Annotated in this window: 208 protein-coding genes, 1 tRNA gene, 3 rRNA genes, 2 pseudogenes and 1 riboswitch (1 of these 215 only partly in view); of the genes and pseudogenes, 108 read left to right on the forward strand and 106 right to left on the reverse strand. The window is 70.9% G+C overall.

Annotation, left to right across the window (positions count from 1 at the left end; translation table 11 throughout):
- On the reverse strand, positions 1-248 hold the start of the coding sequence (locus tag ACQEU8_RS34050; RefSeq protein WP_433108029.1) for an ATP-binding cassette domain-containing protein. The gene continues 811 nt to the left of window position 1, outside the view; the window shows 248 of its 1,059 coding nt (coding positions 1-248); its start codon is at positions 246-248; its stop codon lies beyond the left edge, outside the window.
- Positions 249-344: 96 nt separating this feature from the next.
- Between ACQEU8_RS34050 and ACQEU8_RS34055 the strand changes: the two genes are divergently transcribed.
- Positions 345-1,145, forward strand: a complete 801-nt coding sequence (locus ACQEU8_RS34055) for a TetR/AcrR family transcriptional regulator (protein WP_433108031.1) — start codon at positions 345-347, stop codon at positions 1,143-1,145.
- Positions 1,146-1,196: 51 nt separating this feature from the next.
- Here the strand turns inward: ACQEU8_RS34055 and ACQEU8_RS34060 are convergent, their stop codons facing one another.
- Positions 1,197-2,135, reverse strand: coding sequence for an NADP-dependent oxidoreductase (locus ACQEU8_RS34060; RefSeq protein ID WP_433108033.1), 939 nt, complete (start codon positions 2,133-2,135; stop codon positions 1,197-1,199).
- 116 nt (positions 2,136-2,251) lie between these two features.
- Between ACQEU8_RS34060 and ACQEU8_RS34065 the strand changes: the two genes are divergently transcribed.
- A complete protein-coding gene (locus ACQEU8_RS34065; RefSeq protein WP_433108035.1) occupies positions 2,252-2,653 on the forward strand; it encodes a winged helix-turn-helix transcriptional regulator in 402 nt (133 codons plus the stop codon).
- Here the strand turns inward: ACQEU8_RS34065 and ACQEU8_RS34070 are convergent.
- The gene (locus ACQEU8_RS34070; RefSeq protein ID WP_433108037.1) at positions 2,634-3,680 is read right to left on the reverse strand and encodes a hypothetical protein; all 1,047 of its coding nucleotides are present in this window, start codon (positions 3,678-3,680) and stop codon (positions 2,634-2,636) included. The genes ACQEU8_RS34065 and ACQEU8_RS34070 overlap by 20 nt on opposite strands.
- Positions 3,681-3,739: 59 nt before the next feature.
- Between ACQEU8_RS34070 and ACQEU8_RS34075 the strand changes: the two genes are divergently transcribed.
- The 3 genes from ACQEU8_RS34075 (at position 3,740) to ACQEU8_RS34085 (ending at position 6,545) form a co-directional block, all read left to right on the forward strand.
- Positions 3,740-4,408: a GDSL-type esterase/lipase family protein gene (locus ACQEU8_RS34075; RefSeq protein ID WP_433108039.1), complete on the forward strand. Its 669-nt coding sequence runs from the start codon at positions 3,740-3,742 to the stop codon at positions 4,406-4,408.
- 503 nt (positions 4,409-4,911) lie between these two features.
- Positions 4,912-5,481, forward strand: a complete 570-nt coding sequence (locus ACQEU8_RS34080; protein ID WP_433108041.1) for a TetR-like C-terminal domain-containing protein — start codon at positions 4,912-4,914, stop codon at positions 5,479-5,481.
- A gap of 65 nt (positions 5,482-5,546) precedes the next feature.
- Complete coding sequence (locus ACQEU8_RS34085) at positions 5,547-6,545, forward strand: aldo/keto reductase (protein ID WP_433108043.1); 999 nt, start codon at positions 5,547-5,549, stop codon at positions 6,543-6,545.
- A gap of 178 nt (positions 6,546-6,723) precedes the next feature.
- On the opposite strand, the gene thpR is transcribed toward ACQEU8_RS34085, so the two are convergent.
- The 3 genes from thpR to ACQEU8_RS34100 form a co-directional block, all read right to left on the reverse strand.
- Positions 6,724-7,320 carry an RNA 2',3'-cyclic phosphodiesterase gene (gene thpR, locus ACQEU8_RS34090; RefSeq protein ID WP_433108045.1) on the reverse strand — a complete coding sequence of 199 codons (597 nt, stop codon included), beginning with the start codon at positions 7,318-7,320 and terminating at the stop codon, positions 6,724-6,726.
- Positions 7,321-7,535: 215 nt separating this feature from the next.
- The gene (locus ACQEU8_RS34095; protein WP_433108047.1) at positions 7,536-8,936 is read right to left on the reverse strand and encodes an MFS transporter; all 1,401 of its coding nucleotides are present in this window, start codon (positions 8,934-8,936) and stop codon (positions 7,536-7,538) included.
- A gap of 33 nt (positions 8,937-8,969) precedes the next feature.
- Positions 8,970-9,347, reverse strand: a complete 378-nt coding sequence (locus ACQEU8_RS34100) for a MarR family winged helix-turn-helix transcriptional regulator (RefSeq protein ID WP_433108921.1) — start codon at positions 9,345-9,347, stop codon at positions 8,970-8,972.
- A gap of 307 nt (positions 9,348-9,654) precedes the next feature.
- Here ACQEU8_RS34100 and ACQEU8_RS34105 point away from each other — a divergent pair, with 307 nt between their 5' ends.
- Positions 9,655-9,915: a hypothetical protein gene (locus tag ACQEU8_RS34105; RefSeq protein ID WP_433108049.1), complete on the forward strand. Its 261-nt coding sequence runs from the start codon at positions 9,655-9,657 to the stop codon at positions 9,913-9,915.
- A 10-nt stretch (positions 9,916-9,925) separates the two neighbouring features.
- Here ACQEU8_RS34105 and ACQEU8_RS34110 read toward each other — a convergent pair whose 3' ends face one another.
- The gene (locus ACQEU8_RS34110; protein WP_433108051.1) at positions 9,926-11,404 is read right to left on the reverse strand and encodes an NCS2 family permease; all 1,479 of its coding nucleotides are present in this window, start codon (positions 11,402-11,404) and stop codon (positions 9,926-9,928) included.
- A 283-nt stretch (positions 11,405-11,687) separates the two neighbouring features.
- On the opposite strand from ACQEU8_RS34110, the gene ACQEU8_RS34115 reads away from it, so the two are divergent.
- Entirely contained in the window at positions 11,688-11,951 is a 264-nt protein-coding gene (locus ACQEU8_RS34115; protein ID WP_433108053.1) for a DUF2530 domain-containing protein, read from the forward strand.
- 421 nt (positions 11,952-12,372) lie between these two features.
- Here the strand turns inward: ACQEU8_RS34115 and ACQEU8_RS34120 are convergent, their stop codons facing one another.
- The gene (locus ACQEU8_RS34120) at positions 12,373-12,609 is read right to left on the reverse strand and encodes a hypothetical protein (RefSeq protein WP_433108055.1); all 237 of its coding nucleotides are present in this window, start codon (positions 12,607-12,609) and stop codon (positions 12,373-12,375) included.
- A 299-nt stretch (positions 12,610-12,908) separates the two neighbouring features.
- On the opposite strand from ACQEU8_RS34120, the gene ACQEU8_RS34125 reads away from it, so the two are divergent.
- Complete coding sequence (locus ACQEU8_RS34125; RefSeq protein WP_433108058.1) at positions 12,909-14,258, forward strand: hypothetical protein; 1,350 nt, start codon at positions 12,909-12,911, stop codon at positions 14,256-14,258.
- Positions 14,259-14,440: 182 nt separating this feature from the next.
- Here the strand turns inward: ACQEU8_RS34125 and ACQEU8_RS34130 are convergent, their stop codons facing one another.
- A complete protein-coding gene (locus ACQEU8_RS34130) occupies positions 14,441-17,584 on the reverse strand; it encodes a sacsin N-terminal ATP-binding-like domain-containing protein (protein WP_433108060.1) in 3,144 nt (1,047 codons plus the stop codon).
- Between the two features lie 180 nt (positions 17,585-17,764).
- Positions 17,765-18,598, reverse strand: coding sequence for a DUF3027 domain-containing protein (locus ACQEU8_RS34135; RefSeq protein ID WP_433108062.1), 834 nt, complete (start codon positions 18,596-18,598; stop codon positions 17,765-17,767).
- A gap of 296 nt (positions 18,599-18,894) precedes the next feature.
- Between ACQEU8_RS34135 and ACQEU8_RS34140 the strand changes: the two genes are divergently transcribed.
- The 4 genes from ACQEU8_RS34140 to ACQEU8_RS34155 all read left to right on the forward strand — a co-directional run bounded on the left by ACQEU8_RS34140 (position 18,895) and on the right by ACQEU8_RS34155 (position 22,597).
- Positions 18,895-20,340 (forward strand): MFS transporter, encoded by a 1,446-nt coding sequence (locus tag ACQEU8_RS34140; RefSeq protein WP_433108064.1) that lies wholly within the window; start codon positions 18,895-18,897, stop codon positions 20,338-20,340.
- A gap of 26 nt (positions 20,341-20,366) precedes the next feature.
- Positions 20,367-20,891 (forward strand): DUF2771 domain-containing protein, encoded by a 525-nt coding sequence (locus ACQEU8_RS34145; RefSeq protein WP_433108066.1) that lies wholly within the window; start codon positions 20,367-20,369, stop codon positions 20,889-20,891.
- Positions 20,892-20,962: 71 nt separating this feature from the next.
- Positions 20,963-21,634, forward strand: a complete 672-nt coding sequence (locus tag ACQEU8_RS34150; RefSeq protein WP_433108068.1) for a futalosine hydrolase — start codon at positions 20,963-20,965, stop codon at positions 21,632-21,634.
- Positions 21,635-21,739: 105 nt separating this feature from the next.
- A complete protein-coding gene (locus ACQEU8_RS34155) occupies positions 21,740-22,597 on the forward strand; it encodes a 1,4-dihydroxy-6-naphthoate synthase (protein WP_433108070.1) in 858 nt (285 codons plus the stop codon).
- A gap of 112 nt (positions 22,598-22,709) precedes the next feature.
- Here ACQEU8_RS34155 and ACQEU8_RS34160 read toward each other — a convergent pair whose 3' ends face one another.
- Positions 22,710-23,093, reverse strand: coding sequence for a cold-shock protein (locus ACQEU8_RS34160; RefSeq protein WP_099882193.1), 384 nt, complete (start codon positions 23,091-23,093; stop codon positions 22,710-22,712).
- Between the two features lie 294 nt (positions 23,094-23,387).
- On the opposite strand from ACQEU8_RS34160, the gene ACQEU8_RS34165 reads away from it, so the two are divergent.
- Positions 23,388-23,627, forward strand: coding sequence for a hypothetical protein (locus ACQEU8_RS34165; protein ID WP_433108923.1), 240 nt, complete (start codon positions 23,388-23,390; stop codon positions 23,625-23,627).
- A 129-nt stretch (positions 23,628-23,756) separates the two neighbouring features.
- Here the strand turns inward: ACQEU8_RS34165 and ACQEU8_RS34170 are convergent, their stop codons facing one another.
- Positions 23,757-24,464 carry an HAD family hydrolase gene (locus tag ACQEU8_RS34170; RefSeq protein ID WP_433108072.1) on the reverse strand — a complete coding sequence of 236 codons (708 nt, stop codon included), beginning with the start codon at positions 24,462-24,464 and terminating at the stop codon, positions 23,757-23,759.
- 97 nt (positions 24,465-24,561) lie between these two features.
- On the opposite strand from ACQEU8_RS34170, the gene ACQEU8_RS34175 reads away from it, so the two are divergent.
- The 4 genes from ACQEU8_RS34175 to ACQEU8_RS34190 are packed head-to-tail and all read left to right on the forward strand — an operon-like array spanning position 24,562 to position 28,712.
- Positions 24,562-25,644 (forward strand): FecCD family ABC transporter permease, encoded by a 1,083-nt coding sequence (locus tag ACQEU8_RS34175; RefSeq protein ID WP_433108074.1) that lies wholly within the window; start codon positions 24,562-24,564, stop codon positions 25,642-25,644.
- A gap of 52 nt (positions 25,645-25,696) precedes the next feature.
- Positions 25,697-26,854: a FecCD family ABC transporter permease gene (locus tag ACQEU8_RS34180; protein WP_433108076.1), complete on the forward strand. Its 1,158-nt coding sequence runs from the start codon at positions 25,697-25,699 to the stop codon at positions 26,852-26,854.
- Positions 26,851-27,738 (forward strand): ABC transporter ATP-binding protein, encoded by an 888-nt coding sequence (locus ACQEU8_RS34185; protein ID WP_433108078.1) that lies wholly within the window; start codon positions 26,851-26,853, stop codon positions 27,736-27,738. The genes ACQEU8_RS34180 and ACQEU8_RS34185 overlap by 4 nt, the downstream gene beginning before the upstream one ends.
- A gap of 8 nt (positions 27,739-27,746) precedes the next feature.
- Positions 27,747-28,712 carry an ABC transporter substrate-binding protein gene (locus tag ACQEU8_RS34190; RefSeq protein WP_433108080.1) on the forward strand — a complete coding sequence of 322 codons (966 nt, stop codon included), beginning with the start codon at positions 27,747-27,749 and terminating at the stop codon, positions 28,710-28,712.
- Between the two features lie 64 nt (positions 28,713-28,776).
- Here the strand turns inward: ACQEU8_RS34190 and ACQEU8_RS34195 are convergent, their stop codons facing one another.
- Complete coding sequence (locus ACQEU8_RS34195) at positions 28,777-29,346, reverse strand: hypothetical protein (protein WP_433108082.1); 570 nt, start codon at positions 29,344-29,346, stop codon at positions 28,777-28,779.
- A 247-nt stretch (positions 29,347-29,593) separates the two neighbouring features.
- Here ACQEU8_RS34195 and ACQEU8_RS34200 point away from each other — a divergent pair, with 247 nt between their 5' ends.
- Entirely contained in the window at positions 29,594-30,139 is a 546-nt protein-coding gene (locus ACQEU8_RS34200; protein WP_433108084.1) for a hypothetical protein, read from the forward strand.
- Between the two features lie 196 nt (positions 30,140-30,335).
- Here ACQEU8_RS34200 and ACQEU8_RS34205 read toward each other — a convergent pair whose 3' ends face one another.
- A complete protein-coding gene (locus ACQEU8_RS34205; RefSeq protein ID WP_433108086.1) occupies positions 30,336-31,397 on the reverse strand; it encodes a hypothetical protein in 1,062 nt (353 codons plus the stop codon).
- Between the two features lie 247 nt (positions 31,398-31,644).
- Here ACQEU8_RS34205 and ACQEU8_RS34210 point away from each other — a divergent pair, with 247 nt between their 5' ends.
- A complete protein-coding gene (locus tag ACQEU8_RS34210; RefSeq protein WP_433108088.1) occupies positions 31,645-34,299 on the forward strand; it encodes a helicase-associated domain-containing protein in 2,655 nt (884 codons plus the stop codon).
- Between the two features lie 139 nt (positions 34,300-34,438).
- Complete coding sequence (locus ACQEU8_RS34215; protein ID WP_433108090.1) at positions 34,439-36,127, forward strand: DNA repair helicase XPB; 1,689 nt, start codon at positions 34,439-34,441, stop codon at positions 36,125-36,127.
- A 106-nt stretch (positions 36,128-36,233) separates the two neighbouring features.
- On the opposite strand, the gene ACQEU8_RS34220 is transcribed toward ACQEU8_RS34215, so the two are convergent.
- Positions 36,234-37,544, reverse strand: coding sequence for an AMP-binding protein (locus ACQEU8_RS34220; protein ID WP_433108092.1), 1,311 nt, complete (start codon positions 37,542-37,544; stop codon positions 36,234-36,236).
- Between the two features lie 999 nt (positions 37,545-38,543).
- Here ACQEU8_RS34220 and ACQEU8_RS34225 point away from each other — a divergent pair.
- From ACQEU8_RS34225 to ACQEU8_RS34235, 3 genes are all read left to right on the forward strand, one after another.
- The gene (locus tag ACQEU8_RS34225; RefSeq protein ID WP_433108094.1) at positions 38,544-40,895 is read left to right on the forward strand and encodes an AAA family ATPase; all 2,352 of its coding nucleotides are present in this window, start codon (positions 38,544-38,546) and stop codon (positions 40,893-40,895) included.
- A gap of 63 nt (positions 40,896-40,958) precedes the next feature.
- On the forward strand, positions 40,959-41,960 hold the full coding sequence (locus ACQEU8_RS34230; RefSeq protein WP_433108096.1) for a serine/threonine dehydratase: 1,002 nt from the start codon (positions 40,959-40,961) through the stop codon (positions 41,958-41,960).
- Positions 41,961-42,441: 481 nt separating this feature from the next.
- Positions 42,442-43,161 carry an alpha/beta fold hydrolase gene (locus ACQEU8_RS34235; RefSeq protein ID WP_433108098.1) on the forward strand — a complete coding sequence of 240 codons (720 nt, stop codon included), beginning with the start codon at positions 42,442-42,444 and terminating at the stop codon, positions 43,159-43,161.
- 140 nt (positions 43,162-43,301) lie between these two features.
- Here the strand turns inward: ACQEU8_RS34235 and ACQEU8_RS34240 are convergent, their stop codons facing one another.
- The gene (locus ACQEU8_RS34240) at positions 43,302-44,147 is read right to left on the reverse strand and encodes an SDR family oxidoreductase (protein WP_433108100.1); all 846 of its coding nucleotides are present in this window, start codon (positions 44,145-44,147) and stop codon (positions 43,302-43,304) included.
- An 88-nt stretch (positions 44,148-44,235) separates the two neighbouring features.
- Between ACQEU8_RS34240 and ACQEU8_RS34245 the strand changes: the two genes are divergently transcribed.
- The gene (locus ACQEU8_RS34245) at positions 44,236-44,829 is read left to right on the forward strand and encodes a TetR/AcrR family transcriptional regulator (RefSeq protein WP_433108102.1); all 594 of its coding nucleotides are present in this window, start codon (positions 44,236-44,238) and stop codon (positions 44,827-44,829) included.
- A 29-nt stretch (positions 44,830-44,858) separates the two neighbouring features.
- Here ACQEU8_RS34245 and ACQEU8_RS34250 read toward each other — a convergent pair whose 3' ends face one another.
- A complete protein-coding gene (locus ACQEU8_RS34250; protein ID WP_433108104.1) occupies positions 44,859-45,146 on the reverse strand; it encodes a hypothetical protein in 288 nt (95 codons plus the stop codon).
- Positions 45,147-45,251: 105 nt separating this feature from the next.
- Here ACQEU8_RS34250 and ACQEU8_RS34255 point away from each other — a divergent pair, with 105 nt between their 5' ends.
- Positions 45,252-46,484 (forward strand): helix-turn-helix domain-containing protein, encoded by a 1,233-nt coding sequence (locus tag ACQEU8_RS34255; protein ID WP_433108106.1) that lies wholly within the window; start codon positions 45,252-45,254, stop codon positions 46,482-46,484.
- Between the two features lie 89 nt (positions 46,485-46,573).
- On the opposite strand, the gene ACQEU8_RS34260 is transcribed toward ACQEU8_RS34255, so the two are convergent.
- Both ACQEU8_RS34260 and ACQEU8_RS34265 read right to left on the reverse strand, forming a co-directional pair.
- Positions 46,574-47,263, reverse strand: a complete 690-nt coding sequence (locus tag ACQEU8_RS34260; RefSeq protein WP_433108108.1) for a hypothetical protein — start codon at positions 47,261-47,263, stop codon at positions 46,574-46,576.
- A complete protein-coding gene (locus ACQEU8_RS34265; RefSeq protein WP_433108110.1) occupies positions 47,209-48,138 on the reverse strand; it encodes a hypothetical protein in 930 nt (309 codons plus the stop codon). The genes ACQEU8_RS34260 and ACQEU8_RS34265 overlap by 55 nt, the downstream gene beginning before the upstream one ends.
- A gap of 42 nt (positions 48,139-48,180) precedes the next feature.
- On the opposite strand from ACQEU8_RS34265, the gene ACQEU8_RS34270 reads away from it, so the two are divergent.
- Entirely contained in the window at positions 48,181-48,528 is a 348-nt protein-coding gene (locus ACQEU8_RS34270) for a hypothetical protein (protein ID WP_433108112.1), read from the forward strand.
- Between the two features lie 61 nt (positions 48,529-48,589).
- On the opposite strand, the gene ACQEU8_RS34275 is transcribed toward ACQEU8_RS34270, so the two are convergent.
- Complete coding sequence (locus ACQEU8_RS34275) at positions 48,590-50,656, reverse strand: bifunctional aldolase/short-chain dehydrogenase (RefSeq protein WP_433108114.1); 2,067 nt, start codon at positions 50,654-50,656, stop codon at positions 48,590-48,592.
- 82 nt (positions 50,657-50,738) lie between these two features.
- On the reverse strand, positions 50,739-51,119 hold the full coding sequence (locus ACQEU8_RS34280; RefSeq protein ID WP_433108116.1) for an ArsR/SmtB family transcription factor: 381 nt from the start codon (positions 51,117-51,119) through the stop codon (positions 50,739-50,741).
- A 156-nt stretch (positions 51,120-51,275) separates the two neighbouring features.
- Here ACQEU8_RS34280 and ACQEU8_RS34285 point away from each other — a divergent pair, with 156 nt between their 5' ends.
- Positions 51,276-52,559, forward strand: a complete 1,284-nt coding sequence (locus ACQEU8_RS34285; protein WP_433108118.1) for an MFS transporter — start codon at positions 51,276-51,278, stop codon at positions 52,557-52,559.
- A gap of 86 nt (positions 52,560-52,645) precedes the next feature.
- Here ACQEU8_RS34285 and ACQEU8_RS34290 read toward each other — a convergent pair whose 3' ends face one another.
- Positions 52,646-53,350 carry a copper homeostasis protein CutC gene (locus ACQEU8_RS34290; protein WP_433108120.1) on the reverse strand — a complete coding sequence of 235 codons (705 nt, stop codon included), beginning with the start codon at positions 53,348-53,350 and terminating at the stop codon, positions 52,646-52,648.
- 67 nt (positions 53,351-53,417) lie between these two features.
- Between ACQEU8_RS34290 and ACQEU8_RS34295 the strand changes: the two genes are divergently transcribed.
- Positions 53,418-54,203 carry an HD domain-containing protein gene (locus ACQEU8_RS34295; protein WP_433108122.1) on the forward strand — a complete coding sequence of 262 codons (786 nt, stop codon included), beginning with the start codon at positions 53,418-53,420 and terminating at the stop codon, positions 54,201-54,203.
- Between the two features lie 52 nt (positions 54,204-54,255).
- Positions 54,256-55,530 (forward strand): Cmx/CmrA family chloramphenicol efflux MFS transporter, encoded by a 1,275-nt coding sequence (locus ACQEU8_RS34300; protein WP_433108124.1) that lies wholly within the window; start codon positions 54,256-54,258, stop codon positions 55,528-55,530.
- Positions 55,531-55,664: 134 nt separating this feature from the next.
- Here the strand turns inward: ACQEU8_RS34300 and ACQEU8_RS34305 are convergent, their stop codons facing one another.
- Positions 55,665-55,928 (reverse strand): DUF4031 domain-containing protein, encoded by a 264-nt coding sequence (locus ACQEU8_RS34305; protein WP_433108126.1) that lies wholly within the window; start codon positions 55,926-55,928, stop codon positions 55,665-55,667.
- Between the two features lie 16 nt (positions 55,929-55,944).
- Entirely contained in the window at positions 55,945-56,352 is a 408-nt protein-coding gene (locus ACQEU8_RS34310) for a hypothetical protein (protein ID WP_433108925.1), read from the reverse strand.
- A 105-nt stretch (positions 56,353-56,457) separates the two neighbouring features.
- On the opposite strand from ACQEU8_RS34310, the gene ACQEU8_RS34315 reads away from it, so the two are divergent.
- The 3 genes from ACQEU8_RS34315 (at position 56,458) to ACQEU8_RS34325 (ending at position 60,386) form a co-directional block, all read left to right on the forward strand.
- Positions 56,458-57,483 carry a MurR/RpiR family transcriptional regulator gene (locus tag ACQEU8_RS34315; protein WP_433108128.1) on the forward strand — a complete coding sequence of 342 codons (1,026 nt, stop codon included), beginning with the start codon at positions 56,458-56,460 and terminating at the stop codon, positions 57,481-57,483.
- A gap of 143 nt (positions 57,484-57,626) precedes the next feature.
- Positions 57,627-58,724, forward strand: a complete 1,098-nt coding sequence (gene murQ / locus ACQEU8_RS34320; protein WP_433108130.1) for an N-acetylmuramic acid 6-phosphate etherase — start codon at positions 57,627-57,629, stop codon at positions 58,722-58,724.
- 75 nt (positions 58,725-58,799) lie between these two features.
- Positions 58,800-60,386, forward strand: coding sequence for a PTS transporter subunit EIIC (locus ACQEU8_RS34325; protein ID WP_433108132.1), 1,587 nt, complete (start codon positions 58,800-58,802; stop codon positions 60,384-60,386).
- Between the two features lie 144 nt (positions 60,387-60,530).
- On the opposite strand, the gene ACQEU8_RS34330 is transcribed toward ACQEU8_RS34325, so the two are convergent.
- The gene (locus ACQEU8_RS34330; protein ID WP_433108134.1) at positions 60,531-61,796 is read right to left on the reverse strand and encodes an MFS transporter; all 1,266 of its coding nucleotides are present in this window, start codon (positions 61,794-61,796) and stop codon (positions 60,531-60,533) included.
- Positions 61,797-61,966: 170 nt separating this feature from the next.
- Positions 61,967-62,563: a TetR/AcrR family transcriptional regulator gene (locus ACQEU8_RS34335; RefSeq protein WP_433108136.1), complete on the reverse strand. Its 597-nt coding sequence runs from the start codon at positions 62,561-62,563 to the stop codon at positions 61,967-61,969.
- A 107-nt stretch (positions 62,564-62,670) separates the two neighbouring features.
- Here ACQEU8_RS34335 and ACQEU8_RS34340 point away from each other — a divergent pair, with 107 nt between their 5' ends.
- On the forward strand, positions 62,671-63,873 hold the full coding sequence (locus ACQEU8_RS34340) for a M20 family metallopeptidase (protein ID WP_433108138.1): 1,203 nt from the start codon (positions 62,671-62,673) through the stop codon (positions 63,871-63,873).
- On the opposite strand, the gene ACQEU8_RS34345 is transcribed toward ACQEU8_RS34340, so the two are convergent.
- The 6 genes from ACQEU8_RS34345 to ACQEU8_RS34370 form a co-directional block, all read right to left on the reverse strand.
- Positions 63,842-64,777, reverse strand: a complete 936-nt coding sequence (locus ACQEU8_RS34345) for an isocitrate lyase/PEP mutase family protein (RefSeq protein ID WP_433108140.1) — start codon at positions 64,775-64,777, stop codon at positions 63,842-63,844. The two genes, ACQEU8_RS34340 and ACQEU8_RS34345, sit on opposite strands and share 32 nt — an antisense overlap.
- Positions 64,778-64,865: 88 nt before the next feature.
- Entirely contained in the window at positions 64,866-65,702 is an 837-nt protein-coding gene (locus ACQEU8_RS34350; protein WP_433108142.1) for a MerR family transcriptional regulator, read from the reverse strand.
- 62 nt (positions 65,703-65,764) lie between these two features.
- Complete coding sequence (locus tag ACQEU8_RS34355) at positions 65,765-66,565, reverse strand: VOC family protein (RefSeq protein ID WP_433108144.1); 801 nt, start codon at positions 66,563-66,565, stop codon at positions 65,765-65,767.
- 285 nt (positions 66,566-66,850) lie between these two features.
- Positions 66,851-67,537, reverse strand: coding sequence for a sensor domain-containing protein (locus ACQEU8_RS34360; protein ID WP_433108146.1), 687 nt, complete (start codon positions 67,535-67,537; stop codon positions 66,851-66,853).
- A 213-nt stretch (positions 67,538-67,750) separates the two neighbouring features.
- Entirely contained in the window at positions 67,751-68,326 is a 576-nt protein-coding gene (locus ACQEU8_RS34365) for a transglycosylase SLT domain-containing protein (protein WP_433108148.1), read from the reverse strand.
- Between the two features lie 243 nt (positions 68,327-68,569).
- Positions 68,570-69,700: an FAD-dependent monooxygenase gene (locus ACQEU8_RS34370; protein ID WP_433108150.1), complete on the reverse strand. Its 1,131-nt coding sequence runs from the start codon at positions 69,698-69,700 to the stop codon at positions 68,570-68,572.
- Positions 69,701-69,919: 219 nt separating this feature from the next.
- On the opposite strand from ACQEU8_RS34370, the gene ACQEU8_RS34375 reads away from it, so the two are divergent.
- Both ACQEU8_RS34375 and ACQEU8_RS34380 read left to right on the forward strand, forming a co-directional pair.
- Positions 69,920-70,849 (forward strand): GntR family transcriptional regulator, encoded by a 930-nt coding sequence (locus ACQEU8_RS34375; protein ID WP_433108152.1) that lies wholly within the window; start codon positions 69,920-69,922, stop codon positions 70,847-70,849.
- Between the two features lie 135 nt (positions 70,850-70,984).
- On the forward strand, positions 70,985-71,338 hold the full coding sequence (locus tag ACQEU8_RS34380; RefSeq protein WP_433108154.1) for a DUF427 domain-containing protein: 354 nt from the start codon (positions 70,985-70,987) through the stop codon (positions 71,336-71,338).
- Between the two features lie 105 nt (positions 71,339-71,443).
- Here the strand turns inward: ACQEU8_RS34380 and groL are convergent, their stop codons facing one another.
- The 4 genes from groL to thrC all read right to left on the reverse strand — a co-directional run bounded on the left by groL (position 71,444) and on the right by thrC (position 75,950).
- On the reverse strand, positions 71,444-73,072 hold the full coding sequence (gene groL, locus ACQEU8_RS34385) for a chaperonin GroEL (protein WP_433108156.1): 1,629 nt from the start codon (positions 73,070-73,072) through the stop codon (positions 71,444-71,446).
- A 470-nt stretch (positions 73,073-73,542) separates the two neighbouring features.
- Entirely contained in the window at positions 73,543-73,746 is a 204-nt protein-coding gene (locus ACQEU8_RS34390) for a cold-shock protein (protein WP_016472377.1), read from the reverse strand.
- Positions 73,747-74,199: 453 nt separating this feature from the next.
- Positions 74,200-74,475 carry a MoaD/ThiS family protein gene (locus ACQEU8_RS34395; protein WP_433108159.1) on the reverse strand — a complete coding sequence of 92 codons (276 nt, stop codon included), beginning with the start codon at positions 74,473-74,475 and terminating at the stop codon, positions 74,200-74,202.
- Positions 74,476-74,627: 152 nt separating this feature from the next.
- A complete protein-coding gene (gene thrC, locus ACQEU8_RS34400) occupies positions 74,628-75,950 on the reverse strand; it encodes a threonine synthase (RefSeq protein WP_433108161.1) in 1,323 nt (440 codons plus the stop codon).
- A 17-nt stretch (positions 75,951-75,967) separates the two neighbouring features.
- Positions 75,968-76,118: riboswitch (SAM riboswitch) on the reverse strand.
- A gap of 248 nt (positions 76,119-76,366) precedes the next feature.
- Here thrC and ACQEU8_RS34405 point away from each other — a divergent pair.
- Positions 76,367-77,371: a glucosyl-3-phosphoglycerate synthase gene (locus ACQEU8_RS34405; RefSeq protein ID WP_433108163.1), complete on the forward strand. Its 1,005-nt coding sequence runs from the start codon at positions 76,367-76,369 to the stop codon at positions 77,369-77,371.
- A gap of 75 nt (positions 77,372-77,446) precedes the next feature.
- Positions 77,447-78,955: an alpha,alpha-trehalose-phosphate synthase (UDP-forming) gene (locus ACQEU8_RS34410; protein ID WP_433108165.1), complete on the forward strand. Its 1,509-nt coding sequence runs from the start codon at positions 77,447-77,449 to the stop codon at positions 78,953-78,955.
- Between the two features lie 10 nt (positions 78,956-78,965).
- On the opposite strand, the gene otsB is transcribed toward ACQEU8_RS34410, so the two are convergent.
- The 3 genes from otsB to ACQEU8_RS34425 all read right to left on the reverse strand — a co-directional run bounded on the left by otsB (position 78,966) and on the right by ACQEU8_RS34425 (position 81,476).
- The gene (gene otsB, locus ACQEU8_RS34415; protein WP_433108167.1) at positions 78,966-79,817 is read right to left on the reverse strand and encodes a trehalose-phosphatase; all 852 of its coding nucleotides are present in this window, start codon (positions 79,815-79,817) and stop codon (positions 78,966-78,968) included.
- Between the two features lie 29 nt (positions 79,818-79,846).
- On the reverse strand, positions 79,847-80,113 hold the full coding sequence (locus ACQEU8_RS34420) for a DUF3263 domain-containing protein (RefSeq protein WP_433108169.1): 267 nt from the start codon (positions 80,111-80,113) through the stop codon (positions 79,847-79,849).
- Positions 80,114-80,189: 76 nt separating this feature from the next.
- Positions 80,190-81,476 carry an extracellular solute-binding protein gene (locus tag ACQEU8_RS34425; RefSeq protein ID WP_433108171.1) on the reverse strand — a complete coding sequence of 429 codons (1,287 nt, stop codon included), beginning with the start codon at positions 81,474-81,476 and terminating at the stop codon, positions 80,190-80,192.
- A gap of 316 nt (positions 81,477-81,792) precedes the next feature.
- Here ACQEU8_RS34425 and ACQEU8_RS34430 point away from each other — a divergent pair, with 316 nt between their 5' ends.
- The 3 genes from ACQEU8_RS34430 (at position 81,793) to ACQEU8_RS34440 (ending at position 85,070) form a co-directional block, all read left to right on the forward strand.
- Positions 81,793-82,713 (forward strand): ROK family protein, encoded by a 921-nt coding sequence (locus ACQEU8_RS34430; RefSeq protein WP_433108927.1) that lies wholly within the window; start codon positions 81,793-81,795, stop codon positions 82,711-82,713.
- Positions 82,710-83,885, forward strand: coding sequence for an N-acetylglucosamine-6-phosphate deacetylase (gene nagA / locus ACQEU8_RS34435; RefSeq protein ID WP_433108173.1), 1,176 nt, complete (start codon positions 82,710-82,712; stop codon positions 83,883-83,885). Before ACQEU8_RS34430 ends, nagA begins: the two co-directional genes overlap by 4 nt.
- A gap of 237 nt (positions 83,886-84,122) precedes the next feature.
- On the forward strand, positions 84,123-85,070 hold the full coding sequence (locus ACQEU8_RS34440; RefSeq protein WP_433108175.1) for a 1-phosphofructokinase family hexose kinase: 948 nt from the start codon (positions 84,123-84,125) through the stop codon (positions 85,068-85,070).
- 57 nt (positions 85,071-85,127) lie between these two features.
- Here the strand turns inward: ACQEU8_RS34440 and ACQEU8_RS34445 are convergent, their stop codons facing one another.
- Positions 85,128-86,105, reverse strand: a complete 978-nt coding sequence (locus ACQEU8_RS34445) for a hypothetical protein (protein ID WP_433108177.1) — start codon at positions 86,103-86,105, stop codon at positions 85,128-85,130.
- A 93-nt stretch (positions 86,106-86,198) separates the two neighbouring features.
- The gene (gene cdgB / locus ACQEU8_RS34450) at positions 86,199-87,923 is read right to left on the reverse strand and encodes a diguanylate cyclase CdgB (protein ID WP_433108179.1); all 1,725 of its coding nucleotides are present in this window, start codon (positions 87,921-87,923) and stop codon (positions 86,199-86,201) included.
- 365 nt (positions 87,924-88,288) lie between these two features.
- Between cdgB and ACQEU8_RS34455 the strand changes: the two genes are divergently transcribed.
- Complete coding sequence (locus ACQEU8_RS34455; RefSeq protein WP_433108181.1) at positions 88,289-88,807, forward strand: flavin reductase family protein; 519 nt, start codon at positions 88,289-88,291, stop codon at positions 88,805-88,807.
- A gap of 121 nt (positions 88,808-88,928) precedes the next feature.
- Here ACQEU8_RS34455 and arfB read toward each other — a convergent pair whose 3' ends face one another.
- Entirely contained in the window at positions 88,929-89,369 is a 441-nt protein-coding gene (gene arfB, locus ACQEU8_RS34460; RefSeq protein WP_433108183.1) for an alternative ribosome rescue aminoacyl-tRNA hydrolase ArfB, read from the reverse strand.
- 312 nt (positions 89,370-89,681) lie between these two features.
- On the opposite strand from arfB, the gene ACQEU8_RS34465 reads away from it, so the two are divergent.
- A complete protein-coding gene (locus tag ACQEU8_RS34465) occupies positions 89,682-90,257 on the forward strand; it encodes a TerD family protein (protein WP_433108185.1) in 576 nt (191 codons plus the stop codon).
- A gap of 115 nt (positions 90,258-90,372) precedes the next feature.
- Positions 90,373-90,873 (forward strand): hypothetical protein, encoded by a 501-nt coding sequence (locus ACQEU8_RS34470; protein ID WP_433108187.1) that lies wholly within the window; start codon positions 90,373-90,375, stop codon positions 90,871-90,873.
- Positions 90,874-90,895: 22 nt separating this feature from the next.
- Here ACQEU8_RS34470 and ACQEU8_RS34475 read toward each other — a convergent pair whose 3' ends face one another.
- On the reverse strand, positions 90,896-91,558 hold the full coding sequence (locus ACQEU8_RS34475) for a pentapeptide repeat-containing protein (protein ID WP_433108189.1): 663 nt from the start codon (positions 91,556-91,558) through the stop codon (positions 90,896-90,898).
- Between the two features lie 211 nt (positions 91,559-91,769).
- Between ACQEU8_RS34475 and ACQEU8_RS34480 the strand changes: the two genes are divergently transcribed.
- Together ACQEU8_RS34480 and mltG are read left to right on the forward strand one after the other, a co-directional pair.
- The gene (locus ACQEU8_RS34480; protein WP_433108191.1) at positions 91,770-92,771 is read left to right on the forward strand and encodes a zinc-binding dehydrogenase; all 1,002 of its coding nucleotides are present in this window, start codon (positions 91,770-91,772) and stop codon (positions 92,769-92,771) included.
- A 71-nt stretch (positions 92,772-92,842) separates the two neighbouring features.
- Entirely contained in the window at positions 92,843-93,631 is a 789-nt protein-coding gene (mltG, locus tag ACQEU8_RS34485) for an endolytic transglycosylase MltG (RefSeq protein ID WP_433108193.1), read from the forward strand.
- Between the two features lie 1,102 nt (positions 93,632-94,733).
- On the opposite strand, the gene ACQEU8_RS34490 is transcribed toward mltG, so the two are convergent.
- Both ACQEU8_RS34490 and ACQEU8_RS34495 read right to left on the reverse strand, forming a co-directional pair.
- Positions 94,734-95,204 carry an NUDIX domain-containing protein gene (locus ACQEU8_RS34490; protein WP_433108195.1) on the reverse strand — a complete coding sequence of 157 codons (471 nt, stop codon included), beginning with the start codon at positions 95,202-95,204 and terminating at the stop codon, positions 94,734-94,736.
- Between the two features lie 2 nt (positions 95,205-95,206).
- Positions 95,207-95,950, reverse strand: a pseudogene (locus tag ACQEU8_RS34495) (XRE family transcriptional regulator).
- A gap of 297 nt (positions 95,951-96,247) precedes the next feature.
- Here ACQEU8_RS34495 and ACQEU8_RS34500 point away from each other — a divergent pair.
- Both ACQEU8_RS34500 and ACQEU8_RS34505 read left to right on the forward strand, forming a co-directional pair.
- Complete coding sequence (locus tag ACQEU8_RS34500) at positions 96,248-96,469, forward strand: hypothetical protein (protein ID WP_433108197.1); 222 nt, start codon at positions 96,248-96,250, stop codon at positions 96,467-96,469.
- A 295-nt stretch (positions 96,470-96,764) separates the two neighbouring features.
- Positions 96,765-96,899 (forward strand): hypothetical protein, encoded by a 135-nt coding sequence (locus tag ACQEU8_RS34505; protein ID WP_433108199.1) that lies wholly within the window; start codon positions 96,765-96,767, stop codon positions 96,897-96,899.
- A gap of 89 nt (positions 96,900-96,988) precedes the next feature.
- Here the strand turns inward: ACQEU8_RS34505 and ACQEU8_RS34510 are convergent.
- Positions 96,989-97,062 (reverse strand) — tRNA-Thr (locus ACQEU8_RS34510).
- A 166-nt stretch (positions 97,063-97,228) separates the two neighbouring features.
- Here ACQEU8_RS34510 and ACQEU8_RS34515 point away from each other — a divergent pair.
- The 3 genes from ACQEU8_RS34515 to ACQEU8_RS34525 all read left to right on the forward strand — a co-directional run bounded on the left by ACQEU8_RS34515 (position 97,229) and on the right by ACQEU8_RS34525 (position 99,969).
- Positions 97,229-98,353, forward strand: a complete 1,125-nt coding sequence (locus ACQEU8_RS34515) for an ABC transporter ATP-binding protein (RefSeq protein ID WP_433108201.1) — start codon at positions 97,229-97,231, stop codon at positions 98,351-98,353.
- Positions 98,354-98,579: 226 nt separating this feature from the next.
- Positions 98,580-99,020: a hypothetical protein gene (locus ACQEU8_RS34520; RefSeq protein ID WP_433108203.1), complete on the forward strand. Its 441-nt coding sequence runs from the start codon at positions 98,580-98,582 to the stop codon at positions 99,018-99,020.
- 229 nt (positions 99,021-99,249) lie between these two features.
- A complete protein-coding gene (locus tag ACQEU8_RS34525) occupies positions 99,250-99,969 on the forward strand; it encodes a nucleotidyltransferase family protein (RefSeq protein WP_433108204.1) in 720 nt (239 codons plus the stop codon).
- Positions 99,970-100,161: 192 nt separating this feature from the next.
- Here ACQEU8_RS34525 and ACQEU8_RS34530 read toward each other — a convergent pair whose 3' ends face one another.
- Entirely contained in the window at positions 100,162-101,958 is a 1,797-nt protein-coding gene (locus ACQEU8_RS34530) for a DoxX family membrane protein (RefSeq protein ID WP_433108206.1), read from the reverse strand.
- Positions 101,959-101,980: 22 nt separating this feature from the next.
- On the opposite strand from ACQEU8_RS34530, the gene ACQEU8_RS34535 reads away from it, so the two are divergent.
- Positions 101,981-102,175, forward strand: coding sequence for a hypothetical protein (locus tag ACQEU8_RS34535; protein ID WP_433108208.1), 195 nt, complete (start codon positions 101,981-101,983; stop codon positions 102,173-102,175).
- A 274-nt stretch (positions 102,176-102,449) separates the two neighbouring features.
- On the opposite strand, the gene rlmB is transcribed toward ACQEU8_RS34535, so the two are convergent.
- From rlmB to ACQEU8_RS34565, 6 genes are all read right to left on the reverse strand, one after another.
- Entirely contained in the window at positions 102,450-103,361 is a 912-nt protein-coding gene (gene rlmB / locus ACQEU8_RS34540) for a 23S rRNA (guanosine(2251)-2'-O)-methyltransferase RlmB (RefSeq protein WP_433108210.1), read from the reverse strand.
- Between the two features lie 108 nt (positions 103,362-103,469).
- Positions 103,470-104,870, reverse strand: a complete 1,401-nt coding sequence (cysS, locus tag ACQEU8_RS34545; RefSeq protein ID WP_433108212.1) for a cysteine--tRNA ligase — start codon at positions 104,868-104,870, stop codon at positions 103,470-103,472.
- A 79-nt stretch (positions 104,871-104,949) separates the two neighbouring features.
- Positions 104,950-105,357 (reverse strand): PPOX class F420-dependent oxidoreductase, encoded by a 408-nt coding sequence (locus ACQEU8_RS34550; RefSeq protein WP_433108214.1) that lies wholly within the window; start codon positions 105,355-105,357, stop codon positions 104,950-104,952.
- Between the two features lie 78 nt (positions 105,358-105,435).
- Positions 105,436-105,954 (reverse strand): 2-C-methyl-D-erythritol 2,4-cyclodiphosphate synthase, encoded by a 519-nt coding sequence (gene ispF / locus ACQEU8_RS34555; protein ID WP_433108216.1) that lies wholly within the window; start codon positions 105,952-105,954, stop codon positions 105,436-105,438.
- On the reverse strand, positions 105,944-106,723 hold the full coding sequence (gene ispD / locus ACQEU8_RS34560) for a 2-C-methyl-D-erythritol 4-phosphate cytidylyltransferase (RefSeq protein ID WP_433108218.1): 780 nt from the start codon (positions 106,721-106,723) through the stop codon (positions 105,944-105,946). The genes ispF and ispD overlap by 11 nt, the downstream gene beginning before the upstream one ends.
- 341 nt (positions 106,724-107,064) lie before the next feature.
- The gene (locus ACQEU8_RS34565; RefSeq protein ID WP_016472332.1) at positions 107,065-107,547 is read right to left on the reverse strand and encodes a CarD family transcriptional regulator; all 483 of its coding nucleotides are present in this window, start codon (positions 107,545-107,547) and stop codon (positions 107,065-107,067) included.
- Positions 107,548-108,114: 567 nt separating this feature from the next.
- On the opposite strand from ACQEU8_RS34565, the gene ACQEU8_RS34570 reads away from it, so the two are divergent.
- Entirely contained in the window at positions 108,115-108,837 is a 723-nt protein-coding gene (locus ACQEU8_RS34570) for a DUF461 domain-containing protein (RefSeq protein WP_433108220.1), read from the forward strand.
- A gap of 190 nt (positions 108,838-109,027) precedes the next feature.
- Here ACQEU8_RS34570 and ACQEU8_RS34575 read toward each other — a convergent pair whose 3' ends face one another.
- Entirely contained in the window at positions 109,028-109,708 is a 681-nt protein-coding gene (locus ACQEU8_RS34575) for a response regulator transcription factor (protein ID WP_326689525.1), read from the reverse strand.
- Entirely contained in the window at positions 109,705-110,997 is a 1,293-nt protein-coding gene (locus ACQEU8_RS34580; protein WP_433108223.1) for a sensor histidine kinase, read from the reverse strand. The genes ACQEU8_RS34575 and ACQEU8_RS34580 overlap by 4 nt, the downstream gene beginning before the upstream one ends.
- A gap of 244 nt (positions 110,998-111,241) precedes the next feature.
- Here ACQEU8_RS34580 and phoU point away from each other — a divergent pair, with 244 nt between their 5' ends.
- Positions 111,242-112,000, forward strand: coding sequence for a phosphate signaling complex protein PhoU (gene phoU, locus ACQEU8_RS34585; protein ID WP_433108225.1), 759 nt, complete (start codon positions 111,242-111,244; stop codon positions 111,998-112,000).
- Between the two features lie 341 nt (positions 112,001-112,341).
- Here the strand turns inward: phoU and ACQEU8_RS34590 are convergent, their stop codons facing one another.
- From ACQEU8_RS34590 to ACQEU8_RS34600, 3 genes are all read right to left on the reverse strand, one after another.
- Positions 112,342-113,691, reverse strand: a complete 1,350-nt coding sequence (locus tag ACQEU8_RS34590) for a sensor histidine kinase (protein ID WP_433108227.1) — start codon at positions 113,689-113,691, stop codon at positions 112,342-112,344.
- A gap of 61 nt (positions 113,692-113,752) precedes the next feature.
- On the reverse strand, positions 113,753-114,115 hold the full coding sequence (locus tag ACQEU8_RS34595; RefSeq protein WP_433108229.1) for a cupin domain-containing protein: 363 nt from the start codon (positions 114,113-114,115) through the stop codon (positions 113,753-113,755).
- A 163-nt stretch (positions 114,116-114,278) separates the two neighbouring features.
- Complete coding sequence (locus tag ACQEU8_RS34600; protein ID WP_433108231.1) at positions 114,279-115,037, reverse strand: phosphoglyceromutase; 759 nt, start codon at positions 115,035-115,037, stop codon at positions 114,279-114,281.
- 126 nt (positions 115,038-115,163) lie between these two features.
- On the opposite strand from ACQEU8_RS34600, the gene ACQEU8_RS34605 reads away from it, so the two are divergent.
- Positions 115,164-116,615 carry an MFS transporter gene (locus ACQEU8_RS34605; protein ID WP_433108233.1) on the forward strand — a complete coding sequence of 484 codons (1,452 nt, stop codon included), beginning with the start codon at positions 115,164-115,166 and terminating at the stop codon, positions 116,613-116,615.
- Here the strand turns inward: ACQEU8_RS34605 and ACQEU8_RS34610 are convergent.
- Positions 116,580-118,577, reverse strand: a complete 1,998-nt coding sequence (locus tag ACQEU8_RS34610) for a helix-turn-helix domain-containing protein (protein ID WP_433108235.1) — start codon at positions 118,575-118,577, stop codon at positions 116,580-116,582. The two genes, ACQEU8_RS34605 and ACQEU8_RS34610, sit on opposite strands and share 36 nt — an antisense overlap.
- 10 nt (positions 118,578-118,587) lie before the next feature.
- Positions 118,588-119,463 carry a 3-hydroxybutyrate dehydrogenase gene (locus tag ACQEU8_RS34615; RefSeq protein WP_433108237.1) on the reverse strand — a complete coding sequence of 292 codons (876 nt, stop codon included), beginning with the start codon at positions 119,461-119,463 and terminating at the stop codon, positions 118,588-118,590.
- A gap of 243 nt (positions 119,464-119,706) precedes the next feature.
- Here ACQEU8_RS34615 and ACQEU8_RS34620 point away from each other — a divergent pair, with 243 nt between their 5' ends.
- The gene (locus ACQEU8_RS34620) at positions 119,707-120,699 is read left to right on the forward strand and encodes an extracellular catalytic domain type 1 short-chain-length polyhydroxyalkanoate depolymerase (RefSeq protein ID WP_433108239.1); all 993 of its coding nucleotides are present in this window, start codon (positions 119,707-119,709) and stop codon (positions 120,697-120,699) included.
- An 80-nt stretch (positions 120,700-120,779) separates the two neighbouring features.
- On the opposite strand, the gene ACQEU8_RS34625 is transcribed toward ACQEU8_RS34620, so the two are convergent.
- Entirely contained in the window at positions 120,780-122,354 is a 1,575-nt protein-coding gene (locus ACQEU8_RS34625) for an oxidoreductase (protein ID WP_433108241.1), read from the reverse strand.
- Between the two features lie 147 nt (positions 122,355-122,501).
- Entirely contained in the window at positions 122,502-123,767 is a 1,266-nt protein-coding gene (locus tag ACQEU8_RS34630) for a PucR family transcriptional regulator (protein WP_433108243.1), read from the reverse strand.
- A 365-nt stretch (positions 123,768-124,132) separates the two neighbouring features.
- On the opposite strand from ACQEU8_RS34630, the gene ACQEU8_RS34635 reads away from it, so the two are divergent.
- Together ACQEU8_RS34635 and ACQEU8_RS34640 are read left to right on the forward strand one after the other, a co-directional pair.
- Positions 124,133-124,978, forward strand: coding sequence for a DUF4394 domain-containing protein (locus ACQEU8_RS34635; RefSeq protein WP_433108245.1), 846 nt, complete (start codon positions 124,133-124,135; stop codon positions 124,976-124,978).
- Positions 124,979-125,330: 352 nt separating this feature from the next.
- The gene (locus tag ACQEU8_RS34640) at positions 125,331-126,683 is read left to right on the forward strand and encodes an MDR family MFS transporter (protein ID WP_433108929.1); all 1,353 of its coding nucleotides are present in this window, start codon (positions 125,331-125,333) and stop codon (positions 126,681-126,683) included.
- 21 nt (positions 126,684-126,704) lie between these two features.
- Here ACQEU8_RS34640 and ACQEU8_RS34645 read toward each other — a convergent pair whose 3' ends face one another.
- From ACQEU8_RS34645 to ACQEU8_RS34665, 5 genes and pseudogenes are all read right to left on the reverse strand, one after another.
- Positions 126,705-127,880 (reverse strand): methyltransferase domain-containing protein, encoded by a 1,176-nt coding sequence (locus tag ACQEU8_RS34645; protein ID WP_433108247.1) that lies wholly within the window; start codon positions 127,878-127,880, stop codon positions 126,705-126,707.
- Positions 127,877-128,629, reverse strand: coding sequence for a S8 family serine peptidase (locus ACQEU8_RS34650; protein ID WP_433108249.1), 753 nt, complete (start codon positions 128,627-128,629; stop codon positions 127,877-127,879). The genes ACQEU8_RS34645 and ACQEU8_RS34650 overlap by 4 nt, the downstream gene beginning before the upstream one ends.
- Before the next feature lie 22 nt (positions 128,630-128,651).
- A pseudogene (locus tag ACQEU8_RS34655) lies at positions 128,652-129,079 on the reverse strand (hypothetical protein).
- 225 nt (positions 129,080-129,304) lie between these two features.
- A complete protein-coding gene (locus ACQEU8_RS34660; RefSeq protein ID WP_433108251.1) occupies positions 129,305-129,502 on the reverse strand; it encodes a DUF397 domain-containing protein in 198 nt (65 codons plus the stop codon).
- Complete coding sequence (locus tag ACQEU8_RS34665) at positions 129,489-130,376, reverse strand: helix-turn-helix domain-containing protein (protein ID WP_433108253.1); 888 nt, start codon at positions 130,374-130,376, stop codon at positions 129,489-129,491. Before ACQEU8_RS34665 ends, ACQEU8_RS34660 begins: the two co-directional genes overlap by 14 nt.
- Positions 130,377-131,102: 726 nt before the next feature.
- On the opposite strand from ACQEU8_RS34665, the gene ACQEU8_RS34670 reads away from it, so the two are divergent.
- From ACQEU8_RS34670 to ACQEU8_RS34685, 4 genes are all read left to right on the forward strand, one after another.
- Complete coding sequence (locus ACQEU8_RS34670) at positions 131,103-131,225, forward strand: hypothetical protein (protein WP_433108255.1); 123 nt, start codon at positions 131,103-131,105, stop codon at positions 131,223-131,225.
- A gap of 162 nt (positions 131,226-131,387) precedes the next feature.
- Positions 131,388-131,690 (forward strand): putative ATP-grasp-modified RiPP, encoded by a 303-nt coding sequence (tgmA, locus tag ACQEU8_RS34675; RefSeq protein WP_433108257.1) that lies wholly within the window; start codon positions 131,388-131,390, stop codon positions 131,688-131,690.
- Positions 131,691-131,697: 7 nt separating this feature from the next.
- Complete coding sequence (gene tgmB, locus ACQEU8_RS34680) at positions 131,698-132,660, forward strand: ATP-grasp ribosomal peptide maturase (protein ID WP_433108259.1); 963 nt, start codon at positions 131,698-131,700, stop codon at positions 132,658-132,660.
- On the forward strand, positions 132,657-133,841 hold the full coding sequence (locus tag ACQEU8_RS34685; RefSeq protein ID WP_433108260.1) for a methyltransferase domain-containing protein: 1,185 nt from the start codon (positions 132,657-132,659) through the stop codon (positions 133,839-133,841). Before tgmB ends, ACQEU8_RS34685 begins: the two co-directional genes overlap by 4 nt.
- Before the next feature lie 175 nt (positions 133,842-134,016).
- On the opposite strand, the gene ACQEU8_RS34690 is transcribed toward ACQEU8_RS34685, so the two are convergent.
- Positions 134,017-134,265, reverse strand: a complete 249-nt coding sequence (locus ACQEU8_RS34690) for a hypothetical protein (RefSeq protein ID WP_433108262.1) — start codon at positions 134,263-134,265, stop codon at positions 134,017-134,019.
- A complete protein-coding gene (locus ACQEU8_RS34695; RefSeq protein WP_433108264.1) occupies positions 134,262-135,596 on the reverse strand; it encodes a S8 family peptidase in 1,335 nt (444 codons plus the stop codon). The genes ACQEU8_RS34690 and ACQEU8_RS34695 overlap by 4 nt, the downstream gene beginning before the upstream one ends.
- 313 nt (positions 135,597-135,909) lie before the next feature.
- On the opposite strand from ACQEU8_RS34695, the gene ACQEU8_RS34700 reads away from it, so the two are divergent.
- From ACQEU8_RS34700 to ACQEU8_RS34710, 3 genes are read left to right on the forward strand one after another with little or no spacing between them, the layout of a single operon-like run.
- On the forward strand, positions 135,910-136,356 hold the full coding sequence (locus tag ACQEU8_RS34700) for a phage holin family protein (protein ID WP_433108266.1): 447 nt from the start codon (positions 135,910-135,912) through the stop codon (positions 136,354-136,356).
- Positions 136,353-136,640, forward strand: a complete 288-nt coding sequence (locus ACQEU8_RS34705) for a DUF3618 domain-containing protein (RefSeq protein ID WP_433108268.1) — start codon at positions 136,353-136,355, stop codon at positions 136,638-136,640. Before ACQEU8_RS34700 ends, ACQEU8_RS34705 begins: the two co-directional genes overlap by 4 nt.
- Positions 136,637-136,903 (forward strand): DUF4235 domain-containing protein, encoded by a 267-nt coding sequence (locus ACQEU8_RS34710; RefSeq protein ID WP_433108270.1) that lies wholly within the window; start codon positions 136,637-136,639, stop codon positions 136,901-136,903. Before ACQEU8_RS34705 ends, ACQEU8_RS34710 begins: the two co-directional genes overlap by 4 nt.
- A gap of 41 nt (positions 136,904-136,944) precedes the next feature.
- On the opposite strand, the gene ACQEU8_RS34715 is transcribed toward ACQEU8_RS34710, so the two are convergent.
- Together ACQEU8_RS34715 and mshA are read right to left on the reverse strand one after the other, a co-directional pair.
- Positions 136,945-137,451 (reverse strand): YbjN domain-containing protein, encoded by a 507-nt coding sequence (locus tag ACQEU8_RS34715; RefSeq protein ID WP_433108272.1) that lies wholly within the window; start codon positions 137,449-137,451, stop codon positions 136,945-136,947.
- The gene (mshA, locus tag ACQEU8_RS34720; protein ID WP_433108274.1) at positions 137,444-138,826 is read right to left on the reverse strand and encodes a D-inositol-3-phosphate glycosyltransferase; all 1,383 of its coding nucleotides are present in this window, start codon (positions 138,824-138,826) and stop codon (positions 137,444-137,446) included. The genes ACQEU8_RS34715 and mshA overlap by 8 nt, the downstream gene beginning before the upstream one ends.
- A gap of 213 nt (positions 138,827-139,039) precedes the next feature.
- Between mshA and ACQEU8_RS34725 the strand changes: the two genes are divergently transcribed.
- Entirely contained in the window at positions 139,040-139,855 is an 816-nt protein-coding gene (locus tag ACQEU8_RS34725; RefSeq protein WP_433108276.1) for a class I SAM-dependent methyltransferase, read from the forward strand.
- Between the two features lie 184 nt (positions 139,856-140,039).
- Here the strand turns inward: ACQEU8_RS34725 and ACQEU8_RS34730 are convergent, their stop codons facing one another.
- From ACQEU8_RS34730 to ACQEU8_RS34780, 11 genes are all read right to left on the reverse strand, one after another.
- Complete coding sequence (locus ACQEU8_RS34730; RefSeq protein WP_433108931.1) at positions 140,040-141,302, reverse strand: CHAD domain-containing protein; 1,263 nt, start codon at positions 141,300-141,302, stop codon at positions 140,040-140,042.
- Between the two features lie 123 nt (positions 141,303-141,425).
- The gene (locus tag ACQEU8_RS34735) at positions 141,426-143,657 is read right to left on the reverse strand and encodes an RNA degradosome polyphosphate kinase (protein ID WP_433108278.1); all 2,232 of its coding nucleotides are present in this window, start codon (positions 143,655-143,657) and stop codon (positions 141,426-141,428) included.
- Positions 143,658-143,854: 197 nt separating this feature from the next.
- On the reverse strand, positions 143,855-144,343 hold the full coding sequence (locus ACQEU8_RS34740) for a hypothetical protein (RefSeq protein ID WP_433108280.1): 489 nt from the start codon (positions 144,341-144,343) through the stop codon (positions 143,855-143,857).
- Positions 144,344-144,422: 79 nt separating this feature from the next.
- Positions 144,423-144,947, reverse strand: a complete 525-nt coding sequence (locus ACQEU8_RS34745) for a flavoprotein (RefSeq protein ID WP_433108282.1) — start codon at positions 144,945-144,947, stop codon at positions 144,423-144,425.
- A 174-nt stretch (positions 144,948-145,121) separates the two neighbouring features.
- Positions 145,122-145,436 (reverse strand): 4a-hydroxytetrahydrobiopterin dehydratase, encoded by a 315-nt coding sequence (locus ACQEU8_RS34750; protein WP_433108284.1) that lies wholly within the window; start codon positions 145,434-145,436, stop codon positions 145,122-145,124.
- A 421-nt stretch (positions 145,437-145,857) separates the two neighbouring features.
- Entirely contained in the window at positions 145,858-146,757 is a 900-nt protein-coding gene (gene mshD / locus ACQEU8_RS34755; RefSeq protein WP_433108286.1) for a mycothiol synthase, read from the reverse strand.
- A gap of 86 nt (positions 146,758-146,843) precedes the next feature.
- Entirely contained in the window at positions 146,844-148,256 is a 1,413-nt protein-coding gene (locus ACQEU8_RS34760; protein WP_433108933.1) for a HAMP domain-containing sensor histidine kinase, read from the reverse strand.
- Between the two features lie 197 nt (positions 148,257-148,453).
- Entirely contained in the window at positions 148,454-149,206 is a 753-nt protein-coding gene (locus tag ACQEU8_RS34765) for a response regulator transcription factor (protein WP_433108288.1), read from the reverse strand.
- Between the two features lie 37 nt (positions 149,207-149,243).
- Positions 149,244-150,296, reverse strand: coding sequence for a S1C family serine protease (locus ACQEU8_RS34770; RefSeq protein WP_433108290.1), 1,053 nt, complete (start codon positions 150,294-150,296; stop codon positions 149,244-149,246).
- 61 nt (positions 150,297-150,357) lie between these two features.
- On the reverse strand, positions 150,358-151,407 hold the full coding sequence (locus tag ACQEU8_RS34775) for a LacI family DNA-binding transcriptional regulator (RefSeq protein ID WP_433108292.1): 1,050 nt from the start codon (positions 151,405-151,407) through the stop codon (positions 150,358-150,360).
- 155 nt (positions 151,408-151,562) lie between these two features.
- Positions 151,563-152,336 (reverse strand): response regulator transcription factor, encoded by a 774-nt coding sequence (locus tag ACQEU8_RS34780; RefSeq protein ID WP_433108294.1) that lies wholly within the window; start codon positions 152,334-152,336, stop codon positions 151,563-151,565.
- A gap of 301 nt (positions 152,337-152,637) precedes the next feature.
- On the opposite strand from ACQEU8_RS34780, the gene ACQEU8_RS34785 reads away from it, so the two are divergent.
- The 11 genes from ACQEU8_RS34785 (at position 152,638) to ACQEU8_RS34835 (ending at position 161,907) form a co-directional block, all read left to right on the forward strand.
- Complete coding sequence (locus ACQEU8_RS34785; protein ID WP_433108296.1) at positions 152,638-153,675, forward strand: alpha/beta hydrolase family protein; 1,038 nt, start codon at positions 152,638-152,640, stop codon at positions 153,673-153,675.
- A 13-nt stretch (positions 153,676-153,688) separates the two neighbouring features.
- Entirely contained in the window at positions 153,689-153,955 is a 267-nt protein-coding gene (locus ACQEU8_RS34790; protein ID WP_433108298.1) for a MoaD/ThiS family protein, read from the forward strand.
- Positions 153,952-155,220 carry a hypothetical protein gene (locus tag ACQEU8_RS34795; protein ID WP_433108300.1) on the forward strand — a complete coding sequence of 423 codons (1,269 nt, stop codon included), beginning with the start codon at positions 153,952-153,954 and terminating at the stop codon, positions 155,218-155,220. Before ACQEU8_RS34790 ends, ACQEU8_RS34795 begins: the two co-directional genes overlap by 4 nt.
- Before the next feature lie 111 nt (positions 155,221-155,331).
- On the forward strand, positions 155,332-156,048 hold the full coding sequence (locus tag ACQEU8_RS34800; protein ID WP_433108302.1) for an LmeA family phospholipid-binding protein: 717 nt from the start codon (positions 155,332-155,334) through the stop codon (positions 156,046-156,048).
- Positions 156,049-156,622: 574 nt separating this feature from the next.
- On the forward strand, positions 156,623-157,459 hold the full coding sequence (locus ACQEU8_RS34805; protein ID WP_433108304.1) for a sulfurtransferase: 837 nt from the start codon (positions 156,623-156,625) through the stop codon (positions 157,457-157,459).
- Positions 157,460-157,496: 37 nt separating this feature from the next.
- A complete protein-coding gene (locus tag ACQEU8_RS34810) occupies positions 157,497-157,784 on the forward strand; it encodes a DUF1416 domain-containing protein (protein ID WP_433108306.1) in 288 nt (95 codons plus the stop codon).
- A gap of 78 nt (positions 157,785-157,862) precedes the next feature.
- Positions 157,863-158,231: a DsrE family protein gene (locus tag ACQEU8_RS34815; RefSeq protein WP_433108308.1), complete on the forward strand. Its 369-nt coding sequence runs from the start codon at positions 157,863-157,865 to the stop codon at positions 158,229-158,231.
- Positions 158,232-158,452: 221 nt separating this feature from the next.
- The gene (locus ACQEU8_RS34820; protein ID WP_433108310.1) at positions 158,453-159,016 is read left to right on the forward strand and encodes an FABP family protein; all 564 of its coding nucleotides are present in this window, start codon (positions 158,453-158,455) and stop codon (positions 159,014-159,016) included.
- A 467-nt stretch (positions 159,017-159,483) separates the two neighbouring features.
- A complete protein-coding gene (locus ACQEU8_RS34825; protein WP_433108312.1) occupies positions 159,484-160,311 on the forward strand; it encodes an LAETG motif-containing sortase-dependent surface protein in 828 nt (275 codons plus the stop codon).
- A 92-nt stretch (positions 160,312-160,403) separates the two neighbouring features.
- A complete protein-coding gene (locus ACQEU8_RS34830) occupies positions 160,404-160,874 on the forward strand; it encodes a Fur family transcriptional regulator (protein ID WP_433108314.1) in 471 nt (156 codons plus the stop codon).
- Between the two features lie 19 nt (positions 160,875-160,893).
- Positions 160,894-161,907, forward strand: a complete 1,014-nt coding sequence (locus ACQEU8_RS34835; protein ID WP_433108316.1) for a YgfZ/GcvT domain-containing protein — start codon at positions 160,894-160,896, stop codon at positions 161,905-161,907.
- A 116-nt stretch (positions 161,908-162,023) separates the two neighbouring features.
- Here ACQEU8_RS34835 and dtd read toward each other — a convergent pair whose 3' ends face one another.
- Positions 162,024-162,449 carry a D-aminoacyl-tRNA deacylase gene (dtd, locus tag ACQEU8_RS34840; RefSeq protein WP_433108318.1) on the reverse strand — a complete coding sequence of 142 codons (426 nt, stop codon included), beginning with the start codon at positions 162,447-162,449 and terminating at the stop codon, positions 162,024-162,026.
- 151 nt (positions 162,450-162,600) lie between these two features.
- Between dtd and ACQEU8_RS34845 the strand changes: the two genes are divergently transcribed.
- The 3 genes from ACQEU8_RS34845 (at position 162,601) to ACQEU8_RS34855 (ending at position 165,603) form a co-directional block, all read left to right on the forward strand.
- A complete protein-coding gene (locus ACQEU8_RS34845; RefSeq protein ID WP_433108320.1) occupies positions 162,601-163,152 on the forward strand; it encodes an RsiG family protein in 552 nt (183 codons plus the stop codon).
- Positions 163,153-163,275: 123 nt separating this feature from the next.
- A complete protein-coding gene (locus ACQEU8_RS34850) occupies positions 163,276-164,226 on the forward strand; it encodes an asparaginase (RefSeq protein ID WP_433108322.1) in 951 nt (316 codons plus the stop codon).
- 81 nt (positions 164,227-164,307) lie between these two features.
- Positions 164,308-165,603 carry a GNAT family N-acetyltransferase gene (locus tag ACQEU8_RS34855; RefSeq protein WP_433108324.1) on the forward strand — a complete coding sequence of 432 codons (1,296 nt, stop codon included), beginning with the start codon at positions 164,308-164,310 and terminating at the stop codon, positions 165,601-165,603.
- A 191-nt stretch (positions 165,604-165,794) separates the two neighbouring features.
- Here the strand turns inward: ACQEU8_RS34855 and ACQEU8_RS34860 are convergent, their stop codons facing one another.
- Positions 165,795-165,977 (reverse strand): hypothetical protein, encoded by a 183-nt coding sequence (locus ACQEU8_RS34860; protein ID WP_433108326.1) that lies wholly within the window; start codon positions 165,975-165,977, stop codon positions 165,795-165,797.
- Positions 165,978-166,236: 259 nt separating this feature from the next.
- Here ACQEU8_RS34860 and ACQEU8_RS34865 point away from each other — a divergent pair, with 259 nt between their 5' ends.
- From ACQEU8_RS34865 to ACQEU8_RS34880, 4 genes are all read left to right on the forward strand, one after another.
- On the forward strand, positions 166,237-167,103 hold the full coding sequence (locus tag ACQEU8_RS34865) for a FadR/GntR family transcriptional regulator (protein WP_433108328.1): 867 nt from the start codon (positions 166,237-166,239) through the stop codon (positions 167,101-167,103).
- 102 nt (positions 167,104-167,205) lie between these two features.
- On the forward strand, positions 167,206-168,291 hold the full coding sequence (locus ACQEU8_RS34870) for a phosphotransferase (protein ID WP_433108330.1): 1,086 nt from the start codon (positions 167,206-167,208) through the stop codon (positions 168,289-168,291).
- A 97-nt stretch (positions 168,292-168,388) separates the two neighbouring features.
- On the forward strand, positions 168,389-169,120 hold the full coding sequence (locus tag ACQEU8_RS34875) for an HAD family hydrolase (RefSeq protein ID WP_433108332.1): 732 nt from the start codon (positions 168,389-168,391) through the stop codon (positions 169,118-169,120).
- A 66-nt stretch (positions 169,121-169,186) separates the two neighbouring features.
- Complete coding sequence (locus tag ACQEU8_RS34880) at positions 169,187-169,606, forward strand: ankyrin repeat domain-containing protein (RefSeq protein WP_433108334.1); 420 nt, start codon at positions 169,187-169,189, stop codon at positions 169,604-169,606.
- Between the two features lie 101 nt (positions 169,607-169,707).
- Here the strand turns inward: ACQEU8_RS34880 and ACQEU8_RS34885 are convergent, their stop codons facing one another.
- The 4 genes from ACQEU8_RS34885 to abc-f all read right to left on the reverse strand — a co-directional run bounded on the left by ACQEU8_RS34885 (position 169,708) and on the right by abc-f (position 175,803).
- Positions 169,708-171,495: a multicopper oxidase family protein gene (locus ACQEU8_RS34885; protein WP_433108336.1), complete on the reverse strand. Its 1,788-nt coding sequence runs from the start codon at positions 171,493-171,495 to the stop codon at positions 169,708-169,710.
- A 541-nt stretch (positions 171,496-172,036) separates the two neighbouring features.
- On the reverse strand, positions 172,037-172,795 hold the full coding sequence (locus tag ACQEU8_RS34890; protein WP_433108338.1) for a class I SAM-dependent methyltransferase: 759 nt from the start codon (positions 172,793-172,795) through the stop codon (positions 172,037-172,039).
- Between the two features lie 405 nt (positions 172,796-173,200).
- Entirely contained in the window at positions 173,201-174,109 is a 909-nt protein-coding gene (locus tag ACQEU8_RS34895; RefSeq protein WP_433108935.1) for a Vgb family protein, read from the reverse strand.
- Positions 174,110-174,153: 44 nt separating this feature from the next.
- Positions 174,154-175,803, reverse strand: a complete 1,650-nt coding sequence (abc-f, locus tag ACQEU8_RS34900; protein WP_433108340.1) for a ribosomal protection-like ABC-F family protein — start codon at positions 175,801-175,803, stop codon at positions 174,154-174,156.
- Between the two features lie 333 nt (positions 175,804-176,136).
- On the opposite strand from abc-f, the gene ACQEU8_RS34905 reads away from it, so the two are divergent.
- Positions 176,137-176,892, forward strand: coding sequence for a TetR/AcrR family transcriptional regulator (locus tag ACQEU8_RS34905; RefSeq protein WP_433108342.1), 756 nt, complete (start codon positions 176,137-176,139; stop codon positions 176,890-176,892).
- 24 nt (positions 176,893-176,916) lie between these two features.
- On the opposite strand, the gene ACQEU8_RS34910 is transcribed toward ACQEU8_RS34905, so the two are convergent.
- On the reverse strand, positions 176,917-177,549 hold the full coding sequence (locus tag ACQEU8_RS34910; RefSeq protein ID WP_433108344.1) for a short chain dehydrogenase: 633 nt from the start codon (positions 177,547-177,549) through the stop codon (positions 176,917-176,919).
- Between the two features lie 70 nt (positions 177,550-177,619).
- On the opposite strand from ACQEU8_RS34910, the gene ACQEU8_RS34915 reads away from it, so the two are divergent.
- Positions 177,620-178,534 (forward strand): LysR family transcriptional regulator, encoded by a 915-nt coding sequence (locus ACQEU8_RS34915; RefSeq protein WP_433108346.1) that lies wholly within the window; start codon positions 177,620-177,622, stop codon positions 178,532-178,534.
- Between the two features lie 155 nt (positions 178,535-178,689).
- Here the strand turns inward: ACQEU8_RS34915 and ACQEU8_RS34920 are convergent, their stop codons facing one another.
- On the reverse strand, positions 178,690-179,895 hold the full coding sequence (locus ACQEU8_RS34920; RefSeq protein ID WP_433108348.1) for a MerR family transcriptional regulator: 1,206 nt from the start codon (positions 179,893-179,895) through the stop codon (positions 178,690-178,692).
- A gap of 254 nt (positions 179,896-180,149) precedes the next feature.
- On the opposite strand from ACQEU8_RS34920, the gene ACQEU8_RS34925 reads away from it, so the two are divergent.
- The 3 genes from ACQEU8_RS34925 to ACQEU8_RS34935 all read left to right on the forward strand — a co-directional run bounded on the left by ACQEU8_RS34925 (position 180,150) and on the right by ACQEU8_RS34935 (position 183,338).
- A complete protein-coding gene (locus tag ACQEU8_RS34925; protein WP_433108350.1) occupies positions 180,150-180,776 on the forward strand; it encodes a helix-turn-helix domain-containing protein in 627 nt (208 codons plus the stop codon).
- A gap of 31 nt (positions 180,777-180,807) precedes the next feature.
- Positions 180,808-182,187 (forward strand): pyridoxal phosphate-dependent decarboxylase family protein, encoded by a 1,380-nt coding sequence (locus ACQEU8_RS34930; RefSeq protein ID WP_433108352.1) that lies wholly within the window; start codon positions 180,808-180,810, stop codon positions 182,185-182,187.
- A 365-nt stretch (positions 182,188-182,552) separates the two neighbouring features.
- Entirely contained in the window at positions 182,553-183,338 is a 786-nt protein-coding gene (locus tag ACQEU8_RS34935; protein WP_433108354.1) for an SDR family NAD(P)-dependent oxidoreductase, read from the forward strand.
- Positions 183,339-183,470: 132 nt separating this feature from the next.
- Here ACQEU8_RS34935 and ACQEU8_RS34940 read toward each other — a convergent pair whose 3' ends face one another.
- Complete coding sequence (locus ACQEU8_RS34940) at positions 183,471-184,388, reverse strand: NAD(P)-dependent oxidoreductase (protein WP_433108356.1); 918 nt, start codon at positions 184,386-184,388, stop codon at positions 183,471-183,473.
- 65 nt (positions 184,389-184,453) lie between these two features.
- Here ACQEU8_RS34940 and ACQEU8_RS34945 point away from each other — a divergent pair, with 65 nt between their 5' ends.
- From ACQEU8_RS34945 to ACQEU8_RS34960, 4 genes are all read left to right on the forward strand, one after another.
- Positions 184,454-184,819 (forward strand): winged helix-turn-helix transcriptional regulator, encoded by a 366-nt coding sequence (locus ACQEU8_RS34945; RefSeq protein WP_433108357.1) that lies wholly within the window; start codon positions 184,454-184,456, stop codon positions 184,817-184,819.
- 449 nt (positions 184,820-185,268) lie between these two features.
- Complete coding sequence (locus ACQEU8_RS34950) at positions 185,269-185,679, forward strand: helix-turn-helix domain-containing protein (RefSeq protein ID WP_433108359.1); 411 nt, start codon at positions 185,269-185,271, stop codon at positions 185,677-185,679.
- Positions 185,680-185,803: 124 nt separating this feature from the next.
- Positions 185,804-186,451 carry a hypothetical protein gene (locus ACQEU8_RS34955; RefSeq protein ID WP_433108361.1) on the forward strand — a complete coding sequence of 216 codons (648 nt, stop codon included), beginning with the start codon at positions 185,804-185,806 and terminating at the stop codon, positions 186,449-186,451.
- A gap of 184 nt (positions 186,452-186,635) precedes the next feature.
- Positions 186,636-186,980: a DUF2516 family protein gene (locus tag ACQEU8_RS34960; protein ID WP_433108937.1), complete on the forward strand. Its 345-nt coding sequence runs from the start codon at positions 186,636-186,638 to the stop codon at positions 186,978-186,980.
- Positions 186,981-187,091: 111 nt separating this feature from the next.
- Here ACQEU8_RS34960 and ACQEU8_RS34965 read toward each other — a convergent pair whose 3' ends face one another.
- Together ACQEU8_RS34965 and ACQEU8_RS34970 are read right to left on the reverse strand one after the other, a co-directional pair.
- The gene (locus tag ACQEU8_RS34965) at positions 187,092-188,597 is read right to left on the reverse strand and encodes a PP2C family protein-serine/threonine phosphatase (protein WP_433108939.1); all 1,506 of its coding nucleotides are present in this window, start codon (positions 188,595-188,597) and stop codon (positions 187,092-187,094) included.
- 469 nt (positions 188,598-189,066) lie between these two features.
- On the reverse strand, positions 189,067-190,074 hold the full coding sequence (locus ACQEU8_RS34970; RefSeq protein WP_433108941.1) for an NlpC/P60 family protein: 1,008 nt from the start codon (positions 190,072-190,074) through the stop codon (positions 189,067-189,069).
- Between the two features lie 382 nt (positions 190,075-190,456).
- Here ACQEU8_RS34970 and pstS point away from each other — a divergent pair, with 382 nt between their 5' ends.
- The 4 genes from pstS (at position 190,457) to pstB (ending at position 194,626) form a co-directional block, all read left to right on the forward strand.
- On the forward strand, positions 190,457-191,581 hold the full coding sequence (gene pstS / locus ACQEU8_RS34975; protein WP_433108363.1) for a phosphate ABC transporter substrate-binding protein PstS: 1,125 nt from the start codon (positions 190,457-190,459) through the stop codon (positions 191,579-191,581).
- A gap of 198 nt (positions 191,582-191,779) precedes the next feature.
- Entirely contained in the window at positions 191,780-192,766 is a 987-nt protein-coding gene (gene pstC / locus ACQEU8_RS34980; RefSeq protein ID WP_433108365.1) for a phosphate ABC transporter permease subunit PstC, read from the forward strand.
- Complete coding sequence (gene pstA, locus ACQEU8_RS34985; protein ID WP_433108367.1) at positions 192,763-193,836, forward strand: phosphate ABC transporter permease PstA; 1,074 nt, start codon at positions 192,763-192,765, stop codon at positions 193,834-193,836. Before pstC ends, pstA begins: the two co-directional genes overlap by 4 nt.
- Before the next feature lie 13 nt (positions 193,837-193,849).
- Positions 193,850-194,626 carry a phosphate ABC transporter ATP-binding protein PstB gene (gene pstB / locus ACQEU8_RS34990; protein WP_433108369.1) on the forward strand — a complete coding sequence of 259 codons (777 nt, stop codon included), beginning with the start codon at positions 193,850-193,852 and terminating at the stop codon, positions 194,624-194,626.
- 111 nt (positions 194,627-194,737) lie between these two features.
- Here the strand turns inward: pstB and ACQEU8_RS34995 are convergent, their stop codons facing one another.
- Positions 194,738-195,733 carry an anion permease gene (locus ACQEU8_RS34995; protein ID WP_433108371.1) on the reverse strand — a complete coding sequence of 332 codons (996 nt, stop codon included), beginning with the start codon at positions 195,731-195,733 and terminating at the stop codon, positions 194,738-194,740.
- 6 nt (positions 195,734-195,739) lie between these two features.
- Positions 195,740-196,360: a DUF47 domain-containing protein gene (locus ACQEU8_RS35000; protein WP_433108373.1), complete on the reverse strand. Its 621-nt coding sequence runs from the start codon at positions 196,358-196,360 to the stop codon at positions 195,740-195,742.
- A 208-nt stretch (positions 196,361-196,568) separates the two neighbouring features.
- On the opposite strand from ACQEU8_RS35000, the gene ACQEU8_RS35005 reads away from it, so the two are divergent.
- Positions 196,569-196,937: a metal-sensitive transcriptional regulator gene (locus tag ACQEU8_RS35005; RefSeq protein WP_433108375.1), complete on the forward strand. Its 369-nt coding sequence runs from the start codon at positions 196,569-196,571 to the stop codon at positions 196,935-196,937.
- 37 nt (positions 196,938-196,974) lie between these two features.
- Here the strand turns inward: ACQEU8_RS35005 and ACQEU8_RS35010 are convergent, their stop codons facing one another.
- The 4 genes from ACQEU8_RS35010 to ACQEU8_RS35025 all read right to left on the reverse strand — a co-directional run bounded on the left by ACQEU8_RS35010 (position 196,975) and on the right by ACQEU8_RS35025 (position 200,580).
- Complete coding sequence (locus ACQEU8_RS35010; RefSeq protein WP_433108977.1) at positions 196,975-197,196, reverse strand: hypothetical protein; 222 nt, start codon at positions 197,194-197,196, stop codon at positions 196,975-196,977.
- A 168-nt stretch (positions 197,197-197,364) separates the two neighbouring features.
- A complete protein-coding gene (locus tag ACQEU8_RS35015) occupies positions 197,365-198,237 on the reverse strand; it encodes a hypothetical protein (RefSeq protein ID WP_433108377.1) in 873 nt (290 codons plus the stop codon).
- A gap of 365 nt (positions 198,238-198,602) precedes the next feature.
- Positions 198,603-199,322 carry a phosphatase PAP2 family protein gene (locus ACQEU8_RS35020; RefSeq protein ID WP_433108379.1) on the reverse strand — a complete coding sequence of 240 codons (720 nt, stop codon included), beginning with the start codon at positions 199,320-199,322 and terminating at the stop codon, positions 198,603-198,605.
- Positions 199,323-199,599: 277 nt separating this feature from the next.
- Positions 199,600-200,580 carry an NlpC/P60 family protein gene (locus ACQEU8_RS35025; protein ID WP_433108381.1) on the reverse strand — a complete coding sequence of 327 codons (981 nt, stop codon included), beginning with the start codon at positions 200,578-200,580 and terminating at the stop codon, positions 199,600-199,602.
- Between the two features lie 366 nt (positions 200,581-200,946).
- Between ACQEU8_RS35025 and ACQEU8_RS35030 the strand changes: the two genes are divergently transcribed.
- Both ACQEU8_RS35030 and ACQEU8_RS35035 read left to right on the forward strand, forming a co-directional pair.
- Positions 200,947-201,255, forward strand: a complete 309-nt coding sequence (locus ACQEU8_RS35030) for a hypothetical protein (protein WP_099882465.1) — start codon at positions 200,947-200,949, stop codon at positions 201,253-201,255.
- A 100-nt stretch (positions 201,256-201,355) separates the two neighbouring features.
- Entirely contained in the window at positions 201,356-202,006 is a 651-nt protein-coding gene (locus tag ACQEU8_RS35035; protein ID WP_433108383.1) for an O-methyltransferase, read from the forward strand.
- A gap of 115 nt (positions 202,007-202,121) precedes the next feature.
- On the opposite strand, the gene ACQEU8_RS35040 is transcribed toward ACQEU8_RS35035, so the two are convergent.
- Positions 202,122-202,421: a YiaA/YiaB family inner membrane protein gene (locus tag ACQEU8_RS35040; protein WP_433108385.1), complete on the reverse strand. Its 300-nt coding sequence runs from the start codon at positions 202,419-202,421 to the stop codon at positions 202,122-202,124.
- A 312-nt stretch (positions 202,422-202,733) separates the two neighbouring features.
- Between ACQEU8_RS35040 and ACQEU8_RS35045 the strand changes: the two genes are divergently transcribed.
- From ACQEU8_RS35045 to ACQEU8_RS35070, 6 genes are all read left to right on the forward strand, one after another.
- Positions 202,734-203,600, forward strand: a complete 867-nt coding sequence (locus ACQEU8_RS35045; protein ID WP_433108387.1) for a hypothetical protein — start codon at positions 202,734-202,736, stop codon at positions 203,598-203,600.
- The gene (locus ACQEU8_RS35050) at positions 203,590-204,930 is read left to right on the forward strand and encodes a hypothetical protein (RefSeq protein WP_433108389.1); all 1,341 of its coding nucleotides are present in this window, start codon (positions 203,590-203,592) and stop codon (positions 204,928-204,930) included. The genes ACQEU8_RS35045 and ACQEU8_RS35050 overlap by 11 nt, the downstream gene beginning before the upstream one ends.
- Complete coding sequence (locus ACQEU8_RS35055) at positions 204,927-206,492, forward strand: SCO6880 family protein (protein WP_433108390.1); 1,566 nt, start codon at positions 204,927-204,929, stop codon at positions 206,490-206,492. Before ACQEU8_RS35050 ends, ACQEU8_RS35055 begins: the two co-directional genes overlap by 4 nt.
- Positions 206,493-206,574: 82 nt before the next feature.
- Positions 206,575-208,029 (forward strand): ATP-binding protein, encoded by a 1,455-nt coding sequence (locus ACQEU8_RS35060; RefSeq protein ID WP_433108392.1) that lies wholly within the window; start codon positions 206,575-206,577, stop codon positions 208,027-208,029.
- Between the two features lie 82 nt (positions 208,030-208,111).
- Positions 208,112-209,668 carry a hypothetical protein gene (locus ACQEU8_RS35065; protein WP_433108394.1) on the forward strand — a complete coding sequence of 519 codons (1,557 nt, stop codon included), beginning with the start codon at positions 208,112-208,114 and terminating at the stop codon, positions 209,666-209,668.
- Positions 209,669-209,976: 308 nt separating this feature from the next.
- Positions 209,977-210,399, forward strand: a complete 423-nt coding sequence (locus ACQEU8_RS35070) for a hypothetical protein (RefSeq protein WP_433108396.1) — start codon at positions 209,977-209,979, stop codon at positions 210,397-210,399.
- 94 nt (positions 210,400-210,493) lie between these two features.
- Here the strand turns inward: ACQEU8_RS35070 and rrf are convergent.
- The 4 genes from rrf to ACQEU8_RS35090 all read right to left on the reverse strand — a co-directional run bounded on the left by rrf (position 210,494) and on the right by ACQEU8_RS35090 (position 216,756).
- Positions 210,494-210,610 (reverse strand): 5S ribosomal RNA (gene rrf, locus ACQEU8_RS35075).
- Positions 210,611-210,699: 89 nt separating this feature from the next.
- A 23S ribosomal RNA gene (locus tag ACQEU8_RS35080) occupies positions 210,700-213,827 on the reverse strand.
- Between the two features lie 310 nt (positions 213,828-214,137).
- Positions 214,138-215,668 (reverse strand): 16S ribosomal RNA (locus ACQEU8_RS35085).
- Together the 16S, 23S and 5S rRNA genes form the textbook arrangement of a ribosomal RNA operon.
- Positions 215,669-216,219: 551 nt before the next feature.
- On the reverse strand, positions 216,220-216,756 hold the full coding sequence (locus ACQEU8_RS35090) for a MarR family winged helix-turn-helix transcriptional regulator (RefSeq protein WP_433108398.1): 537 nt from the start codon (positions 216,754-216,756) through the stop codon (positions 216,220-216,222).
- Positions 216,757-216,884: 128 nt separating this feature from the next.
- On the opposite strand from ACQEU8_RS35090, the gene ACQEU8_RS35095 reads away from it, so the two are divergent.
- Positions 216,885-218,192 (forward strand): MFS transporter, encoded by a 1,308-nt coding sequence (locus tag ACQEU8_RS35095; protein WP_433108943.1) that lies wholly within the window; start codon positions 216,885-216,887, stop codon positions 218,190-218,192.
- A gap of 81 nt (positions 218,193-218,273) precedes the next feature.
- On the opposite strand, the gene ACQEU8_RS35100 is transcribed toward ACQEU8_RS35095, so the two are convergent.
- Together ACQEU8_RS35100 and ACQEU8_RS35105 are read right to left on the reverse strand one after the other, a co-directional pair.
- The gene (locus tag ACQEU8_RS35100; protein WP_433108400.1) at positions 218,274-220,376 is read right to left on the reverse strand and encodes a SpoIIE family protein phosphatase; all 2,103 of its coding nucleotides are present in this window, start codon (positions 220,374-220,376) and stop codon (positions 218,274-218,276) included.
- A gap of 131 nt (positions 220,377-220,507) precedes the next feature.
- Complete coding sequence (locus tag ACQEU8_RS35105) at positions 220,508-222,031, reverse strand: NAD(P)/FAD-dependent oxidoreductase (protein WP_433108945.1); 1,524 nt, start codon at positions 222,029-222,031, stop codon at positions 220,508-220,510.
- A 410-nt stretch (positions 222,032-222,441) separates the two neighbouring features.
- Here ACQEU8_RS35105 and ACQEU8_RS35110 point away from each other — a divergent pair, with 410 nt between their 5' ends.
- Both ACQEU8_RS35110 and ACQEU8_RS35115 read left to right on the forward strand, forming a co-directional pair.
- Positions 222,442-223,266, forward strand: a complete 825-nt coding sequence (locus tag ACQEU8_RS35110) for a TetR/AcrR family transcriptional regulator (protein WP_433108402.1) — start codon at positions 222,442-222,444, stop codon at positions 223,264-223,266.
- Between the two features lie 345 nt (positions 223,267-223,611).
- Complete coding sequence (locus ACQEU8_RS35115) at positions 223,612-225,303, forward strand: sigma-70 family RNA polymerase sigma factor (RefSeq protein WP_433108947.1); 1,692 nt, start codon at positions 223,612-223,614, stop codon at positions 225,301-225,303.
- Positions 225,304-225,343 lie beyond the last annotated feature (40 nt).

A 225,343-nucleotide genomic window follows, 5' to 3' on the forward strand; every position in this document is an offset into this window, starting at 1 on the left:
GTGGCGCGGCCCCCGTCGAGCCGGACGAGGGTGGACAGGGCGCGCACGGCGGTGGTCTTGCCCGCGCCGTTCGGGCCCAGCAGTCCGAAGACGGTGCCACGGGGCACGGCCAGATCGAGGCCGTCGAGCGCGTGTTTGTCGCCGTAGGTCTTGCGCAGCCCCTCGGCGACGACGGAGTACGGCGAGTCGGCGGCGGCCGCTTTCGTTGTCGGTACGGGTGCCGGTTCTGGTGCCGGTGTTGCGGACATTCATCCCCTCCGAATAACTGGGTACGCTGTACCCAGATGAAAAAGCGTACAGCCTACGCAGAGGAGCGCAAGGGGATTTCCTAGGATGGCCACACCATGACGACCAAGCACCCCGCGGACCGCGCCGACCAGGGCGGTCACGGCGACGACGGCCACGCCCGGCTGGTCCGCAGCCTCGACCTGCTGTGGGGCCGCACCGGGCGGGACCGCCCCGCGCGCGGCCCCAAGCCCGGGCTGACGCTGACGCAGATCGTGACCACCGCCGTCGAACTCGCCGACCGCGAGGGGCTGACCGCCCTGTCCATGCGCCGGGTCGCCACCGAACTGGGCGTCGGCACCATGTCGCTGTACCGCTATGTGCCCGGCAAGGACGAACTGGTGGCCCTGATGTTCGATCATGTGCAGGGCGCACCGGACCAGTCCGAGGAGTGGCACTCAAAAGGTTGGCGGGAGAGGCTGGAGCTGATCGCCGAACAGTCGTGGGAGCTCTACACCGCGCACACCTGGCTCCTCCAGATCAACCAGGCCCGCCCCGTCCTCGGCCCCAACTCGATGGCCGACTTCGACTTCGCCCTGGCCGCACTCGACGGACTGCCGCTCAGCGGCCAGGAGAAAGTCAACGTGTTCATCGCCCTCGACAACCTCGTACTGGGCTCTGCCCGCTCGCACGTGCTGCACCAGCAGGCAGCACAGCAGACCGGGGTCAGCGACGAGGAGTTCTGGCGTACCCAAGAGCCGTACCTGGTGCGCGCCATGGAGGAACAGGGGTACACCCGCATCGCGTCACTGTCCGACGACGCGTTCGCCGCGACCGCCACCGAAACCCTGCGCTTCGCCGTACGCGCCCTCCTGGACGGCTTCCAACGCCTCCTGGATGAGCGCGGACCGGCGTCCTGATCTCGCCCCCGGCCGGTGCCCCCGGCACCGGCACCCGGCACCGGCAACTCGTCAGGGGGTGAGGACCAGCCGCCCCCGCAGACCGCCCTTGGCGAGCAACTCATGTGCGTGGGCGGCCCGCTCCAAGGGCAGGGTGTCGGCGACGCGCAGCGACAAGGTGCCGCGTTCGGCGAGCGAGGACAGCCACGCGAGCGCCGCACCGTCGGCGGCGACCCATACGTCGGACACCTCGATACCGCGCAGCGGCACCGGTGCGGCGCCGCCGATGACCGACGCGAAGGAGCCCCGGTTGCGCACCGCCCCGAGGGCCCGGATGCCCAGTACGGCAGCATCCAGGGCGCCGTCGACCCCGCCGGGGACATGGGCGCGGACGGCGGCGGCAAGATCGTCGGCGGTACGGGGGACGAACCACCGGGCACCCGCCGCGCGGACGGCGGGCTCGTCCTCGGCGCCCGCGGTCGCGACCACACGCAGCCCGCGCAGCGCGGCCAGCTCCACGGCATAGCCGCCCACCGCGCCTGCCGCGCCGGTGACCAGCAAGGTGCCGCCCGGCGGCAGAGCGAGCAGGTCCAGCGCTTGCAGGGCGGTCAGGGCGTTCAGCGGCAGCGTGGCGGCCTCGGCCGCTGAAGCCCCCTCGGGCGCTGCCGCGACGGCGTCGGCGTCGAGTACGACGTACTCGGCATAGCCGCCCAGGGGGACATCGAGCCGGTCCCGCAGGCCGATCACCCTGTCGCCGGGAGCGAAAGCGCTGACGCCGTCACCCACCCCGTCGACACGTCCCGCCACATCCCATCCGATGCCGGTGACCTCGCGCGGCGCCAGCAGCCCCAGGTCGACCAGAAGTCCCGAGCGGGTGGCCGCATCCACCGGGTTCACGGCGGCCGCCTCCACCCGGATCAGCACCTGGCCCGGACCGGGTTCCGGTATCGGCACCTCGGTGATCTCCAGGGCTTCCGGTCCGCCGAAGGACCTCACCACAACAGCACGCATCGTCGCTCCTCGTCCGATCGTCAAGGGTTCCTACTGCCGACGACCCTAGGGAGAGCTACTCTCTGCTGGGAAGTACGCACTTCGGAGTGCGTATCGAACGCGAAGGAGAGCCACGCATGGCAGTAACGTCCCCGCCCCGAGCGCGTGCCGCCTACGACGCGTACCTGGCCGAGTGCCCCGCGCGGCAACTGCTCGACCGGATCAGCAACAAGTGGGTGAGCCTGGTCGTCAACGCGCTCGCCGAAGGCCCGCAGCGCTACAGCGATCTGTCCCGGCAACTCGCCAGCGTCAGCCAGAAGATGCTGACGCAGACGCTCAGGGCCCTCGAACGCGACGGGCTCGTCACACGCACCGTCACCCCCTCGGTCCCGGTCCGCGTCGACTACGCCCTGACGCCGCTGGGCGAGGGCCTGATCCCCGTGATGCAGGCCATCAAGAACTGGGCCGAGGAGAACATGGACGAGGTGCTGGCGGCCCGCCGGCGCTACGACGACGAGATCAGTCCCGGCGACGCGTGAAGAGGCGGCGGAGGCCGAACCAGGCGATCAGCGCTGCGACGAAGGTGCCGGCGCCGAGGGTGAGGGTGCGGTTGTCGTCACCGCCGGACGAGCCGTTGCCGTCGCCGCCCCGGGGGGACTTGGAGTCCGACGAGCCCGAGCCCTCGTCCTGCGCTGCGGGCGGCGCCGCCTCACCGTTCAGCCGCGCGGGATCCACGCCACTGCCCTCGCCCTCCGAGCCGTACATCAGGGTGCGGCCGTCGGGGGCGAACGTCACCGACTCGCCCTGCCGGGCCAGCGGCACCGGGACGGAGCCGATCTTCTCGGGCTTGCCGTCCCGCCACTTGTATCCGAACGCGCTGAAGTAGCCACGCAGTACGAGCCGGGAGCCGTCCGGCGAGAACGCGCCGTCGGTCGCCTCGAAGTCGATCTTCGCGACCCGCGAGAAGGTGTTGACGCCGCCGGGGTTCAACTTCGCGGGGGCCGCGTAGACGCCGCCCTTGCCCTTGTCGTTCTTGCTGGCGATGTAGACGCGGCCGGTCCTGGGGTGCACCATCAGCGACTCGGCGTTCCGCGGGCCGTCGGCGTAGCGGACGGTGTAGCGGGTGGGAGTCACGGTCACATCGCCGCGCAGCCGCTCGGGCTCGCGGAAACGGTAGATCCACACTTCCGACCAGGAGCCGTCCAGATTGTCACCGATGTCGCCGACGTACACATTGCCGTCCGGACCGACGGAGATCGCCTCCACGTCCCTGGGCTTGATGCCGCTCAGCGTGACGCGGGAGACCGTCTTGCCGGTGCGGCTGTCGACGGCATACACATACGGGCCGTCGTCGGAGTCGTTGTGCGTCCAGTAGATGCCCCGGTGGGCGCGGCTGGCGGCCAGGCCGCTGGACTCGGTGATCCGGGAGTCGCGGATGGTGAACCCCTCGGGTTCGTCCGAGGCCGCAGCCGCAGCCGCAGCCCCCGGTGCTGTCGCCACCGCTCCCAGCAGCAACCCCAGCACCGCCACAGCCCCGATCCCACGCACACGCAAACGCACAGACATGATGCCCAGTGTCCAGCATCACGGTGCAGCTCAGCGCACGATCCGGAGAGGATGTGCGAATGCGCGTTCTCTTCGTCGGCGACTCCATGACGATCGGAGCCGGGGGAGATCACACCTGGCGCCACCGGATGTGGCAGCACCTCGCCCGGACCACCCCGTACGGGACGTGCGCGATCGTCGGCCCCCGCACCGCACTCCACGAGGGCAGCCAGGACTACGCCGACCCGCACTTCCCCGTCCACGCGCGGGCCCACCTCGCGGGCTGGGGTGCGGGGTGGCTGCACATGACGCCGCTCATCAAGGAGACGGTCGCGGCATACCGGGCGGACACGCTGCTGGTCTCGCTCGGGCTGATAGATCTCGGCTTCTACACCGACCCCGAGCAGACGCTGGCGAACGTGGAGCTCTTCCTGGCGGAGGCACGAGCCGCCAACCCCACGGTGCGCGCTGTGCTGTTGCCCGTCATCCCCAACATCCGCGCGGCCAACGATCCCGGGTTCGCCACCGCGTGCGTACGGTTCAACACCCTGCTGGCCAAGGCGGTCGCGGAGCTGTCCGAGCCCCGTTCGCCGCTGCTGCTCGCCTCGGTGCCGCACGACTGGTCACCGGAGCGGGACACCTACGACGGCACCCACCCCTCGGCCGAGGGCGAGCACCGGATTGCCGCCGCGTTCGCCGAAGCCATGCACCAGGCGTGGGACGTGGGCGGCCCGTACGTCAGGGCATAGGCGGTTTAACCGCCACCTACGTCGCCGCCGGTACGGTCGCACCGCCGACGGCACGGCACCGCACCCCGACGGCACCGCGCCGCCGACCGCACCAGGGACGCGCCGATTCCCGTCAAGTCCCCGTAAAGGCCGTCAGATACCGTCAACCACTGTCAAGTTCGGCAAAATCCAGCCAGGTGACGTACCTTTCGCGTCGGAACCTCGCACCGGCTGCGGCTAAGGGCGTCACCAATGGTGTCCCTGGGCCAGACTGACGCGTTGTGTGCCGCGAACACCCCGAGCGCGGCGGTTCAGGTACCGCACTGCGGGGTGCTCGCGGCATCCCCCGACTAATGCGCGTATGCGCGCACTAAGTGCGGGAACAGTAATCGGAACCTGAGCCTCGACGCAACGTGGAACCCATGACTGCCCCACGACCGCACGGATCCGACCGACCGCACGGATCGTCCCGACCGCACGGATCGACCCGCCCCGGCGGGCGCACCGCACGTACCCGTGCCGCAGTGCTCAAAGCCGCCTGGGAGGAACTGGGCAACCAGGAGTTCGCCGCCATCACCATCGACCGGATCGCGCAGCGCTCAGGCGTGCACGCCGCCACCATCCGGCGCCGCTGGCGCACGGTCGAGGGCGTCATCACCGACATGCTGGGCCAGCACAGCGGCAGGATCCCGATCCCCGACACCGGCAGTCTGCGCGAGGACCTGCACACCGTGACGCGGTCCATCGCCGAGTTCTACAGCTCTCCGCGCAACCGGCGGCTGGTCGAGGCCGTCGTCACCTCGGCGGCGCGCGAGCCGGGAGCGGCGGAGGTGATGCGCGCCGTCTTCCAGAACCGCATCAAGCGGGTCTCCGTACTGCTGGACCGGGCCGTCGAACGGGGCGAGATCCCCGTCGGCACCGACGCGGAGGAAGTCATCGCGGCCATCGGCGCACCGTTCTACTACCGGCTGCTGATCACCCGCCGCCCCATCGATACGGAACTCGCCCGCATCAGCGCCGAGTCCGCCTACCTCGCCGCTGTCGAGGGCGTCTTCCGCAGCCGGGAGAGCGACACGGGGACGGAGGCGGAATAGCCGGCCGTCCCCGCCTCGCCTACGCACTTGCTTCGAGTGCACTCCAGCCGCCTAGCGTGGCCGACATGGAGTACACGCAGCTCGGACGCACAGGACTGAAGGTCAGCAGGCTCGTCCTCGGCACGATGAACTTCGGGCCACAGACGGACGAGACGGACAGCCACGCGATCATGGACGCCGCGCTGGCGGCAGGGGTCAACTTCTTCGACACCGCGAACGCCTACGGCTGGGGCCGCAACAAGGGCCGCACCGAGGAGATCATCGGCAGCTGGTTCGCCAAGGGCGAGGGGCGGCGCGACAAGACCGTCCTGGCCACCAAGGTCTACGCCAACATGGCCCCCGACGGCGAAACCCCCTGGCCCAACCACGACAAACTCTCCGCGCTCAACATCCGCCGGTCCGTCGAGGCCAGCCTGCGCCGCCTGGGCACCGACCGTATCGACCTGTACCAGTTCCACCACATCGACCGGGCCACGCCCTGGGACGAGATCTGGCAGGCGATGGACGTCCTCGTCCAGCAGGGCAAGGTGCTCTACGTCGGCTCCAGCAACCACGCCGGCTGGCACATAGCCCAGGCCAACGAGACCGCGGCGCGGCGCGGCTCGCTGGGGCTGGTGAGCGAGCAGTGCCTCTACAACCTCGCCGAGCGGCGCGCCGAGATGGAGGTCGTCCCGGCCGCGGAGTCGTACGGGCTCGGGGTCATCCCCTGGTCCCCGCTGCACGGCGGGCTGCTGGGCGGCGCGCTGCGCAAGGCCCGCGAGGGCGGCAGCAGCCGTACGGCCTCGGGGCGCGCGGCCACCGCGCTGGAGGACCCGGCGGTACGCGCACAGGTGGAGGCGTACGAGAAGCTCGTCGCCGAGCACGGGCTGGAGCCCGGCGAGGTGGCCCTCGCCTGGCTGCTGTCCAGGCCGGGTGTTACGGGACCGATCGTCGGGCCGCGGACGGCCGGCCAGCTCGACTCCGCGCTGCGCGCCGTCGAGCTGGAGCTCGGCGACGAACTGCTCGCCTCGCTGGACGAGGTCTTCCCCGGACCCGGGCCCTCCCCGGAGGCCTTCGCCTGGTAGCCGGTCGCGGGTCCTGGTAGCCGGTGGCGGGTGGTCGCCCGGCGACCGGCTCAGCTGCCGCCGAGGGCCGAGGCCAGGACGACGACGAGGAAGAGCACCACCAGCACACCCGTCACAATGCGCATTCTGGTCTTAGCGTTCACACCGACAACGGTAGCCGGGGCCGCAAGCCGCTCTGTCACGGGCCCAGCGGCCAGCGGTCCAGCGGCTCGTAGCGGGGCTGCTCCCCCGGCACCGCGCTCCTCGGCGGCGCGCTGCGGACCAGCAGCAGCTCCCGGGCGGTCCAGCTGGAGCCCTGGAACGGCTCCAGCTGGGTCACATACGGGCGCAGATCGACCCCGGAGCTGCCGCGGCCCCGGCCCCTGGCGCGGGCCAGTGTGAGGTGCGCGTGGAACGAGGGGTGCTCGTCGGGAGGGAGCAGCCCCGCGCGGCGGCCCGCCGCGGTGGTGGCCGCCGCCAGTTTCTTGAGGGCTTCGCGGTCGGTGTCCTCCTTGTCGAGGCCCGCCCACAGGGTGCGGTCACCGAAGCGGCCCGCCCCCGCGAGGCGTACCGGGACGGGGCCCTCCGCGCGCTGCGCCGCGCGGGCCAGCCGCGCTCCTAGGTCCGCCGCCTGGTCCTCGGTGACCTCGCCGTAGAAGCTCAGCGTGAAGTGCCAGCTCTCGGGCTGCGTCCAACGGAGCGCTTCCGCGCCGGGGATGTTGCGGAGCGGCATGGTGGCCCGGTCCAATTCCCGTACCGCCTGCTGTGGCGGCCACAGCGCTGCGAACAGTCTCATGCTGCGCAGCCTGCCATGGGTGGGTACGTCGCCGTCTGCGGCTGCGGGTTCGACGTGGCTTGTCGCGCAGTTCCCCGCGCCCCTTACGGGGCGCGTCCCCCCTGCTGCGCTTGGGCAGTCTGCTCCCCCAGCCTCCGGCCGGGAGGTGCCCCCAGGGCGCAGGGTGGGCAAGCGCAGCCCCGATTGCGGGGTACGCAAGATCCGCGGGGCCCTCCCTACGCGGCTTCCCTCACCTTTTCGCGGGGGACGAAGCGGATCGGCGGGCGGCCGGGCCGGAGGCTCAGCGACGGCCGGAGGCCGGCGAGGCGGGCGAGGACGAGGGCGACGGCCACGGCGGCCACCGCGGAGATCAGCCCGCCGGCGACAAATCCGGTCCGCGCTCCCCAGGTGTCGGTGATCCAGCCCATGATGGGGCCGCCGATGGGCGTGCCGCCGACGAAGACCATCATGAACAGGCTCATCACCCGGCCCCGCATCGCCGGGTCGGAGGCGAGCTGGACGCTGGAGTTGGCGATGACGTTGAACGTCAGCCCCGCCAGCCCGATCGGCGCCATGAGCGCGGCGAACAGCCAGTACGAGGGCGAGAGCGCGGCGGCGATCTCCAGTACGCCGAAGGCCAGCGCGGCGCCCACCATCAGCCGCATCCGCGACTGTCCACGTCGCGCCGCCAGCAGCGCACCTGCCACCGAGCCGACGGCCATCAGGAAGTTGAGGGTGCCGTAGGTGCCGGCGCCCGCGTCGAAGACATCGCTGGTGAAGGCCGTGAGCCAGATGGGGAAGTTGAAGCCGAAGGTGCCGATGAAGCCGACCAGCACGATCGGCCACAGCAGCTCGGGGTGCCCGCCGACATAGCGCAGGCCCTCGCGGAGCTGGCCCTTGCCGCGTTCCACCCGCTCACTGGTGTGCAGTTCGGAGGTGCGCATCAGCAGCAGGCCGATGAGAGGCGCACCGAAGGACAGGCCGTTGATCAGGAACGCCCAGCCGCCGCCGACCGCGGAGATCAGCACGCCCGCGGCGGCCGGACCGACCAGCCGGGCGCTCTGGAAGTTCGCGGAGTTGAGCGACACGGCGTTGCGTATCTGCGCAGGACCGACCATCTCGGAGACGAAGGTCTGCCGGGTCGGGTTGTCCACGACGGTGGCCAGGCCGAGCGCGAAGGCGAGCGCGTAGACATGCGCGACCTGCACGTTTCCGCTCAGCGTGAGCGCTGCCAGCACCAGCCCGATGACGCCCATGGTCGACTGGGTGACGAAGAGCAGCTTGCGCTTGGAGCAGCGGTCGGCGATGACGCCGCCGTACAGCCCGAACAGCAGCATGGGGAGAAACTGCAGCGCCGTGGTGATCCCGACGGCGGTGGAGGACCCGGTGAGGCTGTGCACCAGCCAGTCCTGCGCGATGCGCTGCATCCAGGTACCGGTGTTGGAGACGGCCTGGCCCATCGCGAAGAGGCGGTAGTTGCGGATCTTCAGGGAGCTGAACATGGAGGGCTTCGTGGCGGTGCCGGGCCCTGCGTCCTGGCCGGTCGGTCCCTGGTCGTGAGGCCCCTGGTCGTGCGGCTTGGTTTCGTCGGCTGTGGATGGTGCGGGTGCGGAGTCTGCTCCGTGGCCCGTACTCAAAGCGGCGTCGCCTCCTGTTCTTGGTCGTGCTCCTTACAGATGTGCCAGCTTCTCCAGCACCGGCGCGGCGGCGCGCAGCGTCGCCCACTCGTCCTCGTCCAGCTCCTGGACCAGCTCGGTCAGCCAGGCGTTCCGCTTGGCGCGGGCCGCGGCCAGCATGGATTCGGCCTGTTCGGTCTGGGTGACCACCTTCTGCCGGCGGTCCTCGGGGTGTGCGTCCAGCCGGACCAGCCCCTTGGCCTCCAGCATCGCGACGATGCGCGTCATCGACGGCGGCTGCACATGTTCCTTGCGGGCCAGCTCGCTGGGGGTGGCGGAGCCGCAGCGGGCGAGGGTGCCGAGCACGGACATCTCCGTTGGGCTCAGCGACTCGTCGACGCGCTGGTGCTTCAGCCGCCGGGAGAGGCGCATCACCGCGGCCCGGAGCGCGTTGACGGCTTCCTTGTCGAGCTCGGCGAGGTCTTGTTCGACCGCGTCGGCCTCGCCGGCCCGGTCGGGCCGGCCGGCATGCTCGAGCTGATCGAGCGCACCCGGAGGAGGCCCGTCCACGAGCCGCGGGGCGGGGAGCTGTTCCGACATAGTCCTTAGCCTAACTCATTACCTGACCTAAAGACCACGGGATTACAGCTGGGTTTACGGAGCGAGGGGCTCACACGTACGAGTGAGACAGGACACGTTCGCCGGACAGCAGCCGGGGGGCGTTCGCGACCGTTGTCGTATGACCAGCCTGACTCCGCCGTGCGACAACGACCACCACGACCACCACGAGCAGCCCGAGTCGCAGGTGCTCAGCCTGCGGATAGAGGCCGCCCTGTTCGAGCGGCTGAACGGCCACGCCGCCAAACGCGGAATGAGCGTCCAGGACTATGTGGTCCGGACGCTCGTTCGCGACGACTTCGACGAGCGCTTCAAGGCGTCCGTCGAACGGACCGAGCGGTTCTACGGCCGCTCGGCCCAGGGCACCGGCGGCCTCACCTGACGCCGGTGTCTCATTTGACGCCGAGCACCTGCTCGATCGGGTCGAGCAGGAAGTAGACGAGGAAGCACAGCCCGACCACGTTGAGCAGCCAGGGCGTCTCCCGCGCCCGCCCGGTGGCGGCCCGCAGCACGATGAAGGCGATCACGCCCATGCCGATGCCGTTGGTGATGCTGTAGGTGAACGGCATCGAAATGATGGTGAGAAAGGCCGGGATGGCGACGGTGGAATCGGCCCAGTCGATCTCCCGCACATTCGACGCCATGATCAGGAATCCGACGACCAGCAGCGCGGGGGTCGCCGCCTGGGAGGGCACCACCTTCGCGAGGGGGGTGAAGATCAGCGCGAGCAGGAAGAGCCCGCCCGTCAGCAGATTGGCCAGTCCGGTGCGCGCGCCCTCGCCGACCCCGGCGGTGGATTCCACGAAGCAGGTGTTGGCCGAGCAGGAGCCGGCCCCGCCGGCCGCCACCCCGACGCCGTCCAGGAACAGGATGCGGCCCATCCGCGGCAGCTGACCGTGCGCCCGGTCGTCGGCGAGCCCGCTCTCCTCACCGACGCCGATGATCGTGCCCATCGCGTCGAAGAAGCCCGACAGCAGCACCGTGAAGACGAACAGACAGCCGGTCAGCCACCCCACCTCGTGGAAGCCACCGAACAGACTGATGTCGCCGATGAGCCCGAAGTCCGGGCTGCCCACCACCGAGTCCGGCACCTCGGGGACCGACAGACCCCAGGCGGCGTCGGGGATCTCCGCCACGGCGTTGATCACGATGGCGACGGCGGCCATCACGACGATGCCGATGAGGATGGCGCCGCGGGTCTTCCGCACCGTCAGCACGTACATCAGGATCAGCCCGAGCACGAACACCAGCACGGGCCAGCCGTGCAGCCGGCCGTCCACCCCGAGGCCGAGCGGGACGCTGGTGTGCGCCTTGTCCGGGTTGCGGGTGACGAAGCCCGAGTCGACCAGGCCGATCAGCGAGATGAACAGGCCGATGCCGATGGCGATGGCTCGGCGCAGCCCGTTCGGGATCGCGTCCATCACCCGCTGCCGCAGACCGGAGGCGACCAGGATCATCAGCACGATCCCCGCGAGCACCACCATGCCCATCGCGTCCGGCCAACTCATCCTGGGGGCGAGCTGGAGCGCGACGACGGCGTTGATGCCCAGTCCGGCGGCGAGCGCGATCGGCACGTTGCCGATGACGCCCATCAGCAGGGTGGTGAGCCCGGCCATCAGCGCGGTGGCCGTCACCAGCTCGGCATTGTCGAGTTGGTGATGGAACTTGTCCTCGCCAGCTCCGAGGATGATCGGGTTCAGCACGATGATGTAGGCCATCGCAAAGAACGTGGCCAGTCCGCCCCTGAGCTCGCGGCTCACGGTCGAGCCGCGCTCCGAGATCTGGAAGAAGCGGTCCAGTGCGGAACGGGAAGCGGGCGGGGTCCCCTGCGGGGCTCCCTCGGAATCGACCGGGCCGGCCGAAGCGGACATGCGTGACCTCGGATACGTGCGGGTGCGTACCGCTACGCGGGGAACGTGCGGATACGCGCTGGTACTGGTACCTGCCGGAGCAGGCTGCGGCAGGAGCGACTGGATCAACTTGGATCATCCGACGAAAGAATCCGGCCATATCCAGCCCGGCTCAGTATGAACAACCGAACGGGTTGATCGCCAACTCCGTCCCCGGCCGCCCCCCGGCTGCCCTGCGGCTTCGCCCGCACCGCCTCGCTAGGCTGGAGCCGGGGAACAGGTCACAGACGAGGGAGCCGCGGCGATGAGCCTCATGGACAGATGGACCAACGGCGAGCGCGAGGCACCAGAGCCGCTGGAGGGCAACGTCGTCGCCACCGTCGTCACCGGGACGCTCGTCTGGCTCGTACTCCTGCTGGTCCAACTCCCCTTCTACAACTGGTTCGCCGACCACGGCCACACCTGGTGGCTCTGGACCTGCGCCGCGGGCGCGGCCCTCGGCTGTGTTGGCATCTGGTACGTGCGGGCCCGGGACAAGGCGATCCGAAAGGCACAGCAGGACGACTAGGGCCTGCCCTCGATCCCCCGTACCCGGCATGGGGGCGTGCGATTGCCCACCCTGCGCCCCTGGCACAGACTGCCCAAGCACAGCAGGAGGGACGCGCCCCGAAGGGGCGCGGGGAACTGCTCCCCTGGGGGCACCTCCCGGCCGGAGGCTGGGGGACTCCGGCCGGGAGGTGCCCCCGCAACCACCACGCACCCGCAGCCCGGGGACGTCAGGCAGGGTCACGGAGAGAGGCCGGCCGGTTCTCCCTCGTCCACTCCGAGCTGCGCGGCGGTGCTGCCGTGGACGGCGGTGGGGGTGGCAGCCGTGGCAGGCGTACTGCTGGAGGTGGCATGGCGCCGGGCGGCCGGGAAGCTCCCCGCTTGGCTTCCCGGCCCCGCGCCGTGCTCACGGGGGCGCCGACGGGAGGCGTTCGCGGGAGTGCTTACGGCGCGCTGTCCGCCAACTCGGTGCGGCCCTGGGCGCGGGCACAGTGCGCGCAGCAGTAGTAGTGGCCTCCCGACTCCATGCCGTGCCCCAGAATGCGGCAGCCGCAGTTCTCGCACACGGGCGCCATCTTGTGCGCCGCGCACTCCAGGCAGTCGAAGACGTGCACCTGTCCCGCGGCGCGGACCTCGAAGGTGTGGGGGTAGTCGTTGTCGCAGACCTCGCAGACGGGCATGGACTCTCCTTGGATCGGTGCCGAGCCGGCACGCGTCGGGTGCTGAGCGAGCGAGCACATCGTTACCCCGCGCGCCCTGCCGCGGACCCGGGCTCAGCCAGCCGGGCGCACCCGTTGGAGGGGGACCTGACGGGGCGTCCGAAGAGCGCCATCCCAGAATTCCCGCCCCGGAATTCTCCAAATTATCTCCCGGACAATTGAACTGAACCAGCGGAAAGAAAAGCCGAGTTGAAAATCTACGCGCGATGCGGCAAGAATTCGCGGCACCGATTCCGTGATTCCCCCCGAGGAGAATTAAGATGTCCCGCTCCCGTACTGCGGTCCTTGCCGCCGCAGCCCTCTCGATCGCACTGGCGGTCACCGGCTGCGGTTCGGACGACACCGGCGACGGGGGCGGCGACGCCTCGGCCGCCGACTCCGCTCCCGAGGCCAAGCTGGCGCACAAGGTGCCGATGGCCAAGGTGTCCGACATGGCCCACGCCAAAGGGATGTGGCTGACCGACAAGAATTTCGCCAAGGCCGATCTGAAGAAGATCGTCGGCTATCCGGTCGAAGGCGGAAAGCCCACCTGGACGGTCCCCCTGACCGGCGAGACCTGCTGGACTTCCCCCGAGCCGACGAAGGACGGCTTGATAGCCGTCATCTATCAGGACAGCGAGGAACTCTGCAAGAACGTCGGCGTCGTCGATCTGAACCAGGGCAAGATGCGCTGGCACCGGCAGGCGATGGAGGACGGCTCCGCCGAGATGTTCGACGAGGTGGCCATCGGCAACGGCACCGTCGCGGCATCCGGCACCAACGTCAGCGCGGGCTGGACCATCGGCGGCAAGCCGCTGTGGACCCCGTCGTCCGACGAACGCTGTCCGGCCGACGGGTACGCCGGAAGCGAGACCAAGCTCATTGCGGTCCGCGACTGCGGCACGACCAACAATCCCAAGCTCAGGGTGCAGACCATCAACCCCCGCACCCGGGCCGCCACCTCCACCCTCGCGCTGCCGGCGGGGTCGGAGAACGCAGTCGTGGTCTCCGCCGACCCGCTGGTGCTGGCTGTCGACGACGGCAAGGCACAGGGCGGCTCCGGCGTCTCGAAGTTCCTGTCCGTGGACGACAGCGCAGCACGCGGCCGGGTGCTTGCCACCATGCCGGTCAAGGGCGGGAAGTACGGCAAGTACAACGTGGACTGCCCGGCCACCAATTCGACCGACTGCCAGAACGTCGCGGTCAGCAAGCAGGCCAACGCCCTGTTCGTGGGTACGGACAAGCCGCTGAAGGCAGACTCCGATGCGGACAACGACCTGGTGGCGCTCGACCTGCGGACGGGCAAGCAGAAGGGGCACGTCGAGGGCTCCGACGTCGGCGAGATGTGGCCGATCGGGCTCGACAAGAGCGGCAACGTGCTGGCGTACAACAAGGCCGACACCCTCGACGAACAGGGCGGCGGGGTGTGGCAGATCGACCCCCGCAGCATGAAGAAGAAGCAGCTCATGCAGAACGCGGGCTCCGCCAGTGAGACGGAGGAAGCGTTCGAGATCGGCGACTCCCGAGAGCTGTACTCCGCGGGGCGGCTGTACCTGGGCCAGGACGATGTGAGCGCGCGCGCCACGAACGGGCCCAACCCGTTGGTCGCGATCTACAGCACGAAGGGCTAGCCGCGCCCGGCGGTTGCCGCTTCGCACTTCCCGCCGCAGCGGCGGCACGCCACGACGGTGAGGGTCGGTCTTTCGACGGCCGTAACCAACGCTCGGTGGTTACGGCCGTCTTCGATCCGCCGGACCCTCGCCGTCGTGGTTCTCGCCGTCCCGCTGGAAAGAGATTCCCGGCGAAAAGGCAATCAGTCGAACCAGCGCGCAGCGGCCAGTTCCGCCGCCCGCGCAGGGTCCTCCAGGAGAGCTGTGACCTCGAAGCGGCGGGGCCAGGCGCCGGCCGACCAGGCGAGTGCCGAGGCCAGCCCTTCGAGGGTGGCGGCGTGCAGGGTGCCGTCGGGGGTGCGGCGCCAGTCGAGGTCGACGCCGCCGATGCGCAGCTCCTCGTGCTCGCGGTAGTGGCCGGGGACCGCCGACAGCAGCTCTCGTACGACGGCCGGCACCTCGCGTTCCGTGCCCGGCGACTCGGGGACCAGATGGGCGACCGCCTCACTCGCGCGCCGTACCTCCAGCAGCGCGGCCAGCTCCTCCGCGTACGGCGGAGCCACCGGCAGCAGCGCGCGGTCCCCCACCAGGGCGAGGGCGTCGGGGGCGTCGGCGACCAGCGCCTCGGCCGCGTCCACCACGACCGTCGTACCCTCCCGCACCGCGCGCAGCTCGTCGGGCAGCGTGACCTCGGCGGGGTCGAGCCCGGCCGTGGCCAGCAGGGTGTGCAGCCCGTGCAGCTGGGCGGGGTCGACGGACAGCGCGGGGTCGGCCAGCCTGCCCAGCAGTTCCGCGGGACCGCCCGGCTCCGCGAGCAGCGCGGCGGCCGTCGTACGGACACCGAGCGCGCGCAGCACCCGCTCGTCGGTGACCTGCCCCGGATCGGCCTCCTCGTACAGGCCGCGCAGCAGCGGATCGCCCCCGGCAGCGCGCAGCCCCGCCGGGCGGCGGCCGTCGAGCACCGGATGGCCGCGCAGCCACCAGGCGGTGTACGGGCGTACGTCGGTGACCGTGCCGTCGCCCAGCCGTACCCGCACCGGCGCGGTGAGCGCGTCCCTCAGCGGCGGTCGCGCCAGCATCGCCAGGGCCTCGGGCCAGTGCTCGTCGTCGACCAGGTCGAGGTCGCGTACGGCCAGGAGTTCGAGCGCCACCGGCGGCACGGAGACGGCATCGTCGCCGTCCGCCGTCAGCTGGTCCAGCACGTCCTCGCACCACACGTCCACCGCGTCCAGCAGGCCCGGGTCGTCAGGCTCGGGGTAGTCGCCGTCGCGGGGCTCGAAACCGTCCGGGTCGAGCACCACGTCCTCGGCGCGTACCAGCGCGAAGTCCGCCTGTACGCCGACTGCCGTCAGCGGCTGCTCGCCCCAGCGTTCGGCCAGTTGCGGGTCGCACGTGGCCAGTTCGCCCTCGCGGAGCACGCGCGCGAAGGGGGAGCCGGGGTAGACCAGTTCGGCGGCGGGTGCGGGCTCGCCGTCCTCGTCGGGCAGCGCCAGGGCGCCCAGCCACGGCTCGTCCCCGGGCCCGAGGTGCGCGTCACGGACCAGGCCGAGGACGGTCTCGGTCAGTTCGTCCGGGTCGAGTCCGGCGCCGTCGCCGTCCACACCGTCGTCCCATGCCTCCTCCGCGTCCAGCGAGGCGGCGACCGCGGCACGCACCTGCGGGGTCGTCAGCACGGCACGCGGAGTGGCGGGGGTGGCGCCCAGCTTCTCCAGCAGCGGATGAACGGCGTCCGGGTGAGCGGCCTTCAGCCCGAGGCGGGCCAGCGACTCGGGCGGAACGGCACCGTCGGGCAGCGGCAGCAGCACATGCCGCGGCCCGACCGCGGTACGGCCGTCGGCCAGCGGCACCGGCAGCCCGGTCAGCCGTTCGGGGTCGACGCCCGCGAGGGAGTCGTACAGCCGCCACCACCAGCCCGGCTCCCGCTCGACGCCGGTCAGCCGGTCCACGGCCTCGCCCAGCGGGACGCGGGGCACCTCCAGTACGCGCAGCTCGGTGCGGCGCTCCAGCCCGGCGGGCAGCAGGCTGGGGAAGAGCTCGGCCAGCACGGCGACCGTCGCGGCGCCCGCGCCCTCGACGATCTCGGCGTCCCGGGGGCGGAGCGCGTACGGCTCGCCGTCCTCGCCCTCGGCCTCCCCCCGGGCCGCGCTCGCCAGGAACGGGACGTCCACAAGCCGCTCCAGCACCAGGGCGCGCAGCTCGGCGTCGAGCTCGCCCGCCCCGAGCGGCCCGGGCACCAGATCGACGGTGCTGGTGGACACCGGCCGCCAGTCGCGCAGCAGCGCGGCGTAGGCGTCGGCGGCCCGGGCCAGCAGGAAGCGGGTCAGCGGTCCTGGCGCCACATGGCGGCGGGTGGGCTCCAACGGGAAGGAGGCCAGCAGCAGCGCGGGGAAGCCCAGCGGCTCGTCGGTGGGCGTCGGCGCGTGCAGACACGCTGCCGTACGCGGCTTGCTGGGCGCGCCCTCGGCGTCCACCGGCACCGCCCACGTCACCGACCAGGTGGGCCGGGCCCGCTCCTCGACCGGGCGGTCGGCGAGCAGCTCCGGCTCGGCGATACCGCTGTCTCCGGCCAGCCGCCACCTGGTGGCGCCCGTCGCGGAGTCCTCGATCCGGACGTACGGGCCCTCCTCGTACCGGGTGAGGGTGCGCGCCGGCCCTTCGCCGGTCTCGATGACGACCTCGGCGAGTCCGGGCAGCGCGAGCAGCAGCGCGTCGTCCACGGCCGCCAGCAGCCGCTCCGTCAGTGAGACCGCCGCCTCGTCGCGCAGCGGGAGCAGCACGGCGGTGTCGTACCCGGCGGGCACGACCGACGCGTCGTACGGCGCGGGGAACGGCAGCCGCAGCAGCGGTACGTGCTGCTGGCGGCGGTCGAGTTCGGCCGCCAGCTCCGGGTTGGCGGCGGCGGCCTGCCGGGTCAGCTCGCGTGCCTCGGCCAGTGACCAGCGCACGCCGTCGCCGTCCCTGGTGGCGACAGCGGGCTCGTCGGTGACGGCCAGCACCGCGGAGAAGCCGACGCCGAACCGGCCCACCGCGCCCCGGTCGGAGTCGGCGCGCTTCGCGGAGGCGCGCAGCGTGGACAGCGACTCCACACCCGCGGCGTCCAGCGGCTCACCCGTGTTGGCGGCGGTCAGCGTGGTGCCGGTAAGTGTGAGCCGGAGCCGCCCCGGCACACCCGCGCGGGCCGCGGCGTCCGAGGCGTTCTGGGCCAGCTCCACCACCAGCCGGTCGCGGTAGCCGCCCAGCGCCAGGTCCTGCTCGGCGTTGGCGTCCTCGCGGAACCGGGCGCTGGACGCCTGCCAGGCGTCCAGCACGCTTCGCCGCAATCGCTCGGTCCCGAACGTGTCCCTCACGGCAATGGCCTCCTCGGCATGTGCATCCCGTCCCCTTGCCCCCGTTGCTTACGGGGCGCAACTCGTCCCCGAAGCTTGGGCAGTCTGCTCCCCCAGCCTCCGGCCGGGAGGTACCCCCAAGGCGCAGGGTGGGCAAGCGCAGCCCCCCACGCCGAGTACGCGAAACCCGCCGGACCAGACCTAGTCGCCGAACGGATCCGCGACCGTTTCGTCGATCACCGGCGGCGGAGGCTGGGGCGTACGCGGCATGACCGCGGCCTCCGAGTGGCCGCCGCAGCCGAAGGCGAGGGAGACCACATGGCCGTCGGCGGGGCTGTACTCGTTGGCGCACACCCCGAACGCCTGCCGCAGCGACCCCGCGAGCGGTACCAGGAAGCCGCAGCTCATACAGCTGGCCGGGGCTGCCTGGGCCATCGGCGTCTTGGGGCCGTGTGACTCCTCCCAGCGGTCCGCGGCAGCGTGCAGCCCGTACCGGGAGAGCACCCGGGGCCGGCCCATGCCGAGCTCCTCGGCGACGGCGCCGATGGCGGCGCGGGAGGGGCCCTGCGTCTCGGGCTGCTCCTCGGCGAGGGCCGAGTCGGGCGGCGGCAGGTCCGCACCCGAGTAACCGGGCTCCAGCCGCAGATCGTCCGCGTCGGTCGGCAGCAGATCGCCCGGGCCCAGATCGCCGGGGCGCAGCCGCTCGCTCCAGGGCACCCACTCGGGGGCCAGCAGCGCGTCGGGGCCCGGTACCAGTACGGACTCGTCGACGGTGACGTTCTTGGCGCGGGAGGCCCGCGCCACGGTCACCGCCCAGCGCCAGCCCCGGTACCCGGGCTCGTGCGCCTCGAAGTAGTGGGTGACCACACGGTCCGCGTGGGCGTCGGCGACGGCTTCGAGCCACGCGCCGACAGTGCCGGGCGCCGCCGCTTCCTCGGCCGCGGCACGAGCAAGCTCGACGGCCTCGGCACACAGTCTGTCGGGGGCGCGCCGACTCCGCGCGCCACGGCTCGTACTCCGCGTCGCGGCACTCATGCAGCACTCACAAGAATCGTCTCTCCTACGCCGTCGCGCCGTTGTCGGCGTGCGCTGCCCGTACGGCCACGAGTGGAGGGGCGGGGTCGGGGACGGAGCGGGACCGGGTGGCCGCTACGACGTCCGCGCCCGCGCTCAAAGGCCATACGGTGCGCACCGTTCACCCACGCTACCCCACGGGGTCACCCGAGGAATCCGCAGCCAGCCGTCCCGGCCGGCCCGGGGCGCGGAGACCGGACAGGGGAGGGCGGGAGAAGGGGGGAACTGAACGGCGTGTTTCGGGGCACACTGACGGCGTGCCTGTCGACAAGCCCGGCAAACGCAGCACACGCGGCAGACTCCGCGGCGTGGGACGCGCCGCGGCCGCGCTGCGCCGCCCGCCTGTCGCACTGGGGCGCCGCATCCGGCGGGCCACGCACGCGGAGGGCGCGGGCGAGTCCGGGCTCGGCAAGCTGATCGAACTGCATGCCGTCAACTCGGCGGGCGACATGCTCATCACGGTGGCGCTCGCCTCCACCGTCTTCTTCTCCGTCCCCACCGGCGAGGCCCGCGGCCGGGTCGCGCTGTACCTGGCCGTGACGATGGCGCCGTTCGCGATCCTGGCGCCCGTGATCGGCCCACTGCTGGACCGCATCCCGCACGGGCGGCGCGCCGCGATGGCCGCCGCGATGCTGGCCCGCGCGCTGCTCGCGCTGACCATGGCTGGCGCCGTGGCGACGGGCGGGCTGGAGCTGTATCCGGCGGCGCTGGGGGTGCTGGTCTCCTCCAAGGCGTACGGAGTGGTGCGCTCCGCTGTGGTGCCGCGCCTGCTGCCGCCACGGATCTCGCTGGTCAAGGCCAACTCCCGGGTCACCCTCGCCGGGCTGCTGGCCACCGGCGCTGCCGCGCCCGCCGGAGCCGGACTGCATCTGCTGGGTGAGCAGTGGCCGCTGTACGGCGCTGTCGCGGTCTTCATCGTCGGGACGTTCCTCTCCTTCTCCCTCGACCACAAGGTCGACTCCGCGAAGGGGGAGCGCCCGGCACGGCTGGTCCCGGTGGGGCAGCCCGCACAGCAGACGACGGCGCAGCAGGGTGCTGTGCCGCAGGGTGCTCAGCAGACGGAGCAGCGAGGGGCACAGCAGACCGAGCAGCCGGCCGGCCCCCGGCCTGGGCTGCGTACTGTCGGGATCTCCGTACTCAGCGCGCTGTTCGCGAACTCCGCGCTGCGCGGGCTCTCCGGTTTCCTCACCTTCTTCCTCGCCTTCCTGCTGCGCGAGCACCCCTTCCCCGGGCTGGGCGCCGCCGTCTCGCTGGGCCTGGCCGGGGTGGCGGCGGGCGCGGGCAACGCGCTGGGCACCGCGATCGGTGCCTGGCTGCGGGCCCGCGGCCCGGAGGTGATCATCATCTGCGTGCTGTTCTGCGCGCTCGGCGCGACGATCGCCGCCGCGCTGCTGTACGGCACCATCACCGTCACGGCCGTCGCCGCCACGGCCGGGATCGTGCAGGCCCTCGGCAAGCTGTCGCTGGACGCGCTCATCCAGCGCGACGTCCCCGAGGAGGTGCGCACCTCCGCCTTCGCGCGCTCGGAGACGCTGATGCAGATGTCCTGGGTCGTCGGCGGCGCCATCGCCATGGCACTGCCGCTGATCGGCTGGCTGGGCATGGCGGTCGCGGCCGCGGTGGTGGCCGCGGGGATGCTGACCGCTGTACGCGGCCTGGTGGGCGCCGCGCGTCGCGGCACGCCCCACCCCCGCGCCGTGTAGCGCTGGGGGCCCGATAGCCTGCCCGCATGAGCAAGCTCGCGCGGCAGGGCCGCATGTCGTCACAGTCGCGGCGGGGCGTGCGCACCGCCACCGCCCTCGGTGCCGCCTCGCTCGGCCTCGTCGCCCTCTCGGCGTGCGAGCAGCCGAGCCCGGTGGTCACCGCGACGGTGGGCGGGGACTCGGTCTCCACCGAGGCATCCTGCTACGAGGACGGAAAGGCCATCCCGCAGAAAGAGGTACGCAAGTGCCTCGGCAAGAAGGCCGACAAGACGATCTCCGTCGGTACGGGTGACAAGCTGCGGCTCGGCGTCGACCCGAAGACGGCGGACGACGGCTGGCTCGTCCTCGTCGACGGCAAGCCCGCGCTCTCCGAGCCGATGAAGAAGACCTACTACTCCTTCCCCGGCGAAGTCTTCTTCCAGGAGGAGTCCGCGCCCGGGCAGCAGCCCTCGGCGCCGAAGAAGAGCGTCCAGCTGACGGTCGTACAGACCAAGGGCGGCGACTTCAACGGCATCTGGCACATCAACCTGAAGAACACCGCAGGCGAGTAGCCCGCCATCACCGCCACCCGCCCCGGCGAGGGGCGGGCCCGGCGGGTTCCGCTCGGAGAGGAGGCGGCACGGTGCTGTCGGCGTACAGGCGCGTGCTCGTCGTCGCGGCGGTCCCCGCCGAACGTGAGGCCGTCGTCGCCGCCACCGGCGAGCACGCCCCGTATCTCCAGGTGATCGCCGGCGGCGTGGGCCCGGCCGCTGCCGCTGCGGCGACCGCCACAGCGCTGGTGACCGCCGCCCACCAGGCACGCCCCTACGACCTGGTCGTGGCCTGCGGCATCAGCGGCGGCTTCGCCGCGAACGGCGTGCGGGCCGGTGACACGGTGCTCGCCGACAGCATCGTCGCCGCCGATCTTGGCGCCGAGACCCCGGCCGGCTTCGCCTCCGTCACGGAGCTGGGCTTCGGCACCGCCGACCACACACCGCCGCCCCGGCTCGTACGGGAAGCGGCCGAGGCGACCGGCGCCCACACGGGCCCGGTCCTGACCGTCTCCACGACCACCGGCTCCCAGGAGCGCGCCGAGCAACTGCTGGCCCGGCATCCACGCGCGGCGGCGGAGGCGATGGAGGGCTTCGGCGTCGCGGAGGCCGCGGCAGCGCACGCCGCGGCACGCGGCGAGGAGTTGCCGGTCCTGGAGCTGCGTACCGTCTCCAACGCCGTCGGCCCGAGGGACCGGGCAGCCTGGCGCATCCCCCAAGCCTTGGCGGCTCTCACAACCGCCTTCGGCAAACTGGTGCCCTAGCGCCCCGAAGGGGCGCGGGGAACGGCGCGACCAGCCACCAGCCCCCCGCAGCCTGCGAACGACCGACAGGGGCACCCCCTCCCCAGCACAGACGAAGGACCCGTCATGGACATAACGCCGCCCCTCTCCATCGCCTACTCGCCCTGCCCCAACGACACCTTCGTCTTCGACGCGTGGGCGCACGGGCGGGTGCCCGACGCGGCTCCGCCCGAGGTGACGTTCGCGGACATCGACGTCACCAACGGCATGGCCGAACGTGGCGAGCTGGACGTACTGAAGGTGTCGTACGCGGTACTGCCATGGGTGTTGGACGAGTACGCGCTGCTGCCGTGCGGCGGGGCGCTGGGCCGGGGCTGCGGGCCGCTGGTGCTCACCAGGGAGGCCGGCGAGCCGGCGGCGCTGAGCGGCAAGCGGGTGGCGGTGCCGAGCGAGCGTTCGACCGCGTATCTGCTGTTCCGGCTGTGGGCCGCCGCCGAGGTGCCCGGCGGGGTGGGCGAGATCGTGGTGCTGCCGTTCCACGAGATCATGCCCGCGGTACGGGACGGCGCGGTGGACGCGGGGCTCGTCATCCACGAGGCCCGGTTCACCTACCAGAACTACGGGCTGCACAGCCTCGCCGACATGGGTGAGCACTGGGAGGCCACCACAGGCCTGCCGATCCCGCTGGGCGCGATCATCGCCAAGCGGTCGCTCGGCGCTGAGGTGCTGCGCGGGCTCGCCGACACCATCAGCACCTCCGTGCGGATGGCGTGGGACGACCCGTCGGTCTCCAGGCCGTATGTGCTGGAGCACGCCCAGGAGATGGATCCGGCGGTGGCCGAGCAGCACATCGCCCTGTACGTCAACGAGTTCACCGAGGGGCTGGGCGCGGACGGGTATGCCGCCGTGCGCGGGTTGCTCGGGCGGGCCGCTGAGGAGGGGCTTGTGCCGCCCCTCGCCCCAGAGGCGCTCGCTTTTCCGTAGCCCTGCCCTGCGGCGGAGTCGCGCCGTTGGTTGCTCGGGTTGTTGCCCGGGTGGCCGTGCTTCTCGGCTGAGCGCGCAGTTCCCCGCGCCCCTGACGGGGCGCGGGGGGCTCTTACACGTCCAGTTGGTCGGCGACTGCGCGGAGCATGCCGGCGATCTTGCGGCCGTGCTGTTTGTCGGGGTAGCGGCCGCGCTCCAGGGACTGGGAGACGCCGTCCAGCAGCGTCGTCAGGTCCTGCACGATGGAGGCCAGCTCGTCCGGCTTGCGGCGCTGGGCTGCCGCGACGGACGGAGCCGGGTCCAGCAGCGTGACGGAGAGCGCCTGGTCGCCGCGCTGTCCGGCGACGACGCCGAACTCCACACGCTGGCCCGGCTTGAGCGCGTCCACGCCGTCCGGGAGCACCGACGAGTGCACGAAGACGTCACCGCCGTCGTCGCGGGAGAGAAAGCCGAAGCCCTTCTCGCTGTTGAACCACTTGACCTTGCCGGTAGGCACGTCTGTCCTCGTCCTCGTACTCGTCCGGATGCACCGGGCTGCGGCTGCTGGAAACTGGCTGACTCTGCTGCGCCGGGGCGGGGGAGGCCCCGAGACTTCTCCTCGAACCCCGACCCCCGATCCCCCGGAATAGCAGTCGGGCGGGCCGCATGACCCGCCACCACCAAGGTTAATGGCCCGGGGCGCCGTGGCAAGGTGCCACCGAGGGCGGGGTGCCGTCGATGGTTCCCGGCCGAACGGTCTCCGGGCGGCCCGAGTGCCCACTGAGTGAGCACTCGACCCCGGATCTACCCTGTGTGGGTGAACACTGAAACTCCGTCCGCCGGTGATCTTCTTGTGCGAATCGGTGGAATCGTCTTTCTCGTCGGCGCCGTGGCGACGCTCGTCACGGTCGCGCCGCTGTTCCTTGGCACGGACCCGTTCCCGGCGCCCGCGTACTTCGTCTGCATGCTGATGGGTCTCGGGTTCCTGCTGGCGGCGGCCGGTGTCGTACGGACGGCGATGGCGCAGCGGCGGCAAGCACGCGGGGTTTGACGCCGCGCGTCCCCCCGGCTGCGCTTGGGCAGTCTGCTCCCCCAGCCTCCGGCCGGGAGGTACCCCCAGGGCGCAGGGTGGGCAAGCGCAGCCCCCATTGCGGGGTAAGCAAGCTCCACCGGACGCGCCCTAGCCGCGCGTGAACTCGGCCAGCCAGGACGGGAAAGCCGTCAAGTCCGGCAGCACCACATCGGCGCCCGCCTCGGTCAGCTCCCCCTCATCGCAGGGGCCCGTGGCGACGGCCACCGAGCTCGCTCCGGCCATCCGGGCGCCCCGTACATCGCCCACGTGGTCCCCGACGTAGACGGTGGCGCCGTGTGCGGTCAGCGCCTCCGCCTTGCCCTCCGCCCACAGTTCACCGACCAGCACGTCGGGGTCGAGGCCGAGGTGGTCCAGGTGCAGCCGGGCGCTCGGCCCGTGCTTGGCGGTGACGACCATCGTGCGCCCGCCCGCGGCCCGTACGGCGTCCAGTGCCTCGCGGGCGCCCGGCAGCGCGGTGGTCGGTTCGATTGCGTAGTCCGGGTAGAGGGCGCGGTAGCGCTCGGCCATCGCCGGGATCTCCTCCTCGGGGAACCAGTACGCCATCTCCTGTACGAGCGGCGGGCCGAGCCGGCTGACGACCAGGTCCGCGTCGATGGGCACGCCCGTCTCCGCCGCCAACCGCCGCCAGGTGGCGTGGATTCCGGGACGGGAGTCGATCAGCGTCATGTCGAGATCGAAGCCGACGGTGGGGCCGGCCGGAGTGCTCGACGCCGGCTCCGCGGCGCGGGCCGACGCGGCGGCCGTGGCGAGCGGCGGCGCGGCGGCCGTGGCAGGGGACGGAACGTGCGAATCCATGCCGGTCATTGTGCCTGGGCCTACGCCTTACACTGTGGTCTGCCCTAGCACTTAGGTCTACCTAACTTCACCTGTCCGACCCCTGAGAAAGGGACCGATGCCTGCCGCTCCCGCATCCCGCAGCACGCCCCTCGGGGCGCCGACCGGCGGTGGCGGCCGAGCCGCGCCGGAGCGCCCTCGTCGGACCCTCGTCGCCCGGAGGTCGGCCTGGCTGCTGGCGGGCGCTGTCGCACTGGCACTGGCGGCACTGCTGAGCCTCGCCCTCGGCAGCCGCGCCATCCCGCTCTCCGCGGTGTGGGACGCACTGCTGCACGGCGGACACAGCAACGCCGCCGAGGTCGTCCGCACCCTGCGGGTGCCCCGCACCCTGGTCGGCGTCATGGTCGGCGCCGCGCTGGGTCTCGCGGGCACCGTCATGCAGGGCCTCACCCGCAACCCGATCGCCGAGCCCGGCATCCTCGGCATCAGTCAGGGGGCCGCGGCCGGTGTCGTGTGTGCCATCGCCTTCGCGGGGGTGCACTCGCTGAGCGGCTATGTGTGGTTCGGCTTCGTGGGCGCGGGTGTGGCGGCGGTCGCGGTGTACGCCGTCGCCGCGCGGGGCCGCGGTGGGGCGAGTCCGGTCAAGCTCGCGCTGTCCGGAGCGGCCGTCAACGCGCTGCTCGTCGCCCTCGTCTCAGGCGTTCTGACGACCCGTGCGGCGGCGCTGGACGAGTTCCGGTTCTGGCAGGTCGGCTCCCTCTCGGACCGGGACGCGGCCATCGCCGGGCAGGTGTGGCCGTTCCTGGTGGTGGGCGCCCTGCTGGTGTTCTCCGTTGCGCGCGGGCTGGACGCGCTGGCGCTGGGCGAGGACATGGCACGCGGGCTCGGGCAACGGGTCGCGGCCGTACGGGTGGTCGGCGGGCTCGGTGCCACCGTGCTGACGGGCGCCGGGGTCGCTGCGGCCGGGCCGATCGCCTTCGTCGGGCTCGCCGTCCCGCACATGGCGCGCGCACTGGTGGGCACAGGACACCGCTGGCTGCTGCCGATGGCGGCCCTGCTGGGACCTGTCGTACTGCTGGTGTCCGATGTGGCGGGGCGGCTCGTGATGCGCCCCGGGGAGGTTCCGGCAGGCGTGATGACGGCACTTGTGGGGGCGCCGTTCCTGGTGGCCCTGGTACGGCGGAAGGCGGTTGCCGCATGAGCGAGACGGGGCATCGGGCGGCGGCTGCCGCGCTGTCCACAGGGGTGTGGACATGAGCACCCTCTCCACACGCGCGCGCCGCACCACCAGGCCCGTACGGCCCGCCGGTTACGGCCTCGTCCGGGGCCGCGGAACCTCGTGGCTGCTGCACCGCCGGGCCACTGTTGTCGCGTTTGCGCTCGCGGTCGCGCTGTTCGCCGCAGTCGTCGCCAATCTCACCCTCGGGGAGACCACCGTCCCGGTGACCGAGGTCGTCAAGGTGCTGTTCGGCCGGCCATCGCCCGACGAACTGGTCGTCGGCACCCTGCGCATGCCGCGGCTGACCGTCGGGCTGCTGGCGGGTGCGGCTCTCGGCGTCGCGGGCGCGCTCATCCAGACCGTCGCCCGCAACCCGCTGGCCAGCCCCGAGATCATCGGCGTGACGCACGGCGCGTCCGCGCTGACCGTCGGCGCCATGACGTTCGGTCTGACCTCCTACGCCGTCCTGCCGTACCTGTCCACCGCCGGTGGCCTGACCGCCGCCGCGCTGGTGTATCTGTTCGCCTGGCGCGGCAGTCGCTCGGCGGGCTCGCGTCCGGGAGCAGGCCCCACCCGCTTCATCCTCATCGGCATCGGCATCTCGGTCGCCCTGCGCTCGCTCACCCAACTGTTCCTCACCAAGGGCGACTACCTGGTGGCGCAGCAGGCGAAGGTGTGGATGACCGGCTCGCTGAACGGCCGCGGCTGGGACCAGGCGACACCGCTGAGCGTGGCACTGCTGGTCATGCTGCCGTGCCTGGTGTGGTCGGCACGCGCCATGCGCACCGTGACGCTGGACGACGACACGGCTACAGCGCTCGGCGTACGGCTGTCCCGTAACCGGCTGGTGCTCGCGGTCACCGGAGTCGTCCTCGCCTCCGTCGCGACAGGTGCGGCAGGGCCCATCGATTTCGTCGCACTGCTGGCACCGCAGATCGCACGCCGGCTGACACGTACGGCGCAGATTCCGCTGCTGTCCTCGGCACTGCTGGGCGCTTTCGTGGTGACTCTGGGGGACCTGCTGGCGCGCAAGCTGTTCGCGCCGACGGAGCTGCCGGTCGGCGTACTGACGGCGGCGGTGGGCGCGCCGTATCTGATCTGGCTGATCATCCGTACGAGCGGGGGCCGCCCGCGCGGCGGTACGTGGCTGAAGAAGCTCAGCACGAAAGGGCCGAAGGGGGCCGCGGAATGAACACATCCGCCACTGGTCGGCTGGCCGCGCGCGGGCTGTCGCTCGGCTACGAGGACCGCACTGTCGTGGACGGGCTGGATCTGGAGATCCCGGACGGCGAAGTCACCGTCGTCGTCGGACCGAACGCGTGCGGCAAGTCGACGACACTGCGCGCACTCGGCCGACTGCTGCGCCCTCGCGCGGGAGCGGTGCTGCTGGACGGCGAGGACCTGGCACGCATTCCCACCCGCACCATCGCGCAGTCCCTCGGACTGCTGCCGCAGTCCCCCGCGGCGCCCGAGGCGATCACCGTCTCGGACCTCGTCGCACGGGGACGGCAGCCGCACCAGAGGTGGTGGCAGCAGTGGTCCAAGGACGACGAGCGTGCCGTCACCGAGGCGATGGAACGCACCGATGTCACCGCGCTGTCGGACCGTCCGGTGGACGAACTCTCGGGCGGCCAGCGGCAACGGGTGTGGCTCGCGATGGCGCTCGCGCAGGAGACGGATCTGCTGCTGCTGGACGAACCGACGACGTACCTGGACATCGCGCACCAGGTGGAGGTGCTGGACCTGGTACGGCAGCTCGCCGCACCCACTGCCGAGGGGGCGCGCGGCCGCACTGTCGTGATGGTGCTGCACGACCTCAACCAGGCGGCCCGGTACGCCGATCACCTCGTCGCCATGAAGGACGGCCATGTCGTCGCCCGGGGGCGGCCCGAGCAGATCGTCGACGCGGCGCTCGTCCGCGAGGTGTTCGGGCTGGAGGCCGTCGTCGTGCCCTGCCCCGTCACCGGCGACCCGCTCGTCGTCCCCGGCGCGCCCCGGCAGCCGCAGCCGCCGCAGCAGCGGGCCGGCAGCGCGAGCCTCGCGGATGGCACGTTCGAATCGTCGACAAGAAAGTAGGCCCTCCTGTGAAGGTCACCACAACCGCCGTGGGCACGGCGCTCGCCCTCGCCTCGGCGCTCTCGCTCTCCGGCTGCGGCGCCGGCTCCGACTCCTCGGACAAGGGCGCGAAGGGCGGCACGCACACCGTGCAGACCGCCAACGGGCCGGTGAAGGTGCCGGACAACCCCAAGCGCGTCGTCGTACTGGACACGGCGGAGCTCGACTCGGCGATCACATTGGGCGTCAAGCCGGTCGGTGCGACGACGGCGCAGCCCGGCAAGCCCTTCCTCGGCTATCTGCCCGAGGACAAGCTGAAGGGCGTCAAGAACGTCGGCGTCATCGCACAGCCCAGCATGGAGAAGATCCTCTCCCTGAAGCCGGATCTGATCCTCACCAACAAGGAACGCGACGCCGGCCGTTACGACGAACTGTCGAAGATCGCGCCGACGGTGATGACGAAGACGACCGGCTACCCCTGGAAGGAGAACTTCCAGGTGCACGCGGCAGCGCTCGGCAAGAAGGCCGAGGCCGAGAAGGTGCTGGCCGACTACGCGGCCCACACCAAGAAGGTCACCAAGGCGCTCGGCGGCAAGAAGAAGGCCGCCGGGATCGAGACCAGCGTCATCCGCTTCCAGGAAGGCGCGGACACCCGCATCTACGGCAAGAAGGCATACATCGCCACCCTCCTCGATGACGTCGGCCTCTCCCGCCCGCCGGTGGCCGCGCAGGCCAAGGATTACGGCGGTCTCGCCATGGACGTCAGCCCCGAGCAGGTCGACAAGGGCGACGCCGACGCCGTCTTCTACACCTCCTACGGCGACCCGAAGAAGTCGGGCGAGACCAAGTCCGTCAAGAGCCCGCTGTGGAAGAACATGCGCGCCGTCAAGGCGGACCGCGCCTTCCACGTCGAGGACGAACTGTGGATCCAGGGCATCGGCTACACGGCTGCCCACAAGATCCTGGACGAGCTGGAGGCGGACCTGACGAAGTGAGGGCGCGCACCTGACGAAGTGAGGGCGTGGCCCCGCCCGTCGGGTGGGGCCGCCGGGACGCGGCTTACGAGGACGGGGACTTGCTGGCGGTGGTGACCTGGCAGGAGTAGACCAGCCGGTCGTTGGTGGAGTGCGAGACGTCCACGGTGAAGTTGCGGGTGGCGCCAGGGGCGACCGTCACCGTCTTGAAGCGGGTGCCGACGGTCCGGGTCGCGATCGAGGAGTCGGGCGACGAGCCGACCTTGAACGTGACGGTGATGCTGTACTGGAACGCCTGGTCGGTGGAGGCGTTCTGGATCTCCACGTCGTAGCTGATCTGCCCGAGCGAGCGGCTGTAGCGGCACTGCTCACCGTCGACCTCGCCGACCGCGCTGGGGTTGTACGTGGGCGGCGAGGAGGGCGTCGGCAGGTCGCTGCTGCCGCTGGTGGAACCTCCGTAGCTGCCACCCGAGCTGAGCTCCGGGCTGGTCGGCGAAGCCGAGGGGATCGAAGGGCCGGAGGGGGCCGTGGGCAGATCGTCGACGTCCCCCAGGCCGCCGAAAGCCTTGTCCTTCGGATCGTCGGCGCATCCGGAGAGGACGGCCGTGGCGGCAAGGACGAGACCCGCGGCGCCAACCGCGCGACGTATACGCATGTGATCCCCCGTTGTGCTGCTGGAATGCTTGGGTAGCTACTACTGGAAGCTTGTACAAACTTGTACTGGAACGCTGTGCTGCTGTCACGGTAGTTGCCGGGTCATGACAGTCTCGAAGCACTGGACCGGCAGAGTAACCGACGCGGAACGTGCACGATCCTGGGTACCGCGACGTCTTCCGCACCTGGCCACCTTGGGTACCTTAGGCCCTGAGAAACTCGGCAGACGCTTCACATACGGGGGAACGATGAGTCAGCCATGGCAGCCGCAGCAGCCCATGCAACCGATGCCGCCCGCGCCGCCCATGATGCGGCCGGGCTATCCGTACCAGCCCGGCTTCCCGCCGCAGCGCAGCGGCAGCGGGGCGAAGGCGTTCCTGCTCGGCTGGCTCATCTCGGGCGTCGGCGCCACGGTGTTCGCGGGGCTGCTGCTGGCCAGCTACGAGGATCTGTCGAAGATCGGGCTGCGGGTCATGTATGTGGTCTTCGGCATCGTTCTCGCCCTGACCGTGGGCGCGGTGGCGGGCCGGATGGGCGGGCCCAACCCCGGCGCGTACATCGCCCCCGCGCTGCTGGCCATGCTCGCCGTCTTCATGGGCGTCTGCAACGGCTTCGTGTTCGTGCTGCTCGACGCCGGCGGGAGCGAGGCCTTCGAAGCGATGATGGAGCACGAGCCCGGGGCTCCGGCCGAGTTCTGGTGGAAGGGCCTCAAGGGCGGCATCGCACTTCTCGGTCTCGCCGTCGCCGGCGCCGGTACCTTCGGCATGGCGAGCATCACCGGCAAGCGCCGCTGAGCCCTCGGAGGGCCGTTCCCGATGACGGGGTGCCCCTGCCCGTTGCTCGCGGACTGCGGGTGCTCCCCCAAGCTCTTCGAGCAGGGAGGTGCCCCCAGGCTGGTCGCGCCGTTCCCCGCGCCCCTGACGGGGCGCGTCCCCCCTGCTGTGCTTGGGGGAGCCCGAGCACCGAGTGAGCTCGCTGCCCGGTCCTCGCTCAGCCCTGGGAGGGGCGTCTGGCGCGCCAGATCAGGTAGAGGGCGCTCGCTATGGCCGCTACGCGGAGGAGGACCGGGAAGGCGTCGCTCATCGCCTCGCGGAGGGCGTCGCTGCCCTGGGCGAGGGGTTCGCCCCATCGGTCGTTCGCGCGGCCCCACAGCCAGACGGCCATGCCGCCGACCACCACGCCGGGCATACCCAGAGCCGCCCACTTGGCCTCGGTGCGGCTCAGCTTCGGCGACCACCAGGCGGCCAGCCAGCCGAGGGCCAGCGGGATGAGCGAGCCCATGACGGAGCCCGCCACCAGCAGCACAGCCGCGGTCCACTCGACCACACCGCCCCGTCGGCTGACCCCCTCTCCTTGACCGTTGCCCTTGCCGCGCAGCAGTCGGCGCAGCAGGAGAGCCGCACCGAGACCGGGTGCCGCGGCAGGGACGGGAGCGGCCTCGGCAGCGGGGGCCGCGCCCGGGGCGGTCGGAGTCTGTCCGGTGCCCTGCGGCGCGGCTGGGGTGCCAGGCGCGGTGGGGGTCTGCGGGTTGCCGTCCTCGTCGGTGGGCGGCGGTTTGAGGACCTCCGGCAGTTCGATGCCGCCGACGAAGCCCGGTACCGGTTCCCCGGCCGCCACGGCGTTGGTGCCGCCGGGCCCGGTGCCGAACGGGCTGGGGTCGACGCGCCACCAGTCCGGGTCGGAGTCCTCGTCCCCGAGTTCGTCGAGGCTCGCCAGATGCGGGGAGGAGGCGCCGAAAGCAGCGGTAGGGGTCTCGGTGCGCTGGGTGGGCAGGGACGGAACAGCCGGCCCCGGCTCGGACGCCCGCGGCGCCTTCCGGGTGCCCGCGTCTCGGCCGCCGTCTTTCGCGGGAGCCTCGGAAGAGGGCATCGGGGTCGCGGGGCGGGGGCTCTCCCCACCGTTCGCGGAGGCCACCACCTCCTCGGGGCGGCCGATCCGGTTGAGGATCTTCTGCACGGCAGCCTTGGTCACCGCGCCGCCCTCCGCGGCCCGTGCCCGGTCGATCTCGCCACGCAAGCCACCGACGAGCCGGGCCCGTTCGGCAGCGCTCATCCGCGTACTGTGCGCCAGATCCCCGACCCGGCTCAGATAGTCGAAGACAAGCTGATCGCTCTCGATCCCCACCAAGTCCCCGCAGCCCGCTAGCCCTTCAAGCCCTCCGCGAAGACCGTACCGCGCGAACCCTCCCGAGAGGGAGTGACGCCCAAGGGGCGGGCACACCGGACCGGCAGCGGCTGCGGCGACGGGCGAGGGCTCAGGGCGGCAGGTGGCGGGGCCGAGGGCGGCTACCGTTGGGAGGATGAGCAGTGAGCAGAACGGGGGCTCTCCCTCTCAGCCGGACGCACCGCCGGAGGCACCGGCGTCCGGCCCCCGCACTCTCGCGGAGGATCTCCGCGCCCGGGACGACAGTGCGCTCGCCGCGCTGCTGCGTGCCCGTCCCGACCTCCTCTCCCCCGTCCCTGGCGACCTCACCCAGCTCGCCACCCGCGCGGGGACCCGGGCGTCCGTCGTACGGGCGCTGGAACACCTGGACCAGTTCACCCTGCAGACAGCGGAAGCGCTGGCGGTGGCCCCCGGCGCTGTGCCCTCCCCCGGTGCGGGGCCGCAGGAGAGTGCTCCGGCTGTCGGGGACGCCCTCGGCAGACTGCTGCCGGGCGAGGAGGCCGCCGAGCGGCTGCCGCATGCGCTCGCCGAGCTGCGCGCCAGGGCTCTGGTCTGGGGCCCGGAGGGGCAGCCGCGGCTGGTCCGCACGGCGCGGGAGCTGCTCACCTCGCCGTCCCCCACCGGCCTGGGGCCCACGCTCGTGGAGGCGGTCGCGGCGGCCGGGCCCGCCAAGCCCTCGCCCTCGCGGCTGCAGGAGACGCTGGCGCGGGTGGGGCTGCCCGGTACGCACGACCCGGTCAGCGCGCTGTCGGCGTTGACCGCACTGTTCAGCGACCCCGAGCGGATGGCCGCGCTGCTCGCCGGGGCACCGGAGGGTGCCGAGGCGGTGCTGCGGAAGCTGGAGTGGGGACCGCCCTACGGCACCGTCGATCTGGAGGCACCCTCACCGCCGGTCGGCTGGCTGCTGGACCGGGCGCTGCTGGTCCCCACCGGCGCCGCGGAGCCGGGCGGTGGCCAGAGCGCGCCCGGCAGTGTCGTACTGCCCCGCGAGGTGGCGCTGCATCTGCGCGGCGGCCGCGCCCACCGCGTACTGGAGCCGACAGCGCCGCAGGTCGCCGTGGCGCGTACGTACGAGAGCGCGATGGTGGACGCCACGGCGGCCGGGCAGGCGATGACGGCGGTGGCGACCGTCGAGGAGCTGCTGGGCCGCTGGGAGGCCGAGCCGCCGCCGGTGCTGCGCGCGGGCGGGCTGGGGGTACGCGATCTCAAGCGGACCGCCGTCGCCCTGGATCTCCCCGAGCCCGCCGCCGCATTCTGGATCGAACTCGCCTATGTGGCGGGGCTGGTGGCCTCCGACGGCGAGGTCGACGAGGCGTACGCACCGACGCCCGGGTACGACGACTGGCTGCGCGCCGCGCCCGCCGAGCGGTGGGCGACGCTGGCCCTGGCCTGGTACGAAACGACCCGCACACCCGGGCTGACGGGGTGGGGGAGCGATGCGCGGGGCCGCGGTTTTGTGCCGCTGGGGCCCGGCCTCGATCGCAGTCCGGCCCCCGAGGTGCGGCAGCGCGCGCTCGGCCTGCTCGCCGAGCTGGCGCCCGGCTCGGCGCCGGAGCGGGACGCGCTGCGGGAACGGCTGCGCTGGGAGCGGCCGTTGCTCGGCAACCGGGCGGCGGCACGTGCCGCGGGGCAGGCGACGGGTCAGGCGGCGGGCCGGCCGGCCGGGCAGGGCGAGGCCACCGCGGGGCAGGAACTGCGGTCCCGGCTCCTCGACTGGGCGCTGGACGAGGCGGAGACGCTGGGCATTACGGGCCGGGGCGCCCTCGCCACCTACGTACGCCCCCTGCTGGCCGCGGGGAGGGCCGCCGACGACGCTGCCCGCGCCACCGATGGCGCCCGCGCCGCCGCTGTCGCCAAGGCGGTCGCCAAGGCACTCGCTCCCCACCTCCCCGAACCCCTCTCCGAGGTGCTGCTCCAGGCGGACCTGACCGCGGTGGCGCCGGGCCCGCTGGAACGCGACCTGGCCGCGTTCCTCGCCGTACTGGCCGATGTGGAGTCCAAGGGCGGCGCGACCGTCTACCGCTTCACGCCCGATTCCGTACGCCGCGCCCTCGACACCGGCCGTACCGCCGCCGACCTGCACGCTTTCCTGGCCGCGCACTCCAGTACGCCGGTGCCGCAGCCGCTGACGTATCTGATCGACGACATGGCGCGCAGGCACGGGCAGGTGCGGGTGGGTGCCGCCTCCTCGTATGTGCGCTGCGACGACGACACTCTGCTCGCCGGGATCCTCGCCGACCGCCGCTCGGCGCCGCTGCGGCTGCGGAAGCTCGCCCCCACCGTCCTCGCCTCGCCCGCCCCGCCGGACCAGTTGCTGGCCCGGCTGCGGGAGATGGGGTACGCGCCCACCGCCGAGTCCGCCGAGGGCGATGTGCTGCTGGCGCGGTCCGACGCGCACCGCACCCCGCCGCGTACCGCGCCGGAGCCGGTACCGGAGGGCCCGCCCGCACCGGACGCCGCGCTGCTGACCGCCGCCGTCCGCGCCATCCGCGCCGGCGACCACGCCGCCACCCTCCCCCACAAGCCCAAGCCGCCCACCGCCCCGCCGCCCGCGGGCGGCCTCCCCCGAACCGTCATGGCCGAGACCCTCGCCACCATGCAGTCCGCCACCCTCTCCGGCACCCCGGTGTGGATCGGCTACGTCAACGCCGACGGCGCGGCCTCGCAGCGCGTGATCGCCCCGGTCAAGGTGGAGGGCGGCTTTGTCACCGCGTACGACCACACTGCGGAAGAGGTCCGCACGTATCCACTGCACCGGATCACGGGGGTGGCAGAGGTGGCGGAGGGGTGACAGGGCGGCGGACTCCCGTCGTAGGAGCTTCGCCCGTCCGCCGGGTGCCGCCCCCTGCGCCATAGCGGATCAGGTCGTCGCCCGAATAGGGCACACTGGACGTTTGGTCCCCCGAACCCGAACGTCGAAAGGGTGACGCGTGAACGGTGGCCCCCTGATCGTGCAGAGCGACAAGACGCTGCTGCTCGAGGTCGATCACGAGCTGGCCGAGGCGTGCCGGAGGGCCATCGCGCCGTTCGCGGAGCTGGAGCGGGCTCCGGAGCACATGCACACCTACCGGGTGACGCCGCTGGGGCTGTGGAACGCGCGGGCCGCCGGGCACGACGCGGAGCAGGTGGTGGACGCGCTGGTGGAGTACGCGCGGTATCCGGTGCCGCACGCGCTGCTCGTGGACATCGCGGAGACGATGGCGCGGTACGGGCGGCTCACGCTCAGCAAGCACCCCACCCACGGGCTGGTGCTGGAATGCAGCGACCGGCCGGTGCTGGAGGAGGTGCTGCGGTCGAAGAAGATCCAGCCCCTGGTGGGTGAGCGGATCGACCCGGACACCGTGGTCGTGCACCCCTCCGAACGCGGCCAGATCAAGCAGGCGCTGCTGAAACTGGGCTGGCCCGCCGAGGACCTGGCCGGATACGTGGACGGCGAGGCGCACCGGATCGCGCTGGACGAGAACGGCTGGGCACTGCGCCCCTACCAGCAGCAGGCCGTCGAGGGCTTCTGGCACGGCGGCTCCGGCGTCGTCGTACTGCCGTGCGGCGCCGGAAAGACGCTGGTCGGCGCCGGTGCGATGGCCAAGGCGCAGGCGACGACGCTGATCCTGGTCACCAACACCGTCTCGGCCCGCCAGTGGAAGCACGAACTCGTGCGGCGCACCTCGCTGACCGAGGACGAGATCGGCGAGTACAGCGGGACGAAGAAGGAGATCCGCCCCGTCACCATCGCGACGTACCAGGTCGTCACGGTGAAGCGGAAGGGCATCTACCCGCATCTGGAGCTGTTCGACTCCCGGGACTGGGGCCTGATCGTCTACGACGAGGTGCATCTGCTGCCCGCGCCGGTCTTCAAGTTCACCGCCGATCTCCAGGCCCGCCGCCGCCTCGGGCTGACGGCGACCCTGGTGCGGGAGGACGGCCGCGAGTCCGACGTGTTCTCCCTCATCGGCCCCAAGCGGTTCGACGCGCCCTGGAAGGAGATCGAGAACCAGGGCTACATCGCGCCCGCCGACTGCGTCGAGGTCCGCGTCAGCCTCACCGACTCCGAGCGGCTCGCCTACGCCACGGCCGAGCCGGAGGAGAAGTACCGCTTCTGTGCGACCACCGACAGCAAGCGGCGGGTCACCGAGGCGCTGGTGCGCCGCCACGCGGGCGAGCAGACGCTGGTCATCGGCCAGTACATCGACCAGCTCGACGAGTTGGGCGAGCACATCGGAGCCCCCGTCATCAAGGGCGACACCAGCAACGCGCAGCGCGAGAAGCTGTTCGACGCCTTCCGCGCGGGCGAGCTGACCTGTCTGGTCGTCTCCAAGGTGGCCAACTTCTCCATCGACCTGCCGGAAGCCACCGTCGCGATACAGGTGTCGGGAACCTTCGGTTCCCGACAGGAGGAGGCGCAGCGCCTCGGGCGGGTGTTGCGGCCGAAGGCCGACGGCCACGAGGCGCGGTTCTACTCCGTTGTCGCGCGGGACACCATCGACCAGGACTTCGCGGCCCACCGCCAGCGGTTTCTCGCGGAGCAGGGGTATGCGTATCGGATCGTGGACTCGGGAGATCTGCTGGCGAGCGGTTCTGACAGCGCCGGGAGTGCGGACCCGGAGCCCGACGAGGTGTAGGCGCTCCGGCGGTTCCGGGGAGGGGGTGCCCCTGTCGGGCGCATGCGGACTGCGGGTTGATTGTGGCTTGTCGCGCAGTTCCCCGCGCCCCTGACGGGGCGCCCCCTCAGCGACCCTCCTGGGACGAGGTCTTCGGCGGTTTCATGGCGACGCGGCCATCCGGGGTGATGGTTGCCGTCTCGCCGGTACGCAGCCAGCCCTCATGCAACGGCGCCTCGTCCTCCACGTAAGAGGCGGTGATCCACGGCCCGCGCAGCAGCAGCTCGCCCTGGGACTGGCCGTCCCAGGGCAGCGGCACCAGGTCGGGCCCGGTGACGCCGTACTCGACCGAGGCGGGGAAGCGGTAGTGCCCGGACTCCGGGCGGGCCACGCACGCCGGGGAGAGCGTCTCGGGCGCTCCCCAGGCCGCCGCCGTACTGATGCCGTGCCGCCAGCCCAGCTCCTGCGCCAGCAGCGGACCGCCGGGTTCCTCGCCGGGCCCGCCCACCACGACGGCCTCCCGGAGCGAGGACAGATCCCGGGGGTGGGCCGCCAGCTCCTCCAGTACGCCGTCCCACACGGCCGGGTCGGCGACGGCGAGGGTGGGCCGCTCCCGTTCGGCCATCTCGGTCAGCGGCGCGGCCTGGTCGTAGGCGCCGGGCAGCAGCAGCGAGGCGCCGCCTGCGAACGCGGCGTACGGCAGTCCCCAGGCGAGCATCCGGGACATCGGTACGACAGGCAGGACGAGATCGTCCTCGCCGATGCCGTACGCCTGCGGGGTCTGCGCCTGGAGGGCGTGCAGATAGAGCGCGCGGTGGCTGTAGGCGACCCCGCGCGGGGCGGTGCCGTCGGTGGACGCGGCGTGGCAGAGCACCGCCGCGTCGCGCTCGTCGATCTCGGGCCAGTCGTAGCGCTTGCGGCGGTCGGTGATCAGCTCCTCGTAGTCGTACACCTCGGCGCCGTAGGCGGTGCCGCTGACCACGGCCGCCGAATCACTGCCGCCCGCGACGACCACATGCCGCAGATGTTTGAGGCGAGGCAGTACGGAGGCGAGCGGGGCGAGCCCCGTCGGGTCGGTGATCAGCACCTCGGCGCCGCCGCGTACCGCCGCCGCGACGAGCTGGTCGGCCGGGAGCCATGGGTCGAGGGTGTGCAGTACGGCGCCCATGGCGGGGACGGCCAGATACGCCTCAAGATGGTCGGCGGTGTTGGCCATGAGGGTGGCGACGGTGTCCCCGGCCGTCACCCCGAAGTCGTCGTGCAGGGCGCCGGCGAGCTGGGTGGCGCGGACGCCCGTGTCGAGGAACGTACGACGGTCGGGTTCGGCCCCGCCTGCCGTTCCCGCCCAGGTGGTCACCTGGGCGGTTCCGTGCGCGAACGCCCCGTGTACGAGGAGCCGGGTCACGGTCAGCGGGATGTCCTGCATTGTGCTTCGCACACCGGCCTCCTCGGGCCTCTTCACACTCTGGTCGTCGGCCGTCCTGATACCTGTCGGCGGTGCCGACAGGCGGGTGCCTGCCGGCGGCTGCCGGTCGGCGATGCCGGTAGGCGCGTGCCTCTCGGCGGCGCCTGTCGGCGGGAGCGGCCGGGTGTCGGTCCGTCCTGTCCGTCCTACCCGTCTCTTCCCTCGTCCCGGGATCCGTCCCCGAATCGGTCTCCGGATCGGTCGCCCCGGAGCCGTCGTTCTCGGGTCGGTCGTTCCCGGGGTCGGCCTTCCCGGCGTGGTCGGTTGCCGGGGCCGTCCTCGGGTCCGTCGTCTCCGGGTGGGTAGCCGGATTGTCGGCCTGGCCGTCCCTGCTGATTCTTGCCCGCGGAACGCGCGGTGTCAGCGGGACGTGGCGGTACATCGCCGACGTGTACGCCGCCCGCACGCCGGATGGCGGCTGTCGGGCCGGGCTCCGGGAGGGCCGGCCGGGCGGGGCGGGGGCGGTCGGCGGCTGACGGTTCGCGACGTGTGTGGGGCCGGGGTGCGCGGCGCCGCTGCCAGTCACCCGTGCCGCCTCCTCGTCCCCGGGCGGGCGGACCGTCCGGGATCACCGTTGCTTGCCGCTGGGCGACGACCTTAATCGAGTCATCGCCCGGACATCGAAACGGCACCTTCCCGCAACCGCACCGGACCGCCCCGCGAGTGCGCCCGGGGCGGGCTGTGGCGGCCCCGAAAACACCTCGCCCACCTCCCGAGAGATGGCTACAATCGCCGACTTGCCCCCTCGCCGCCCCTCCCTGGCGCGAGGCGCCCGCCGCACGGAAACCGGCCGGGCCCGTTCGCAGACCAGTACGTAGATCTGCGTAGACCTGTCCATCCATCTGTACGCCCGCACCCGCGTGCTGCGTTGCCCTGCGTCCGCGGATCCGCATGCCCTGGACGCGGTGTGCCCGCCCGCATGCCCGTATGCGGCACACAGGTGCTCGTACCGTGCACGCCGGAGGCAGCCTGGTGACCACTCGACCCGCACCCGATCCAACCGATCGCCCCTCCCCGGACCCGACCGATCGCCCCTCCCCCGACCCGACCCACCGGTCCTCCCCCGAATCGACCGACCGGCCCACCCCCGACGCCGACCCTCCCGGCGGCCCTCTCGGCAACCCTCCCGCCGACCCTCTCAGCCGCGAACGCGCCCACCTCGCGGCCTCACGAGCCGCCCTGCGTGCCATGCGCGCCGACGCCGAGGCGCTCGACATCCGCGATGTGACGGCGAACTGGGTCAACGCGGAAGTTCTCGCCGGCGGCATCGAGGCCCGTATCGCGGCGCTGGCCGATCTCGCGCACGCGCCGCTGTTCTTCGGCCGCCTCGACTATCTGGACGCGTTCGGGGACGATCCGCGCCCGGCCGAGGACCACAGCCGCGGCGGGCATTCGTTCTACATCGGCCGGCGGCATGTCCACGACGCGGACGGCGACCCCATGGTCATCGACTGGCGTGCCCCGGTCTCGCAGCCGTTCTACCGCGCCTCCCCGAAGGACCCACAGGGAGTGGCGCTGCGACGGCGGTTCGGCTACACGGGCGGCGAGCTGACCGCGTACGAGGACGAGCATCTGACCGGCCCCGCCGCGGACGCCGACCGGGAGCGGGCCCCGGGCGCCCCGCGTCGCACCAGCGCGCTGCTCCAGGCGGAGATCGAGCGCCCCCGCGTCGGTCCGATGCGGGACATCGTCGCCACGATCCAGCCCGAGCAGGACGAGATCGTCCGTGCCGGGATCGACGGCACCGTGTGCGTCCAGGGGGCGCCGGGGACGGGGAAGACGGCTGTCGGCCTGCACCGGGTGGCGTATCTGCTGTACGCGCACCGGGAGCGGCTGACCCGCACGGGCACGCTCGTCATCGGACCGAACGACTCCTTCCTCCGCTACATCGAGCAAGTCCTGCCCGCGCTGGGCGAGGTGGCGGTACGGCAGACGACCGTCGAAGCGCTGGTGGCCCGGCCCGACGTGCCCGTACGCGCGGTGGACAGCGCCCAGGCGGCCCGGATCAAGGGCGACGCGCGGATGGCGGAGGTGCTGCGCCGTGCCGTACGCGCCGGGGTACGGCCGCTGCCGGAGGAGCCGTGTGTGGTGGTACGGGGCTCGCGCCGGTGGCGGATTCCCGCGTACGAGATCGAGGAGCTGGTACGGGAGTTGCTGGCGCGCGACATGCGGTACGGGGCGGGGCGTGAGGCGCTGCCGCAGCGGATCGCGCACGCCGTGCTGGTGCGGATGGAGCAGGCGGGCGAAGCGCCCGACGACCGCGTACAGGACGCGGTCGCACGCAACGCGGCGGTGAAGGCCGTGGTGCGTCAGGTGTGGCCGGTCGTCGACCCGGCGAAGCTGGTGCTGCGGCTGCTGTCCGACGCGGAGTTCCTCGCGGAGCAGGCCGAGGGCGTGCTCAGTCCCGAGGAGCAGCGGGCGATCCTGTGGGAGAAGGCGCCGCGCGGGGTCAAGAGCGCCAAGTGGTCGGCCGCCGACGCGGTGCTGGTGGACGAGGCCGCCGACCTGGTGCAGCGCACCCCCTCCCTGGGGCATGTGGTGCTGGACGAGGCGCAGGACCTCTCCGCGATGCAGTACCGCGCGGTGGGGCGGCGCTGCTCGACCGGCTCGGCGACCGTGCTGGGCGACCTGGCGCAGGGCACCACGCCGTGGGCAACCGAGAGTTGGGAGTCAGCGCTGGAGCATCTGGGAAAACCTGGCGCTGTGGTGGAGGAGTTGACGGAGGGGTTCCGTGTGCCGCGGGAGGTGATCGCGTACGCGTCACGGTTGCTGCCCGCCATCGCGCCGGGGCTGCGTCCGGCGACGTCGGTGCGGGAGTCGCCGGGGGACTTCGCGGTACGGCGGGTTCCGGGTGACGCTGCGGACGGCGCTCCCGGGAGGGCTTCGAGCGGCGGTCCCGGGTCCGCTCCCGCGGGCGAAGCGCTCGATCGGATGGTCGTCGACGCGTGCCGGGAGGCGCTGGAGAGGGAGGGGTCGGTCGGCCTGATCGCCGCCGACTCGCGGATCGCCGCGCTGCGCACCGCACTGGACGCCGCCGGGCTCGACTGTCTGTCGCCCGGGGAGGAGACCAGCGCTCAGGCGCGGTTGACGCTCGTACCGGCCACGCTGGCCAAGGGTCTGGAGTACGACTACGTGGTGCTGGACGAGCCCGCCGCGATCGTGGCCGGCGAGCCCGACGAGCGAACGGGACTGCGGCGGCTGTACGTCTCGCTGACCCGAGCGGTCTCGGGACTCGTCGTCGTGCACGCGGAACCCCTTCCGGGGGCGCTGTCGACGGAAGTGTTGACGGAGCAACGGGGCGGTCGGTGCGAGGCCGTAACGTAGCCGTAACGTAGATCTTTGTCCCTTCACGTCCGAGCACGTCCGAGCACGTCCAGGAGTCGCGCCGTGCATCATCTTTCTTACGGAGATGTCAAAACCGCCGCTGATCGGGTCGCCGACCGCGTTCGTCCTGTCGCGGTTGTGCGCGCCGACGTCGCGGGCGCGGACTCGGGGGCGGACGCGGACGTCGGGGCGGGGGTGGCAGCGGGCCCGGCGGCCGCGGAGTACGAGCTGTTCTTCGCGCTGGAGTTCATGCAGCACACCGGGAGCTTCAAGGCGCGGGGCGCGGTCAATTTCCTGGTCGCGCACCGCGAGCGCGGAGAACTCCCCGAAGCGGGCGTCACCATCGCCTCCGGCGGCAACGCGGGGCTCGCGTGCGCGTGGGCCGCGCGGGGGCTGGGGGTGCCCGCGACGGTGTTCCTGCCGGAGACCGCACCGCAGTTGAAGATCGACCGGCTGCGTTCGTACGGGGCCGAGGTACGGCTCGCGGGTGTGGAGTACGCCGACGCCGCGGCGGCGTGCGAGGCATTCGCGGCCGACACCGGCGCGCTGCCTTCGCACGCGTACGACCATCCGCTGATCGCGGCGGGGGCGGGGACGTTGGTGGAGGAGATCCGGTCCCAGGTGCCGCTCGTCGACACGGTGGTGGTGTCGGTGGGCGGGGGAGGTCTGTTCGCCGGGGTCGCCGCTGCCGCGGAGCACCACGGGATCCGGGTGGTGGCTGTCGAGCCAGAGCGGTGCCGGGCGCTGAACGCCGCGTTGGAGGCGGGGCGCGTGGTCAATGTGACGGTCGACTCCGTTGCCGCCGATGCGTTGGGGGCGCGGAGGGCGACGCCGATGGCGTTGTCGGCTGCGGGGCATCGGAATGTGCGGTCGGTGTTGGTGAGTGATGAGGCGGTGGTCGCGGCGCGGCGGGGGTTGTGGGAGCGGTATCGGCTGGCGGTGGAGAACGCGGCGGCTACCGCGGTTGCCGGTGTCGAGGGCGCGGCTTATGTGCCTTCCGCTGGGGAGAGGGTGGTTGTGGTGTTGTGCGGGGGCAATGCGGATCCGGGGGAGCTCGGGGGCTGAGGGGGTTCGCCCTGGGGGCGCCCTGGGGGATGGCTGCGCTGGGGTGGCGGCTGCGCTGGGATGCGTAAATTTGGCGTTGGTTGCCGGGTTTTTGGTTCGTGCGAACGCGCCTTGATGGCTGGCTACGGGGGGAGGGGTCGTGGGTTGCGGTTCGTTCTGGGAGCTGTGCGGGTTCGTTTGGGTTGCGCGCCGTGCCGCCGCCGTCGCGGGGTTGGGGGTTCGTGAGCCGACCAGCCGGTCGGTATGGGTTGCGGGGGAGCTGGCTGCTGCCGCGTTGTAGTTACGGTTTCGTCTTCTCGCTCCGCTCGTGGCACGCCGGTGGTCGGTTGGCCGGGGGTGGGGGTCTTTCTTTTTGAAAATTGTGCGGGAGCGCGTTGTGCGCCCCCGGGCGGCGACCTCTTGTTGTTGGGTGCGGGCGGACTGAGACTGGCTGGTTATACGTGCCATCAGGTCGTTCACCACCCGGCCGCGGGAGGCCCCGATGAAGCTGAACGTGCACGAGCGAGGCACCGGCGACAAGGTCGCGCTGCTCATTCACGGGGGTATGGCCGACCACCGCACCTGGCATGCCGTCGAGGATCATCTGCTCGGGCTCGGTTACCGCGTCGTCGCGCCGGATCTGCGGGGGCACGGGCGTAGTCCGCGTGGTGAGTACCGAGCCGAACTGCTCGCCGACGACCTGGTGGAAAATCTGCCGGCCGGCGCCCAAGTGGCGATCGGGCACTCGCTCGGAGGGCTGGCGTTGGCGTTGGCCGTCGACCGGTTGCGGCCCGCACGGGCCGTGTACTCCGATCCCGGGTTCTTACTGGGGAACGTTCCGGCGGCCGCGACGGCGGCCATGCGGGAGATGGTCATCTCCTCGACCGCCGAGAGCATACGGGAGCGGAATCCGCGCTGGTCGCCGGAGGATGTGGCGGCGGAAGTGGCCGGATTCGCGCTGTTCGACGTCGCATTTCTGGACGGGGTGGCGCAGTTCGACAGCGACTATCTGCCCGAGACCGCTGTCGTGCCCTCCCTCGTGCAGCTCTCCGATCCGAGCCTGTGCATCGACGCGAAGGGCGCGGCGTTGCTGAGGGAGCGGGGATTCGAGGTGCGGGTGGTGCCGGAAAGCGGACACTGCATCCACCGGGACGATCCGGCCGGTTTCCTCAAGTCGTTGGATGGCTGGATCGACGGTGTCGGCGTTGCGTTGAAGGGCTGAGCTCAAGCCCGTTTGCGCCTCTCCCCGCTGTGCTTGGGCAGTCTGCTCCCACAAGCTCTTCGAGCAGGGGGTACCCCCAGGGCGCAGGGTGGGCAAGCGCAGCCCTCCATGCCGGGTACGGGAGAGGCGCCGGACACTCCCTAGCGGAAGGCGGGGAGGTTGCGGGCGGCCCATTCGGTGAAGGGGCTGGCCGGGCGGTGGAGGACGTGCTCGATGTCGGGGCTGATGCGTTGCTCGGCCGGGAGGGGGGTGCCGAGGATGTCCAGGGTGCCGGCGATGGCCTCCTCCGGCATGAACTGTGCCAGTTGGGCGTGGGCTTCCTCGCGGGACAGCTCCACGAAGGCCACCTCCTCGCCCAGGGCCTCCGAGATCGCCGCGGCCTGGCGCCGTGGGCTGATCGCCTCCGGGCCGGTCAGCTCGTACGTACGTCCCGCGTGCCCGTCCTCCCGCAACGCTGCCGCGGCGACCTCGGCGATGTCCGCCGGGTCGACGACCGGCAGCGCCACGTCTCCGAACGGCGCGAAGACCGTGCGCTTCGTACGGACGGCCTCGGCCCAGGCGTAGGCGTTGGAGGCGAAGCCGCCCGGGCGGAGAATCGTGAAGTCCGCTTCTGACGCACGCACCGCGGCCTCGAACTCGCGGAGTCGGGCGTGCGAGGGGGCTTCGGGGCGGGTGGAGTTGATCTGCGAGGAGAGCAGGACGACGCGTTTGACGCCTGCTTCGACGGCCACGTCCAGCAGGGCGCTCGCGCTTTCGCCGGGGCCGTTGAGGTCGCCGCCCAGCAGGAGGAAGAGGGCGTCGGAGCCTTCGAGGACCGGCCGCATGCTCGCCGAGTCCGCCAGGTCGGCCCGGGCGTGCCGGACTCCGGCCGGCAGGCCCTCGGGCTGTGTCTGCCGGGAGACGGCGACGACCTCCTCCCCCGCCTCGGCCAGCAGCGGTACCAGTGTCCGTCCGATGTTGCCGGTTGCGCCTGTCACCACGATCATGCGGGTCCCCAAGTGAGTTAGTTGACTGACTTACTTCGATGAGCAGACCGTAGCACAGCCCCACCGGGGGCCGTCTATAGTGAGTTGGGTGACTGACTCAGCAAAGCCGAAGCCGAAGCCGCGGGCGCGGGCCTCGGAGAAGCGGCGACGGCTCACGGCGGCGGCGGCCCGGGTCTTGCATGAGCGGGGCGTCGAGCGCACCACCCTCGGCGACATCGCGCGGGCGGCCGATGTGCCCGTCGGGAACGTCTACTACTACTTCAAGACCAAGGACGAGCTGGTACAGGCGGCGCTGTCCGAGCACAGTGCGCAGTTGGACATACTGACTGGTCGGTTGGAGGAGTTGGGGGATCCGCGGGAGCGTCTCAAGGGTCTGGTCGAAGCCTGGATCGAGCAGCGCGATGTCGCCGCCCGGCACGGCTGCCCCACCGGCACCCTGGCCGTCGAGCTCGACAAACGCGCGGACGGCACCCTCGACGCCGCAGTCGGCACGGTGCTACGGCAACTACTGGACTGGACGGCACACCAGTTCCGCGCCCTTGGCCTGCCCGACCCCGACGACCTCGCGGTCACCCTCGTCTCCGCCTACCAGGGCATGTCCCTCCTGGCCAACGCCCTCCGCGATCCAGACATCATGACCCGCGAAGGCACCCGCCTACTGCACTGGCTCGATGCCTTGTAGCCGCCCGACCCTTCCGATCCGGCGCACCCTCATCGGGCCTCCGCACTCCGGCTCTCCGCGATACGGAGCACCTTCGCGAGGCTCGTCGCGGCATTCTTGAGCGCCAGCCGCAATGCGAGGGCCCCGGCTGCGGAGTCGGCCAGCGCGGAGTGCGCTTCCTCGAGGGCCGCCTGTGCGGCGGCGAGCTGGCGCTCCTCGACGCGGTCGGCGAAAGTCGCCACCACCCCGTCAGGCTCGCCGACCAAATAGCACGGCTTGCCTGTATCACTCACCCACGGCAGCAACCGCATGCTGTTCGGATCGTGCTGGTCGGCCATCGGTTCAGCTCCCTTTCGTTGCTGGAGTACGACGGCCAAGATCCTTGCTGGGCTGGTGGGTTGTTCCCATCCCGGCGGCCTATAGGAGCGTCCTATATTGGAGGAATGGGCGACCCGTACCAGGACTTGTGGTCTCATCCGCAGCTCGCGGATGCCCTTCGACAGGCGGACTGGGGCGCCGTCTTCCGTACGTACCGGCGGCTCACCGGCATCAGCCAGACGAAGCTCGGGGAGCGGGTGGGGCTCGCGCAGTCGGACGTCTCCGAGATCGAGCGGGGGCGCCGCAAGATGACCTCCGCCGAGGTGCGGCAACGTGTCGTCGAAGGGCTCGGCGTCCCGTCGCACGCACAGGAGGGCGGGTCGGCGAGCGCGCTGCCGGTCGCGGGGCTGGGACTTCCGGGCACGATGCCCGACGAGGATCTGCTGAGGCGCATCACCGGCGTCGTGGACGCCGTGCACCGGGTCGACGCCGCAACGCTCGACTGGCTGGACCGGTTGCTGGCCGAACACCGCCGCGCCGAGGACTTCATCGGCTCCAGGCCCCTCGTGTCGGTGATGCGCGAACAGTTGCGGACGGTCGTCAGCCTGCACGCGGGCGCGCGTGGCGAGCTGGCGGACCGCGTGGTGCGACTGGCCGCCGAGCACGCACAGTTCCTCGCCTGGATGGCCCAGGACCAGGACGACACCGCCGCCGCGCTCGCCTGGTTCGACCGCTCCCACGAGTGGGCCCTGGAGGCCGGTGACGCCGACATGGCGGCCACGACCCTCAATATGAAGGCGCACATGGCGTGGTCCAAGGGGCGGGCACTCAGGTGTGTGCGGCTTGCGGAGGCTTCCCGGTGGTCGGCGCCGGGATCGTCGCTGAACGTCCAGGGCATGGCGGCACAGATGGCCGGTCGCGGATACGCGCTCATGGGTGAGGCCGACGCGGCCCACCGCCTCTTGGACCAGGCCCAACAGCTGGTGAGCCGTGCCGCCGAGCGCCCGGCCTGGATGTACTTCTACGACGAGAACTGGTTCACCCTGCAACGGGGCATGGCCTGCCTCCACCTGCGCGAGTGGCGTACCGCGGCGAGCCACCTGACCCGTGGTCTGCGCTCGATGCCCGACACCTACCGCCGCGACAAGACGTGGTACCGCGCCTGCCTCGCCCACGCGTACGCCGAGGCGGGCGAGGCGGAACAAGCCCTGAACACCGCCCTGGCCGCTGTGCCCGACGCCGCCGAGATCGGACGCCCCCACTCCTGGAACGAGCTCCACACCACAGCAGCCTCGCTGGTCCGCCACCGCACCCGCGAGAGCCGCCCGCTGCTGGCTGCCCTGCGCGAACACGACTGAACGCACCGGAGGCGTACTCCTCAACAGCTCCCTGGTGACCCGAGTCGGAGATTCGCCGGCAGTAGGCAGCGGATCTCCGACTCAGGTCACTAGAACGGCCACCCATAGGGCCGGGCCCGCACGTGGTCGTAGAGGCGGCGCAGCCACGGCTCGCGGCCGGTGGGGAGGCGGGCGAGGGTGTGGAGGAAGACGTCGGGGTCGGGGCGGAAGACGCTCCAGGGATGCATCGGCGGCGGATCGTCCGGTGGTGTGCTCCGCCCCTCCGCCACGAGTGCCGCCCAGTCGGCGATGGGGCGGGCAGGAACGTCGGCGGCACGGCGCCGTACGGCGTCGGGCGCGAGCCGCACCGCCTGCCACAGCGAGCAGTCGTCGATACGGGTCGCCACCGGCTGCCCGCACTGGGCGCAGGCCAGGTTCGGGCCGTCCCTCCCGTCCAGCCCGATGCAGTAGCCGTCGCAGCGTTCCGGGATCGGGACCGTACCGCGGGTGTCGCCCGGGGCGACGACGACAGCCCCGGGCGCGCCGAAGGAGAGGGCGGGGACCGGCGCGAACACCCCGCGGGCTTCCGCCTCCTCGGGACCGATCTCGCCCCACAGCCGCCATGGCGGCCCGGAAGGCTCCGGGTCGACGGCGTACGTCCCGGATTCGAGGAGTGCGGGGAGCAGTTCGTGCCCATACGACTGATGGGCGTGGACGGGGAGCGCGACCCGCGACACGGCGGCGGTCAGCGTGGTGCCGCATCGCGCGCAGGTGAACACGTCCGCGAACACGTCGGCCATTGGCCTCCCTTCGCAGCGGCGCGAAGTGTGTCCCGCATGTGGTCCGAGAGCCAGCGGGGGGCCTTGCGGGCCAGGGTGCGCAGGGTGTGGTGGAGGTGGGTGGTGCTGCGGGTGGAGGAGACGGTGGTGAGGAGGTGCGCCGTGCGGGTCAGGGTCGTGGCGGCCTCCGGCCAGGCAGCGGCATGGGTCTGGGCGGTGAGCTCGGCGACGGAGTGGTAGAGGGCGGCACGGCCTGCCGGGAGCGTCTCGTTGACGCGGTGGAAGAGCGGGACGGCGGCAGCCGGCTCGCCCATGGCCAGCAGCATCTGCGCCTCGTGGCCGAGGACTTCCGTTTCGTCCACCCACCAGGTCCAGGCGGGGTCGCGCGGGGTCAGGGAGTCCTGGAGGCCGCCCTGTGCCCAGCGCATCGCTTCGAGGGCGCGGGCGCGTTCGCCCGTCTGCGCCAGGGCGCGGGCCTGTCGTACGCGGGCCAGCAGGGCGACCCGCGGCGGGATGCCGGGGCGGGTCAGCAACTCCTCGGAGAGCGCGAGGGCTTGGCGCGGGTCGGCGGTGGCGACGGCGTGCATGGCGAGCATGTCGAGGGCGAACCACTCGCGAGGGCGGTCTCCGGCGCGTACGGCCAGCGCGTGGGAGTCCGCGAAGGCCAGCCGCGCGGCGTGCTTGCGGCCCGCGTCGAAGAGGAGCCAGCCGGCGATCTGGGCGAGCTCCGCGACATCGGCCGTCCGCCCCTTGTCGGCGCTCGGGCCCAGGCGTGCCCGTTCAGCGACCCATATCCGCCGGGCCGCGCCGGCCACCGCGTCGCCCCCGTACCGGTCCTCGTGGCTCAGCAGCGGGCCCATCGCCACCTTCACGAACCTCTCACCCTGGTCGGCCACCCGGCCAGGGTACGCAGCGCAGTGCGCCGCTATCGTGCGGGCATGAGCGCCCCAGGAAGCAACGATTACGAGAGACTCCAGCAGGATGTCCTGCGGATGCGGACATCCTCCCCGGCCGAGCGGAGGGAGTTCCTCCGGCAGCGGCGGAACACTCCGGTCAACGCACGGCGGGCCCTGATGCTGGCCGGTGCCGTGTATCTGCTCGGCGGGATCGGCCAGACGGTCAAGGCGGTGCAGGAGGACAAGTCCGCGCTGATCATCGGCGTACTCGTGGCCGCCACAGCACTGTCGGTCCTCATGATCGAGCTCGGGCGGCGTGGTCGTACCCGGCTCGGCTTCACCGTCTTCGTCGTCGGGTTCATCGTCCTCTCCTTCTTCGGGATGCTCTGAGTCCTCCCCGCAGGAGGCTCTGAGTCCTCCCCGCAGGAGTGGCTTCACCGCCGGAGGCGCTTCACCGCAGGAACGCCGCCGCCACCCCCGCGTCAACCGGAACGTGCAGCCCCGTGGTGTGGGGCAGATCGCCGCCGGTGAGGGCGAAGACGGCGGCCGCGACATGCTCGGGCAGGACCTCGCGCTTCAACAGCGTCCGCTGCGCGTAGAACTCACCCAGTTTGTCCTCCTCCACTCCATAGACGGCGGCGCGTTGGGCGCCCCAGCCGCCGGCGAAGATGCCGGAGCCGCGGACGACACCGTCCGGATTGACGCCGTTGACGCGGATGCCGTGCTCCCCCAGTTCGGCGGCGAGCAGCCGCACCTGGTGGGACTGGTCGGCCTTGGTCGCGGCGTAGGCGATGTTGTGGGGGCCGGCGAAGACCGCGTTCTTCGAGGCGATGTAGACGATGTCACCGCCAAGACCCTGCACCCGCATCAGCCGGGCCGCCTCGCGGGAGACGAGGAAGGAGCCGCGGGCCATGATGTCGTGCTGGAGGTCCCAGTCGGCGGCGGTGGTCTCCAGGAGGGGCTTGGAGAGGGAGATTCCCGCGTTGTTGACGACGAGATCGACGCCGCCGAACGCGAGGGCGGCCGCCGCGAACGCGGCCTCGATCTGCCCCTCGTCGGTGACGTCGACGGTGACGGGGGCGGCCTTGTCGGTACCGCCCAACTCCTCGGCGACCGCGCCCGCGTCGGCGCCGTTGCGGTCCGCGACCACCACACAGGCACCCTCGGCCGACAGCCGCCGCGCAATCGCCTTGCCGATGCCCGAGGCGGCCCCGGTCACCAGCGCGATCCGCCCCGCCAGCGGACTGGGCTCCGGCATGCGCCGCAGCTTCGCCTCCTCCAGCTCCCAGTACTCGATCCGGAACTTCTCCGACTCCTCGATCGGCGCGTACGACGAGACGGCCTCCGCACCCCGCATCACATTGATGGCGTTCAGATAGAACTCGCCCGCCACCCGCGCCGTCTGCTTGTCCTTGCCGAACGAGAACATGCCGACACCTGGTACGAGGACGATCGCGGGGTCGGCACCGCGCATCGGGGGCGCGTCGGCGGTGGCGTGCCGGGCGTAGTACGCGGCGTACTCCTCGCGGTACGCGGCATGCAGCTCGCGCAGCCGCGCGACGGCCTCGTCCAGCGGCGCGGTGGCGGGCAGGTCGAGAACGAGGGGGCGGACCTTGGTGCGCAGGAAGTGGTCGGGGCAGGAGGTGCCGAGCGCGGCGAGCCTCGGGTGCTCGGCCCGGGAGAGGAAATCCAGCACGGGCTCGGCGTCGGTGAAGTGCCCGACGAGCCGCCCAGCGGCCTCGTGTGCGTCCGTGGAGGCCAGCCCGCGCAGTACGGGCGCCAACGCGGCGGCGCGCGCCCGGCGTTCGGGCTCTGGCAGCGGCCGGTAGCCGTCACCGAGAAGCGGACCGAACGGTTCCGGGGCGCCGTGCCGGGCCAGGAACTCCTCCGCCGTACGGATCATCCACAGCGAGTTGCGCTCGCACTCCTCGGACGTGTCGCCCCACGCGGTGATCCCGTGCCCGCCGAGTACGACGCCGACCGCCTGCGGGTTGGCCTCCTTGACGGCGGCGATGTCCAGCCCTAGCTGGAAGCCGGGGCGCCGCCAGGGCACCCATACGACGGCCTCGCCGAAGCACTCCCGGGTCAGCTTCTCGCCGTCGGCCGCGCAGGCGAGGGCGATGCCGGAGTCCGGGTGGAGGTGATCGACGTGCGCCGCGTCCAGCAGCCCGTGCATGGCCGTGTCGATGGACGGCGCCGCACCGCCCTTGCCGTGCAGGCAGTAGTCGAAAGCGCCCACCATCTCGTCCTCGCGCTCCACGCCGGGGTAGCCGGTGGTGAGCGCCCGCAGCCGGTCCAGCCGCAGCACGGCCAGCCCCTGCTCGGTGAGCGTGCCCAGATCCCCGCCCGACCCCTTGACCCACATCAGCTCGACGGGCTGCCCGGCGACGGGGTCGACCGCCTCCCCTTTCGCGGAGGCGTTCCCTCCCGCGTAGTTGGTGTTGCGCGGATCGGCGCCGAGCGTGTGGGCGCGCCGGAGGAGAGCGTCAACGGCGGGGTGGTGGGACGAGGAGGGCATGCGCTTCCTTCGCTCGTGAAACGATTCAAAAGGCAAGCTAGAGGGGGCAGTTGAGGACTGTCAACGGTGCGGACCTACCGGCTCAGCCGGCCGGCGTCCAGTCGGCGACAAGCGCGAGAAGGCCAGGAAAGCGAGCCTCCAGGTCCTCGATACGGACCTGATTACGGCGGGAGGGCCCGTACTGCCGCTGCCGGATGAGCCCCGCCTCGCGCAGGGTGCGGAAGTGGTGGGTGAGCGAGGACTTGGGGCGGTCCAGCTCGAACCAGGTGCAGGTGTGATCGAAGTCGACCGACTCCAGCAGGAGTTTGCGCACTATGCCGATCCGCAGCGGATCGCTGAGCGCCGCCATCACCGCCTCCAGCCGGATCTCGTCCCGGGCGGGCTCGGGCAGCGGCTCGGGAAGCTCGGCACCCGGCGGGGGCGGCGGAATACGGAAGTCCCGGGCGAGGGCCGCGTCGCTCATGGGGCCTCCTTCGACGGCGGACGGTACGGCGGGGCAGCGATTGCAGGGTAGTACGAGTTGCATCGTACTAGTCACCACTGGTACGACTTCTCTCGTACTACTTGTACGAGTCTACTCGTACAGCCCTCCGTGCCCTCCCCTGCTCAGGAGCTCCGTATGTCCGCGCCCTCTCCCCGCTGGATGTGGCTGGCCGCCTGGCCCGTCGTCGCCGTACTCGCCCTCTCCAACGAACCCGCGCCGCTCTACGTCCTCTGGCAGGACCGGATCGGCTTCTCCGCCGCCACGCTGACGGCGATCTACGCCTTCTACATCGCCGGGCTACTGGGCACCCTCACCGTCGCGGGCATCCTCTCCGACCGCTTCGGCCGCAAGCCGGTGCTGCTGCCCGGGCTGGCGCTCGCCCTGGTCGCCTCCGCGATGTTCGCGACCGCGCACTCCGTGCCCGTACTCCTCATCGCGCGGCTGCTGAGCGGTATCGCGGTCGGCGCGTTCCTCTCCGCCGGAATGGCGGCCGTCTCCGACCTCGCGGACCGTACCCAGAAGCGAACCGCGGGGCTCATCGCTTCGTCCTCGATGGTCGGCGGCGCGGCTGTGGGCCCGCTGCTGGCGGGGCTGCTGTCCGAACTGGTGCCCGGCCCTTCCGTGACGGTCTTCCTGGTGCAGCTCGGCCTGCTGCTCGCCGCGCTCGTCGTCGTCCTGCGGATGCCGCTGCCGCGCCGGGCCGCCGGGGCCGTCCCTTCGGGTTCGCGGCGCCTGTTCCGCATCCCGTCGGCGCCGCGTGCCAACCGGCGGCAGCTGCTGCTCGGCCTCGCCGTCTTCGCACCCGCGATCGCGGCCACCGGGTTCGTGCTGTCGCTCGGCCCCACCCTGCTCGCCGACCTGCTGCACACCAGCAGCCGCACGCTCTCCGGCGCCACCATCTTCGTCCTGTTCGCCGCCGCGACGGGGATCCAGTTCGCCGCACGTCGGCTGCGGGTGCGGACGGATCTGCTGACGGGCGCCGGGCTGACCGTGACGAGCATGATCACCCTCGTGCTCGCGGTCCGCGCCACGTCGGTACCCGCGCTCGTCGCCTCCGCGGTACTCGCCGGACTCGGCCAGGGACTGACCCAGCTCGGCGCGCTGACCATGCTCAGCGCCGGTGTCCCGGCCGGACGGCTCGCCGAGGCCAACGCGGCGCTCACCGCGGGCGGTTATCTGCTGGCCGGGGCGCTTCCGGTAGCCGCCGGGGCGCTCAGTGATGCCACTTCGCTGAATACGGCGGCTGCTGTGTTCGGCGCCACTGTTGCTGCGCTTTCCCTCGCGGGGGCGGTGGCGGTTGCGGGGCTCCGCGGGAGGGATGAGGGAGATGGTGATGGCGGGCCGCGAGGTGTTGTCGTCCGGGCGCGGCGGGTGCGGCTTCCCTCAGCTGTGCGGGCCTCGGGGTCGGGTGTGCGCTGAGTGGTTGTTGCGGGCGGTGGCCCGGTGCCCCGCCATCGTGGTTGCGGTTGTGCCACCCACCCGCCCACCCCTGGCTCCCCCAAGCCTCAGTCGCCGTCGAGGGCCCGGCGCCAAGTCCGGACAGCTGACGGGGCGACCGGGGCTGACCAGCCCTGGGGGCGGGCCGCGCTGCCGATGTGGAAGGCGTCGATGCCGGCCCGGCGCAGGCCGGGGACGTGGTCGAGGGTGAGGCCGCCGCCGACCAGGAGCCGGGGGGCGTAGCCGGGCTCGCGCGCCGCGGTGCGGGCGGCTTCGGCCAGCAGCGTCCGGTACCCCTCGGCGACCCCGTCCGGGGAGCCCGCCGTGAGGTAGGTGTCGAGGCCGGGCATGTCGGCGAGTTGCTTGCGGAGGGCGTCGCGGTCGGCGGCGCGGTCGAGGGCGCGGTGGAAGGTCCACCGGCAGCCCGCGACGGCGGCCGTGACGGCCTCGACCGCACGCAGGTCCGCCTGCCCGGCATCGTCGAGGAACCCGAGGACGAACTCCTCGGCGCCCTCCGCACGCAGCGCGCTGGCCCGGGCGCACAGCTCCTCGATCCCGGCGTCGCCCCCGGCGCTGAAGCCGTCGGCGAGCCGCAGCATCACCCGAAGGGGAATGCTGACGGCCTCCTGGACGGCGGCGAAGGTCTCCAGGGACGGCGTGAGCCCGTCGGCGGCCATGTCGGTGACCACCTCCAGGCGGTCCGCTCCGCCGGCCTCCGCGGCAGCAGCGTCTTCCGCGCTGAGTGCGACCACCTCGAGAATTGGTCTAGACATGCCGAACAGATTGCCATACGGCGGGGTGCGCTGGAAGACGGCGCTCCCTTCGGACCACAATTGCCCGATGTCGACAACAGAGCCTTCCCCGGAGGGCGAGGCGGCGGACGCGGCGCACCGTGCCCTGCTCGAACGCTGGAACGCGCTGCTGCTCCGGGCCCGTGAGGGTGCCGAGGGCCCCGATCCGGCGCCGTACGGCGAAGATCTCCTCGGCCGCTGGGCCGAACCCCACCGCCGCTACCACGCCACGGCCCATCTGCGCACCGTGCTCGACCGCGTCGACGAGCTCGCCGCGCACCTGTCCCCCGACGGCGACGACGCAGCTGCCAACACGGTCCCCGGCGCCGAACCGGACACCGGCCCGGACGCCCATGTGCGCACCACGCCGCGCACCGTCCCGGGCGGCGATCTCGACGCCGTACGCCTCGCCGCCTGGTTCCACGACGCCGTCTACCGGCCCGACCGCAGCGAGAACGAGGAGCGCAGTGCCCGGCTCGCCGAACGCGCGCTGCCCGAAGCCGGCGTCCCCGCGGCGCGCGTCGCCGAGGTCGCACGTCTCGTCCGGCTCACCGTCAGCCACGACCCGGCCCCCGGCGACATCAATGGGGAACTGCTGTGCGACGCGGACCTCGCCGTCCTGGCCGGCTCCCCCGAGAGCTACGCCCACTACGCCGCCGAGATCCGCCAGGAGTACGCCTTCGTCCCAGACGCCGCCTTCCGCGAGGGCCGCGGCACCGTGCTCCGCCAACTCCTCGGCCTCCCCCACCTCTTCCGTACCCGCTACGCCCGCACCCACTGGGAACCCACCGCCCGCCACAACCTGACGACGGAGTTGCAACTGCTGGAGGCCTGAGGTCTCAGGGGCGGGTGGGAATGCTGAGGTCGGAGCGCTGGTTGGGGGAGGCATGCCTGGGGATCTCGTAAGTGGCAAGTCGGCTGCCGTCCGCATTCCGCTGTCCGTCTATGTGCTGGGGCTGTCCGTCTTCGCGTTGGGGACCTCGGAGTTCATGCTTTCGGGGATTCTTCAGCCGCTGGCCCGGGATCTGGGGGTGTCGATTCCGAAGGCGGGGCTGTTGGTGTCGGCGTTCGCGGTGGGGATGGTGGTGGGGGCGCCGGTGCTGGCGGCGGCGACGCTGAAGCTGCCGCGCCGGACGACGCTGATCGCACTGCTGGCCGCGTTCATGCTGGGGCAGGTCGCGGGGGCGCTCGCGCCCACGTACGAGGTGCTGTTCGTCTCCCGCGTGGTGAGCGCGCTGGCGTGCGCCGGGTTCTGGGCGGTGGGCGCGGCCGTCGCCGTCTCGCTGGTGCCGGAGAACGCACGGGCCCGCGCCATGGCGATCATGGTGGGCGGGCTGAGCATCGCCAACATCGCCGGGGTGCCCGCGGGGTCCTTCCTGGGGCAGCAGGCCGGCTGGCGGTCGGCGTTCTGGGCGGTCGCCGCGCTGGCGGCCGTGGGGCTGGTCGGGGTGGTGGCGCTGGTGCCGCGTACGGCCGTGCCGACCGGCGCCGATGCCCCCAACCTCCGGCGTGAGCTGCGGATCTACCGCGACAAGCAGGTGTGGCTCGCGCTGCTGACCATCGCGCTGAACGCGGGCGCCGTCTTCGCGCTGTTCTCCTACCTCGCGCCGCTGCTCACCGACGTGGCCGGGCTGCCCGAGAGCTGGGTGCCCAGCGTGCTCGCGCTGTTCGGGGTCGGCGGGCTGATCGGCACGATGATCGGCGGGCGGATCGCGGACGCGCATCTGTTCGGCACGATGTACGGGGGCATCGCGGCGTCGACCGCCGTACTGGCCCTGCTGGCGCTGCTCGCCGAGTACCGCTCGGTGGCGGTCGCGCTGGCGCTGATGCTCGGCGTGACGGCGTTCACCACGGCGCCCGCGCTGAACGCCCGGATGTTCAACGCCGCCGACGCGGCGCCGACCCTGGCGGGGGCCACGACCACGGCATCGTTCAACATCGGCAACACGGTGGGGCCCTGGCTCGGCGGCCTGGCCATCTCCGCGGGCTGGGGCTATGCGGCGGTGGCCTGGGTCGGCGCGGTCATGGCGGCCGCCGCGGTGCTGGCGACGGCGGTCTCCGCGCGGGTCCATGCGCGGTCGCGGGTCGTCGCCGGGTCCCCCTTGGCGGGGCACCCTCCCCTCGCCGCGCGGAGCGCACCGTACGAGACGGACCGGCAATGAGGGCTGCCCAGCGCAGCAGGGGGACGCGCCCCTCCCCCAGCCTCCGGCCGGGAGGTACCCCCAGGGGCGCGGGGAACTGCGCGACCAGCCACAACGCGACCCGCAGCCCGCATACAACGGACAGGGGCACCCCCTTACGGAGCGTTCTTCCGGCGGCGAAGGCCCGCGGCAACTAGGCGGTGGAGGAGTTCCTTTGAGTCGACGGGGACGGCGCCGGCCCTCACTGCGGTGTCGTACAGCGTCGAGGGCACGTCGTAGTGGTCCCCGTCAAAAGCCCGCGGCGGCGAGCCGATACGCGCCGCGAACTCGTGGAGCTCGTCGTACGAGACGTCGCTCACCAGGTGCGACCACATGCGGCCGTGCCCCGGCCACATGGGCGGGTCGATATAGAGGGTCACCCCGTGGGCTCCGGGCTCACAGTTTGCTGCCCAGATAGCCCACCCGGGCCACCACCGTGGAGGTCTTGCCGCAGACCCAGTGCGGCTCCTCGCCGAGTTCGGGTTCGACGTCGAGCGCGTGCGGGTCGGAGCCGACGCACACGGGGCAGACGGGCCAGCGTCCGTACCGTTCGAGCAGCGCGTCCTGTACGTCCTGCGCCACCAGGCCGTCCACGAAGGCCATGCCCTCCGGCCACTGGCCGACCCACCAGCGGCGGTGGGTGACGGCTTCCTCGACCAGCGAAACGATGTCGGCGCGTGCGACGTCGCTCGCCTCCAGGTCGGCGAGGATCAGCGCACGGGCCGCGTGCAGCGCCCGCTCCAGCGCGTTCTGGCGGCCCTCGTCATGGGGGCCCTTGTCGGGGGACCCGAGCCGGGTGCGGATTCCTTCGGTTCCATACCTCCATTGCACCACTGCGGCCCCGCAACGATCACAGCTCGCGCCGCGTCGGGCATTGACGAGGGACCGATTCGAAAATATCTTCCACCCGTGAGCAGCGATCTGAAGGAAAATTTCGCCTTCCGTCCGGGGCGCCGGACGACAGGGCCGGGCACCCAGCCCCCGGCCCCCCGCAGCGCGGGCGAGGCCCGCGGCGGCGGGAGCGGCAACAGCGCCCCCTCCACCGCCAACCGCCCGGGGCCCACCGCGCTCGCGGCCAAGGTCCGCACGATGGCCCCCTCGATGACCCGCTCGATGCAGCGCGTGGCCGAAGCCGTCGCGAACGACCCCGCGGGGTGCGCCCAGCTCACCGTCACGGGGCTCGCCGAGCGTACGGGCACCAGCGAGGCCACCGTCGTACGCACCTCCCGGCTGCTCGGCTACCCGGGCTACCGCGATCTGCGGCTCGCCCTCGCCGGGCTCGCGGCGCAGCAGGAATCCGGCGCGGCCCCGGCCGTCACCGCCGACATCGTCGTCGACGACCCGATCGCCGACGTCGTCGCCAAGCTGGCGCTCGACGAGCAGCAGACCCTCGCGGACACCGCGGCCGCACTCGATGTCGCACAGGTCGAGGCGGCGGTCGCGGCGATGGCGACGGCCCGGCGTATCGATGTGTACGGCGTCGGCGCCTCGGGGCTCGTCAGCCAGGACCTGGCGCAGAAGCTGCTGCGCATCGGCATGGTGGCGCACAGCCATGTGGACCCCCATCTGGCCGTCACCAACGCCGTGCAGATGCGGGCGGGCGATGTCGCCGTCGCCATCACCCATTCGGGGCGGACGGTCGACGTCATCGAGCCGCTGCGGGTCGCCTTCGACAGGGGCGCGACGACCATCGCGATCACCGGACGCCCGGACGGCGAGGTCGCCCAGTACGCCGACCACGTGCTGACGACCTCGACGGCGCGGGAGAGCGAGCTGCGTCCGGCGGCGATGTCCAGCCGGACGAGCCAGCTCCTCGTGGTGGACTGCCTGTTCATAGGGGTGGCCCAGCGCACGTACGAGACGGCGGCGCCCGCGCTGTCCGCCTCCTACGAGGCACTGGCACACCGCCACTCCCCGCGTCCGCGCAACCGCTGAGCCTCGGCCGGCTGCCGCGCACCCGCCGGCAGCCGGGTACCCGCTGAGTCTCCGCCGCCCGCGCGCCGTACGTCCCCACGGGCGTACGCGCCACGCCGGGCCACCGGTCCCCGCCGCCCCGAGCCACAGAAAGCCGCGCCTCGATGACCACCTCACAGTCCCCCACCTCACAGGCAGCCACCCCACAGGCCGCCGCCGGGCAGACCACCGCTGGGCAGACCGCCACGCCGAAGCCGACGGCCTCGCGGTCCGGCGACTCGCAGTCCGCCGACTCGCGGTCCGGCGCGCGTCTCGATCCGGACCCCGGGAACTCCCGCTATGACGACCTGCGCCGGCAGTTGGACACGCTCACCACCGAGGCGTTCCGCAGCGAGCTGGCCGAGATCGACCAGCTGCCCACGCTGGAGATCGCCGAGATCATGAACGACGAGGACAGCACCGTGCCCACGGCCGTCGCCGCGCAACTGCCCGCCATCGCCGCCGCGATCGACGCCATCGCGGAGCGGATGGCACGCGGCGGCCGGCTCCTGTACGCGGGCGCCGGCACGGCAGGCCGGCTGGGGGTGCTCGACGCCAGCGAGTGCCCGCCCACCTTCAACACGGCTCCGGGCCAGGTCACCGGGGTGATCGCGGGCGGGCCCAGCGCGATGGTGGACTCGGTCGAGGGCGCCGAGGACAGCGCCGAGGCGGCGGCGGCCGACCTGGCGGCGCTCGGCCTGACGCCGGACGACACCGTGGTCGGCATCTCCGCTTCCGGCCGTACGCCCTTCGCCGTCGGCGCCGTCGAGTACGCGCGCTCCCGCGGGGCGCTCACGGTGGGGCTGGCCTGCAACGAGGGCTCGGCGCTCGGCGCGGCCGCCGAGCACGGCATCGAGGTCGTCGTCGGCCCTGAGCTGCTGACCGGCTCCACCCGGCTCAAGGCGGGCACGGCGCAGAAGCTCGTGCTCAACATGCTCTCCACCATCACGATGATCCGGCTCGGCAAGACCTACGGAAACCTGATGGTGGATCTGCGCGCCTCGAACGAGAAGCTGCGGGCACGCTCGCGGCGGATCGTCTCGCTGGCGACCGGCGCGCCGGACGAGGAGATCGAGGCGGCGCTGGCGGCCACCGACGGCGAGGTCAAGGCAGCGATCCTCACCATCCTCGGCGGCGTCGAAGGACCGACGGCGGAACGGCTGCTCACCGCCTCGCACGGACATCTGCGGGCCGCGCTGCGGTCCGTCACCCACGAGGCGTGAGCCGCACGACCGCCGGAATCCTCAGCAACCCCACCCACCGCACCATGGCACCACTCGAAGAAGAGCGACTGCACCATGAGCACAGACAGCACCAGAGAAGGCCCTGAGGGCAACCCGAACAGAAAGCTCGCCGAGGCGATCCTCCCCCTGGTGGGCGGCGCCGCGAACGTCACCTCCGTCAGCCACTGCATGACCCGGATGCGGCTCGGCCTGGCCGACCGCTCCCTCGTCCAGGACGAGCCCCTCAAGGCCCTGCCGGGCGTGATGGGCGTGGTGGAGGACGACACGTACCAGATCGTGCTCGGCCCGGGGAAAGTCGCCCGGATCACACCGGAGTTCGAAGCACTGGTCCAGGCCGCACCCGAGCAGGCCGCAGCAGGGGACGACTCCGGCAGCGCCGGCACCGCCGCCAAGACCGCCGACGACCTGGCAGCCGAGGGCGCGGCGATCCGCGCGGCCCGCAAGGAGAAGAACGCGACGCCGGTGAAGCTGCTGCTGCGCCGTATCGCCAACATCTTCGTCCCGCTGATCCCCGCGCTGATCGGCTGCGGCATCGTCGCGGGCATCAACGGCCTGTTCACCAACGCGGGCTGGCTCCCGGCGCTCACCCCGGCGCTGACGGCGATCGCGAACGGTTTCATGTCGCTGATCGCGGTCTTCGTCGGGCTGAACACCGCACGGGAGTTCGGCGGGACGCCGGTGCTGGGCGGTGCCGCCGCGGCCGTCATCGTGTTCCCCGGGGTCGCCGATGTCTCCGCGTTCGGCCAGAAACTGGCCCCGGGGCAGGGCGGTGTGCTGGGTGCGCTGCTGGCGGCGCTGCTGGCGGTGTACGTGGAGAAGGCGTGCCGCCGCTTCGTGCCGTCCGCCGTCGACGTCCTGGTCACGCCCACGGTGACGGTGCTGGTCGCGGGGCTCGTCACGCTGTTCGGGCTGATGTACGTGTGCGGCGAGATCGCCACCGGCATCGGACACCTCGCCGACTGGCTGCTCCAGCACGGCGGCGCCGCGGCCGGGTTCGTCCTGGGCGGGCTGTTCCTGCCGCTGGTGATGCTGGGGCTGCACCAGGCGCTGATCCCCATCCATACGACCCTGATCGAGCAGAGCGGCTATACGGTGCTGCTGCCCATCCTCGCGATGGCGGGCGCGGGCCAGGTCGGCGCGGCCGTCGCCATCTATCTGCGGCTGCGCCGGAACACCTCCGTCCGCAAGACCATCCGTTCCGCGCTGCCCGCGGGCTTCCTCGGCGTGGGCGAGCCGCTGATCTACGGCGTCTCGCTGCCGCTGGGCCGCCCCTTCATCACCGCGTGCGTGGGCGGTGCCTTCGGCGGCGGCGTCGTGGGCCTCTTCTACCAGCTGGGCACCTCTGTCGGCTCCACCGCCATCGGCCCCTCCGGCTGGGCGCTCTTCCCGCTCCTCAAGGGCAACCACGGCCTCGGCGCCATCGCCGCCATCTACGCCCTCGGCCTGGCCGCGGGCTATCTGGTCGGCTTCGTGGCCACGTACTTCTTCGGCTTCAGCAAGCAGATGCTGAACGAACTGAACGCCCCGACGGAAGGTGCGACCCCCGCGCCCGAGGGCCCCTCACCCGAGCCCCCGCCGTCGGGGAGCCCCGACCCCAGCCCCGCCCCGGCCCCCGCGGGCGGCTCCGGCTCACTCGTCTGACGGGAACCCCTACGGGAACCCATGCCGAAGGCCCCGGCCACGCCGGGGCCTTCGCCGTGCGGCCAGGCTGTGGGACGCCGGGCCTGTGGGACGCCGAGTCGTGTGGGACGCCGAGCCGTGTGGGACGCCGGGCCGCTTCCCGCCTCAGCTCACGGGCGCAGCGGGGGCGTTGGCCTCCTCCTTCTCTCCCGGCACCCGGTGCTCGGCCGCCACCCCGGCCCGCTCTTCGGCAGCCCCCTCCGGCACGTGGTGGCGGCTCCGCCGCGACCGGCGCAGGTCCGGCAGCAGGGTGAGGACGCCCAGCGCTGCCATTCCCACGCCGATCCACACCGGGGAGACCAGGCCGAAGTGGGGGATGGCGAGGCCGCCGAGGGCTGAGCCGATGATGATGCCGAGGGTGATGAAGGACGAGTGGACGGTGTTGACCAGCGGGCCGGTGTTGCCCGTGCGCTGGACGCGGGCGGCCATGGCGGGGTTCATGGTGACGCCGACCAGGCCGATGGCCAGCATGAAGACGACGGCGCCGACGGGAGCTTCGGCCAGCAGTGCGAAGGCGGCGAGGAAGACGCCGAGGCTGATCAGCCCGGTCAGCAGGACCGGGATGGTGTACCGGTCGGCGAGCCGGCCGACGACCATGTTGCCGATCAGGTTGGCGGCGCCGTAAGCGATGAGCAGCAGCGGCACGCTGCCGGTCGAGAAGCCGGAGATCTCGGTCAGGATCGGGTTGAAGTAGCTGAACGCCGAGAACGTCGCGCCGATCACCAGCGTGCTGGTGGACAGCACCAGCCACAGCTTCGGGTTGCGGAAGACGCCCAGCTCCCGGCGGAGACCACCGCCCGCGCCGCTGTCACCGCTCTGCTGACGGTCCACCCGCGGCGCCCACACCAGCGTGGCCACGGCGGCGAGGACCGTCATGACGGTGACGGCCCAGAACGCGCTGCGCCAGCCGTACCGTTCGCCGATGAAGGTGGAGATCGGCAGTCCGAGCAGCGTGCCGAGCATCAGCCCGTTGAGCGCCACGCCCACGGCGCGTCCGGCCTGTTCGGGCCGTACGAGCCGCACGCTGAGCGAGATCGCCGCGCCCAGGAACGCGGCGGAGGCGGTGCCGGTGACGACCCGTGCGACGAGCATCACCGCATAGTTCGAGGCGACGGCGGCCAGCACGTTTCCGGCCAGGAAGATCCCGAACAACAGCATCAGCGCCTGCTTGGGCCGCAGCCGGAGCACCCCGGCGGCGAGGAACGGCCCGCCGACGGTCATCGCGGCGGCGAACGCGGTGACGAGGTAGCCGACCTGCGAAACGGTGACATCCAGCCCGTCCCCGATCTGCGGCATCAGCCCCGCGACGAGGAACTCGCTGGTGACCATGGAGAAAATCCCCGCGGCCATGAGATAGACGGTCAGTGGCATCCGTGACTCCCCGAGCACAGTTACAGCTATGGACAGTGGTTATGGACCAGCAGTTGTGGACCAGCAGTCGTGGACAGCGGTTATGGATAGATCAGTACAGAACTTGCTCAGCAGAGGGCACGGGAGCAGGGATGCCCGCCCCCGCGGCCCTCAGCACTTCTCGGCGGCGGTCACCCCTTGAGGGCGTCCACCGCCGTGGTCGCGATGCCCTCCAGCGTCGGGCGGTCGGCGCCGCCCTGCGCGGAGACCCGCATTCCGCCGATGACGGCGTTCACGAAACGGGCGAGCGCCTCGGGGTCGCGGTCGGCCGCGATCTCACCGGCCCGCTGCCCCGCCTCGATGACCGTACGCAGCGCGTCGAGCCGCACCCGCAGATCGCGGGCCAGCACCCGGTCGGCCTCCGGGTCCCGTGCTGCCAGCTCCACCGTGGTGTTGACGGACAGGCAGCCGATGCTCCGCCCGGCACGCCGCTCCTCGAATTCCTGGTCGACAATGCGCTGGAACAGCGCTCTGATCCGCTCCAGTGGAGGCCGCTCGGCGTCCTCCAGGATCTCCAGCTGACGCGCGGTCATGGTGTCGACGTAACGCACCAACGCCCGCTGGAACAGGTCATGTTTGCTGCTGAAGGTGTTGTAGATGCTGCTGCGCCCCAGACCGGTCGCCTCGCACAGATCCTGGGTCGAGGTGGCTTCGTACCCCTTCTCCCAAAACGCCCGCATCGCCGCGTCCAGGGCCCGCTCCTCGTCGAACAGTCTCGGCCGGGCCATGTGCAGCACAGTAACAGTTATGAACTGAACGTTCCAATAGCTTCCGCGGCCCTCCCCGTACGCCGGATCCGGTCCCGCGCCATGGTCCGGTACCGCACCATGTGCGGATGAGCGAGAACGCGCGACAGGCGGCCGGGGCCCACGCCGCCTCCGTGGTCGAGCTGGCCCAGAAGCTGATCTGGTGCCCCAGCCGGGCCGGGATCGACGACTACGGACCCCTCCTCGCCGTACTGGAGGACTGGCTGTCCGGCCACGATCTGCCGCATCGCCGGCTGTACGACGCGACGGAGGAGCCGGTGGGGCTGCTCGTGGAGCTGTCCGGAGGCCGGCCGGGCCCATGGTGGACGCTGGACGCCTGTGTGGACACCGCCCCATACGGCGACGAGACCGCCTGGTCCTTCCCGCCGGCCTGCGGCGACATCACCGACGGCCGGCTGCTGGGACGCGGCGCGGCGGACTCGAAGCTGGCGGCGGCGATGTTCTGCCACATCGCCGCCGAGCTGAAGCCCCACGCCGATGCCCTGCACGGCGGGCTGGCCGTACTGCTGGACGTCGACGAGCACACCGGCCGCTTCGGCGGCGCCCGCGCCTACCTCGCCGACCCCGCCGCGGCCCGCCCCGCCGGAGTGCTGATCGGCTACCCGGGCCTGGACGAGGTGGTGGTCGGGGGACGCGGACTGTGGCGGGCCACCCTCGCCGTGCACGCCGCCTCCGGCCACTCCGGTTCACGGCGGACGGTGGTCGGGGCGATCTCCCGCGCCGCCCACCTGGTACGCCTGCTCGACGCGGCCGAACTGCCCGCCACGGACAGCGACTCCGGCTTCCCGCTGCCGCCGAAGCTGACGGTGACCGCCCTGCACGGCGGCCAGGGCTTCTCCATAACCCCCGATCGGTGCGAACTGAACGTCGACATCCGCACCACCCCCGGCTTCGAAGCCCACGCTGCGGAAGCCCTCGTCCGCGAGGCCGTCGCCCGGCTCGACGCGGAACTGCCCGGCCCCCGCCCTACGGACGTCGTCCCCGTCGCCGCGTGGCCGCCCTTCCGGCTCACCGAGGACGAGCAGCCTGCCCGCGCACTGCTGCACGCCGCCGCCGACGCCGGGCTCACCGTACGGGCGAAAATCGCGGGGCCGTCGAACATCGGCAACTTCCTGGCGGGCGAGGGCATCCCGGCGACCGCCGGTTTCGGCGTGCCGTACGAGGGGCTGCACGGCTTCGACGAACGTGCCGACCTCGCCGAGCTGCCCCGGGTCCACGCCGTCTACCGGCAGGCCGTGCTCAACCTCCTGCGGGCGGACCGGCGGAGGTGACCCGAGCCCGGGGCGCGCTCAGCGCCTGCACCTCCGCGTAGGACGGGACACTGCCGTTGCCCACCGGCTGTTGGCCGTCCCGTACGGCTCGGGCCGCCGCCACGGCCGCGCCCAGCGCCGTGCGGTACAGCAACGAGCCGAGGCTGACCCGGCGTACGCCCAGCACGGCCAGCTCGGCCAGGCCGGGCCCTGTGGGGGTGTGCAGGATGTTCACCGGCACGTCGAGCCGGGCGGTCAGCACACCGATGATGGCAGGGTCGGCCAGCCCTGGCACGAACACTCCGTTCGCACCCGCCCGTTGATACGCCGCGAGACGGGCCTCCGTCTCGTCCTGCCGACAGCCCAGCCAGTACGTATCCGTACGCGCATTGACGAACAGCTCCGGCACGGCCGCCTTCACCGCCGCGATCTTCGCCATGTGCAGCTCGACGGGCGCCAGCGTGCCGTCGCCGCGGCCGTCCTCGATGTTGATACCGGCGGCACCCGCGGCCCACAGCTGTCGAGCCACCTCCGCCACCCGCGCCGGATCGTCGCTGAAGCCTCCCTCGGCGTCGACGCTGAACAGGAAGCCCACACCGCCGAGTTGCCGCGCCAGCGCCAGCGTGGCTTCCGCGGTGGCGGCGGAACCGTCCGGCAAGCCTGCCGCCGCCGCGACCCCCAGACTGGTGGTGCCGACCGCCTCGAAACCGTCGGCCACCAGCGCAGCCGCCGACGCGTAGTCCCAGGCATTGGGCAGCAACAGCGGCGCGTCCCTGTCATGCAGCCGCGCGAAGGAAGTGCGCGGCCCAGGCGCCGGGACGCCCGCCGGTCCCTCGGCCGCGGGTGGCGGCTCCGGTGGGTGGGGGTCGGCCGGCGCCGCCCGCAGGTCCTCGCTTCGGTCCAGTTCGTGCACGGTTCGCGACATGCAGCCAACGCTAGGCCCGGGACGCTTCGGCCTCGGCCGAAGCGTCCCGGAGCCCGTCAGCTCAGGAAGCGTCCCTGAGCCCCTCAGCTCAGTCGGTCGCCCGTACCACCGGCTCCTGGAGCTCCGTCACCCAGTTGTCCGGACCGCCCTCGCAGGAGAGCAGCAGTTCCCTGGGGTAGCCGGCGGAGCGGTAGCCGTTGGCCTCGATCCAGGCCGCCAAGGTCTGGAGCGCCGGCATGACGTCGTCCATCGAGCCGTGGTGGACGAGGGTTGCGGCCGTCTCCACCTCCGGGAGGTCCACCACCTGGAAGTCCTCCGCACCGGCCGCGTCGACGTCCGGCGCCACCTGCACCGCGGCGTGCACCAGAACGCTGTCCTCGCCGCCCGGCCCCTGCTCGTAGTACGCCAGCCCGAACCCCGCCGGCTCGACTCCCGCCCGCTCCAGGCGCGGGAACAGCTCCCCGTACAGCGGCTTGATCACCGGGCCGATCGACTCCGGCCCGGCCTGGTCGGCCACCCCCGACAGCTCGGCCACCCGCACCTTGGGCAACCGCTTGATCACCACATCTTCGGACCCCATGTGTCCTTCCCTCTCGATCAACCGAAGACGCGCCCCCACCTGCGCGAGCCGAGCGGCGTCGGCCTCCAGCGCCGCCCGCAGCTCGGCCTGCCGCAGTCGCAGCATGCCCCGCAGCTCCGCTGCGCTGATCCGCTCGTCGAGGATCTCCCGCACCTGCTCCAGCGTGAAGCCGAGATCTTTCAGCGCGATGATCCGGTTCAGCCGGGACAGCTGTGCTGCCGCGTAGTAGCGGTAACCGGTGTACGGGTCCGTACGGGCGGGCCGCAGCAGACCGACCGCGTCGTAATGACGCAGCATCCGCACCGACACCCTGCCGTGGGTCGCGAAGTCTCCGATGGTGAACATGACTCCCCCACTCCACGGCCTCACACAGTGTGAGGGTCAACCCCCGCCCGCCGCATGCCGGTTCACCCCATGTTCGGGTCTCCCTTGATCAAGGCGAACGGCGCACCCGCCGGGTCCCGGAGCATGGCGAGCCGGCCCACACCGGGCGCGTCCGTCGGCGGGATCAGCACCTTCGCCCCGGCACCCGTGGCCCGGGTGCACGTGGCGTCACAGTCCTCCGTGGCGAAGTACGGGTGCCACTCCGAGGTCGACCCGGCGCTCAGATTCTCCTGCGGCAACTGCATGATGCCGCCGTGCCCGGTGTCCTCCTCCGTACCGCCACCGGGCGCCGAGGCGACCGTGTAGACCAGGTCGTCGCCCATCGACATGTCCTCGTAGGTCCACGCGAACACCGCTCTGTAGAAGTCCTTCGCCCTCGCCGCGTCGGTCGTGTACAGCTCCGTCCAGCACAGCGTCTCCGGCTCCATCACCACGTCCAGGCCGCCCGTGTCCCTCGGCTGCCACACGGCGAAGTCGGCGCCGGTCGGATCGGTGAACTGCGCCAGGCGGCCCGCCGTGAACACATCCATCGGCTCGACCCGTACGGTGCCGCCCGCGCCCTCCACCTGGGCGCGCGTGGTGTCCGCGTCCCCCGTGTGGAAGTACGTCGTCCACGCGGGGCTCGCCCCCTCGTCCATCAGTGGTCCGATCGCGGCGACGGTCCTGCCGCCGCGCTGGAAGAACCCGTACCCCCCGGCTTCCGGGCCCGCCGACTGGTACTGCCAGTCGAAGACGCTGGTGTAGAAGGCGACTGCGGCGTCGACATCGGGCGCGCCGAGATCGAGCCAGTTCGGGGTGCCGGGAACGAAGTTGGTCGTCAGCATGCGGATCCTCCGGCAGACGGGGCTGTGTGCTGCGTGCTGGGTGTTGGTGCTTTGCGCGCACCTGCTGGGTTGCGTTGCCTGCTACCTGCTACCTGCTACCTGCTACCTGCTACCTGCTACCTGCTACCTGCTACCTGCTAGCAGAGTGTGCGTCCGGCGCTGCGAGACGTGGCGTTGTTTCGCAGCTGCCCGCCGCCTCAGGATGGCAGCAGTTCGGCCGGCTCGCCGCTCGGAAGCCCGCCCCCTGCCGTCAGGCCCGCCCCCGCACGGCCGCCGGGAGCCCGGTCACAGCTCGCCGCGACGCAGCAGCACCCGTCCCAGGCTCGCCTGCGTCACCGTGAGCCCGCGCACCACCGGCACCGCCGTGGCCAGCAGGAACACCCCGATCGCGGTGTTGAAGGCGATGTCGGGGCCACGCCCTGTCACCCCGAAGGCCAGGTCCATCAGACCGTCGTGCCCGTCGCGGGGTAGCGACCACGACCACAGCCCGTAGGTCAGTTCGCCGAGCCCGCCGACCAGCCACACCAGCGTGAGGGAGAAGGTCACCACCCGCACGGGGAAGGCCAGCACCGCGTGCGCCAGCTCCCGCCACGCCTGCGGATCCCGCACCGCCTTCCACCGCCCACCGCCGCTGTCGCTCAGCGCTTCAGCTGCTGCCTCCCGCTGCGGGCGGGACGGGAGCGGGCGGCCCGTGACGGCCGCGATGTGGTCGGCCTCCAGGCGAGCCAGATACCGGGCCACGGACAGCGTTCCTGCCAGCACCGGCAGGCCGATGACCAGGACGAGCGTCGAGACGCCCAGCGCGAACCCCGTCACCATCAAGGTGAACGCGGCGATGCCCACCGGCAGTCCGGAAAGCAGGTAGCCCACCTCCCGGCCGAAGCGCCCCCGGCGACGGCTGTCGGAGGCCATCGGGCCGGAAACCGTAAGGGAGTGCGGGGCCGGCTGCACGTGCGTTGTCGTCGTTGTCATGTGTCCACTGTCGCCGGGCCACGAGCCCGATCCCATACCGCTGGAACCCGCATCCGAGGTGTACCTAGCACTACCCCGGGCCCGGCCCCTGGGAGGGATGAAGCGGTACGGCGGAGCAGCGGGGCCCGGGAACAGCGAAGGAGCGGGTGGGAGGTGTGTGCCTCCCACCCGCTCCTGTTCGCATGCGCGGGGGTGTGTGGTGTCGCGGTGCCTTTAGTAGGCGGAGTCGACGTTGTCCATGGAGCCGTAGCGGTCGGCGGCGTAGTTGCAGGCCGCGACGATGTTGGCCACCGGGTCGGTCAGCTCATCCGGGGTGCCCTCGACGTGGTAGGCGTCGAAGGTCGGCTGGATCACCTGGAGCAGGCCCTTGGAGGGCGTGCCCTTCTTGGCGTTGATGTCCCAGTCGTTGACCGCGTTGGGGTCACCGGCCGACTCACGGATGATGTTCCGCTTGATGCCCTCATACGAGCCGGGGATGTCGTGCTTGGCCATGATCGCGCGGGCCTCACGGATCCAGCCGTCCAGATTGTCCGCGTACTTCTGGCCACCGGCCTCGTCCTCGGCCTTGGCGGCCTGAGCCTTCTGAGCGTGCGCGGCCTGCGCGCTGACGTGCTGCGCGGTGGAGGCGGCGCTCTCGATGGCGGCGGGCTTGGCCGTCGGCTTGGCCGGGGCCTCGGCGTGGGCGGTGCCGGCCAGCGTGGTGGCGGCGATACCGGCGGTGCCGAGGACGGTCAGGGCGGTGGTGGTCAGGCGGCGGGTGGGCTTGAGGGTACGCAGGGCGTTACGCATGCGAGCGGAGAGCCTTTCGTGGGGGGACGTTCCGGCCACGCGCCCCCGGGGGCTGTGCCCCGGTCTCGTCGCGACCTGGCACCCACCCTGGAAACCGGCTCCCCGGCCCCGCAAATATGTGACGTACGATCCAGAATCGTCGCAAACCCCCGACGGGCCCGATCACTCCCCGCCCCGCTCAGGGTCAGGGCAATTTGGACATACGAAGCCGCCTCGTATGTGATCTGGACCCTATGGGCGCCCTCACAATCCACTCCCCTCCATCTCACCCAGGGTGATGGCGTTCTTCGCCCGGGTGAGGGACTCCTCGGAGGCACCCTGGCCCGGGTTCTCGGTGGCGAGGGCCTGGTTGAGGGTGACGTAGGGCCGCATGCGCTCCTCGTAGCGGGGCAGCGCTGTGGCGGGGTCGGCGGAGGTGCCCAGCTCCTCGGCGAGGACGTACGCACCCACCAGGGCCAGGCTGGTGCCCTGACCGGACAGCGGCGAAGGGCAGTAGCCCGCGTCGCCGACCAGCGCGACCCGGCCCCGCGTCCAGCTGTCCATATGGACCTGCGCCATGGCGGCGAAGTAGAAGTCGGGCGCGCTCCGCATGGCCACCAGCAGCTTGGGGGTGTCACCGCCGAGGGACGCCATGTTCTCGGCGAGAAGCTTCTTCTGCTGCTCGATGTCGCGGTGGTCGTAGTCGAGCGACTGCGACATAAAACCCAGCGTGGCCCGGAGCTGGGTGTTGTCGCGTACCGGATAGAGGCAGTAGCTCGCGCTCTCGCTCTGCACCCACAGTTGCCAGTTGTCGAGGCCCAGGAAGTTGTCCGTGCTGAAGACGCCCAGGTGGGAGCCGAGGTGGCGGAGGTGGTCGGAATCGGGGCCGAAAGCCAGCCGGCGCACTGCGGAGTGCAGCCCGTCGGCTCCCACCACGTAGTCGAACGTGCGACGGGCGCCGCTCGCGAGGGTGACATGGACGCCGTCGTCCCCCTGGTCGAGCGCCGAGATCGAGTCACCGAACAGGAACTCGGCCTCCCGCCCCGCCCGGACCCGGCGGTGCAGCAGCTCCGTCAGATCCTCCCGCAGCAGTTCGATGTCGTCGCTGTCCAGGCGGCCGCTGCTGTACGTCATCTCGGTGGAGCGCCACAGTTCGTTGCCTTCGCCGTCGTGCATCGACATGCCGCGCATCCGGGTCCTGGCCTGGCGTGCTTCGTCGAGGAGGTCCATCCGGTCGAGGACGTCGAGGGCGACGCCGCGTACGTCGATGGCCTGCCCGCCGGGCCGTACGGCAGGGGCCCGCTCCACGACGGTCGGCACGCAGCCCCGTCGGCGGAGCCAGTGGGCGAGAGCGAGCCCGGCAACGCTCGCGCCGGAGATGAGGACGGTCTGCATGGGGTCTCCCTTGTTCCGGCGCGTTCGCGCCTCGTACTCACACCTCGTACGTCGTACGCGGCGCCGAGCCGTGCCCTGTGCACGTACGACTGAATGTACGGCGTACACAGACCGCCGCCAACTGGCCTTTTCTCGCACCTGATCTAGTACAGAAGTAACCACCGCGCCCCTTCGCGCTGCTAGCCTCTGTGCTAGTACAGACACCAGGAGGGAACTGCTGTGGCGCACTTCACACCGCCGTACGCGCGCATCGCGGCCGAGCTGCGGCGGCGTATCGCCGACGGCGAGCTCGCCCCCGGTGACCGGGTGCCCTCCACGCGGCAGCTCGCCCGTGAGTGGAACGTCGCGCTGGCGACCGCGACCAGGGCGCTGACCACCCTGCGCCAGGACGGATTGGTCGAGGCCCGGCCGCGCGTGGGCACCGTGGTCGCGCACCGACGCCGCCGTACGACATCTGCCGCGGGCCCGCCCGCCGACCGGGAGTTGACCCGGGAGCGCGTCGTCCGCGTCGCCATCGGGATCGCCGACGCCGAGGGGCTGGCCGCGCTGTCCATGCGGAGCGTCGCGGCGCGGCTGGGCGCGGCGACGATGGCGGCCTACCGCTATGTGCACAGCAAGGACGAACTGGTGCTGCTGATGGCGGACACCGTCCTGGGCGAACTGCGACTCCCACCGGCTGACGCACCTGACGCCCCCGCAGACTGGCGGGCCCGGCTGGAACTTGGCGCCCGCTCCCTGTGGCAACTGCACCGAGCACACCCCTGGCTGGCCCAGATCGGTCCGCTCACCCGTCCACTGCTGCTGCCCAATCTGCTGACGTACTCGGAGTGGATGCTCCGCGCACTGGACGACCGCGGCGTCCCGCCGACAACCGCGCTCAACCTCAACGTGCTGCTCTACAGCCATATCCAGGGCCTGGCCATCCAGTGGGAGCGTGAGTCCGCGGCCGAGAGCAGCACCGGTCTCACGGAGGACGCCTGGATGGCACAGCAGCAGGAGACTCTCGCGGCGCTCACCGCCTCCGGTGCCTACCCGACCTTCACCCGTCTGGTCGAGGCACTCGGCGAGGACGGCTATGACCTCCGCCTGGACGAACTGTTCGAGATGGGCCTCGCCTCCGTACTCGACAGCGTGGCGCGCGCAGCATGACCTCCGCCGCGCTGACGGACAACGCACGCTCGCGGCGGTGTCCCAGAAACCGGGCTGCCTCCCAGAAACTGAGCTACCGGCCGGACGGCCCGATGACCGAAGCTGTCCTGGGACCCCCGACGGAAGGACCCCGCCATGACCGCACACGGCCACGGCAAAGGCCAAAGCCACACGATCACCATCGAGGAAGGCACCGAGCGCGTGCGAGTGGTCACGCGTGACGGCCGCGTGCTGGCGGACAGCCGCCGGCCCGTACTGCTGAGCGAGACCGGCTATCCGGTGCGGTACTACCTGCCACCCGAAGACGTACGCACCGACCTGCTCACGCTCTCCGACACCCGTACCCGCTGCCCCTTCAAGGGCACCGCGAGCTACTGGTCGCTGGCCGACGGGACGGCCCAGGACATCGCCTGGTCCTATCCCGAGCCCTTCGATCAAGTGTCCGAGATCAAGGGGCACTTCTGCTTCGCGGACGTCGAGGTCGGCTGAAGCACCCACCGTCCACGGGAACGGCGAAGGGCGGGCACCCCGCAGGGGTACCCGCCCTCGTGCTGCCTCAGCAGGCGGCGGAGCCGTGCGAACGGCTCGGACTCATCAGAAGTCCATGCCGCCCATGCCACCGCCGGCAGCCGCGTCGGCGCCCGCGGCGGCCTTCTCCGGCTTGTCGGCGATGACGGCCTCGGTGGTGAGGAAGAGCGCCGCGATGGAGGCGGCGTTCTGCAGCGCGGAGCGCGTCACCTTGGCCGGGTCGAGGATGCCCTCGGCGATCATGTCGACGTACTCGCCGGTGGCCGCGTTCAGGCCGTGGCCCGGTGTCAGGTTGCGCACCTTCTCCACGATGACGCCGCCCTCGAGACCGGCGTTGACCGCGATCTGCTTGAGCGGGGCCTCCAGGGCCAGCTTGACGGCGGCGGCACCGGTGGCCTCGTCGCCCTCCAGCTCCAGCTTCTCGAAGACCGAGGAGGCCTGCAGCAGGGCCACGCCACCGCCGGCGACGATGCCCTCCTCGACGGCCGCCTTCGCGTTGCGGACGGCGTCCTCGATGCGGTGCTTGCGCTCCTTGAGCTCGACCTCGGTGGCGGCACCGGCCTTGATGACGGCCACGCCGCCGGCCAGCTTCGCCAGCCGCTCCTGGAGCTTCTCGCGGTCGTAGTCCGAGTCGCTGTTCTCGATCTCGGCGCGGATCTGGTTGACCCGGCCCGCGACCTGCTCGCTGTCGCCCGCACCGTCGACGATGGTGGTCTCGTCCTTGGTGATCTGGACCTTGCGCGCCCGGCCCAGCAGGTCGAGGGTGGCGTTCTCCAGCTTGAGGCCGACCTCCTCGGAGATGACCTGGCCGCCGGTGAGGATGGCGATGTCGCCGAGCATGGCCTTACGGCGGTCACCGAAGCCCGGAGCCTTGACGGCGACGGACTTGAAGGTGCCACGGATCTTGTTGACGACCAGCGTGGACAGCGCCTCGCCCTCGACGTCCTCCGCGATGATCAGCAGCGGCTTGCCCGACTGCATGACCTTCTCCAGCAGCGGAAGGAGGTCCTTCACGTTGCTGATCTTGGAGTTGACGATGAGGATGTACGGGTCCTCGAGCTCCGCCTCCATACGCTCCATGTCGGTGGCGAAGTAGGCGGAGATGTAGCCCTTGTCGAAGCGCATGCCCTCGGTGAGCTCGAGCTCGAGCCCGAAGGTCTGCGACTCCTCGACGGTGATGACGCCTTCCTTGCCGACCTTGTCCATGGCCTCGGCGATCAGCTCGCCGATCTGGGTGTCGGCAGCGGAGATGGAGGCGGTCGAAGCGATCTGCTCCTTGGTCTCCACGTCCTTCGCCTGCTCCAGCAGAGCGGCGGAGACGGCCTCGGTGGCCTGCTCGATACCGCGCTTGAGCGCCATCGGGTTGGCACCCGCGGCAACGTTGCGCAGACCCTCGCGTACGAGAGCCTGGGCCAGCACGGTGGCGGTCGTCGTGCCGTCACCGGCGACGTCGTCCGTCTTCTTGGCGACCTCCTTGACCAGCTCGGCGCCGATCTTCTCGTAGGAGTCCTCGAGCTCGATCTCCTTGGCGATGGAGACACCGTCGTTGGTGATCGTGGGGGCGCCCCACTTCTTCTCCAGAACGACGTTGCGGCCCTTCGGGCCGAGCGTGACCTTGACGGCGTCGGCAAGCTGGTTCATGCCACGCTCAAGACCGCGCCGCGCCTCCTCGTCAAAGGCGATGATCTTGGCCATGTGGGTTGGTCCTCCCTGGATTCCCCCATGCGCCGAGCGCAAGGGGAGGGTTGGATTTCTCCGGACCGCGTGGCGCCCGCGACGGACGGCCTGCGACCCGGCGGTTCCTTCCCCACCCGGCCCACGGCCTCACCGACCCGGTCCTTCTTTGTCACTCTCACTCGCAGAGTGCTAACCCAATGATTAGCACTCGGGCATAGAGAGTGCAAGCTATGCCGAAGGCGTCTGGTTGAGGGGTGGTGGTCGGTGGGGGCACCTCCCGGCCGGAGGCTGGGGGAGGGTGGGCGCAAGCTATGCCGAGGGCTCTCCGGGGAGGGGCTGCCCCTGTCGGATGGTCGCGGGCTGCGGGTGGGTCGTGGTCGCTCACGCACGCAGTTCCCCGCACCCCTCGGGGCATCAAGAAGGGGCCGCACCCTCGGGTGCGGCCCCTTCTCTGCTGTGTCTACAAACTCTGCGCAGTCCGGCGACACTCAGCCGGTCACGCGGACCATGTCCGCCTGCGGCCCCTTCTGACCCTGCGAGATCTCGAACTCGACCCGCTGCCCTTCGTCCAGGGTGCGGTAACCGTCCATCTGGATCGCGCTGTAGTGGACGAACACGTCCGCACCACCGTCGACCGCGATGAAGCCGTACCCCTTCTCCGCGTTGAACCACTTGACGGTGCCCTGAGCCATTCCTAACTCCCCTATTACTGGCCCTTGCACGGGTCCGCACTTCGCGAACCCGGGTCAGACCTCACCCCCACGAGCAAGCGGGGGCGTGCGCCGGAACGCGTCGACCGCCGCTGAATGTATCTGTACGGACGCCCTGTGCAACAGGTCAATCGGACGAGAATTCTGGGCACGGCTGATCGGAAATAAGCCTCAACTGCCGTCGGAGCAGGGCAAGTCGGGCCAGACATACGGGGCCTTCCGCGACAATTGCCGTCCGGTTTTCGACCGCAACTTGTCCCGTTGTTATCGCGGTGTTGATCCGCCCCTGGCGCGTTCCCATATACGTCCGGAAACCGCCGGGAGAGGGAACTGCCGTCACTCTACCGCCTCTCAAGCCACCTCTCGTCACATGGAATCGCCCCCTCCGTTTTCTTCGGAAGGGGCGATCACGCAGACGAAGCGCTGGTGGGCGGGTCAGCCGCCGGCCACCGCCGGGATGATGGAGATGCCCGCGCCGTCCGGGGTCGGCGTCTCCAGGCCCTGCTCGAAACGGACGTCGTCGTCGTTGACGTAGACGTTGACGAAGCGGCGGAGCTTGCCCGCGTCGTCCAGGACGCGGGCGCTGATGCCGGTGTGGTTCTTCTCCAGGTCCGCCAGCACCTCGGCGAGGGTGCCGCCCTCGGCGGTGACCTCGGCCTGACCGCCCGTGTAGGTACGGAGGATGGTCGGGATCCGGACGTTGACGCTCATGTCGATCTTCCTAACGTAAGAGGGAAAGCACCCCAGGGCCCCGCTCCGGCATTCCCACCCGTTAAACACCGGGGGGCGGATTTCAGCCGTCCGAGGCCGCTCCGGCAACCTGCGGCGCCTCCGGCACCCCAGGAGGCCCGGGGCGCCTCGGGTCAGGCCAGGCCGGCCTCGCGGAAGGCGGGCAGGTTGGGGCGGATCACGGCGGTGGGCCGCGCCGTGGGGGCCACGGCGTCGAGGGTCTTGAGGCCGTCACCCGTGTTCAGGACAACAGTCGTCAGGCTCGGGTCGATGGCGCCGGACTCGATCAGCTTGCGAGTCACGCCCAGCGTGACGCCGCCGGCCGTCTCCGCGAACACCCCCTCGGTCCGCGCGAGCAGCTTCATCGCGTCCACGATCTCGGCGTCGTTCACATCCTCGACGGCTCCACCGGTGCGCCGGCAGATGTCGATGACGTACGGCCCGTCCGCCGGGTCGCCGATGGCGAGGGACTTGGCGATCGTGTCGGGCTGCTTGACCGGGCGGACGGCATTGGTGCCCTCCTTGTACGCGCGGGAGACCGGCGAACACCCCTCGGCCTGCGCGGCGTAGATCCGGAACGGCTTGTCCTCGACCAGCCCGAGCTGGATCAGCTCCCGCAGCCCCTTGTCGATCTTCACCAGCTGGCAGCCGGAGGCGACGGGGATGACGAGCTGGTCGGGCAGCCGCCAGCCGAGCTGCTCGCAGATCTCGTACGCCAGCGACTTCGAGCCCTCGGCGTAGAACGGCCGCAGGTTGACGTTGGTGAAGCCCCAGCCCTCGCCCAGCGGGTCGCCGATGAGCTCGGAGCAGAAGCGGTTCACGTCGTCGTAGGTGCCGTCGATCGCGACGAGGTCGCCGCCGTAGATCGCGGCCATCACCACCTTGGACTGCTCCAGACCGTCCGGGATGAACACGCACGAGCGGAGCCCGGCCCGGGAGGCCGCGGCGCCCACCGCACCGGCCAGATTGCCGGTCGAGGAGCAGGAGAGGGTGGTGAACCCGAAGGCGCGGGCTGCCTCCAGGGCGATGGCGACCGGGCGGTCCTTGAAGGAGTGGGTGGGGTTGCCGGAGTCGTCCTTGACGTACAGACCGCCGGTCACCCCCAGCTCGGCGGCCAGCCGGTCGGCCTTCACCAGCTGGGTGAAGCCCGGGTTCAGATTCGGCTTCTCGGCGACGTCGGCCGGCACCGGCAGCAGCGGCGCGTAACGCCACATCGAGGCGGGTCCGGCCTCGATGCGCTTCCGCAGGCCCTCCGGGTCACCGGTGGGCAGCTCGTAGGCGACTTCCAGCGGGCCGAAACACTCCAGACAGACGAAACTGGGCCCCAGCTCGGTGCGGGTGCCGCACTCGCGACAGGAGAGGGCCACAGCGGCGCCCAAGTCGTGGGGGGAGCCGGAGGTACCGGCGGCGTCGGCGGAAGAGGTGGTGCTGTTCGCTGCAACTGTCTGCACAGCCATGGAGGCGAGGCCCTTTCTCCTCATCTTCCCCGTGGCGTATCTCGTCACGGGCCGGAATTGGCACCGTCCCCACGAGGCGGTCTCGCCTGGAGGGTCCGCGTACGCGCGGATCGCGGGATGGTTGCCGGGGCTTCAACGGGCCGTTCCCTCTGCCCCTCTGGATGAGCTGCACTATGGCGCCGGGCGGCCAGGGGCCACTCGGGCGTTTGTCGCGGCGACCCCGAGATGCGGAGGTCACCTGCGTTGTTCAAGACTGTAACCGACGGCGGTCACGCTTGAGAGGGACGTCCGAACCGCGAGATGGATCACCCGTCGCTCACCTCCACCGGGCCTGGGACCCGGCCCGGGGCCGGGACACCGCAGCACCGTTGTACCTCAGCCCGGCCACCGGGACCCGACTACAGGAAGGCGCGCACGTGCTCGATGAAGTGGGCCAATGGCTGCGGCGCCGCTCCTGGCGGGTCGCCGACCGGCCACTGGAGGCGCTGCTGGCGACCAAGCGCCGCACCGGCGCCACCGTCAGCGTGGTGCTGCCCGCGCTCAACGAGGAGGCCACCGTCGGCGAGATCGTCTCGGTGATCCGCCGCGAGCTGGCCGCGCCCCGGCTCGGCAGCGGGACTCCGCTGGTGGACGAGCTGATCGTGATGAACTCGGGCTCCACCGACCGCACCGCCGAGGTCGCGGCGGCCGCCGGGGCCAAGGTGATCCACCGGGACGAGGTGCTGCCCAGGCTGCCGACCCGTCCTGGCAAGGGCGAGGTGCTGTGGCGCTCCCTGCTGGCGACCAGGGGTGACATCGTCTGCTTCGTCGACGCCGACCTGCGGGAGTTCTCGCCCGACTTCGTCACCGGCATCGTCGGGCCGCTGCTGACGGAGCCGGACGTGCAGCTGGTCAAGGCGATGTACGACCGCCCGCTGCGGGACAGCCCGGCGGGCGGCGGCCGGGTGACCGAGCTGGTGGCGCGGCCGCTGCTCAATCTGCACTGGCCCCGGCTGGCCGGACTGGTCCAGCCGCTGGGCGGCGAGTACGCGGCACGCCGCTCGCTGCTGGAGCGGCTGCCCTTCCCGGTCGGCTACGGGGTGGAACTGGCGCTGCTGATCGACGCGCTGGAGCTGGTGGGGCTGGATGCGCTGGCCCAGGTCGACGTGGGCGTACGGCTGCACCGCAACCAGGACGGGCAGGCCCTCGGCCGGATGGCCACCGCCATCTACGCGGCGGCCGAGCGCCGGATCGGCCGGGGCGGCCCGACGGTGGTGCACGGTGCGCGGAGCGTGTTCGAGGGCCGGTCCGGCGGGACGGCGCTGACCCAGTTCGAGCGGGACGAGGCGGGCTGTTTCGTCCCCCGCGGCCATCAGGTGGACGCGGAGGAGCGTCCTCCGATGTGCACGGTGCCCGAGTACGGGCAGCGGGTGGCGGCGTGAGGGGCTGACCCGGCTGTCCGTCTTCACCGACGACGCGTACGTTTGAGCGGTTTCGGTGGGGGCTAGGCTCGCCGCATGGTCGCTGGAGCAGCAACATCACAGGCGTCGTCGGCACAGGTGCTCGTCGCGTCAAACCGCGGGCCGGTGTCCTACACGCTGGGCGACGACGGCACGCTCACCGCCAGGCGCGGCGGCGGCGGGCTGGTCTCCGGGCTGTCGGCCATCGGCCCCGAGGCCGGCGCGGTGTGGGTGTGCGCGGCGCTCGGCGAGGGCGACCGGGCGGCGGCCCGGCGCGCTGGGGGTCACCTGGACAGTGGGGACACCGGCGGGCAGACCGTACGGATGCTCGACATCCCGGCCGACACCTTCGAGGCGGCCTACCACGGCGTCGCCAACTCCGTGCTGTGGTTCACCCACCACATGCTGTACCAGACGCCGCTGGAGCCCGCCTTCGACCAGGACTTCAGCCGGGAGTGGGCACAGTACGAGGCGTACAACGCCGCCTTCGCCGAGGCGCTGGCGCAGGAGGCCGGGCAGGGCGCCACGGTGCTGGTGCAGGACTACCACCTCACGCTCGTTCCCGGCATGCTCCGCGACCGCCGCCCCGATCTGCGGATCGGCCACTTCTCGCACACCCCCTGGGCGCCGGCCGACTACTTCCGGCTGCTGCCGGACGACGTCGCCACGCAGGTGCTGCGCGGCATGCTGGGCGCCGACCGCACCGCGTTCCTGACCGCTCGCTGGGCCCGGCTGTTCGCCGAGTGCTGCGAACGGGTGCTCGGCGCGACGGTCACCGTGGGCGTCCAGGCCGGGGATTCCGGGAATGAGGACGGTGGTCTCTCGGTGACGTACGAGGGCCGTACGACGCGGATCGGGGTGCACCCGCTCGGCGCTGACGGCGGCTTCCTGCGGGAGCGGGCGCACCGCGCCGACGTCGCCGAGCGGCTGACGCAGCTGCGCCAGCAGGTGGGTACGGGCCCGGACGGGCGCCCCCGCCGGACCATCGTCCGGGTGGACAGGACCGAGCTGTCCAAGAACATCGTGCGCGGCCTGTACGCGTTCCGGCGGCTGCTCGTCGACCATCCCGAGTGGCATGACCGCGTCGTCCACCTGGCGTTCGCCTACCCCTCGCGGCAGGATCTCGCCGTCTACCGCGACTACACGGCCGAGGTCGGCCGGGTCGCCGACGAGATCAACAAGGACTTCGGCACCGGTGACTGGACGCCGGTCGTGCTGCATGTGAAGGACGACTTCGCGCGGTCGCTCGCCGCGTACCGGATGGCGGACGTCGCGCTGGTGAATCCCATCCGCGACGGGATGAATCTGGTCGCGAAGGAGGTGCCCGTCGTCTCGGAGGCCGGCTGCGCCCTCGTGCTCTCCCGGGAGGCCGGAGCGTACGAGGAACTGGCGCCCGACGCCATTTCCGTGCACCCCTTCGATGTGCGGGAGACGGCCACCGCCCTTCGGACCGCCCTGGAGCTGGACCCCGCCACCCGCGCGGAGCGGACCCGCCGGCTGGCGGAGACCGCCACCGCGCATCCGCCCACCCGCTGGCTGAGGGACCAACTGGACGCCCTCGGCTGACGGTCGGCAGCTACAGCGCGTCCGCCACGGCACGCAGCCAAGCCGCCAGGCCCGGCGGCCCCGCGACGCGGACGTCCGCGCAGGCGTGGAGTCGCTCGACCGACTCGGTGGGGGTCTCGGGGGCGCTGTAGAGGAGCAGGCCGGGTACGCCTTCGTGGCGGAGGGCCGCGACGGTGGCGTACGCGGGGAGGTCGCCCAGGTCGTCGCCGGCGTATGCGACAGCGGTGGCAGCCCGTTCGCGGACGAAGCCGGCGAGCGCCGCACCCTTGTCGGCGCCCGGCGGACGGAGTTCGAGCACCATACGGCCGGGCTCCACCATCAGTCCGTGCCGCTCGGCGAGGGCGTACAGCGGGGCGCGCAGCTGTTCGAGGGCCGCGTCGGGCGAGGCCGCGCGCCGGGTGTGTACGGCGAGCGCCCGGCCCTTGTCCTCCGTCCAGGTGCCCTCCCGCGCCCCCGACTCCGCGAGCACGGCGGGCAGTTCGGCCCGTACGGCCGCGACCCCGGCGGGGGGCTCGGGCGCCCGCACCACCGGGTCGGCGGCGTCCCACCGTTCGGCACCGTAGGCGCCGAGCACCGTCAGTCCCGCGAGCCCTGCGGCACCTTCGAAGCCGCCGTACCGTACGGCGTCCGCGGCGGGACGGCCGGTGATGACGGCGACGCCGGCCAGCCGCGGGGCGAGCCGCCCCAGCGCGAGTACGGCTTCGGGGTGGGCCCGCGCGTCCTGCGGGTCGGTGACGATGGGCGCGAGCGTCCCGTCGAAGTCGAGCGCGAGCACGGCGCGCGCGGGGTCGGCGAGCAGGGCGGCGAGCCCGGCGCGCCCTGCCTCCGTCTCCGGTTCGGGAAGCGAGGGGGGAAGCGGCATGGCCGCACCATAACCAGCGAAGGTTGCCGCTAGTGGGTGCGGTCCCGGTTGGCCTGCCGGACGCGCCGCAGCCGGTTGACCGTCACGGGATCGAACGCGAGCGCCCGGGGATCGTCGAGCAGCGCGTTGAGGTACTGGTAGTAGCGCACGGGCGACATGCCGAGCCGTTCCCGGACGGCGCGCTCCTTCTCGCCGGGGGAGGACCAGCCGCGGGCGGCGAAGGCGAGCACGGCACGGTCCTCGGCCGAGAGCCCCGCCGCTGCAGCTGCCTCGCCGTCGCGTTCCGTATCGCTCACCCCTCCACCGTACGCGGGAGGGGTGACGGCGAGCGGCGGGCGGCAGGTGGCGAGCGGCGCGCAGGCGAGCGGCGCGTCAGGACGGCGCCGCCTCATCCTCGGCCTCCGCCTTCTGCTGGAGCGCGGTGAGGATGCCCTTCGGGTCGCCGCCCTTCATGGCCGCCTGGCCGATGGTCTTCTTGATGACCGCCGTGGTGCCCGCCCAGGAGACCTTGCCCACCGGGTAGAACTCGGCGCCGGCGAGCTGGTCGAGGAAGGGCCAGAGCTTCTTCTGCTTCTTGTCCTTGCGCATCCGCTCGGAGGCGCTGGTGGTGACGGGCAGCAGCCCGTACTGGGAGACGAACTCGTAGTGGTTCTTCAGCTCGAAGACGTAGGCCAGGAACTTTCCGCAGGCCTCGCGGTTTCCGTTCTTGTTGAACGCCATCATCCAGTCGGCGACACCGAGGGTGCCGTCGGCGGGTCCGTTGCTGCCGGGCAGCTTGCCGGTGCCGTAGGAGAGATTCTTCTTGTCGGCCTGCTGCATCAGGGTGGGGTGGCCGTTGAGGATGCCCACCTCGCCCTCGGTGAACGCCTGGAACAGCTTCTGCCGGTCGACGCGCTGCGGGTTGGGCTCGGTGTAGCCGGGCGCGACGAGGTTGTCCCGCAGCCACTGGAACGTCTCGATGTTCTCGGGGGAGTTGATGGTGTAGTTGCCGACGCTGTCGACGTAGGTGCCGCCGTTGCCGAGCATCCACATCAGGGACTCGCCCTGCGCCTCCTCGGGGCCGAGCGGCAGACCGTAGGGGATCTTGACGCCGGCCGATTTGAGGGCGCGTGCCGCGGACTTGATGTCCTGCCAGCTCTCCGGGGGCTCGTCGGGGTCGAGCCCGGCCTTCTTGAAGAGGTCCTTGTTGTAGAAGAGCACCCGGGTGCTGGCGACGAACGGCAGACCGTACTGGACGCGCCGTACCTCTCCGGCCTCGGCGAGCGAGACCAGGAACTCGGCCTGCGCCGGTATCGGAAGGAGCTCGCTGACCTTGTAGAGCTTCCCCTCGGCTGCCCAGTTGGCGTACGAGTCGACCTGCGCGATGTCCGGCGGGTCGCCCGCCTCGACCATCTCGGTGAGCTTCTTGCCGATGTCGTTCCAGCTGTGGACGGTGACATCGACGGTTATGTCGGGGTTCTTCTTGGTGAACGCGTCCGCCAGTTTCCGCCAGTAGATCTTCGAGCTGTTCTCCGCCCCGGGGTTGCCGTAGTCGGCAGCGACGAACTTCAGCTTCACCTCGCCCGATCCCGGGCCACCGCCACAGCCGGACAGTGCGGTCATCCCGGCCGCTCCGGCCACTCCGGTCGCGGCCATCCCCAGGAAACGACGCCGATCCATTCTCTACTACCCCTCAACCCTGAGACCTCAGAAGGTGCCACAGGCCCCGATGCCCACTCTCTCCCCCCTGGCACCATCGGCCCCCGGCCCGATGGGCCGGAGTCTCCCCCCAGGAGGGCCCGAGCGTCTACCGAAACCGGATACCGGTACGAAATCAGCTTGGCTTCCATTCGGTGATCCGGAGCCGGAACCTCCTGGAGTGGACTAGACCTTTTGGGTACCCGCACGGGAAACTGTCCCCGTGAGCACCCGTGACAAGGCCCCCGGCCCATCCGCCGAGCAGTACGTCATCGCCCTCGACGTCGGCGGCACCGGAATGAAGGCCGCCCTCATCGGCACCGGCAACGAACTGCTGCACGAGGCGCGCCGGGCCACCGGGCGCGAGCGCGGACCCGAGGCCGTGGTGGCCGGAATCCTCGACTTCGCCGCCGAACTGCGCGCCGCGGGCCTGGAGCGGTACGGCACCGAGCCGGCCGCCGCGGGCGTCGCCGTCCCCGGCACCATCGACGAGGAGCGCGGCATCGCCGTCTTCTCCGCCAACCTCGGCTGGCGCGACATCCCCATGCGGGCCCTGCTGAGCGAACGCCTCGGCCGGGGGCGCGACCCGCAACTGCCGCCGCTGCCGGTCGCACTCGGGCACGATGTGCGCACCGGCGGGCTCGCCGAGGGACGCATCGGCGCAGGCGAAGGCGTGGACCGCTACCTCTTCGTGCCGCTGGGCACCGGCATCGCGGGCGCCATCGGCATCGGCGACCGGGTCGAACCGGGCGCGCACGGCAGCGCGGGCGAGATCGGGCACATCGTCGTACGCGCCGACGGGCCGCCCTGCGGCTGCGGACAGCGCGGCTGTCTGGAACGGCTCGCCTCGGCGTCCGCGGTCGGCGCGGCGTGGGCCGAGGCGAGCGGGGACCCGCAGGCGACGGCGGCCGACGCGGCGAAGGCCGTCGAGGCGGGCGACCCGCGTGCCCTGCGCGTATGGGCCGACGCCATCGACGCGCTGGCCTCCGGCCTGGTCACGGGACTCACCCTGCTCGACCCCCGCACACTGATCATCGGCGGCGGTCTCGCCGAGGCGGGCGACACCCTCTTCGTTCCGCTCCGGGAGGCGGTGCGCGAGAAGGTCACCTTTCAGCCACTCCCGGCCATCGTGCCCGCGGCCCTCGGGGACGCCGCGGGCTGCCTGGGCGCGGGGCTCCTCGCCTGGGATCTACTCTCCGCGGAGGTTGCGAGCCGATGAGCAAGCGAACGGTGCTGACCGGTGCTCGGGTGGTGCTGCCCGAAGGGGTGCGGGAGGACGGCAGGCTGACGGTCGAGGGCCGCACCCTCGCCGCCGTCGGCCCCGCAACCGGCCCGGCGACCGAGGCGCCCGAACCGGGCGCCGAGACGCTCGATCTGACGGGGCACTGGATCGTGCCCGGCTTCGTGGACATCCATGTGCACGGCGGCGGGGGCGCCTCGTTCTCGGCCGGCAGCCACGAGGAGTCGCTGACCGCCATCGACACCCACCGCAGGCACGGCACCACCACCATGGCCGCCTCCACGGTCACCGGCGACCTGGACGACCTCTCCCGGCAGGCGGGCTCGCTGAGCGAACTGGTCGAACAGGGCGACCTGGCGGGCATCCACTTCGAGGGCCCGTTCATCTCCTGCGAGCGGCGCGGCGCGCACGAGGAGTCGCTGCTGCGCGACCCCGACCCCGGCGACGTACGCAAGCTGCTGGACGCGGCGCGCGGCCGAGCGGTGATGATGACGCTCGCACCCGAAAGGACCGGTGGGCTGGACTCCGTTCGGCTGCTGGCCGAGAACGGTGTGATCGCCGCCGTCGGCCACACCGACGGCAGCTACGAGGGCACCAGGGAAGCCGTCGACGCCGGAGCCACGGTCGCCACGCACCTGTTCAACGCGATGCCACCGCTCGGCCACCGGCAGCCGGGACCGATCGCCGCGCTGCTGGAGGACGAGCGGGTCACCGTCGAACTGATCGACGACGGCATCCATCTGCACCCTGCCGTCCTGCGGCTGGCGTTCGACGCGGCGGGCGCCGACCGGGTCGCCTTCATCACCGACGCGATGGGCGCCGCGGGCATGGGCGACGGCCGCTACCCGCTGGGCAACCTGGAGGTCGACGTACGGGACGGCGTGGCCCGGCTGGTGGAGGGCGGCTCCATCGCCGGCTCCACACTGACGCTCGATCAGGCGTTCAAGCGAGCGGTCACCGTCGACGGGCTGCCGGTCACCGACGCCGTCACAGCGCTGTCCACCACCCCGGCGCGGCTGCTGGGCATGGCCGACCGGGTGGGCTCGATCGAGACCGGGAAGCTGGCGGACCTGGTGGTGCTGGACGAGGAGTTCACGCTGGCCGGAGTCATGCGCCAGGGCAGTTGGGTGGTGCCCCCGCACACCCGTTGAGCCGGCACCGAGGAGTCGCTCGGCGGGGGCACCGAGGGGTCGCTCGGCGGGGGTTCTGGGGGCACCTCCCGGCCGTAGGCTGGGGGAGGCATGATCGCTCGCGCGGTCGGGGATCGTACGCGGTTCCCGGAACCGCTCGCGCGGTCGTTCGCCGCCGAAGTGTCGTATGTCGTGGCCTGTATGTCGTGGGTTGTATGTCATGAACCGTCGTGAGACGGGTGAGGGTGGTGCGAGCAGATGATCCTGACTGTCACGCTCAACGCCGCGCTCGACCTCACCTACCGGGTGCCCCACCTCGTCCCGCACGCCTCGCACCGGGTACGGGAGGTGACCGAGCGCCCCGGCGGCAAGGGGCTGAACGTCGCCCGGGTGCTCGGCGCGCTCGGCTTCCGTACCACCGTCACCGGTTTCGTCGGTGGCGAGACGGGCCGCGTCCTGCGGACCCTGCTGGCGGCCGACGCCGCGGACGCCGGTCCGGGCTCCGTCACCGACGCGCTGTTCCAGGTCGCCGGGCGCACCCGGCGCACCGTCGGGATCGTCGACGAGACCACCGGCGACACCACCCAGCTCAACGAGCCAGGGCCGCACATCACCCCCGAGGAGTGGGACGGCTTCCTCACCGCCTACCGCGAGCTGCTCGGCCGCGGCGCCGAGGCCGTAGCGCTGTGCGGCAGCCTGCCGCCGGGCGTCCCGGTCGGTGCGTACGCGACGCTGGTCCGCGAGGCGCGTACGGCGGGGATCCCCGTACTGCTGGACACCGACGGGGAGCCGCTGCGCCGTGGCCTGGCCGCCCGGCCCGACATCGTCAAACCCAACGCGGAGGAGCTCGCCGGGATCACCGGCACCGCCGAACCGCTGCGCGCGGCCCGCGCCGCCCAGCGGCGCGGCGCCCATGCGGTGGCGGCTTCGCTGGGGGCCGACGGGATGCTGCTGGTCACCCAGGACGGTGCCTGGAGCGCCGCCGTCCCCGAGCGGCTGACCGGCAACCCGACCGGCGCGGGCGACTCCGCGGTCGCCGGGTTGCTGTCCGGGCTCGCCGAGGAGCTGCCCTGGCCGGACCGGCTGGCCCGCGCCGTCGCGCTGTCGGCCGCGACCGTGCGCTCCCCGGTGGCCGGCGAGTTCGACGAGCCGACCTATGCGCGGATGCTCCCGTCGGTACGGGTCCGCAAGGCGGAGACCCCGTGAGGGAGCGGCGGAACGCGGTGGTCGCACCCGGCGGACCACCGCCCGGGAGGGCTACCCCTACTTCCAGCCCTTGGTGAGCCAGACCTTGTCCAGGTTGGCCTCACACCCGGAGTCGCAGGCGATCCTGATCGAGTTCTGGCCCTTCTGGAGCAGGATGTTCGACCAGGAGTTCTGCCAGCCGTGCTCCCAGTCGCCTTCCTTGACGCCGGAGAAGTTCTTCATCCGCAGCGGCCGGCTCTCGGGCTTGCCGTTGACGGTGAGGTCGGCTTCCGCGTCCTTGCCGGGCACGGTGTAGCGGACGTGCAGGGTGTACTTTCCGCCGGCGGGCAGGTCCTGCATCTCCCAGGTCGCCGCGGCACCCGGATGGTTCATCTCGACATACGCGCCGCCCCGGCCCTCCGCGCCCGGCACCGTCTTTCCGGCGATGGCGCCGTCGAGGTTGAGGCTGACCGCGTCCTCCTTGGGCAGCGACTTCGACACGGGCTTCTTGTCGTTCTTGTCCTTGTCGCCCTGGTCGTCGCCCTGGCCCTGCTCGTCCTGCTGCGAGCTGCCGGTCTCCCTGGCCTGCGGGTCGTCGGTGCTGTCGTCGTTGAAGACGATGGCGGCACCGATGCCGATGACGACCGCGGCCACCACGGCTATCGCGCCCACCAGCAGGCCGGTCCGGCTGCCCCGGCCGTTGCCGCCCGCGGCGCCCTGCTGCCGCGCCGCCGCCCGCCCGCCGGGCACCGTCTCGGGTGCGGCGTAGTGCGGGCTGGGCCGGCTCTCCGGGGGCGGGGGCTGTTGGGGGTAGCCGTAGCCGGAGCGCTGCTGCGGGTAGCCGTAGCCCGAGCGCTGCTGTTGCTGCGGGTAGCCGTAGCCGTACTGCCGCTCGCCGACGGCGCGGACCTGGTTGAAGGAGCGACGGGGAACGCCGGGTTGCTGGCCGGGTGCGGCGGACTGCTGGTCGCCGCCCTCCTGCCGGTACAGATACGCGAACGGGTCCTCGTCGCCCCCTTCCGGCGCAGCCCCCGTGCCGTTGTTCTCGGCGGTCATCCCCTCACTCCCTACTGCGTCAGGTATCCGGGCGAGCCTACCTCTCCTGGGTGAACCCCTTGGCACGGTTGATGGCCGAAGGCCCGGGCTGTACTAGCCCGCCCGGCGCTGTCCCTTGGACCGGGACCGCTTCTCCACGTACATGCGCTGGTCAGCGGATTGCAGGACCTCTTCGGCAGTCATTCCGCAGCCCGCCCAGCCGATGCCGAAGCTGGCGCCTACCCGCACCGCACGCCCGTCAACCTGAATCGGGGGGATGATCGCATTCCGCAGCCGTACGGCCAGATCCTGGGCCTCCGCGGGGCCCAGTCCGTCGGCCAGCACCACGAACTCGTCGCCGCCCAGCCGGGCGACCGTGTCGTCGTCCCGCACCCCGGCCTCCAGGCGGCGGGCCACCGCGATGAGCACCGCGTCGCCGCAGTGGTGGCCGTAGCGGTCGTTGATGGACTTGAAACCGTCCAGATCGCAGAAGAGGACGGCGAGCCCCTTCTCACCTGGCCCGTCGCCCTTCGGCGGCACCGCATGCACATGGTGCGGGTCCGAGCTCCCGCCCCCCGGGCCTGCCGCCGAGCCCGGTGCGGTCTCCGTGCCGGGTCCCTCCCCGGCGCCGGATATCCCGCCCAGCCCGTCCAGGTCCCAGAAGCCGTCCCCGTGCCCGTACACATATCCGGGCCCGCCGCCCGCGTGCCCTGCGGTGGGGTCGGCGCCGGGTACGGCGCCGGCCTGGGCCACCGGGCGGCCCGGCATCGAGCACAGCCTGCCGGCCAGCCGGGCGCGCAGCTCGGCACTGTTGGGCAGCCCGGTCAGCGAGTCATGGCTGGCACGGTGCGCGAGCTGGAGCTCGTGCCGCTTGCGCTCCTCGATGTCCTCGACGTGGGTGAGCAGATAGCGCGGCCCGTCGGCGGTGTCGGCGACCACCGAGTTGCGCAGCGACACCCACACATAGCTGCCGTCGCGCCGCTGCAGCCGCAGCTCGGCCCGGCCGCCCTCGGCCGAGGTGCGCAGCAGCGTACGGATGTCCTCGGGGTGGACCAGGTCGGAGAAGGAGTAGCGGCGCATGGCGGCCGCGGGGCGGCCCAGCAGCCGGCACAGCGCGTCGTTGATCCGCAGCAGCCGCCCCTGCTGGTCGCCGCCCATCTCGGCGACGGCCATCCCGCTGGGCGCGTACTCGAACGCCTGCCGGAAGCTTTCCTCGCTGGCCCGCAGCGCCTGCTGCTCGCGCTCCAGCCGCACCAGCGCCCGCTGCATGTTCGAGCGGAGCCGGGCGTTGCTGATGGCGATCGCGGCCTGCGACGCGTACATCTGCAACGCCTCGCAGCCCCACGCGCCGGGGCGGCGGCCGTTGCGGGGCCGGTCGACGGAGAGCACGCCCAGCAGCTCGCCGTCGGAGGCGTGCAGCGGCGCGAAGAGGCGGTCCATGGGGTGCCAGGCGTCAGGTGTGTCCCGCACCGGGGAGGGCGCGTGCCACTCCGGCACCTCGTCGTCGTCCAGCACCCAGCCCTCGGTGTACGGGATGAAGCGGAGCGCCCCCCACTGCTCGCCCATCGCCAGCCGCCGCTCCCAGGAGGCGCGGGAACCGACCCGGCCGGCCATCATCGACTCGGCGGCGGCACTGCCCGCGACGGCGGCAACGACGAGGTCTCCATCGGCGCGCACCAGATTGACCGAGGCGATTTCGAAGCCGAGGCCCTCGACCACCCCGTCGGCGACCGTCTGCAAGGTGTCGGCGAGGCTGCGGGCGGTGTTGAGCTGCGCCACGACGCGGTGCAGCTGGCGCAGACTGGCGAGGCGGACGTAGGGCTCCGACTCGGTTTCCATAGCCCTCCCCCTGAGCCTTGCTCGTCAACTCCAGGTGCTCGTGGCGTCGCTTCGGGGCCTCACTGCCTCAGCGTCTCGGCTGCGTTTTCGGCTGCCACGGCCACTGAATCACAGCGAGCTGTTCACCCGGTACACAGGGTCAACAATTAATGCCCTCTGTGACTCAAGTCACAACAGTCCGCGATTAGTTGATTGCGCAACGTGTGCCTCGGGCTCGCGTCGGGCCCGCCTCGGGAGGGCGTCGATGGTCCTAGTCCCCACCTGGTACCGGAGCCCGATGCCGCGCCGGAAGGACGACGGTTAGCGTAGCCAGCGTGTCCCACGCAGTGCAGCAGCAAACGACCCCCGTGCCCGGTGCCCATCAGATGCCCCATGCTGATGGGGTGAGTGACGAGGAGTTCCGCGCGGCGATGGCGCGGCTGGCGGCCGGTGTGGTGCTGGTCACCGCGCACGACCCCGAGGAGGGAGCCCGCGGTGAGGACGTCGGTATGACGGCCACCGCGTTCATGTCCGTCTCGCTGGACCCGCCGCTGGTCCTGGTCAGCGTGCGCGAGGACTCCCGGATGGCCGAGCTGCTCTCCCGCCAGGACCACTGGGCCGTCTCCCTGCTCACGGAGGCCCAGCACAAGACCGCCGGTCGCTTCGCCATGAAGGCGCGGCTCAGCGACCGGCTCCTCTTCCAGGACCTCCCCCACACCCGCGGCACCGCCAGCGGCGCACCCCTGGTGGACGGCGCGCTGGCAGCCGTCGAGTGCCGTACGGAACAGCGGGTGGCCGCGGGCGACCACACCCTGGTCGTCGGACGCGTCCTGGCCACGCGGGTCGCCTCCGGCGAGGGTGGGCCGCTGCTGTACTACAGCGGGCGGTACCGGTCGCTGCGGTGACCCCTCGCGGGGCCGGTTCTGTTCTGCCCCTACCCGACGTTCGCGGACTGCCGGTGAGCTGTGGTCGCTCGCGCAGTTCCCCGCGCCCCTTCGGGCGCGTCCCCCGACTGTGCACTCTGGGTCAGTCCCAGCCATTGCGTGTGCGGCCCCGCTTCAGTTCGCTGCGCTGCTTCTTCTGGCGCAGCCTTCGCTCGTTGATCCCGCGCGGCATCTTCTTCTTGCGGCGTGGCGGTGGCGGAGGTTCCGTCGCCTCCGCGAGCAGCGAGGCCATCCGCACCGCCGCCGTCTCCCGGTTACGCCACTGCGAACGGTGCTCACTCGCGCGTACGACCAGCACGGTGCCGTCCACCAGGCGGTTCGCCAGGCGCTCCAGCGCGCGGCGCTTCCACACCTCGGGCAGCGACTGGGTGCGCGCCAGGTCGAAGCGCACCTCCGCCTGACTGTCGCTGGTGTTCACATGCTGGCCGCCCGGCCCCGACGAACGCGTGAAGCGCCACGTCAGCTCGGCCTCGGGCAGGGCGACCGCGCCTCGGATGTAGTAGGGACCGGACATGGGTTCCATGGTCCGGCCTCCCGGCGCGGCCGTCATCCGCTTTTCCGGACGAGGGCTTCCAGGACGGCCGCGGTTCTGTTTCCGGACGGCCGCGGGGTTCCCCTGACGACTGCGGTGCTTTTTCGGACGGCGCGGGCCTTCCGGACGGCCGCGAAGGTAAAGAAAGCAAAGTACGGGCGGAAAGCTGGAACCCGCTCGTCCCCCGACTGCGTTGTGAAGGGTGTGAGGCGTGCGGCCGCGGACCCCGGTGTGGTTCCGTTCCGGCGCCGGTGATTTCCTCAGAGGTCACCACCAGAGCCAGACACGAAAGAAGGGCACCCCATGGCTGTAAGCCTGTCCAAAGGCGGCAACGTCTCGCTCACCAAGGAGGCACCGGGCCTGACCGCCGTCACGGTCGGCCTCGGCTGGGACGTGCGTACCACCACCGGCACGGACTTCGACCTCGACGCGAGCGCCATCGCGGTGACTGCCGAGGGCAAGGTCTACTCGGACCAGCACTTCATCTTCTTCAACAACAAGTCGACGCCGGACCAGTCCATCGTGCACACCGGTGACAACGTCACCGGTGAGGGCGAGGGCGACGACGAGCAGATCAACGTCAACCTGGCCGCGCTGCCCGGCGAGATCGACAAGATCGTCTTCCCGGTCTCGATCTACGACGCGGAAAGCCGCAGCCAGAACTTCGGCCAGGTGCGGAATGCTTTCATCCGCATCATCAACCAGGCCGGCGGGACCGAGATCGCCCGTTACGACCTGAGCGAGGACGCCGCCACCGAGACCGCCATGGTCTTCGGCGAGCTCTACCGCAACGGTGCGGAGTGGAAGTTCCGCGCCGTCGGCCAGGGCTACGCCTCCGGCCTGGTGGGCATCGCCCAGGACTTCGGCGTCAACGTCTGACGTCCCAGCACGCGACGCGGGTGGCGCTCCCGCACCGGGAGCGCCACCCCGCCACTCGGCGCCCACCACCCCGGCGGGCTGCCGGGCTGCCGGGCTGCCGTGACACGATCGCGCCGTGCTCGACATCGGTTACGCCCTCTCCCGCCGCTTTCCCGACCCGCCACAGACGAACTACTGCAGTGCCGACGTACACGCGTTGCGGCACGATCTCTTCTGCGGGGACGTCTATCTCGCGGACACCGCAACCGACCGGGAACTGTCCACAGCCTGGGGATGGGTGCCGGTCCTCGACTTCGCGTGGGCGCTGTGCGACATCGTCGAGGAACTCGACCGGGCCCCGGAGGGCAGCAGATCTCCCGGCCCGCACCACGCCACGCTGGACTTCACCGAGTCCGCCGATCTGCTCCACTTCACCCGCCGCTTCGGCTGGGTGGAGATCACCGCCGACTGGTCGGCGGACGACGAGGGGCCGCTCTCCTTCTCCCACAGCGAGCTGCGCCGGGAGGCCCGCGACTTCCTGCACGACCTCGTCGCGGACCTCGCCGATATGCATGAGGGCCTGGCCGACAACCCGGTCATCTGGACCCTGACGGCCCGCTTCCCCCGGGTGCCGTGAAGGCCGGGCCCGTGCTCCTCCCTCAGGGCTCCACCCGCACCCCGATCTGTGCCGCGAACGCCGGGGCCAGTTCCAGTAGTTGCCCCGGACTGATAGTGGCGCCCGCCAGCCGGTCCACCCCCGTGGCGAGGTCCAGCTCCGTCACCCCGCGCAGGTCCACATCCTTGAGCCGTACCTGGTTGAGCTCGGCACGGCGCAGTACGCAGTCGCGGAACGCCACCCGTTCGAGCGAAGCCCCGCCGAAATCCGGCTCATTCAGTACGCAGCCCTCGAACGTCACGTCTCTCAGCCGGGCCTGACGCAGGTTCAGGTAATCGATCTTCCCACCCCGCACCAGCACCCGGTTCAGCCGCGCTCCGTGCATCTGGATGCCGCCCAGGCGCGCGTCCCGTAGCTCCACATCGCGCAGCTCGGCCCCGGCCAGCCGCGTACCGACCCCCCAGACCCCCTCCAGCACCGAGTCGATCACCCGCAGCCGCTCCAGCCGGGCCTCGTCGAGCGCACACCGGTACATCCCCACGTCCAGAAACGTGGCCCCGCCCCCGTCGGTCCCGCTCAGGTCGAGCCCCTCGAACCGCACCCCGTCGTAGTCCCCGTCGGGCTCCAGACCCCGGTCCTCGAAGGGCCGCAGCTCGGGCAGGGAGATCTCCGGACGCTGTGCTTCGCGTACTGCCGATGTCGCCATGTCCTCATGCTGCCCCCGGCCACTGACAACGACGGTCGACATCCAGCCATCCACCCACCGGCCTCAGTTGGCCGCCGACCCGCCGCTTCCCGTCGACATCGGTTGACTTGAACCACACTTCAAGTCGGAACCTTGGGCGAGCCGGCCGACCGAGCCGACGTCCGAGCCGGTTCGGCCCCCGGCCGCACCGTCCACGAAGGAGCGAACGCCCATGCACGCCGTACGCCTGCACGCCTTCGGGCCCGCCGAGAACCTGACGTACGAGGAGGTGCCCGACCCCCTCCCGGGCCCTGGCCAGGTGCGGATAGCCGTCCGGGCGGCGGGGGTGCACCTGATCGACACCACGCTGCGCGCGGGGACCCAGGCCGGCCCGCTCCCCCTCCCCGAGCTGCCCACCACTCCCGGCCGCGAGGTCGCAGGGACCGTCGAGGCGCTGGGTGAGGGCACCCCCGAACACTGGCTCGGCCGCCACGTCACCGTGCACCTCGGCACGGCGCCCGGCGGCTACGCCGAGCTGGCCGTCGCCGACGCCGCCGCCCTCCAGCCCGTCCCCGACGCGCTCTCCGCACCGCAGGCCGTCGCCATGGTCGGCACCGGGCGCACCGTCATGGGCGTACTGCGCGGAACCGCGATCGGCCCCGAGGACACCGTGCTCGTACTGAGCGCCGCCGGCGGCATGGGCGCACTGTTGACGCAGTACGCCAGGCACCGTGGCGCCCGCGTCATCGGCGCGGCAGGCGGCCCGGCCAAGACCGCGACCATACGCGAGCTGGGCGCCGATCTCGCCGTCGACTACACGCTCCCCGACTGGGCCGACCGCATCCGTACGGTGTACGGCGAACGCCCCGTACACCACCTGTTCGACGGCCCCGGCGGCACGCTCTCCCGTACGGCGCTGAACCTGGTGGGCCCGGGTGGCACGCACTACGCGTACGGCGGCTCGTCCACACTGCTGACGGGCGACGACGACCGGCCGCCGGCCACGGAAGCTCTCACCCCCGAGGAGCTGCGGTCCCGGGGCATCACCGTCCGTTCACTGAACCCCGCCTTCATGCTGGAGCACAAGCGCGAGCTGGAGGACGAGGCGCTGACGCTGGCCGCCAAGGGGGTGCTGACGCCGCTCGTGGACCCGTTCCCCCTCGCCGAGGCGGCGGCCGCGCACCGCGCGCTGGAGACCCGCGGAACGGCAGGAAAGGTGGTACTGGTCCCATAACCACCCTCCGGGCCGCCCCATAACCGGCATCCGGTCCCGACGAGCCGGTGCGCTGGCCTAGCGTTCTCCCCATGACCACCAGGACCGGGAAGCGGAAGCGATGGCTCGTCGGGGTGGCCCTGCTGTGTGCCGTAGCCGTGGCGGCAGCCGTGGTACTGATCCGGCAGCTCCAGCGCGAGTGGCAGACCACGACCCTCGACGTGCAGGCCGGCTGGCGCGCCTCTCAGGTGTACGCGGCGGCCGACGAGGCGCTCTCCGTACCCGAAGGGACGACGGAGAAGGCCGCGCTGCGCGCCGGGCGCAAGGGCCAGCTCAAGCTGCCCGCGTCAGCGAAGGGCAACCCTGAGGGATACCTCTACCCCTCCACATACACCGTAAAGCCCGAAACGACGCCGACCGCGCTGGTCAAGTCCATGACCAGAACCGCCCGTGAGCGCTACGCCGCGGCAGGCACACCTGACTACGAAACCCTCACCATCGCCAGCCTCATCCAGGCCGAGGCGGACAACCCCGAGGACATGGCCAAGGTCTCCCGCGTCATACAGAACCGCCTCGATCGAGACATGCCGCTCCAGATGGACTCCACCATCAACTACGCCCTCAAGCGCTCCACTCTCAACACCAGCCACGCCGACACCCGCGTCAATTCCCCCTACAACACCTACCGCCACAAGGGCCTTCCGCCATCCCCCATCGGCAACCCCGGCGCCGACGCCCTCAAAGCGGCCCAGCACCCCGCGCCCGGCAACTGGCTCTACTTCGTCACCGTAAAGCCGGGCGACACCCGCTTCACGAACGACTACGAGCAGCACAAGAAGTGGGTGGAAGAGTTCAACGAAGAACAGGCCAACGGCGCCTGATCCGCACGGAGGGGCCGCCGCCCGATTCAACGGCCGAGCCGAACCTCATCCACCGCCAATCCTGAAAAACCGCCACGCCAGTGATGTCACCTCGGGTCCACCTGTCCACCTTTGCGGCATGGACCCGAGGTGCCGGCCCCGGCTCTTGAAGCGTTCCCGCCGAATATGCGTAGTGCGGTCAAAACGGAGACTTCCCCCGATGCCGAGGGGGCCGGACTTTTCCCACCTGGGACCGCAGTATCGACAGACGGCCGAGCCACTTGGATTCGCCGTAAAGGATCTGCAGGCGGAGACCGACGACCTTCTGTTGCCAACCTCTTGGCACAGGGCCCACCCGTACTCGCTGCGGCCAGAGAGAGGGCATCGAGCGGATCCTTAAAGGCGAGGCCCCACCTTCCCTTCCGCATGAGGTGTGAGCGGAAATACGGCCAACTACTCGTTCTGGTCCCATTCCAGTACCCCAAGGCAGCAACCCTGGGCTCCGTTCTGCCGTCCCCGTAAGGGGTGATGCAGATGAGACGAGACAGCACTGCGGCCAAGGTCGCCTGCTGGACTTGCGCGGTCCTCCTGTCGCAGGTCGCAGCGCTCTTCCTTCTCGCAACGATTGCCTGCTTCCTGGACCGGAAGTTCGATGCCGGCATCCTTCTGATGGCCCTGACGGGCTCCGTGGCGACAGCTGCGGTATGCATAGCCCGTATCCCCTACGGCCAGCCCGGACGAGCCACCCCACCACCGCGAATCCCGTGGTTCCCCAGTCCCCCCAACCGCCGCCACTCCACCACCTGGAGCATCACCTTTGTCGACGGCGGAGGGGGAGGAGACGGCGGGGGCGGAGGAGGCGGCGGAGACTGATCCGACGCTGCCAAACTACGGCCCCCTCACTCACGAGGGCCATTCTTCGCTGCCTGGTCGTCCTCTTGGCGATCCACCGGAAGACAAGGGGATTCCCCCATCTCGACGTACCCGCCGGAGATCTCCCACATCGGCTTCTACGAGTGCCGGACGAATAGGTCCCAGACCTGGGCGTCGAAGAACAGCGCGCCTGCGGCCACCCGTGGCCCGGTCATCCGCTGCTCGTAGCCCTTATCAGGCATGACGAGAGTCAGCCCAGATAGGGCCGCTCCCGATGCTCCAAGAAGTGCCCGATCCTGAGCCGCTGCGTATGGTGCATGGGCAATTGATCGATCTCCCCCACCGGGACAAACCGCAACTCCCTCGATTCATCCGAGATCGCGAGGCGTCCACCAACGACGCGGGCCGTGAAGCAGACGTTGAACTGCCTGCGCACCTCGCCGTCCGTGTACGCGATGACATGGCGGGGATCTGTGTAGGTGCCCACAAGACCGGTGATCTCCACATCCAGGCCGGTCTCTTCCTTCACTTCCCGGACAGCTGCCCCCGGGAGCGAGTCGGTCATCTCCATGCCGCCGCCGGGCAACGCCCACAGGTCGTTGTCCCGGCGACGCTGAAGCAGAATGCGCCCCTCGTCGTCGGTGACCACGGCGGACGCGGCAACCACCAAGCTGTTCGGCTCCGGTCCTGCCGGATCGTCGTAGTACTCGGTTCGCGCCATGATCACCCCTCTCGTACTGGCGTCGCGGTCTCCCAAACCGCGTCAAAGCTCTCGGCGTAGGTGTCGAACATGCCGCCCTTGCCCCTACGCCGAAGATGCCACACGGGGGCGCCGTAGGCGTTCACACCCCACACGTGGGCATTGACCAGCGCTTCATCGTCCGCGCGGTAGATCGAGTTGTAGAGCGTGGTGGCATGGGTCCGCACCTCGATGCCAGGTGCCCCGACGAGTGGCCGGTAGTGCATGAGCGCCAGGCGGCAGCGGGACTCGATCCCATGGCCGAACCGCTCTTCCTCGCCGCGCTGCTGGACGTTCGTGCTGTCCGCGTCGCCGACTGCGATGCGCACCGCGCAGCCCTCGGCGGCGCGCTCCCGCAACAGGTCGTTGAGACGTGGGTACGCCTCATGCAGAAAGACGGCGGCATACACCAGGACCTCGATGCGCTCGCGTGCCTGTTTCAGCATGTCCACGATGGCGGACACAGGGATGGCCGCCCGCCGGTCGTACAGCGCCACCAGTTCCGGGCTGACAGCGCGAGCGGGACGCGCCTGGCGCAACGCCGGCCATAGAGCATGCACGTCTTCTCCTAACGTCTCGGCTGCTACTACGGCCGTGGAACGGCGGGGAGTGCGCCCAAGTTTGACCTAGCGCTCAGCGGACTTGGGATCGACTTCGACCTTGTGCGCAAGGGACGCGTACGTCCAGCCTCCGGCCGCCATGGCAGCGCGTAGCCTCTCGTTCGGCATCTGAGCCTCTCCCTGGTCCGGGGACGGCATTAGGGACGTTCTACACGACGCGGGACGTCCCGAAGTGGGGTTTGTCGGTGGTTCCCACGTCCCGGTCACCTGCCGGAAGCTCCCGTTCATGGGCACCGACACGCACCCAGCCTTCGTACGGACGTGGACACCGGGGACGTCACCGCGACGATCAGCGCCGCTCTGGCCGAGCGGAAGGCTTTGCCCCGGTACGAGGAACTGTGCGAGCTGCACAAGGACTTGGTGGCGCACATCATGCGCTGATGCCCTTAGCGGCAAAGCAGATCGATGGTCTGTGGCACGGCTCCCCGGGAGTGGTACCGGAAGCGCTCGACGCTCGACACGATTCCGTACGAGGTGGCCCAGGTGCTCGGCACTGGGCTGCTGACTGCTGAGGCCCATGTGAGGAGCCTGGGCTACACGCTTCGGTTTCTTCTGAGGAACTCCGGGCTGGCTGCGACTGACGAAGAACCCGAAGTCGCGAACTCCTCGTCGACGGCCGACGCCTGAGCCGCGCCCCCCAACAACCGCATACGAAACCGGACCACCCCTCAGTCCTTGGCCGGGAAGGGTAGGTCCGGTCGACCGGCGTGCGGCTGGCGACAAGTGGAAGGACACCGGAAACGATCTGGTCTTCACGACCAAGAAGGGGACCCCGTCGAGCCGCGCAACCTCAACCGGTCTTTCACGGCGCTGTGCGACCGGGCCAAGGTCCGCCGCGTCCGCTTCCGTGATCTCCGGCACACCTGTGCCTCACTCGACGCTCGCATGATCATGGAAGTCCTGGGGGCACAGTTCGATCCGCGTGACGATGGACATCTACACCTTCGTCCGGCTCGACTCCCAGCGGACCGCCTTCGACCGCGTGGGCGACGCCCTTCGTGACATCTATGAGGGCGATGACGATGACGGAGCGAGCGGCGTTCCCGCCCGCACCTGATCTTCCCCGCAGCCGTTGATGTCAGAACTGATGTCACGGCAACGTCAGAGGCCCCGTCCAAAATTTTGGACGGGGCCTCTCACCTGCGGAGCCGCCTGTCGGATTCGAACCGACGACCTTCTGTTTACAAGACAGATGCTCTAACCAGCTGAGCTAAGGCGGCGGGTGTCGTCGCTCGTGCAGTGTACCCGGGAGCGGGATCGTGATGTTTGGGGCTACTGACAAAAGCGCGGTGAGGGGCTAGCGTCTCGCCAGGTCCACGCGGTGGACTACACCTCCCTTTACGACGGATCGTCCGGCACGTACCTGCCGGTGAAGGAGAAAAGAACATGGCCACGGTCACCTATGACCAGGCGACCCGGGTGTACCCCGGCGCCGACACCCCCGCCGTCGACAAGCTCGACATCGAGATCGCGGACGGGGAGTTCCTCGTTCTCGTCGGTCCCTCCGGTTGCGGTAAGTCCACGTCACTGCGGATGCTCGCGGGGCTGGAGGACGTGAACGAGGGCAACATACGTATCGGTGACCGCGACGTGACCCACCTTCCGCCGAAGGACCGGGACATCGCGATGGTCTTCCAGAACTACGCGCTGTACCCGCACATGACCGTGGCCGACAACATGGGCTTCGCGCTCAAGATCGCGGGTGTGCCGAAGACCGAGATCCGGAAGAAGGTCGAGGACGCGGCCAAGATCCTCGACCTGACCAAGTACCTGGACCGCAAGCCCAAGGCGCTCTCCGGCGGTCAGCGGCAGCGCGTCGCGATGGGCCGGGCCATCGTCCGTGAGCCGCAGGTCTTCCTGATGGACGAGCCGCTCTCCAACCTGGACGCCAAGCTCCGCGTCCAGACCCGTACGGAGATCGCGAGCCTCCAGCGCCGCCTCGGCATCACCACCGTGTACGTCACCCACGACCAGGTCGAGGCCCTGACGATGGGCGACCGCGTGGCGGTGCTCAAGGACGGTCTGCTCCAGCAGGTCGACAGCCCGCGCAACATGTACGACCGCCCCAACAACCTGTTCGTCGCGGGCTTCATCGGCTCCCCGGCCATGAACCTGGTCGAGGTCCCGATCACCGACGGCGGCGTCAAGTTCGGCAACAGCGTGGTGCCGGTCGAGCGTGAGGCCCTCACCGCCGCCTCGAACAAGGGCGACAAGACGGTCACGGTCGGCGTCCGCCCGGAGCACTTCGACCTCGTGAACGGGGACGGCAACGGCAAGGCCCTGTCCAAGGACGAGAAGGCCGGCGTTCCGGTCACCGTGAACGTCGTCGAGGAGCTCGGTGCCGACGGCTACGTCTACGGCACCGCCGAGATCGGCGGCGAGAAGCGTGACCTGGTGGTCCGCGTTCCGGGCCGTGCCGTTCCGGAGAAGGGCACCACGATCCACGTGGTGCCGCAGGGTGGCGAGACCCACGTGTTCTCCACCTCCTCCGGCGAGCGCCTCAGCGACTGACGGGCGGGCCGGGCCGGCCGGTTACGCAGTCCTCGCGGCCTGCCGCGCAAGTACGAGTGCGCAAGTACGAGTGAAGGGCCGTGACGGCATCCCCGTCACGGCCCTTCGCCGCGCCGCCCACACCCGCCCCCTCCCGTACGGCCCCGCTCGAACAACCCACATTCCTCGTCGCTCGATGTGGTGACAAAATGTCGCCAAATCACTACCGCTCGCTACCATCACGGTCGTGAACCACGCAGCCCGCCGTATCGGCCGATCCCTCGCCCTCGTACTCCCGGTCGTGCTCGTCCTGTCCGGGACCCTCGCCGTCACCCATGTCCCATGGGCGCCAGCGCCCGCGGACTCGCCGGTCCTCACTTCCTCGGCACACAAGGCGTCGGCGCGCAGCGCCTCGACGTCGGCCGGGCCGACGACACCGCAGCGCGCCCCGCAGGACGTGCTCCGTGACCGGCTCATCGCCGAACTTCAGGAGCAGAACCCAGGAGCGGCGCTGAGCGGTCTTCAGCGCGCGATCAACCGCAAGCCGTCCCTGGCCCGCCACTGCACCTCGATCGCGCGGGCGCTCGGCAAGGCCGCCGTCCACAAGTACGGCCCCCAGCGCGCCCAGCGCTTCGCGCGGCCCGTCTGCGACACGTCCTTCGCCTCCGGCGTCGCCCAGCTGAACTGAGCCGGCCCGCTGCGGGGCACCCAACGACCGGCGCGCCCTGCGGCCGGAGCACCCCGCGGCCGAGGCAACCCCCGAAGCCGGGGGACCCCGCGCAGTCGTGGCACCCCCCGCGACCGGCGCCACCCCACGGCCGGGGCACCCCCGCGGCCGGCACACCCCGCATAGCCGAGGCAGCCCGAGCCGTGGGTACGGCACCCGGCACGCGCCCCGCGCGCATAGGCTGCGGCACATGACCCAGCACCCGACCCAGGCCGTGATCCTTGCCGGTGGACAGGGATCACGGCTGCGGCCGTACACCGACGACCGTCCCAAGCCGATGGTGGAGATCCCCGGTACGGGCGTCCCGATCATCGGCCACCAACTGGCCTGGCTCGCGGCGGAGGGCGTCACCGACGCCGTCGTCTCCTGCGGACACCTCGCGGAGGTGCTCGAGGAGTGGCTCGCCAAGGCCGAACTCCCCTGCCGCGTCACGACGGTGATCGAGCGCGAGCCGCTGGGGCGCGGCGGCGGACTGAAGTTCGCGGCACGCTCACTGCCGCGGCCCGAGGAGCCGTGGTACGCGACGAACGGCGACATCTGGACCCGTTTCTCACTGCGTGAGATGGCCGCCTTCCACACCGAGCGCGACGCCACCGCGACGCTCGCGCTCGCCCGCCCGCGCATCCCGTGGGGAGCCGTGGAAACCGACCAGTTCGGCCACGTCCTCGACTTCATCGAGGCGCCGCCCTCCCCGTATCTGATCAACGCGGGCGTCTACGTCTTCTCGCCCCGCTTCACCGCGCTGCTGCCCGAGCGCGGCGACCATGAGCGCACCACCTTCCCCCGTCTCGCCCGCGAACGCGCCCTCGCCGGCTTCCCGCTCCCCCAGGGCTCGTACTGGCGGGCCATCGACACCGCCAAGGACCTGCGCGAGGCCGCCAAGGAACTGGCGGACGGCACCCCGAACTGACCAGCCTTGCTCACCTATCGGCCACCCACACCCACACGCCGCCATACGCCATCCCCGCCATACGGCCATACGGCCATACGGAAGGGCCTTCGGCTCCCCCAGGGAGAGCCGAAGGCCCTTCTCCGTACGCCCGGCGCTGCCGGCGCCACCGACACCGCGCGCCCCGCCCCGCAAACGCGCGCCCCGCGCAGCTCAGTGCCCCAACAGCCCACCCAACGCGCCCCGTCCACCACTGCTGCCGCCCGAGGAGGACGTACCACCACCGGAGCCCGACGACGAGCTGCCACCCGAGGTGGCGGACTCGCGGGACAGGCCCGAGCGGGCGCCGGAGCCGCCGGTGGTGGTGGCCTGCGACGGCTGCTGCTGGGCCGGCGGTGCTGTGGTGCCCTGCCGGCCAGGAGTCGTGGCGCCCTGTGGGCCGCCCTCGTTCGCGCCCTGCGTCTGGCCCTGGCTGGGGGTGGACTCGGGGCCGCTGCTGGCCCGGCGCTCGCCCGGCCTGGTCTCGTTCGCGGAGGGGCGGCCATCCTTGTGCCGCCGGTCCAGCTCGCCGCGGCGCCCGTCGGCGCCGGCCGGGCCCTGGGTCGCCCCGGCGGTGGACTGTCCGCCCGGCGACTGGGGCATCGGGGAGCCCGGCAGCCGATTCGTGGGCGTCTTGCCGCGCTCGGGGGCGGTGACCGGCTGCGAGGAGCGGACGGCGCTGCCCAGCAGCGAGCCGATGAGCAGGGCGAGACCGACGACGACGGTGGCGATGACGGTGCCCCTGCGCAATACCCGACGCCGCAGATCGCGCAGCTCGACGCGGGGGCCGAGCTTCCGCCAGGCCTCGCTCGCCAGTCGCCCGTCGACGGAGAAGACGGGAGCGCCCGCGATGATCAGCGGACTCCAGGCGGCGAGGTAGATGATGTCCGGCGCCTCGTAGGCGGGGACGCTGCTCCAGCTGACCGTCATCAGCAGCGCCGCCGACAGCAGCGCGCCGACGCCCGCGGCGACCCGCTGCCACAGCCCGAACATGGTCAGTACGCCGACGATGACCTGGAGGAAGGCCACCGTGAGTCCGGCCCCGACGGGGTGGGCGAGGGCGAAGTCCCGCAGCGGGGAGGCGATCGTCCACGGGTCGAGGGAGCGCAGCCAGGCGACCATGGAGCCGCGCTCCCCGCCGTCGAAGTAGACGGGGTCGCACAGCTTGCCCATCCCGGCGTAGACGGTGATGAGGCCGAGGAAGAGCCGCAGCGGGAGCAGGACGACTCCCAGGTTCATCCGGCGGCCCGGGTAGTACGCGTGCCGCACGGCGTCGCGGCGACGCCGGCCCTCGGCGTCCACCGGGCCGCCGTCGCTGCGGTGATCCTCCGCGTCCTCGTAGCCGTCGTAGCCCTCATGACGGCCATAGCTGTCGTAGCCGCCGTAGCCGTCTTCGCCCCGGTAGCGGTCGCCCCGGTAGCCGACCGGCGGCAATTCTCCGGTGTCCTGCTCGGGCGCTTCGATCTCGCCGGTGTCCTCGTCGAAGGCGCCGCGCGCCGGGCGTACGCCCTTCAACAGCGGTTCGGGGCGCGGTGGCTCGGGCTGCTGCCGCACCGGCCGCCCGCTCTCGGACGGCTGCGGGCCACGGGGCGGGCCGACCACGGTGGCGGGGCCGCCCGCGGTGACGCCGCTCCCGGAACGGCCGGGCCCGCCGGGGCCCTTGACGCGGGGCAGGGTCTGGGTGGCGGAGGGGTCCGACTCCCCGGCGGCGGGGTCGAGGCCGACGAGGCCCGCCGTGCGGGCGGCCTGGATCAGCTTCGTGGCGCCCGTGTCGTCAGGCTCGGCGCCGCCGCTCCACACCACGGGTGCGCGGCGCCCGGCCCGCGCGGAGCCGGGGCGGTGGGCACCGGTCTGCGCGGCGCCGCCGGTGGCGACGGGGATGGGCTCGGTGTCCTCGAACGCCGCCGCCTCACGCCCGGCGGACGGGGACGTCCCGGCGGCTGCGCCGGCACCCGGGGCCCCTGCTGCCACTCCGGCCTGGGACACCTGCCAGGTGGCCGTCGGCGGTGCGGCCGCGGTGCTGGTGGCCGCCGGTGACAGGGCGCCGCGCGCGCTTACGGACGAGGAGGCGGCGGACGGCGCGGACGGCACGGCCGACGTGGCCGATGCGGCGGACGGCGCGGACGGCACGGCCGACGTGGCCGATGCGGCGGACGCCGCGCCGAGCCGCACTCGGAAACTCGCGTGATTGACGACCACCTCAGCGGGGTCCGACGGGACCTTGACCGTGCTCAGCACCGGTTCGTCGTCGAGGAAACCGCGTGGGCTTCCCGCTGGGCTGTGCCCGGAGCCGCGGCCCGAAGCGCCGGGTGCGCGGGGTGTTCTGGTGTCCACACTCATCTAACCGAGTGACGGACGCTTAGGACACTGCCTTGACCGCCCCGATCTGTCCGAGACCCGTCAAGAGATCACCAACCGGAAGCGAGGCCCGGCGCCGACGCGGCCCGGGCCCCGGCCACACCTCAGCCGCGTCGCCGCGCCGCCTCGTACAGCACGACGCCCGCCGCGACGCCCGCGTTCAGCGACTCGGCGCCACCCGGCATCGGGATCCGCACCCTCAGGTCGCACGTCTCGCCGACCAGCCGCGACAGGCCCTTGCCCTCGCTGCCGACGACCACCACGAGCGGGCCGTCGAGCGCGGCGACATCACCGAGCTCCACCTCACCGTCCGCGGCGAGCCCGATCACCGTCAGACCCGCCTTCTGGTAGCCCTCCAGCGCACGGGTGAGGTTGGTGGCGCGCGCGACGGGCGTGCGCGCCGCCGTACCCGCGGAGGTCTTCCACGCGCCGGCGGTCATCCCGGCCGCCCGCCGCTCGGGAACGACCACGCCGTGCCCGCCGAACGCGGAGACGGAGCGGACGACGGCGCCCAGGTTCCGCGGGTCGGTCACCCCGTCCAGCGCGACGATCAGCGGGTCCTCGCCGCGGTCGAAGGCGGCGGCCGCCAGATCCTCGGGGTGCGCGTACTCGTACGGCGGGACCTGGAGGACCAGGCCCTGGTGGTTGAGGCCGTTGGTCATCCGGTCCAGCTCGGGCCTGGGGGCCTCGACCAGGCGGATGCCGCCGCGTTCACCCGCGAAGCGGACGGCCTCACGGACGCGCTCGTCGTTGTCGATGAACTGCTGCACGTAGAGGGCGTTGGCCGGCACCCCCTCGCGCAGTGCCTCCACCACGGAGTTACGGCCCACGACCAGCTCGGAGACGCCCTTGCCGCGCTGCTGGCGGCCCTGGGCACGGCGCGCCCTGGCCTGTGCCGCGCGCTGCTTGGCGTGGCCCTTGCGCATCTCGGCGGGCGGGGTCGGGCCCTTGCCCTCCAGGCCACGGCGGCGGTAGCCGCCGCTGCCGACCTGCGGCCCCTTCTTCTTCCCGGGCATGCTGGGGCACCTACCTTGCTCTTAGCGGCCTGCGCGTCGAGTACGCGCGATCGGATGTACGTACGGCTTTACAACGGTACCGGTACCGGAGGGGCGGTCACTCCCCGCTCACTCCCCGCTGAGTTCCCAGCGCGGGCCCGCGGGGGTGTCCTCGATCGTCAGGCCCGCGCGCCCCAGCTCGTCGCGGATGGCGTCCGCCGTCGCGTAGTCCTTGCGAGCGCGGGCCGCCTGCCGCTGCTCCAGCACCAGCCCGACCAGCGAGTCCACCACGGAGTGCAGATCGGCGCCGCTGCCGGAGGCGCCGCCTGACCAGGTGGCGTCCAGGGGGTCCATGCCCAGGACGCCGAGCATGGCGCGGACCTCGGCGACCGCGGTCGCGACGGCCGCCTTGTCGCCTTCGCCCAGTGCGGCGTTCCCCTGCCGGACCGTCGTATGGACCACGGCCAGCGCCTGCGGCACCGCGAAGTCGTCGTCCATGGCCTCGGCGAACGCGTCCGGCACCCGCTCCGCGGGCGCCACCTGCCCCACGAGCTCGGTGCCGCGCTGGAGGAAGCCCTCGATCCGGCCGAACGCGGACTCGGCCTCGCGCAGCGACTCGGTGCTGTACTCGATGGTGGAGCGGTAGTGCGGGCCGCCCAGGTAGTAGCGCAGCACAAGGGGGCGCCACTGCTTGACCATCTCGCTGACGAGCACCGAGTTGCCCAGCGACTTGCTCATCTTCTCGCCGCTCATGGTGACCCAGGCGTTGTGCGCCCAGTAGTGGGCGAAGTCGTCACCGAAGGCGCGGGACTGGGCGATCTCGTTCTCGTGGTGCGGGAAGACGAGGTCGACGCCGCCACCGTGGATGTCGAAGGCGCGGCCGAGGTACTTGTGCGCCATCGCGGAGCACTCCAGGTGCCAGCCGGGGCGGCCGGGACCGAAGGGGGTCTCCCAGTAGGGCTCGCCGGGCTTGGCGGCCTTCCACATCGCGAAGTCGCGGGGGTCCCGCTTGCCGGTCTCGCCCTCGCCCGCGGGCTGGAGGAGGTTGTCGAGCTCCTGGTTGGAGAGGGAGAGGTAGTCGCCGAAGGAGCGGACGTCGAAGTAGACGTTGCCGTCGGCGGCGTAGGCGTGGCCGCGGTCGATGAGCACCCGCATCATCTCGACCATCTCGGGGATGTGGCCGGTGGCGCGCGGTTCGTTGGTGGGCGGCAGGCAACCGAGCGCGTCGTAGGCGGCGTTGAAGGCCCGCTCGTTCTCGTAGCCGATCGACCACCAGGGGCGGCCCTGCTCGGCGGACTTGGTGATGATCTTGTCGTCGATGTCGGTGACGTTGCGGATGAACGTCACCTCGTAGCCGCGGTAGCTGAACCAGCGGCGCATGATGTCGAAGTTCAGCCCCGAGCGGATGTGCCCGATGTGCGGGGGCGCCTGCACGGTGGCACCGCACAGGTAGATCGAGACACAGCCGGGCGAGAGCGGGCTGAAATCGCGGATCTGCCGGGCGCTGGTGTCGTACAGGCGAAGAGTCACGGGGTCAAGGGTAGTAGCCCGGCGGGCCCCGCCGTGCGCCTCCCGGGAGAGGGACGGCAGGGCCCGGGGCCGGGATGGCTCAGAGCCAGCCGACGACCTTGTTGACGGTGACGCGTACGACGACGCGTTCGGCGTCCTGGCCCGCGGCGGGGTTGAACTCGGCGTAGCTCTTCCCGGCGTACTTGTGCGCCAGCTCGTCGATGAGCTCCTGGCCGCCCTCGGTGCTGAGGGTCGCGGTGCCGCGCAGCTCGGCGTAGGTGTACGGCTCCTCGGCGGGCTGCACCAGGACCGTCACGCGGGGGTCGCGCTTGAGGTTCTTCGTCTTGCGGCGGTCGACGGTGGTGGAGATCAGCAGGTCCTCGCCGTCGCGCTTCACCCACACCGGCGACACCTGCGGGCTGCCGTCGGGCTGGATGGTGGCGACGGCGACGAAGACCTTGCTGTCGAGGACCTTCTTGAGTTGGTCGGAGAGCACCTGCTGGGCCACGGAAACGGCTCCCTATTCTCTCGCTGCGGAGGTCTGGGCTCCTGGGACCGTATCTCACGCACCGTCAGTCGCGGAGCTTTACGCGCGTCGCAGGATCAGCGCCGTCGCGACGGCCGCCAGGCCCTCGCCACGGCCGGTCAGACCGAGCCCGTCGGTGGTGGTGCCGGAGAGGGAGACGGGGGCGCCCGCGGCGTCGGACAGCGCCTTCATGGCCTCCGCACGCCGTTTGCCGATCTTGGGGCGGACGCCGATGACCTGGACGGCCACATTGCCGATCTCGTACCCCGCCGCGCGTACGATGCGCGCCGCCTCCGTGAGCAGCGCGACGCCGGAGGCGCCGGACCACTCGGGGCGGTCCGTGCCGAAATGGGCGCCGAGGTCACCGATCCCGGCGGCGGAGAAGAGCGCGTCGCACGCCGCGTGCGCCGCCACGTCACCGTCGGAGTGCCCGGCGAGTCCGTACGGCTCGCCCTCCCACAGCAGCCCGCCGCACCAGAGTTCGCGCCCCTCCTCGAAGGCGTGCACATCGGTGCCGATACCGACCAGAGGCAGGGCCGCGACGGGCGCGGCCGGCCGGGCAGTGCTCTCAGAACGCATCGTGCGCCCTCCTCCTGGCCAGGACCGCCTCCGCGAGAACCATGTCGAGGGGGCGGGTCACCTTGAACGCCTCCTCGTGGCCGGGGACGACGACCACCTCGACGCCGAGCCGCTCGACCATCCCCGCGTCGTCCGTGGCGCCCTCGCCCTCCGGCGCCAGCCGGGAGTGCGCCTCGGCCAGCACCTTGCGGGCGAAGCCCTGCGGGGTCTGCACTGCACGCAGTCGGCTGCGGTCGGGGGTGCCGGTGACCGGCTCGGGCTCGCCGTCCGTACGGGGATCGACCTGCTTGACGGTGTCCGTGACGGGCAGCGCGGGCACCACCGCGGGCGCGCCCTCGCGGACGGCCCGCGCGACGGCGTCCACCGTCTCGTCCGGGACGAGCGGCCGGGCCGCGTCGTGCACCAGCACCGTCTCGACGGTGCCGGGCAGCGCGGCCAGGCCGAGGCGTACGGAGTCCTGGCGGGTCTCGCCGCCGGGTACGACGGCGACCTCGGGCAGCCCGTGCTCGTCCAGCAGCGTACGGACGGCGGGTGCGCCGTCGGGCGGTGCGACCACGACGACGAGCTCGACGGCGCGCGCCCGCGTGGTCGCCCGTACCGCGTGGATGAGCATCGGGGTGCCGCCCAGCTCGCGCAGCGCCTTGGGCGCCCCCGGGCCGAGCCGTACGCCCTTGCCCGCGGCGGGGATGACGACGGCGGTACGGGGCCCGGCGTCATCGTCGGGCGGCAGGTCCCCGGAAGGGGCGAAGTCTGTGGAATCGATTGACATCGGTAGCGCGTTCAGGGTTTGTGTCCTCAGCCGGGGTGGGTATGGCCTGGGGGTACCCCCGGCCATAGGTTGGGGGCAGTGCCGGGCGCGACCGCTCGACCGAGCCCTTCCGTGAACATCGGTCGAGCCGGCTGCCCGGGCCCGGCACGCCGACTCTTTCGCCGTACGGCGGCACGTCCGCGCGTGCGCGCGACCTGCTTGAACCTGTCGCAGCATGCCTGAACAGGACTGCATGGCTGAACAAGTCTGCGTGCGTGAACAAGACCAGGCCCGAACATGCCGCAGCGCCCGGTGACGACCATGTCATCCGGGCACCGCGGCATCGTGGGGCAGATCGAGTGTCAGGAAGCGAGAACCTCGTCGAGCAGCGCCTCGGCCTTGTCCTCGTTCGTGTTCTCCGCCAGAGCCAGTTCGCTCACCAGGATCTGACGGGCCTTGGCCAGCATCCGCTTCTCACCGGCGGACAGACCGCGCTCACGCTCACGGCGCCACAGGTCACGCACCACCTCGGCGACCTTGATCACGTCACCGGACGCAAGCTTCTCGAGGTTTGCCTTGTAGCGGCGGGACCAGTTGGTCGGCTCCTCGGCATACGGCGCGCGCAGCACCTCGAAGACCCTGTCCAGCCCATCCGAACCAACGACGTCGCGCACGCCTACGAACTCCGCATTGTCCGCCGGTACGCGAACGGTCAAATCGCCCTGCGCGACCTTCAGAACCAAGTAGGTCTTGTCCACGCCTTTGATCTGGCGAGTTTCGATAGCCTCGATCAGCGCGGCCCCGTGATGGGGATAGACCACGGTGTCGCCAACCTTGAACGTCATGTGTCAGGTACCCCTTCCGTGGCTATCCAGGGTAACACGGGAACGACGTCTTCTGAATGGCGTTTTCGCAGGTCAGGGCATATCTCGGGGCTTGACAAGCGACCCTCTATCGTGCATCGACCGGTCAATGCAAGCGGGTATTCGCAGGTGAGAGCGGTTCTGCGCACTCGCGGAAACGGACCCGGGCGCCCCACTGAAGAGGCTCGCGACACGTGCGCGGTGACCGATTTGTCCGACTGTAGGGAGTGGCATCTTCGCCACACCATCCGGCTTTCCCAAGAATTGATCAATGGCCGTGTAAGAGCCTGTTGATCAATTCTTCATCATCCTCTCGCATTCCCCTGGAATCGCCCGTACGGAGTCACCCGCGCATCGGCCCACTGCTATTCGACGGCGTACGGCGCGGGGTGCCGCCCGCCGCCGGCGGCCCGGGTCGGAGGGTCGGGTGCGGGGCGTCCACAGGCTGTCGGTAACCTGAGCGCGCACGCGAAAGCCCATCCGTATGCGACCGGCACGCGCTCGAGGAGCGTGCCCGCCGCCAAAGATCGCCTAGGAGTTGCCGCCGCCGTGAGCAGCAGCCTTCGTCGCGGCACCCTCGCCGCCACCGCCCTCGCGCTCGCCGCCGTCTCGCTGACCGCCTGCGGCGCGGGGAACGACGCGCAGACGCTGGAGGTCAAGCCCGACAACGCGGCGACGCACGTCGGGGTCATCAAGGTCCAGAACGCCAACCTCGTCACCGACACCAAGGGTTCGGGCGAGGCGACCGTCACGGCGCGGATCTTCAACGACGGTGAGAGGGACCAGACCCTCAAGGGCGTCTACGTCAAGGGCGCCCGCGCCGAACTGAGCCCCGCCAAGGGCGAGAAGAGGCTGGTCGTGCCGGCTGGCGGCTCGCTGATGCTGGGCGGCAGGGGCGAGGCGTCCGCGCTGTTCACCAAGGCGGAGAAGGTGGGCGTCAGGGACGGCAACGCGCAGGCGCTCACGTTTGATCTGAGCCGTACCGGAGCGGTCAAGCTGCGGGCGACGGTGGTGCCGGCGGAGGACGCGTACGAGACGGTGGGGCCGAGTTCGTCGCCGTCCCCGCGGACGCCCGAGAATGGGCCCTCCGGGGCGGGCAAGCCGGGTGCGAGTGAGTCCGCGAAGCCTGGTGGCTCCGCTGAGCCGAGCGGCTCCGCCGAGCCGAGCGGTTCCGCCGAGCCGGGTGAGCGCTCCGGGAAGCCGTCCGCGTCGGCGACGCGGGGTGCGCAGGGGGAGCAGCAGCAGGGCCAGGGGGAGCACGCCGGGCACTGAGGCGTACGTACGGCGAGAGGCCGCATCCCCGCGCGGGGTGCGGCCTCTCGCCGTAGGGGTTCGTGTGCAGCGCCGGGTGCCGGTGCGTTGTGGCTGGTCGCGCAGTTCCCCGCGCCCCTTCGGGGCGCGGCACGCGTGGGGCGGAGCCGCACATGTCGGGGCCCCTGCCCCTTCGGGGCGCGCCCCCGGTTTACGGTTCGAACTTGTAGCCCAGGCCGCGGACCGTTACCAGGTAGCGGGGGGCGCCGGGGTCGGGTTCGATTTTGGCGCGGAGGCGCTTGACGTGGACGTCGAGGGTCTTGGTGTCGCCCACGTAGTCGGCGCCCCACACCCGGTCGATCAGCTGCATCCGGGTCAGCACCCGGCCCGCGTTGCGCAGCAGCATCTCCAGCAGGTCGAACTCCTTGAGCGGCAGATCGACCTTGCCCCCGCCGACGGTGACCACGTGCCGGTCCACGTCCATCCGGACGGGGCCCGCCTCCAGTGCCGCGGGGACGACCTCCTCCGGCTCGCCGCGGCGGCGCAGCACCGCGCGGACGCGGGCGACCAGCTCACGGGAGGAGAACGGCTTGGTGACGTAGTCATCCGCGCCTATCTCCAGGCCGACGACCTTGTCGATCTCGCTGTCCTTGGCCGTCACCATGATCACTGGGACGTTGGAGCGGCCGCGCAGCTGGCGGCAGACCTCCGTGCCGGGCAGCCCCGGCAGCATCAGATCGAGCAGCACCAGATCGGCGCCGTTGCGTTCGAACTCGTCAAGCCCGTCGGGACCCGTGGCCGCGACAGCGACCTCGAAGCCTTCCTTACGGAGCATGTACGACAGTGCGTCGCTGAACGATTCCTCGTCCTCGACGACGAGCACTCGGGTCACGGGAGGACCTCCGGGGCGGAAAGTTGTTCATCAGCCTGATCGACATACGGCCGCTCCTCCTCGTCGAAGGCGGCCGGTTCCTGCAGTGCGCCGGACAGGCGGTTCCGGCCGAGCCGGTCCGCTTCGGCCTGCTCCCGCGCGCTGCCCGCCTCGGGCAGCCGCAGGGTGAAGGTGGAGCCCTGTCCCTCGGCGCTCCATACGGTGACCTCCCCGCCGTGCGAGGCGGCCACGTGTTTGACGATGGACAGGCCGAGCCCGGTGCCGCCGGTGGCCCGGGACCTGGCCGGATCGACGCGGTAGAACCGCTCGAAGATGCGCTCCTTGTCGCGGTCGGAGATGCCGATGCCCTGGTCGGTGACCGAGATCTCTATCAGGTCGCCGCCGGGGGACTGGGTGCGGCGCCCCGCGACCTTGACGCGGGTGCGTGCGGGTGAGTAGTTGACGGCGTTCTCCACGAGGTTGCCGAGGGCCGCGGCGAGCTGGCCGCGGTTGCCCCATACGTGCAGTCCTTCGGTGCCCCCCGCGAGGAGGGTGATCTGCTTGTTGTCGGCGCTCTGCCGACTGCGTTCTATGGCCTCGGTCACCAGCTCGTCCACCCGGACCGACTCGGAGTCCTCCAGCGGGTCGTCGTTCTGCACCCGGGAGAGGTCGATCAGTTCCTGGACGAGATTGGTCAACCGCGTGGCCTCGTTCTGCATCCGTCCGGCGAAGCGCTCCACGGCCTCCGGATCCTCGGAGGCGTCCAGCACCGCCTCCGAGAGGAGCGAGAGGGCGCCGACGGGGGTCTTGAGCTCATGGCTGACGTTGGCGACGAAGTCGCGCCGCACCGCCTCGATCCTGCGGGCCTCCGTCAGGTCCTCCACCAGCAGGAGCACCAGCCGGGAGCCGAGCGGAGCCACCCGTGCGGAGACCGCGAGGGCATCACCCTTTCCGGTACCGCGCCGGGGCAGATCCAACTCGACCTGGCGTATCTCGCCGTCGCGCCTGGTGTCCCTGGCCATCTGGAGCATAGGCTCCACGGCGAGCTTGCCGCCGCGCACCAGACCCAGCGCGTAGGCGGCGGAGCTCGCCTTGACGACGGCATCGCTCTCGTCCAGCACCACGGCCGAGGAGCGGAGCACGGACAGAACGGTGTCGACGCCCGGGGGCAGCCCCGGCTCGGTGTGCAGGGAGGTGCGGGTGGGGCGGGCCTGCTCCCGCTCGCTCCACCGGAACGCCAGCATCGCGATCACGCCGGTACACACACCGGCGATCGCAGCTGCCGCGGCGACCGCCGCATTAACGTCCATACAGCCAGGTTATGCGCCTCTTACGACAGTGCCCCAGTCCTGAGGGGGCCGACCGAAAGAGCTGTCGCCCAGTGTTAACCCTCAGGGCTCCTTCGGTTCACCGAGGGGGGCTGAACCGGTCGCATTTCGGGCGCATCGTTGGGAGCGTAGGGGCCCGAGTGACCCCGACAGGGGTCCGAGCGGCCCCGGAGAACGGCCGGGGCCCAGCGCCCCCCGAGAACATTCGTGCGAGGGAAGGACAGCCATGCGGGACGCGTACCACGAGGAGCTGGACTCGATCGGGGACAGCCTGGTCGAAATGGCCAGGCTCGTCGGCTCCGCGATCGGGCGCGCCACCACGGCGATGCTGGACGCGGACCTGAAGCTCGCCGAGAGCGTCATCGCCGCCGACGAGAAGGTCGACGATCTCCAGCGCGATCTGGAGACCAGGGCGATACAGCTGCTGGCCCGGCAGCAGCCGGTCGCCACCGATCTGCGGATCGTCGTCACCTCGCTGAGGATGAGCGCCGATCTGGAGCGCTCGGGCGACCTGGCGCAGCATGTGGCGAAGGTCGCCAGGCTGCGCTTCCCCGAGTCGGCCGTCCCCCAGGACCTCCAGGCGACGCTGCTGGAGATGGGGCAGCTGGCGCAGCGGCTGATGGCGAAGGCCGCCGAGGTCATCATCACCAAGGACGTCGACCTGGCGATGCAGCTGGAGCAGGACGACGACGCCATGGACCTGCTGCACCGCACCCTCTTCCAGCACCTGATGGACGACCGTTGGAAGCACGGCATCGAGACCGCCGTGGACGTCACCCTGCTGGGCCGCTACTACGAGCGGTTCGCCGACCACGCGGTGTCGGTGGCGCGCCGGGTCGTCTACCTGGTGACCGGCGACTACGCGGACGAGATCGACCCCGCGCTGGCGGCGGCGACCGGTACGGCCGACGGTGCGGGTGAGGGTGGAGCGTCGGGTGAGGGCGCCGCGTCCGGCGAGGCGGCGGCCTCGGGCGAGGGCCGCTGAGGCGTGCAACCGCGCGCCCTTGATGCGCCCGTGCGGGCGCGGCTTGCAATGGGGCTGTGTCATGCCTGTCCATGACTGTCCCTGCCGAGGAGGGCACGATGGCTGACTCCCCCGAACCGCTCAACACCACGGCCGAGCAGCCGCCGACGGCACCACGGGAAGCGCGGCACCTGCCCCTGCTGGGGGCGTGCGGATGCGGACCGGGCTGCGGATGCGGCTGCCAGTCGGGCGGCCCGTGCAGCTGCGGGGGTTCCTGCGGCTGACCGACCACGTGTGGGCCCGACGGCCCGCGCGTATCAGCCCTGCGGGGCACGGGGCGGGGCCCTGACCTGTTCGGCGGGTCAGGGCCCCGCGTCGTATCCGGGCTCCGGAGCGGGCCACGGCAGCCGGGCGGTCAGTGTGAACGCCCCGTTCTCCGGGCCGTAGGCGAGGGTGCCGCCCTCGATCTCCAGCCGCTCCCGCAGCCCGGTCAGCCCGGCACCGGCGCCCGGAATCGGCGGCCGGGCGCGCCCGGGCTCATGCCCCTCGGGCAGCGGATTGCTGACCCGTACCGTCAGCTCCTCCCCCACGGTGCCCGCCACCCGCACCTCCACCGGCTGGCCGGGCGCGTGCTTGCGGGCGTTGGTCAGCCCCTCCTGGACCGCGCGGTAGGCGGTGCGCTGCAACTGCGGGCGGAGGGGGTAGCCGCCCTCACCGTCGAGCGGCTCCGGCAGGTCCTGGTCGAAACGTACGGTCTGGCCCGCGGCGCGCGCCTCGTCGACGAGCTCACCGAGCCGGGACAGATCCGGCTGCGGCCGCGCACCGTCCGGGGCGCCCGGCACCCGGGGAGCGCCGAGCGGAGCCGCTTCCTCCTTTTCGTCCTCGCGCAGTACGTGCAGCACGTCGCGCAGTTCCTCCAGTGCCAGGTGCGCGTTGTCGCGGATGACGGTGGCGCTCTCGGCGATCTCCGTGTCGTTCAGCGCGGAGCCCTCGCCCGCCGCGGTGCGCTGCGTGCGGTAGGCGAGGGCGCCCGCGTGCACGGACAGCAGCGAGACGCGGTGTGCGAGCACGTCGTGCATCTCCCGTGCGATGGCCCGCCGCTCGGCCCGCCGTACGTCCGCCAGCCGCCGCTCATGGTCCACCTGGGCGCGTACCGCGTCCTCCCGCAGCTTGAGCACCAGCTGCCGCCGGGCCCTGGTAGCACTGCCCCAGGTGAAGAAGAGCAGGTAGAAGATGAGTACGAACGCGGCGACGATCCAGCGCTCGTCGTGCGGCACCCCGTAGAGCACCACGTACGGGAGCGTGGCCGCCAGATGCAGCAGCAGCACCAGCGCTGCCGTACGCGGCGGGATGCGCAGCGCCAGATTGAAGATGATGACGGCGAGCGCGCCGATCACGGTGTCCGTCAGCGCCGCGGCCGGCACCGCCGCCAGCGCCACCCCCAGCGGCCAGCGCCGCCGCAGCCACAGCGACAGACACGCGATCGCGCCCAGCGGCGGGTCGAGCGCCACCAGCCACCCGGGCAGATACGTCTTCGACTCGGCCTGTTCGAGGAGCGCCGCCCAACACGCCACGGCCCACGCGAACAGCAGTACGTCGACAACCCAGTCCCGCGCGCTCCGCCGTACCCGCCCCGGATTCGGCGGCCCCCCGGCGGTCAGCTCGCCGGGCAGCAGCCGCCGGGCCAGCGCGGAGGTGGGATGAGTGGTCATGCTGTTGAGCGTATGCGGGGCGGCTGCCAGAGCGTGTGCGGCGGTTCTCGCGTACCCGGCGTCAGCGTTTGGCGTAGCCCTCGTAGCCCTGCCAGTCGATCATGACGCAGGGTTCCTGGCCGACGACCCAGGCGTCGTGGCCCGGCTGGATGTCGACGATGTCGCCGGGGCCGACCTCGTCCTCCTCGCCGTCGTCCATCTGGACCTTCAGCCGACCGGAGACGACGTAGCCCGCGTGGGCCGCCTGGCAGCTCTCGGTCTTGGCGATGGGTTTGACGTGCTTGGACCACTGCCAGCCCGGCTGGAACGTGGCCCGGCCCAGCTCCTTGTCCTTCACATGCAGGACTTCGAGCTGTCCCGTGCCCTGTTCGAAGGGCCGGACTTCCTCCGGCGCGTTGAAGCTCTTGTGTACGAGTCCCGCCATGGCGCGCTCTCCTTCGCCGGCTGGGTGTCGGATCTCGGTCCTGGCCATCGTCCGGTGCCAGGCCCGTGATCGCATCCGCAGGCCGGGCGGGCAGCACAAAGCCCCCTGCTCGCGGCGCGGCCGCGGGCAGAGGGCTTAGGTATGTGTCCGGGTGGTCCGGGTGCTACTTCTTGCCCTGGTTCTTGACGGCTTCGATGGCGGCCTTGGCGGCATCCGGGTCGAGGTAGGTGCCGCCCTTCTTGACCGGGTGGAAGTCGGCGTCCAGGTCGTAGGCGAGCGGGATGCCGGTGGGGATGTTGAGGCCGGAGATGTCCTCGTCGGAGATGCCGTCCAGGTGCTTGACCAGGCCGCGCAGCGAGTTGCCGTGCGCGGCGACCAGGACGGTGTGGCCGGCCATCAGGTCCGGGATGATGCCGTCGAACCAGTACGGCAGCATCCGCTCGACGACGTCCTTGAGGCACTCGGTGCGGGGCCGCAGCTCGCTGGGGACGCCCGCGTAGCGCGGGTCGTCGCTCTGCGAGAACTCGGCGCCATCCTCCAGGACCGGCGGCGGGGTGTCGTAGGAGCGGCGCCAGAGCATGAACTGCTCCTCGCCGAACTCGTCGCGGATCTGCGCCTTGTCCTTGCCCTGCAGTGCCCCGTAGTGGCGCTCGTTCAGCCGCCAGGAGCGGCGTACGGGGATCCAGAGGCGGTCGGCGGACTCCAGGGCCAGCTGCGCGGTGCGGATGGCGCGCTTCTGCACGGAGGTGTGCAGTACATCGGGGAGCAGGCCGGCGTCCTTGAGCAGCTCGCCGCCGCGGACCGCCTCCTTCTCGCCCTTCGCGGTGAGGTTCACGTCCACCCAGCCGGTGAACAGGTTCTTGGCGTTCCACTCGCTCTCGCCATGGCGGAGCAGGATCAGCTTGTACGGTGCGTCGGCCATACCCGAGAGCCTAGCCGCCCCCCTGCGGGCCCCGACCAAGGTGGGGCCCCACCGCACAGCCGGGCGGTGAAGTGTGGGGGGCCGCCACATGGGGGGCGAGGGCGGGTTTCCCTAGCGTGCGGCGGCATGGTCTCCCCTTCTTCGTCCCGTTCTTCGTCCCCAGAGCCGCCCGGCGGCGCCGCTGCCGAGGCCCGGTCGCTGCGCCGGATCGTCGCGGCCAGCCTGGTCGGTACCACCATCGAGTGGTACGACTTCTTCCTCTACGGCTCGGCCGCCGCGCTGGTCTTCAACAAGCTGTTCTTCCCGGACTCCGATCCGCTGGTCGGCACGCTGCTGGCGTTCCTCACCTACGCGGTCGGCTTCGTGGCCCGCCCTATCGGGGCGCTGGTCTTCGGCCACTACGGAGACCGGGTCGGCCGGAAGAAACTGCTGGTCATCAGTTTGCTGCTGATGGGTGGTGCCACGTTCGCCATCGGGTTGCTGCCCACCCACGCGACGGTGGGCGCGCTCGCCCCGGTCCTGCTGACGGCGCTACGGCTGGTGCAGGGCTTCGCGCTGGGCGGCGAGTGGGGCGGCGCGGTGCTGCTGGTCTCCGAGCACGGGGATCCGCGGCGGCGCGGCTTCTGGGCCTCCTGGCCGCAGACCGGGGCGCCCGCGGGCCAGCTGCTGGCGACCGGGGTGCTGGCGGCGCTGACGGCGCTGCTGTCGGACGGCGCGTTCGAGAGCTGGGGCTGGCGGGTGCCGTTCCTGCTCTCCGGGGTGCTGGTGCTGGTGGGCCTGTGGGTGCGGCTGGCCGTGGACGAGTCGCCGGTCTTCAAGGAGGCCCGCGCCCGCGCGGAGGCCCGTAAGGCGGCGGACCGCAAGGCCGGTACGAGCACTGTCGAGGAGCTGCCGCTGCTGGCGGTGCTGCGGCACCACTGGCGGGATGTGCTGGTGGCGATGGGCGCCCGGATGGCGGAGAACATCAGCTTCTACGTACTGACGGCCTTCATCCTCGTCTACCTCACCGATCACCTCGACCTGTCCCAGCAGACCGGGCTGAACGCGGTGCTGATCGCCTCCGCCGTGCACTTCGCCGTCATCCCGCTGTGGGGAGCCCTCTCCGACCGGGTGGGGCGCCGGCCCGTCTACTTCCTGGGCGCCATCGGCGTCGGAGCGTGGATCTTCCCGTTCTTCGCGCTGCTGGACACCGGGAAGTTCGGGCTGATCGCGCTCGCGGTGACGGTCGGGCTGGTGCTGCACGGGGCCATGTACGCGCCGCAGGCGGCGTTCTTCTCCGAGCTGTTCGCCACCCGGATGCGGTACTCGGGTGCCTCGATCGGGGCGCAGTTCTCGTCGGTGGCGGCCGGGGCGCCGGCGCCGATGATCGCGACGGCGCTGCTGGCGGAGTACGACGGGTCGGCGATGGTGTCGATGTACGTCATCGCGGCCGTGCTGCTCACCGTCGTCGCGGTGGCGTGCGCGGCCGAGACCCGCGACCGGGACCTGGCGACGGTCGGCGAGACCACCCCGCCGGGCGGCGCTCCCCTGGAGGCGGCACCGTCAGCCGAGGGCTCCCGTCATCCGGTGGAGCCGTAGCGCGAGCTGGATCTCCAGCGCGCGGTGCGGTGCCTGCCAGTCGTCGCCCAGCAGCCGGCCCACCCGCTCCAGCCGCTGGGCGACGGTGTTGACGTGGACGTGCAGCACGTCCTTGGCCCGTACGGGGCTCATGCCGCTGGCGAAGTACGCGTCCAGGGTGGCCACCAGCTCGGTGCCGCGCCGCTCGTCGTAGTCGAGCGCGGGGCCGAGGGTGCGGCGTACGAACCCCGCGACGTCCCGGGTGTCCGTCAGCAGCAGCCCGAGGAAACCGAGGTCCTCGGCCGCCGCGCCCTCACCGCGGCGGCCGAGCAGGCTGAGCGCCTCCAGGCAGCGGCGGGCCTCCGGGTAGGCGGCGGCCACGGCGCCGGGGCGGGTGGCCGGGGACGGCACGGGCGGGGAGGCGCCGACGGTGACGGGCCCGCCGGCCGCGCGGCCCAGCTCGGCGGCGACCTGCCGGGCCGTACGGGAGACGCCCCCGTCGCCGCCGGCCGTGCCTGTCAGGGGCAGCAGCAGGACGGGGCCGCCGTCGCGGGTGGCGGCCAGGCCGTGCCGGGTGGCGGCGAGGTGGGTGGCCGCCGACCAGAGGCGCTGCCGGTCCGCCTCGTCGGGCGCACAGGCCTCATCGGGCGCGCAGGCCTCCTCGTCGGCCGGGTCGAGGCGGGCGGCCAGCACGGTGTGCGGCACGTCCAGGTCCGCGTGGACCCGCGCCGCACGGTCGCGCAGCAGATGGGGGTCTCGGTGTGCGGCGTCCAGCAGGTCGTCCAGCAGCTCGCCCCGTACACGCTGTTCGGCCTCGCCTGCCGAGCGGCGGGCGAGTTGCAGCAGTGACGTCACCATCGCGGCGCGCTCCAGGGTGCGCTGGTCGACGGGCGCGAGCTCCGCGTACCCGTGCAGCAGCAGCGCGCCCAGCAGTTCGCCGCCCGCGGTGACGGCGGCCACCCAGGTGTCGCCCTCGCGTACGGCGTGCCCGTCCCGGCGGGAGCGCTCGACGGCCGACGCCCACGCCGCGTCCGCCCGCCGGCCGTGCTCGCCCGAACCGCCGAGCTCGACACGTTCGCGGAACTCCACGCGGCCGCCCAGCACTTCCGCCAGCGCCCGGGTCACCTCGTCCACGCCGCCGCCGCGCAGCACCAGTTCGGTCAGCCGGTCGTGGATGTCGGAGGCGCGGCGGATGGTCTCGTTGACCGCGCGCAGCCCGGCCAGTGCCTGGGTCGTCTCGGTCAGCAGCCGAGTGTTGTCGAGCGCCACCGCCGCATGGGCGGCGAACGAGCGCAGCAGGGCGATCTGTTCGGGCTCGAAGACCCGCTCCCGCCGGTCCGCCGCGTACAGCACGCCTATGACCTCCCGCCCGCCGAGCAGCAGCGGCACCCCGAGGATGGCGATCAGCCCTTCCTCGCCGACGGCCCCGTCGATGGAGTCGGTGTGCTGGAAGCGGGCATCGCGCGGGTAGTCCTGGGTCGCGTAGGGGCGCGCGGTCTGCGCCACGAGCCCTCCGAGCCCTTCCCCCATGCCGAGCCGCAACTGCTGGAAGCGGGCCGAGACGGAGCCCTCGGTGACCCGCATATAGGTGTCGCCGCGCTCGGGGTCGGTGAGCGTCATATAGGCGACCTCGGTGCCCAGCAGGCGGCGGGCGCGCTGCACGATCGCCTGGAGTACGTCGTCCAGGTCGCGCAGCCCCGCAAGGTCGTGCACCGTCTCGAACAGCGCCGTCAGCTCGGCCTCCCGCCGCCGCCTGCCCTCCAGTTCGGCGCGGATGCGCAGGGCCAGCTGTCTGCCGCGCTCGGCGGCGGGGACGGGGTCGGGGACGGTGTCGGACTGGGCGTGCGGCGTGGTGGTGTGCGCCGCCGGGTCGTCGTACGCCTCGGCCGGGGCGCCGCGGGTCAGCAGTTCGAGGTAGCCGAGGCAGGCGGCTTCGGTGTCGCTGCCGAGGGGGTCAGGGCTGTTGTCGGTGGGGCTGTGCATGGCCACAGGGTCAGTGAGCGGTCCATGCGCCGTCGAGGGGCAGGGCGGATCCCGTGAGGAACGCCGCGGCGGGAGTGCACAGATATGCGACCGCCTCGGCGACCTCGTACGGCTCCAGCAGCCGCTTGACCGCGGAGTCCGCGAGCATGATGTCGGTGACGACCCGCTCCGCCGGTATGCCGTGCGCCTCGGCCTGGTCCGCGATCTGCCGCTCCACCAGCGGGGTGCGCACATAGGCCGGGTTGACGCAGTTGGCGGTGACCCCGTGTGCCGCCGCCTCCAGCGCCGTCGTCTTGGACAGCCCCTCCAGCCCGTGCTTGGCCGCCACATACGCCGATTTGTACGCGGAGGCGCGCAGCCCGTGCACGGAGGAGATGTGCACGATCCGGCCCCACCCCTGCGCGTACATCCCGGGGAGCGCGCCCCGGGTGGTACGGAACGGCGCCTCCAGCATGAGGGTGAGCATCCGGCGGAACGCCTCGGGCGGGAACTCCTCGATGGGCCGTACGAGCTGCGTGCCGGCCGCGTTGACGAGCACGTCCGCGCCGTCCGCCGCCCGCTCGGCCGCGTCCAGCCCCGCGGGGGCCGTCAGATCGAGGGGGTGGATCTCGACGGACTCCTCCCCCGCGGGGCCGCGCGCCACCTCCGCTGCGAGCGATTTGAGCCCCTCCGGGTCCAGGTCCACCGCACGCAGCCGGGCACCCGCCGCCACCAACCGCACCGCGCAGGCCCGCCCGATCCCGCCGGCCGCGCCGGTGACCAGCGCCGTACGGCCGGTGAGGTCCAGGTCGACGGAACGGGAAGCGGCGGGCCCGGGGGGCTCGGCGGCCGGGGCATCGGACCGGGGCGACTTCGGGGCATCGGACCGGGGCGACTGAGGCGTCATGGCCGCAGCCTAGGGCCGCTCCGCGGACGCCCGGATGTGGTGGCTGACCGCACTTTCCCCGGCTCATATGTGCCGCGCGCACATCCGGTGCGGTCCGGGGTCGGCAATGTGGCTGCCCCACAGTGGCGGGCCGGGACGGCTGGCGGACCGGCACGTTCGCCCGGCACGGCCCCCGCCCTACGGTGCGGCTGACCGGGCCACGTGCCCGTATCCCCCACACAGGCACCACGGAAGGAACCCCTCATGCGAACCTCCGTGCGCACCACGGCAGCGCTGCTGGCCGCCCTCACCCTCTCCGCGCTGGGCGTCTCCGGTACGTCCTCCGCGACCGACGGGCAGCAGCGCGCCGACGCCGCCGCCCTCGAACGCGTCACCGACTTCGGCTCCAACCCCGGCGCCCTGTCCATGTACCGCTACACGCCCGATGGGCTCGGCGCCGGCCGCCCCGTTGTCGTCGTACTGCACGGCTGCACTCAGGACGCGGCGACGTACTTCGACGGCGCGGGCTGGCAGCAGGCCGCCGACAAGCACGGCTTCTCCGTCGTCGCACCGCAGCAGGAGAAGGCCAACAACGCCAACCGGTGCTTCAACTGGTTCCAGCCCGGCGACACCGCGCGGGGCAGCGGCGAGGCGCAGTCCGTCCAGCAGATGGTGGAGCGCACCGTACGGGACCTGGACGCGGATCCCGCGCGGGTGTACGTCACCGGGCTGTCGGCCGGCGGCGGGATGACCTCCGCGCTGCTCGCGGCCTACCCGGACACCTTCGCGGGCGGCGGCGTCATCGCGGGGCTGCCGCACGGCTGCGCGGACTCGCTGCCCTCCGCGTTCACTTGTATGAACCCCGGCGTCAGCAAGACCCCGGCCCAATGGGGCGACCTGGCCCGCGCTGCGCACCCCGAATACACCGGGCGACGACCCCAGGTCTCGGTCTGGCACGGAACGGCCGACACCACCGTCGCGCCGCGCAACGCCACCGAGTCCGTCAAGCAGTGGACGAACGTCCTGGGCGCCGACCAGAACGCCGACGCCACCCACCAACTGCCTGGCGGCACCACCCAGTCCGACTACCAGGGCGCCTCCGGCGACGTTGCGGTACGCAGCTACCTGGTCGACGGAATGGGCCACGGCACGCCCGTCAAACCCGGCGAGGGCTGCGGTAAGGCGGGCGCGCACTTCCTGGACACCGTCTGCTCGACGGCGTATCTGGCGCGGGACTGGGGGCTGAGCGGGTCCTAGGGCGTACCCCGCAACGGGGGCTGCGCTTGCCCACCCTGCGCCCCTGGCGCAGACTGCCCAAGCGCAGGAGGGGGGACGGCCTAATTCCGGCGCAAAATTACAGCCGCCGCTCCGGCCGTGACGATCGTGGCGAGCAGCCAGCCCAGGATGACCAGGGACAGGGCTATCCACTGGGAGGCCCCCGTGGTCCGCCAGGCTGCCTCCTGGCCAAGGTCCAGCACGGGGAGCAGCAGATCCAGGGTGTAGATGAAGGGCTCCCAGTGCGGCGCCTCGTCGGGTTTGAGGGCCGGGGGCGGGTTCGCGGCGAACCACAGCGATCCGCCCGTCAGCAGCAGGACCAGCCACAGGACCGCGCGTCCGGGGCGGTATCCGTAGCCCAGGGCGAGGTCCTGGATGTGGTCCCAGATCCTGAGCGGCAGGGGCAGCAACTCCCGCCGTCGCCGGAGCTTGGCGAGGAGGACGGTGTGCGCGTCGGCCTCCTCGCCGCCGGCCTGGAGACAGGCGGCGAGGCGGTCGTACGGCTCGGGGTTGAACTCCGGCGTCGCCGCGTGCACCCACTCCAGGCGGCGGGGCAGCGGAAAGCGCCCTTCCGGCGCCAGGACTTCATAGGTGAAGCCGCGCAACTGCAGCCGGCCGGGCCCCGGCCAGCTCTCGGACCTGTCGATCAGACGGCTCACGACGGCGTCCTGGAGCACGACGAGCCCGCGTTCCGGGCGCTCGGGGGTGAACGTCAGCTGCGTGGCCTGCACGCCGCGCAGCGAGAACTCCTGCTCCGCCGTCATCTCCAGCCGGACCCGCTCCAGAATCAGGGCGCCCCCGAGGGTCGAACCGTCGAGGTGGACGCCGCCTTGGATGACGGTGCGCTGCATCCGGGCGACATCAGCCCTTGTCATGGAACCGGCGCTGAAGTCCGGGAGAATCGCGGAGGGGGCCATCACGAAGTCCTCCTCGACGGTGAGCCGGGTCGCGGTGAGCACCGACCTGCCGTTGAGGTGTCTCAGCCGGCAGCCACGCATGCTCAGCGAACCGCCCACGCGGGCTCCCCGCAGTGAGAGTTCGCCCCTGGCCTCCAGCTGGTCGGCGTTCACATCCTGGGCGACGTTCAGCCCGTCGGCGTCCAGCGCCTTGCCCCGCGGGACAGATCGCAGCACCGAGCCCTCCAGGGTGAGGTCCGTACCGATGTTGGCCTGCGCCAGCACCAAGCCGTTCAGCAGTTCGCTCTCGCTCAGCCGCAGATCGCCCTCGACGGTCAGCCGCGTGGCCTCCAGATGCGGCGCCCAGCACTGGTGCAGGATCACCGTGCCCGCCCGGCAGTCGATGAGCCGTACCGGCTGGTCCAGGCGGCACTGCCTCAGCTCGAAGGGGACGGTGATCTCCGAGTTGGACAGCTCCAGCGGGCCGTCGATCCGGCAGCCGGTCAGCTTCAGCGCGGGCGCCCTGCCGGGCAGCGCGGGCGGCCCGTCGAGCAGCAGCAGCGCGATCACCCGGGCCCGTACGGTGCGTTCGGGGCCCCACCGCGCCTCGCCGCGCACATCGTCCTGCACGGCGTCCCCTGTGCGGAGGTCGTACATGCTGCCGTTCCGGTAGGCCTGCCACAGCCCCAGCTCCGCCGCTGACAGGTCCTCCGGCGGTTCCCCACTCTCGCGCTCGGCCACCCGTCGACCCCCGATCCCGGTACCGCTGCGACCTCAGCTTCCCATGAGGAGCCTCTTCGCTGTGCTGCGCGGGGTCGCCCTTGTGGCACTTCGCACGCTCGGCACGGACCCTCCAGCTGCCCGTCTCGGCACTGGATGATCACTGGTTCACTGCCACGCTTCCGACAGGCGCCGTGTGACGACCGAGCTGAAGATGCGTACGCCGCGCGTCGAGCCGGGATTGATGCCGGTGAGCTCCCGCACCCGGCGGAGGCGATAGTCCAGGGTGCGGGGGTGGACGTTGAGGGCTGCCGCCGTGGCGCCGCGGTGCATGTCGTGGCGATAGTACGCGTCAAGCGTGACCAGGAGGTCCGGACCGGCCTGCAGGCTCCGGCCCACGGCGTGGAGCCATTCGCCGACGAACGGCGCGTCCGCAACGGCGAGTTCGACGAACACGTCCGACACGGTGTGCGGCCGCAGCCGGGCGGACGCCCGTCGCAGCGGTGCCGCCCTGCTGATCCGCCGGGCCAGGCCGAGGGCGTCGGCAACCTCGGACAGCGGTGAGGTGGCGGTGCCGGCGGCGCAGGGGCGACCGAGAGCCTGAGCGAAGTCCCGTACGAGATCGGATACGAGGTCGGGCAAGAGGTCGGGGGCAAGGTCGGGTACGGAGTGCGGCTGTACGGTCTCGGCTGTACCGGGCCCCTCGGACGCCTGGGGCGTGGGGGGATGCAAGGGAATCAGGGCAATCAGCTCACCGCCCCTGCTTCCACTGCCCGGGCACCACGTGATCGGCGCGTGGTGGGTTTTCACCAGCGCCTCGATCTCGGTTTCCAGGTCGCGATCGCCGACGGGACGGTCCGGCACCCGGATCACCGTCACCGCGCAGCGCTCGGGCAGTTCCATGCCCAGTGCCGAAGCGAGTTCCGCCGATATGGGATCTCCGTTCAGCAACGACCTGGCCAGCAGCGCGGCCTGCTCGACGTACGGCACACGGTGTCGCAGCGCCGTCACGAATCCCTGACTGTAGGCACGGATACCGCGTTCTCCCTGCGGGGCGAACCAGTTCATCATCCGCATGAGTTCGTCGACGCCGACGCCGCGCTGAGCTTCGGTCGCTTCGTTGATCTCGCGCAGCATGAGTGAGGTGTGCAGTCGCAGGACCCGCTGCCGTGCATCGAGCGACATCCCCGCCGCAGCCCGCAACTCGCCGATCGCCGCGATGTACCCGAGGTCGTCGTCGCTCAATCCGCTGTTGTCCGGGGACAGTTCGACTGTACGTCGCCGCAGCCACAACGCGTACTCCAGCGTCTCGGCCCGCGCCCGGGAGTTCGTGTCCAGGTACCCGAACTCCGGAATCTCGCGCGCGTACGCCTCGACCTCCCGGCGCGCGTTGGCCGACGCCTGCCGGGCCAACTCGGCGAAGAAGCTCCCCATGGGCGCGAGCATGCCATTCCGGTCGAAGAAGCCGACAGGGCAAATCAGGACGGCATTTATCACTCTGCGCACATCGGAGATGATCGTCTTTGAGGCACTTTGTCACAGTGCGCAAAATTGCCGGATCGGGACATTCTTATCGCTTGTTCCCTTGTGGAGACACTGTGAACAGGCCTTAATGGGAACCGCGTACCAGCCCGTGGGGGAACACCACAGCAATCATTCCGGCCACCGCTCCGGATCAGCGCGGGAATCGGTACGGGAATCTCTCATCTGCGCGTCACTCAATGGTGCTTGTTCAAACGGGAGGGGAAACACCGATGAAAGCAGGAAAGAGAAAGAGAATCGCGGCGGCGTTAGCGGTCATGGCCACGTCGACAGCGCTCATGCTGAGCGCGCCGGGCAGTGTCTCGGCCGCTCCCGCCGCCACTCCCAGCCTGCGCGCGTTCGGGATCACAGGTGACGGCACCCAGATGGCCACGTTCACCACCGACCGGCCGAACGTGCTCGACTGGGTCAGGGATGTCGTCGGGCTCAGTGGCGACACGGCTCTGATCGGCATCGACTTCCGGGTGCAGAACGGCCTGATGTACGGCGTCGGCAACAAGGGCGGCATCTACACGATCAAGACCCCGCCGACCACCACGGACGTCGAGATCACCAAGGTGTCCCAGCTCCAGTACACGCTGCACGGCACGAACTTCGGCGTCGACTTCAACCCGGCCGCCGACCGGCTGCGTGTGATCAGCGACAACGGCCAGAATCTGCGGCACAACCTCAACGACAACACGACCGTCCAGGACCTGAACCTCACCACCCCGCCGATCGAGGGCACGACCAAGGGCGTCTCCGCCGCCGCCTACACGAACAACGACCTCAACGGGGCCACCGGGACCACTCTGTTCGACATCAACACGACCAGCGACCAGGTAGCCATCCAGTCCCCGGCCAACAACGGCACGCTGGCATCGACCGGCAGCCTCGGCATCGACGCGCAGACCAACGCCGGCGTGGACATCTTCAGCACCCTGTCGGGCGGCAAGACGGTCAGCAACGCCGCCTTCGCCACTCTCACCGCCTCCGGCGCCAACAGGCCTTCTCTCTACAGCGTCAACCCCTTCACCGGCGAGGCCACGCTCGTGGCCGATGCCTCCAAGTCCAAGTTCCCCCTGGACATCACGGACCTGGCCATCTCCCTCACCGGGAGCTGAGCCCCTCCCGCAGGTCACCTACTCGCCGCGGCCCGGCTGCTCCCGGGCCGCGGCAAGCCTGAAACGTGGTCCGCCTGTGTACCGCCGTGCCGCTCCAGCAGCGAGCGTGCTGTCGCCGCCATCGCCTCGTCACCATCTCCCCCTCGAACGTGACCGCGCCCGCGCCGCGCGCCTGCGCCTCCGCCTCCGCCACGGTGGCCAGCAGCCGGGCGGCGCGGGCGCCACTTGACGAGGTCCGTCAATTCGCTGGCGGCCGTACGAGCGCCGCGCATAACGTGCACCCGCGGGTAGGCCACTTACACCCTCACCGGGTGGGCGGGTTTTCCAAGGGGGAGCGGTCGTGGGCGGGAAACTGTCGTTCAGCAGGCTCAGACGGGCCGCGGCCGAGAGCGTGGGCGGGCTGCCCCGGCAGTTCTGGTGGCTGTGGATCGGCACCCTCGTCAACCGGCTCGGCGCCTTTGTCGCGACGTTCCTCGCGCTGTATCTGACGGTCGAGCGCGGCTATTCCGCCTCGTACGCGGGCCTCGTCGGCGCGCTCTACGGTCTCGGCGGGGTCGTCTCGTCCATCGGCGCGGGTGTGCTGACCGACCGTATCGGGCGGCGGCCGACGCTGCTGGTCGCCCAGGTGGCGACCGCCGTGTCCGTCGCCTCGCTCGGCCTGGTCACCCATCCGGTGGCGATCGCGGTGGTCGCGGGCCTCGTCGGTATGGCCACCAACGCCTCGCGGCCCGCCGTGCAGGCGATGATGGCCGATATCGTCCGCCCCGAGGACCGGGTGCGGGCCTTCTCCCTCAACTACTGGGCGATCAACCTCGGTTTCGCGGTCTCCTCCGCCGGCGCGGGGCTCATCGCCCAGTACAGCTATCACCTGCTGTTCTTCGGCGAGGCCGCGATGGTGCTGGCCACCGCGCTGATCACCTTCTGGAAGCTGTCGGAGTCCCGCCCCGCCGCCGCCACCGAACGGGAAGCCGGCGCCGGCCGCGAGGCGGACATCTCCATGTGGACGGTGCTGCGGGACAAGCGCTTCATGGTCGTCGTCGCGCTGAACCTGCTGCTGGCCACCCTCATCCAGCAGGCGTTCGTCTCGCTCCCCATCTCCATGGGCCAACACGGCCTGGACAGCACCGACTTCGGCACCGTCATCGCCGTCAACGGCGTACTGATCGTGCTGCTCCAGCTGCCCCTCACCCGCTTCATCGAACACCGCGACCCCGCCAAGCTGCTGATCGTCTCCGCGCTGCTGACGGGGTACGGGTTCGGCCTGAACGCGTTCGCCGGGTCCTCGGCGGTCCTCTACGCGTTCGCCGTGGTGGTGTGGACGCTCGGCGAGATGATCAACTCCCCCACCCAGATGGGCCTGGTCGTCCGCCTCTCCCCCACCCACGGCCGCGGCCGCTACCAGGGCATGTACACCCTCTCCTGGTCCGTCGCCTCCCTCGGCGCCCCCCTGCTGGGCGGCACCGTCATCGACCACTTCGGCTCCCACACCCTCTGGGCCGCCAGCGCCATCGTCGGCACCATCGCCGCCCTGGGCTACGGCCTGCTGCTCCGCAGCATGCGGGCGGAGCAGCAGGACGAGAGGGAGGGGGAACGGAAGGAGAGCGAGGCGGGGGAGCAACCACGGGAAGGGGAGCCGGAGCCTGACTCGGGGCCCGCGCGGAGCGGGTCAGCTGAGGGGGCGGCGGTGAGTCCCGCGCGGGACTGACCGCGACCGACGCCGACCGGATTACGGCACCCGCACGGGCACCGAGTTGTCCGGGGTATCGAGCCACACCCGGTGTCCCCGCGGTGTGACCGTCAGCCCGTACCGCTCGAACCGCGGCTCGCCCTGCTCACGCCACCACTCCATGACCGCCTCGGCTTCCGCCCACAACCGGCGCGGCCCGGACTCGACGACCTCGTACTCGGTACGGCCGTGCTCGTAATCAGCCGTCGCCCATGACCGTCCGGACATCTCCAGCAGCCACAGCCGGTACGCGCCTCGCTCTCCCCACTCGACGCGGCAGAACAGGTCGGGCACCTGAACTCCGAGCGTGAACATGTGATGCCAGTCGCCCATCTCGTCGGGGGAGAGGGGAGACGTGCGCCGCACACCCAGCCCCTCAGCGGCGCCGGGGAACGCGTCCGTCGCCGGGAACCGGTCGCGCTGGTCGCGTAGCCGCATGAACGCCGACGACATCACGAACGGCCCCGAAGCGCCGCCCTCGCCGACCGTGAGCCGCGCCACCGCCTGCCCGCCGTACGGCGGGCCCCACGGCGCCACGATCACACCACCGGTTCGGGTCTGCTCGACCCATGCGTACGGCACCCGGGAGACACCGCACGTGGTGATGACCCGGTCGTACGGCGCCCCGTCCGGGTAGCCCCGCGCGCCGTCCCCGACAACGGACAACGGGGTGAGGCCGGTCGCGGCGAACCGGCGCTGAGCCTCCTCCGCGACGGCCGGGTCGACCTCGATGGTCACGACGTTGTCCTGGCCGAGCCGGTACGTGAGCAGCGCGGCATTCCAGCCCGTGCCCGTGCCGATCTCCAACACCCGGTCTCCGCGCTCCACGCTCAAGGCGTCGAGCATCGCGAACACCATCTTCGGCATGGAATTGGACGAGGTCGGAGTACGGCCCTTACCGCTGCCCGTGTGCGCGCCGTCGTCCCACTGCGTGGTGAGAGGTACGTCGCTGTAGACCTTCGCCCACCACTGCGCCGGGTCGGTGTTCCGGTCGATGACTTCGCCCTGACGGTTGCCGCCTGGTGTTCCCGGCCACAGCCGGTCGGGAACGAACGCATCGCGCGGCACCGCCTTGTACGCGGGCAACCAGTCGGAGGACAAGGCGCCCTTTTCCAGCAGCACGGAGGCCAACCCTCCCGGGCCGGCCTCGTCCGTGTTCGGCTCCACCTCGGTCACTGGCCGTCCGCCGGGCCTTGGCCGTCGCTGGTGTTGCCGCCCTCGTCGGAGCCGCCGCCCCCGTGCTTGTTGCCGCTGTCGCTGTCATCCTGCGGGTTGCCGCCCTCGGCCCGCGTGATCCACGGCAGAGATTCCATCGTGTACCTCCTTGCTGTGGGTTGTGCTCCGGCGGTCGGGTCCATCACGTGCAGGAAGCCGCCCGCCTTCTCGGCCTCGCGCGCGACCTCGTCGTACTTCTGGGGGATAGTCGAGATCATCGTCCGCCGAGCGGTGAGTACGGTGTCGGCCTTCTTCTGCTCGACCATCTCGACCGCGCGGGAGAGCCCTTCGCGTCCTTCCGGAGGGAGCAGACCGGCGCGGTCCTCGATCGTCTCGACGATGTCCCACCCGGACACGGATGCGTATTCAATGCACTCGCGGCGCGGTTCCGTGGTGTCGGCGTTCGGCGCCGCGCACAGGTAGATCACGACGCGGAACTGCTCCACCTTCTTCGCGTGGGTCGGTACACCGCCCTCGCCCGGTACGTGTCCGGCTGCGTGATCGGCAAGCGCCTGGCACCGCTTGCGGTCCAGCTTCTCGTACGTCTGCGGGAAGAGCTCCTCGCATCGGACCCGGGCACCGAGCGACATGGAGATCACCCGCGCGCCGTGCGCCACGGCCCATGCCACGGCCGCCAGGATGGGACCGTCGCTGCCATCGCCCGCGTTGTCGAGCCCCTTCGCCGCGAGGATCCTGGCCTCCCAGGCCACGCCGTAGCGGGCCCTTCATCGTCTAGTCGCGCGTTGCGCCGTCCGGCCACACGATCGTGACACGTGTTCCGTTTCGCTTCGCGTAGGCCACGACGTCGGCCGTCCCGCCGAAGCCGCGGGCGGGCTGTTGGTCCCACACTGCGAGCAGGTGATCGGCGAGGCCGACAAGGATCTCGCTTCCCGCCATGTGCGCATCCTCGTCGGACGTAGTGAGCCCCGTCTCGTGTACTTCGCTCGCCCGACGCTTCAACTGGTCGTATGTGGCCAGTCGGGCAATCCATCGCGGTATTCCGTTGCAGGCACCACGGCTTCAAGCTTGCCGCCGTGATCGAGAATGGCCTCGGCGAACCAGGCGTCGGGTCCATCGGCCAGACAGGAGATTCCGACCAGGTCATCGCTGGGATACTGCTGCACTTGGTTGCCCGGACCACCCGCGGCAGCGACGAGGATTTGAAAGAACGACGCAATGCGCGCGCCCGTTCGATGATGCGGCCCGAGCGGTACCGTACGCCGGTATCGACCGCCTGTGCGCCCAGCATGAACGGTCACGGTGGCCCTGCCGTCGGTGGCCGCCCTGATCGCCGTCGCCGGACTGCCCGTCTCCCCGGCATACGGCCGCACAGTGAAACGCCCCCGCTCCGGCGCTGCCGGGGCAGGGGCCTTTCTGTGGGTGGGCTACCGGCCGAGCCGGCGGTCAGCGACGCCCGCTACGAATGCGGCCCACTGCTGAGCGCCGAAGGTGAGGACCGGGCCGTCAGTGCACTTACTGTCACGAGCGGCAACGCCCTCGGCGGTAGGCGCCAACTCGACGCAGGCGCTCTGCCCGTTGCTGTAGCTGGACTTGCGCCATGCCAGAATCTCAGTGGTGTTCATATTGCTCCGCAACCTCCATCAAGAGGCGCTGTGTTGCCTCTTCGGTGAGTGAACGTTTCCAGATGTCGTCGAACGCCGTGTCGTAGCGAGCGACCTCGTCGGGCTTGTCCAGGTACAAGTCTCCTGTGAAGCCGTCCGCGTAGACGGTCGGCGGCTCTGTGTCGGTGCCGTCGCCTGTCTGCGGGAACCGCAAGATCCCGAACTGTCCAGTCATGACGCCGCGGTGCAACCCCGCGTTGAACGGGACTACTCGGAGTGTGACGGTTGGCAGCTGGGCGGCCTGCAACAGGTGGCGAAGTTGCCCCGCCATTTGGTGATGCCCTCCGACGGGCCGCCGTACTACAGCCTCGTTGAGAACGACGCGCAGAGTTGGGGGTGCCGAGCGGCGTGTCAGCAGGGCTTGCCGCGCGATGCGCAGGTTTACGCGGCGGGTGATCTCCTCCTCGTCATCGTCGGGGTTGTCGGTGCTGATAATCATGCGGGCGTAGTCTTCGGTTTGCAGGAGGCCGGGCACGAGCTCGCTCTCGTACCAGTCGATGCGGGCAGCGGCTTCCTCCAGGCCGATGAAGATGTCGAAGCGTTCGGGGATCACGTCGCCGTAGCTGTGCCACCATCCGCGTGCTTTGGTCTCCTTTGCGAGCCCCTCGAGGGCTTCGGTCCACTCGGGCGATGCCCCGTAGACCCTGCACATGGTCTCTGCGTCGTGGCTTCGCAGGCTCGTCTGTCCGGTCTCGATGCGCCACATTTTCGCCTCGGACCACTCCAGCTCTTGTGCTGCGGCACGCACCGTGAGTCTCGCCTGATTCCTCAGATCACGTAGGTACCGCCCGAGTTGCCGCCGCGGCACCGTGCTGCCTGTTGATCTCTCCGGCATCCCGCATCCCACACCCTCCCCTGAGCTCATTATGAAGGACCTCCGACACCCCAAATGAAAGGCTCTTTGGGCCCCTTTCGCGATGGGTGTCATCAATTTGAGGCGACTTCTCGGATTCTCGAAATGAAGTCTTGCAGATTCACAGGAAGCGGGTAGGCGCTTGGAGCCTGCGCGGGCAACTGCCGTCCCCACACGGCGTGTTGGTGCCGCCGCATGCGCGGCGCCATAAGTACCGACCGCCCGCGAGACCTCGCACAACACTGCGGAGAGGTACCCCATGAGCTACCGCATCGGCTCATACGTCATCGACCGGCGCAAAAGCGAACTCGGCCGCGTCATGGGCCACGATGGGCCCCACCTTCTATTGCGCCCCCCCACGCGGCGGCACCGAGTGGGACTGCCCGCCCAGCAAGGCGCGGCTCGCCACGGAAGCGGAGCGCCGCGCGGCAGGCATCGCCGCCAACGGCGCGGCGCGCGCTCTTGCCGAAGGGGCCCACCAATGACGCCCCGCGCCGCGCTGAGCGTCTTGCCGGGCTGGTGCGCTTACTGCGCGGCGGAACACGACGAGACCGTGCAAGTTGCCGTCATCGAGCGCGGTTCCGGCCCTCCGCACGGCCTGCGCATGTGTATCCCGCATGCGAGTCAGTACGCCGTGACCCGCTACGCCCCTCCAGGGCTCGCGGAGGAGGTAACGCGCCTGTGGCGCGCGCGAGAGGAGCAGGCCCAGTGATCCGCAGCATCCACCACCACCTCATGGCTACGTGCGGAATCGCCGGGCCGTGCTTGTTGCTTGCGATCGGCTTCGGCACCGGCTTCTTGATCGCATTCGCGCTCGGCGCCACCCCTTGACTCCCGCCCGCGCCGGAGACCCCCGCCTCGGTCCCGGCATAGGGAGCCGCTCCCGGTCGACGGCTGTTTCCTGACGTACCGCCGTGGACCGGGGCACACCATCGCACCACCCATGGCGACCGAAGGGCCAGGGTCGCACCACACCAACCGAAGGCAGGAGATATGCACGAACTGACGCTCACCCACCCACGGGAAGCCTTCCCGCTCACACCCGATGAGGGCCGCACCCCGCACAGCAGCGCACCGCCCAGCGGACCGGACACCCGCCCGTGGGTCCTCCGCTTCGCCCGCGTCCCCGATGCCGCACAAGCGATCGTGAAACCACCGACCGTCTACGACAACGAGTTGCAGATGTCACGCGGCCTGTACGACGGCCCGCTCCCGTACATGCAGACCCACACCCCCACCATCCCGGACGGCGACCCGGAGAACCCCCCGCCGCTCGACGAGGGCCCGAAGGACTGATGCCCTCATGCCCACCGTTCTCGTGATCGCAGCACACGACGACTGGCCGACCGACCGCGTCGTCAAAGCCCTCACGGACGGTGGTGCGGAGGTGTTCCGCATGGACACCAGCGAGTTTCCGCAACAGCTCACCCTTGCCGGGCGCATCGACGCCCGGCAAGGGTGGTCCGGCGGACTCACCACCGCCCACCGCGCCGTCGACCTGGCCCACATCTCCGCCGTCTACTACCGCGCCCCGAACCCCTTCAACCTGCCCGCGACCATGTCCGAGCCCGAGCGGCGATTCGCCGCAGCGCAGGCCCGCGCCGGACTCGGCGGCATCATCAGCGCGGTTGGCTGCCGGTGGGTCAACCACCCCGCCGCCATGTCCCGCGCCGAGTACAAGCCACTCCAGCTCGCCACCGCACGCGCCTGCGGCCTCACCGTGCCGACCACGCTCATCACCAACAGCCCCGACGCTGTACGCACGTTCGTCGGCGATGTCGGAGGCCGGGCCGTCTGCAAGCCGGTAGCAACTCCCGTGTTCATCGAGGACGACCAACTCAAGACCGTCTACACCCGCCGCCTCTCCGAGGAGGACCTCGCCGACCTTCGCGGCATCGACACCACCGCGCACCTCTTTCAAGCATGGGTCGAGAAAGCGCACGAGGTGCGACTCACCGCCGTTGGCGACCGGCTGTTCGCCGCGGAGATCCACGCAGCCAGCAGCGACGCACACATCGACTGGCGCAGCGACTACGCCTCGGTCACGTACCGGAGCACGACGCCCCCGACCCACATCGCCGAGGGCGTGCGACGCTACATGCGCCGCCTCGGCCTGCGCTTCGCAGCCCTGGACTTCGTCGTCAGCCCTGACGGCGAGTGGACGTTCCTGGAGGCGAACCCGTGCGGGCAATGGGACTGGATCGAGCACGCAACCGGACTCGGCATCTCCCAGGCAATCGCCGACGAACTCCAAGGAGCCTTATGACTGACGCTCTCGACCGTGTCCGCCCGTACATGACGGCCCTCGCCGACGAACTCACCAAAGCAGGCGCCATCCGCACCCGCCCATGGGCCGAGGCGTTCGCAGCCGTCCCACGGCATCTCTTCGTGCCCCGCTGGTTCGAGCAGGAGACCAACGACAAGGGCATCGCCGTATGGCGTGAACGGCGGGCCACCGACACTGACGACGACCTCGCCGCGGCCTACCGCGATCAGACCCTCGTGACCGCGCTCGACCCGGCCACCGCCGAACAGGTCGACGACACGGCATGGACCGGCGTCCCCACCTCGTCCAGCACACTGCCCCGCCTGATGGCCGACATGCTCGAAGACCTCACCGTCGAGGACGGACACAGCACCCTCGAAATCGGTACCGGTACCGGGTACAACGCCGCTCTCCTCTGCGCCCGACTCGGTGAGCAACTGGTGCACACCGTCGACGTCGACCCCTTGCTCGTCGAGGCCGCGCGGCAGCGCCTCGCCGACGCCGGCCACATGCCCCAGCTCGCCGTAGGCGACGGAACTCACGGCTACCCGACCGACGAGCCGTTCGACCGGATCATCGCCACCTGTTCCGTACCTTCCATCCCCGACGCGTGGCTCGCCCAGTGCAAGCCCGGCGCTCTCCTCATCACCGATGTGGACCTCGGCATCGAGGGCGGGCTCGTCCGCCTCACCGCTGCCGGACAAGCCCGCGCTGTCGGCCACTTCACCAGCACCACCGGCCGATTCATGGCCGCCCGCACTGACGCGACCACCTACGACACACCACAGCAGCCCGAACGCGCGCCCGCCACCGCCACGCGCCCGACTACAGTCACAGCCGCAGACATCCGAGCCAACTACCCCTTCCGCCTGCTGCTCGCCTTCCACCTGCCCGGCGCGCAGCTCGTCTATCACGTCGACGATGCCGGAACCATGGCGCTCCAGCTCCAGCACGCCGACGGCTCATGGGCCCGCGCGCCCCTCGGCGGCGACAATTCCGCCGCTGTCACCTACGGCGGGGACTCGGACCTCTGGCAACAAGTCGAGGCGGCATGGCGCTGGTGGAACGACGCCGGCCAACCGCCGCAAGACCGGTTCGGGTACGCCCGTGAAGCGGACGGAAGCGCCTACGTCTGGCACATCCCCGACGGCACGCGCTGGGACCTTCCCGCAGGCACGTAAGCTCCCGGCAACGACGAGCAGCGCGCCCATCGACCACGCACGGGGGCGCTGGGCTTACTCGGGTCGGGCAATCCATGGGCCAACGTGGCCTGAGCAGCGCCGACTTCGGCACCGTCATCGCCGAGTCACAGTCATGGGCGGCCGGTGCGCTCGCCGTGGCGGATGCGCTCGGGCCTCACTGGATCGGGGAGTCGGGTGGGGGGAGGTGGGTGGGGCGGTCGCGGTCGAGGGAGTCGACGCCGTCGATGGCTTTCAGGGTTGGTATCCGGTCCTGGGCGACGGTGCCGGAGAGGGTGCCGAGGGCCGGCTGCTCGCTCGTGACCGTCAGGCCGGCCTGCCGCAACGCGTCGACCACTTCCGCGAACCGGTCGGGGTCGACCGCGAGGATGACCCCGACCGGTTCGGTCTGCGATGGCTCGCTCATGGTGCCTGGAGCAGGCCCGAGCCCACGTCCCTGGCGGGCTGCGTCAGTGGGAACGCGCTGGACAGCAGGGTCTCCTTGAGATCGGCCACGGAAGCGTCCGGGTTCGCCTGGGCGAGCAGCGCGATGACGCCCGCGACATGCGGGGTGGCCATGCTGGTGCCGCTCAGGGTGTCGTACCCGCCGCCGGGAGCGGCCGAGCGGATGTCACTGCCCGGCGCGGCGATGTTGACCTCGCCGCCCGGGCCGTTGGTGCCGCCGTTGGAGAAGAACGACGGGGTGAGTCCCCGGTCGAGCGAGCCCACCGCGAGGATGGAGGGGCAGTTGGCCGGCCGGTTGACGGGCTCGATGTGCGGGGGCCGTTCGCTGTCGTTGCCCGCGGCGGCGACGATCAACGTCCCGCGCCTGAGGGCCCGTTGGGCCAGCTTCTCGTACGTCTGCGGGAAGAGCTCTCCGCGTCGGACCCGGGCACCGAGCGACATGGAGATCACCCGCGCGCCGTGGGCCACGGCCCATGCCACGGCCGCCAGGATGGGACCGTCGCTGCCGTCGCCCGCGTTGTCGAGCCCCTTCGCCGCGAGGATCCTGGCGTCGCAGGCCACGCCGTAGCGGGGGCCCTGCTTGGGCTCCGCCGGGCCGGCGGCGGTGCCGATGCAGTGCGTGCCGTGGCCGTGGCCGTCCTCGACGGTCTCGCCGGGTATGAAGGAGGCCATCGCCTCGATACGCCCCGCCAGGTCCGGGTGGCGGGTGTCGACGCCGGTGTCGATGACGGCGATCTTCACATCACGGCCGGTCAGGCTGGACCTGTTGGTCCGGATCGCTTGCTGGCCCCAGGTCCAGGTCCGCTCGTCGAAGGCCGGGCCGTGGACAGCGGCCATTTCGGCCCTGGTGTGGCGGTCGACCACGTCCTCGTCGCTGCGGTACGCCGGGAAGAACTCGGTCGGCGCCTGCTGCGGGGCGGTGATCGGCAGGGCGTAGACCCTGCGTTCCGGTTCTGCCGCGATGATCGAGGACTCCGCCTCGGCCGTGGCCACCAGCGCGTGACGCTGCTCGGGCCGCACCTCCACCACCGCGGCCCCGATTTCCTCGAACAGCACCGAGACGTCGGGGCGTTCGAGGAGCTCGGAGACGTTCGCGGTCTCGGTTCCCCGTACGCGCTCGACGGACGCGATACCGGCGGACGAACGCAGCGCGTTCAGGCCGCCCTCCTGGTCGCTCGGGTCGAGCAGGACCACGTACCGACCGGTGTACTCCGTTCCCTGGCCCGTGAGGTGGCCGTTGGGCCGACCAGGCTGCCCGCCGAAGGCACGCCTGTCCATAGATCCGTTCGCCATGGGTTTCCCGCTTTCTGTCGCCGGGCCGCGGCCATTGGGTCCCCCCTCACACCGTCGCACCGGCCTCGGGGGCTCGCAACGCGACCGGGCCCCGGGTGAACGAGCGCTCTCCGTTGCTACGGGGAGGGGGTGCCCCTGTCCGACGCGCGCGGACTGCGGATGCGTTGTGGTTGCTCGCGCAGTTCCCCGCGCCCCTTCGGGGCGCGTCCCCCGCATTCGCGGAGCGCAGCGCATAGGCAGGGAGGGTGGGGGTACCGCCGGGGGCTGGGTGACACCACACCAGACCGACGGACCAAGTCGAACGGAGTCGGCCATGACCACGACCCATGAAGCCCCGCCCCGCACGGACACGGCCACGCCGCACAAGCAGGCGGTCGCCGACGAGTCGGTGCGCCACCTGGTACAGCAGGCGTCGGGGCAGATCTCCCAGCTCATGCGGCAGGAGCTGCGGCTGGCACAGACCGAGATGCAGCAGAAGGGCAAGCGCTTCGGCCTCGGCGGCGGCATGTTCGGCGGCGCGGGAGTGATGGGCTTCATCGCGCTTCAGGCGCTCGCCGCCACCGCCATCGTCGCCCTCGACCTGGTGCTGCCGCTGTGGCTGGCGGCCCTGGTGGTGACCGCCGCACTGGCGGTGATCGCGGGCACGCTGGCAGCCGTCGGCAAGGGCCAGCTCAAGAAGGCCACACCGCCGACCCCCGAACGCGCCGTACAGAGCGTCAAAGCCGATGTTGCCGAGGTGAAGGCGAGGTCGCACCGATGACGAACAACCCCGACGGCCACGGTGCCGCCCCCAGCACGGAAGAGCTGCGCGCCCAGGTGGAGGAGACGCGCCGGGAGCTCGGCGAGACCGTCGAGGCGCTGGCGGCGCGGGCCGACCTCAAGGCGCAGACCCGGGCCAAGGCGCAGCAGGCAGCGATACGGACCCGCGACAACCCGTCCGTGCCCGTCGCCGCGGGCATGGCAGCGCTGCTCGCTCTCGCCCTCTTCATCCGGCGCAAGCGGCAGCAGTCGCACAGCCGGCTCACCCGGTGGAGGCATCGATGAACGCGGTGAAGATCGCCTATAAGCCCGTCGGCATGCTGCTGGGTGCCGGCGGCGGCGCCTTGGCGGGCGCGGCGTTCAAGCGGGTCTGGAAGGCCACCGGCCATGACGAGGACGCCCCCGACGCCACCGACCAGGACCGCCGCTGGCGCGAGGTGCTGCTGGCGGCCGCCCTGCAAGGCGCGATCTTCGCCGCGGTCAAGGCCGCCGTCGACCGCGGCGGCGCCACCACGGTCCACCGCCTGACCGGCACCTGGCCCAGTTGAGGGCCCTGGCTCACCGCCGGTTGCCGGTCACCGCCTCGCGGTCACTGCTTCCGCTCCGTCAGATGCGTGAACGCGTCCAGGTTCCGGGTGGATTCGCCGCGGGAGGTGCGCCAGGCGTACTCCTTGCGGATGGCGGTGGCGAAGCCCATCTCCAGCAGGGTGTTGAAGGAGCCGTCCGCGTTCTCCAGCACGCTGCCGAGCAGCCGGTCGATCTCCTCCGGGGTGACGGCGGCCAGCGGGAGGCGGCCCACCAGATAGATGTCGCCGTGCGAGTCGACGGCGTAACTGACGCCGTACAGCTTGGTGTTGCGTTCCAGCAGCCAGCGGTGCACGGCGGCGTGGTTCTCGTCGGGGTTGCGGACGACGAAGGCGTTGACCGAGAGGGAGTGTGCGCCGACCGCAAGTGAGCAGGTCGTCTGGAGCTTGCGGGTGCCGGGGAGCGTGACGACGTACGTGCCGTCCGCGGGGCTCTCCCACTCCAGCTCGGCGTCCTTCAGCGTCTGCTCGATCGCCGCCCGCGCTGCGGCGGCAACGTCAACGTCACCCATGCGGCGATCGTAGGCGACGGCGCCGTTCCTGCAACGCGGCGGCGTACACCTCAGCGGTGGCCTGTGCAGCGGCGCCCCAGCCGAAGCCCTCCGCGTGCCGGGCCGCAGCGGCGCCCTGCCGCTCGGCCAGGCCCGGGTCGACACAGAAGCGGCGCAGGGCGCGGGCGTACTCGGCGGGGTCGTGCCCGGCGATCAGACTGCCGCTGACCCCGTCCCGTACGGCGACCGGCAGCCCGCCCACGGCGGCGGCCACCACGGGGGTGCCGCACGCCTGCGCCTCCACGGCGACCAGCCCGAAGGACTCGCTGTAGGACGGCATCACCAGCACGGACGCGGCCCGGTACCAGTCGGCGAGCTGTTCCTGGCCGACCGGTGGCCGGAACATCACCAGGTCGGCTATGCCCAGCCGCGCTGCGAGCTTCTGCAGCCCCTCCGGCTTGGCCAGACCGCTGCCACTGGGCCCGCCCACCACGGGGACGACCATCCGGTGCCGTAGCGAGGGATCCTCGTCCACCAGCAGGGCGACGGCGCGCAGCAGCACATCGGGGGCCTTCAGCGGCTGGATGCGTCCGGCGAAGAGGGGGATCAGCGCGTCCTGGGGCAGACCGAGGCGGGCGCGGGCCGCGGCCCGGCCGTCACCCGGGCGGAAGCGGTCGAGGTTGACGCCGGGGTGCACGACGGCCGTGCGGTCGGCGGGAGCCTCGTAGTGGTGAACGAGCTCGCCCGCCTCCTCCGCCGTGTTCGCGATGAGCCGGTCGGCGGCGCGCACGATCTGCGTCTCGCCGATGACACGGGCTGCCGGCTCGGGGGTGTCGCCCTCGGCGAGCGCCGCGTTCTTGACCTTCGCCATCGTGTGCATGGCGTGCACCAGCGGGACCCCCCAGCGCTGCGAGGCGAGCCAGCCGACGTGCCCGGAGAGCCAGTAGTGGGAGTGCACCAGGTCGTAGTAGCCGGGCCGCTGCCCTGCCCACACCTGCATCACTCCGTGCGTGAAGGCGCACAGCTGCGCGGGCAGCTCCTCCTTGGACAGGCCCTCGTAGGGGCCCGCGTCGATGTGCCGGACGAGGACGCCGGGGGCCAGCTCGACCGTGGGGGCGAGCGCGCCGGTCGTGGCACGGGTGAAGATCTCGACCTCGGTGCCCTGTGCGGCGAGCTGCCGCGCCAGTTCCACGATGTAGACGTTCATGCCGCCCGCGTCGCCCGTCCCCGGCTGGTGGAGGGGGGAGGTGTGGACGCTGAGCATCGCCACCCGGCGGGCGCGGCGGGAGCCGGGGAAGCGCAGCAACGGGGTCCTGGGCGGGTGCGGGAGCGCGGCGCGTCCGCCGCGCCGCTGACCGAGCCGGGACACGTCGAGCCGGGACACATAGTGGCTCACGGTTCCGATGCCTCCTCCGTTGCGGACGTGCGATACGGGACGGACGGTGCGATACGGGACCGGGCCGTGCGCGGCCCTCGACGGGGAACAGCGAAAAGGTTGCCTCCTCTTCCCTTCTCGCCCGCCATTTTGCCGAACTGTGACAATCGACGGCGCCGCTGCCCACCTCTTGGGACGCGGCCCCGGTCGAACGCCGCTGCGTATCCTCGACTCATGCCGCGTACCCCCGCACCGTCCCGTCCACCCGACCGGCCGGTCGGTACGGTCACGCGCGGCACGACGAACCCGAACCGGCTGCGGCGGATGGACCGCTGGATCGCCGCCACGCACGGCGCCGCGCTACGCCGCTCCCCCAGCCCGCCCGTCGCCGTCGACCTCGGCTACGGGGCCGCGCCCTGGACCGCCGTCGAACTGCTGGAACGGCTGCGCAAAGTGCGGGCGGACGCGCGGGTGTACGGCGTCGAGATCGACCCGGAGCGGGTCGCGGCCGCGCGCCCGTACGAGCGTACGGGGCTCGGCTTCGTACGCGGCGGCTTCGAGCTCCCTGTCCCGGACGCCCGTGGGCTGACGCTGATCAGGGCGGCGAACGTGCTGCGCCAGTACCCGGAGGAGGAGGTCCTCCCGGCGTGGCAGCGGCTGTGTGCGCGGCTGGCGCCGGAGGGGCTGCTGGTCGAGGGCACCTGCGACGAGATCGGCAGACGGCACGTGTGGGTGGCGCTCGGCCCCGAGGGCCCCCGAACGGTCACCTTCGCGGCCCGCCTCGCCACCCTGCAAACCCCCTCCGACCTGGCCGAACGGTTGCCGAAGGCGTTGATCCACCGCAATGTGCCCGGCGAGGGGGTGCATGCCTTCCTCGCCGACTTCGACCGTGCCTGGGCGGCGGCTGCGCCGTACGGGGCGCTCAGCGCACGACAGCGATGGATGCGCGCGGTGCGCGGCCTCGCCGCGGATTGGCCGCTGGCCGATGGGCCCCGGCGGTGGCGTCAGGGCGAGGTGACAGTTCGCTGGAGCCCCCTGGCCCCACGGTGAGGGGGTGCCCCTTGCTGCCATCCGCGGGCTGCGGGCGCGTTCTGGCTGGTCGCGCAGTTCCCCGCGCCCCTTCGGGGCGCGTCCCCCCCACTGCGCTTGGGCAGTCTGCTCCCCCAGACTCCGTCCGGGAGGTACCCCCAAGGCGCAGGGTGGGCAAGCGCAGCCCCTTTGCGGGGCACGCAAACTAGAGGGGCCCGCCCTCCATCCAGTGGTGGCCGAAGGTGAAGCGCGCCGCTTCGACCTCAAGGCGCTGATCGGCGTGCAGCACGCCGAGCGCATACGCGGTGGCGGGCGCAATACGCGGCGTCGCAGCGGCCGAAGCCGCAGCAGCAGCCGCCGCGGCGGCCTCCCGGTGCCGCTCCAACGCCTCCCCCGCAGGCCGCAATCGCGGTTCGGGCTCCGCGTGGGAGCCCAGCACCTCCTGCGCGTACCGGTGCAACCGCAACAGCACCCGTACGTGATCCCAGGCCGCGTCCTGCCGGGCCTCGGTGGCCAGCGAACGGGAGAGTCCGTCGGCGTTGTACGGGGCTCCGGCGCGGGAGAGCGGCAGCGCGGCGACGGCCTCGGTGAGCTGGCGGCGGGCTTGGTCGGCCAGCGGCGGGAGCACGGCACCGGCGGGCTGGTCGGCGCTCTCGCCGCCCGGGCGGAACGGGGCCTCGGAGGCGAGCAGTGCCACCGCGTCGGCGACCGCGTGGAAACGGGCCGAGCCCAGCGCCTGGAGCGCGGCCGAATGAGCGCGGGTACGGGAGAGGGTGAGCTGGCGCTCCAGCAGCGCGCCGGCGCGGGCCGCGCCCACCGGCAGTGCGCCCCGCTCGCGCGCCGCCGCGCCGCCCCGTCCGCCGCCACCGGCCTGCTGCCGTCCGGGGGCGGCAGCCGGGGCAGCCACCGGCCGGGTGCCCGCCTCAGCCGACAGCGCCTCGGCGCCCTCGCGACCCGTCCCCGCACCGCTCGCCAGCCGGTGCAGAGCGCTCAGCAGCCGCTCCAGCCGGGCCGCGTAGGCGTACTCGCGGGCCACCACGCCCGCCAGCCAGCTCAGTTCCGTACGCAGGTTGTCGGCCCAGACCGGGTCGAGCAGCGAGCGGTAGGTGACCAGCGCCCCGTTCAGCCGGCGCGCGGCGGAGCGGAGTACGTCGACCGACGCCGCGGTCCGCGCGGGATCCGCCGCGCCGCTCCCACCGGGGCCTGACCCGGCACCCGAGCCGCCCCCTCCGCCGGTGCCCTGCGCGTGTGCACGCAGCCCGCGCAGAAACTCCGCGGCGCGCTCGTGCAGATAGCCGCCGAGCACCTCGGCAGCCGTACCCGCGGCTGTCCCCGCGGCCGCGCTCGTCGCCGTACCCGTGGCCGGATCCGTCGCCGTGCCCCCTGCCGTGCCCGTCCCGGCGGCCGGCTGCGCGGGCTCCCGCGTGCCGTGTCCGGACCCGACGACCACGTCCCGGCTCCGTCCCATCACGTTCACGTCCCCTTCCGCGCACCGGGTGCGTACCCCGCACCACGCGCGCGTGCCGAACCGCACCCACGTCGCTGTCGTCGCATCGATCTCAGCCCCCCAACAGCCGCGCGGCCCCGCACGTCACGTCGTCGCCGGACCACGCTTGCGTCGCCGCCCCTCGATCAGCATTTCCTGCACGTTGGTCAGCTGCTGCCCGTTCTCGTCATGGGAGTGCCGCGTCCACTCGCCGTCCGGCCCCAGATGCCAGGAGGCCGTACTGTCCGACATGCCCGTCTCCAGCAGCCGGTTGAGGGAGACGCGGTGCCCGGGGTCGGTGACCCGCACCAGTGCCTCGATCCGCCGGTCGAGGTTGCGGTGCATCATGTCGGCGCTGCCCAGCCACACCTCGGGCTCACCGCCGTTGCCGAAACAGAAGACCCGCGAGTGCTCCAGGAACCGGCCCAGCACACTGCGCACGGTGATGTTCTCGCTCAGCCCCGGCACCCCGGGCCGCAGCGCGCAGATCCCGCGCACCCACACCTGAACCGGCACACCCGCCATGGAGGCGCGGTAGAGGGCGTCGCACACCGTCTCGTCCACGATCGAGTTGACCTTGATCCGGATGTACGCCTCGCGTCCGGCACGGTGGTGGGTGATCTCCTTCTGGATCCGGGAGACCAGCCCGTCCCGCAGCGAGCGGGGGGCGACCAGCAGCCGGCGGTAGATCTCCCGCCGTGAGTACCCCGACAGCCGGTTGAACAGGTCGGACAGATCCGCGCCGACCTGCTGGTCGGCGGTCAGCAGCCCCAGGTCCTCGTACAGCCGGGCCGTCTTGGGGTGGTAGTTGCCGGTGCCCACATGCGCGTACCGGCGCAGCACCTCGCCCTCCTGCCGCACCACCAGCGACAGCTTGCAGTGGGTCTTCAGCCCGACCAGCCCGTAGACGACGTGGCAGCCCGCCTCCTCCAGCTTCCGCGCCCACTTGATGTTGGCCTGCTCGTCGAAGCGGGCCTTGATCTCGACCAGCACGAGCACCTGCTTGCCGGACTCGGCGGCGTCGATCAGCGCGTCCACGATCGGCGAGTCGCCCGAGGTGCGGTACAGCGTCTGCTTGATCGCCAGTACGTCCGGATCGGCCGCCGCCTGCTCCAGGAACGCCTGTACGGAGGTGGAGAACGAGTCGTAGGGGTGGTGCAGCAGTACGTCGCGCTGGCGCAGCGCCGCGAAGATGTCGGGCGGCGAGGCGGACTCGACCTCGGCCAGGTCCCGGTGGGTGCCGGCCACGAACTTCGGGTACTTCAGCTCGGGCCGGTCCATGGCGGACGCGATCCCGGACAGCCCGGTCAGATCGAGCGGCCCCGGCAGCGGATAGACCTCCGCCTCGCTCACCTTGAGTTCGCGGATCAGCAGGTCGAGGACGTACGGGTCGATGGACTCCTCGACCTCCAGCCGTACGGGAGGGCCGAACCGGCGCCGCATCAGCTCCTTCTCCAGCGCCTGGAGCAGGTTCTCCGCGTCGTCCTCCTCGACCTCCAGGTCCTCGTTCCGCGTCACCCGGAACATGTGGTGCGCCAGCACCTCCATGCCGGGGAACAGCTCCTCCAGATGCGCGGCGATCACGTCCTCCAGCGGGACGTAGCGGTGCGGCGACGCCTCCAGGAAGCGCGGCAGCAGCGGCGGCACCTTCACACGCGCGAAGTGGTTGTGCCCGCTGACGGGATTGCGGACGACCACCGCCAGGTTCAGCGACAGCCCCGAGATGTACGGGAACGGATGGGCCGGGTCGACCGCGAGCGGGGTGAGGACCGGGTAGATCTGCCGCCGGAAGAGGGTGAAGAGCCGGGCCTGCTCGGCCTCCGTCAGCTCCGCCCAGCGGATCAGATGCAGCCCCTCCGCCGCGAGCGCGGGGGCGATGTCCTGCTGGTAGCAGGTGGCGTGCCGGGCCATGAGCTCCCGCGAACGGTTCCAGATCCCCTCCAGCACCTCGCGCGGCTTGAGCCCGGAGGCGCTGCGGGTCGCCACACCGGTCGCTATCCGGCGCTTGAGGCCCGCGACGCGGACCATGAAGAACTCGTCCAGATTGCCCGCGAAGATCGCCAGGAAGTTGGCCCGCTCCAGGAGCGGCGTCTCGGGGTCCTCCGCGAGTTCGAGCACGCGCTCGTTGAAGGCCAGCCAGCTGCGTTCGCGGTCCAGGAAGCGGTCTGCGGGCAGGTCGGTGGCCGCCGCTTCGCCGTCCGGGTGCTCCCGGTCCGCCTCGTACACATCGGCGTCGGAGTCGAGGTCCGGGTCCAGGCCCAGGTCGGGGCCCGCCCCGGGCACATTGCTGGAAACGTTGCCGGGGACATTGCCGTGGACATTTCCGGGCTGGCTCATACCGCCATTGTCCGTGCTGTGCGCTGCGAGGCTCTCTGCCAGGGAGGACCGGGCCATTCCGCGAGGCTCGCACGAGAGTTTGAATCAACGGTTACGCCGACATGGCATCGCGGGGTGCCCCCGGTAGCGCCCCGGGTCACTTCCCGTGGGGCCTACCCCTGAGGGCCCTCCCCCAGTCCCCGCGGGGACCCCAGGGATCAGCCCTTCCGCGCAGCCCCCTGCGGCCACACCACGGTGACGCCCAATCCCTCGGCCCGCGCTTGCTGCACGGTGTCTGCGGTGCCGCCGCCCTTCCCGGATGGCGGCTGACCATCCCATACGGCCACCAGCCGGTCCGCACGGCGCAGCAGCTCCGCATTGGCGGCCTCGTATGCCGTCCGGTTCGCTGTCTCGTGCGGCATCACCACCACGTCCGACGCAGCCGCGCGAAGCCGATCGAAAGTGGCCGCGTGCGAGGGCTTCACCTTCGCTTCCCGGTAATCCCTGCTGGGCAACACGACGACGAGACGGCCACCCACCGCCGGCACAGCCTCGGCGAACAAGGAGTCCGCGCGTTCCGCGATGCACGAGACACCGACCAGGTCAGCCGGCTCATAGTCCGCGAGGAGCTTCTCCAGCGCCTCGCGGACCAGCGGAACCGTCGAGTCCGTGAGATCCATGTGCCCTGTCATGGCGAGAGTGGTCATCGGTACGTCCTTCATCGGTTGGCCGGCAGAGGGCGGAGACGGTCACGCCCGCCGCTCGCGACATGCGGCCTTCCCAGGATCATGGAGTGATCGCTTCGAGTAGCCGCTCCCATGGGAACGCCGCGCCATCCCCCTGCTTCGGCCGGTGCGGCTCACCGGGAACGAATACCACCCGCACACCCTGCTCGCGCAGTGTCGCCACGGCGCGGTCCACGGCGGGCTGTGCCCCTAGCGCTGTCGACCAGAACGGTGCCGCTGCGACCGGCACGCCCAGGTGTACGGCCTCCGCGGGAATCCCCAGCGCGACAGTGTCGGTGATCCCGGCGGCCCACTTGCACGCACTCGTCGTCGTCAACGGTGCGACGAGCATCGCGTCCGCCTTGGGCAGGCCGCCCGATTCGCCGGGGAGGGTGTAGCGATGGCGCACCGGATGCCCGGTCAACGCTTCCAGCTCGCCCATGCGGGATTCCCACCATGTCGCTGCGGTAGGCGAAAAGATGAGGCAGGTATCCCACCCGGCAGCTTGCGCGGCTCGGACACCGTCATCGATGTGCTGGGCGGGCCCTGCCGCGCAGGCGATCAGGTAGAGCACAGGCTGTGTCATGCGGGGAGTCCACATCGCTGCGCGAGGCCCCGCAACTCCGGCCCGGGAGACGGCACTAGCTCCAGGAGTTGCCCGACCAGACGTACGACGGACGGCCGCGCAACCTCCTGTGGTGCGGCGCCGGAAGTCGGGAGTACCGCTCAAGCCAGGCCCGCAACTTGGCGAGGTGGTCCATCAGCGCGGCTGAGCCCCGTGGGATGCCGCGATGTGGTCGATGCGGGCGGCGAGGTCGAAGTCGGCGGCGGTGAGCTTGTATCCGGCATCGTGTGTCGTGATGCCGAACCGCAGGTGATCCCAGCGCAGGTCGATGTCCGCGTGGTGGCCGATCAGCCGCTCAACGTCCGCGACGTGCACGATCATTGCGACGCCGCCGTGGTAACGGATGCCGTAGCTGCGGGTGATCTCGTCTCCGGAACGCTCCCAGCCCGGCAGCTGTTCCAAGCGCTCGGTGATTTCCTGATCGGACAGTGGCTGCGGCGCGTCGCCCACGTCATCCCCCTCCGTCCACGGGAGCCAGAACTTCGTTGAGCTCCCGGCCGATGGCCGCATCCTGCCACGGGCGCATGACTCGCCGAGCCGGTGTCTCCAGCGATCCGCTGCCTCTCTCGCGACTCGACGTCCTGATCCGGTTCCTGCGCCGCGGCTGCCGCCGTCGCCTGTCGGGCGAGGTAGACACCTCGGTCTCTCCTGGCCGTCTCAGGAACGACGGTCAGCACTTGCTCCCACAGCGAGTTGCAAGGTGCGGGTGAGTGGAGGGTTGCGCGCCGTACCGCCGCCGTCGCGGGGTTGGGGGTTCGTGACCGACCAGCCGGTCGGTCTGGGTTGCGGGTTCGTCTTCTCGCTCCGCTTGTGCGCGCCGGTGGGCGGTTGGGCGGAGGCGCTTTGTGCGCCCCCGCACAAAGCGCCCCCGTCAGGTTTCCGTGCGGTACATGAGGTCGGTTTCGTGGGTGCGGAAGCCGAGGTTTTCGTAGACGCGGACGGCGGCGGTGTTGTCGGCGTCTACGTAGAGCATGGCCGTCGGGAGGCCGCGTTCGTGGGAGAGGTAGCGGAGGCCGATGGTGGTGAGGGCCTTGCCGAGGCCGAGACCCTGGGCTTCGGGGCTGACGCCGAGGACGTAGACCTCGCCCAGTTCCTCAGCGGAGTGCACCTTCGTCCAGTGGAAGCCGACCAGCCGTCCCTCCCGTTCGGCGAGGAAGAAGCCGACCGGGTCGAACCAGGGTTCCGCCTTGCGGTCGTCGAGGTCGCGCTGGGTGAGGTTGCCCTGCTCGGGGTGGTGGGCGAAGGCGGCGGCGTTGAGGGCCAGCCACGCGGCGTCGTCCTCGCCGGGGCGGAACGTCCGCACGGTCACCCCCGCGGGCAGCACCGGGTCGGGCAGGTCGAGACCGGCGAGCGGGCGGCGCAGCTGCCGCAGCTCGCGGAAGAGGGTCATGCCCAGGCTCTGGGCAAGATGCCGGGCCGCGGGGTGGCCGCCGTGCGCCCAGACCCGCAGCCGTCGCCCGGACTGCTCCAGCAGGACCTGGCCCAGCCGCCTGCCGTAGCCGTTGCCCCGGCGTGTGGGTGCGACGACGAGCTCTCCGGCGGGGGCCTCCACCGGGTCGGTGTCCTCCAGCTGCGCGTAGCCGGCGAGGGCCCCGTCGCCGTCACGCAGCAGCAGATGGCGTACGCCCGGGCGCGCGCCGCCGCGCAGTTGGAGCCTGCCCTGCTCGGAGACGGCGGCCTGACCGTCTTCCCGTGCGGCGGCGTCGATCAGCGCCTGGACCTCTCGTACGCCTTCCGCGGACACCTCGTCCACAACATCCACGTCACTCATGGGAACGACCCTACGGCCGAACGCGGGCGAGCGGACCGGTGCCTGCTGCCGTAAGCGGTCAGCCGACAGTCGTCAGCCGGCAGTCGTCAGCCGGGCGGCTCGGCCGGCGGTGGCGTGGGTGCCCCGGGCAGCCGCAGTACCGCCTCGGTCCCCGGGCCGCCGTCCGCGGGCTGCTGGAGCCGGACTTCGCCGCCGCTCTGCCGTACGGTGCGGGCGACGATCGACAGCCCGAGCCCCGAGCCGGGCAGGCTCCGCGCCGAGGGGGAGCGCCAGAAGCGGTCGAAGACGTGCGGGAGTTCGTCGGCGGGAACGCCGGGCCCCTCGTCGCGTACCGTCAGCTCGCCGTTCCGCAGCACCGTGTGCACGGTGCCGTTCTCGGGGCTGAACTTGATCGCGTTGTCCAGCAGATTGACCACCGACCGCTCCAGCGCCGCGGGCTCGGCCCGTACGTACCAGGGCGCGAGCTCGGTCGTCAGGGTCAGCCGCGGCCCGCGCGGGCGGACCCGTTCCACGGCGCGCTCGGCGATCACGTGCAGCCCGACGACCTCCGTACGGGCGGGAGCACCCGGCTCCTGGGGGCCTTCCGCGCCCTCCGGCATCGCCTGCGGACGCGACAGCTCCTGGAGGTCGCCGATCAGCTCGGCCAGCTCTGCCATCTGGGCCTGCACCGACGACAGCAGCTCCCTGCGGTCCTTCTCGGGCAGCGCCCGCCCGGTCTCCTCGCTGCGCACCAGCAGATCGATGTTGGTACGGAGAGAAGTCAGCGGGGTGCGCAGTTCGTGGCCCGCGTCGGCGATGAGCTGCTGCTGGAGCTCGCGCGAGGAGGCGAGCGCCTCGGTCATGGCGTTGAAGGAGCGGGACAGCCGGGCGATCTCGTCGTGGCCGTCGGTGGGGATGCGTACTGCCAGGTCCTCGGTGCGGGCAATGTGCTCGACGGCCTCGGTGAGCCGGTCAACGGGCCGCAGCCCGGCGCGGGCCAGCGCGACACCGGCGCCCGCGGCCCCCAGCACGCCTGCCCCGCCGACCAGTGTGAGGATCAGCGCGAGGTTGCGCAGCGACTCCTCGATCTCGGCCATCGGCCGGGCCACCGACACCGCGAGCCCGGTGCCCGCCACCGGCGTGGTGCGTACCCGGTACTCGGTGCCGTTGGCGGCGCGGGCCGTGTGCAGGGACTCGCCGCGCCGCTGATCGGCCACCCGTACGTCGGAGTCGGTCACATCCAGCTTCCGGCCGACGATCACACAGCTGCTGCCGGAGGTGTCCACCACCTGCACGGTGGCGCCGAAGGGGTTGGGTGCGGGCTGGTCGGGCGGGGCGCACTGGCCGGACTGCACCCGGTCGACGACGGTGCTGGGCGAGACCGAGTTGTCCCGCAGCGAGTCGTCCAGCGAGCCGAGCAGCTGTGCGCGTACGAGGAACCAGCAGGCCACCGCGCACGCGGCGACCGCCAGCGCCACCGTCGCCGCCGCCAGCAGCGCCAGACGCCCGCGCAACGGCATGGAGACGGCCCTGGCACCCTGCCGACGCAGCCGGAACAGCGCACTCCGGGCCCTACGGGCGCCGTCGGCACCACGGGTATCGCCGACGCCGCCGACGCCGTTGGGGGATTCGGCGCCGTTGGGCGACTCGGCGGCATTGGGGAAGTCCGCACCGCCCACGGAGTCGGCGCCGCCCGTGGAGTCGCTGTGCGGAGAGCTCACGCGTCGTCCCTGAGCACATAGCCCACCCCGCGCACCGTATGCACCAGGCGCGGTTCCCCACCCGCCTCGGTCTTGCGGCGCAGATACATCACATACACATCCAGCGAGTTGGACGACGGCTCGAAGTCGAAGCCCCAGACGGCCTTGAGGATCTGCTCCCGGGTGAGCACCTGTCGCGGGTGGGCGAGGAACATCTCCAGCAGCGTGTACTCGGTACGCGTCAGCTCCACCGGCCGCCCGCCCCTGGTGACCTCGCGCGTCCGCAGGTCCATCCGCAGATCGGCGAACGACAGCGTCTCGGGCTCCTGGGCCGCCTCGGCCTGCGCCTGGGCACGCGCGTACGAGCTGCGCCGCAGCAGCGCCCGGACGCGGGCGAGGAGTTCGTCCAGTTCGAACGGTTTGACGAGGTAGTCGTCGGCGCCCGCGTCCAGCCCGGTGACGCGGTCGCCGACGGTGTCGCGCGCGGTCAGCATCAGGATGGGCACCCGCACTCCGGTGGCCCGCAGCCGGCGCGCGGCGGTCAGCCCGTCCATACGGGGCATCAGCACGTCGAGGACGACCAGGTCGGGCCGGTGCTCGGCCACCTTCTCCAGGGCCTCGGCACCGTCGGCGGCCAGCTGCGTCTCGTACCCCTCGAAGCTCAGGCTGCGGCGGAGCGCGTCCCGGACGGCGGGCTCGTCGTCGACGACGAGGATGGTCTGCTTCTCGGACGCCGGTCCCGACGGGGAGGGTGTGATCTCGGAGGGCATGGCCACCAGCTTGGCACCGTCCTGACCAGCGTGCGGGTCATGCACCGCCGTCACGCAGCGCGTCCAGGTCCTGCTTCACGTCGTTGACCGGGATGGCGAAGCCGAGACCGACGCTGCCCGCGCTGGCCTGGGACGCCTCGCCCTGCCCTGAACCGGCCGAGAAGATGGCGGAGTTGATGCCGATGACCTGCCCGGACATGTTGAACAGCGGTCCGCCGGAGTTCCCGGGGTTGAGGGAGGCGTCGGTCTGGATGGCTTTGTAGGTGGTGGTCTCCCCCTGGACCCCGCCGTTGTACTGACCGCCGCCGGACTCGAACGGCCACTCGCTGCCCCCGCTGCCCTGGCTGGGGAGCTCGTTCTGGTCGCCGTCCTCCTTGGGGACCTTCACCTCGCGGTCCTTGGCGGAGACGATACCGCTGGTCACGGTCCCGGACAGGCCCTCGGGCGAGCCGATGGCGACGACCTGGTCGCCGACGCCCACCGCGTCGGAGTCGCCGAGCGCGGCGGGCTCGAGATCGTCCTGCCCGTCCACCTTGAGCAGCGCCAGATCCTTGTCCGCGTCGGTTCCCACGACCTCCGCCTGCGCTGTCCTGCCGCTGCTGAAGGTGACCTTCACGATGTCGGCGCCGGAGACGACATGGTTGTTGGTGACGATCTCGCCGTCCTTGGTGATGACGACGCCGGAACCGGTCGACTGTCCCGAACCGCCGGTCGCCTTGATCTCCACCACGCTGTCCTGGACGCCTTCCACCACCTTGGACACCGCGCCCTTCGCGGTCGCGTTGCTGCCGCCGGCGATGGGCGCCGCCGCGCTCGACCCGCCGTCACCGCCGAGCAGTTGCTCCATCCCGTACGCGGTGCCCCCGCCGATCACTGCTGCGGCTACGGCGACGGCGGTCAGCAGCGCGGCGGGCCGCCGCATCCGGCGCCGCGCCCGGCGGCCGGTCGCCGCGGGGTCGTCGGGCGCTGCCCGGCCGCCCGGATCCGCGGGGAACGTGGCGTACGGCGGCTCGGCCGGCGGCGGGGGCACGGCGCCGAAGGATGCTGTGCTCTGCTGGTTTCGCGGGGTCTCCCGCTCGAAGCTTTCCATGCCACCGAGAGTGCGTCGGCAAAATGAGAGCTTGCTGAAGAGGCCCTGAGAAACCTCCGAGTTATGCCGGGTCGCACCCGCACGAGCGCCGGATGACCAGCCCGGAGGGGAACTGCCGCACCCTGCCCTTGCTGCCGGGCACACCGCCGTTGCGGGTGCCGGGGATCCGCAGCGAGTCGTCCAGCACCAGGTCCACGGCAGCCTTCGCCATCGCCTCGCGGTCCGAGCCGACGGTGGTCAGCGGGGGATCGGTCAGCCCCGCCTCCTTCACGTCGTCGAACCCCGCGACCGCCAGTTCGCCGGGCACGTCGATGTCCAGCTCGCGGGCGGCGCGCAGCACGCCGATGGCCTGGTCGTCGGTGGCGCAGAACAGCGCGGTGGGCCGGTCGGGGCCGCGCAGCAGGTCCAGCGCGATCCGGTAGGTGTCGTACCGGTTGTACGGGGCCTGGAAGAGCCGGCCCTCGACGGACTTGCCCGCCTCCCGCATCGCCCGGGACCAGCCCTCGATGTGGTCGGTGACGGGGTCGCCCTGCTCCGGCGTGGACTCCATCCCGCCGAGGCAGGCCACGTACTCGTGACCGTGCTCCAGCAGATGCCGGGTCGCCAGCTGGGCGCCGCCCACATCGTCGAGGACGACGGCGACGTCGTCGATGGCCTCGGGCCGCCGGTGCATCAGGACGACGCGGGCGTCCCACGCGTCGATCTCCGCCGCCGCGTGCTCGCTGGGGCCCGCGCTGATGAGGATGAGGCCGGAGACGCGCATTCCCAGGAACGCACGCAGATAGTGCACCTCGCGGGCGTCCAGATAGTCCGAGTTGCCGACCAGGACCATTTTCCCGCGCTCGGCCGCCGCGCGTTCGACGGCGTGCGCCATCTCCGCGAAGAACGGCTGGCGGGCGTCCGGGACGACCAGCCCTATGAGGTCCGTACGCCGCGAGGCCATGGCCTGCGCCACGCGGTCGGGCCGGTACCCCAGCTCCTTGATGGCGGCGAGCACCCGCTCCCGGGTCGCCGGGGCGACCGGGCGGGGGCCGTTGTTGATCACATAGCTGACAACGGCTGTCGAGGTCCCCGCCACCCTCGCCACGTCGTCCCGCGTCACCTTGGCCACGCCCGAGAGTCTACGCGGGATGAGCATCTTTTCCGCCGCCCATTCCCCGCGCCCCGAAGGGGCGCGGGGAACTGCGCGCCCAGCCACAGCTCACCCGCAGCCTGCGGGCATCGGGCAGGGGCACCCCCTCCCCAGCACCGAGGAGGGGACGCCCTCTAGTCGCCGCCGCGCCCGGAGGCCGCCGCCTCCCTCGCGACGCGCTCCGCCTCGTCCGCGACGGACGACTCAGGAGCCGAGCCCTCACTCTTCTCCGGCGCCTTCTCGGGAGAGACAAAGCGGTAGCCGACATTTCGCACGGTGCCGATCAGCGCCTCATGCTCCGGACCCAGCTTGGCGCGCAGGCGCCGCACGTGTACGTCCACGGTGCGGGTGCCGCCGAAGTAGTCGTAGCCCCACACCTCCTGGAGCAGCTGGGCGCGGGTGAACACCCGGCCGGGGTGCTGCGCGAGGAACTTCAGCAGCTCGAACTCCTTGAAGGTCAGGTCGAGGACCCGGCCCTTCAGCTTCGCGCTGTAGGTCGCCTCGTCGACCGACAGATCACCGTTGCGGATCTCCATCGGGCTGTCGTCGGCGGCGATCTGCTGACGGCCGGTGGCCAGCCGCAGCCGGGCCTCCACCTCGGCAGGTCCCGCGGTCTCCAGCAGGACGTCGTCCACGCCCCACTCCGCCGTGACGGCGGCGAGCCCGCCCTCCGTCACGATCAGCATCAGCGGGCAGCCGGGCCCGGTGGAGCGCAGCAGCTGGCACAGCGACCGCACCTGCGGCAGATCGCGGCGGCCGTCGACGAGGATCACGTCGGCGGACGGCGCGTCCACCAGCGCGGGCCCCTCCGCGGGGGCGACGCGCACGTTGTGCAGGAGCAGTCCCAGCGCCGGCAGCACCTCGGAGGACGGCTGGAGCGCGTTGGTGAGGAGAAGCAGTGAACTCATGCGGTGTCACCCTCCCTCGCGGAGAGGGCCCACGTGGCACGTGGTTGGTGCGCTTTCGAACGGCCTCGGTTCCGGTCTCGGTTCTGCACGGTTCGCTTGCCCATGACGTCGAGTTCCCTCCTGGCGCCCTGCGCCGGGGCGCCACCCGGGCTGTCGCCCGGGGGAATATGGCGGCACTGCTTCGTACGGCACTGCCCGAGGGCCGGGCCACGGCCTGTCCCACCGGCCCCGGCCCCCAGAAAGCACAAAAGGACCCGGGGGCGACGCTGCCCGGATCCTGCTTGCCAAGCAGAATACCCGCATGAGAGACCGAGCGGCATGTGACTTCGCTCGCGATCACCAGCAGATCGTCACGGGGAGTAGTCCTATGGGGGCGGTTCGTCGGGAGTTGCGGACAGCGGACGGGGTGCGGATCGAGGCCGGATACGAGCCGTACGCGGGTCCGGCCGACGGCGGGCGGGCCGCCGGTACGGGCGCGGACCCGGGCGCGATCGTGCTCGCGCACGGCTTCACCGGCGCGCTGGGCCGGGCCCCGCTGCGCCGCGCGGCCACCGCGTTCACCGCGCACGCGGCCGTCGTGACCTTCTCGTTCCGCGGGCACGGCCGCTCGGGCGGGCGCTCGACGGTGGGCGACCTGGAAGTGCTGGATCTGGCGGCGGCCGTGGCGTGGGCCCGCTCCCTGGGGCACCGCCGGGTGGCGACCGTCGGCTTCTCGATGGGCGGCGCGGTGGTCCTGCGGCACGGGGCGCTGCACCGCGCGGAGCACGGCGACGGTCACGCATCGTCAACCTCCGATCCGGTGATGCACAGGGGGCGCACGGTCGCGCGCACGGCCGACAGGGGCGGCGCACAGGGCGCGGGGGACTCACAAGGCGATGCGTACGCCGACGCCGTGGTCGCCGTCAGCGCACCGGCCCGCTGGTACTACCGGGGTACGGCGCCCATGCGGTGGCTGCACTGGGCGATCCAGCATCCCGTCGGCCGGCTCTTCTCGCGGTACGGCCTCCGCACCCGGGTCCACCACCGGGACTGGGACCCGGTGCCCCTCTCCCCCATCGCCGCGGCCCCGCTGATCGCTCCGGTGCCGCTGCTGGTCGTCCATGGCGACCAGGACCCGTTCTTCCCCGTCGACCACCCCCTCGCGCTCGCCGAGGCGGCGGACCCGGAAGCGTCCGAGCTGTGGCTGGTGCCCGGTTTCGGACACGCGGAGAACTCCGCCGACCCCGCGCTGCTGGACCGGATCGGCGACTGGGCCGCCACCCGGCTACAAGCACCCGCCGCGAGGCCGCATCATGGGAGCCGCGACAAACAGGACGCCACAGAGGGCACGGACGGCTGAGAGGGACTCCACCATGGCCAGCGGCACGATCCGCTACTGGGCGGCGGCGAAGGCCGCGGCAGGCACCGCCGAGGAGCCGTACGACGCCGGCACCCTGGCGGACGCGCTCGGGCGCGCCCGCGAGGCACACGCCGAGCAGCCCGAGTTCGCCCGCGTACTGCTGCGCTGCTCCTTCCTGGTCGACGGCGACCCGGTCGGCACCCGTGCCCACGAGACCGTCCGGCTCAGCGAGGGCGGCACCGTCGAGGTCCTCCCCCCGTTCGCCGGGGGCGCCCGATGAACGACGGCCGGTACGAGGACCCCTACCGCGGCGCGTACGACGAGTACGGCCGCCCCGTCCCGCACGCCGAGGTGCAGCACGCCGAGGTGCAGCCGCTGCCCGAGTACGAGGCGCCGTACCAGGGCCCGTACGACGTGACGTACGAGGTGACCCGGGCCGACGCACCCCCTCACCCGCAGGCTCCGCAGCCGTCGTACGGGGTCTCGTCGGGAGCCGCGTACGAGGCGCCCTGGGGCACCGATGCGGCGCTCCCCCACGAGGCGCCGCAGGCGCACCAGCCCCTCCCCGAACCCTCCGGAGCGCCCTGGCCCGGAGCGCCCGGCCCGTTGCCGCCGGAAGACCACTCGTCACCACAGCCGATGCCTCAGCCCCAAGCCCAGCCGCACCCCGGCCCTCAGCCGCAGCCACAGCCCTACGGCGTTCAGGCCCACCCCCAGCCACAGCCGCAGCCTTACGGCGCTCCAGCCCCCGCGCAGGCGGAACAGCCCCCGCCTGCCGCCACCGCCCCCTCGGCCCCGCGGGGAGCACGCGAACGCACCGGGTCGCCGATCATCGCGCCGGGGTTCCGGCCCGCCGCCGTCACCACGGTGCTGGCGGCCCTGCTCGCGGGGACCGCGCCGTTGGGGCACTGGGCGCTCACCGGCGCGCTCGTACTGCTCCAGTTGCTGACGGCCGCCGGCTGGTACCGACTCAACGGTATGTGGCCGGCCCGGCAGGGCATCGCCCTCGCGTTCGTGGCGGGGCTGACGGCCGACGCCGGGCTGCTGCTGACCGATGGCAAGGCCGCGCCGACGGTGCTGCTCGGCGCGGCGGGCGTCTGGTGCGTCCTCTCCCTGGTGCTGCAGTTGCGCAACAACTCCAGCGCCGATGAGCGCCTCTACGCGCTCACGGCGGGCTTCGCCGCGATCGGCCTGACGGTGCTGGCCGCCGGGCTGCTCCCCACCGAGCCGAAGGCCGTGACGGTGGGAGCCGCCGCCGTCGCGGTGGCCGCACTGGCGCGGGCCGTACCGCTTCCCGCACCCCTCTCGGTCCTGCTCGCGCTCGCCGCCGCAGCTGGGGCCGGTACGGCGACGGGGCAGCTCAACGGCGTGGATCCGGTGCCGGCCGCGCTGTTGGGCCTGGGGGCCGGTGTGTGTGCGCTGCTGGGTCTGCGGGTGGCCAGCTACGACTGGCCCTCCCGGTTCGTCCATATGACGGCGGGCGTCGCCCTCCCCCTCACCCTGGCCACCCCGGCCCTCTATCTGCTGGGCCGCACGCTGATGTAACAACGCCCCACCAACCTCAACCGCCCCAGGAGTGCCCGGCGGCCTGCGGGTTACGCTCGCAGCTAGCCAGCCGACTCGTGGCCAGCCGACTCTTGGGGGGATACGGACGCGATGCGCGCACTACGGATAGGGCTTGTGATTCTGGTGGTACTCGCCGGGCTCTTCGTGGCGGCCGACCGCATCGCGGTGAACCTCGCCGAGGACGAGGTGGCCAAGAAGCTCGAGGGCCAGCTGGGTTCCGCCTCCTCCGGCGAGCCGTCCGTTTCCATCGAGGGCTTCCCCTTCCTGACCCAGGTCGCGAGCAAGGACCTGGACAAGGTGACCGTCGAGGTGGAGGGCGTCACCACCACGGCGGACGGCCGCCAGGTGCGGCTGAGCAAGGTCAACATGGCGGCCGAGAACGTGAAGCTCTCGGGTGACTACAGCTCGGCCGTCGCGGATCGGGCCACCGGCACCGTCCATCTCTCCTACGCCGATCTGTCCAAGGCCGCGGACGACGGCGTGCGGGTCGGCTACGGCGGTAAGAGCACCTCCGGCAAGGACCAGGTGAAGGTCACCGCCAGCGTCGCCCTCCCGCTGGTGGGCCGCGCCGTCGAGCGCAGCGTCTACAGCACTGTCAGTGTCTCGGGCGGTGACACGGTGCGGCTGCATGCCGACAAGGTGCCCGGCTCCAAGTTGCCCGGCGTCGAGGACGCGATCCGTAAGAAGATCGACTTCGAGCGCAAGATCGACCGGCTGCCCGAGGGGCTGAAGCTGGAGAAGGTGGAGGCCACCGAGGATGGGGTGGACCTCTCCATGACGGGTACCGGGGTCGACCTGGCCGGCTGACCCTGCTGGGGAGGGGCTGCCCCTGTCTGTCCGTTGCAGACTGCGGGTGGGTCGTGGCTGATCGCGCAGTTCCCCGCGCCCCTGACGGGGCGCAGGGCGAGACCTTACGTCCGGCATCCGAGACAGCCGGGGCTGGAAGCGCGTGGCTCCCGTCCCCCTCCAAGCGATCACTCTCACATCGCGGACAAACGCGTCTCATATCGCGGATCGGCGGTGACACAGCCCCGCCGTCCTCCTTACGATCGAGCACATGAAGCGACAGGCGGACCTCACGAAGCGCCGGGCAGTGGACCTGTGCCGCATCGCCGCCATGCTCTGTCGCGGCTCCCGCTGACCGCCGACCGTCCGCGCGTCCGCTGACGCCGCCGGTATCCGGCGCCCCGGAACACCCGGCGAACCCGCAGCGCACACGCGCCGCAGAGCAGTGCCCCGCGTACATCTCCCCGCGCACCGCCGCGCACGGCCGCACTCCGCCGTGCGCCCGACCCGTATCGGCGCCCCGAGCGGCGCCGCCCCGTACGCGTACCCCTGTTCGCCCTCCGCCGCATCCACCCACCTCACGAGGAGAGACAGCATGAGCCGCAGCGACGTTCTGGTCGACGCCGACTGGGTCGAGGCCCACATCGACGACCCGAAGGTAGTGATCGTCGAGGTCGACGAGGACACCTCGGCCTACGACAAGAACCACATCAAGAACGCGATCCGCATCGACTGGAAGCAGGACCTCCAGGACCCGGTGCGCCGCGACTTCGTGGATCAGGAGGGCTTCGAGAAGCTCCTGTCCGCCAAGGGCATCGCCAACGACGACACCGTCGTGCTCTACGGCGGCAACAACAACTGGTTCGCCGCCTACGCCTACTGGTACTTCAAGCTCTACGGCCACCAGGGCGTCAAGCTCCTCGACGGCGGCCGCAAGAAGTGGGAGCTGGACTCCCGCGACCTGGTCGCCGAGGTGTCCGAGCGCCCGGCCACCGAGTACCGGGCCAAGCCGCAGGACACCTCCATCCGCGCCTTCCGCGACGAGGTCGTCGACGCCATCGGCGCCAAGAACCTGGTGGACGTCCGCTCCCCCGACGAGTTCAGCGGCAAGCTGCTGGCCCCCGCGCACCTGCCGCAGGAGCAGTCGCAGCGCCCCGGCCACGTGCCCAGCGCGCGCAACATCCCCTGGTCGAAGTCGGCCAACGACGACGGCACCTTCAAGTCCGACGACGAGCTCAAGGAGCTCTACGAGGCCGAGGGCGTCGACCTGGGCAAGGACACCATCGCCTACTGCCGTATCGGTGAGCGCTCCGCGCACACCTGGTTCGTACTGCACGAGCTGCTGGGCCAGCAGAACGTCAAGAACTACGACGGCTCCTGGACCGAGTACGGCTCCCTCGTCGGCGTGCCCGTCGAGATCGGCTCCAACTGACCCTTCGCCCACCTTCGACCAGGACGGAAACACCCTCATGTGCGGAGCACGGACAGGCGGCCCCGACGCCTCCACCATCAAGCCCGGCGAGACCACCATCCAGGGCAACGTGACCCGTGACGGCGAGCCCGTCACCGGCTACGTGCGGCTGCTGGACTCGACCGGCGAGTTCACCGCGGAGGTCCCGACCTCCGCCACCGGCCAGTTCCGCTTCTACGCGGCCGAGGGCACCTGGACGGTCCGCGCCCTGGTGCCCGGCGGCACCGCCGACCGCACCGTGGTCGCCCAGAACGGCGGCCTGGCCGAGGTCACCATCGCGGTCTGACCTTGTCTTCTCCGGGGGCTCCGCCCCTGGGCCCCCGGCACGGGCGGTCCAGCGGCGGAGCCCCCATATGCTTGACGTATGGCAACTCGCAGCAAGCTCGTCATCAAGGTCACCGCGGGCGCGGACGCGCCCGAGAGGTGTTCGCAGGCCTTCACGGTGGCGTCCGTGGCAGCGGCGAGCGGCACGGAGGTCAGCCTGTGGCTGACCGGCGAGTCCGCCTGGTTCGCCCTCCCCGGTCGCGCCGCGGAGTTCGAGCTGCCGCACGCGGCGCCCCTGCCCGATCTGATGGCCGCGGTCCAGGCGACCGGCCGGATCACGCTGTGCACCCAGTGCGCGGCCCGCAGGGGCATCGAGGAGAAGGACGTCATCGAGGGAGTCCGCATCGCGGGCGCCCAGCTCTTCGTGAGCGAGATCATGCCCGAGGGCGTACAGGCCCTCGTGTACTGAGGGAGCCCCCTCGGGAGGCCGTGCCCGTCCCCGGCGATTAGACTCGGCCGGGTCACCGACACCGCGCAAGGAGAGCCACGCCGTGCTTGAGGCATTCTTCACCGCCCTGATGGTCCTGGTCTGCATCGGCACCGTGGGCTTCGCCGGGCTGACCTTCAAGAAGCTCTACCAGGGCCAGCGCTGACCCTCGCCACCCCCACTCCTAGGGATCGACCAGCTCCATGATCGAGATTCCGTCCGACCTCCACCCGGACCTCGTCCCCCTCGCCTTCCTCCTCGGCAACTGGACCGGGGCGGGAGTGGCGGAGTTCGAGGGACAGGACAAGTGCAACTTCGGGCAGGAAGTCACCTTCACCCACGACGGCCGTGACTTCCTGGAGTACATCTCGCACTCCTGGGAGCTGGACGCGGAGGGCAAGAAGGTCCGTCCCCTGGAGACCGAGACGGGGTACTGGCGGATCGACAAGGACCGCAAGGTCGAGGTCGTCATGATCCGTGACCAGGGCATCGCGGAGGTCTGGTACGGCGAGCTGGCCGAGAAGAAGCCGCAGATCGATCTGGCGACCGACGCGGTGGCCAGGACCGCCGTCGCGGACGAGTACAGCGGCGGCAAGCGGCTGTACGGCTACGTCAACGGCGATCTGATGTGGGTGGGCGAGAAGTCCACGCCCCAGGTGCCGCTACGGCCCTACATGTCGGCGCACTTGAAGAAGGTCGTCGACCCCAAGGAATGGGCCAAGGACGTCGTGGATCTTCCCGACGACGGAATCGCCTTTTTCCGCTGAAGTACAGCTCCGCTGACAGCGCAGCTCCGCTGAAGTTCAACTCCACTGACGGTTTCAGCTCCGCTGACTTTCCGGGGCAGCTGTCCGCCGACAGCTGCCCCGTTCGCTGAGCGCTGTTTGCCGGTTGTTGCTTACTGAACAATCTGCCTACCGGCAAGGAAACTGACTGGTCATCGGACGTCTCGGCGGTGTCACGATTGTGAAAGCTGTGAAATAGCGCATTGTCGGTGCGGGGCCCAGGAACGCTCCTCCAGCCCCGGAAACTCAACAAAAGGCCAGGTCACAGAAGTATTGCCACTCTGCGCTCACCACTCGTGACGCAAAGTTGTGAAACTAATGCGTGCCCCCGAGTGATAAGAATGGCGTTAATCCATTCACCGGCACGAGCGTCGGCGAGACCCTGTCGCGCGTTCCCGCGCCTGCTCGCCCCTGCGCTCGGCTGCCCTAACGGGGTAAAGGCTCTTTCTGTGAATCGTTCTCGCATCTCTTCCGCAGCCGCCACCGTCGCGCTGGTCGGCGGGCTGGCGGTCACTCAGTTCGCCACTGCCGGCAGTGCGTTCGCAGCCGGCGGCGCCGACCTCAACTCGGGCGCCGCGACCGGCTTCATGTACAACAAGGCCACCGGCGAGGTCCGGGGCGGCTTCGGGATCAACCTGGGCAGCTACGGCCCCGACGCCACCACGGCCACCCTCACCGTGACCGCGGTCAAGAACATCCACTTCGACACCAAGAAGAAGCCCGACTTCGACGAGGACGCCGCGAACGACAAGCACAACTTCACCGTGAAGTCCGTCACGGAGAAGCAGGTCGTCATGACGGTCGACCTGGCGGGCAACGGCGACGAGATCGAGAAGGTCGACGTCCCGGGCTACATCTCCGGCAAGAAGCAGACGCTGCGCACCAGCATCAAGGGCGACACGACCGACCCGGACCCGAGCAACAACACCAAGACCATGAACTACTCGGTCGACGCTCCGGACTGGAACCCCAAGCCGAAGCCCACCGAGAAGCCGACCCAGAAGCCCACCGAGAAGCCCGAGCCCACTCAGAAGCCGACTGAGAAGCCCTCGGACAAGCCCACCGGCAAGCCGTCGAAGCCCAGCGACGACGCCTCCGACGCCAACACCCCGGCGCCCGCCGGCGGTTCCGACAAGGGCGACGGCAGCAAGGGCGACCTCGCCGAGACCGGCAGCAGCTCCAACACCCCGATGCTCATCGGCGGTGCGGGTGCCCTCGTCGTGGTCGGCGGCGCCGCGGTCTTCCTGGCCAAGCGCAAGAAGGCCGGCCAGAGCTGATCGTTCTGACCTTCGGGTAGCGCGGGTCCGGGTGCCACGGGGGCACCCGGACCCGCGCCGCTTGTGCGCGGGACCTCTCTACACTGGACCTCGTGGCTACCACCGACTGGCAGAGCGACCTTCGGGCGCGCGGATACCGGCTCACTCCGCAGCGCCAGCTCGTGCTGGAGGCCGTGGACAAGCTGGAGCACTCCACGCCGGACGACATCCTCGCCGAGGTCCGCCGCACGGCCGGCAGCGTCAACATCTCGACGGTCTACCGCACGCTGGAGCTCCTGGAGGAGCTGGGACTGGTCTCCCACGCGCACCTCGGACACGGTGCACCCACCTATCACCTGGCCGACCGGCACCACCACATGCACCTGGTCTGCCGGGACTGCACCGACGTGATCGAGGCCGAGCTGTCCGTCGCCGAGCCCTTCACCGCAGCCCTGCGGGAGCGCTTCGGCTTCGAGACGGACATGAAGCACTTCGCGATCTTCGGGCGGTGCGCGAAATGTCTCGCGCAAGCCGACGACGAGGGCGGGACCGATACGGGCAGCAAGCCCAAGAGCTCCGCGTAGCCCGTCGTAGGCTGGGCGTATGTCCTCCAGCAGTTCGAGCAACAGCGCCGCCGCTCCCGCCCCCAGCCCCCTGCTGACCCTCCCCGGCGCGGTGGCGGCCGAAGCCCCCGACGAGGGCGTCGCGGCCCACTACGGCGATCTGTTCAAGGAGCAGCGCGCCCTGGCCGACGGCACCGGTTTCGTGGACCTCTCGCACCGCGGCGTGGTCACCGTCTCCGGCGAGGACCGGCTCCCCTGGCTGCACCTGCTGCTCACCCAGCACGTGGAGCAGCTGCCGCCGGGCCAGGCCACCGAGGCGCTGATCCTCTCCGCCAACGGACACATCGAGCAGGCGCTCCAGCTGGTGGACGACGGGACGACGGTGTGGATGCACACCGAACCCGGCAAGCAGGGTGAGCTGATCGCCTATCTGGAGAGCATGCGGTTCTTCTACCGCGTCGAGATCGCCGACCGGACGCCGGATGCCGCCGTCGTGCATCTGCCCGCCGGCTCCATCGCCGAGTTGCCGGGCAGTGTTCTGGCCGTACGGGAGACCTCGTACGGGCGCGATCTGTTCCTGCCGCGCGGCGAGCTGACCGGCTTCGCCGCCTCGCACGGGCCGGCCGTCGGGGTGCTCGCCTACGAGGCGCTGCGGGTGGAGGCGCGGCGGCCGCGCCTCGGTATGGAGACCGACCACCGGACGATTCCGCACGAGGTGGGCTGGATCGGCTCGGCCGTGCACCTGGAGAAGGGCTGCTACCGCGGGCAGGAGACGGTGGCCCGTGTCCACAACCTGGGGAAACCGCCGCGCCGGCTGGTCTTTCTGCACTTGGACGGGAGCGAGGTGCGGGTGCCGGTGCACGGCGACGCCGTGCGGCTCGCCGCCGAGGGCCTGGAGGGGCGGCAGATCGGGTTCATCACCACCTCCGCGCGCCACCACGAGCTGGGCCCGATCGCGCTGGCCCTGGTGAAGCGGAACGTCGACCCCGAGGCGGAGCTGATCGCCGGCCCCGACGCGACTGCTGCGGCGCAGGAAGTGGTCGTCGCGCCGTAGTTCGCCCTCGCGTCGGGTCTGGTCAGGTGCTGCCCCTTGCTGTTCGTCGCAGGCTGCGGGCACGTTGTGGTCGCTCGCGCAGTTCCCCGCGCCCCTTGCGGGGCGCGCGTGATCCCTCACACCTCCAGCAGCACCGTGAAGGGGCCGTCGTTCGTCAGGGACACCTTCATCGAGGCGCCGAACACGCCCGTGGCGACGGTGGCGCCCAGCGAGCGCAGCTGGGCGACCACCTCGTCGACCAACGGTTCGGCGACATCCCCGGGCGCAGCGCCGTTCCAGGTGGGCCGCCGCCCCTTGCGCGCGTCACCGTAGAGAGTGAACTGGCTGATCACCAGCAGCGGCGCTCCGACGTCCGAACACGACTTCTCCTCGTGCAGGATCCGCACGGACCACAGCTTCCGCGCGAGCTGCGCCGCCTTCTCCTTGGTGTCGTCGTGCGTGACTCCGACCAGCACGCACAGGCCTTCGCCGACTATCTGACCAACGGTTTCCCCGTCCACGGTGACGCTCGCGCCGTCCACCCTCTGCACCACTGCTCGCATGCCGCCATGATGCCGTGCCGCCGTTCGGCGGTCGCACAGCCGCCGCCCCGGGAGCGTGGAGCGGTGCGAACAAGGGGCACAGAGTGGCACGATGCGCACACGCGGTGCGTTCAGCAGGTACCGCGCAATGGGGATGAGGGGACACAAGCCCATGAGCACAACCGGAGCGGGCCGGTCCCGGACGCCGCGACAGTCCGGGGCCCTGGAGGCGCTGCGTGAGCCGGAGCAGCCGGATCTGCACGCGCTCTGCCTGCGCGAACTGCGAGCCCTGCGACGCTCGGCACAGCAGGACGAGGCGGATCTGAGCTATGTGCGCAGACTGCTCCAGGGGCGTATCGACATCCTCCGCGCCGAGCTGGCCCGGCGCAGCTCCGAGGGCTCGCCGCTGCTGGATGTGCTGCCGCAGATCCTCGCCGACGCCCCGCCCAGCCACCGCTCCTCGGCCCGGCATGTGACGCTCGCCGCACCGCGCAGCGAGGAGTACCGGGCGCTGGCCGAGGAGATGCTGGCCGAGGTGGAGCTGAGCGATCTCCAAGCGCGTACGGACAGCGAGCTGCACGACGCGATGGCCCGGCTCGTCCGCTACGAGCAACAGGTCTCGCGCCGCCGCCAGTCGCTCCAGCGCACCGCCGACGAATGCAGTACGGAGATCGCCCGCCGGTACCGGGAGGGAGAGGCGCAGGTGGACGACCTGCTGCCGTAGGCCGGGGCGCGGGCAGGGAGGGGTGTCCGTTCTGGGGCGCGCGGAGTCCGGTTACGGTGAAGGACCACATATCCGTCTGTCCCGCCTGCCGTCCTACGGCGTTCACCACCGGAAGGTCCCGAGATGCCCGAGATATCCCCCGTGCTCGCCGAGGTCGTCAGGTCCGGCTTCACCGAGGGACGGCACCGGGGCTCGCTGGTGGTGCTGGCGGCCGACGGGAGCGTCACGTTCGCACTGGGCGACCCGGAGGCGCCGGTCTTCCCGCGCTCCGTGAACAAGCCGTTCCAGGCCTCCGCCGTGCTGCGCTCCGGTCTTGAGCTGTCCGGCGAGCGGCTGGCGCTGGCCGCGGCGAGCCACTCGGGGGAGGGGTTCCAGCTCGATCTGGTCCGTACGATGCTCGCCGAGCACGGGCTGACCGAGGCCGATCTGAAGTGCCCCGCCTCCCTCCCGCTGGACGAGGAGGAGGCCGAGGCCTTTCTGGCGGCCGGCTCCACCCGTACGCCGCTGGCGATGGACTGCTCGGGCAAGCACGCCGCGATGCTCGCCGCTTGCCGGGCCGGCGGCTGGCCGGTGGACAGCTGTCTGGACCCCGACCACCCGCTGCAGAAGCTGGTCCGCGAGACGCTGGAGGAGGCCACCGGCGACCCGGTGGCGCACACCGGTGTGGACGGCTGCGGCGCCCCGCTGCTGGCCGTCTCGCTGACCGGGCTGGCCCGCGGCTTCCGTGCGCTGGCGCTGGCCCCCGCGACGACTCCGGAGGGGCGGGTCGCCGAGGCGATGCGCGCCCACCCCGAGTACGTGGGCGGCACCCGGCGGCACGACACCTGGCTGATGCGGGAACTGCCGGGCGCCGTCAGCAAGATGGGCGCCGAGGCCGTGCAGGGCTTCGCCCTCCCGGACGGCCGCGCCCTCGCCTTCAAGGTGGAGGACGGCGCGGCCCGTGCGCTGGGGCCCGTGCTGGCGCGGGCGCTCTCCCTCCACATGGGGGTGAGCTCGCCGGTGCTGGAGCGGATCGGGACGGTGCCGATACTGGGCGGCGGCGTACGGGTCGGCGAGGTCCGCGCGGCGTTCTGAGGTTCTGAGGGCGGACCGCGCGGGTTGCCGGGCGGTGGAAATCCGGGTGCGGCTTGGCGGGCGCGTGCCTAGCGTGAACGCATGGCGAACCCTGTCGAGCGCACGCCGAACCCTGTCGAGATCCGTACCCTGACCAGCTCCGACGAGTTTCCGGAGTGGCTCCGCGCCGTCTCCACCGGCTTCTTCCGCGGCCCCACCGTCGGCGAGAAAGAGGTGTCGGTCCGCGCGCTGGGCACGGAACTCGACCGTATCCAGGGCGCCTACGACGGCGGACGGTGCGTGGGCACGTTCCGTACGCTGCCGCAGTCGTTGACCGTCCCGGGAGGCGCGGTGCTGCCCGCCTGCGCGGTCTCCGGTGTCACCGTCTCACCCACGCACCGGCGGCGCGGGCTGCTGACCGGGATGATGGCGAACGCGCTGGGCGCGGCCAAGGAGCGCGGCGATGCGTGCGCGACCCTAATCGCGGCCGAGTACCCGATCTACGGGCGGTACGGCTTCGGGCCCGCGGCCTGGACCACCGAGTGGGAGGTCCTCATCGCCCGTACGGGTCTGGACCGGCGCTACGCGGGCCCGGCCGATCTGGGGGACGGCGGACGGGTGGAGCTGGTGGACGCCGCCGAGTTCCGGGCGCGGATGCCGGCCGTTCACGAGCGGTTCCGTACCGGGCCGCAGCGGCAGGGCGCCATCGACCGCGACGAGAAGTGGTGGCGGACGGCGACCGGGGATCTGCGCTTCCCGGACGACGGCTTCACTCCCCCCTTCCACGCCGTCTACCGCGACGCCGACGGGCAGCCGCAGGGCGGTGTGACCTACCACGCCTCCGAGGACCTGTGGCAGGCCAAGCAGCCCGAGCTGACCGTGTCGGTACGGGATCTGTTCGCCACGACGGTCGCGGGTGAGGCGGCGCTGTGGCGGTACGTCCTGGCGATGGACTGGGTGCAGCGGATACGGACGGGCCTTCGCGCACCGGACGACGTGCTGCCGCTGCTGCTGCCGGATCCGCGCGCCGCGCGCACCGTCACGCACGCCGACTGGTTGTGGATCCGGCCGCTGGACGTGCCGCGCATGATGGCGGCCCGTACTTACGCGGTCGAGGGCACGTTGGTGCTGGAGGTGCGCGACAAGGACGGTTACGCGGGCGGGCGCTTCAAGCTGGAGGCGGCCGGACCGCTGGGCGGGGCGCGGTGTGCGGCCAGCCGGGAGGAGCCGGAGCTGTCGCTGGACGTCTCCGAGCTCGGCTCGCTCTTTCTGGGCGGCGAGTCGGCTGTGCGGCTGGCGGCGTTGGGACGGCTGGCCGAGCATCGGGAGGGTGCGGCGGAGTGGGCGGAGGTGCTGTTCCGTACGGCACGTCGGCCGTGGTGCCAGGACGTTTTTTAGCGCCGCTGTTTCCGGGGAGGGGGTGCCCCTGTCCGTCGTTCGCGGGCTGCGGGTTGCGGGTGGTTGCTCGCGCAGTTCCCCGCGCCCCTGGCGGGGCGCGGCGCGCCGTCGTCAAGCCGCCTTCCCCGTGGCGTGGGTTGATGGGAGGGGAAGGCGGCATGACGGCGGCCGTCGGCCGGAGGGGCGGGCGGTCAGGGATGGAGCAGCAGTGTGGCGAGCACGAGGGCTCCGGCGGTGCTGCATCCGGTGTGCCGGGCCTTGAGGCCGACACTCAGCAGCAGGGAACCCACGAGGCCCAGGACCCCGTAGCGCACCTGGACGAGCTGTTCGAAGGCGACGACTGCGGTGGCTACGGCGAGCGCGAGGAGTGGCATGGCGGTCCCTCCTTCTCAGGCACGAGAGGAACGGCTGTGCTGGGAGTACGGAGTTCGCCCATGCGACATCGGACGGGCGGATGGCTCGGGGCCGACCAGAAGAGCGAGAGATGGTGCTGTGTGTGACGCGTCGGCGATGTTGTCTGCCAGGTAAGGAAGTTGGCGACCAACTCACTAACTACATTCCCGCTTGTCCGCCATCTGAAAACATCTGTCAGACAACTGACGCCCGGTGACCGGAAGTTGTATGGTCATCGCTGTGACCAGGAAGCCGACCCCCGCCAGCGGCCACCGCCCGCGCGATGTGGTCGCCGACACCCTCCGTGAGCGGATCCGGACCGGGCAGCTCCGGCCCGGCACCCGCCTTCCCACCCAACGAGAGCTGGAAGCCGAGTTCTCCGTAGGCCGAAGCGCCGTACGAGAGGCCCTGGCCGCCCTCACCCAGGAGGGCCTGCTGGAGAACGTGGGCCGCGGCGCCTCACCGACCGTAGCCGAGCCCACGCACCACGCGGACGCCCCGCGCAGCGCCGGAGTCGAGCTGACGGACCGCCTCCACGAGGCATTTCAGGCCGAGGACGTCACCATCGACGCCTTCTCCCTCACCACTGAGACCCTCAACAACGCCCTGGCCTGGCCCATCCGCCAGGTCATGGACATGCAGCTGACCCCCCGCTCGGTCACCGCCCGGGTGCTCATCCCCAGCCTGGAGGCCCGGCTCGCCCTCCCCCGCCTCATCGACGACCCGGAGAACCCCAAGCCCCGCGAACGGCTGCACCAGATACAGACCACCTACGTCAACGCCCTCAGCAACTCCCTGAACTCGCTCTCCCAGTTCGGCATCGAGGTGGCACTGACCGTCCGTACCGTGCCGCTCACCCCCACCCACAAGCTCTACCTGCTCAACGGCGGCGAAGCGCTCATCGGCTACTACCAGGTGGTCAGGAACGAGGACGCCGCCTTCCAGGGCGAACAGCTGGCCCTCTACGACGTACTCGGCCTGACCGCCAAGCTCTTCCGCTCCGTCCGTGGCCCTGACGCACGGGACGAGCAGGAGGCCAGCTTCGTGGAGGAGTCACAGGAGTTCTTCGACTCCCTGTGGAACACCATCGCCGCACCCTTCGGGTGAGCGGCGAGGGAGCCGCGAGAGGCAGGGACGAAGAGCCCGGTAAAGTTCCGGCACCCCGGTGATCTCCGTGGCCCAGCCCGACCGCCCCCGAGGACAGCGCCGATGACCTCACCCGCCCTCCAGCAGGCCGAAGCGATCGGCGCCGTGGACGGACCACTGGCGGGCTACCACCGCGAGTGGTACGTCGTACGGCCGGAGGGCGAACTGACCCGGCTCGGACGCGTCAAGATCGGCGAACCGCGGGAGGGGGCCCTGTGGTTCGACCGGCGGTACTTCGCCTCCGAGGACGAACTGCTGCTGGAGCTCGCCCGGCTCGGCGTACCGCGCGTACCCCCCGTCCACCGGGTGCGCTCGGCCGGGACCGTCTTCCACGGATTCATCGAGGGCCGGACCCTCGCGGAGCTCTCCCCCCGCGGCCACCCCCTCGCGCCCGACCAACTGCGGCAGATCATGGACCGGTTCGCCTCGCTGTGCCGGCTTCGCCCCGGTGACGTACATGCCCGTCGGCTGGGGTCCGACGACGGTGCCGGCTCCGGCTTTCCGCGCGGGATGCTGGAATTCACCCGCGAGCGCGCCTACCACGCGCACCTGCCGCGCTTCGGTCCGCTCTTCGAGCGGCTCGGTGTGCCGCTCGACGCGCTGGGACCCCGCTCCAGGCTGGCGGCCGAGGCCGCGCGCCAGACCGACCGGCCAGTATGTCTACTGCATGGGGATCTGCACCGGGCCAACTTCATCGTCGACCCGGCAGGCGCGCTGTGGACCATCGACTGGGAGCTGGCCTCGTTCGGCGATCCGCTGTACGACCTGGCCACCCATCTGTATCTGATGGACTACCCGGACCGGCAGCGCGCGGAAGTCGTGGAGCAGTGGCGGCGGACCGTCACCCCGCTGCTGCCCGGAGCCGACGCCCAGCTGGCGGAGGACCTGCCGCGCTGGCTCGACTACAAGCGGGCCCAGTCCGTGTTCACCGACGTGGTACGGCAGGCCGTCGTACTCGCCGACGCCGTGGGCTCGGCTGCCTTCGCCGCCCAGCTGGGACAGGCGGCCAAACTCGTGCACGACGTCCTGGTACGGGCCGCCGAGCCCCTGGAGCTGGCCGATGTGCCGAGCCCGGGCGCCGTCGAGCTGGCGTACGCCGAGTTCTGCGCGGCGCCGGGCGCGGGGCAACCGCGGACCAACGGCCACTGACCCCGCGCGGGCGCACCTGCGACAATCGCTGCTTGCCTGGCCAAGGCAGGCCCCGAACCGGGGCGCCACGAACGGGGACACAGGGATGGTGGCGGCAGTGGAGCATGCGATCAGCTCGGCGCAGTGCGTGATATTCGACTTCGACGGCCCGCTGTGCCACCTCTTCGCGCGGCGCACCGCCGCCTCGGTCGCCGGCCGGCTGCGCGAGACGTACGCAACCGACGCCGACGGCTCCGCCGGAACGTGGCCCGAGACCACCGACCCGCTGCGGCTGCTGACCGCTGCCTTCGACGACCCCACGCTGCTGTCGCAGCAGAGCCCACGCGAGATGGAGCAGTCCCTCACGCTCGAGGAGGTCGCCGCGGCGAAGCTGGCCTTCCCAACCGGGTACGCCGACGCCCTCGTACGGACCCTGTGCGCCACGGGCCGTACGGTGGCCGTCGCCACGGACAACTCCGCCGACGCGGTGGCACGTTATCTCGCCGGACGCTCACTGCTGGAAGCCTTCTCCCCCGGTATGCGGCCGGGCGACGGTACCCCCGCCCAGGTGTGCGGCCGGGTCTGCGACGGCGCCGGGCCGCTCCGGCTGAAGCCCGACCCGGACTGCGTGCTGCGGGCCCTGGAGTCGACGGGCGCCGACGCGGCGAAGACGGTGATGATCGGGGACTCCGCGCAGGACGTCGCCGCCGCGCGGGCCGCCGGGGTCGGCTTCGTGGGCTACGCCCGCAACGAGCGCAAGGAGCGGGAGCTGCGCGGGGCCGGTGCCGAGTGGGTGGTGGCCTCGCTGCGCGATGTACTCCTGACGGTCGACCCACTGGCCCATGTATGACCGGCTGCTGCGTGCGGAGCTGGGGCGAAACCCCTCGTGACCCGCGATGATCCGTACGCTGGCCCCATGAGTGACGCACCCACCCCCGCGAGCGACGAGCCCGCACACGACCCCGAGGTCCTCGAACTGGCGCAGAAGGTCTTCGACCTGGCCAGGCACGGCGACACCGACACCGTCGCCGCCTACGTCAAGGCGGGCGTCCCGGCGAACCTGAGCAACGACAAGGGCGACACCCTGCTGATGCTGGCCGCCTACCACGGCCACCCGGAGACCGTCCGCGCCCTCCTCGCGCAGGGCTCCGACCCCAACCGCACCAACGACCGGGGGCAGTCCCCGCTCGCCGGTGCGGTGTTCAAGGGTGAGGACGAGGTCGTGCGGATCCTCTTCGAGGCAGGCGCGGACCCGCACGCCGGGACACCGTCCGCCGTGGAGACGGCACGGATGTTCGAGAAGCGGGAGCTGCTCGACCTCTTCGGCGAGCAGTAGGCCCTCCCCGGATCTGCCTGGACCCGGATCTGCCTGACCTGCCCCGGACCTGCCTGGCTGCCTGCCCGGCGGCCGCCTGCCGCTCGCCGGATCTCAGCCGCTCAGTGGTGCCCGCCGCCGTGTCCGCCTCCGGCGCCGTGGTCGAACTTCAGTACCTCGCGCGGCATCACGGTGAACGGCCGCATCATGCCCATGTCCTCGTGTTCCAGCAGATGGCAGTGGTACATGAAACGGCCGTGTGCGCCGTCGAAGCGGCCGAGGACATTGACCATCTGGCCCGCCGGCACCTGGAAGACGTCCTTCCATCCGGCCTCGTTCGGCGCGACCGGCACGGACCTGTCCGGGTCGAAGGTGACCGGGCGGCCCTCGCCCGTGCGGCCGAGGGCGCGGTCGAAGCCCGAGACGTCGAAGCCGTCGCGGGAGAGAATCTGGAAGTCCGCCAGATGGATGTGCATGGGATGGCTGGGGCCACCGAGGTTGAGGAAGCTCCACTGCTCGTAGTCGTCATGCGCGACCTTGAAGCCCAGCGTGTCGTCGAACGTACGGGCGCGACGCCGGTACGTCCTGAGTTTGCCGTCGCGGGCCCGCACCTGGATGACGCCGTCCTCCTGCGGGACCGCGCAGTGGCCCACCTCCTCGGTGATGTCGGCCATCTCCCATATCTCCGGGTGCCCGCCGCCGCCCACGGTGCCGGGCGGGGTGAGCACGATGAGGCGGTGGTGATGCGGGATGTCATGGGTGAGCTTCTGGAACGAGGGGGAGAGCGTCGCAGGCAGCACGAACGGGTCCGCGACGGGCTCCGCGCCCACCCGGAACTCCATGACGTGCGGATAGGGGATGTTGCCCGCCGGATCGGGCACGCCGAAGCCGGTCGTACCCACGTTGACCAGGCGCAGCGTCCTGCCGCATAGCGCACGGAAGTCGACCAGCAGGTCGAACCGTTCGGCGGGCGCGGCCGACAGCACCCGGCGCCGTGCGGGGTCGGGGTCGTCGGTGAAGCCGAGATCCACCGGGCGCGGCAGCAGACCGCCGTCGCTGCCGATCTGCTTGACCGTGCCGTCGGGCACCGGCACACCCTCCTCGTCCACGAGCGCGAGGGAGTAGGTCCGTGCGTTGGACGCGTTCAGCAGCCGGAAGCGATACCAGCGCGGCTCCACCTCCAGATACGGCCAGATGGTGCCGTTGACCGTGGTGTACGGGCCGGCGAACGGGAGGGTGACGTCCTTGCCCGACTCCGGGTTCGGGCCGAGGCTGAGCACCTTGTGCAGCAGCCGGCCGTTCAATGGGCCCTCGCCCTGCCCGCTGTTCCCGTTCTGGTCGTTCGACTGGTGCGCCTCGTCCCGGTCGAGGTTGCGGTCGGCCAGGATCAGCGGCAGCTCGTACGGCGCGCGGGGCAGCCGCAGTGCGTCCTCCTCCGCGTCGCGGATCAGATACGTACCGACCAGCCCGGCGTAGACGTTCCACCGGGTGATGTTCATCCCGTGGTCGTGGTACCACCACTGGGTCGCCGGGTGGTCGTTCGGGTACTCGCACAGCTGCGCGTCGCCGTGGCCGACCGCGTTCTCCGCCCAGCCGTCGTTGCCGCCGTTGGTGACGGCACCGTGCAGATGCGTCACGATCCAGCCGGGCAGCGCCGCCACATCGGGGTCCGGCTTGACCCCGTCCCGGCCCGGGTGGTTCGTGTTCGGATCGGTCGGCTCGCCGCGCGGGACGGCGACGGCAGTGACGGGGAACGGCCCGGTCAGCCGGTTCGTCCACGCCACCCGGAGGCGCTGACCGCGCCGTACCTCGAACGTGGGCCCGGGGAAATGGCCGTTGTACGCCCACACCCGGGTGGGCGGCAGCTCGGAGTGCAGCCGCGTCCAGGTCTCGGTCAGCTCGATCTCCACCTGGCCACCGCGCGGATCACTCGTCGGCTCGGGGCACAGGGTGGGCGGTACGCGGAGGGGGTCGAGGTAGGGAGTGAGCTCGCTGGATACGGGGGCGGGCGTGGGCGTGGGCGCGAGTGCAGGCGTGGGTGCGAACGTGCGGGCTGATGCTGGTGCGGGCGTGGGTGTGGGTGCTGGTGCGGGCGTGGGAGCTGGTGCCGGCGTGGGTGCGGGTGCTGGTGCGGGCGTGGGGGCTGGTGCCGACGGGGGTGCGGGCTTTGTGTGGGTTGCCGCCCCGTCCCCGTTCCCGTCGCCGCCTAAAACGTGCTCGATCGTTTTCGTTTCGATGTGCTCGACAGAGTCGATGGACTCGGTCATATATGTCCCCCCGTTGTACTGGTCGTTACGGCAGGCGGGACGCCAGCTGGCCGCACCGGGTTGCCGTATCGCATGGTGAGCGGCCGATCCACGCCGCCTGTCGAACAGTTGGGGGAGCCCCGGCGTAGCCGTCGGACGCATTCCGGACTGGTCGGGCAACCCTCGTGGTCGGGCTCAGGCGGGCTCAGTCGGGCTTGCGGGCCTCGATGAGGAAGCGGGCCGAGTGAGCGACGAACGGGCCCTCCGCCTCGATCCGATCGTGCAGCTCCCGAAGCCGGTCGCGGTACCGCTCCACGGTGAAGCCCGGGACCATCCATACGACCTTGCGCAGGAAGTAGACGACCGCGCCGATGTCGAAGAACTCCATCCGCAGCCGCTCGGACCGCAGGTCCACCACCTCGAGCCCCGCCGCCTCGGCTGCCGCCCGCTCGTCCTCGGGCCGCCGCGCCCTGCGGCCCTCGGGCTGCGGGCCGAGGAAGAACTCCACCAGCTCGAACACCGACGCCGGGCCCACATGCTGGGCCAGATAGCTGCCGCCCGGCTCCAGCACCCGGGCGATCTCCGCCCACCGGGCCCGCACCGGGTGACGGCTGACCACCAGGTCGAACGCGCCGTCCGCGAACGGCAGCGGCGGCTCGTCCTGATCCGCGACGACGACCACTCCACGCGGCCGCAGCAGTGCGGTCGCCTTGGCCACGTTCGGCGGCCACGACTCGGTGGCAGCCATCGTGGCCGGCAACTTCTCCGCCCCCGCGAGCACCTCACCGCCGCCGGTCTGGATGTCCAACGCGGCAGACGCAGTCGCAAGCCGCGCGCTCATCCGCCGCTGATACCCCCACGAGGGCCGCTCCTCAGTCGCCCGCCCCTCCAACCAGGAGAAGTCCCAGCCATCCACGGAAACGGCACCGGCCTCCGCCACCAAGTCATCGAACGAACGCGCCATGCCCCCATCGTCACGCCCCTGCCCCACCCTGACCAACGGGTTTGTCGGGGAGCAGCGACGGTGTCGCGGAGCCGCGACGGTGTCTGGAGCAGAGGCGGTGCCGCGCGGGGCACCACACCCGAACCGCCGAGCCACAGCTCCGCCGACCAGAGCCGCACCCGCATCGCAGAGCCGCAGCGGCAACCGCAGTCGCGTCGCGGCGGCCGCGACCGAGGTCCCACTCCCGGTTGCCCGGCATCGGCCGCCGAGCCGCTCGGCCCAGCGGCGACCGGCTCGGCGGCCGTCGGCTATCCGAGGGGAACCGGCGGCAGCCGGGGCAGGTGGGCCGGGGCCGCCCGGGTCGGGCCCCGTGGCTGGGCGCTCAACTCCCTGACCGGCGGCAGGTCTTCCGCGTGATCGGGCCGGTCATGAGGTCACCGTGCTGATACGGACCACCTCCCCGAGCTCCAGCGCGACATAGAGGGCGCCGTCCGGGCCGAGGGTGAGGCCGTGCGGCTCGGATTCCGGGGTGGGCAGCGGGTGCTCCACGAGGTGGCCGGACGGGGTGCGGGCGGCCACCCGATTGGCCGCCCACTCAGTGATCCAGCAGGTGCCGTCCGGGTCGACGGTCACCGCGTGCGGCCTGGACTCGCGGTCGGGCAGCGGGAACTCGTCGATGCGGCCGTCCGTGCCGATCCGGCCCAGCTGTCCGGCACCGATCTCCACGAACCACAGCTCCTCCCCCGTGCCGGCGGCGATCCCCACCGGCGCGGCGCCCTTGGTGGGCAGCTCGTACAGGGTGACGCTGCCGTCGAGCGCGATACGACCGATCGCGTCCGCCTGGTTGAGCGTGCACCACAGCGCACCGTCCGGACCCGCCACCAGTGCGGAGGGAAAGCAACCGCTGACGGGCAGCGGGAACTCGGTGATCTCGCCGTCGGTGGTGATGCGGCCGATGCGGTGGGCGCTCGTCTCCGTGAACCAGAGCGCGCCGTCCGCACCCGCCGCGATGCCGAACGGGCCGCACTCCGGGGTCGGCAGCGCGAAGGACTCGGCCTGCCCGTCCACCGTGATCCGGCCGATGCGGTGGTCCTTGGTGCGGGTGAACCACAGGGCGCCGTCGGGGCCCGGAGTGATCACCGTCGGGCCGCAGTCGGCGGCGTCGAGCGGGAACGTCGTCACCCGGCCCTCCGGGGTGACGCGGGCGATGGCGCCCGCGGCCACAAGCGTGACCCACAGCGCCTCGTCGGGACCGGTGATGACGTCGTACGGCCCGGCTTCGGGGCCGAACGCCGCCGCGGTGGTCACGGCGATCGCCGTTGCGGGTGCGGACATCGCCGGCACGGACTCGGGTGGGGTGGGGTGCTGTCGGTCCGGGTTCACAAGCGGCTCCTCTCCTCGGTCGTTCCCTCGGGGAGCGACGCGCTCGGTTCTTCCAGGGCAAGCTGCGCACCTCGCCAGCGCTGCCGCAGCCTGCGGTCGTGACTGACGACGACCAGCGCGCCGTCGTAGGCATCAAGAGCCGCTTCCAACTCCTCGACCAGCGCGGGCGAGAGGTGATTGGTCGGCTCGTCCAGCAGCAGGACGTCGGCCGGTTCGGTCACCAGCCGGGCCAAGGCGAGGCGTTGCCGCTGGCCCGTGGACAGCCGGGCAACGGGCACCGCCAGCCGTTCAGCATCGAACAGGCCCAGCGAGAGCAGCCGTTGAGCATGCTCCTCTGGCGGACCGGGGCGGCCATGTGCGTACGCCTCCAGCAACGTCAGCCCGGAGTCGACGGCGATTTCCGGCTCCTGGGGCAGGTACCCGATGCGGCCCCTGCGCGAGATCCGGCCGGTGTCAGGCACCAGCTCTCCGGCCAGGACGCTCAGCAGGGTGCTCTTGCCCGCGCCGTTCGGCCCCGTCACCAACAGCCGCTCACCGGCGGCCAGGGTCAGACCCGTGGGAGCCAGTCTGCCGCGGACTCCGACCTCCTCGGCGTCCAGCACCGTGCCGCGCAGCCCGGCGCCGCGTAGGGCCGTTGTGGCGAAGCGCAGTGGTGCCGGTGGGGGTGGGACCGGTTCCCCCAACAGCCGGCGCAGCCGTTCCTCCGCGTTGCGGACCCGGCTGGCCAGGGACTGCTGGACGCGACCGGCGGCCCGGTCGTAGGCCATCTTGTTGCCGTCCTTCATCGCCCTGCCCGGGGCCACTCTGCGGGCTGTGGTGGCGGCTGTCTCGCGCAGCCGCTCCGTCTCGGTCCGCCAGCGCTCGTGCGCCTCCGCCCAACGGCGCCGGGCGGCGGCCTTCCCGGCCAGATAGCCCGCGTATCCGTTGCCGTAGCGGACGACCTGGCGGCGGTCGGCGTCCACCTCCAGCAGCGTCGTCGCAACGCGCTCCAGGAAGGTGCGATCGTGCGAGACGGCGATCGTGGTGCCACGGCGGGCCCGCAGATGCTCCTCCAGCCAGCGCAGCGCGGCGTCGTCCAGGTGGTTGGTCGGCTCGTCCAGCAGCAGCACTTCCGGGCTCGCGGCCAGCAGGGCGGCCAGCCGGAGCCGCACCCGTTCGCCGCCGGAGAGTCCGCCCACGGTGCGGTCGCGGGGAAGCAGACCCAACCCGAGCCCGTGCAGGGCGCGCTCGACGCGGGCCTCGGCGTCGTAGCCCCCGCGCAGTTCGAAGACGGTCAGCAGCTCTCCGTACTCTCCTAGAGCCGATTCGTCGCCCTGCGACATCGCCGCTTCCAGCGTGCGCAGGCGCTGTTCCATGGTGCGCAGCTCGCTCATCGCGCGGTCGACGACCTGCTGCACGGTCAACTCCGGAGCGAGCGCCTCTTCCTGGGGGAGGTAGCCGACGCCGCCCTCGGCGTGCAGGACGATCTCTCCCGCGTCCGGCTTCTCCTCGCCCGCGAACAAGCGGAGCAGCGTGGTCTTACCGGAGCCGTTCTCGCCGACGATCCCCGCGCGCTCACCCGCCGAGAGCGCGCAGCTCACTCCGTCCAGAACGGTCCGGCCTTCGTACGACTTCGTGACGGCCGAGGCCGTGATCTGGGTGGGCATACGTGCTCTCCAAAGCGATCGATGTGGAGGCGGCCAGTGGGGACCGCGGGACCGGGTGAACGCTCTGGCTGAGCATCGGCAACTCCTCTTCCGTGTCACGGCACGCGCGACGAACGCGATGAACGTGACGAATAAATCTCGGCGTGCGACCGGCGACTCTTTACAGCGACGCCTGTCGCGTTAAGATAGTGACACGGTGATCCCGCCACGGCAAGAGGGAATTCCCGGCGGGGCGGGAGCGGTGCACGGGAGGAGCCGGGCACGGGAGGGCCCGGCACGGAGCGTGCGGCGCGGGGAAAAGGCGCAGGTACAGGGAGCGGAGATGAGCGTGAAGTGACCGTGGAAAAGTCCGGAGAAGGCAGCGACGGCGAGGCCGAGAAGGCTCCGCCGCCCGGCTCCGAGGAGCCTCCGCCGCCCGGTTCGCGGCGGCCCGGCGGGCGTACGGCGCGGGTCCGCGAGCGGGTGCTGGAGGCCGTCGGCCCACTGTTGGTGGAGCAGGGGTTCGACGGTCTGACCGTCGACGCCGTCGCCGCGCGCTCGGGCGTGCACCGCGCGACGGTCTACCGCCGCTGGCGCGATGTCGGCGGGCTCCTCGCCGACGTACTCGACGCGGCGGGCGACGACGGCTGGCGCCCGGCCGACACCGGCTCACTGGAAGGTGACCTGCGGGAGCTGAACGAGGAGGTGCACGAGGCACTGACCCAGGAGCCGTCCGTCGCGCTGGCCCTGATCGCTGCCTCCTTCCGCTCGGAAGAGGCGGCGCGGGCGCTGAGACGGTTCTGGGAGGAACGGTACGCGCGCTGCGAGGTGGTCGTGGAGCGGGCGGTGGCGCGCGGGGAGCTGAGCCCTCCGGTCGACGCGCGGAGGCTGGTGGTGAGTTCGACGGCCCCCGTCTACCACCAGCGCGTGCTGCTGCACGCCGAACCGGACCCCGGGCTGCCCGCGGAGGCGGCCCACGCGGCTGCGCTCGCCGCGCGGGCCGGGGCATTCGCCGGCGCAGCACCCACGAGTGCCGACGAGCCCACGAGTACCACTGAGCCCACGAGTGCCGAGGAGCCAACAAGTACCAAGGAGCCCACGAGTGCCTAGGAGGCCCCACAAGTGCCCAAGAGATCAGCCCAGTTCGTAGATCCGTCCCGTATGGCTGCCTTCGACGGAGCGGACGTATGCCTGGGCGACGTCCGCGAGATCCACCGGGGGGAAGCCGGGGAAGAAGTCGCCGTAGTCCGGGACGCTCTCGGTGAAGATCGTGGGGCTGACGGCGTTGACGCGTTGCGGCGCGATCTCGACGGCCGCGGCGCGTACGAAGGCTTCCACGGCGCCGTTGGCCATGGAGGCCGCGCTGCCCGCGGGGATGGGCTCGCGGGTCAGCACGCCGGTGATCAGCGTGAACGAGCCGCGCTCGGCGATCCGCGTGATGCCCTGCCGGACCAGTTCGAGCTGGCTGAGGGCCTTGCCGCGGAAGGCCGCGGTGTAGTCGTCGGCCGTCATCTCGGCCACCGGCTTGTACGGCACGTCGCCGGCCGCGCTGACCACGGCGTCCAACTGCCCGCCCGCCGCGCGCGCCTCGCCTGCCGCGCGCGCCGCCGCTTCGTACAGGGCCGTGACCTGCTCGGGATCGGAGACGTCATAGCGCAGGTCACCGCCGGTGCGGCCGACGGTGAGGAGCTTGTGGCCGCGCTCGGCCAGAGCCGTGTGCACGGCCGCGCCGAGCCTGCCGGTGGCGCCGATCAGAAGAATGTTCATACCGAGGACGCTAGGGTCCCGTCCTCAGCGCAGGGAAATGCCGATCGTGCAGCACTTATGCTCGGTGGTTATGAATGTGGAGCTGCGCCATCTGCGGGCACTGGCCGCCATCGGCGACGAGGGCACCATCACGGGCGCGGCCCACGCGCTGCACCTCACCCAGCCCGCGCTCTCCCGCACCCTCGACCAGTTGGAGGCGAGGCTGGGCACCCGGCTCGTCGAGCGGACCACCCGGCGGCTGGAGCTGACCGAGCCGGGGCGGCGGCTGTGGGAGCGGGCGCACCGGGTGCTGCGGGAGCTGGACGACGCGCTGGCGGAGGTCGCAACAGGGCCCCGCCCGCTGCGGATCGGCTTCCCCTGGGGCGCGCTCGGCCGCCACACCGTGCCGCTGCTGCGCTCCTGGCGGACGGAACACCCGGGCACCCGCCTGCTCGTACGCCGCTGCGACGACCCCGAGGCCGAGCTGCGCCGGGGCGAGATCGACGCGGCCTTCCTACGGACGCGTCCCGCGCCCGGCGCGGGGCTGGAAGCGCTCGCCCTCTACCGGGAGTCCCGGCTGGCGGCCGTACCGGACGGCGATCCGCTCGCCGAGCGCGGCACGGTGCGGCTGGCCGATCTGGCGCAGCGTCCGGTCGCAATCTGCGCCACCGCCGCGACGACCAGCGCCGAACTGTGGCCGGAGGAGGCACGTCCCGAGACCTTCGAAGTGGCCAACGTGGACGAGTGGCTCACCGCCATCGCCACCGGGGAGTCCGTCGGGGTGACCGCCGAGAGCACCCTGCACAGCTATCCGCACCCGGGCGTGCGCTATCTGCCGCTCGCCGACGCGGACTTGATCACCGTCCATCTGGTCTGGCCGCACACCCCCACCCACCCGGCCACCCAGGCCCTCCGCGACCACGCCGCCCGGCTGCTGCGCGGGGGCGACCGTCAGACGGCCGCCGGCACTGACCTGACCGGGCCGCCGTCCACGGTCAGGTCCTGAGCGGTGATGTACGCCGGGGTGCCGGAGGCGAGAAGGGCGACGGCCGCTTGCGATCTCGTTCCGGGTGACCGAGCGCGCCGAGCGGCGACGACCGCGCGCGCCCGTGCTGCTCCGCCGCCTCCCCCGTCATTGCCCCTGGCCGACAGCAATGCGGTTCAGCGCGGAGCGCCTTCAGCACCCACCACATCGGCGACCACACAGCTCACGTTGTCAGGTCCGCCGGCGCGGTTGGCCGAATCGACCAGTGCGCGTACCGCCTGTGCCGGGTCGGCGACCGTGGTGACGATGGCCCGGATGTCCGCCGCAGGCACGACCGCGGACAGGCCGTCCGAGCACAGCAGATATCGGTCCCCGACCTGGGCGTCGCGGAGTTTCATATCGACCGCGTCACCCGCCTTCGCGCGGGCTTCCGCCTCGCCACCGACCAACGCGCGGGCCAGCAGCGCGGGTTGTGGCGAGGAGGCGGCTTCCTCGGGGCTCAGCCGCCCCTCGTCCAGCAGTTTCCGCACCAGCGTGTGGTCGTCGGTGAGCTGGAAGAACTCACCGTCCCGCAGCAGATAGGCGCGGGAGTCGCCGATGTGGACGAGGGCGAGCCGGGAGCCGGACCACAGCAGTGCCGTGAGGGTGGTACCGACCTCCTCTGCCGCGACACCGCGCACGGCGCGGCCCGCCTCCTCGACGGCGTCCTCCAGGGCGTTGAGGAGATCACCCGCCGAAACGGCGTCTTGCTCCAGCCGCCGGAGCGCCGCGACCGCCACCTCGCTCGCCTCCCCTCCCCCGCTCCCGAACCCGTCCGCGACGGCCAGCAACCGAGCGCCCGCGTACGCCGTGTCCTGGTTGCTCTCCCGTACGCGCCCGGTGTCCGAGAGGGCGGCATAGCGGATGTTCAGTGGGGCTTCGTTCGTCCGGTGCACAGGAACCACGTCCTTCTGTGACAGATGGTTGACGAGGAAGGCGGCCAGCTCCCGGCGCGCAGCGATCTCCGCCTCGGTCTCCGCCCAGTACGCCTGTACTTCCGCGGCGGCCGCCGAGTTCGTGGCCGTCGCCGAGCCCTCAGCCGTCGCATCCGCGACCGTCGCCGTCGCGTCCGCAGTCGCCGCGTCCGCGACCGTCGCATCGGCTGCCGCCGCCAAGTCGCACACGTGCCGGATGCGGGCCAGCGGCATGCCCAGGCGGCGAAGCCAGGCCACCAGTCGGGCGCGCTCCAGCTGTTCGGGGGCGTAGTAGCGGTAGCCGCTCACCGGGTCGACGCGGGCGGGGGCCAGCAGACCGAGCTCGTCGTACAGCCGCAGGGCCTTCGGGGAGAGCCGCGACGCCTTCGCGAAGGCCCCGATGGTGAGCCGGCCGGTACCCATGTCCATCCCGTCCTCCCTCGTCACCGGGCTCCGCGCCCGGCCCTGCCGATGCTGCGGCTTCCCCCGAGGTGAAGGTCAAGCAATCACGGAAGGCGCAGGTCAGCCTGCGCATCGACCTCGCGCTCGCCGACCGTGATCGGCTCGTTGGCGTCGGGGGCAGGGCAAGCGAGAACGTCCTTCTCCCGGGCCTCGGCAGCCCGAGCCAGCAGGAGTTATCCACAGGCTCCCCTAAAGGGGAGGGCAATCGCTATAGTGGAGCCATGAGTGACCGAAACTCTCTCTCCAGTGGTCTGTCCATGACCGAGCTGGGGGCCAGGATCCGAGCCGAGCGGCGGGCGCGGGACATGGCTGTGGAGCGGCTCGCCGAGTTGAGCGGGGTGAGCCGGAGCATGGTGTCCGAGGTGGAGCGCGGGGCCAAGACGCCGAGCGTGCTGGTTCTCGACCGGCTGGCGACCGCGTTGGGCACCTCGATCGCTCGGCTTCTCGACGAACCCGTACGCCCCGGTGTGGTGGTCATGCACGGCGCTCAGCAGCAAGTGATACGGGATCCTTCCGGGTGGGAGCGGCGGATCCTGTCTCCCGTCCTCCCGGGCGTCGAGTTCGAGTTCATGCGCACGACCCTGGAACCGGGCGTGGACGCGGGGGAGTTCTCGCCGCACGCCCCGGGTTCGCACGAGTACGTGGCGGTGGAGACGGGGGAACTGCGCCTGACCGTCGACGGTGTCCCGCACCGTCTGGCGTCCGGGGACGCCGCCTACTTCCCCGCCAACCGTCGGCATGCCTTCGCCAACGACTCCGCTGACGTGTGCGTCTACTACCTGGCCATGGCGCTGGGCCATGCAGCCGACCCGCACCACCTTCACATGTCCGGAGGCCCCGATGAATGAGCTGCGACGAGCGGGCCGATCGGCCGCTGACATGGCAGTCGGTCACCTGGCCGCCGTAGCCGACGGTCCGGTGTGGCGACCGGTGGCCGACGCGGACCGCTTGTGGCTCGCCCAGCAGCCGCTGCCCGGGGCGGGGCGCCCTGTGGCGGAACTGCTGCACGACGTACGGGACCGGATGCTGCCCTATCCGATGGGCAACGGGCACCCCAGATTCTTCGGCTGGGTCAACTCACCGCCCTCGCCGGCCGGAGTCCTGGTCGCCCCGCTGGCCGCAGCCATGAATCCGAGCTGCGCCGGAGGAGACCACGCCGGAGTCCTGCTGGAGCGCACCGCCGTGCGGTGGCTCGCGGAGTTGGTCGGCTTCCCGCACCCGCCCGGTGCCGGGCTGCTGACCAGCGGCGCCTCCATGGCAACCGTCATCGCGCTGGCCACTGCCCGGCAGCGGGCGATCCGGCAACAGGGCCACAACGTGCGCGAGACGGGCCTGTACGGACAGCCTCCACTGGCGGTCTACCTGTCAGCCGAGGGGCACAGCTGTCTGCGCAAGGCAGCGGAACTCCTCGGCCTGGGCAGCCATTACCTCCGCACCGTCCCGGTCGACGGCGCATATCGCATGGACACCGGCGCACTGCGCCGCCTGGTCGCTGCGGACCGGGAGGCGGGCGTACGTCCGATGCTCGTCGCGGCCGGCGCCGGAACGGTCAACACCGGCGCCGTCGACCCTCTGGAGGAAATCGCGGAGACCGCCCGTGAGCACGAGCTGTGGTTCCACGTCGACGGCGCATACGGCGCACTCGGGGTTCTCGATGAAGGAACCCGCCCCGCCTATGCCGGCCTGGAACAGGCGGACTCCCTCGCGCTGGACCCGCACAAATGGCTCGGCGTACCCGTCGATGCCGGATGTGTCCTCTTCCGCGACCCCGTCGGCCCGCGCGACACTTTCAGCCTCGTACCGCCCTACCTCCGCGACGACGAGGCCGACGACCTGGGCTGGTTCTCCGAATACGGCCCCGAACAGACCCGTCCGTTCCGCGCGCTGCGTGTCTGGGCCACGATCGCGCACCTCGGCCGCGACGGCATCGCCCACCTGGTGCGGCGAACCACCCAACTCGCCCGTGCCCTCGCCGACATGATCGAAGCCTCCGACGACTTCGACCTGCTCGCCCCGGCCGTCACTTCCGTCGTCGCCTTCCGCCACCGACCCAAGGCACTCGACCCCGGCACGACGGAGGCACTGAACGAGGCCATACCGGCCGCCGTACAGCGGCGCGGGCGGGCCTTTCTCACCGGCACTCGGCTGTCGGACACGGCAGCCCTGCGCGCCTGCGTCCTCCACCCGGACACCACCGAGGCCGACCTCACCGTCCTGCTGGACGAAATCCGGGCCGCAGCAAGGGAGATCAGCCCATGATCAGCCCATGAGCTGAGCCACCCGCACCGGGTCGCCGGGGGAGGGGACAGGTGCGGACCGTGATCCCTTGAGGGTGTTCCGACACCGGAAGTAGACGGTGGCCCTGCGCCTGGCCGCCGACTCACCGGAGGGCGCACGCCGCCTGGCAGAGGCCCTGCAGGACTCCGCCCAGGCAGTCGAGTTGCTGGTCGAGAACCACAGCGGGCACCACCGCACCGGCGTCCGTCCCACAGATGCCGTTGCCAGCGGCGAAGCTGCAGCCGATACCGGACTGAACGTCGTCAGTCAGGCGGGTGCATCCGGATCATTGATACCGAAGCTAAATCACTTCCTCCCCCCGCCGCCTACCTGTTCGACTGCGGTGCATGACACAGAGCGAGCAGGACAGCACACAGGTCGCCACGCGGCGGACGGCACTGGTGACCGGCGCGGCGGGAGGTATCGGCGCCGCCGTGGCCGTACGGCTGGCGCGGGACGGGTTCGCGGTCGGAGTGCTCGACCTGGCCGAGGACGCCTGCGCCGGTACCGTCGGGGCGATCACGGCCGAGGGCGGATCCGCGACGGCGGTCGCCGCGGATGTCTCGGACGAGAGGGCGGTCGGCGCGGCCGTGCGGCACGTCGCCGACCTCCTCGGGCCGCCGACCGTCCTCGTCAACAACGCGGGGTTCGCCCGGGCCGCGAGCGTCGGGGAGATGACGACTGCGCAGTGGGACGCGGTCCTCGGCGTCAATCTGTACGGCGCCTTCTTCGCCACCCGTGCCGTCGTTCCCCATATGAAGTCGGCGGAGTGGGGCCGCGTCGTCAACATCTCCAGCATCTCCGCGCTCGGCGACGCGGGCCGTATCGGCTACGCCAGCGCGAAGGCCGGGCTGCTCGGCTTCACCAAGACGCTGGCCCTCGAACTGGGCCCGCACGGCGTCACCGCCAACGCCATCGCGCCCGGCTTCGTCGTCAGCGACATGACCCGCGCCTCGGCGCGCAGGCTCGGCCTCACCTTCGAGGAATTCCAGCGCAGGGCCGCCGAATCGGCCCCGGTCGGCCGGGTCGGCACCCCGGAGGACATCGCGCATACGGCGTCCTTCCTGGCAAGCCCGGCAGCCGGTTTCGTCTCGGGGCAGGTCATCTACGTGGCGGGCGGACCGGTGGACTGAGTTCCGGCGCGGGACCGAAGCAGGGGCGCACGCGGAACCGGGACGCGGCGCGGGACTCAGATACGGAGCGCCGCTCCCGGCCTCACCGCCGCTGTGCCCTCGGCGCCCGGTCAATGACGTCTCAGTGAAGCCTCAATGCCGCCCCAGCACCTCCGCGATCCGCGTGAACCCCTCCGTCCCGTGCCCCAGTCCGATGGTGCGGCGGGCCCAGCCCTCGGCTGCGCGCATCACGCCCGCGTCGATGCCGTGCTCCTCCGAGGCGTGCACGATGTGCGTCATGGTGGAGGCCGCCGAGGTGAGGGGGTTGCCCTCGCCGGAGAAGGTGCCGTCGTCCATCTCAGCCGCCGTCTCCTCGAAGATCGGCGGCAGGATCGCGGCGATGCCCTTGGCGAACGGCGCCAGTTCCCGTCCGCTGATGCCCTCCGCGCGGGCCACCGCGAGGGCGTGCGCGTAGCCCGCCATCGCGGTCCAGAAGATGTCGAGCAGGGCGATGTCGTGGGCCGCCGCGCGACTGATCTCCGTACCGAGGTGGGTGTGGGTGCCGCCCAACGCCTCCAGTACGGGCAGGTGCTGCTCGTACAGCTCGCGCGGGCCGCTGTGCAGGAAGACCGCGTCGGGGGTGCCGATGGTGGTGGTCGGCGTCATGATCGCGCCGTCCAGATAGCGGATGCCGTGCCGGTCAGCCCAGTCGGCAGCCTCCCGGGCGCGGGCCGGGGTGTCGGCGGTCAGGTTCACGACCGTACGGCCCTTGAGCGCCTCGGTGACGGCGTCCCGCCGCAGCACCGCGTCCACCGCGTCGTAGTTGACCACGCAGACGACGATCAACTCGGCCGCCGCGACCGCCTCCTCGGCGGCCGCCGCGCTCAGTGCGCCCCGTGTGACCAGCTCCCGGTCCTTGCCGGGGGTCCGGTTCCAGACGGTGGTCCGTATCCCGGCAGCCAGGAACGCGTCGGCCAGTGCCCGTCCCATCGGCCCGAGCCCGAGCACCGTGACGGCGGACGGGGCCCCGGAAGACAGGGGGGCGGTGGGTTGTTCGTTGGACGAAGGCATGACTCAACTCCCGTACGCATAAAGTGAACAGCAACAAGCAGTGGCAATTGACGACAAAGGGGACGATGAAGACGCGCAGCCGTGCCCAGGACCCGAACGTGTGCGGGGTGACCGCCGCGATCGCCGTGATCGACGGCAAGTGGAAGACCGCCCTGCTCTGGCTGCTGGAGTCGGGCCCGCGCCGCCCCGGCGAACTCCGCAGAGACCTGCCGGGGCTCACCGAGAAGGTGCTGACTCAGGCGCTCCGCGAGATGGAGACCGACGGCCTCGTGCACCGCGAGGTGTACGACGTACTGCCGCTGAAGACCGAATACTCGCTGACCCCGTTCGGCCGCGACCTCGCCGAGGCGCTGGCCCCCTTGTCCGACTGGGGCCACCGCCGCCTGGCGAAGCTCACCGGGGCCACGGCATCCCCGACGCCGGTCTCCTGACACCGCGTCACCGAATAGCCACCTCCCCGGCTGTCTGTCTCCTCGCCCCTCCGGGCCGGTCGGTCGCCGACCGACCACCACCAGACTCGCGCGACGCCCGGCCGGTGCCAAGTACCCACAAAAAGGTGGCCAGGGGGAACGCGTGACGGAACGCCGCATCAGCGTGGCGACCAACCGTTCCAGTTCCAGTTGCCGACGCCCCGCGCCCGGTTCCGGTAAGGGGGTGCCCCTGCCCGACGTTCGCGGGCTGCGGGTAGGTCGGGCTGGTCGCTCCCCCAAGTTCTCGGCTTCGCTCGAACAGGGGGGACCCCCAACGCGGCGGAGCCGCACATGAACACAGCCCCGCGCCCCTGACGAGGCGCAGTCCCCACGCCGGGCACCGCCCGCGCAGCGACACACTTGCAAGCGACGTGCTTGCAATAGTTAGCGTTCGGGTGCACTCTGGGGACATGGCCTCGCTCAATGTCGGGAACCTCGGCGAGTTCCTGCGGGAACAACGGCGGACCGCGAAGCTGTCGTTGCGGCAGCTCGCGGAGGCCGCCGGGGTCTCGAACCCGTATCTGAGCCAGATCGAGCGCGGCCTGCGCAAGCCGAGCGCGGAGATCCTGCAACAGCTGGCCAAGGCGTTGCGGATCTCGGCGGAGACGCTCTATGTGCAGGCCGGGATTCTCGACGAGCGGGACCGGCAGGACCTGCTGCAAGTCCCCGCCGCGATCCTCGCGGACTCCTCGATAAACGAGCAGCAGAAACAGGCGCTGCTCCAGATCTACGAGTCGTTCCGCAAGGAGAACGCACAGCAGCGGGCGACCGTCCACGACGTGGCGGACCCGCCCGCCGAGGGGTCTCGGCAGCCGGAGTAAGGACAACAGCGGAGCAAGACACCAAAGGGGCCGCAACGGTGCGGGCCACCGGCACCGGACGTCACGCAACAGCGCGGGACGGACGGCCCTGTCAGGCGAGTTGAGCCACGAAAGGCGTACCCTCATGCCCATCGCGAACGATCTGCGCAAGACCCTCACCGACCCGACGCCCCTCTACTTCGCCGCCGGCGTCGTCGACAAGATCCGCGAAGAGGCGCCGCAGGCCCTCGCGGCGGTCCGGGAGACGGACCCCAAGGAGGTCCAGGCGAAGCTCACCCAGCAGGCCAAGGAGACCCAGGCCAAGGTGAGCGAGACCCTCAGCGGGCTGGACACCGACCTCAAGAAGCTCCGTGAGCAGGCCCAGCACCTCGCGCTGCAGGGTGTCGGCGTCGCGGCGGAGTACGCCGTCAAGGCCCGGGAGACCTACGAGGAGCTCTCGGTCCGCGGCCGCGAGGCGGTCAAGAACTGGCGCGGCGAGGGCGACGAGACCCCCGAGGTGACCGTCGAGCGCGAGCCCGTCCAGTCGGTGAAGATCGCCGAGCCGCCGGCCGAGGAGACCTCAGCAGCGGACACCGGCAGCAAGACGGCTGGTACCAGCACGGCCGCCAAGAGCAGCACCGCCGGCAGCGGCAAGACCACGGGCACCGCCAAGAGCAGCAGCGGCAACGGCACCAAGTCCGCCACCGCCAAGAAGTCGAGCACCGCCCGTAAGACGACCGGCGACACCACCACACCCTCCCCCCGGAAGTCGACTCCCAAGACCGAGTCCTGACCCCCGTGGGACGCCGCGGAGGCAGAGCGCGGAACGGGCCGGGCACCCTTCACGGGCCCGGCTCGTTCCATGACTGCTGGGGTACGGTTGCGGCAAAGCCCCTTCGAGACCGCGTCAACCAAGGCGATCCGTCCGACCGAGGCGATCGCGCCAGGGACCGACACCGACCGGGAGTGTGAGCACCATGCTGTTCGCGGGCTTTCAGGCCACAGTCATCGGGCTGATCACCGTTGTGCTGCTCGCCCTGTCCGTGTTCGCCTTCGCGGACGCCGCCTTCCGGCGGGAGGATGCCTACCGGGCCACCGACAAGCAGAACAAGCAGTTCTGGCTGATCATCCTGGGCCTCACGGTCCTGGTGAACCTGCTGGTGCCGATGTTCCTGCTGAAGATCATCGGGCTGATCGCCACGATCGTCTACATCGTCGACGTCCGACCGGCACTCAAGCAGGTCATGGGCAACGGCCGCGGCCGCCGCCCGCGCGGCGGAAGCAGCAGCGACGGCCCGTACGGACCGTTCAACGGCAGGTGACGACGATCGGCGAACGGTGACGACGATCAACGGCCGGTGACGACGATCAACGATTGACGACCGCGCGGCCGTCGAGTGCGGAGCCGGGCACGGAGCCGGGCTCCTACGCTTTCACCGGCCACGGTCCAGCAGCAGGACCGCCACGTCGTCGGTCAGCTCGCCTCCGTTGAGGCGGCGTACCTCGTCCATCGTCGCGTCCAGCAGTCCCTGCCCCCGCGCGCCCGCGGCCAGCCGCTGGGCCACGATGTCGAGCATCCCCTGCTGACCGAGCCGCTCCCGGCTCGGCGCACGGCCCTCCCTCGCGCCCGTCTCGGTCCGTATGTCCGTACGAGCCTCGTCCACACGGCCCTCGTCCACACGGCCCTCGATCAACCCGTCCGTGTACATCATCAGGCTCCAGGAGCGTCCCAGCCTGACCTCGCGGCGCGGCCAGCGCGCGTTCGGCAGCAGCCCGAGCGCGGGCCCGCTCCCGTCCTCCGGCAGCAGCCGGGGCACCGGCGCCGCGCCCGCACCGTCGCCAGCGAACAGCGGTGAGGGGTGCCCGGCCAGATAGACCCCGGCGCTGCGGCCGTCGGCGGCGATGTCGACTGTGCACAGCGTCGCGAAGATCTCCTCGCTGGCCCGCTCGTTCTCCAGCACCTTCTGCAACGTGCTCAGCAGCTCATCGCCGCACAGCCCGGCGAAGGTCAGGGCGCGCCAGGCGATCCGCAGTTCGACACCGAGTGCCGCCTCGTCGGGACCGTGTCCGCACACATCGCCGATCATGGCGTGGACGACGCCGTCCGGAGTGCGGACCGTGTCGTAGAAGTCGCCGCCCAGCAGCGCGCGGGACCGGCCGGGGCGGTAGCGCGCGGCGAACCGCAGGTCGCTGCCCTCCAGCAGCGGCCGGGGCAGCAGTCCGCGTTCCAGCCGGGCGTTCTCCTGGGCCCGCAGCCGGGTCTCGGTGAGCTGGCGCTGGGCCAGGTCGGCCCGTTTACGCTCCACGGCGTAGCGGATGGCCCGCATCAGCAGTCTGCCGTCCAGCTCGTCGCGGAAGAGGTAGTCCTGGGCACCGACCCGTACGGCCTCGGCGGCCCGCTCCGCGTCGCTGCCGTCCGTGAGCGCCAGTACGGCGTGCCGCGGGGCCATCCGCAGGACCCGGCGGAGGATGTGCAACTCGTCGGGCTCCGTCGCCGAGCGGGAGCCGGGGCCGGAGCCCGAACCGGTGGGGGAGCCGGTCTCGGACGCGGCACCAGCAGTCGGGCCGCCGGAAGCCGCACCCGCACCGCCACTCGTGCCCGAAACACCTGAAGCACCCGAAGTGCGGGAAACGCCGGAAGTACCCGAAGCGCCCGAAGCGGAAACCCCAGAAGCACCACCGACCCCGGCAGCCCCGCCCACCCCGGGAGCCGCGCTGCCCGGCACACCGCCGATACCGGGTATGGCGCCGCCCGGCGCGATCTCCGGGAGCTCGGCCGGGAGGCCCTCGACCGGTGTCTCGTCCGCGTCGCCGCGCGCCTCGCAGGGCAGCGCCAGGTCCAGCAGGATGCAGTGGACATCGTCCGTGAGCAGCCGTGCGGCCTCGGTGAGGTTGCGGGCCGTACGGACCCGTACGGGCCTGCCGTACGCGTCGAGCATGCGGGGCACGCTGAGCGCACCGGCTGGATCATCCTCGATGACCAGCAGGGTCAGGCTGCCGCCGGGTCCCGGCGCGGCCTGCCGGGCCGGCGCGCCGGCGGTCTGTGCCGCCGCCCCGGCCAGGGGCGCGCTTACGGGCATGCTGAAAACCTCTCCCTCCCCCGAGGGCGTGGTGCACGCGCCGAGCGGCGGCACCGTGACTGAGCCCGGTACGGCGTGCGGTGGTCGGGCGCTCGTCGGTCCCGGGCTATCGGACAGGACCATAGCGCCCTCGTACAGATGGACGGAATGGCTGACGATAATCCGCCTCTGTCATATGCCCACATCAGAATGGGAGTTCACGCCGCGATACAGCCGTTTTCGCCGACCCTCACATGACCAAGCTCACGCGCTGAAAACCGTAAATCGCGCACGCCGGGAAAATCCGCCCGGAATTCCCTTCACCGTCTCCCTCATCGATCCGTATGCGCTATTTGTCCGGGCGTACGACGCCGAGGATCGGCATGGTGCCGGCTCCCTCGACGGTGATCTGCCGACCGGTGCGCGGCGCGTGCAGCAGGGCTCCGTCGCCGACGTAGATCCCCACGTGGCTGGCGTCCTTCTTGTAGATGATCAGGTCGCCGGGGCGCATCTTCTCCACCGGCACATGCGGCAGCTGTTTCCACTGCTCCTGCGAGGTACGCGGAATGTGCACACCCGCCGCCTCCCAGGCGCGCATCGTCAGGCCCGAGCAGTCGAAGGTGCTGGGGCCCTCGGCGCCCCAGACGTAGTCCTTGCCGAGCTGCTTGGTGGCCCATGCGATGGCACGTCGGCCGGCCGGGGACGCCTTACCGTTGAGCCCCTTCAGTACGCCGGATTTCAGCCACTTCGCCTGCCGCGCCTTCGCCGCCTGGTCCTCCAGCTTCCGCAGCCGCTCGCGGTCCGCCTTCTCGAGGCCGGATTCGATCTTTTTGGCCTGCTTCAGCTGCGCGGTGATCTTCTTTTTCGCGGCGGCCTTCTTCTTGCGGGTCTGCTCCAGTTTCTTCCATTCGTCCGTGGCGTCCTCGGCGTATCTCCGCAGCGTGCCGCGGGTCTTGGTGAGAGTGCCGATGAAACCGCGGGTTGCCCGCTGGCCCTTGCGGGCCAGGGAGACGCCGTGCAGGAACTTCGCCGGGTCGTCGCCGAGCATCAGCTTGGCCTCGTCCGGCATGCCGCCACCGCGGTACTGCGCGCGGGCCATGGCGCCCGCCGTCTTGTTGAGTTCGTCCAGCTTGCCCTGGGTCCTGTCGATGCGTTTGGCGAGCTTGACGATGTGCTTCTGCTGCTTCTTCGCGGCGTCCTCGGCCGCGTTGTACGCGTCCGTCGCCGAGCCGGCTTTGTCGTGCAGCCGCTCGATCTGCCGACGGATCTGCTCCAGGCCCGGCTTGTCGGCGCCGCCCGGGCCCGGCTGCGCCGGTGCGGCGTACGCGGTGCCGAGCGAGGGCCCCGCGAGCGCCATGGTGCAGGCCAGCACGAGTGTGCCGTACCGACCGGGCGGTAGGGTCGAGCTGGTCTGCCGTTTCACCCGGGCCACCCCCTGGTTATGGTCAACTTTGGCCAACGGGCGGATGGTGCCATGCCGGCCCGGAAGACAACAGAGGAATGTACTGACGAGTATCAATGAGCGCCGCCCCTGACGTGCAATCCGGGGGTCGGCACCGGGCTGACCGCCGAGGTTCACTCTGTGTTCACCCAGCTCCGTCGGCCGCTTCACTTGATCTGTCTAATTTCGGCCCTACCAAGAGCGCGGCACCCCCCGAGACATGGACTGCGCCCCGTAGCCAGAGAATCCGACGGCCGGCCGGTCGTCGCTCCCGGGCCCAGGAAGGAACTGAACGAAAGTGAAGCTTCAGCGCACGCTCCGGCTCCGCACCGCTGCTGTCGGCGCTCTCACGGTCTGTGGCGCCCTGGCCCTGAGCGCCTGCGGCTCCGACGACAACTCCGGCGGCTCCGGCGGGGACACGACCAAGGCCGCCAGCAAGATCAAGTGCGACGGTGAGGGCAAGCTCCTCGCGTCCGGCTCCAGCGCGCAGAAGAACGCCATGGACATCTGGACGCAGACCTACCAGTCGGCATGTAGCAGCACCCAGATCAACTACAAGCCCACCGGCTCGGGCGCGGGCATCCAGGAGTTCCTCCAGGGCAAGACGGCCTTCGCCGGCTCCGACTCGGCGCTCAAGCCGGAAGAGGTCGCCCAGACCAAGAAGGTCTGCAAGGGCGGCCAGGGCATCAACCTGCCCATGGTCGGCGGCCCCGTCGCCATCACGTACAACCTCAGCGGCGTCGAGGACCTGGTGCTGGACGCGGACACGCTGGGCAAGATCTTCGACTCGAAGATCACCAAGTGGAACGACCCCGCGATCAAGAAGCTCAACCCGGACGCGAAGCTCCCGAGCAAGAAGATCCAGGCGTTCCACCGCTCCGACGAGTCGGGCACCACGGACAACTTCACCAAGTACCTCAACACCGCCGCGCCCGCCTCCTGGAAGCACGAGCCCGCCAAGGCGTGGGCCGGCAAGGGCGGCCAGGGCGCCGACGGCTCGTCCGGCATCGCCACGAACGTCAAGCAGAACGACGGCTCCATCGGCTACGTCGAGCTCTCCTACGCCACTGGCAACGACCTGAGCACGGTCAAGCTGGACACCGGCGCCAAGGAGCCGGTCGAGGCCACCACGGAGAACGCCTCGAAGGCCATCGCGGACGCCAAGGTCGTCGGCCAGGGCAAGGACCTCGCCCTGGAGCTGAACTACAAGACCAAGGCCGAGGGCGCCTACCCGATCACCCTGGTGACGTACGAGATCGCCTGCGACAAGGGCAACAAGAAGGAGTCGCTGGACGCGACGAAGTCCTTCCTGAAGTACACCGCCAGTGAGGACGGCCAGAAGGCCCTCGAGGACAAGGGCTACGCCCCGATCCCCGACGAGATCATCTCCAAGGTCCGCACCACGGTCAGCGGCCTGAGCTGACCCGGGCTTCCGCCGGAAGCACGAGACGAGATGGGCCGGCGGTGCCCGGCGCACCGCCGCCCACTCACTCCCCGTACGCAAGCAGCGCCCTGAAGATCACCATTCGCCAGGGTGCGAACGATCCGGTGCACCGCCAAAGGGCCGCCCGCGAACCAACGCCAAGCGCGCAGCGGCCCGCACCGTCAGACCGGAGAAACCATGGCTACCGAAACCCCTCCCGTGACAGCGGGCCCCGCGACGGCGGCGCCGCCCGCGAAGGGCGCCACGCGCAAGGGTGACCGAATATTCCTCGGGCTCTCCCGGGGCTCGGGGATCGCCCTTCTGGTGATCATGGCGGCAATCGCCGTCTTCCTCACCTGGCGAGCGGCGCTCGCCATCAACGCCGACGAGGTCAACTTCCTCACCAGCTTCGAGTGGGACGCCAACGCGACCCCGCCCCGCTTCGGCATCGCGGTCCTCGCCTTCGGCACCGTCGTCAGCTCGATCATCGCGATGGTCCTCGCGGTGCCGGTCGCCGTCGGCATCGCGCTGTTCATCTCGCACTACGCGCCGCGCAGGCTCGCGACCCCGCTCGGCTACGTCATCGACCTGCTGGCAGCCGTCCCCTCCATCGTCTACGGCCTGTGGGGCGCGCTCTTCCTCGTGCCACATCTGACCGGCCTCTACGAGTGGCTGGACCAGTACCTCGGCTGGACGGGGATCTTCACCTACGAAGGCGGCGCGGCCCGCTCCCTGTTCACGGTCGGCATCCTGCTCGCGATCATGATTCTGCCGATCGTCACCAACGTCTCCCGCGAGGTCTTCCGGCAGTCGCCGAAGATGCAGGAGGAGGCGGCCCTCGCACTGGGTGCCACCCGGTGGGAGGTCATCCGCATGTCGGTGCTGCCCTTCGGCCGCTCCGGCGTCATCAGCGCCTCCATGCTGGGCCTGGGCCGCGCGCTGGGCGAGACGATGGCCGTCGCCACGGTCCTCTCCCCCAGCTTCCTGATCAAGACCAGCCTGCTGGAGCCGGGTGGCGGCACGTTCGCGCAGAACATCGCCGCGGGCTTCAAGGAGGCCGGATCCATGGGCCGGGACGCGCTGATCGCCTCCGGTCTGGTCCTCTTCGTCATCACCCTGCTGGTCAACGGCGCGGCCCGACTGATCATCGCGCGCCGCAAGGAGTACTCGGGAGCGAACGCATGAGCCAGACAGCTGTGGCCGACGCCCCCGTCGACGGCGCGCCGCTGCCGCTGCCCAAGCTGCGCCAGCCCCGGCTGCCGCGCTGGGCCCCGGTCGGCCTCGCCGCACTCGCGGCCGCGCTCGGTGTCGGTATCGGCATGGTGGGCGGGCTGGAAAGCCGCATCCAGTGGGGCCTGATCGCCGCCCTGCTCTACCTCGTACTGACCGCGGGCATCGCCGGCGCCGTCGAGGGCGCCAGGCAGGCCAAGGACCGGCTGGCGACCAGCGTGATCTGGGTCTGCTTCCTGGTCGCCGTCGTACCGCTGGCCTCCCTGCTGTGGGAGACGGTCGCCCGCGGGGTGAAGGTCCTGGACGGCTACTTCCTGACCCACTCCATGAGCGGAGTCATCACGCTCGAGCCGGGCGGCGGTATCAACCACGCGCTGGTCGGCACCCTGCAACAGGTCGGCCTGGCCACCGTGATCGCGGCGCCCATCGGGCTGCTGACGGCGATCTACCTGGTCGAGTACGGCACCGGGCGGCTGGCCAAGGCCATCACGTTCTTCGTGGACGTCATGACCGGCATCCCCTCGATCGTCGCCGGCCTGTTCATCCTCTCGTTCTGGATCATCATTCTCGACTTCGGCTACTCCGGCTTCGCGGGCGCGATGGCGCTGGCGATCCTGATGATGCCGATCGTCGTCCGCTCGACGGAGGAGATGCTCAAGCTCGTCCCGAACGAGCTGCGTGAGGCGTCGCTGGCGCTGGGTGTGCCGAAGTGGAAGACGATCCTCAAGGTCGTCCTGCCGACCGCCGTTGGCGGTATCACCACCGGCATCATGCTGGCCGTCGCCCGCATCGCGGGTGAGTCGGCCCCCATCCTGCTGCTGGTCTTCGGCTCCGCCGAGATCAACAACAACCCCTTCGAAGGCGCGCAGTCCTCGCTCCCGTACTACATCTACGAGCAGTGGGCCCTCGGCAACGAGCCGTCCTACGACCGCGCCTGGGCAGCCGCCCTCGTGCTGATCGCCTTCGTCATGATCCTCAACCTGGTCGCCCGCGGCATCGCCCGCTGGAAGGCCCCCAAGCACTAAGACGGTGATTCCCATGGCCAAGCGCATCGACGTCAGCGGCCTCTCCGCCTACTACGGCAACTTCCGTGCCATCGACGACATCTCCATGACCGTCGAGCCCCGCTCCGTGACCGCCTTCATCGGCCCCTCCGGCTGCGGCAAGTCCACCTTCCTGCGCACCCTCAACCGCATGCACGAGGTGACGGTCGGCGGGCGCGTCGACGGCAAGGTGATGCTGGACGACGAGGACCTGTACGGCCCCGGGGTCGACCCCGTCTCCGTACGCCGCACCATCGGCATGGTCTTCCAGCGGCCCAACCCCTTCCCGACCATGTCGATCTACGACAACGTCGCGGCGGGGCTGCGGCTGAACGGCGAGGCCAAGAAGAAGGACCTCGACGAGATCGTCGAGCGCTCCCTCAAGGGCGCCAACCTGTGGAACGAGGTCAAGGACCGGCTGAACCGGCCCGGCTCCGGGCTCTCCGGCGGTCAGCAGCAGCGGCTGTGCATCGCCCGGGCCATAGCCGTCGAGCCGCAGGTGCTGCTGATGGACGAGCCCTGCTCGGCGCTCGACCCGATCTCCACCCTCGCGATCGAGGACCTGATCGGCGAGCTGAAGTCGCGCTTCACCATCGTGATCGTGACGCACAACATGCAGCAGGCGGCGCGGGTTTCCGACCGCACCGCCTTCTTCAACCTCGCCGAGGTGGGCGCTCCCGGGAAGCTCATCGAGATCGATGACACGGAGCGGATCTTCTCCAACCCGTCGGTCCAGGCCACCGAGGACTACATCTCCGGCCGCTTCGGCTAGGCCCTCGGGCCGGGCCGGCCTTTGACCGCCCGCGGTGCTGCATGGCGGTGCCACCGCGGGCATCTTTCTTGTCCGTGAGGGGCTGCGGCGGGGGCAGCCCCTCACACCGGGTCAGCCGAAGACCAGCTTGATCGCCCCGTAGATGAGCGCAGCGACAAGCGCCGCGGCCGGCATGGTGATGAACCAGCCCAGCACGATGTTCTTCGCCACGCCCCAACGCACCGCGCTGACCCGCTTCGTCGCCCCCACGCCCATGATCGCGGAAGTGATCACATGGGTGGTCGAGATGGGCGCGTGAAACATGAAGGACGCGGTGTACATCACGGAGGCCGCGGTGGTCTCCGCCGCGAACCCCTGCGGCGGGTCCAGTTCGATGATGCGCCGCCCCAGGGTGCGCATGATGCGCCAGCCGCCCGCGTACGTGCCCAGCGACAGCATGGCCGCGCTGGCGACCTTGACCCAGATCGGGATCTCGTTGTGCTGCTGCACATCGGCGATGGTGAGCGCCATGACGACGACACCCATGGTCTTCTGCGCGTCCTGGAGACCGTGACCGAGCGCCATCCCGGCCGCCGAGACGGTCTGGGCGATCCGGAAGCCCCGCTTGGCACGGTGCGGATTCGACTTGCGGAAGATCCACATGATGCCGCACATCACGAGATAGCCGAACAACATCCCGACCAGCGGCGAGAGGAACATCGGCACGACGATCTTCTCGAGCACGCCCCACCAGTGGACGGCGATGCTGCCCGCCAGCGCCGCGCCCACCAGGCCGCCGAACAGTGCGTGGCTGGAGGACGAGGGCAGTCCGAAGTACCAGGTGATGAGGTTCCAGACGATGGCACCGACCAGCGCCGCGAACAGGATGGCCATGCCGGCGTCGCCGTGCGGGGTCTCGATCAGCCCCTCGCTCACGGTCTTGGCGACCCCGCTGCCGAGGAAGGCACCCGCGAGGTTCATCACCGCCGCCATGGCCAGCGCCGCCCGCGGGGTCAGCGCCCGGGTGGAGACCGACGTCGCGATGGCGTTCGCGGAGTCGTGGAAGCCGTTCGTATACGTGAAGAAGAGCGCGACACCGACGGTCACGATCAGCGCGAAGGTGTCCACGGAGCGTCAGGACTCCTTGACCGTGATGGTCTCGATGGTGTTCGCCACATGCTCGAACGCGTCGGCGGCCTCCTCCAGCACGTCCACGACCTGCTTGAGCTTCATGACCTCGATGGCGTCGTACTTGCCGTTGAACAAGTGGGCCAGCAGCTTGCGGTGGATCTGGTCGGCCTGGTTCTCCAGCCGGTTGACCTCGATCCAGTACTCGGTGAGATGGTCCATGGTCCGCAGATTCGGCATGGCCTCGGCGGTCAGCTCGGCAGCCCGCGACAGCACCTCGATCTGCTGCTCGACGCCCTTGGGGAGCTCCTCGATCTGGTAGAGGACGACGAGGTCGACGGCCTCCTCCATGAAGTCCATGATGTCGTCGAGGGAGGACGCCAGGTTGTAGATGTCCTCGCGGTCGAACGGCGTGATGAACGAGGAGTTGAGCTGGTGGAAGATCGCGTGCGTCGCGTCGTCTCCCGCGTGCTCCGCCGCGCGCATCCGTTCGGAGATCTCGGTCCGCGCGGAGGATTCCGCCCCGAGCAGTTCCATGAGGAGCTTGGAGCCGGTCACGATGTTGTCCGCGGAGGCCGCGAACATGTCGTAGAAGCTCGTCTCCCTGGGGGTCAGACGAAAGCGCACTGGGGGTCCTCGGGGTGCATCGATGACGGTCTCGTTGATGCTAGGCGCATCATCCGGCCACAGCGAACCGGCGTCCCCCAGTGTCACCCATGGAGACTCGCCTACTGAAGTGGGCTACGAGAAGGCCGGTATCATATACCCTCTAGGGGTATCAAGGGCCCGCAATCACGGTCCCGACAGCCCCTCACCACCATCCCGGGAGGACCGTATGACGTCGCCGCAGACCACCTCGGACACACCGCAGACAGTGGCCGAAGCCACTTCGGAGAGCTGCGCGGCACACGCGGCCACCGGGGAGCACGGTTACACCAAGAACAAGGACGCTCACGTCAAGCGACTGCGCCGCATCGAGGGCCAGATCCGCGGCCTCCAGCGGATGGTGGACGAGGACGTCTACTGCATCGACATACTCACCCAGGTATCCGCCTCCACCAAGGCCCTCCAGTCCTTCGCCCTCCAGCTCCTGGAGGAGCACCTGCGGCACTGTGTGGCCCACGCCGCGCAGGACGGCGGCGCCGAGATGGACGCCAAGGTCGAGGAAGCCACCGCCGCCATCGCCCGCCTGCTGCGCACCTGACCCGCCGGGGCTCTCGGCAGGCGATCTGCCGGGGCCCTCAGCAGGCGGAGGACCGGGGGAAGTCGTCCAGCTCGTCCGCCGCGCGCCGCAGCACCTCGTCGATACGGGCCACGCTCAGCGGCCCCTCGGCGGCGGACGCGGCGATCATCAACTCGCCGCACAGCTCGATCTCGGCGAGAGCCACGTGGTCCTGCATCAGCGAACGCCGTCGGCCACGGCTCCCACGGCCGTCGTCCCTGTCACGCTTCGGTACGGGCACACGTATCACCTCCCGTGCTGCACGGATCCACCGGGCGGAGCGCCGCGGCCGGGCCGGGGCCCAGCCTCCCAGCCTAAGGAGACCGCCGCCCGGGCGCATGGCACTTCCGAATCATTTACCGGCCCGACACGGGGCCGGTCCCGCGGCTGCACGGCCGCCGTACGGGCCCTACGGCGCGGCGATCCGCCCGGTCCAGATGTCGCCGGTCTCCGGCATCGCGATCCGCACCCGGGTGCCGAAGGCGTGCAGCCTCGTCGTCGAGGAGACCGCGTAGTCCGCGTCCGGCGGGCTGTCCGGATCCGCGGCGAAGGTGAAGCGGTGCTGGACCATCCGCAGCCGCCCCTGCTCGTCCAGGTAGGCGTCGAACGGCACCATATGGCCGGAGAACCCTTTCTCCGCGGCCTTCAGCTGACGTCGCGCCAACGGCGGCGCCCCCGCCGCCGCGCGCTCGATGTCGACCACGCCGCTGTAGCGCCACACCCGGACGCCGTCCAGCTCGGTGGCGCCCGCGTACGCCATCCGGTGTGCGCCGCGCAGCAGTTGGGCGGCGGTGACCGGGTCGGTGGCGCCGCCCGTCACCAGGTTCCCGTCCGGCAGCGACGTGGTGTCCACCCGCACCCACTTGTCGCCCGGCACCCCCGCGCGGTTACGCATGTAGAGCGCGCCCGGCGTGACCAGCTCGCGCACCAGCCTGCGCTCCCCGGGCGGCGCCCCATCGGCGCCCGGCGGCAGCGTGACCCGCAGCTGCCCGGTGCGGCGCGCCAGATCGAAGGCGCCGCGGCCCTCGATGGTGACGCGGGTGTGCCCGCTGACCATCTCCATGGCCGTCCGCACCCGCGCCGTCCCGGCCCGGGCCAACTCGTCGACCGCCGCCCGCACGGCCGCCCGGCCGGGACGGGAGGGGCCGGCGGCGGTGGGCGGCCCCGCCGTCGCCACAGCGCCGTCCCCGGAGCAGCCGGTCGAGAGCAGCACCGTGGCGAGCGCCACCGCCACCAGCGGGAGGGGCACCGTGCCGCCCCGGTACTGCCGCCGCACCGCCATTTCCTGCCGACCTCTCGCTCCGGTCGCCGCCGTACCGCCTTGAGGGCAGGTCCGGATTCGACGGTTCAACGAGGCCCCTGGGAAGGCCGTCACGGCCCGAGTACGGTGGTCACGTGCGAGAGCGAGCTCCCGAACACCAGCCGGACCCGGCGCACCCGACCCTCCCGGCGGCCCAGGCGGCCCCGCACGGGACGACGTTGAACGAACGGGGCTCGTTCTGCTCCGCGTCATGCAGCTGCGGCTGGCGCGGCCCCGCCCGCCGAGCCCGCGACCGTGCCCGCGCGGATGCCCGCACCCACCAGCAGGCCCACGGGGTTCCCACCCAAGGCGCCTAGCCTCGCCCGGCAACTCCGCGGAACCGTGCGTCAGGCCGCCAGATCGCGGTCCCCGGCACGGCGCGGCTCGCCCTCACCGGGTCGGCCCACGGTCCGGCGCCCCGCGGCGGCGGCACCGACGGCGGCGGCAGCTGCACCCGCCCACAGCAGCAGCTCCAGGCGTGCGTTTCCGGCCACGGCCCGCACCAGCGGCGTCAGCGCCCACATGGCGACAGGGGCCAGCAGCAGCGCGACAGCGGTACCCAGCGCGAGCCCGCCGATGACGTCGGTCGGGTAGTGCACCCCCATGTAGACGCGGCAGAAGCCCTCCAGGAGAGCCAGCGCGATGGCGACGAGGCCGGGCTTGCGCTGCACCATGAAGATGCCGACGGCGATCGCCATGGTGAGGGTGGCGTGGTCGCTGACGAACGAGAAGTCCGTCTTGCCCTGGACGAGAACCTCCACGCCCTTGTGCTCCATGAAGGGACGCGGTCGCTCCACGAAGCCCCGGATGGGGAAGTTGACGGCGACCGCGATCAACGCCGCCAGCGGGGCCCAGAGCAACCCGGCGAAACCGCTCAGCGCCTCGTCCCGGCTCTCGCGCTTCCGCGTCACGCCCCACCAGGCCCACAGCACCAGTACGACCAGGCCCGCGGCGATCCCGTACTCCCCGATGTACTCCATGATCCGGTCGGCCCAGGTGGGTGCGTCCTTGGCCAGCCCGTTGATCTCGTAAAGCAGTTCGACATCAGGGTTGTCCCAGAGTGCCATCGCGGTGCGGCCCCTCACTTCGGCTGTGTGCTCATCGCTGGATCTGCGCTGACGACCCCCCGTGGTCGCTGTGCGGAAGTCCCGTTCCGTGGAGAAAACGCGCTGCGGCAGGTGGACCGTTCCGTTCTTACCGAACGATCACCAGGACGTTACCCAAGGGTGACCCATAGGCGCAGCTCAGGGCCTATGCCTCACGGATTGTTGACGCAATCCCTGCGCTGCGCACACAAGCATGACCCCGGGCTGTGCACCGCGCACCCCGAGCCGGGCCATCAGGTCACTTGGCACTCGGCCGGGTGGCCCCGAAGTAGTCCGGGGAGTCGATCGGGTCGTAGCGGATCTTCGCTCCCGTGTAGGGGGCGTTGATCATTTTGCCACCGCCGACGTAGATGCCCACATGGTGGATGGACCGGGAGTTGCCCAGGTCGTGGGCGAAGAAGACCAGATCACCGGGGAGGAGCTCATTCCGCTTGGGGTGCGGCCCGGTGTTGTACTGGTCGTTCGCCACCCGGGGCAGCTCGACGCCGACCTTCGCGTACGCCGCCTTCGTCAGGCCCGAGCAGTCGAACCTGCCGCCCTGCTCCGGCGTACCGTTACCGCCCCACAGATACGGGGTGCCCAGCTTGCTCTGTGCGAAGGCGATGGCACCGGCACCCTGCTTGGTGGGGCTGAGCCGGCCGGTGGGGGCCGCGAAGCTCTGCTCCATCTTGCGGATGGTGGACACATAGTTCTTGGTCTCGCTGTAGGGCGGCACCCCGCGGTACTTGATGACGGCGTACGGACCCGCGTTGTACGCGGCGAGCATGTTGTCCGAGGCGTCGCCCGGCACGTCCTTGACGTTGGCGGCCAGCTTGCAGTCGTAACTCGCCGCGGACGGAATGGCGTCCTCCGGGTCGTGCACGTCCTTCTTGCCGTCACCATTGGCGTCCATGCCGTGGGTGGCCCAGGTGCCGGGGATGAACTGCGCTATGCCCTGCGCCTTCGCGGGGCTCTGCGCCTTGGGGTTCCAGCCGCTCTCCTGGTTGAGCTGCGCGGCCAGCAGCGCGGGATTGAGCGCCTTGCACAGGTTGCCCCACTTCTGCACGAGCCCCGCGTAGGCGGCCGGCACGGAGCCCTTGGCGAGCCCGACAGCGCCACCCGCCGCGCCCATCAGGCCGGCGGAGGCCACATAGGTGCCCACCACGAGCAGCGTGACGAACAGGGACAGCGCTCCCACACCGCCACCGATCGCCAGCAGCCACGCTCTTCTACGGCGCACTCCCCAACCCTCCCCCACAGGACACCAGTTCGTCGACGCCGACCATGCCGCTCATCATTCCAGGCCGACCCCACGAGCGGAACGGCGGACGACGGGCGCGGAGGTGAACGAGGCCTCCGGCCCCGACCCGCGCCAGGCTCACCGGGGGCGCACAGAAGTACGACCGAACGCCCGATGCCCCGTCAGGGCACGCCCCACGCCGACCGCGAAGCGACCCACGCTCCTTCCGGACCCGCCGACGCCTCGCCGACTACCCGAAGCAACCACATCGGCGGGCCACTTCGGCATGCTCGACGCGTCCCCATGTCACCGGGTCGTGGCACAATCCGTCAGAGACAAACCTTGAAACTAGGCGGTGAGTTCACCATGTTCCTGGCGGCTGACAAAGGCGATATCACCACCATCATCGGCGGGATCGCACCGGACTGGGGCCCGTTCGGCTCCCTCGGGCAAGAGGCCCGGATCATGATCGAGGTCATCATGGCCGTGGCCATCCTGCTCTGCCTCGGCATCGCCATCTGGGGCGCGGCCAAGCAGCGGATCGGCGCCACGGCCCTCCGCGACACCTTCAGCGCCGAGCAGGGGAAGGGGTTGATCGTCGCCGGGCTGACCGGCGTGTTCATCATCGGCTCGCTCGGCACCCTGTTCACCATCGTCTACGGCATGGCGGTCTAGCTCCGCCACGGCGCAGCGCCCGCAAAGTCGCTCCGCCGAACGCCACAGACGACACAGCGGCGTGCCCTGCGCCCGTCCGCCCCCGCGCACGAGGAGCTCCATGGACATCGTGAACCCCGCCCTCGAGGACTATCTGCTGGCCCACTGCACGCCGGCCGACGAGGTCCTCCGCGACCTGGTCGAGGAGACCCATGAGCGCGTGCCGGATTACCCCACCATGCAGATCACGCACGACGAGGGCGAGTTCCTCACGATGCTGGTGCGGCTGACGGGTGCCAGGACCGCCGTCGAGGTCGGCGTGTTCACCGGCTACTCCTCCATCTGCATCGCCCGCGGCCTGCCCGCGGACGGCCGGCTGATCGCCTGCGACGTCTCGGAGGAGTGGACGTCCATCGCCCGCCGCTACTGGGAGCGCGCCGACCTCACCGACCGCATCGAACTGCACCTCGCGCCCGCCCTCGAGACGCTGAGCGCGCTGCCGCAGGAACCGTTCGTGGACTTCGCGTTCATCGACGCGGACAAGTCCGGCTACCCGGCGTACTACGAGGCGCTGGTGCCCCGGATCCGCCCCGGCGGCCTGATCGTGCTGGACAACGTGCTGCGCGCGGGCCGCGTCGTGGACCCGGCCGCGCAGGACGAGGCGGACGTCGCCATCCGCCGCATCAACGACACCATCACCGCGGACGACCGCGTGGACTCCGTCATGCTGCCCCTCCGGGACGGCGTCACACTGGCCCGCAAGCGCGCGTAGGCCCCCCAGGGGCGCCTCCCGCCCGCCTGGCGCCCTCCCCGCCCATCCCGGCGCGGAGGGCGGCACAGGGCTCGTACCGGCCTCCCGCGCGAACTCCCCCGAAGGCCGGCGGCACTCACACCTTGCTCTGACCGAACGGATCGACCTCGGTCAGCAGCTTGTCGATCCGCGCCTTGTCCACCCGGTTCGTCACCTCCGACACCTCCTGCCGGTCCCGTACGCACTTGGCCAGCGTGAACGCGGAGGAGACCACGAAGACGAGCCCCAGCCCGAGGTACCCGCGCTCCCACGGGCCGACCGGCAGCCGGGCGATCCCGACGAGCAGCGCGAGCAGCGACACCCCGAAGGCAATCGCCGACTGCACGAAGAACGCCGCGGTGGTGGGTCTCTGCACAGAAGGAGTCACATCAGTCATACATCGCAGCCTGGCCCGTCCCGGCCCTCCGCACATGGGTACGGATACTCAAACCGCCCTCCAACTCCGCCCGGCCCCCTGGGGGCCTGCCCGAGCACCGGGGGCGCACCGGTGCGCGGCCGACCCCGTACCACGCGCGTAATCGCACCCTCAGCGGCAAGAACACAGACGGCGCACCGTCGCGGTGTTCGAAATGATGCCGTTCACCTGGCTTGCACACGGCACATGCGCGGTGTGACCCCGCTACCGTCATCTGAGGAGACAATGCAGTGACGGCAGTTGAGCGACAGAGGTCGAGGGGGCCAGGCCGGCATGAACATCGGCGGCGGCGACGAGTACGACGCACGTACTCGCACCAGCGAAGGCGTGCCCGGCGCCCGTGATGGCGCACGGACAACGACTCGAACACGCCTACCGGGCAGCGAGGGCGGCGGCAACCGCCCGCCCACCCGCCCCGGGCGGAGCCTGGTGACGGTCGTCGCCGTGGTCGTCCTCCTGATCGCCGCCATCGCCTTCGCCAACCGAGGCGGCGGCGAGGGCGGCGGCGAGAACGCCTCCTCCGACGACAAGAACGGCTCCGCCCCCGAGGCCCAACCCACCGCCCCCTCCGGTGAAAAGCCTGTGAAGACCTCCCCCGACACCCTCGCCTCGGGCTTCCCCCACAGCGAGAAGGGGGCACAGAGCGCAGCGGCGAATTACGCTGTCGCGTTGGTGTCCGCGGACATCGTGAAGCCGAAAGAGCGGGATGAAATCATCCAACAGCTCTTCGCTCCCGACCAGGTCAGCGAAACCCAGCGCAAGATGGACAAGGCCTACTCGCCGAAGCTGCTGGCGAGAATGGGGCTGGATGAGAACGGGGTTGCCAAGAAGGACGCCAAGTACGTCTCTCGGACCGCTCCTGTGGGGACGACCGTCCGCAAGTACAAGGGCGACACAGCGAGACTCGACGTGTGGTGCACGGGCGTGTTCGGCAACGCCGGGAAGACGTCCACGAATCCGGTCACGAGCGACTGGTTCACCCTCACCCTTGAGCTCACGTGGACGGACGGGGACTGGAAGATTCGGAAGTTCTCGCAGAAGGAGGGTCCCGCCCCCGTGAACGGCGACAACACAGCCTCGAGCGCGGACGAGATCGCCGCCGCTGTGGACAAGTTCGGAGGCTTCACGTATGCCCGCTAATACTCGCGGCCGCGTCGTCGGGATCGGGGCAGCACTGGCCGGGCTTCAAACCGCCACCGTACTGCTCGCTACCCGAGCCTGGGCCGAGCCGAAGGACGAATGCGACGACGTCCTCGGCCCATGGCAGGAGAACTGTAAAGAGAGCGACGGCGGCGGCTCCCCCTCCACCCCCACCACCGACCCCACCTCCGCCACCGACCCCCTCGGCTCCCTCGCCAAAGGATGTGCCGAGGCGGCGAGTTGGACGGTCAGCAAGTTGGCGAAGCTGGTGGATTCGACGACGAAGGTCGACTTCACCAACACGGAGTTCCTGCGCCAGTACGCCGTGGTCTTCGCCGCGTCGACGATTCTGACCCTCACCCTGTGGCTGCTGGCGGTGGCCAAGCGGGCCGTACGCGGTGTGCCGTTCACCGAGGCGATCACGGAGGCGATCGGCTTCCTCTGGCTGACGGTGCTGGCCTCGGCCTTCACCCCGCTGATCCTCTACACGGTGGTCTCGGCGACCGACTCGGTCACGCAAGTCCTCGCCTCGGGCACGTCCGACGAGACCGACGCCTTCTTCGGCACGTTCTCCAAAGCGCTCAAGGAGGGCGACGACATCGGCGGCGGCCCGATCATGCTGATCGTCGTCTCGCTGGTGTCGGTCCTGGCGGCGGGCATCCTGTATCTCGAACTGGTGGTCCGCGCGGCGCTGCTGTACGTCGGCGCACTGCTGGGCACCGCCGTCTACGCGGGACTGGTCGACAAGAACATGTGGGGCCATGTCCGCCGCTGGGCGGGCATCATGATCGCTGTGATCCTCGTGAAGCCCGTGATCGTCATCGTGCTCGGCCTCGCGGGCGCGCTCGCCGGCGGGGACGGGCCCGACTCGGTCTCAGCGATCGTGTCCGGGCTGTCCATCATCCTGCTCGCGATCTTCGCCAGCGCGATGATCTACCGCTTCGTACCCAGCTTCGGCGACGACATCGCCGCCCACCGCAGCGCGGCCCGCTCCGCCTCCCGTGGCGCCGCCGCGGTGGTGGCCTCGCCGGCCGCGCTCGTCCGGCAGGGCATCAACACCCACGGCGGCCGAGGCGGCGGCCAGGGCACTGCCGCAACCGCCTCCTCCACCGGCAGCGGCAAGCCCTCCGGATCGACCGTGTCCGGCGGCGTGGCCGCCCACAGCTCCCGCGCGGGCGGCGGCGCCGAAGAGGCACCGCCACCCCGCCAGCAGGCCCCCGCGCCCGCCACCACCACCCCCCACTCGGCCCGCCCACCCCGGCAGAGCCCTCCGGGCACGGGCCGCTCCCAACCCAGCCGGCCGCGCAGTTCGGGAGGTGACCGCGGATGACGACCCCGTCCCACACGGCAGGGTCCTCGCTGGGCTCGCCACGCCGTACGTACATGATCGGCAAGGCCCGGCCCAACGCCATCGTCGGGAAGAACCGCGAGACGGGCGAGATCGGCCTGATCGTCGTCGGTGCCTTCCTCGGCATGATGAGCGGCCTGCTCATCCCCGTCCTCTCGTTCCGTATCCCCGCTCTGATCGGTTTCCCGGCCCTCGCGCTGGCGGCCGTCTACGTGCCGTACAAGGGCCGTACGTTCTACAGGTGGTTCGAGATCAACCGCTCCTACAAGCGGCTGCTGCGCCGCGGTACGACATATCGTTCGGACGCCGTCGAGGCGGGCACCATGCTCGACGGCCGTGAGGTGGAGATCGGCCCGCCGCCCGGCGTGGGCCGCATCAACTGGCTGTCGGCGCCGTTCGGGCCCGACGAGATCGCCGTACTGCTGCACGCCGACCGCCGCACCGTGACCGCCGCCATCGAGATCGAGGGCCCCGGCGTCGGCCTGCGCGACAGCGAGGACCAGGAGGCCCTGGTCGAGCGCTTCGGCACCCTCCTGAAGCATGTGGCCAACGGCGACGGCTATGTGACGCGGCTCCAAATGCTGGCCCGTACGCTGCCCGCCGACCCCGACGCACACGCCAAGGACGTCGCCCAGCGCGGCAACGAGCGGTCCGCCGGATGGCTGCGCTCCTCCTACGAGCAGCTGCTGTCCATGGTCTCCACCTCCAGCGAGCAGCACCGCGCCTACCTGGTCGCCTGCATGCCCTACGGCCGCGAACTGGCCACCGAGGGCGCCACCATCGCCAAGGCCGCCCGGCGCACGGCGGGCCGCAAGCTGACCAGGGACGAGGGGCTGGCCATAGTGATGGCCCGCGAACTCACCGACATCTGCGCCCGGCTCACCGAAGCCGACATCCGGGTACGGCAGCCGCTCGGGCAGGCCCGGCTGGCCTCGCTCATCCACTCGATGTACGACCCGGACCACCCCATCGACCACATTCAGGCCATGTCCAAGCGCAACGCCTGGCCGGCCGAGCTGGACGCCGTCGAGCCGACGTACCTCCAGGCCAAGACCCGCGAGTCGGCCACCCGCGAGCCCTGGTGCCACGCCACGGCATGGGTGAAGGAGTGGCCGATGACCCCGGTCGGCGTCAACTTCCTGGCGCCGCTGCTGGTGCACACCCCGGACGTGATCCGTACCGTCGCGGTGGTGATGGACCTGGAGCCGACCGAGCTGGCCATCGAACGCATGCTGACGGAGAAGACGAACGACGAGGCGGAGGCCAGCCGTTCGGCGAAGATGAACCGCACCGTCGACCCGCGCGACATCGCCGCGCACGGCCGCGTCGACCAGCGCGGCGAGGACCTGGCATCGGGCGCGGCCGGCGTCAACCTCGTCGGCTACATCACCGTCTCCTCCCGCTCACCGGAGGCGCTGGCCCGGGACAAGCGCACGATCCGCGCCTCGGCGGGCAAGAGCTACCTGAAGCTGGAGTGGTGCGACAGGGAACACCACCGAGCCTTCGTCAACACCCTCCCCTTCGCCACCGGTATCCGGCGCTGAGGAGCCTCCATATGACCCCCACCCGCTCCGCCGCCCGACCGCTCTCCCCCCGCACCGCAGCTCCAGGCCGGAGGTAGCCAGCATGGCCGCGCTCGATCCCCTGTCCGCCATCACCGAAGCGTTCACCAGCTTCCTGTTCGGCAAGACGGAGACGACCCGCCTGCCCGTCCGTACGTCCACGGGCCAGGCGCAGGCCGTCTACCTGCCGACGGCCGCACCCGGCCTTGGCGACTCCGGCGTCATCATCGGCCGCGAGGTCTACAGCGGCAAGGGCTACATCTACGACCCCTTCCAGCTGTACGGACAGCAACTGCCGGCCCCGCACTGGCTGGTGCTGGGCGAGTCGGGAAACGGCAAGTCGGCGCTGGAGAAGACGTACGTACTGCGCCAGCTGCGCTTCCGGGACCGCCAGGTGGTGGTCCTGGACGCACAGGGTGAGGACGGCGTCGGCGAGTGGAACCTGATCGCCGAGGAGATGGGCATAACCCCGATCCGCCTCGACCCCACCGCGGCACTCGACCAGGGCATCCGGCTCAACCCGCTGGACCCGGCCATCACCACCACCGGCCAGCTGGCACTGCTGCGCACCATCATCGAGGTCGCCATGGGCCACGGCCTCGACGAGCGCTCCGGCTTCGCCCTCAAGGTCGCGCACTCCTACGTCAACTCCACCATCGTCGACCGCCAGCCGCAGCTCACCGACATCGTGGAGCAACTGCGCCACCCCAAGCCGGAGTCGGCCGAGGCGATGAACGTCGCCCTGGACGACGTACGCGACTGGGGCCTGGATGTCGCCCTCGTCCTCGACCGGCTGGTCGACGGTGACCTGCGCGGCATGTTCGACGGCCCGACGACGGTCGGTATCGACCTGGACGCGCCACTGATTGTCTTCGACCTCTCCCACATCGACCGCAACTCCATCGCCATGCCGATCCTGATGGCGATGGTCGGAGTCTGGCTGGAGCACACCTGGATCCGCCCCGACCGGCGCAAGCGAATCTTCCTCGTCGAAGAGGCGTGGCACATCATCAACAGCCCCTTCGTCGCCCAGCTCTTCCAGCGCCTGCTGAAGTTCGGCCGCCGCCTCGGCCTCTCCTTCGTCGCCGTCGTCCACCACCTGTCCGACGTGGTCGACGGAGCCGCGGCCCGCGAAGCCGCCGCCATCCTCAAAATGGCCTCCACCAGGACGATTTACGCCCAGAAAGCCGACGAGGCCCGCGCCACCGGCAAGGTCCTGGGCCTGCCACGCTGGGCCGTGGAGATCATCCCCACGCTCTCGCCCGGCATCGCCGTCTGGGACGTAAACGGCAATGTGCAGGTCGTCAAACACCTGGTCACCGAGGCCGAACGCCCGCTCGTCTTCACCGACCGCGCCATGACGGAGAGCGCCGAGGAAGCCGAAGCCGCAGAAGCCGCGGAAGCCGCCTCGTTCGAGGCCGCGCTGGAGGCCGACCTGGAGGCGGAGACCGAGGCACGGGCCATGGCCATGGAACGCACCCCGTCCGGCCCCGCCGCACCCGGCTCGGGTGTCGCCTGAAGACACCGAGGGCATCCCCGCCGGTGAAGCCGCCGCGGGGATCTTGCCGCAACCCACCGGCCCCGCTTGAATATCGGTACCGATGCGATACGACGACCGCGAGCGTCACCGCCACCCGGGGTACCACCCGGGCCGCCCTCCGCACCATGACCCGCACTGGCCGCGCCGCGCAGCCGGTGGGGGCGGCGGAGGCATCCCCGACGGCCTCCTGGTGGGTGTCCTCGGCTTCCTGCTGGGCCTGACCATCTTCGTCTGGACGGCGACGGGACTCGCGGGCCTCCTCACCCACGGCGCCTGGCCGGACGACGTCACCTTCGCCAGGACCCCGCTCGCCGTACGGGAACTGATCACCGAACCGCACGACATCCCCGGCGCCTGGCCCTCCACCCCCCGCGGCCAACTGTCGGGCTACGGCCTGTTCTGGGGCATCTTCGTCAGCCAGCTGCTGGTGCTGATGGTGCTCACCATCTTCGTCCTGGGCACCATCGCCCGCGCCCGCGCCGTACGGAAGGCCAGGCGCATCCGGCAGGAGCAGGCGGAGGAGATCCCGGAGCGCAAGGACGCGGGGTCCGCAGGGCCCGCTGGCCACACCGGGCAGCCCGCCGATGCCTCACTCGCGCCGGCGGAGACGGCACCCCGGCCCGCCCCGGCCCCAACTCCGCCTCCGAGCCCGGCCCCGGCCCCGGCCCCGGCCCCGGAAGAGCAACCTCCCCCACCCCAAGAGCCCGCCGCACCAACATCGCAGTCACCGTCCGCCGCCCAACCCAGCCCGCTCGCCCCAACCCTCCCCGGCACAGCCGCGACCACCGGGGGCGCGACACCCACCGACGGCCAGGACGCGAACGGCCCAACGCTCGGCAGCGGAACGGCCGGCAGCACAGCAGGCGACGACGACCACGACCCCGTGACACAGATCCTGGAGGCTCCCGGCGCCGTACTCGTCAGCGCCGCCACCCCCGACCTGTGGGCCGCCACCAAGACGGCTCGCGCCAAACTGGGTCCCGTCCACCTCTTCGACCCGACGCACGCCTGCGACACCCCCGACCGGCTTCGCTGGTCCCCGCACCACGGCTGCGCCGACCGCACCACGGCCGCGTCCCGCGCCACAGCCCTCCTGGCCCCCCTGCGCTCCCCGCGCCCCATCGACGCGACGACGCACACCACCGCGGAGACCGTCCTACGCTGCTGGCTGCACGCTGCGGCCCTGGAGAAGCGCCCGTTCCGCGAAGTACACCGCTGGGCACTCGCCACGGGACAGACCGCCGACGCCGTACGCATCCTGCGGACCCACCCCAAGGCCACCTCCGGCGCCGCCGGCGAGCTGGAGTCCGCCCTCGCGGGCCATCCCCAACTCCGCGCCGACGCGGTCGCCCTGATCCGCCGCGCACTGGCACCGCTGGGCCAACTGCATGTCCGCAACGCGTGTTCCGCGGAGCGAGCCGATCGTCTCGCGTTGGAATCCTTCATCGCCGAAGCGGGCACGCTCTACGTAGTGGGCGAGGACCCGGACGTACTTCCGATCCTCAACGCGCTCACCCAGAGCGTGGTCGAGCACGGCCGCCGCATGGCCGCACGGTCATCTGACGGTCGGCTCGACCCACCACTGACGACGATCCTCCACCTGTCGGCGAAGCCGTAGGCAGCTGCAGCGCGGGCGCTCAACAGCTACTTGCCCACGCGACTTTGACGCCCTACCGGGCATCACCACACTTCCGTAACCGTCGTCGGGCTGGGCTCGATGGGTAGCCGCACTGGCTGAGGACTTCGTCCACGCCGAACGCCCGACCACTGAGCGTCCAACCCGCGAACGGCAACAGGGCGTCCGCATCAGTTCGGCGGCCCTGGCCTATAGGGGGCAGGGAGGCGCCGTTGAGGGTTCCGCCGGATCATGGCGAGCCGACGCTGCTATGGAGTGGCGCCGGGTCCTGGTCCCGAAAGGAGCAACAAATGCGGCAGCTGAGAGTGATCACGGTGGCGTTTGCGGCGGTGTTGTCGGCCTTGCTCATGCAGGCTCCTGCTTCGGCGGCGCCACCACCGGATCAGGGCGAGTGGAAGGATCTGGGGGAGCACAACTTCTACACCGGCACCGGCTCGCTCTACTACCCGTGGCGGGCAGCAACGATTTCCTCCGACGGCGGGGACTTCCGGTTCTGCATCCGCACGAGCACCAGCGAGCACCTGGGGCTCCACCAGCTCAGGGAGGAAGACGCCGACGGAAGCAGCGAGAGGGTCAAAAATGTGGACGCCGGGCCTGATGGCTGCGCCACGGTGCCCAATCTCGACTCTTTCGTTGATGGTGACGACAACCGAGCGGAATTCTACATAAGGACCAACCTTTCCCGGGCGATCGCCGTGCACTACTACGACTGACCCGCCAGGGCTCAGTCCGCAGTGTGAGTCCAGACGTTCCGGCACAGAAAAATAGCCCCGTTGGCGTGAGCCAACGGGGCTATTCTCACAATGAGTTCGGCGGTGTCCTACTCTCCCACACACTCCCGCATGCAGTACCATCGGCGCTGAAAGGCTTAGCTTCCGGGTTCGGAATGTAACCGGGCGTTTCCCTCACGCTATGACCACCGAAACACGGCGAAACACACAACCAGCAACACACTTGATTCAAATGTGTCTGGGGTTGTTGTCTCAGAACCAACACAGTGGACGCGAGCATCTACGGACAAGCCCTCGGCCTATTAGTACCGGTCACCTCCACCCATTACTGGGCTTCCAGATCCGGCCTATCAACCCCGTCATCTCCAGGGAGCCTTAACCCCTCCAAGGGGGTGGGAGTCCTCATCTCGAAGCAGGCTTCCCGCTTAGATGCTTTCAGCGGTTATCCTTCCCGAACGTAGCCAACCAGCCATGCCCTTGGCAGAACAACTGGCACACCAGAGGTCCGTCCGTCCCGGTCCTCTCGTACTAGGGACAGCCCTTCTCAAGACTCCTACGCGCGCAGCGGATAGGGACCGAACTGTCTCACGACGTTCTAAACCCAGCTCGCGTACCGCTTTAATGGGCGAACAGCCCAACCCTTGGGACCGACTCCAGCCCCAGGATGCGACGAGCCGACATCGAGGTGCCAAACCATCCCGTCGATATGGACTCTTGGGGAAGATCAGCCTGTTATCCCCGGGGTACCTTTTATCCGTTGAGCGACGGCGCTTCCACAAGCCACCGCCGGATCACTAGTCCCGACTTTCGTCCCTGCTCGACCCGTCAGTCTCACAGTCAAGCTCCCTTGTGCACTTACACTCACCACCTGATGACCAACCAGGCTGAGGGAACCTTTGGGCGCCTCCGTTACCCTTTAGGAGGCAACCGCCCCAGTTAAACTACCCACCAGACACTGTCCCCGATCCGGATCACGGACCCAGGTTAGACATCCAGCACGACCAGAGTGGTATTTCAACAACGACTCCACAACCACTGGCGTGGCCGCTTCACAGTCTCCCACCTATCCTACACAAGCCGAACCGAACACCAATATCAAGCTGTAGTAAAGGTCCCGGGGTCTTTCCGTCCTGCTGCGCGAAACGAGCATCTTTACTCGTACTGCAATTTCACCGGGCCTATGGTTGAGACAGTCAAGAAGTCGTTACGCCATTCGTGCAGGTCGGAACTTACCCGACAAGGAATTTCGCTACCTTAGGATGGTTATAGTTACCACCGCCGTTTACTGGCGCTTAAGTTCTCAGCTTCACCAGGATCGAAACCCTGACTAACCGGTCCCCTTAACGTTCCAGCACCGGGCAGGCGTCAGTCCGTATACATCGCCTTACGGCTTCGCACGGACCTGTGTTTTTAGTAAACAGTCGCTTCTCGCTGGTCTCTGCGGCCACCCCCAGCTCACACCGCACGGGTGATCACCAGAAATGGCCCCCCTTCTCCCGAAGTTACGGGGGCATTTTGCCGAGTTCCTTAACCATAGTTCACCCGAACGCCTCGGTATTCTCTACCAGACCACCTGAGTCGGTTTAGGGTACGGGCCGCCACACAACTCGCTAGAGGCTTTTCTCGACAGCACAGGATCACCCACTTCACCACAAACGGCTCGGCATCAGGTCTCACCCCTCATGCCAGGCGGATTTCCCTACCCGACGGGCTACACCCTTACCCCGGGACAACCATCGCCCGGGCTGGACTACCTCACTGCGTCACCCCATCACTCACCTACTACAAGCTCGGGCCGTCGGCTCCACCACAACTCCTTCACCCGAAGGATCCAGAGCGGCTTCACGGACTTAGCATCACCTGATTCGATGTTTGACGCTGCATAGCGGGTACCGGAATATCAACCGGTTCTCCATCGACTACGCCTGTCGGCCTCGCCTTAGGTCCCGACTTACCCTGGGCAGATCAGCTTGACCCAGGAACCCTTAGTCAATCGGCGCACACGTTTCTCACGCATGTATCGCTACTCATGCCTGCATTCTCACTCGTGAACCATCCACAACTCGCTTCCACGGCTGCTTCACCCGGCACACGACGCTCCCCTACCCACCACAACAGGCGTTAGCCCTTCACGTTGCAGTGACACGACTTCGGCGGTGTACTTGAGCCCCGCTACATTATCGGCGCGGAATCACTTGACCAGTGAGCTATTACGCACTCTTTCAAGGATGGCTGCTTCTAAGCCAACCTCCTGGTTGTCCCTGCGACTCCACATCCTTTCCCACTTAGCACACGCTTAGGGGCCTTAGTCGATGCTCTGGGCTGTTTCCCTCTCGACCATGGAGCTTATCCCCCACAGTCTCACTGCCGCGCTCTCACTTACCGGCATTCGGAGTTTGGCTAAGGTCAGTAACCCGGTAGGGCCCATCGCCTATCCAGTGCTCTACCTCCGGCAAGAAACACACGACGCTGCACCTAAATGCATTTCGGGGAGAACCAGCTATCACGGAGTTTGATTGGCCTTTCACCCCTAACCACAGGTCATCCCCCAGGTTTTCAACCCTGGTGGGTTCGGGCCTCCACACGGTCTTACCCGCGCTTCACCCTGCCCATGGCTAGATCACTCCGCTTCGGGTCTTGAACACGCTACTGGGTCGCCCTCTTCGGACTCGCTTTCGCTACGGCTCCCCCACACGGGTTAACCTCGCAACATGCCGCAAACTCGCAGGCTCATTCTTCAAAAGGCACGCAGTCACGACACCAAGTGCAAACACTTGATGCGACGCTCCCACGGCTTGTAGGCACACGGTTTCAGGTACTCTTTCACTCCGCTCCCGCGGTACTTTTCACCATTCCCTCACGGTACTATCCGCTATCGGTCACCAGGGAATATTTAGGCTTGACGGGTGGTCCCGCCAGATTCACACAGGATTTCTCGGGCCCCATGCTACTTGGGAGTCCCACAAACGAGTTGCCAACATTTCAGCTACGGGGGTCTTACCCTCTACGCCGGGCCTTTCGCATGCCCTTCGCCTACATCGACAATTTCTTACTCGTCCAGCAGCCGGCAGACCACTGAAGTGGAATCCCACAACCCCGCATGCGCAACCCCTGCCGGGTCTCACACACATACGGTTTAGCCTCCTCCGGTTTCGCTCACCACTACTCCCGGAATCACGGTTGTTTTCTCTTCCTACGGGTACTGAGATGTTTCACTTCCCCGCGTTCCCTCCACACCGCCTATACATTCAGCGGCAGGTGACAGCCCATGACGACTGCCGGGTTCCCCCATTCGGACACCCCCGGATCACAGCTCGGTTGACAGCTCCCCGGGGCCTATCGCGGCCTCCCACGTCCTTCATCGGTTCCTGGTGCCAAGGCATCCACCGTGCGCCCTTAAAAACTTGGCCACAGATGCTCGCGTCCACTGTGCAGTTCTCAAACAACAACCAGCCACCCACCACCCCACCCCGAAGAGCGAGTTCACTGGGACCGGCAACCAAGAGCCACAACCTTCAACGGCCGTGCCCTCAGACACCCAACAGCGCGCCCGACACCCCCAGTCCGCCTTACGCGTTCCACGCTCCGAAGAGCAGTACTAGCCCAAGACCAACCGAGAGTGCCGAATAGTCAACGTTCCACCCATGAGCAACCCACCGCGAGTCGTTCGCTCGCGTAGTGGGCCTCTGGACCGCCGAAGCGGCCAAAGATGCTCCTTAGAAAGGAGGTGATCCAGCCGCACCTTCCGGTACGGCTACCTTGTTACGACTTCGTCCCAATCGCCAGTCCCACCTTCGACGATTCCCTCCCCACAAGGGGGTTGGGCCACCGGCTTCGGGTGTTACCGACTTTCGTGACGTGACGGGCGGTGTGTACAAGGCCCGGGAACGTATTCACCGCAGCAATGCTGATCTGCGATTACTAGCGACTCCGACTTCATGGGGTCGAGTTGCAGACCCCAATCCGAACTGAGACCGGCTTTTTGAGATTCGCTCCACCTCACGGCATCGCAGCTCATTGTACCGGCCATTGTAGCACGTGTGCAGCCCAAGACATAAGGGGCATGATGACTTGACGTCGTCCCCACCTTCCTCCGAGTTGACCCCGGCAGTCTCCCGTGAGTCCCCAACCTCCCGAAGGAGTTGCTGGCAACACAGGACAAGGGTTGCGCTCGTTGCGGGACTTAACCCAACATCTCACGACACGAGCTGACGACAGCCATGCACCACCTGTACACCGACCACAAGGGGGCCCCTGTCTCCAGAGGTTTCCGGTGTATGTCAAGCCTTGGTAAGGTTCTTCGCGTTGCGTCGAATTAAGCCACATGCTCCGCCGCTTGTGCGGGCCCCCGTCAATTCCTTTGAGTTTTAGCCTTGCGGCCGTACTCCCCAGGCGGGGCACTTAATGCGTTAGCTGCGGCACGGACCACGTGGAATGCGGCCCACACCTAGTGCCCAACGTTTACGGCGTGGACTACCAGGGTATCTAATCCTGTTCGCTCCCCACGCTTTCGCTCCTCAGCGTCAGTATCGGCCCAGAGATCCGCCTTCGCCACCGGTGTTCCTCCTGATATCTGCGCATTTCACCGCTACACCAGGAATTCCGATCTCCCCTGCCGAACTCCAGCCTGCCCGTATCGAATGCAGACCCGGGGTTAAGCCCCGGGCTTTCACATCCGACGCGACAAGCCGCCTACGAGCTCTTTACGCCCAATAATTCCGGACAACGCTCGCACCCTACGTATTACCGCGGCTGCTGGCACGTAGTTAGCCGGTGCTTCTTCTGCAGGTACCGTCACTTACGCTTCTTCCCTGCTGAAAGAGGTTTACAACCCGAAGGCCGTCATCCCTCACGCGGCGTCGCTGCATCAGGCTTTCGCCCATTGTGCAATATTCCCCACTGCTGCCTCCCGTAGGAGTCTGGGCCGTGTCTCAGTCCCAGTGTGGCCGGTCGCCCTCTCAGGCCGGCTACCCGTCGTCGCCTTGGTAGGCCATCACCCCACCAACAAGCTGATAGGCCGCGGGCTCATCCTACACCGCCGGAGCTTTCCACACGGAGATCATGCGATCCCGTGTCATATCCGGTATTAGACCCCGTTTCCAGGGCTTGTCCCAGAGTGCAGGGCAGATTGCCCACGTGTTACTCACCCGTTCGCCACTAATCCCCGACCGAAGCCGGTTCATCGTTCGACTTGCATGTGTTAAGCACGCCGCCAGCGTTCGTCCTGAGCCAGGATCAAACTCTCCGTGAATGCATCATTCGCAGAAGAGCGGAACAGTAACCAGAGGAATAGTCCGGCACTGTCCACAGCGTCCTCGCTGTAATTTTCTTCAAAGGAACCTCAACTCGCCTTCGGCGAGTCGGGGTATCAACATATCTGGCGTTGACTTTTGGCACGCTGTTGAGTTCTCAAGGAACGGACGCTTCCTTTGGATTCCCTCGCGGGTTTCCTCCGGACGTTTGCCCTTTCGGTGTTTCCGACTCTATCAGATCCGTTTTCCTGCCCGTTTCCGTGCCGTCTTCCGAATCGGATTTCCCCTGTCGGCGGGGCGCCTTCCGGCTGACCGCTACTTTAGAGCCTTTCCCCGCCCGGCTCCAAATTGAGCCGACCCGCAAAAGCAATTCGGCATGCCGAACAGACCCCTGCGAAGGGAGATGGTGCTGAGTAGTGGTTTCCACCGGAGCGGCGGAGAGGAGTCATCAGAAGGCGTGACGGCCCGCTGACAACCCGAGGAACCTTACGGATCACCGGTCGTACTGTCAACTGGGGTCGAGGTCGGTCCAACTCGCCCTGGTACAGGGTCAGTCGAGGTCGGTCAGGCGGCCGCCGGCGTCGGGCTGGGCGTGTTCGACGCGGCGCAGGAGACGGGTGAGGAGCTCGCCGAGTTGTACGCGCTCGTCCGTGGAGAGGTCCTGGAGGAGATCTTCCTCGAAGGCTGACGCCATGCGCATGACCTCGAGCCACTTCTCGCGGCCGGTGTCGGTGAGGCCGATGATCACGCGGACCCGGTTGTCGGGGTCGCGCTCGCGGGTGACCAGGTCCTGGGTGAGCATCCGGTCGATGCGGTGGGTCATTGCCGCGGGGGTGAGGCCGAGGCGTCTGGCGATGGTGCCGGGCCAGAGCTGGTAGGGGCTGCCCGCCATGACGAGCTCCTTGAGGACCTCCCACTCCGGGCTGCTGAGACCGAGGGTCGCGAGCTGGCGGCCGTAGGCGACGCTCATCCGGCGGTCGAGCCTGCTCAGGGCGTTGACCACCTTCTCCACCTGGGGGTCGAGGTCGCGGTACTCCCGCTGGTAGATGGCGATCTGCTCGTCGAGCGTCGGTTGTCGGTCCGGCATGTGCGCAGTATCGCACGGTGACTCGTTCGCCCTAAACGCTTGCCCTGTGTATTCTTTAGCATCGAACTTTAGCTTCGAAGTCTTCGTAGCTGTATCCCTTGTACGTCTCTCGACTCAGGCAGGTGAGTGTGACCACGGCGACGGCCGCCGCTCTGCGGCGGATCCAGCTCGGTAACGCGCTGGCAGCTTTCGGCAACGGCTTCACGGTGCCGTTCCTCTTTGTGTACGTAGCGCGGGTGCGGGAGCTCGGTGAGGGCACCGCGGGTGCGGTGCTCGCCGCGTTCGCCGCCGCCGCGCTGCTGGTGCTGCCGTTCACGGGGCGCGTGATCGACCGGAGCGGACCACTGGTGGTGGTTGTCGTCGGTGCGGTTTCGGCTGCCGTGGGGGCGTTGGGGTTCGGGCTGTCGACCAGCGCGCCCGCCGTGTTGGCCGCGTCGGCGGTGATGGGTGCCGGTATCGCCGTGCTCCAGCCCGCGCTGGCGACGTTGATCGTGTGGTGCTCGACGGCGGGATCGCGGTCGCGCGCCTTCGCCACCCAGTTCTTCCTCAACAACCTGGGCCTGGGCATCGGCGGGCTGCTGGGCGGAATGCTCGTGAACGAGCACGATCCGGCCAGCTTCACCCTGCTGTTCGTCATCGAGGCGACGATGTTCCTCGTGCTGCTCGCCGTGCTGGTGACGGTGCGGGTGGGGCGCCCCGCGGTGGCGGCTGCCGGGGTCGAGGGTGGCTCCGGCGCGGAGGGCTCCGGTTGGGGGGTGCTGCTGCGGGACCGGTCGATGGTGCTGCTGTGTGTGCTGGGGTTCGTGATCTTCTTCGCGTGCTACGGGCAGTTCGAGTCCGGGCTGTCGGCGTACGCCGTGGACGTCACGCGGATCTCGACCTCCACGCTGGGGATCGCGCTGGCCGCCAACACGGCGATGATCGTGCTGGCGCAGTTCGTGGTGCTGCGGCTGGTGGAGGGGCGGCGGCGCAGCCGGGTGGTGGCGCTTGTGGGCCTGATCTGGACGGTCGCGTGGTTGGCTGCGGGGGCTTCCGGGCTTGTGCATGGGGCGCAGGCCGTGGCCACTGCGCTGCTCATCGGTACGTATGCGCTGTTCGGGGTCGGCGAGACGATGCTCTCGCCGACGGTGGCGCCACTGGTCGCGGACCTGGCTCCGGCGCGTCTCGTGGGGCAGTACAACTCGGCTTTCGCGCTGGTGAAGCAGTTGGCGCTGGCCGTGGGTCCGGCTGTGGGCGGGGCGCTCGCCGCGGCCGGGGCGTGGTCGGCGTACATCGTGGCGCTGGTGGTGTGCTGCTTGGGCATGACGGGGCTGGCCTTGCTGCTGGGGCGGCGGCTCTCCGAGCGCGAGGACCGGCCCGGGTCGGTCATCGTGGCGCGGGGGGACCGGCCGGCGCGTCCGGCGGTCGAGGACGAGCGCGTCGGCGCGGCGCGGTAGCCGGGGCGGCGGCCAGGTAGCCGGGGGCGGCGGGGAACGATCCGTATGGACGGTCATCGGCCCCGCCGCGCCGTATGACGGCTACTTGCCCGGCAGGGCGAACTCGCACCAGACCGACTTGCCGCCGCCCTGGGTGCGGCGGCTCCCCCATGCCGAGGCGATGGTGGCGATGATCGAGATGCCGCGCCCGGTTTCGTCGGCCGGTTCGGCCCGGCAGCGGCGGGGGAGGTGTTCGTCGCCGTCGGTGACCTCGATGATCAGGCGGCGGTCGGTGCGGCGCAGCAGCAGCCGCATGGGCGGGGTGCCGTGCTGCAGGGAGTTGGCGACCAGTTCGCTCGCGGCCAGTACGCCCAGGTCGCGGAGTTCGGTGGGGAAGCGCCAGGAGGCCAGTACGCCGGAGGCGAAGGCGCGGGCGCGCGGGGCGGCTTCGGTGCCGCCGAGCAGGTCGAGCGCGGCGTTGTGGAAAAGTTCGGCGTCGGGCCCGGTCCTTACCGGCCGCTGGAAGACGAGGAGCGCCACGTCGTCGTCGTGGTCCTCGCTGATGCCCAGGGCGCGCAGCAGCCTGTCGCAGATGATGTCGGGGGAGCCGGTGGCGCCGGCGAAGGCACCTTCCAACGCGGCCACGCCCTCGTCGATGTCGGCGTCCCTGCGTTCGATCAGGCCGTCGGTGTAGAGGACGGCGGTGGCGCCCTCGGGCAGCGGCAGGCTGCCCGAGGTGTGCAGCCAGCCACCGGTGCCCAGCGGCGGGCCGGTGTGCTCGGTGGCGCGGTGGACGGTGCCGTCGGCGTCGCGTACGAGGATGGGTACGTGCCCGGCGGAGGCGTAGTCGAGGCGGCCTTCGTTCGGGTCGTGGACGGCGTAGACGCAGGTGGCGATCTGGGAGGCGTCGATCTCGGCGGCGAGCCCGTCGAGGAGCTGCAGCACCTCGTGCGGCGGCAGGTCGAGCCGCGCGTAGGCGCGTACGGCCGTGCGGAGCTGGCCCATGACGGCGGCGGCGCGCACGCCTCGGCCCATCACGTCGCCGATGACCAGCGCTGTGCGGCCCGCGCCGAGCGTGATGACGTCGTACCAGTCGCCACCGACAGCCGCGTCCGTGCCGCCCGGCTGGTAGGTGGCGGCGACGCGCAGATCGTCGGGCTGCTCCAACTCCTGGGGCAGCAGGCTGCGCTGGAGGGTGACGGCGGCCTCGCGCTGCCGTCGTTCGCTGGCGCGGAGCCGTTCAACCGCCTCCACCTGGTCGGTGACGTCGGCGGCGAAGATCAGCACGCCGCTGTCACCCGATGTGGTGATGGGGGTGCAGGTGAAGGTGTAGTAGCCCGCGCGTCGTCTGGTGCTCGCCGCACCCGGCTGCGGGGGTACCCGGCGGGACTTGACCGTACGGGGCCGACCGCTGCGCCTGACCTGGTCCATCAGCGGGAGCAGGCCCAGCTCCACCAGTTCGGGCAGCGCCTCCCGGGCCGCCGCGCCGGTGGGGCGGGGGCCGAAGACCTGGGTGTAGGCGTCGTTGACGAACGCGATGCGGTGCTCAGAGCCGTAGACGACGGCTGCCAGCGCGGGAACCTGGCCGAGCAGTGCGCGAATGGGGAGCGCGTCGATGGCGCGTCTGCGCTGCCACGCCACACTTTCGGGTTCCGGGGCGGGTTGGGGCTCCGGAGTGCCTTGGGTGTCCTGGGTGGTGTTCGCCGCCGCGTCGCTCTCGGCGTGCGGGCGGCTGCGGGCCGCGGGGACGGTGGGGGTGTCCGTGCCGTCCTCGTACGGATGCGCCGGTTGGCCGGGCACCGTCTGATCGGGTACGGACGGGTCGGGTGCGGGCGCGGACTGGTCGGGCACGGGCTGACCGGGCAACGCCTGGTCGGGCACCGTCGTTCCGGCTGCTGGTGCGGCGTCCGTTGCGGCCGGCTGTGCGCCGCTGTCGAGGGCTGTGCCGCCGGCGTCGGTGCCGCTGTCGGTGCCTTCGCTGCTCGTACCGGCGTCGTCCTTGTCCGCACTGCCGGTGCGCTTGTCACTGGTGCGCTTGTCGCCGGTGCCTTGGCCGGTGTCCTGACCGGCGTCGTCCGTGCTGTTGTCGTCCGTGCTGCCGCCGGAGGTATCGGTCGACTGCGCTCGCGCCTTTATCGCGGCCTGGGCGGCAGCGGTGCGCCGCTGTGTGCCGGGCAGTCGGGCGCTCCAGCGCGTGAAGTTCACGTCGTCCGATTCCTTGTGTGGTTCGCTGTGTTCGCTCGGGTCGCTGGGGGGCCGCTTCGGGGTCACGCTTCGCAGACGCGGGCCCACCCATGGTCACATGTCCAGTGTGGCCCACCGTGCCGGTGGAACCCTCAGTTCTCGTCGCGGCGCCGTTCGGCGCCCGCCGCGAGTTCGAACTCGGCACGGGGGTGCTCCAGCGAGCCGAGGGAGACGATCTCCCTCTTGAACAGGCCGGAGAGCACCCATTCCGCCAGCACGCGTGCCTTCCTGTTGAAGGTCGGCACCCGGCTGAGGTGATAGGCGCGGTGCACGAACCAGGCAGGGTAGCCCTTGAGTTTCCGTCCGTACACGTGCGCGACGCCCTTGTGCAGTCCGAGGGAGGCGACGGAGCCCGCGTAGGAGTGCCGGTAGGGGGTGGGGTCCTGGCCTTCGCACACCGCGGCGAGGTTGTCGGCCAGGCGGCGTGCCTGACGTACGGCGTGCTGCGCGTTGGGGGCGCACAACGGCGGTTCCGCACCGTCGGTGGCCGCCGTCTTACCCGGTGCCGCACCGGCTGCCGTGTCCGGGGCCGGTGCCGCGGTCAGGTCGGGGACGGCTGCGGCGTCGCCCGCCGACCAGGCGTGTTCGGTTCCCTCGACGCGCAGCGTGGGCTCGCACTTGAGCTTGCCGCGCGCGGTGAGGGGCAGTCCGGTACGGGCCAGCAGGGGGTGGGGCTTGACACCGGCCGTCCACACCAGAGTGCGGGAGGGATGGCGGGAGCCGTCGCTGAGGACGGCCACCCTGTTCTCGCACGAGTCCAGACGGGTACCGAGGCGTACGTCGATGTTGCGGGCGCGCAGCTCGCGCAGCGCGTAGCCGCCCATCTCCTCGCCGACCTCGGGCAGGATCCGGTCGCTGGCCTCCACCAAGAGGAACCGCAGGTCGTCCGCGGAGATGTTGTGGTAGTAGCGGCAGGCGTAGCGCGCCATGTCCTCCAGTTCGGCCAGCGCTTCGACGCCCGCGTAGCCGCCGCCGACGAAGACGAAGGTGAGGGCTGCGTCGCGGAGGGCGGGGTCGCGGGTGGAGGAGGCGATGTCGAGCTGTTCGAGCACGTGGTTGCGGAGGCCGATGGCTTCCTCGACGGTCTTGAAGCCGATGCCGTGCTCGGCGAGGCCGGGCACCGGGAGGGTGCGGGAGACGGAGCCCGGCGCCAGGACGAGTTCGGTGTAGGGCAGTTCGAGGGTCTGCGGCTCGGGCCGTTCCCCGGGCGCCGCGTGGGCCGCGCGGGCGGCGTCGGCCTCCACCGTGGCGAGGGTGGAGATGTGGGCGACCCGGCGGTCGTGGTCGATGCTGCGGGCCTCACCGACGATGACCTGGCAGTTCGACAGCACCCGGCGCAGCGGTACGACGACGTGCCGCGGGGAGATCGACCCGGCGGCGGCCTCGGGCAGGAACGGCTGGTACGTCATATACGGGTCGGGGTCCAGGATCGTGATGGTGACCCCGTCGGCGGACTCCAGCGAATCGGCGACGGGCGCCCCCGGCGCATCCGGCGTGTACGGCACAGCAGGTGCGCCGGGCGCGGCCGATGCGTCCGGCGCGGGGGCCTCGCCGGGGCGGGCGGTCTGCCGGAGTCGCTGCTTGAGTCTGCGCTGGAGGCGCAGCGCTGTGTACATGCCGACGTAGCCGCCGCCGACAACGAGGATGCGCGCGGGTTTCGCAGGTTCCTTAGTGGCCTTCGTCACCCGACCATGACGCACCCTCGGCCCCTCGTTTGTCCACAGGACACGTCAATCATGTGACCGGTGTGCGCCGGGCGCTCGTTGTACCGCCGACGTCGTACGGGGTGTGGTCCTTGCAGGTCACGGCTGGGGCGCAGGGGGCGCGCGGGGCGTAAGGGCAGGCTACGGCCGGTACGGGTGTCGCAGGGCCAAACGGCCGTGCCGGGACGCCCTCTTCTCTCTCAGGGTGGGCTCAACTATGTTCGTATCCCAGCGGGTGCGGCCAATGGACCAGTGCGCTGCATTCCGACCCCGCGGACGCGGGGGTCTCCGGGGGGAGACATGGATTTACCGGGGGAACAACGATGCACATTCAGGGTATTCACGGCTCTCATGCCGGGGTGGCGCAGACCGCTGTCTCGGCCGTTGCGGAGGGCCAGACCACCGCGCACGCCACAGCTGCCGCGGCAGCGTCGCGGACGACGCCGCTGCGGGTGGACGCGCAGCGGAACCTCGAGCACGTACTGCGTGCCGCGCGCGAGGTCTTCGGCGAGTTGGGCTACGGCGCGCCGATGGAGGACGTCGCGCGTCGGGCACGGGTGGGGGTCGGGACGGTCTATCGCCGCTTCCCGAGCAAGGACGTGCTGGTCAGGCGGATAGCAGAGGAAGAGACGGCGCGGCTGACCGAGCAGGCGCGGGCCGCGCTGGGCCAGGAGGAGGAGCCCTGGTCGGCACTCTCCCGGTTCCTGCGCACCTCTGTCGCCTCAGGAGCGGGGCGGCTGCTGCCGCCGCGGATACTCCGGGCGGAGAACCGGCCCGACAGCGCCTTGCGGGTACCCCAGCAGCGCACCTCCGTGCAGAGCGGATACGCCGAGGTGCCGACGCCCGTCGAGGGGTCGCAACCGGAACTGCGGCTGGTGGAGCGCCACACTTCCGCGACCGCGTCCGGTGCCGCGTACGACGGGCTGGAGGAGGATCCGGGAGCGGCCGAACTGCTCGAGGTCGTCGGGCAGCTGGTCGATCGGGCGCGGGAGGCGGGCGAGCTGCGCCCGGACGTGACCGTGGGCGATGTGCTGCTGGTGATAGCGACTGCCGCTCCCTCACTGCCGGATGCGGCGCAGCAGGCCGCGGCCTCGACGCGGTTGCTGGACATCCTGCTGGAGGGGCTGCGCTCCCGTAGCGCGCGCTGAGGAGCCACCTGTGGCGCATTGAGGCCTCCCGTGGCGCGCTGAGCAGCCAGCCGCGGGGGCTCGGCATTCGCCGAACTGTGCGGTATTACCCGAACGGGTGGTTGGTCTGCTTGTCGGGTTCCCATCCAGCAGTGCTGTGCCACGCTGACGCGATGTACAGCACGCGGGGTGGGTACGGAAGTCGCGGCTATGGGTGGTGACAAGGAGCCCGAGCGGTCGGTCTCGCGCCAGGTGCCGGAGCAGCGCAGTCGGCAGAACACCTCACGGGGGCATGACGGGCACGGCGTCCGTGGCGGCGGGCACGGCAGGCATCGTGGTCGGCGCGGCAGGCACGGCGTCTCCGACATGGAGTTGCTCTCCCGGATGCGGGAGGGCGACGACGGGGCGTACGAGGAGCTGTACCGGCGGCACGCCGAGCCGGTGCGCCGCTATGCCCGGACGTGCTGCCGGGACGCGGATACGGCGGAGGACCTGACGGGCGAGGTCTTCGCGCGCACCTTGCAGGCGGTACGCGGCGGCAAGGGCCCCGAGGCGTCGGTGCGGGCCTATCTGCTGGCCTCCGTACGGCATGTGGCGGCGCACTGGGCGCGGACCCGGCGGCGGGAGCGGCTGGTGGACGACTTCGCCGCTTTCGCGCAGTCGGCCGCCGCCTCCGCGGCGTGTGACGAGGACACCCTGGAGCTGGGTGCCGAGGTGCGGGCGATGCGGGAGGCCGAACAGCGACTGGTGGTGCGGGCGTTCCGGAGTCTGTCCGAGTACGACCGGATGCTGCTGTGGCACACGGCCGTCGAGGGCGTACCGCCGCAGGAGGTGGCGCCGCTGCTGGGCAAGTCCCGTGGGGCCACGGCGACGGCGGCGCACCGGGCGCGGGAGCACCTCAAGCAGGCGTACCTCCAGGCACATGTGAACCAGGCGCTGACGGAGGGCGGGGAGTGCGCCCGGTATGCGGACCGGCTCGGCGCCTATGCGCGCGGTGGGCTGCGGATGCGTGCCGAACGCGGGCTGGCCCGGCATCTGGAGGAGTGTCCGGCGTGCCGCCAGGCGGCGTCGGAGGTCAAGGACCTCAACGAGCACATCAGGCTGCTGGTCCCGCTGGCCCTGGTCGGCTGGTTCGGGACGGCGAGCGGCGCGAAGGCGTTCGCGGCGCTGATTGGTGGCGGCGCGACGACGGCGGCTGCGGGAGGTGCCGCGGCGGGCGGTGCCGGGGCCGGAAGCGCGGGAGGTGCGGCGGCGGGCGGTGCGGGCGGCGCTACGGGAGGCGCTGCCGCCGGTGGCGCCGGGAGCGGAAGTGCGGGTGCCGGGGCGAGTGGTGGCGCCGGAAGTGGAAGTGCGGGTGCCGGGGCGGGTGGTGCCGCGTCGGAGGGGCTCGGTGCGCCCGCGAAGGCCGGTATTGGGCTCGGGGTGGCCGCGGCGGCCGGTGCGGTGATCGCGTACGCGCTGTCCGGAGGCGACGGCGAGCCGGCCAAGAAACCGGAGGCACGGCATCCCGCCCCGCCCTCCACGCCCGGACAGCCGCCGACGAAGCCGGACCCCGCGCCCCGGCCCGAGCCGCGGCCTGAAGAACCGGAGCCCGCCCCCGAGCAGCCCGATCCGGCGCCGCCACAGGCGGAGCCGGGCTCGGCGCCGGAGCCGGAACCGGCCGATGCGGCCGAGCCCCCGCCGCGGCCCGAACCGCCGCGGCCGGAGCCTCCGGCGCCCAGGCCGCTCCCCCCGCCGCCGAGCCCTAGTCCTGAGCCACCGCCTCCGTCTTCACCCTCGCCCCCGCGGGCCGAGCGCCACCTCGTCGAGGTCACGCGGGACACGGTGATGCTCAGCTCCAATACCGGCGACCGCGACGTACGGCTGGTGGTGGAACGTCACCCCTCGTCGGCGGGCGGAGCGTCCTCCGTGGAGATGTCGGCGGCGAACTGGGCGCACAGCTCGTCCAGGCGCTCGACGGCCTCGACGGCGGTGAGCGACGGACGTCCGGCCGGGCCGGCGTCGGCCCCGTCGACCCCGTCCGTGTCGGCCCCGTCGACCCCGTCGGCGGCGGAGTAGGCGCGGATCGTGCCGTCGAGCCGGAGTTCGGGCACGCTCG

This window comes from Streptomyces sp. CA-250714, assembly GCF_050936705.1.
Classification (GTDB): domain Bacteria; phylum Actinomycetota; class Actinomycetes; order Streptomycetales; family Streptomycetaceae; genus Streptomyces.

Bases quoted from the DNA above. Each gene is read 5' to 3' on its own strand.
- ACQEU8_RS34730 (WP_433108931.1), bottom strand. From the start codon at position 141,302: ATGGGACGGAGCCGGGACGTGGTCGTCGGGTCCGGACACGGCACGCGG.
- ACQEU8_RS34280 (WP_433108116.1), bottom strand. From the start codon at position 51,119: ATGAGCGACGCGGCCCTCGCCCGGGACTTCCGTATTCCGCCGCCCCCG.
- ACQEU8_RS34380 (WP_433108154.1), top strand. From the start codon at position 70,985: ATGACCGCACACGGCCACGGCAAAGGCCAAAGCCACACGATCACCATC.
- ACQEU8_RS34715 (WP_433108272.1), bottom strand. From the start codon at position 137,451: ATGGGTGACGTTGACGTTGCCGCCGCAGCGCGGGCGGCGATCGAGCAG.
- ACQEU8_RS34270 (WP_433108112.1), top strand. From the start codon at position 48,181: ATGAGCGCCCCAGGAAGCAACGATTACGAGAGACTCCAGCAGGATGTC.
- ACQEU8_RS34370 (WP_433108150.1), bottom strand. From the start codon at position 69,700: ATGCAGACCGTCCTCATCTCCGGCGCGAGCGTTGCCGGGCTCGCTCTC.
- ACQEU8_RS34340 (WP_433108138.1), top strand. From the start codon at position 62,671: ATGAGCGAGAACGCGCGACAGGCGGCCGGGGCCCACGCCGCCTCCGTG.
- ACQEU8_RS34620 (WP_433108239.1), top strand. From the start codon at position 119,707: ATGCGAACCTCCGTGCGCACCACGGCAGCGCTGCTGGCCGCCCTCACC.
- ACQEU8_RS34125 (WP_433108058.1), top strand. From the start codon at position 12,909: ATGTCCCGCTCCCGTACTGCGGTCCTTGCCGCCGCAGCCCTCTCGATC.
- ACQEU8_RS35090 (WP_433108398.1), bottom strand. From the start codon at position 216,756: ATGCCGGACCGACAACCGACGCTCGACGAGCAGATCGCCATCTACCAG.
- ACQEU8_RS35005 (WP_433108375.1), top strand. From the start codon at position 196,569: ATGACGTCGCCGCAGACCACCTCGGACACACCGCAGACAGTGGCCGAA.
- ACQEU8_RS34105 (WP_433108049.1), top strand. From the start codon at position 9,655: ATGACCAGCCTGACTCCGCCGTGCGACAACGACCACCACGACCACCAC.
- ACQEU8_RS34100 (WP_433108921.1), bottom strand. From the start codon at position 9,347: ATGCGCCTCTCCCGGCGGCTGAAGCACCAGCGCGTCGACGAGTCGCTG.
- ACQEU8_RS34850 (WP_433108322.1), top strand. From the start codon at position 163,276: ATGCCCGAGATATCCCCCGTGCTCGCCGAGGTCGTCAGGTCCGGCTTC.
- ACQEU8_RS34600 (WP_433108231.1), bottom strand. From the start codon at position 115,037: ATGGCCGACGCACCGTACAAGCTGATCCTGCTCCGCCATGGCGAGAGC.
- ACQEU8_RS34785 (WP_433108296.1), top strand. From the start codon at position 152,638: ATGAGAGACCGAGCGGCATGTGACTTCGCTCGCGATCACCAGCAGATC.
- ACQEU8_RS34695 (WP_433108264.1), bottom strand. From the start codon at position 135,596: ATGGCGAACGGATCTATGGACAGGCGTGCCTTCGGCGGGCAGCCTGGT.
- ACQEU8_RS35110 (WP_433108402.1), top strand. From the start codon at position 222,442: ATGCACATTCAGGGTATTCACGGCTCTCATGCCGGGGTGGCGCAGACC.
- ACQEU8_RS35065 (WP_433108394.1), top strand. From the start codon at position 208,112: ATGCGATACGACGACCGCGAGCGTCACCGCCACCCGGGGTACCACCCG.
- ACQEU8_RS34180 (WP_433108076.1), top strand. From the start codon at position 25,697: ATGAGCACCCTCTCCACACGCGCGCGCCGCACCACCAGGCCCGTACGG.
- ACQEU8_RS34855 (WP_433108324.1), top strand. From the start codon at position 164,308: ATGGCGAACCCTGTCGAGCGCACGCCGAACCCTGTCGAGATCCGTACC.
- ACQEU8_RS35040 (WP_433108385.1), bottom strand. From the start codon at position 202,421: ATGACTGATGTGACTCCTTCTGTGCAGAGACCCACCACCGCGGCGTTC.
- ACQEU8_RS34565 (WP_016472332.1), bottom strand. From the start codon at position 107,547: ATGACGTTCAAGGTTGGCGACACCGTGGTCTATCCCCATCACGGGGCC.
- ACQEU8_RS34780 (WP_433108294.1), bottom strand. From the start codon at position 152,336: ATGAGTTCACTGCTTCTCCTCACCAACGCGCTCCAGCCGTCCTCCGAG.
- ACQEU8_RS34425 (WP_433108171.1), bottom strand. From the start codon at position 81,476: ATGGATCGGCGTCGTTTCCTGGGGATGGCCGCGACCGGAGTGGCCGGA.
- ACQEU8_RS34295 (WP_433108122.1), top strand. From the start codon at position 53,418: ATGTCGACAACAGAGCCTTCCCCGGAGGGCGAGGCGGCGGACGCGGCG.
- ACQEU8_RS34410 (WP_433108165.1), top strand. From the start codon at position 77,447: ATGGTCGCTGGAGCAGCAACATCACAGGCGTCGTCGGCACAGGTGCTC.
- ACQEU8_RS34115 (WP_433108053.1), top strand. From the start codon at position 11,688: ATGAGCCTCATGGACAGATGGACCAACGGCGAGCGCGAGGCACCAGAG.
- murQ (WP_433108130.1), top strand. From the start codon at position 57,627: ATGACCACCTCACAGTCCCCCACCTCACAGGCAGCCACCCCACAGGCC.
- ACQEU8_RS34930 (WP_433108352.1), top strand. From the start codon at position 180,808: ATGGCAGTCGGTCACCTGGCCGCCGTAGCCGACGGTCCGGTGTGGCGA.
- ACQEU8_RS34950 (WP_433108359.1), top strand. From the start codon at position 185,269: ATGGCCTCGCTCAATGTCGGGAACCTCGGCGAGTTCCTGCGGGAACAA.
- ACQEU8_RS34740 (WP_433108280.1), bottom strand. From the start codon at position 144,343: ATGACCACTCTCGCCATGACAGGGCACATGGATCTCACGGACTCGACG.
- ACQEU8_RS34665 (WP_433108253.1), bottom strand. From the start codon at position 130,376: ATGCCGGAGAGATCAACAGGCAGCACGGTGCCGCGGCGGCAACTCGGG.
- ACQEU8_RS34960 (WP_433108937.1), top strand. From the start codon at position 186,636: ATGCTGTTCGCGGGCTTTCAGGCCACAGTCATCGGGCTGATCACCGTT.
- phoU (WP_433108225.1), top strand. From the start codon at position 111,242: ATGCGGGACGCGTACCACGAGGAGCTGGACTCGATCGGGGACAGCCTG.
- rlmB (WP_433108210.1), bottom strand. From the start codon at position 103,361: ATGCCCGGGAAGAAGAAGGGGCCGCAGGTCGGCAGCGGCGGCTACCGC.
- cdgB (WP_433108179.1), bottom strand. From the start codon at position 87,923: ATGGAAACCGAGTCGGAGCCCTACGTCCGCCTCGCCAGTCTGCGCCAG.
- ACQEU8_RS34120 (WP_433108055.1), bottom strand. From the start codon at position 12,609: ATGCCCGTCTGCGAGGTCTGCGACAACGACTACCCCCACACCTTCGAG.
- ACQEU8_RS34965 (WP_433108939.1), bottom strand. From the start codon at position 188,597: ATGCTCGACGCGTACGGCAGGCCCGTACGGGTCCGTACGGCCCGCAAC.
- ispF (WP_433108216.1), bottom strand. From the start codon at position 105,954: ATGCGTTCTGAGAGCACTGCCCGGCCGGCCGCGCCCGTCGCGGCCCTG.
- ACQEU8_RS34615 (WP_433108237.1), bottom strand. From the start codon at position 119,463: ATGACGCCTCAGTCGCCCCGGTCCGATGCCCCGAAGTCGCCCCGGTCC.
- ACQEU8_RS34060 (WP_433108033.1), bottom strand. From the start codon at position 2,135: ATGCGTGCTGTTGTGGTGAGGTCCTTCGGCGGACCGGAAGCCCTGGAG.
- ACQEU8_RS34515 (WP_433108201.1), top strand. From the start codon at position 97,229: ATGGCCACGGTCACCTATGACCAGGCGACCCGGGTGTACCCCGGCGCC.
- ACQEU8_RS34915 (WP_433108346.1), top strand. From the start codon at position 177,620: ATGAATGTGGAGCTGCGCCATCTGCGGGCACTGGCCGCCATCGGCGAC.
- abc-f (WP_433108340.1), bottom strand. From the start codon at position 175,803: ATGCCCACCCAGATCACGGCCTCGGCCGTCACGAAGTCGTACGAAGGC.
- ACQEU8_RS35055 (WP_433108390.1), top strand. From the start codon at position 204,927: ATGACGACCCCGTCCCACACGGCAGGGTCCTCGCTGGGCTCGCCACGC.
- ACQEU8_RS34725 (WP_433108276.1), top strand. From the start codon at position 139,040: ATGCCGCGTACCCCCGCACCGTCCCGTCCACCCGACCGGCCGGTCGGT.
- ACQEU8_RS34175 (WP_433108074.1), top strand. From the start codon at position 24,562: ATGCCTGCCGCTCCCGCATCCCGCAGCACGCCCCTCGGGGCGCCGACC.
- ACQEU8_RS34590 (WP_433108227.1), bottom strand. From the start codon at position 113,691: ATGACCACTCATCCCACCTCCGCGCTGGCCCGGCGGCTGCTGCCCGGC.
- ACQEU8_RS34815 (WP_433108308.1), top strand. From the start codon at position 157,863: ATGGCAACTCGCAGCAAGCTCGTCATCAAGGTCACCGCGGGCGCGGAC.
- ACQEU8_RS34940 (WP_433108356.1), bottom strand. From the start codon at position 184,388: ATGCCTTCGTCCAACGAACAACCCACCGCCCCCCTGTCTTCCGGGGCC.
- ACQEU8_RS35045 (WP_433108387.1), top strand. From the start codon at position 202,734: ATGAACATCGGCGGCGGCGACGAGTACGACGCACGTACTCGCACCAGC.
- mshD (WP_433108286.1), bottom strand. From the start codon at position 146,757: ATGAGTGACGTGGATGTTGTGGACGAGGTGTCCGCGGAAGGCGTACGA.
- ACQEU8_RS34595 (WP_433108229.1), bottom strand. From the start codon at position 114,115: ATGGCGGGACTCGTACACAAGAGCTTCAACGCGCCGGAGGAAGTCCGG.
- ACQEU8_RS34170 (WP_433108072.1), bottom strand. From the start codon at position 24,464: ATGGATTCGCACGTTCCGTCCCCTGCCACGGCCGCCGCGCCGCCGCTC.
- thrC (WP_433108161.1), bottom strand. From the start codon at position 75,950: ATGGCTGTGCAGACAGTTGCAGCGAACAGCACCACCTCTTCCGCCGAC.
- ACQEU8_RS34110 (WP_433108051.1), bottom strand. From the start codon at position 11,404: ATGTCCGCTTCGGCCGGCCCGGTCGATTCCGAGGGAGCCCCGCAGGGG.
- ACQEU8_RS34145 (WP_433108066.1), top strand. From the start codon at position 20,367: ATGAGCAAGCTCGCGCGGCAGGGCCGCATGTCGTCACAGTCGCGGCGG.
- ACQEU8_RS34070 (WP_433108037.1), bottom strand. From the start codon at position 3,680: ATGTCTGTGCGTTTGCGTGTGCGTGGGATCGGGGCTGTGGCGGTGCTG.
- ACQEU8_RS34710 (WP_433108270.1), top strand. From the start codon at position 136,637: ATGAACGCGGTGAAGATCGCCTATAAGCCCGTCGGCATGCTGCTGGGT.
- ACQEU8_RS34235 (WP_433108098.1), top strand. From the start codon at position 42,442: ATGAAGCTGAACGTGCACGAGCGAGGCACCGGCGACAAGGTCGCGCTG.
- ACQEU8_RS34135 (WP_433108062.1), bottom strand. From the start codon at position 18,598: ATGAGTGCCGCGACGCGGAGTACGAGCCGTGGCGCGCGGAGTCGGCGC.
- ACQEU8_RS34055 (WP_433108031.1), top strand. From the start codon at position 345: ATGACGACCAAGCACCCCGCGGACCGCGCCGACCAGGGCGGTCACGGC.
- ACQEU8_RS34440 (WP_433108175.1), top strand. From the start codon at position 84,123: ATGATCCTGACTGTCACGCTCAACGCCGCGCTCGACCTCACCTACCGG.
- ACQEU8_RS34355 (WP_433108144.1), bottom strand. From the start codon at position 66,565: ATGCTGACGACCAACTTCGTTCCCGGCACCCCGAACTGGCTCGATCTC.
- ACQEU8_RS34630 (WP_433108243.1), bottom strand. From the start codon at position 123,767: ATGGGGAGCTTCTTCGCCGAGTTGGCCCGGCAGGCGTCGGCCAACGCG.
- ACQEU8_RS34810 (WP_433108306.1), top strand. From the start codon at position 157,497: ATGTGCGGAGCACGGACAGGCGGCCCCGACGCCTCCACCATCAAGCCC.
- ACQEU8_RS34345 (WP_433108140.1), bottom strand. From the start codon at position 64,777: ATGTCGCGAACCGTGCACGAACTGGACCGAAGCGAGGACCTGCGGGCG.
- ACQEU8_RS34300 (WP_433108124.1), top strand. From the start codon at position 54,256: ATGCCTGGGGATCTCGTAAGTGGCAAGTCGGCTGCCGTCCGCATTCCG.
- ACQEU8_RS34365 (WP_433108148.1), bottom strand. From the start codon at position 68,326: ATGCGTAACGCCCTGCGTACCCTCAAGCCCACCCGCCGCCTGACCACC.
- ACQEU8_RS35020 (WP_433108379.1), bottom strand. From the start codon at position 199,322: ATGGCACTCTGGGACAACCCTGATGTCGAACTGCTTTACGAGATCAAC.
- ACQEU8_RS34605 (WP_433108233.1), top strand. From the start codon at position 115,164: ATGGTCTCCCCTTCTTCGTCCCGTTCTTCGTCCCCAGAGCCGCCCGGC.
- ACQEU8_RS35030 (WP_099882465.1), top strand. From the start codon at position 200,947: ATGTTCCTGGCGGCTGACAAAGGCGATATCACCACCATCATCGGCGGG.
- ACQEU8_RS34395 (WP_433108159.1), bottom strand. From the start codon at position 74,475: ATGAGCGTCAACGTCCGGATCCCGACCATCCTCCGTACCTACACGGGC.
- ACQEU8_RS34765 (WP_433108288.1), bottom strand. From the start codon at position 149,206: ATGCCCTCCGAGATCACACCCTCCCCGTCGGGACCGGCGTCCGAGAAG.
- ACQEU8_RS34065 (WP_433108035.1), top strand. From the start codon at position 2,252: ATGGCAGTAACGTCCCCGCCCCGAGCGCGTGCCGCCTACGACGCGTAC.
- ACQEU8_RS34880 (WP_433108334.1), top strand. From the start codon at position 169,187: ATGAGTGACGCACCCACCCCCGCGAGCGACGAGCCCGCACACGACCCC.
- ACQEU8_RS34240 (WP_433108100.1), bottom strand. From the start codon at position 44,147: ATGATCGTGGTGACAGGCGCAACCGGCAACATCGGACGGACACTGGTA.
- ACQEU8_RS34845 (WP_433108320.1), top strand. From the start codon at position 162,601: ATGAGCACAACCGGAGCGGGCCGGTCCCGGACGCCGCGACAGTCCGGG.
- groL (WP_433108156.1), bottom strand. From the start codon at position 73,072: ATGGCCAAGATCATCGCCTTTGACGAGGAGGCGCGGCGCGGTCTTGAG.
- ACQEU8_RS34935 (WP_433108354.1), top strand. From the start codon at position 182,553: ATGACACAGAGCGAGCAGGACAGCACACAGGTCGCCACGCGGCGGACG.
- ACQEU8_RS34685 (WP_433108260.1), top strand. From the start codon at position 132,657: ATGACTGACGCTCTCGACCGTGTCCGCCCGTACATGACGGCCCTCGCC.
- ACQEU8_RS34475 (WP_433108189.1), bottom strand. From the start codon at position 91,558: ATGGCGACATCGGCAGTACGCGAAGCACAGCGTCCGGAGATCTCCCTG.
- ACQEU8_RS34200 (WP_433108084.1), top strand. From the start codon at position 29,594: ATGAGTCAGCCATGGCAGCCGCAGCAGCCCATGCAACCGATGCCGCCC.
- ACQEU8_RS34795 (WP_433108300.1), top strand. From the start codon at position 153,952: ATGAACGACGGCCGGTACGAGGACCCCTACCGCGGCGCGTACGACGAG.
- ACQEU8_RS34700 (WP_433108266.1), top strand. From the start codon at position 135,910: ATGACCACGACCCATGAAGCCCCGCCCCGCACGGACACGGCCACGCCG.
- pstC (WP_433108365.1), top strand. From the start codon at position 191,780: ATGGCTACCGAAACCCCTCCCGTGACAGCGGGCCCCGCGACGGCGGCG.
- ACQEU8_RS34500 (WP_433108197.1), top strand. From the start codon at position 96,248: ATGGTCTGTGGCACGGCTCCCCGGGAGTGGTACCGGAAGCGCTCGACG.
- mltG (WP_433108193.1), top strand. From the start codon at position 92,843: ATGACCACCAGGACCGGGAAGCGGAAGCGATGGCTCGTCGGGGTGGCC.
- ACQEU8_RS35105 (WP_433108945.1), bottom strand. From the start codon at position 222,031: ATGTACACAGCGCTGCGCCTCCAGCGCAGACTCAAGCAGCGACTCCGG.
- tgmB (WP_433108259.1), top strand. From the start codon at position 131,698: ATGCCCACCGTTCTCGTGATCGCAGCACACGACGACTGGCCGACCGAC.
- ACQEU8_RS34210 (WP_433108088.1), top strand. From the start codon at position 31,645: ATGAGCAGTGAGCAGAACGGGGGCTCTCCCTCTCAGCCGGACGCACCG.
- ACQEU8_RS34250 (WP_433108104.1), bottom strand. From the start codon at position 45,146: ATGGCCGACCAGCACGATCCGAACAGCATGCGGTTGCTGCCGTGGGTG.
- ACQEU8_RS34330 (WP_433108134.1), bottom strand. From the start codon at position 61,796: ATGCCACTGACCGTCTATCTCATGGCCGCGGGGATTTTCTCCATGGTC.
- otsB (WP_433108167.1), bottom strand. From the start codon at position 79,817: ATGCCGCTTCCCCCCTCGCTTCCCGAACCGGAGACGGAGGCAGGGCGC.
- ACQEU8_RS34155 (WP_433108070.1), top strand. From the start codon at position 21,740: ATGGACATAACGCCGCCCCTCTCCATCGCCTACTCGCCCTGCCCCAAC.
- ACQEU8_RS34890 (WP_433108338.1), bottom strand. From the start codon at position 172,795: ATGGCGCGTTCGTTCGATGACTTGGTGGCGGAGGCCGGTGCCGTTTCC.
- ACQEU8_RS34430 (WP_433108927.1), top strand. From the start codon at position 81,793: ATGAAGGCCGCCCTCATCGGCACCGGCAACGAACTGCTGCACGAGGCG.
- ACQEU8_RS34690 (WP_433108262.1), bottom strand. From the start codon at position 134,265: ATGAGCGAGCCATCGCAGACCGAACCGGTCGGGGTCATCCTCGCGGTC.
- pstA (WP_433108367.1), top strand. From the start codon at position 192,763: ATGAGCCAGACAGCTGTGGCCGACGCCCCCGTCGACGGCGCGCCGCTG.
- ACQEU8_RS34925 (WP_433108350.1), top strand. From the start codon at position 180,150: ATGAGTGACCGAAACTCTCTCTCCAGTGGTCTGTCCATGACCGAGCTG.
- ACQEU8_RS34945 (WP_433108357.1), top strand. From the start codon at position 184,454: ATGAAGACGCGCAGCCGTGCCCAGGACCCGAACGTGTGCGGGGTGACC.
- ACQEU8_RS34205 (WP_433108086.1), bottom strand. From the start codon at position 31,397: ATGAGCGCTGCCGAACGGGCCCGGCTCGTCGGTGGCTTGCGTGGCGAG.
- ACQEU8_RS34800 (WP_433108302.1), top strand. From the start codon at position 155,332: ATGCGCGCACTACGGATAGGGCTTGTGATTCTGGTGGTACTCGCCGGG.
- ACQEU8_RS34490 (WP_433108195.1), bottom strand. From the start codon at position 95,204: ATGGCGCGAACCGAGTACTACGACGATCCGGCAGGACCGGAGCCGAAC.
- pstB (WP_433108369.1), top strand. From the start codon at position 193,850: ATGGCCAAGCGCATCGACGTCAGCGGCCTCTCCGCCTACTACGGCAAC.
- ACQEU8_RS34360 (WP_433108146.1), bottom strand. From the start codon at position 67,537: ATGACAACGACGACAACGCACGTGCAGCCGGCCCCGCACTCCCTTACG.
- ACQEU8_RS35015 (WP_433108377.1), bottom strand. From the start codon at position 198,237: ATGGCGGTGCGGCGGCAGTACCGGGGCGGCACGGTGCCCCTCCCGCTG.
- ACQEU8_RS34870 (WP_433108330.1), top strand. From the start codon at position 167,206: ATGACCTCACCCGCCCTCCAGCAGGCCGAAGCGATCGGCGCCGTGGAC.
- ACQEU8_RS34325 (WP_433108132.1), top strand. From the start codon at position 58,800: ATGAGCACAGACAGCACCAGAGAAGGCCCTGAGGGCAACCCGAACAGA.
- ACQEU8_RS34970 (WP_433108941.1), bottom strand. From the start codon at position 190,074: ATGGCGCTCGCGGGGCCCTCGCTCGGCACCGCGTACGCCGCACCGGCG.
- ACQEU8_RS34085 (WP_433108043.1), top strand. From the start codon at position 5,547: ATGGAGTACACGCAGCTCGGACGCACAGGACTGAAGGTCAGCAGGCTC.
- ACQEU8_RS35050 (WP_433108389.1), top strand. From the start codon at position 203,590: ATGCCCGCTAATACTCGCGGCCGCGTCGTCGGGATCGGGGCAGCACTG.
- thpR (WP_433108045.1), bottom strand. From the start codon at position 7,320: ATGAGACTGTTCGCAGCGCTGTGGCCGCCACAGCAGGCGGTACGGGAA.
- ACQEU8_RS34760 (WP_433108933.1), bottom strand. From the start codon at position 148,256: ATGCCGTTGCGCGGGCGTCTGGCGCTGCTGGCGGCGGCGACGGTGGCG.
- dtd (WP_433108318.1), bottom strand. From the start codon at position 162,449: ATGCGAGCAGTGGTGCAGAGGGTGGACGGCGCGAGCGTCACCGTGGAC.
- ACQEU8_RS34290 (WP_433108120.1), bottom strand. From the start codon at position 53,350: ATGTCTAGACCAATTCTCGAGGTGGTCGCACTCAGCGCGGAAGACGCT.
- ACQEU8_RS34185 (WP_433108078.1), top strand. From the start codon at position 26,851: ATGAACACATCCGCCACTGGTCGGCTGGCCGCGCGCGGGCTGTCGCTC.
- ACQEU8_RS34260 (WP_433108108.1), bottom strand. From the start codon at position 47,263: ATGGCCGACGTGTTCGCGGACGTGTTCACCTGCGCGCGATGCGGCACC.
- ACQEU8_RS34770 (WP_433108290.1), bottom strand. From the start codon at position 150,296: ATGGAAAGCTTCGAGCGGGAGACCCCGCGAAACCAGCAGAGCACAGCA.
- ACQEU8_RS34635 (WP_433108245.1), top strand. From the start codon at position 124,133: ATGGCCACGTCGACAGCGCTCATGCTGAGCGCGCCGGGCAGTGTCTCG.
- ACQEU8_RS34075 (WP_433108039.1), top strand. From the start codon at position 3,740: ATGCGCGTTCTCTTCGTCGGCGACTCCATGACGATCGGAGCCGGGGGA.
- ACQEU8_RS34275 (WP_433108114.1), bottom strand. From the start codon at position 50,656: ATGCCCTCCTCGTCCCACCACCCCGCCGTTGACGCTCTCCTCCGGCGC.
- ACQEU8_RS35060 (WP_433108392.1), top strand. From the start codon at position 206,575: ATGGCCGCGCTCGATCCCCTGTCCGCCATCACCGAAGCGTTCACCAGC.
- ACQEU8_RS35115 (WP_433108947.1), top strand. From the start codon at position 223,612: ATGGAGTTGCTCTCCCGGATGCGGGAGGGCGACGACGGGGCGTACGAG.
- ACQEU8_RS34255 (WP_433108106.1), top strand. From the start codon at position 45,252: ATGGGCGACCCGTACCAGGACTTGTGGTCTCATCCGCAGCTCGCGGAT.
- ACQEU8_RS34955 (WP_433108361.1), top strand. From the start codon at position 185,804: ATGCCCATCGCGAACGATCTGCGCAAGACCCTCACCGACCCGACGCCC.
- ACQEU8_RS34455 (WP_433108181.1), top strand. From the start codon at position 88,289: ATGCCCCATGCTGATGGGGTGAGTGACGAGGAGTTCCGCGCGGCGATG.
- ACQEU8_RS34335 (WP_433108136.1), bottom strand. From the start codon at position 62,563: ATGGCCCGGCCGAGACTGTTCGACGAGGAGCGGGCCCTGGACGCGGCG.
- ACQEU8_RS34835 (WP_433108316.1), top strand. From the start codon at position 160,894: ATGTCCTCCAGCAGTTCGAGCAACAGCGCCGCCGCTCCCGCCCCCAGC.
- nagA (WP_433108173.1), top strand. From the start codon at position 82,710: ATGAGCAAGCGAACGGTGCTGACCGGTGCTCGGGTGGTGCTGCCCGAA.
- ACQEU8_RS34660 (WP_433108251.1), bottom strand. From the start codon at position 129,502: ATGAACACCACTGAGATTCTGGCATGGCGCAAGTCCAGCTACAGCAAC.
- ACQEU8_RS34350 (WP_433108142.1), bottom strand. From the start codon at position 65,702: ATGTTCACCATCGGAGACTTCGCGACCCACGGCAGGGTGTCGGTGCGG.
- ACQEU8_RS34860 (WP_433108326.1), bottom strand. From the start codon at position 165,977: ATGCCACTCCTCGCGCTCGCCGTAGCCACCGCAGTCGTCGCCTTCGAA.
- ACQEU8_RS34895 (WP_433108935.1), bottom strand. From the start codon at position 174,109: ATGTCCGCACCCGCAACGGCGATCGCCGTGACCACCGCGGCGGCGTTC.
- ACQEU8_RS35070 (WP_433108396.1), top strand. From the start codon at position 209,977: ATGCGGCAGCTGAGAGTGATCACGGTGGCGTTTGCGGCGGTGTTGTCG.
- ispD (WP_433108218.1), bottom strand. From the start codon at position 106,723: ATGTCAATCGATTCCACAGACTTCGCCCCTTCCGGGGACCTGCCGCCC.
- ACQEU8_RS34610 (WP_433108235.1), bottom strand. From the start codon at position 118,577: ATGCACAGCCCCACCGACAACAGCCCTGACCCCCTCGGCAGCGACACC.
- ACQEU8_RS34745 (WP_433108282.1), bottom strand. From the start codon at position 144,947: ATGACACAGCCTGTGCTCTACCTGATCGCCTGCGCGGCAGGGCCCGCC.
- ACQEU8_RS34820 (WP_433108310.1), top strand. From the start codon at position 158,453: ATGATCGAGATTCCGTCCGACCTCCACCCGGACCTCGTCCCCCTCGCC.
- ACQEU8_RS34805 (WP_433108304.1), top strand. From the start codon at position 156,623: ATGAGCCGCAGCGACGTTCTGGTCGACGCCGACTGGGTCGAGGCCCAC.
- arfB (WP_433108183.1), bottom strand. From the start codon at position 89,369: ATGGAACCCATGTCCGGTCCCTACTACATCCGAGGCGCGGTCGCCCTG.
- tgmA (WP_433108257.1), top strand. From the start codon at position 131,388: ATGCACGAACTGACGCTCACCCACCCACGGGAAGCCTTCCCGCTCACA.
- ACQEU8_RS34195 (WP_433108082.1), bottom strand. From the start codon at position 29,346: ATGCGTATACGTCGCGCGGTTGGCGCCGCGGGTCTCGTCCTTGCCGCC.
- ACQEU8_RS34525 (WP_433108204.1), top strand. From the start codon at position 99,250: ATGACCCAGCACCCGACCCAGGCCGTGATCCTTGCCGGTGGACAGGGA.
- ACQEU8_RS34735 (WP_433108278.1), bottom strand. From the start codon at position 143,657: ATGAGCCAGCCCGGAAATGTCCACGGCAATGTCCCCGGCAACGTTTCC.
- ACQEU8_RS34465 (WP_433108185.1), top strand. From the start codon at position 89,682: ATGGCTGTAAGCCTGTCCAAAGGCGGCAACGTCTCGCTCACCAAGGAG.
- ACQEU8_RS34910 (WP_433108344.1), bottom strand. From the start codon at position 177,549: ATGAACATTCTTCTGATCGGCGCCACCGGCAGGCTCGGCGCGGCCGTG.
- ACQEU8_RS34580 (WP_433108223.1), bottom strand. From the start codon at position 110,997: ATGGACGTTAATGCGGCGGTCGCCGCGGCAGCTGCGATCGCCGGTGTG.
- ACQEU8_RS34705 (WP_433108268.1), top strand. From the start codon at position 136,353: ATGACGAACAACCCCGACGGCCACGGTGCCGCCCCCAGCACGGAAGAG.
- ACQEU8_RS34390 (WP_016472377.1), bottom strand. From the start codon at position 73,746: ATGGCTCAGGGCACCGTCAAGTGGTTCAACGCGGAGAAGGGGTACGGC.
- ACQEU8_RS34445 (WP_433108177.1), bottom strand. From the start codon at position 86,105: ATGACCGCCGAGAACAACGGCACGGGGGCTGCGCCGGAAGGGGGCGAC.
- ACQEU8_RS34480 (WP_433108191.1), top strand. From the start codon at position 91,770: ATGCACGCCGTACGCCTGCACGCCTTCGGGCCCGCCGAGAACCTGACG.
- ACQEU8_RS34285 (WP_433108118.1), top strand. From the start codon at position 51,276: ATGTCCGCGCCCTCTCCCCGCTGGATGTGGCTGGCCGCCTGGCCCGTC.
- ACQEU8_RS34790 (WP_433108298.1), top strand. From the start codon at position 153,689: ATGGCCAGCGGCACGATCCGCTACTGGGCGGCGGCGAAGGCCGCGGCA.
- ACQEU8_RS35035 (WP_433108383.1), top strand. From the start codon at position 201,356: ATGGACATCGTGAACCCCGCCCTCGAGGACTATCTGCTGGCCCACTGC.
- ACQEU8_RS34920 (WP_433108348.1), bottom strand. From the start codon at position 179,895: ATGGACATGGGTACCGGCCGGCTCACCATCGGGGCCTTCGCGAAGGCG.